At 59.3% G+C, this 223,268-nt stretch carries 227 protein-coding genes and 2 tRNA genes (1 of these 229 running past the window's edge); 107 read left to right on the top strand and 122 right to left on the bottom strand.

What is annotated here, in order from left to right:
* Window positions 1-406 precede the first annotated feature (406 nt).
* Both ACM6I7_RS24145 and ACM6I7_RS24140 read left to right on the top strand, forming a co-directional pair.
* Window positions 407-934, top strand: coding sequence for a hypothetical protein (locus ACM6I7_RS24145; protein WP_414889404.1), 528 nt, complete (start codon window positions 407-409; stop codon window positions 932-934).
* 35 nt (window positions 935-969) lie between these two features.
* Window positions 970-1,128: a hypothetical protein gene (locus tag ACM6I7_RS24140; protein ID WP_167734099.1), complete on the top strand. Its 159-nt coding sequence runs from the start codon at window positions 970-972 to the stop codon at window positions 1,126-1,128.
* Window positions 1,129-1,186: 58 nt separating this feature from the next.
* Here the strand turns inward: ACM6I7_RS24140 and ACM6I7_RS24135 are convergent, their stop codons facing one another.
* Together ACM6I7_RS24135 and cysK are read right to left on the bottom strand one after the other, a co-directional pair.
* A complete protein-coding gene (locus ACM6I7_RS24135; protein WP_027614536.1) occupies window positions 1,187-2,125 on the bottom strand; it encodes an aspartyl/asparaginyl beta-hydroxylase domain-containing protein in 939 nt (312 codons plus the stop codon).
* A gap of 184 nt (window positions 2,126-2,309) precedes the next feature.
* Window positions 2,310-3,284 (bottom strand): cysteine synthase A, encoded by a 975-nt coding sequence (gene cysK, locus ACM6I7_RS24130; RefSeq protein WP_041070300.1) that lies wholly within the window; start codon window positions 3,282-3,284, stop codon window positions 2,310-2,312.
* Between the two features lie 127 nt (window positions 3,285-3,411).
* Between cysK and ACM6I7_RS24125 the strand changes: the two genes are divergently transcribed.
* Window positions 3,412-4,488 carry a DUF748 domain-containing protein gene (locus tag ACM6I7_RS24125; RefSeq protein ID WP_115988004.1) on the top strand — a complete coding sequence of 359 codons (1,077 nt, stop codon included), beginning with the start codon at window positions 3,412-3,414 and terminating at the stop codon, window positions 4,486-4,488.
* Here ACM6I7_RS24125 and ACM6I7_RS24120 read toward each other — a convergent pair.
* Window positions 4,485-4,982, bottom strand: a complete 498-nt coding sequence (locus ACM6I7_RS24120) for a helix-turn-helix domain-containing protein (protein ID WP_041070304.1) — start codon at window positions 4,980-4,982, stop codon at window positions 4,485-4,487. The two genes, ACM6I7_RS24125 and ACM6I7_RS24120, sit on opposite strands and share 4 nt — an antisense overlap.
* Window positions 4,970-5,200 (bottom strand): DUF4160 domain-containing protein, encoded by a 231-nt coding sequence (locus tag ACM6I7_RS24115; protein WP_336840987.1) that lies wholly within the window; start codon window positions 5,198-5,200, stop codon window positions 4,970-4,972. Before ACM6I7_RS24115 ends, ACM6I7_RS24120 begins: the two co-directional genes overlap by 13 nt.
* A gap of 202 nt (window positions 5,201-5,402) precedes the next feature.
* Here ACM6I7_RS24115 and ACM6I7_RS24110 point away from each other — a divergent pair, with 202 nt between their 5' ends.
* Both ACM6I7_RS24110 and ACM6I7_RS24105 read left to right on the top strand, forming a co-directional pair.
* Window positions 5,403-6,248 (top strand): AAA family ATPase, encoded by an 846-nt coding sequence (locus ACM6I7_RS24110; protein ID WP_098967703.1) that lies wholly within the window; start codon window positions 5,403-5,405, stop codon window positions 6,246-6,248.
* A 12-nt stretch (window positions 6,249-6,260) separates the two neighbouring features.
* Window positions 6,261-7,439 carry a vWA domain-containing protein gene (locus ACM6I7_RS24105; RefSeq protein ID WP_027614532.1) on the top strand — a complete coding sequence of 393 codons (1,179 nt, stop codon included), beginning with the start codon at window positions 6,261-6,263 and terminating at the stop codon, window positions 7,437-7,439.
* A gap of 92 nt (window positions 7,440-7,531) precedes the next feature.
* Here the strand turns inward: ACM6I7_RS24105 and ACM6I7_RS24100 are convergent, their stop codons facing one another.
* The 4 genes from ACM6I7_RS24100 to ACM6I7_RS24085 form a co-directional block, all read right to left on the bottom strand.
* Window positions 7,532-8,455 (bottom strand): biotin-dependent carboxyltransferase family protein, encoded by a 924-nt coding sequence (locus tag ACM6I7_RS24100; RefSeq protein ID WP_414889403.1) that lies wholly within the window; start codon window positions 8,453-8,455, stop codon window positions 7,532-7,534.
* Entirely contained in the window at window positions 8,452-9,156 is a 705-nt protein-coding gene (locus ACM6I7_RS24095) for a 5-oxoprolinase subunit B family protein (RefSeq protein ID WP_414889402.1), read from the bottom strand. Before ACM6I7_RS24095 ends, ACM6I7_RS24100 begins: the two co-directional genes overlap by 4 nt.
* Window positions 9,153-9,905 carry a 5-oxoprolinase subunit PxpA gene (locus ACM6I7_RS24090; protein WP_414889401.1) on the bottom strand — a complete coding sequence of 251 codons (753 nt, stop codon included), beginning with the start codon at window positions 9,903-9,905 and terminating at the stop codon, window positions 9,153-9,155. The genes ACM6I7_RS24095 and ACM6I7_RS24090 overlap by 4 nt, the downstream gene beginning before the upstream one ends.
* A gap of 63 nt (window positions 9,906-9,968) precedes the next feature.
* A complete protein-coding gene (locus ACM6I7_RS24085) occupies window positions 9,969-11,255 on the bottom strand; it encodes an MFS transporter (protein ID WP_096796615.1) in 1,287 nt (428 codons plus the stop codon).
* A gap of 158 nt (window positions 11,256-11,413) precedes the next feature.
* On the opposite strand from ACM6I7_RS24085, the gene ACM6I7_RS24080 reads away from it, so the two are divergent.
* On the top strand, window positions 11,414-12,328 hold the full coding sequence (locus ACM6I7_RS24080; protein WP_414889399.1) for a LysR family transcriptional regulator: 915 nt from the start codon (window positions 11,414-11,416) through the stop codon (window positions 12,326-12,328).
* A 144-nt stretch (window positions 12,329-12,472) separates the two neighbouring features.
* Here ACM6I7_RS24080 and ACM6I7_RS24075 read toward each other — a convergent pair whose 3' ends face one another.
* The 3 genes from ACM6I7_RS24075 to ACM6I7_RS24065 are packed head-to-tail and all read right to left on the bottom strand — an operon-like array spanning window position 12,473 to window position 14,320.
* On the bottom strand, window positions 12,473-13,015 hold the full coding sequence (locus tag ACM6I7_RS24075; protein WP_096796613.1) for a DUF2937 family protein: 543 nt from the start codon (window positions 13,013-13,015) through the stop codon (window positions 12,473-12,475).
* Window positions 13,016-13,029: 14 nt separating this feature from the next.
* On the bottom strand, window positions 13,030-13,806 hold the full coding sequence (locus tag ACM6I7_RS24070) for a class II glutamine amidotransferase (RefSeq protein WP_007969599.1): 777 nt from the start codon (window positions 13,804-13,806) through the stop codon (window positions 13,030-13,032).
* 16 nt (window positions 13,807-13,822) lie between these two features.
* Window positions 13,823-14,320: an MFS transporter gene (locus ACM6I7_RS24065; RefSeq protein WP_086791999.1), complete on the bottom strand. Its 498-nt coding sequence runs from the start codon at window positions 14,318-14,320 to the stop codon at window positions 13,823-13,825.
* A gap of 236 nt (window positions 14,321-14,556) precedes the next feature.
* Between ACM6I7_RS24065 and ACM6I7_RS24060 the strand changes: the two genes are divergently transcribed.
* Both ACM6I7_RS24060 and ACM6I7_RS24055 read left to right on the top strand, forming a co-directional pair.
* The gene (locus ACM6I7_RS24060; RefSeq protein WP_414889398.1) at window positions 14,557-16,611 is read left to right on the top strand and encodes a S9 family peptidase; all 2,055 of its coding nucleotides are present in this window, start codon (window positions 14,557-14,559) and stop codon (window positions 16,609-16,611) included.
* A 203-nt stretch (window positions 16,612-16,814) separates the two neighbouring features.
* Entirely contained in the window at window positions 16,815-17,288 is a 474-nt protein-coding gene (locus ACM6I7_RS24055) for a cyclic nucleotide-binding domain-containing protein (RefSeq protein WP_007969596.1), read from the top strand.
* Here ACM6I7_RS24055 and ACM6I7_RS24050 read toward each other — a convergent pair.
* Window positions 17,285-17,569 (bottom strand): hypothetical protein, encoded by a 285-nt coding sequence (locus ACM6I7_RS24050; RefSeq protein WP_003222617.1) that lies wholly within the window; start codon window positions 17,567-17,569, stop codon window positions 17,285-17,287. The genes ACM6I7_RS24055 and ACM6I7_RS24050 overlap by 4 nt on opposite strands.
* A gap of 80 nt (window positions 17,570-17,649) precedes the next feature.
* Here ACM6I7_RS24050 and ACM6I7_RS24045 point away from each other — a divergent pair, with 80 nt between their 5' ends.
* From ACM6I7_RS24045 to ACM6I7_RS24030, 4 genes are all read left to right on the top strand, one after another.
* Complete coding sequence (locus tag ACM6I7_RS24045) at window positions 17,650-18,336, top strand: spermidine synthase (RefSeq protein ID WP_098967690.1); 687 nt, start codon at window positions 17,650-17,652, stop codon at window positions 18,334-18,336.
* A 48-nt stretch (window positions 18,337-18,384) separates the two neighbouring features.
* Window positions 18,385-18,756 (top strand): YajD family HNH nuclease, encoded by a 372-nt coding sequence (locus tag ACM6I7_RS24040; RefSeq protein ID WP_401062972.1) that lies wholly within the window; start codon window positions 18,385-18,387, stop codon window positions 18,754-18,756.
* A 192-nt stretch (window positions 18,757-18,948) separates the two neighbouring features.
* On the top strand, window positions 18,949-19,419 hold the full coding sequence (locus tag ACM6I7_RS24035) for an RNA methyltransferase (protein ID WP_007911337.1): 471 nt from the start codon (window positions 18,949-18,951) through the stop codon (window positions 19,417-19,419).
* 82 nt (window positions 19,420-19,501) lie between these two features.
* Window positions 19,502-19,879: a DUF2892 domain-containing protein gene (locus tag ACM6I7_RS24030; RefSeq protein WP_096796610.1), complete on the top strand. Its 378-nt coding sequence runs from the start codon at window positions 19,502-19,504 to the stop codon at window positions 19,877-19,879.
* Between the two features lie 108 nt (window positions 19,880-19,987).
* On the opposite strand, the gene ACM6I7_RS24025 is transcribed toward ACM6I7_RS24030, so the two are convergent.
* Both ACM6I7_RS24025 and ACM6I7_RS24020 read right to left on the bottom strand, forming a co-directional pair.
* Window positions 19,988-21,217 (bottom strand): hypothetical protein, encoded by a 1,230-nt coding sequence (locus tag ACM6I7_RS24025; RefSeq protein ID WP_414889396.1) that lies wholly within the window; start codon window positions 21,215-21,217, stop codon window positions 19,988-19,990.
* 36 nt (window positions 21,218-21,253) lie between these two features.
* Window positions 21,254-21,703, bottom strand: a complete 450-nt coding sequence (locus tag ACM6I7_RS24020; RefSeq protein ID WP_098967686.1) for a YcgN family cysteine cluster protein — start codon at window positions 21,701-21,703, stop codon at window positions 21,254-21,256.
* Between the two features lie 165 nt (window positions 21,704-21,868).
* On the opposite strand from ACM6I7_RS24020, the gene ACM6I7_RS24015 reads away from it, so the two are divergent.
* Complete coding sequence (locus ACM6I7_RS24015; protein WP_414889393.1) at window positions 21,869-22,462, top strand: nitroreductase family protein; 594 nt, start codon at window positions 21,869-21,871, stop codon at window positions 22,460-22,462.
* A 124-nt stretch (window positions 22,463-22,586) separates the two neighbouring features.
* Here the strand turns inward: ACM6I7_RS24015 and ACM6I7_RS24010 are convergent, their stop codons facing one another.
* The 3 genes from ACM6I7_RS24010 to rnd all read right to left on the bottom strand — a co-directional run bounded on the left by ACM6I7_RS24010 (window position 22,587) and on the right by rnd (window position 25,061).
* A complete protein-coding gene (locus ACM6I7_RS24010; RefSeq protein WP_414889392.1) occupies window positions 22,587-23,519 on the bottom strand; it encodes a D-2-hydroxyacid dehydrogenase in 933 nt (310 codons plus the stop codon).
* Window positions 23,520-23,637: 118 nt separating this feature from the next.
* Window positions 23,638-23,931: a YcgL domain-containing protein gene (locus ACM6I7_RS24005; RefSeq protein WP_097086697.1), complete on the bottom strand. Its 294-nt coding sequence runs from the start codon at window positions 23,929-23,931 to the stop codon at window positions 23,638-23,640.
* Window positions 23,928-25,061 (bottom strand): ribonuclease D, encoded by a 1,134-nt coding sequence (gene rnd / locus ACM6I7_RS24000; RefSeq protein ID WP_097086696.1) that lies wholly within the window; start codon window positions 25,059-25,061, stop codon window positions 23,928-23,930. The genes ACM6I7_RS24005 and rnd overlap by 4 nt, the downstream gene beginning before the upstream one ends.
* Window positions 25,062-25,315: 254 nt before the next feature.
* Here rnd and ACM6I7_RS23995 point away from each other — a divergent pair, with 254 nt between their 5' ends.
* On the top strand, window positions 25,316-26,497 hold the full coding sequence (locus tag ACM6I7_RS23995) for a cyanate transporter (protein WP_414889391.1): 1,182 nt from the start codon (window positions 25,316-25,318) through the stop codon (window positions 26,495-26,497).
* A gap of 200 nt (window positions 26,498-26,697) precedes the next feature.
* Window positions 26,698-27,633 carry a LysR family transcriptional regulator gene (locus ACM6I7_RS23990; protein WP_027614513.1) on the top strand — a complete coding sequence of 312 codons (936 nt, stop codon included), beginning with the start codon at window positions 26,698-26,700 and terminating at the stop codon, window positions 27,631-27,633.
* Between the two features lie 3 nt (window positions 27,634-27,636).
* On the opposite strand, the gene ACM6I7_RS23985 is transcribed toward ACM6I7_RS23990, so the two are convergent.
* The 7 genes from ACM6I7_RS23985 to ACM6I7_RS23955 all read right to left on the bottom strand — a co-directional run bounded on the left by ACM6I7_RS23985 (window position 27,637) and on the right by ACM6I7_RS23955 (window position 34,607).
* A complete protein-coding gene (locus ACM6I7_RS23985) occupies window positions 27,637-28,002 on the bottom strand; it encodes a 5-carboxymethyl-2-hydroxymuconate Delta-isomerase (RefSeq protein ID WP_027614512.1) in 366 nt (121 codons plus the stop codon).
* 52 nt (window positions 28,003-28,054) lie between these two features.
* Complete coding sequence (locus tag ACM6I7_RS23980) at window positions 28,055-29,263, bottom strand: low temperature requirement protein A (protein ID WP_414889390.1); 1,209 nt, start codon at window positions 29,261-29,263, stop codon at window positions 28,055-28,057.
* Between the two features lie 177 nt (window positions 29,264-29,440).
* Window positions 29,441-30,361 carry a LysR substrate-binding domain-containing protein gene (locus tag ACM6I7_RS23975; protein WP_027614510.1) on the bottom strand — a complete coding sequence of 307 codons (921 nt, stop codon included), beginning with the start codon at window positions 30,359-30,361 and terminating at the stop codon, window positions 29,441-29,443.
* A gap of 81 nt (window positions 30,362-30,442) precedes the next feature.
* Window positions 30,443-32,548: a DUF6311 domain-containing protein gene (locus tag ACM6I7_RS23970; RefSeq protein ID WP_414889389.1), complete on the bottom strand. Its 2,106-nt coding sequence runs from the start codon at window positions 32,546-32,548 to the stop codon at window positions 30,443-30,445.
* Complete coding sequence (locus tag ACM6I7_RS23965) at window positions 32,545-32,931, bottom strand: GtrA family protein (protein WP_096796603.1); 387 nt, start codon at window positions 32,929-32,931, stop codon at window positions 32,545-32,547. Before ACM6I7_RS23965 ends, ACM6I7_RS23970 begins: the two co-directional genes overlap by 4 nt.
* On the bottom strand, window positions 32,928-33,638 hold the full coding sequence (locus tag ACM6I7_RS23960; RefSeq protein WP_414889388.1) for a class I SAM-dependent methyltransferase: 711 nt from the start codon (window positions 33,636-33,638) through the stop codon (window positions 32,928-32,930). Before ACM6I7_RS23960 ends, ACM6I7_RS23965 begins: the two co-directional genes overlap by 4 nt.
* Window positions 33,639-33,641: 3 nt before the next feature.
* Window positions 33,642-34,607 carry a glycosyltransferase family 2 protein gene (locus tag ACM6I7_RS23955; RefSeq protein ID WP_414889387.1) on the bottom strand — a complete coding sequence of 322 codons (966 nt, stop codon included), beginning with the start codon at window positions 34,605-34,607 and terminating at the stop codon, window positions 33,642-33,644.
* Window positions 34,608-34,883: 276 nt separating this feature from the next.
* Here ACM6I7_RS23955 and ACM6I7_RS23950 point away from each other — a divergent pair, with 276 nt between their 5' ends.
* Window positions 34,884-35,075 (top strand): YegP family protein, encoded by a 192-nt coding sequence (locus tag ACM6I7_RS23950; protein WP_007963291.1) that lies wholly within the window; start codon window positions 34,884-34,886, stop codon window positions 35,073-35,075.
* Window positions 35,076-35,213: 138 nt separating this feature from the next.
* Window positions 35,214-35,420 (top strand): hypothetical protein, encoded by a 207-nt coding sequence (locus ACM6I7_RS23945; protein WP_027614505.1) that lies wholly within the window; start codon window positions 35,214-35,216, stop codon window positions 35,418-35,420.
* Window positions 35,421-35,537: 117 nt separating this feature from the next.
* Here ACM6I7_RS23945 and ACM6I7_RS23940 read toward each other — a convergent pair whose 3' ends face one another.
* Entirely contained in the window at window positions 35,538-35,870 is a 333-nt protein-coding gene (locus ACM6I7_RS23940) for a type II toxin-antitoxin system HicB family antitoxin (protein WP_047598089.1), read from the bottom strand.
* Window positions 35,867-36,121, bottom strand: a complete 255-nt coding sequence (locus tag ACM6I7_RS23935; protein ID WP_081730304.1) for a type II toxin-antitoxin system HicA family toxin — start codon at window positions 36,119-36,121, stop codon at window positions 35,867-35,869. Before ACM6I7_RS23935 ends, ACM6I7_RS23940 begins: the two co-directional genes overlap by 4 nt.
* A gap of 619 nt (window positions 36,122-36,740) precedes the next feature.
* Here ACM6I7_RS23935 and ACM6I7_RS23930 point away from each other — a divergent pair.
* Window positions 36,741-37,109, top strand: a complete 369-nt coding sequence (locus ACM6I7_RS23930) for a helix-turn-helix domain-containing protein (RefSeq protein WP_049827965.1) — start codon at window positions 36,741-36,743, stop codon at window positions 37,107-37,109.
* A gap of 180 nt (window positions 37,110-37,289) precedes the next feature.
* Here ACM6I7_RS23930 and yidD read toward each other — a convergent pair whose 3' ends face one another.
* Entirely contained in the window at window positions 37,290-37,583 is a 294-nt protein-coding gene (gene yidD, locus ACM6I7_RS23925) for a membrane protein insertion efficiency factor YidD (protein WP_219738115.1), read from the bottom strand.
* Between the two features lie 388 nt (window positions 37,584-37,971).
* Between yidD and ACM6I7_RS23920 the strand changes: the two genes are divergently transcribed.
* Complete coding sequence (locus ACM6I7_RS23920) at window positions 37,972-38,208, top strand: hypothetical protein (RefSeq protein ID WP_226939984.1); 237 nt, start codon at window positions 37,972-37,974, stop codon at window positions 38,206-38,208.
* The gene (locus ACM6I7_RS23915; protein WP_226939985.1) at window positions 38,159-38,614 is read left to right on the top strand and encodes a hypothetical protein; all 456 of its coding nucleotides are present in this window, start codon (window positions 38,159-38,161) and stop codon (window positions 38,612-38,614) included. Before ACM6I7_RS23920 ends, ACM6I7_RS23915 begins: the two co-directional genes overlap by 50 nt.
* A gap of 183 nt (window positions 38,615-38,797) precedes the next feature.
* Here ACM6I7_RS23915 and ACM6I7_RS23910 read toward each other — a convergent pair whose 3' ends face one another.
* Window positions 38,798-39,745 carry an aromatic alcohol reductase gene (locus ACM6I7_RS23910; protein ID WP_027614501.1) on the bottom strand — a complete coding sequence of 316 codons (948 nt, stop codon included), beginning with the start codon at window positions 39,743-39,745 and terminating at the stop codon, window positions 38,798-38,800.
* Between the two features lie 96 nt (window positions 39,746-39,841).
* On the opposite strand from ACM6I7_RS23910, the gene ACM6I7_RS23905 reads away from it, so the two are divergent.
* Complete coding sequence (locus ACM6I7_RS23905; protein WP_027614500.1) at window positions 39,842-40,300, top strand: winged helix-turn-helix transcriptional regulator; 459 nt, start codon at window positions 39,842-39,844, stop codon at window positions 40,298-40,300.
* Between the two features lie 177 nt (window positions 40,301-40,477).
* Here ACM6I7_RS23905 and ACM6I7_RS23900 read toward each other — a convergent pair whose 3' ends face one another.
* From ACM6I7_RS23900 to ACM6I7_RS23875, 6 genes are all read right to left on the bottom strand, one after another.
* Entirely contained in the window at window positions 40,478-41,389 is a 912-nt protein-coding gene (locus tag ACM6I7_RS23900) for an alpha/beta hydrolase (protein WP_065899395.1), read from the bottom strand.
* A gap of 178 nt (window positions 41,390-41,567) precedes the next feature.
* Window positions 41,568-42,302: a transporter substrate-binding domain-containing protein gene (locus tag ACM6I7_RS23895; RefSeq protein ID WP_027614498.1), complete on the bottom strand. Its 735-nt coding sequence runs from the start codon at window positions 42,300-42,302 to the stop codon at window positions 41,568-41,570.
* Window positions 42,299-43,009, bottom strand: a complete 711-nt coding sequence (locus ACM6I7_RS23890; protein ID WP_027614497.1) for a TerC family protein — start codon at window positions 43,007-43,009, stop codon at window positions 42,299-42,301. Before ACM6I7_RS23890 ends, ACM6I7_RS23895 begins: the two co-directional genes overlap by 4 nt.
* A gap of 31 nt (window positions 43,010-43,040) precedes the next feature.
* On the bottom strand, window positions 43,041-44,267 hold the full coding sequence (locus ACM6I7_RS23885; RefSeq protein WP_226939986.1) for a lactonase family protein: 1,227 nt from the start codon (window positions 44,265-44,267) through the stop codon (window positions 43,041-43,043).
* Window positions 44,268-44,346: 79 nt separating this feature from the next.
* Window positions 44,347-45,495 carry a 2-methylaconitate cis-trans isomerase PrpF gene (gene prpF, locus ACM6I7_RS23880; RefSeq protein ID WP_027614494.1) on the bottom strand — a complete coding sequence of 383 codons (1,149 nt, stop codon included), beginning with the start codon at window positions 45,493-45,495 and terminating at the stop codon, window positions 44,347-44,349.
* A gap of 31 nt (window positions 45,496-45,526) precedes the next feature.
* Window positions 45,527-48,133, bottom strand: a complete 2,607-nt coding sequence (locus ACM6I7_RS23875) for an aconitate hydratase (RefSeq protein WP_027614493.1) — start codon at window positions 48,131-48,133, stop codon at window positions 45,527-45,529.
* A 348-nt stretch (window positions 48,134-48,481) separates the two neighbouring features.
* On the opposite strand from ACM6I7_RS23875, the gene ACM6I7_RS23870 reads away from it, so the two are divergent.
* From ACM6I7_RS23870 to ACM6I7_RS23860, 3 genes are all read left to right on the top strand, one after another.
* Complete coding sequence (locus ACM6I7_RS23870; RefSeq protein ID WP_139055263.1) at window positions 48,482-49,798, top strand: CitMHS family transporter; 1,317 nt, start codon at window positions 48,482-48,484, stop codon at window positions 49,796-49,798.
* A 111-nt stretch (window positions 49,799-49,909) separates the two neighbouring features.
* Window positions 49,910-50,797, top strand: a complete 888-nt coding sequence (locus ACM6I7_RS23865; RefSeq protein WP_027614492.1) for a GntR family transcriptional regulator — start codon at window positions 49,910-49,912, stop codon at window positions 50,795-50,797.
* 688 nt (window positions 50,798-51,485) lie between these two features.
* The gene (locus ACM6I7_RS23860; protein ID WP_027614491.1) at window positions 51,486-52,553 is read left to right on the top strand and encodes a beta family protein; all 1,068 of its coding nucleotides are present in this window, start codon (window positions 51,486-51,488) and stop codon (window positions 52,551-52,553) included.
* Here the strand turns inward: ACM6I7_RS23860 and ACM6I7_RS23855 are convergent.
* The 4 genes from ACM6I7_RS23855 to ACM6I7_RS23840 all read right to left on the bottom strand — a co-directional run bounded on the left by ACM6I7_RS23855 (window position 52,545) and on the right by ACM6I7_RS23840 (window position 56,079).
* Complete coding sequence (locus ACM6I7_RS23855; protein WP_027614490.1) at window positions 52,545-53,099, bottom strand: sce7726 family protein; 555 nt, start codon at window positions 53,097-53,099, stop codon at window positions 52,545-52,547. The genes ACM6I7_RS23860 and ACM6I7_RS23855 overlap by 9 nt on opposite strands.
* 194 nt (window positions 53,100-53,293) lie before the next feature.
* Window positions 53,294-54,154 (bottom strand): SMP-30/gluconolactonase/LRE family protein, encoded by an 861-nt coding sequence (locus ACM6I7_RS23850; RefSeq protein ID WP_027614489.1) that lies wholly within the window; start codon window positions 54,152-54,154, stop codon window positions 53,294-53,296.
* Window positions 54,155-54,193: 39 nt separating this feature from the next.
* Entirely contained in the window at window positions 54,194-54,667 is a 474-nt protein-coding gene (locus ACM6I7_RS23845; RefSeq protein WP_027614488.1) for a DMT family transporter, read from the bottom strand.
* Between the two features lie 11 nt (window positions 54,668-54,678).
* Window positions 54,679-56,079, bottom strand: a complete 1,401-nt coding sequence (locus ACM6I7_RS23840) for an amidohydrolase family protein (protein WP_027614487.1) — start codon at window positions 56,077-56,079, stop codon at window positions 54,679-54,681.
* 143 nt (window positions 56,080-56,222) lie between these two features.
* Between ACM6I7_RS23840 and ACM6I7_RS23835 the strand changes: the two genes are divergently transcribed.
* Entirely contained in the window at window positions 56,223-57,125 is a 903-nt protein-coding gene (locus tag ACM6I7_RS23835) for a LysR family transcriptional regulator (protein WP_027614486.1), read from the top strand.
* Between the two features lie 253 nt (window positions 57,126-57,378).
* Here ACM6I7_RS23835 and ACM6I7_RS23830 read toward each other — a convergent pair whose 3' ends face one another.
* A complete protein-coding gene (locus ACM6I7_RS23830; protein ID WP_027614485.1) occupies window positions 57,379-58,587 on the bottom strand; it encodes an MFS transporter in 1,209 nt (402 codons plus the stop codon).
* An 88-nt stretch (window positions 58,588-58,675) separates the two neighbouring features.
* Between ACM6I7_RS23830 and ACM6I7_RS23825 the strand changes: the two genes are divergently transcribed.
* Both ACM6I7_RS23825 and ACM6I7_RS23820 read left to right on the top strand, forming a co-directional pair.
* Window positions 58,676-59,470, top strand: coding sequence for an AraC family transcriptional regulator (locus ACM6I7_RS23825; RefSeq protein ID WP_049827964.1), 795 nt, complete (start codon window positions 58,676-58,678; stop codon window positions 59,468-59,470).
* Between the two features lie 1,695 nt (window positions 59,471-61,165).
* On the top strand, window positions 61,166-61,543 hold the full coding sequence (locus tag ACM6I7_RS23820) for a hypothetical protein (protein WP_027614482.1): 378 nt from the start codon (window positions 61,166-61,168) through the stop codon (window positions 61,541-61,543).
* 272 nt (window positions 61,544-61,815) lie between these two features.
* Here the strand turns inward: ACM6I7_RS23820 and ACM6I7_RS23815 are convergent, their stop codons facing one another.
* Both ACM6I7_RS23815 and ACM6I7_RS23810 read right to left on the bottom strand, forming a co-directional pair.
* Complete coding sequence (locus ACM6I7_RS23815; protein WP_027614481.1) at window positions 61,816-62,907, bottom strand: hypothetical protein; 1,092 nt, start codon at window positions 62,905-62,907, stop codon at window positions 61,816-61,818.
* A 56-nt stretch (window positions 62,908-62,963) separates the two neighbouring features.
* Complete coding sequence (locus tag ACM6I7_RS23810) at window positions 62,964-65,912, bottom strand: RICIN domain-containing protein (protein WP_158248890.1); 2,949 nt, start codon at window positions 65,910-65,912, stop codon at window positions 62,964-62,966.
* Between the two features lie 223 nt (window positions 65,913-66,135).
* On the opposite strand from ACM6I7_RS23810, the gene ACM6I7_RS23805 reads away from it, so the two are divergent.
* On the top strand, window positions 66,136-69,849 hold the full coding sequence (locus ACM6I7_RS23805; RefSeq protein ID WP_414889386.1) for an autotransporter domain-containing protein: 3,714 nt from the start codon (window positions 66,136-66,138) through the stop codon (window positions 69,847-69,849).
* Window positions 69,850-70,496: 647 nt separating this feature from the next.
* Here the strand turns inward: ACM6I7_RS23805 and ACM6I7_RS23800 are convergent.
* From ACM6I7_RS23800 to ACM6I7_RS23770, 7 genes are all read right to left on the bottom strand, one after another.
* Window positions 70,497-71,099, bottom strand: coding sequence for a hypothetical protein (locus ACM6I7_RS23800; RefSeq protein WP_027614479.1), 603 nt, complete (start codon window positions 71,097-71,099; stop codon window positions 70,497-70,499).
* A gap of 329 nt (window positions 71,100-71,428) precedes the next feature.
* Complete coding sequence (locus tag ACM6I7_RS23795; protein ID WP_027614478.1) at window positions 71,429-71,761, bottom strand: phage holin family protein; 333 nt, start codon at window positions 71,759-71,761, stop codon at window positions 71,429-71,431.
* 529 nt (window positions 71,762-72,290) lie between these two features.
* A complete protein-coding gene (locus tag ACM6I7_RS23790; RefSeq protein WP_027614477.1) occupies window positions 72,291-72,650 on the bottom strand; it encodes a hypothetical protein in 360 nt (119 codons plus the stop codon).
* Window positions 72,643-74,862 carry a VapE domain-containing protein gene (locus tag ACM6I7_RS23785; RefSeq protein WP_027614476.1) on the bottom strand — a complete coding sequence of 740 codons (2,220 nt, stop codon included), beginning with the start codon at window positions 74,860-74,862 and terminating at the stop codon, window positions 72,643-72,645. Before ACM6I7_RS23785 ends, ACM6I7_RS23790 begins: the two co-directional genes overlap by 8 nt.
* Entirely contained in the window at window positions 74,852-75,076 is a 225-nt protein-coding gene (locus ACM6I7_RS23780; protein ID WP_008080171.1) for a TraR/DksA family transcriptional regulator, read from the bottom strand. Before ACM6I7_RS23780 ends, ACM6I7_RS23785 begins: the two co-directional genes overlap by 11 nt.
* Window positions 75,069-75,587 (bottom strand): phage regulatory CII family protein, encoded by a 519-nt coding sequence (locus ACM6I7_RS23775; protein ID WP_025112490.1) that lies wholly within the window; start codon window positions 75,585-75,587, stop codon window positions 75,069-75,071. The genes ACM6I7_RS23780 and ACM6I7_RS23775 overlap by 8 nt, the downstream gene beginning before the upstream one ends.
* A gap of 325 nt (window positions 75,588-75,912) precedes the next feature.
* On the bottom strand, window positions 75,913-76,185 hold the full coding sequence (locus tag ACM6I7_RS23770; protein WP_139055265.1) for a YdaS family helix-turn-helix protein: 273 nt from the start codon (window positions 76,183-76,185) through the stop codon (window positions 75,913-75,915).
* 110 nt (window positions 76,186-76,295) lie between these two features.
* Here ACM6I7_RS23770 and ACM6I7_RS23765 point away from each other — a divergent pair, with 110 nt between their 5' ends.
* The 8 genes from ACM6I7_RS23765 to ACM6I7_RS23730 all read left to right on the top strand — a co-directional run bounded on the left by ACM6I7_RS23765 (window position 76,296) and on the right by ACM6I7_RS23730 (window position 80,629).
* On the top strand, window positions 76,296-77,075 hold the full coding sequence (locus ACM6I7_RS23765) for a S24 family peptidase (protein ID WP_081730300.1): 780 nt from the start codon (window positions 76,296-76,298) through the stop codon (window positions 77,073-77,075).
* An 81-nt stretch (window positions 77,076-77,156) separates the two neighbouring features.
* Window positions 77,157-77,336, top strand: coding sequence for a hypothetical protein (locus ACM6I7_RS23760; protein WP_081730299.1), 180 nt, complete (start codon window positions 77,157-77,159; stop codon window positions 77,334-77,336).
* Window positions 77,333-77,923 (top strand): hypothetical protein, encoded by a 591-nt coding sequence (locus ACM6I7_RS23755; RefSeq protein ID WP_139055266.1) that lies wholly within the window; start codon window positions 77,333-77,335, stop codon window positions 77,921-77,923. Before ACM6I7_RS23760 ends, ACM6I7_RS23755 begins: the two co-directional genes overlap by 4 nt.
* A 10-nt stretch (window positions 77,924-77,933) precedes the next feature.
* The gene (locus ACM6I7_RS23750) at window positions 77,934-78,215 is read left to right on the top strand and encodes a phage antirepressor KilAC domain-containing protein (protein ID WP_027614473.1); all 282 of its coding nucleotides are present in this window, start codon (window positions 77,934-77,936) and stop codon (window positions 78,213-78,215) included.
* Window positions 78,216-78,373: 158 nt separating this feature from the next.
* Window positions 78,374-78,754 carry a pyocin activator PrtN family protein gene (locus ACM6I7_RS23745; RefSeq protein ID WP_027614472.1) on the top strand — a complete coding sequence of 127 codons (381 nt, stop codon included), beginning with the start codon at window positions 78,374-78,376 and terminating at the stop codon, window positions 78,752-78,754.
* The gene (locus ACM6I7_RS23740; RefSeq protein ID WP_049827962.1) at window positions 78,751-79,203 is read left to right on the top strand and encodes a hypothetical protein; all 453 of its coding nucleotides are present in this window, start codon (window positions 78,751-78,753) and stop codon (window positions 79,201-79,203) included. The genes ACM6I7_RS23745 and ACM6I7_RS23740 overlap by 4 nt, the downstream gene beginning before the upstream one ends.
* Window positions 79,200-79,415, top strand: a complete 216-nt coding sequence (gene xisR / locus ACM6I7_RS23735; protein WP_027614470.1) for an excisionase family protein — start codon at window positions 79,200-79,202, stop codon at window positions 79,413-79,415. The genes ACM6I7_RS23740 and xisR overlap by 4 nt, the downstream gene beginning before the upstream one ends.
* Complete coding sequence (locus tag ACM6I7_RS23730) at window positions 79,412-80,629, top strand: Arm DNA-binding domain-containing protein (protein ID WP_065899397.1); 1,218 nt, start codon at window positions 79,412-79,414, stop codon at window positions 80,627-80,629. The genes xisR and ACM6I7_RS23730 overlap by 4 nt, the downstream gene beginning before the upstream one ends.
* A 111-nt stretch (window positions 80,630-80,740) precedes the next feature.
* Here ACM6I7_RS23730 and ACM6I7_RS23725 read toward each other — a convergent pair.
* The 5 genes from ACM6I7_RS23725 to dapA all read right to left on the bottom strand — a co-directional run bounded on the left by ACM6I7_RS23725 (window position 80,741) and on the right by dapA (window position 84,434).
* A tRNA-Ser gene (locus ACM6I7_RS23725) sits at window positions 80,741-80,830 on the bottom strand.
* An 84-nt stretch (window positions 80,831-80,914) separates the two neighbouring features.
* Complete coding sequence (gene purC / locus ACM6I7_RS23720; protein WP_007963288.1) at window positions 80,915-81,628, bottom strand: phosphoribosylaminoimidazolesuccinocarboxamide synthase; 714 nt, start codon at window positions 81,626-81,628, stop codon at window positions 80,915-80,917.
* Window positions 81,629-81,656: 28 nt separating this feature from the next.
* Complete coding sequence (locus ACM6I7_RS23715) at window positions 81,657-82,418, bottom strand: MBL fold metallo-hydrolase (RefSeq protein ID WP_047598088.1); 762 nt, start codon at window positions 82,416-82,418, stop codon at window positions 81,657-81,659.
* Between the two features lie 4 nt (window positions 82,419-82,422).
* Complete coding sequence (gene bamC / locus ACM6I7_RS23710) at window positions 82,423-83,538, bottom strand: outer membrane protein assembly factor BamC (RefSeq protein ID WP_027614466.1); 1,116 nt, start codon at window positions 83,536-83,538, stop codon at window positions 82,423-82,425.
* A 17-nt stretch (window positions 83,539-83,555) separates the two neighbouring features.
* The gene (gene dapA, locus ACM6I7_RS23705; protein ID WP_027614465.1) at window positions 83,556-84,434 is read right to left on the bottom strand and encodes a 4-hydroxy-tetrahydrodipicolinate synthase; all 879 of its coding nucleotides are present in this window, start codon (window positions 84,432-84,434) and stop codon (window positions 83,556-83,558) included.
* A gap of 325 nt (window positions 84,435-84,759) precedes the next feature.
* Between dapA and ACM6I7_RS23700 the strand changes: the two genes are divergently transcribed.
* Both ACM6I7_RS23700 and ACM6I7_RS23695 read left to right on the top strand, forming a co-directional pair.
* Window positions 84,760-85,320, top strand: a complete 561-nt coding sequence (locus ACM6I7_RS23700) for a glycine cleavage system protein R (protein WP_007963284.1) — start codon at window positions 84,760-84,762, stop codon at window positions 85,318-85,320.
* A 10-nt stretch (window positions 85,321-85,330) separates the two neighbouring features.
* Window positions 85,331-85,804 (top strand): peroxiredoxin, encoded by a 474-nt coding sequence (locus ACM6I7_RS23695; protein WP_003222570.1) that lies wholly within the window; start codon window positions 85,331-85,333, stop codon window positions 85,802-85,804.
* Between the two features lie 124 nt (window positions 85,805-85,928).
* Here ACM6I7_RS23695 and ACM6I7_RS23690 read toward each other — a convergent pair whose 3' ends face one another.
* Both ACM6I7_RS23690 and ACM6I7_RS23685 read right to left on the bottom strand, forming a co-directional pair.
* Window positions 85,929-86,999: an AI-2E family transporter gene (locus ACM6I7_RS23690; protein WP_003222568.1), complete on the bottom strand. Its 1,071-nt coding sequence runs from the start codon at window positions 86,997-86,999 to the stop codon at window positions 85,929-85,931.
* Between the two features lie 31 nt (window positions 87,000-87,030).
* Window positions 87,031-87,270 (bottom strand): sulfurtransferase TusA family protein, encoded by a 240-nt coding sequence (locus tag ACM6I7_RS23685; RefSeq protein WP_007963279.1) that lies wholly within the window; start codon window positions 87,268-87,270, stop codon window positions 87,031-87,033.
* 98 nt (window positions 87,271-87,368) lie between these two features.
* On the opposite strand from ACM6I7_RS23685, the gene ACM6I7_RS23680 reads away from it, so the two are divergent.
* Window positions 87,369-88,802, top strand: coding sequence for a M48 family metalloprotease (locus ACM6I7_RS23680; protein WP_007963277.1), 1,434 nt, complete (start codon window positions 87,369-87,371; stop codon window positions 88,800-88,802).
* A 79-nt stretch (window positions 88,803-88,881) separates the two neighbouring features.
* Here the strand turns inward: ACM6I7_RS23680 and ACM6I7_RS23675 are convergent, their stop codons facing one another.
* From ACM6I7_RS23675 to rpoE, 4 genes are all read right to left on the bottom strand, one after another.
* Window positions 88,882-90,312: a DegQ family serine endoprotease gene (locus ACM6I7_RS23675; protein WP_027614462.1), complete on the bottom strand. Its 1,431-nt coding sequence runs from the start codon at window positions 90,310-90,312 to the stop codon at window positions 88,882-88,884.
* Between the two features lie 210 nt (window positions 90,313-90,522).
* Window positions 90,523-91,485, bottom strand: coding sequence for a MucB/RseB C-terminal domain-containing protein (locus ACM6I7_RS23670; protein WP_414889385.1), 963 nt, complete (start codon window positions 91,483-91,485; stop codon window positions 90,523-90,525).
* A gap of 8 nt (window positions 91,486-91,493) precedes the next feature.
* The gene (locus ACM6I7_RS23665) at window positions 91,494-92,081 is read right to left on the bottom strand and encodes a sigma-E factor negative regulatory protein (protein WP_414889384.1); all 588 of its coding nucleotides are present in this window, start codon (window positions 92,079-92,081) and stop codon (window positions 91,494-91,496) included.
* A 30-nt stretch (window positions 92,082-92,111) separates the two neighbouring features.
* Window positions 92,112-92,693 carry an RNA polymerase sigma factor RpoE gene (gene rpoE / locus ACM6I7_RS23660; protein ID WP_003172477.1) on the bottom strand — a complete coding sequence of 194 codons (582 nt, stop codon included), beginning with the start codon at window positions 92,691-92,693 and terminating at the stop codon, window positions 92,112-92,114.
* 558 nt (window positions 92,694-93,251) lie between these two features.
* On the opposite strand from rpoE, the gene nadB reads away from it, so the two are divergent.
* On the top strand, window positions 93,252-94,868 hold the full coding sequence (gene nadB / locus ACM6I7_RS23655; RefSeq protein ID WP_414889383.1) for an L-aspartate oxidase: 1,617 nt from the start codon (window positions 93,252-93,254) through the stop codon (window positions 94,866-94,868).
* Here nadB and ACM6I7_RS23650 read toward each other — a convergent pair.
* Window positions 94,837-95,289, bottom strand: a complete 453-nt coding sequence (locus tag ACM6I7_RS23650; RefSeq protein WP_414889382.1) for a protein YgfX — start codon at window positions 95,287-95,289, stop codon at window positions 94,837-94,839. The genes nadB and ACM6I7_RS23650 overlap by 32 nt on opposite strands.
* Window positions 95,273-95,527 (bottom strand): succinate dehydrogenase assembly factor 2, encoded by a 255-nt coding sequence (locus tag ACM6I7_RS23645; RefSeq protein ID WP_003222550.1) that lies wholly within the window; start codon window positions 95,525-95,527, stop codon window positions 95,273-95,275. Before ACM6I7_RS23645 ends, ACM6I7_RS23650 begins: the two co-directional genes overlap by 17 nt.
* A gap of 150 nt (window positions 95,528-95,677) precedes the next feature.
* Between ACM6I7_RS23645 and ACM6I7_RS23640 the strand changes: the two genes are divergently transcribed.
* A complete protein-coding gene (locus ACM6I7_RS23640; RefSeq protein ID WP_414889381.1) occupies window positions 95,678-96,619 on the top strand; it encodes a YgfZ/GcvT domain-containing protein in 942 nt (313 codons plus the stop codon).
* A 35-nt stretch (window positions 96,620-96,654) separates the two neighbouring features.
* Window positions 96,655-97,476, top strand: coding sequence for an HDOD domain-containing protein (locus ACM6I7_RS23635; protein ID WP_027614457.1), 822 nt, complete (start codon window positions 96,655-96,657; stop codon window positions 97,474-97,476).
* Between the two features lie 117 nt (window positions 97,477-97,593).
* Here ACM6I7_RS23635 and ACM6I7_RS23630 read toward each other — a convergent pair whose 3' ends face one another.
* Complete coding sequence (locus ACM6I7_RS23630) at window positions 97,594-98,979, bottom strand: sensor histidine kinase (RefSeq protein WP_027614456.1); 1,386 nt, start codon at window positions 98,977-98,979, stop codon at window positions 97,594-97,596.
* Window positions 98,972-99,643, bottom strand: a complete 672-nt coding sequence (locus tag ACM6I7_RS23625) for a response regulator (RefSeq protein WP_003222545.1) — start codon at window positions 99,641-99,643, stop codon at window positions 98,972-98,974. Before ACM6I7_RS23625 ends, ACM6I7_RS23630 begins: the two co-directional genes overlap by 8 nt.
* Before the next feature lie 236 nt (window positions 99,644-99,879).
* Between ACM6I7_RS23625 and ACM6I7_RS23620 the strand changes: the two genes are divergently transcribed.
* Genes ACM6I7_RS23620 through ACM6I7_RS23600 form a run of 5 tightly spaced genes read left to right on the top strand, consistent with a single transcriptional unit; the run spans window position 99,880 to window position 105,249 of the window.
* The gene (locus tag ACM6I7_RS23620) at window positions 99,880-101,172 is read left to right on the top strand and encodes an OprD family porin (protein WP_027614455.1); all 1,293 of its coding nucleotides are present in this window, start codon (window positions 99,880-99,882) and stop codon (window positions 101,170-101,172) included.
* Between the two features lie 39 nt (window positions 101,173-101,211).
* Window positions 101,212-102,189, top strand: a complete 978-nt coding sequence (locus ACM6I7_RS23615; RefSeq protein WP_027614454.1) for a Bug family tripartite tricarboxylate transporter substrate binding protein — start codon at window positions 101,212-101,214, stop codon at window positions 102,187-102,189.
* A gap of 58 nt (window positions 102,190-102,247) precedes the next feature.
* Complete coding sequence (locus ACM6I7_RS23610) at window positions 102,248-102,706, top strand: tripartite tricarboxylate transporter TctB family protein (protein ID WP_103519697.1); 459 nt, start codon at window positions 102,248-102,250, stop codon at window positions 102,704-102,706.
* Window position 102,707: 1 nt separating this feature from the next.
* Complete coding sequence (locus ACM6I7_RS23605; protein ID WP_027614452.1) at window positions 102,708-104,222, top strand: tripartite tricarboxylate transporter permease; 1,515 nt, start codon at window positions 102,708-102,710, stop codon at window positions 104,220-104,222.
* The gene (locus ACM6I7_RS23600; RefSeq protein ID WP_027614451.1) at window positions 104,215-105,249 is read left to right on the top strand and encodes an AbrB family transcriptional regulator; all 1,035 of its coding nucleotides are present in this window, start codon (window positions 104,215-104,217) and stop codon (window positions 105,247-105,249) included. The genes ACM6I7_RS23605 and ACM6I7_RS23600 overlap by 8 nt, the downstream gene beginning before the upstream one ends.
* A gap of 127 nt (window positions 105,250-105,376) precedes the next feature.
* Here ACM6I7_RS23600 and ung read toward each other — a convergent pair whose 3' ends face one another.
* The gene (gene ung / locus ACM6I7_RS23595) at window positions 105,377-106,069 is read right to left on the bottom strand and encodes a uracil-DNA glycosylase (RefSeq protein WP_150370443.1); all 693 of its coding nucleotides are present in this window, start codon (window positions 106,067-106,069) and stop codon (window positions 105,377-105,379) included.
* Between the two features lie 132 nt (window positions 106,070-106,201).
* On the opposite strand from ung, the gene ACM6I7_RS23590 reads away from it, so the two are divergent.
* Window positions 106,202-107,314, top strand: coding sequence for an enoyl-CoA hydratase/isomerase family protein (locus ACM6I7_RS23590; protein ID WP_150370442.1), 1,113 nt, complete (start codon window positions 106,202-106,204; stop codon window positions 107,312-107,314).
* Between the two features lie 66 nt (window positions 107,315-107,380).
* On the opposite strand, the gene ACM6I7_RS23585 is transcribed toward ACM6I7_RS23590, so the two are convergent.
* Together ACM6I7_RS23585 and ACM6I7_RS23580 are read right to left on the bottom strand one after the other, a co-directional pair.
* Window positions 107,381-107,779, bottom strand: a complete 399-nt coding sequence (locus tag ACM6I7_RS23585) for a hypothetical protein (protein WP_007963255.1) — start codon at window positions 107,777-107,779, stop codon at window positions 107,381-107,383.
* Window positions 107,780-107,958: 179 nt separating this feature from the next.
* The gene (locus ACM6I7_RS23580; protein ID WP_097086661.1) at window positions 107,959-108,222 is read right to left on the bottom strand and encodes a hypothetical protein; all 264 of its coding nucleotides are present in this window, start codon (window positions 108,220-108,222) and stop codon (window positions 107,959-107,961) included.
* Between the two features lie 373 nt (window positions 108,223-108,595).
* Here ACM6I7_RS23580 and ACM6I7_RS23575 point away from each other — a divergent pair, with 373 nt between their 5' ends.
* The 7 genes from ACM6I7_RS23575 to ACM6I7_RS23545 all read left to right on the top strand — a co-directional run bounded on the left by ACM6I7_RS23575 (window position 108,596) and on the right by ACM6I7_RS23545 (window position 113,802).
* Window positions 108,596-108,826 (top strand): cysteine-rich CWC family protein, encoded by a 231-nt coding sequence (locus tag ACM6I7_RS23575; protein ID WP_096796593.1) that lies wholly within the window; start codon window positions 108,596-108,598, stop codon window positions 108,824-108,826.
* 33 nt (window positions 108,827-108,859) lie between these two features.
* Window positions 108,860-109,552: a pseudouridine synthase gene (locus ACM6I7_RS23570; protein ID WP_150370441.1), complete on the top strand. Its 693-nt coding sequence runs from the start codon at window positions 108,860-108,862 to the stop codon at window positions 109,550-109,552.
* A gap of 316 nt (window positions 109,553-109,868) precedes the next feature.
* Window positions 109,869-110,753 carry an alpha/beta fold hydrolase gene (locus ACM6I7_RS23565; protein WP_098967651.1) on the top strand — a complete coding sequence of 295 codons (885 nt, stop codon included), beginning with the start codon at window positions 109,869-109,871 and terminating at the stop codon, window positions 110,751-110,753.
* A gap of 159 nt (window positions 110,754-110,912) precedes the next feature.
* Window positions 110,913-110,986: transfer RNA gene (locus ACM6I7_RS23560), tRNA-Gly, on the top strand.
* A 287-nt stretch (window positions 110,987-111,273) separates the two neighbouring features.
* On the top strand, window positions 111,274-111,591 hold the full coding sequence (locus tag ACM6I7_RS23555) for a helix-turn-helix domain-containing protein (RefSeq protein ID WP_027614444.1): 318 nt from the start codon (window positions 111,274-111,276) through the stop codon (window positions 111,589-111,591).
* Entirely contained in the window at window positions 111,584-112,843 is a 1,260-nt protein-coding gene (locus ACM6I7_RS23550) for a type II toxin-antitoxin system HipA family toxin (RefSeq protein ID WP_414889380.1), read from the top strand. The genes ACM6I7_RS23555 and ACM6I7_RS23550 overlap by 8 nt, the downstream gene beginning before the upstream one ends.
* A 230-nt stretch (window positions 112,844-113,073) precedes the next feature.
* Window positions 113,074-113,802 carry a class I SAM-dependent methyltransferase gene (locus tag ACM6I7_RS23545; RefSeq protein ID WP_414889379.1) on the top strand — a complete coding sequence of 243 codons (729 nt, stop codon included), beginning with the start codon at window positions 113,074-113,076 and terminating at the stop codon, window positions 113,800-113,802.
* 128 nt (window positions 113,803-113,930) lie between these two features.
* On the opposite strand, the gene tam is transcribed toward ACM6I7_RS23545, so the two are convergent.
* Both tam and ACM6I7_RS23535 read right to left on the bottom strand, forming a co-directional pair.
* Window positions 113,931-114,701 carry a trans-aconitate 2-methyltransferase gene (gene tam, locus ACM6I7_RS23540; RefSeq protein ID WP_414889377.1) on the bottom strand — a complete coding sequence of 257 codons (771 nt, stop codon included), beginning with the start codon at window positions 114,699-114,701 and terminating at the stop codon, window positions 113,931-113,933.
* Between the two features lie 150 nt (window positions 114,702-114,851).
* On the bottom strand, window positions 114,852-115,937 hold the full coding sequence (locus ACM6I7_RS23535; RefSeq protein ID WP_096796587.1) for a type I restriction endonuclease: 1,086 nt from the start codon (window positions 115,935-115,937) through the stop codon (window positions 114,852-114,854).
* A gap of 219 nt (window positions 115,938-116,156) precedes the next feature.
* Between ACM6I7_RS23535 and ACM6I7_RS23530 the strand changes: the two genes are divergently transcribed.
* Window positions 116,157-116,567, top strand: a complete 411-nt coding sequence (locus tag ACM6I7_RS23530) for a low affinity iron permease family protein (protein ID WP_414889376.1) — start codon at window positions 116,157-116,159, stop codon at window positions 116,565-116,567.
* 100 nt (window positions 116,568-116,667) lie between these two features.
* On the opposite strand, the gene ACM6I7_RS23525 is transcribed toward ACM6I7_RS23530, so the two are convergent.
* From ACM6I7_RS23525 to ACM6I7_RS23490, 8 genes are all read right to left on the bottom strand, one after another.
* Window positions 116,668-117,171 (bottom strand): DUF4142 domain-containing protein, encoded by a 504-nt coding sequence (locus ACM6I7_RS23525; protein ID WP_027614439.1) that lies wholly within the window; start codon window positions 117,169-117,171, stop codon window positions 116,668-116,670.
* Between the two features lie 75 nt (window positions 117,172-117,246).
* Window positions 117,247-117,405: a KGG domain-containing protein gene (locus ACM6I7_RS23520; RefSeq protein ID WP_003222499.1), complete on the bottom strand. Its 159-nt coding sequence runs from the start codon at window positions 117,403-117,405 to the stop codon at window positions 117,247-117,249.
* A 118-nt stretch (window positions 117,406-117,523) separates the two neighbouring features.
* A complete protein-coding gene (locus ACM6I7_RS23515; RefSeq protein ID WP_414889375.1) occupies window positions 117,524-118,873 on the bottom strand; it encodes a diguanylate cyclase domain-containing protein in 1,350 nt (449 codons plus the stop codon).
* Window positions 118,874-118,952: 79 nt separating this feature from the next.
* The gene (locus tag ACM6I7_RS23510) at window positions 118,953-119,591 is read right to left on the bottom strand and encodes a LysE family translocator (protein ID WP_097086642.1); all 639 of its coding nucleotides are present in this window, start codon (window positions 119,589-119,591) and stop codon (window positions 118,953-118,955) included.
* 60 nt (window positions 119,592-119,651) lie between these two features.
* The gene (gene fos / locus ACM6I7_RS23505; protein ID WP_027614435.1) at window positions 119,652-120,068 is read right to left on the bottom strand and encodes a fosfomycin resistance glutathione transferase; all 417 of its coding nucleotides are present in this window, start codon (window positions 120,066-120,068) and stop codon (window positions 119,652-119,654) included.
* 4 nt (window positions 120,069-120,072) lie between these two features.
* Complete coding sequence (locus ACM6I7_RS23500; protein WP_247267810.1) at window positions 120,073-120,789, bottom strand: hypothetical protein; 717 nt, start codon at window positions 120,787-120,789, stop codon at window positions 120,073-120,075.
* A 37-nt stretch (window positions 120,790-120,826) separates the two neighbouring features.
* Window positions 120,827-121,561 (bottom strand): hypothetical protein, encoded by a 735-nt coding sequence (locus tag ACM6I7_RS23495; protein ID WP_414889374.1) that lies wholly within the window; start codon window positions 121,559-121,561, stop codon window positions 120,827-120,829.
* Between the two features lie 22 nt (window positions 121,562-121,583).
* Window positions 121,584-122,495 (bottom strand): LysR substrate-binding domain-containing protein, encoded by a 912-nt coding sequence (locus tag ACM6I7_RS23490; RefSeq protein ID WP_414889373.1) that lies wholly within the window; start codon window positions 122,493-122,495, stop codon window positions 121,584-121,586.
* A gap of 77 nt (window positions 122,496-122,572) precedes the next feature.
* Between ACM6I7_RS23490 and ACM6I7_RS23485 the strand changes: the two genes are divergently transcribed.
* The 3 genes from ACM6I7_RS23485 (at window position 122,573) to ACM6I7_RS23475 (ending at window position 125,649) form a co-directional block, all read left to right on the top strand.
* Complete coding sequence (locus ACM6I7_RS23485) at window positions 122,573-123,061, top strand: DMT family transporter (protein ID WP_336840910.1); 489 nt, start codon at window positions 122,573-122,575, stop codon at window positions 123,059-123,061.
* Between the two features lie 171 nt (window positions 123,062-123,232).
* A complete protein-coding gene (locus tag ACM6I7_RS23480; RefSeq protein WP_414889372.1) occupies window positions 123,233-124,468 on the top strand; it encodes an aminotransferase class I/II-fold pyridoxal phosphate-dependent enzyme in 1,236 nt (411 codons plus the stop codon).
* 14 nt (window positions 124,469-124,482) lie between these two features.
* Window positions 124,483-125,649, top strand: a complete 1,167-nt coding sequence (locus ACM6I7_RS23475; protein ID WP_414889371.1) for an MFS transporter — start codon at window positions 124,483-124,485, stop codon at window positions 125,647-125,649.
* On the opposite strand, the gene yiaY is transcribed toward ACM6I7_RS23475, so the two are convergent.
* A complete protein-coding gene (gene yiaY, locus ACM6I7_RS23470; protein WP_414889370.1) occupies window positions 125,646-126,794 on the bottom strand; it encodes an L-threonine dehydrogenase in 1,149 nt (382 codons plus the stop codon). The two genes, ACM6I7_RS23475 and yiaY, sit on opposite strands and share 4 nt — an antisense overlap.
* A 153-nt stretch (window positions 126,795-126,947) precedes the next feature.
* Here yiaY and ACM6I7_RS23465 point away from each other — a divergent pair, with 153 nt between their 5' ends.
* On the top strand, window positions 126,948-127,967 hold the full coding sequence (locus ACM6I7_RS23465; protein WP_414889369.1) for a DUF4917 family protein: 1,020 nt from the start codon (window positions 126,948-126,950) through the stop codon (window positions 127,965-127,967).
* A gap of 99 nt (window positions 127,968-128,066) precedes the next feature.
* Here the strand turns inward: ACM6I7_RS23465 and ACM6I7_RS23460 are convergent, their stop codons facing one another.
* Window positions 128,067-128,609, bottom strand: coding sequence for a helix-turn-helix domain-containing protein (locus ACM6I7_RS23460; protein ID WP_027614428.1), 543 nt, complete (start codon window positions 128,607-128,609; stop codon window positions 128,067-128,069).
* Window positions 128,610-128,715: 106 nt separating this feature from the next.
* Between ACM6I7_RS23460 and ACM6I7_RS23455 the strand changes: the two genes are divergently transcribed.
* Window positions 128,716-129,498, top strand: coding sequence for an aldolase (locus tag ACM6I7_RS23455; RefSeq protein WP_333988307.1), 783 nt, complete (start codon window positions 128,716-128,718; stop codon window positions 129,496-129,498).
* A 22-nt stretch (window positions 129,499-129,520) separates the two neighbouring features.
* Window positions 129,521-130,405: a dihydrodipicolinate synthase family protein gene (locus ACM6I7_RS23450; RefSeq protein WP_414889426.1), complete on the top strand. Its 885-nt coding sequence runs from the start codon at window positions 129,521-129,523 to the stop codon at window positions 130,403-130,405.
* 123 nt (window positions 130,406-130,528) lie between these two features.
* On the opposite strand, the gene ACM6I7_RS23445 is transcribed toward ACM6I7_RS23450, so the two are convergent.
* The 3 genes from ACM6I7_RS23445 to ACM6I7_RS23435 form a co-directional block, all read right to left on the bottom strand.
* Window positions 130,529-130,873 (bottom strand): YegP family protein, encoded by a 345-nt coding sequence (locus ACM6I7_RS23445; RefSeq protein WP_096797064.1) that lies wholly within the window; start codon window positions 130,871-130,873, stop codon window positions 130,529-130,531.
* A 195-nt stretch (window positions 130,874-131,068) separates the two neighbouring features.
* Entirely contained in the window at window positions 131,069-131,374 is a 306-nt protein-coding gene (locus tag ACM6I7_RS23440; RefSeq protein WP_202369457.1) for a ribbon-helix-helix domain-containing protein, read from the bottom strand.
* A 13-nt stretch (window positions 131,375-131,387) separates the two neighbouring features.
* Entirely contained in the window at window positions 131,388-131,969 is a 582-nt protein-coding gene (locus ACM6I7_RS23435) for a DJ-1/PfpI family protein (RefSeq protein ID WP_064586386.1), read from the bottom strand.
* A gap of 294 nt (window positions 131,970-132,263) precedes the next feature.
* Between ACM6I7_RS23435 and ACM6I7_RS23430 the strand changes: the two genes are divergently transcribed.
* The gene (locus ACM6I7_RS23430) at window positions 132,264-133,169 is read left to right on the top strand and encodes a DMT family transporter (RefSeq protein WP_097086625.1); all 906 of its coding nucleotides are present in this window, start codon (window positions 132,264-132,266) and stop codon (window positions 133,167-133,169) included.
* A gap of 59 nt (window positions 133,170-133,228) precedes the next feature.
* Here the strand turns inward: ACM6I7_RS23430 and ACM6I7_RS23425 are convergent, their stop codons facing one another.
* From ACM6I7_RS23425 to ACM6I7_RS23410, 4 genes are all read right to left on the bottom strand, one after another.
* Complete coding sequence (locus ACM6I7_RS23425; protein WP_414889368.1) at window positions 133,229-134,446, bottom strand: class I SAM-dependent methyltransferase; 1,218 nt, start codon at window positions 134,444-134,446, stop codon at window positions 133,229-133,231.
* 282 nt (window positions 134,447-134,728) lie between these two features.
* Window positions 134,729-135,346, bottom strand: a complete 618-nt coding sequence (locus ACM6I7_RS23420; protein WP_027614420.1) for a TPM domain-containing protein — start codon at window positions 135,344-135,346, stop codon at window positions 134,729-134,731.
* 33 nt (window positions 135,347-135,379) lie between these two features.
* Window positions 135,380-136,132 carry a TPM domain-containing protein gene (locus tag ACM6I7_RS23415; protein WP_414889367.1) on the bottom strand — a complete coding sequence of 251 codons (753 nt, stop codon included), beginning with the start codon at window positions 136,130-136,132 and terminating at the stop codon, window positions 135,380-135,382.
* A gap of 13 nt (window positions 136,133-136,145) precedes the next feature.
* On the bottom strand, window positions 136,146-136,754 hold the full coding sequence (locus ACM6I7_RS23410; RefSeq protein ID WP_007963199.1) for a LemA family protein: 609 nt from the start codon (window positions 136,752-136,754) through the stop codon (window positions 136,146-136,148).
* Window positions 136,755-137,012: 258 nt separating this feature from the next.
* Between ACM6I7_RS23410 and bglX the strand changes: the two genes are divergently transcribed.
* The gene (gene bglX / locus ACM6I7_RS23405) at window positions 137,013-139,304 is read left to right on the top strand and encodes a beta-glucosidase BglX (protein WP_285373229.1); all 2,292 of its coding nucleotides are present in this window, start codon (window positions 137,013-137,015) and stop codon (window positions 139,302-139,304) included.
* Window positions 139,305-139,457: 153 nt separating this feature from the next.
* On the opposite strand, the gene ACM6I7_RS23400 is transcribed toward bglX, so the two are convergent.
* From ACM6I7_RS23400 to ACM6I7_RS23380, 5 genes are all read right to left on the bottom strand, one after another.
* On the bottom strand, window positions 139,458-140,615 hold the full coding sequence (locus ACM6I7_RS23400; protein WP_098967611.1) for a phospholipase D-like domain-containing protein: 1,158 nt from the start codon (window positions 140,613-140,615) through the stop codon (window positions 139,458-139,460).
* A 1-nt stretch (window position 140,616) separates the two neighbouring features.
* Window positions 140,617-141,207, bottom strand: a complete 591-nt coding sequence (locus ACM6I7_RS23395; RefSeq protein WP_096797056.1) for a YceI family protein — start codon at window positions 141,205-141,207, stop codon at window positions 140,617-140,619.
* 190 nt (window positions 141,208-141,397) lie between these two features.
* Window positions 141,398-141,715 carry an amidase gene (locus ACM6I7_RS23390; RefSeq protein ID WP_096797055.1) on the bottom strand — a complete coding sequence of 106 codons (318 nt, stop codon included), beginning with the start codon at window positions 141,713-141,715 and terminating at the stop codon, window positions 141,398-141,400.
* Window positions 141,712-142,791 carry a serine hydrolase domain-containing protein gene (locus tag ACM6I7_RS23385; RefSeq protein ID WP_414889366.1) on the bottom strand — a complete coding sequence of 360 codons (1,080 nt, stop codon included), beginning with the start codon at window positions 142,789-142,791 and terminating at the stop codon, window positions 141,712-141,714. Before ACM6I7_RS23385 ends, ACM6I7_RS23390 begins: the two co-directional genes overlap by 4 nt.
* Before the next feature lie 149 nt (window positions 142,792-142,940).
* A complete protein-coding gene (locus ACM6I7_RS23380; protein WP_123586941.1) occupies window positions 142,941-143,819 on the bottom strand; it encodes an acyl-CoA dehydrogenase family protein in 879 nt (292 codons plus the stop codon).
* 153 nt (window positions 143,820-143,972) lie between these two features.
* Between ACM6I7_RS23380 and olsB the strand changes: the two genes are divergently transcribed.
* Together olsB and ACM6I7_RS23370 are read left to right on the top strand one after the other, a co-directional pair.
* Window positions 143,973-144,728: an L-ornithine N(alpha)-acyltransferase gene (gene olsB / locus ACM6I7_RS23375; RefSeq protein WP_007963187.1), complete on the top strand. Its 756-nt coding sequence runs from the start codon at window positions 143,973-143,975 to the stop codon at window positions 144,726-144,728.
* Window positions 144,728-145,519, top strand: coding sequence for a lysophospholipid acyltransferase family protein (locus ACM6I7_RS23370; RefSeq protein ID WP_414889365.1), 792 nt, complete (start codon window positions 144,728-144,730; stop codon window positions 145,517-145,519). The genes olsB and ACM6I7_RS23370 overlap by 1 nt, the downstream gene beginning before the upstream one ends.
* A gap of 125 nt (window positions 145,520-145,644) precedes the next feature.
* Here the strand turns inward: ACM6I7_RS23370 and ACM6I7_RS23365 are convergent, their stop codons facing one another.
* A complete protein-coding gene (locus tag ACM6I7_RS23365) occupies window positions 145,645-146,223 on the bottom strand; it encodes an ACP phosphodiesterase (RefSeq protein ID WP_150370421.1) in 579 nt (192 codons plus the stop codon).
* Window positions 146,224-146,392: 169 nt separating this feature from the next.
* Between ACM6I7_RS23365 and ACM6I7_RS23360 the strand changes: the two genes are divergently transcribed.
* The 4 genes from ACM6I7_RS23360 (at window position 146,393) to ACM6I7_RS23345 (ending at window position 149,576) form a co-directional block, all read left to right on the top strand.
* Window positions 146,393-146,713, top strand: a complete 321-nt coding sequence (locus tag ACM6I7_RS23360) for an ArsR/SmtB family transcription factor (RefSeq protein ID WP_003222436.1) — start codon at window positions 146,393-146,395, stop codon at window positions 146,711-146,713.
* 5 nt (window positions 146,714-146,718) lie between these two features.
* The gene (locus ACM6I7_RS23355) at window positions 146,719-147,885 is read left to right on the top strand and encodes an MFS transporter (RefSeq protein ID WP_003222434.1); all 1,167 of its coding nucleotides are present in this window, start codon (window positions 146,719-146,721) and stop codon (window positions 147,883-147,885) included.
* A gap of 30 nt (window positions 147,886-147,915) precedes the next feature.
* Complete coding sequence (locus tag ACM6I7_RS23350) at window positions 147,916-148,965, top strand: alkene reductase (RefSeq protein ID WP_027614409.1); 1,050 nt, start codon at window positions 147,916-147,918, stop codon at window positions 148,963-148,965.
* A gap of 161 nt (window positions 148,966-149,126) precedes the next feature.
* Window positions 149,127-149,576, top strand: coding sequence for a hypothetical protein (locus ACM6I7_RS23345; protein WP_027614408.1), 450 nt, complete (start codon window positions 149,127-149,129; stop codon window positions 149,574-149,576).
* Between the two features lie 364 nt (window positions 149,577-149,940).
* Here ACM6I7_RS23345 and emhR read toward each other — a convergent pair whose 3' ends face one another.
* Window positions 149,941-150,573: an efflux system transcriptional repressor EmhR gene (gene emhR, locus ACM6I7_RS23340; RefSeq protein ID WP_027614407.1), complete on the bottom strand. Its 633-nt coding sequence runs from the start codon at window positions 150,571-150,573 to the stop codon at window positions 149,941-149,943.
* A 267-nt stretch (window positions 150,574-150,840) separates the two neighbouring features.
* Here emhR and emhA point away from each other — a divergent pair, with 267 nt between their 5' ends.
* From emhA to ACM6I7_RS23305, 7 genes are all read left to right on the top strand, one after another.
* Window positions 150,841-151,995, top strand: a complete 1,155-nt coding sequence (gene emhA, locus ACM6I7_RS23335; protein ID WP_027614406.1) for an efflux RND transporter periplasmic adaptor subunit EmhA — start codon at window positions 150,841-150,843, stop codon at window positions 151,993-151,995.
* 3 nt (window positions 151,996-151,998) lie between these two features.
* Entirely contained in the window at window positions 151,999-155,148 is a 3,150-nt protein-coding gene (gene emhB / locus ACM6I7_RS23330) for an efflux RND transporter permease subunit EmhB (protein ID WP_027614405.1), read from the top strand.
* The gene (gene emhC / locus ACM6I7_RS23325; protein WP_027614404.1) at window positions 155,145-156,605 is read left to right on the top strand and encodes an efflux RND transporter outer membrane subunit EmhC; all 1,461 of its coding nucleotides are present in this window, start codon (window positions 155,145-155,147) and stop codon (window positions 156,603-156,605) included. The genes emhB and emhC overlap by 4 nt, the downstream gene beginning before the upstream one ends.
* Before the next feature lie 440 nt (window positions 156,606-157,045).
* Window positions 157,046-158,305 carry an OprD family porin gene (locus ACM6I7_RS23320; protein WP_285373235.1) on the top strand — a complete coding sequence of 420 codons (1,260 nt, stop codon included), beginning with the start codon at window positions 157,046-157,048 and terminating at the stop codon, window positions 158,303-158,305.
* A gap of 188 nt (window positions 158,306-158,493) precedes the next feature.
* Complete coding sequence (locus ACM6I7_RS23315) at window positions 158,494-159,684, top strand: FAD/NAD(P)-binding oxidoreductase (RefSeq protein ID WP_414889363.1); 1,191 nt, start codon at window positions 158,494-158,496, stop codon at window positions 159,682-159,684.
* A gap of 26 nt (window positions 159,685-159,710) precedes the next feature.
* Window positions 159,711-160,067: a hypothetical protein gene (locus ACM6I7_RS23310; protein WP_414889362.1), complete on the top strand. Its 357-nt coding sequence runs from the start codon at window positions 159,711-159,713 to the stop codon at window positions 160,065-160,067.
* 22 nt (window positions 160,068-160,089) lie between these two features.
* Complete coding sequence (locus ACM6I7_RS23305; RefSeq protein ID WP_414889361.1) at window positions 160,090-160,908, top strand: methyltransferase domain-containing protein; 819 nt, start codon at window positions 160,090-160,092, stop codon at window positions 160,906-160,908.
* A gap of 104 nt (window positions 160,909-161,012) precedes the next feature.
* Here ACM6I7_RS23305 and pcaC read toward each other — a convergent pair whose 3' ends face one another.
* The 11 genes from pcaC to pcaR form a co-directional block, all read right to left on the bottom strand.
* Window positions 161,013-161,405: a 4-carboxymuconolactone decarboxylase gene (gene pcaC / locus ACM6I7_RS23300; RefSeq protein WP_027614399.1), complete on the bottom strand. Its 393-nt coding sequence runs from the start codon at window positions 161,403-161,405 to the stop codon at window positions 161,013-161,015.
* 10 nt (window positions 161,406-161,415) lie between these two features.
* Window positions 161,416-162,207 (bottom strand): 3-oxoadipate enol-lactonase, encoded by a 792-nt coding sequence (gene pcaD, locus ACM6I7_RS23295; protein ID WP_414889360.1) that lies wholly within the window; start codon window positions 162,205-162,207, stop codon window positions 161,416-161,418.
* A gap of 12 nt (window positions 162,208-162,219) precedes the next feature.
* A complete protein-coding gene (locus tag ACM6I7_RS23290; protein ID WP_285373240.1) occupies window positions 162,220-163,584 on the bottom strand; it encodes a 3-carboxy-cis,cis-muconate cycloisomerase in 1,365 nt (454 codons plus the stop codon).
* Window positions 163,585-163,630: 46 nt separating this feature from the next.
* Entirely contained in the window at window positions 163,631-164,926 is a 1,296-nt protein-coding gene (locus ACM6I7_RS23285; protein ID WP_223007614.1) for an MFS family transporter, read from the bottom strand.
* Between the two features lie 196 nt (window positions 164,927-165,122).
* Entirely contained in the window at window positions 165,123-165,689 is a 567-nt protein-coding gene (gene pcaG, locus ACM6I7_RS23280) for a protocatechuate 3,4-dioxygenase subunit alpha (protein ID WP_414889359.1), read from the bottom strand.
* A gap of 1 nt (window position 165,690) precedes the next feature.
* Window positions 165,691-166,395, bottom strand: a complete 705-nt coding sequence (gene pcaH, locus ACM6I7_RS23275) for a protocatechuate 3,4-dioxygenase subunit beta (RefSeq protein ID WP_027614394.1) — start codon at window positions 166,393-166,395, stop codon at window positions 165,691-165,693.
* 37 nt (window positions 166,396-166,432) lie between these two features.
* On the bottom strand, window positions 166,433-167,638 hold the full coding sequence (pcaF, locus tag ACM6I7_RS23270; RefSeq protein WP_177408942.1) for a 3-oxoadipyl-CoA thiolase: 1,206 nt from the start codon (window positions 167,636-167,638) through the stop codon (window positions 166,433-166,435).
* Window positions 167,635-168,414: a CoA-transferase subunit beta gene (locus tag ACM6I7_RS23265; protein ID WP_027614392.1), complete on the bottom strand. Its 780-nt coding sequence runs from the start codon at window positions 168,412-168,414 to the stop codon at window positions 167,635-167,637. Before ACM6I7_RS23265 ends, pcaF begins: the two co-directional genes overlap by 4 nt.
* Complete coding sequence (locus ACM6I7_RS23260; RefSeq protein ID WP_003222404.1) at window positions 168,414-169,271, bottom strand: CoA transferase subunit A; 858 nt, start codon at window positions 169,269-169,271, stop codon at window positions 168,414-168,416. The genes ACM6I7_RS23265 and ACM6I7_RS23260 overlap by 1 nt, the downstream gene beginning before the upstream one ends.
* 268 nt (window positions 169,272-169,539) lie before the next feature.
* Window positions 169,540-170,886 (bottom strand): MFS transporter, encoded by a 1,347-nt coding sequence (locus ACM6I7_RS23255; protein ID WP_027614391.1) that lies wholly within the window; start codon window positions 170,884-170,886, stop codon window positions 169,540-169,542.
* Between the two features lie 294 nt (window positions 170,887-171,180).
* The gene (gene pcaR, locus ACM6I7_RS23250; protein ID WP_414889358.1) at window positions 171,181-172,023 is read right to left on the bottom strand and encodes a pca regulon transcriptional regulator PcaR; all 843 of its coding nucleotides are present in this window, start codon (window positions 172,021-172,023) and stop codon (window positions 171,181-171,183) included.
* A gap of 653 nt (window positions 172,024-172,676) precedes the next feature.
* On the opposite strand from pcaR, the gene ACM6I7_RS23245 reads away from it, so the two are divergent.
* Complete coding sequence (locus tag ACM6I7_RS23245) at window positions 172,677-172,877, top strand: hypothetical protein (RefSeq protein WP_003222398.1); 201 nt, start codon at window positions 172,677-172,679, stop codon at window positions 172,875-172,877.
* A 376-nt stretch (window positions 172,878-173,253) separates the two neighbouring features.
* A complete protein-coding gene (locus ACM6I7_RS23240) occupies window positions 173,254-174,729 on the top strand; it encodes an inorganic phosphate transporter (protein ID WP_003222397.1) in 1,476 nt (491 codons plus the stop codon).
* Between the two features lie 1,050 nt (window positions 174,730-175,779).
* On the opposite strand, the gene ccoM is transcribed toward ACM6I7_RS23240, so the two are convergent.
* The 3 genes from ccoM to ACM6I7_RS23225 all read right to left on the bottom strand — a co-directional run bounded on the left by ccoM (window position 175,780) and on the right by ACM6I7_RS23225 (window position 176,657).
* Window positions 175,780-175,893 carry a cytochrome c oxidase subunit CcoM gene (ccoM, locus tag ACM6I7_RS23235; RefSeq protein WP_003222396.1) on the bottom strand — a complete coding sequence of 38 codons (114 nt, stop codon included), beginning with the start codon at window positions 175,891-175,893 and terminating at the stop codon, window positions 175,780-175,782.
* A 148-nt stretch (window positions 175,894-176,041) separates the two neighbouring features.
* Entirely contained in the window at window positions 176,042-176,203 is a 162-nt protein-coding gene (locus ACM6I7_RS23230) for a hypothetical protein (protein WP_096797040.1), read from the bottom strand.
* A 112-nt stretch (window positions 176,204-176,315) separates the two neighbouring features.
* Entirely contained in the window at window positions 176,316-176,657 is a 342-nt protein-coding gene (locus ACM6I7_RS23225) for an aspartate-semialdehyde dehydrogenase (RefSeq protein WP_414889357.1), read from the bottom strand.
* 254 nt (window positions 176,658-176,911) lie between these two features.
* On the opposite strand from ACM6I7_RS23225, the gene rapA reads away from it, so the two are divergent.
* A complete protein-coding gene (rapA, locus tag ACM6I7_RS23220; RefSeq protein WP_027614389.1) occupies window positions 176,912-179,758 on the top strand; it encodes an RNA polymerase-associated protein RapA in 2,847 nt (948 codons plus the stop codon).
* A 172-nt stretch (window positions 179,759-179,930) separates the two neighbouring features.
* Here rapA and ACM6I7_RS23215 read toward each other — a convergent pair whose 3' ends face one another.
* Complete coding sequence (locus tag ACM6I7_RS23215; protein ID WP_027614388.1) at window positions 179,931-181,280, bottom strand: spinster family MFS transporter; 1,350 nt, start codon at window positions 181,278-181,280, stop codon at window positions 179,931-179,933.
* Between the two features lie 301 nt (window positions 181,281-181,581).
* Between ACM6I7_RS23215 and ACM6I7_RS23210 the strand changes: the two genes are divergently transcribed.
* A complete protein-coding gene (locus ACM6I7_RS23210; protein ID WP_414889356.1) occupies window positions 181,582-181,950 on the top strand; it encodes a YkgJ family cysteine cluster protein in 369 nt (122 codons plus the stop codon).
* Window positions 181,951-182,097: 147 nt separating this feature from the next.
* Window positions 182,098-184,380, top strand: coding sequence for a putative bifunctional diguanylate cyclase/phosphodiesterase (locus ACM6I7_RS23205; protein ID WP_103369034.1), 2,283 nt, complete (start codon window positions 182,098-182,100; stop codon window positions 184,378-184,380).
* Here ACM6I7_RS23205 and ACM6I7_RS23200 read toward each other — a convergent pair.
* On the bottom strand, window positions 184,271-185,167 hold the full coding sequence (locus ACM6I7_RS23200) for an NAD(P)-dependent oxidoreductase (protein ID WP_414889355.1): 897 nt from the start codon (window positions 185,165-185,167) through the stop codon (window positions 184,271-184,273). The genes ACM6I7_RS23205 and ACM6I7_RS23200 overlap by 110 nt on opposite strands.
* Before the next feature lie 195 nt (window positions 185,168-185,362).
* Between ACM6I7_RS23200 and ACM6I7_RS23195 the strand changes: the two genes are divergently transcribed.
* A complete protein-coding gene (locus tag ACM6I7_RS23195; RefSeq protein WP_103369035.1) occupies window positions 185,363-187,561 on the top strand; it encodes a hypothetical protein in 2,199 nt (732 codons plus the stop codon).
* 294 nt (window positions 187,562-187,855) lie between these two features.
* On the opposite strand, the gene ACM6I7_RS23190 is transcribed toward ACM6I7_RS23195, so the two are convergent.
* On the bottom strand, window positions 187,856-188,161 hold the full coding sequence (locus tag ACM6I7_RS23190) for a DUF2288 domain-containing protein (protein ID WP_336837158.1): 306 nt from the start codon (window positions 188,159-188,161) through the stop codon (window positions 187,856-187,858).
* 351 nt (window positions 188,162-188,512) lie between these two features.
* On the opposite strand from ACM6I7_RS23190, the gene ACM6I7_RS23185 reads away from it, so the two are divergent.
* The 9 genes from ACM6I7_RS23185 to ACM6I7_RS23145 all read left to right on the top strand — a co-directional run bounded on the left by ACM6I7_RS23185 (window position 188,513) and on the right by ACM6I7_RS23145 (window position 196,266).
* Window positions 188,513-189,640 (top strand): branched-chain amino acid ABC transporter substrate-binding protein, encoded by a 1,128-nt coding sequence (locus ACM6I7_RS23185; RefSeq protein WP_414889354.1) that lies wholly within the window; start codon window positions 188,513-188,515, stop codon window positions 189,638-189,640.
* A 230-nt stretch (window positions 189,641-189,870) separates the two neighbouring features.
* Window positions 189,871-190,794, top strand: coding sequence for a high-affinity branched-chain amino acid ABC transporter permease LivH (gene livH / locus ACM6I7_RS23180; protein WP_027614381.1), 924 nt, complete (start codon window positions 189,871-189,873; stop codon window positions 190,792-190,794).
* Window positions 190,791-192,047 carry a high-affinity branched-chain amino acid ABC transporter permease LivM gene (locus tag ACM6I7_RS23175; RefSeq protein WP_096797533.1) on the top strand — a complete coding sequence of 419 codons (1,257 nt, stop codon included), beginning with the start codon at window positions 190,791-190,793 and terminating at the stop codon, window positions 192,045-192,047. Before livH ends, ACM6I7_RS23175 begins: the two co-directional genes overlap by 4 nt.
* Window positions 192,044-192,811 carry a high-affinity branched-chain amino acid ABC transporter ATP-binding protein LivG gene (gene livG / locus ACM6I7_RS23170; RefSeq protein WP_007969480.1) on the top strand — a complete coding sequence of 256 codons (768 nt, stop codon included), beginning with the start codon at window positions 192,044-192,046 and terminating at the stop codon, window positions 192,809-192,811. The genes ACM6I7_RS23175 and livG overlap by 4 nt, the downstream gene beginning before the upstream one ends.
* On the top strand, window positions 192,812-193,513 hold the full coding sequence (locus tag ACM6I7_RS23165) for an ABC transporter ATP-binding protein (RefSeq protein WP_003222380.1): 702 nt from the start codon (window positions 192,812-192,814) through the stop codon (window positions 193,511-193,513).
* A 303-nt stretch (window positions 193,514-193,816) separates the two neighbouring features.
* On the top strand, window positions 193,817-194,125 hold the full coding sequence (locus tag ACM6I7_RS23160; RefSeq protein WP_027614378.1) for a DUF2282 domain-containing protein: 309 nt from the start codon (window positions 193,817-193,819) through the stop codon (window positions 194,123-194,125).
* Between the two features lie 25 nt (window positions 194,126-194,150).
* Window positions 194,151-195,038, top strand: coding sequence for a DUF692 domain-containing protein (locus ACM6I7_RS23155; protein ID WP_414889353.1), 888 nt, complete (start codon window positions 194,151-194,153; stop codon window positions 195,036-195,038).
* Window positions 195,035-195,793: a DUF2063 domain-containing protein gene (locus ACM6I7_RS23150; RefSeq protein ID WP_414889352.1), complete on the top strand. Its 759-nt coding sequence runs from the start codon at window positions 195,035-195,037 to the stop codon at window positions 195,791-195,793. The genes ACM6I7_RS23155 and ACM6I7_RS23150 overlap by 4 nt, the downstream gene beginning before the upstream one ends.
* Window positions 195,790-196,266, top strand: a complete 477-nt coding sequence (locus ACM6I7_RS23145) for a DoxX family protein (protein ID WP_027614375.1) — start codon at window positions 195,790-195,792, stop codon at window positions 196,264-196,266. The genes ACM6I7_RS23150 and ACM6I7_RS23145 overlap by 4 nt, the downstream gene beginning before the upstream one ends.
* A gap of 110 nt (window positions 196,267-196,376) precedes the next feature.
* Here ACM6I7_RS23145 and ACM6I7_RS23140 read toward each other — a convergent pair whose 3' ends face one another.
* Window positions 196,377-197,291 carry a LysR family transcriptional regulator gene (locus ACM6I7_RS23140; protein WP_135295101.1) on the bottom strand — a complete coding sequence of 305 codons (915 nt, stop codon included), beginning with the start codon at window positions 197,289-197,291 and terminating at the stop codon, window positions 196,377-196,379.
* Window positions 197,292-197,394: 103 nt separating this feature from the next.
* Here ACM6I7_RS23140 and ACM6I7_RS23135 point away from each other — a divergent pair, with 103 nt between their 5' ends.
* The 3 genes from ACM6I7_RS23135 to ACM6I7_RS23125 all read left to right on the top strand — a co-directional run bounded on the left by ACM6I7_RS23135 (window position 197,395) and on the right by ACM6I7_RS23125 (window position 200,418).
* Window positions 197,395-197,994 (top strand): short chain dehydrogenase, encoded by a 600-nt coding sequence (locus ACM6I7_RS23135; protein WP_414889351.1) that lies wholly within the window; start codon window positions 197,395-197,397, stop codon window positions 197,992-197,994.
* 59 nt (window positions 197,995-198,053) lie between these two features.
* A complete protein-coding gene (locus ACM6I7_RS23130; RefSeq protein WP_097086567.1) occupies window positions 198,054-198,707 on the top strand; it encodes a COG3650 family protein in 654 nt (217 codons plus the stop codon).
* Window positions 198,708-198,804: 97 nt separating this feature from the next.
* A complete protein-coding gene (locus ACM6I7_RS23125; RefSeq protein WP_003222357.1) occupies window positions 198,805-200,418 on the top strand; it encodes an NAD(P)/FAD-dependent oxidoreductase in 1,614 nt (537 codons plus the stop codon).
* A gap of 139 nt (window positions 200,419-200,557) precedes the next feature.
* Here the strand turns inward: ACM6I7_RS23125 and ACM6I7_RS23120 are convergent, their stop codons facing one another.
* A complete protein-coding gene (locus ACM6I7_RS23120) occupies window positions 200,558-201,652 on the bottom strand; it encodes a PLP-dependent cysteine synthase family protein (RefSeq protein WP_414889350.1) in 1,095 nt (364 codons plus the stop codon).
* A 337-nt stretch (window positions 201,653-201,989) separates the two neighbouring features.
* On the opposite strand from ACM6I7_RS23120, the gene ACM6I7_RS23115 reads away from it, so the two are divergent.
* From ACM6I7_RS23115 to ACM6I7_RS23105, 3 genes are read left to right on the top strand one after another with little or no spacing between them, the layout of a single operon-like run.
* A complete protein-coding gene (locus ACM6I7_RS23115; RefSeq protein WP_414889349.1) occupies window positions 201,990-203,213 on the top strand; it encodes an S-type pyocin domain-containing protein in 1,224 nt (407 codons plus the stop codon).
* Between the two features lie 7 nt (window positions 203,214-203,220).
* Window positions 203,221-203,466, top strand: a complete 246-nt coding sequence (locus ACM6I7_RS23110) for a colicin E3-like toxin immunity protein (protein ID WP_041070595.1) — start codon at window positions 203,221-203,223, stop codon at window positions 203,464-203,466.
* 27 nt (window positions 203,467-203,493) lie between these two features.
* Window positions 203,494-203,745: a pyocin S6 family toxin immunity protein gene (locus ACM6I7_RS23105; RefSeq protein ID WP_041070597.1), complete on the top strand. Its 252-nt coding sequence runs from the start codon at window positions 203,494-203,496 to the stop codon at window positions 203,743-203,745.
* A 73-nt stretch (window positions 203,746-203,818) separates the two neighbouring features.
* Here ACM6I7_RS23105 and ACM6I7_RS23100 read toward each other — a convergent pair whose 3' ends face one another.
* The gene (locus ACM6I7_RS23100; RefSeq protein ID WP_007969461.1) at window positions 203,819-204,283 is read right to left on the bottom strand and encodes a glycine zipper 2TM domain-containing protein; all 465 of its coding nucleotides are present in this window, start codon (window positions 204,281-204,283) and stop codon (window positions 203,819-203,821) included.
* Window positions 204,284-204,450: 167 nt separating this feature from the next.
* Here ACM6I7_RS23100 and ACM6I7_RS23095 point away from each other — a divergent pair, with 167 nt between their 5' ends.
* A complete protein-coding gene (locus tag ACM6I7_RS23095; RefSeq protein WP_096797521.1) occupies window positions 204,451-204,687 on the top strand; it encodes a hypothetical protein in 237 nt (78 codons plus the stop codon).
* Window positions 204,688-204,692: 5 nt separating this feature from the next.
* Here the strand turns inward: ACM6I7_RS23095 and pdxH are convergent, their stop codons facing one another.
* The 5 genes from pdxH to dinG form a co-directional block, all read right to left on the bottom strand.
* Entirely contained in the window at window positions 204,693-205,340 is a 648-nt protein-coding gene (gene pdxH / locus ACM6I7_RS23090) for a pyridoxamine 5'-phosphate oxidase (RefSeq protein ID WP_202369501.1), read from the bottom strand.
* A gap of 24 nt (window positions 205,341-205,364) precedes the next feature.
* Window positions 205,365-206,489, bottom strand: coding sequence for an OmpA family protein (locus tag ACM6I7_RS23085; RefSeq protein ID WP_414889348.1), 1,125 nt, complete (start codon window positions 206,487-206,489; stop codon window positions 205,365-205,367).
* A 113-nt stretch (window positions 206,490-206,602) separates the two neighbouring features.
* Window positions 206,603-207,748 (bottom strand): serine hydrolase domain-containing protein, encoded by a 1,146-nt coding sequence (locus ACM6I7_RS23080; RefSeq protein WP_414889347.1) that lies wholly within the window; start codon window positions 207,746-207,748, stop codon window positions 206,603-206,605.
* A gap of 213 nt (window positions 207,749-207,961) precedes the next feature.
* On the bottom strand, window positions 207,962-210,454 hold the full coding sequence (locus tag ACM6I7_RS23075; RefSeq protein ID WP_414889346.1) for a beta-galactosidase: 2,493 nt from the start codon (window positions 210,452-210,454) through the stop codon (window positions 207,962-207,964).
* A 94-nt stretch (window positions 210,455-210,548) separates the two neighbouring features.
* Window positions 210,549-212,693: an ATP-dependent DNA helicase DinG gene (dinG, locus tag ACM6I7_RS23070; protein ID WP_003222341.1), complete on the bottom strand. Its 2,145-nt coding sequence runs from the start codon at window positions 212,691-212,693 to the stop codon at window positions 210,549-210,551.
* A gap of 99 nt (window positions 212,694-212,792) precedes the next feature.
* On the opposite strand from dinG, the gene ACM6I7_RS23065 reads away from it, so the two are divergent.
* A complete protein-coding gene (locus ACM6I7_RS23065) occupies window positions 212,793-213,257 on the top strand; it encodes a CopD family protein (RefSeq protein ID WP_096797516.1) in 465 nt (154 codons plus the stop codon).
* An 81-nt stretch (window positions 213,258-213,338) separates the two neighbouring features.
* Here ACM6I7_RS23065 and ACM6I7_RS23060 read toward each other — a convergent pair whose 3' ends face one another.
* The 4 genes from ACM6I7_RS23060 to ACM6I7_RS23045 all read right to left on the bottom strand — a co-directional run bounded on the left by ACM6I7_RS23060 (window position 213,339) and on the right by ACM6I7_RS23045 (window position 216,033).
* Entirely contained in the window at window positions 213,339-214,097 is a 759-nt protein-coding gene (locus ACM6I7_RS23060; protein ID WP_098967549.1) for a hypothetical protein, read from the bottom strand.
* Complete coding sequence (locus tag ACM6I7_RS23055; RefSeq protein WP_027614360.1) at window positions 214,090-214,365, bottom strand: DUF1145 domain-containing protein; 276 nt, start codon at window positions 214,363-214,365, stop codon at window positions 214,090-214,092. The genes ACM6I7_RS23060 and ACM6I7_RS23055 overlap by 8 nt, the downstream gene beginning before the upstream one ends.
* Before the next feature lie 162 nt (window positions 214,366-214,527).
* Complete coding sequence (locus ACM6I7_RS23050) at window positions 214,528-215,247, bottom strand: OmpA family protein (RefSeq protein ID WP_414889345.1); 720 nt, start codon at window positions 215,245-215,247, stop codon at window positions 214,528-214,530.
* 90 nt (window positions 215,248-215,337) lie between these two features.
* Window positions 215,338-216,033, bottom strand: a complete 696-nt coding sequence (locus ACM6I7_RS23045) for an OmpA family protein (protein ID WP_027614358.1) — start codon at window positions 216,031-216,033, stop codon at window positions 215,338-215,340.
* Between the two features lie 197 nt (window positions 216,034-216,230).
* Here ACM6I7_RS23045 and ACM6I7_RS23040 point away from each other — a divergent pair, with 197 nt between their 5' ends.
* The 4 genes from ACM6I7_RS23040 to ACM6I7_RS23025 are packed head-to-tail and all read left to right on the top strand — an operon-like array spanning window position 216,231 to window position 217,946.
* Window positions 216,231-216,728 (top strand): DUF6231 family protein, encoded by a 498-nt coding sequence (locus tag ACM6I7_RS23040; RefSeq protein WP_027614357.1) that lies wholly within the window; start codon window positions 216,231-216,233, stop codon window positions 216,726-216,728.
* Between the two features lie 4 nt (window positions 216,729-216,732).
* On the top strand, window positions 216,733-217,209 hold the full coding sequence (locus tag ACM6I7_RS23035) for a YchJ family protein (RefSeq protein WP_027614356.1): 477 nt from the start codon (window positions 216,733-216,735) through the stop codon (window positions 217,207-217,209).
* A 42-nt stretch (window positions 217,210-217,251) separates the two neighbouring features.
* Complete coding sequence (locus ACM6I7_RS23030) at window positions 217,252-217,746, top strand: LEA type 2 family protein (RefSeq protein WP_027614355.1); 495 nt, start codon at window positions 217,252-217,254, stop codon at window positions 217,744-217,746.
* A complete protein-coding gene (locus ACM6I7_RS23025) occupies window positions 217,743-217,946 on the top strand; it encodes an SEC-C metal-binding domain-containing protein (protein ID WP_003198420.1) in 204 nt (67 codons plus the stop codon). Before ACM6I7_RS23030 ends, ACM6I7_RS23025 begins: the two co-directional genes overlap by 4 nt.
* Window positions 217,947-218,095: 149 nt before the next feature.
* On the opposite strand, the gene ACM6I7_RS23020 is transcribed toward ACM6I7_RS23025, so the two are convergent.
* Window positions 218,096-218,653: a cysteine hydrolase family protein gene (locus tag ACM6I7_RS23020; RefSeq protein ID WP_414889344.1), complete on the bottom strand. Its 558-nt coding sequence runs from the start codon at window positions 218,651-218,653 to the stop codon at window positions 218,096-218,098.
* Window positions 218,654-218,843: 190 nt separating this feature from the next.
* On the opposite strand from ACM6I7_RS23020, the gene ACM6I7_RS23015 reads away from it, so the two are divergent.
* The 3 genes from ACM6I7_RS23015 to ACM6I7_RS23005 form a co-directional block, all read left to right on the top strand.
* Entirely contained in the window at window positions 218,844-221,291 is a 2,448-nt protein-coding gene (locus ACM6I7_RS23015) for a penicillin acylase family protein (RefSeq protein WP_414889343.1), read from the top strand.
* A gap of 190 nt (window positions 221,292-221,481) precedes the next feature.
* Window positions 221,482-222,516, top strand: a complete 1,035-nt coding sequence (locus ACM6I7_RS23010; RefSeq protein WP_097086545.1) for a ligase-associated DNA damage response exonuclease — start codon at window positions 221,482-221,484, stop codon at window positions 222,514-222,516.
* Window positions 222,513-223,268 carry the beginning of an ATP-dependent DNA ligase gene (locus tag ACM6I7_RS23005; RefSeq protein WP_414889342.1) on the top strand. It continues 933 nt past the right edge of the window, so only the first 756 of its 1,689 coding nucleotides appear in the window; the start codon lies at window positions 222,513-222,515; its stop codon lies off the right edge, out of view. Before ACM6I7_RS23010 ends, ACM6I7_RS23005 begins: the two co-directional genes overlap by 4 nt.

Genomic DNA, 223,268 nt, shown 5'->3' with positions numbered 1-223,268 from the left:
AAATTCAGTAGGTTTTTCTGGCGGGCGCAGGGGTCAGCAAAGAATGCCGATCAGCCCGAAACGCCAACGCCCGGCGGTGATACGACGGCGCACACCGGCGTGCTACTGACAGGTGGAGGGTAATGACTGATCTGCCCAGGCTGCTGATTCCCGCACGGCACGACGCCAGCGTTGACCGCTGAATCGACTACCGCGTTGATGAGGGATGCAGGCATTGGGGCTGATCTTTTTTGAAGGGTTTGGAGAGTGAATCAGATGATTCACGAGCGCCGACTATAACCAGCGTGGGACATGGATTGCAATGATTTGGACAAAGGGCCAGCAGGGACAGCTCGATGGCAGGCGCATAGGCTGATGAGCAACGGATAGGCCCATTGATGGGGAGACAGGGAATGCTCGGGATCACATGCCAAGGGAACGGACGAATTTGCGGTATCAGTTGTACAAATCGCAGGCCAGGAAACAGGCAAGCATCGCCAAAGCTCTATTGCAGCTACCAGCGCGACAAGACTTGTCGAAAGTACGCTTCGAACCCATCGACGCCATAGCACTGAGCGCGTTCGAGCTCTGGGAGAATCCACTTTTTTGCTGGCGAGAGGTTGCCGCATGGAAATCACAAGAACCCCTGTCCCTGGATATCGCGATCTGGTTCGAAGAACAGCTCTGCGGACTGTGCTTCGTCAATCCGAACAAAAGCCGCCAACGTATTCGAATCGTACGATTGGAAGGGCGACCCGGAGATTCTCACCCGCTGAAAAATCGTATCGGGACCTTGGCAATGATGGTCATCGATGAGTTCGCCCAAATAGTCGGCAGCAAGTTCATTGAAGTCCAGGAGCCAATGCAGGGAGCAATTCCTGTTTATACAAAGCTCGGCTTCAAATTTGATTTGGAAGGTCGTCTTGTCCTAGCAGTGGAGAGTAAAGTATCGTGAAAACAGTTCAAGTAATGATCAATGAGGGAGGGAGCATGCGCAAATCAGTCAAGAAATCCCCCGCTAAGAAAAGATCAATCAAAACAGAAGAAAAGATTGTGTCATCCGGGCTATCAGCCAATCAGCAGCGCTTTCTGCAGTTACTGATTACAGGCATTGAAGACGAACCCAACGTTCTCGCCGGGCGCCGCTGACTCACAGACAATAAAAAACCGCTCACAAGGAGCGGTTTTTTCATTTCAACATCCGGCCTCAACCAAACAGCCAATACCCCAGCAGAGTCAGCACCACCACCGCCAATACCGGACGCAGGATGCGGTAGGCCTTGGGATTGCGGCGTTTCCACTGTTTGACCACGCCGCTGAACCGGTCGCTGAAGTTCTTGCTCCAGGCGTAGGCCTGGTTAATGCCGCCGACACGTTCATCATCAAGGTTCTGCGGCGCGGTGGCGCGGCCCAGCCAAGCGCTGATGGCGCGGTTGATGCGGGTCATCAGGCGATTGCTCAGCGGGCGTTCGACATCACAGAACAGGATGACGCGGGTCTGTTCGGTTTCGTTCTTGACCCAGTGCACGTAGGTCTCATCGAACATCACGTCTTCACCGTCGCGCCAGGCGTAGACCTGACCATCAACGAAGATCCGGCAATCGTCGGAGTTTGGTGTCGACAGGCCCAGGTGATAACGCAGCGAGCCGGCAAACGGGTCACGGTGCGGGTTCAGATGGCTGCCACCTGGCAACAGCGCGAACATCGCGCCTTTGACGTTAGGGATCGCACTGACCAGCGCCACAGTCTTCGGGCACAGGGTTTCGGCCGACGGCAGCGGTTTGTCGTACCACTTGAGGTAGAAACGTTTCCAGCCCTTCTTGAAGAACGAGCCGAAACCGGCGTCATTGTTCTTTTCGGCGGCGCGGATGTAGCCCTCGTCGAACAGGTGCATGGCCTCGTCGCGAATGGTTTCCCAGTTATCGCGCAGCACATCCAGTTCCGGAAACTTGCTGCGATCCAGATATGGCTTGGACGGAACGCCGGAGAACAGGTACATCAGCGCGTTGTACGGGGCGAACAGCGCCGAGTGGTTGACGAACTGGCGCAGAACCGGCAAACGCGCCTTGCCGCGCAAATGCACATAGAGGATGCTGCCCACAAACAGCAGCAGCACCAATACCTTGGCGGCTAACGAAAAGGTCATCAACGACTCCTTGAATAAAGACAACGCTGCGCAATGCCCTATAGCCGGCATGGCAGCCGGCCATGATAAACACTACCGGCCTCGGGAAAAACCCGCTGAACCCAAGATTCAGTGTTAAGAATTGCGCACCAAAGCATTTATTAGCATAACGATCCTGAACCCTGGCTGATCTGAGTCAATTCGACTACTGCTGATTCTCCTGCTCGGTGAACAGATCGCTGAACAGCATGCTCGACAGATAGCGCTCACCGGAGTCCGGCAAAATCACCACGATGGTCTTGCCCTGCATTTCAGGCTTCTCGGCTAAACGCACTGCCACGGCCATGGCCGCGCCGCAAGAGATACCGCACAAAATCCCTTCTTCCTGCATCAGGCGCAGCGCCATGGCCTTGGACTCGTCGTCAGTGACCTGCTCCACCCGGTCGACCATCGACAGATCGAGGTTCTTCGGCACGAAACCGGCGCCAATCCCCTGAATCTTGTGTGGGCTCGGCTTGATCTCTTCACCCGCCAGCGCCTGGCTGATGACCGGCGAAGACACCGGCTCCACTGCCACCGACAGAATCGGTTTGCCCTGGGTATTCTTGATATACCGCGAAACGCCAGTGATGGTTCCGCCGGTCCCGACGCCAGCGACCAGCACATCGACGGCGCCATCGGTGTCGTTCCAGATTTCCGGGCCGGTGGTTTTTTCGTGGATCGCCGGGTTGGCCGGGTTATCGAACTGCGACGGCATGAAGTATTTGCCGGTGTCGCTGGCAACAATTTCGGCAGCCTTCTCGATCGCGCCTTTCATGCCCTTGGCCGGTTCGGTCAGGACCAGCTCTGCGCCGAGGGCCTTGAGCACCTTGCGCCGCTCGATACTCATTGATGCCGGCATGGTCAGCATCAATTTGTAACCACGGGCGGCGGCGACGAAGGCCAGACCGATGCCGGTATTGCCCGACGTCGGTTCGACGATGGTCATGCCCGGCTTGAGTTTGCCGCTGCTTTCGGCGTCCCAGATCATGTTCGCGCCGATCCGGCACTTGACCGAATAACCGGGGTTGCGCCCCTCGATCTTGGCCAGGATGGTCACGCCGCGCGGCGCGATGCGGTTGATCTGCACCAGCGGCGTGTTGCCGATGGAATGGGCGTTGTCAGCGAAAATACGGCTCATGGCTGGGTCCTTATGCAGCGTTGAATTCAGCCTTTCAAGGTATGCCTGTTGCCGGGCGCAGTCCAGTCGGGTCGAACGTCTGCGCCGCGCCACAGTCAATCGCTTACATCGTTCGGGAATTGTTGCCATGAAGCGTCGTTATAGCTGGCCAATAGGGATTTTTGCCGTCGTGGTTGTGCTGCTGATCGCCCTGCACATCGCCCTGCCCTACGTGGTGCGCGATTACCTGAACGGCAAACTGGCCGACATGGGTGACTACCGCGGCCAGGTGACCGACGTCGATCTGGCCCTGTGGCGCGGCGCCTACCGGATCAACGGCCTGAAGATCGTCAAGGTCGACGGCAAGGTGCCGGTGCCGTTCGTCAACGCGCCCGTGATCGATCTGGCGGTCAGCTGGCATTCGCTGTGGTACGACCATGCCGTGGTGGCGCAGGTGCAATTCTTCAATCCCGAGATCAACTTCGTCGATGGCGGCCCCAACAAGCAGAACTCGCAGACTGGTAAAGGCACCGACTGGCGGGCGCAACTGGGCAAGTTGCTGCCGATCACTCTCGACGAGGTGCAGATCCACGACGGCAAGATCACTTTCCGCAATTTCAACTCCAAACCGCCGGTCAACATGAACGCCAGCAACGTCGAGGCGAGCATCTACAACCTGACCAACGTGGTCGACAAACAGGGCAAGCGCGATGCCCGCTTCGAAGGCAAGGCCAAGCTGCTCGGCCACGCACCACTGGAAACCACGGCCACTTTCGATCCGCTGAGCAATTTCGAGGACTTCCAGTTCCGCCTGCGCGCCCGCGACATCGAACTCAAGAGCATGAACGACTTTGCCTCAGCCTACGGCAAGTTCGATTTCAACGCCGGCCATGGCGACGTCGTCATCGAAGCCCAGGCGAAAAAAGCCCAGGTCACTGGCTACATCAAACCGCTGCTGCGCGACGTCGAAGTGTTCAACTGGCAGCAGGACGTGGAGAACAAGGACAAGAGCATCTTCCGCTCCGTCTGGGAGGCGATCGTCGGCGGCACGGAAACCGTGCTGAAGAACCAGGCCAAAAACCAGTTCGCCACCAAGGTCGAACTCAGTGGCAACGTGCATCAGCAAAACATCAGCGCGTTCGAAGCGTTTTTGCAGATTTTGCGCAATGGCTTTATTCAGGCTTTCAATGCGCGGTATGAGCGGCCTAAGCCGGATGCGGGCTAATTCTTACGATTAACGACATATCGACCAGATTCTTCAGCCGCCAGCGTGGACTTTTGCTGCAATGAGTCCCAACCAAGACAAGCCAAGGCTAATGACCTTGGCACCGCCTCCCGCCCATTACTGTATCGGCTGATGCTGCGGGCACTGACACCCAGCGCCTCGGCTGCCTGATTCAGTGAGAGTCCGGTACGTGCACGCCAATCGATGAAAATCCGAGTGTTTTCATCGACAGTGTTTTGGGCCAGCGCATCCATATAAAGCGTGTCTGCGCCAATCTGTATATCGGGCTCAAGCCATTCGACCGTCCAGCCATTGTCGTCAAGGGTCGCAGCCGCAAACACTTCGGGATCAAGCAATGGTTGCAGACCTGGATAAGCGTGGATGTCTCGGCTCAGGTCAAGGGTCAGATCCTGACCATCAATAAAGGTCAGTTTCAATCGAAAACCTGACAGTGCCTGCACAGCCGTCAGACGAGGCCTTTTCATGGGTAACATCGTTTCCAGTCCTCCAGCAGTTGCGCTTGATGAGCCGCAACCCAAGCCAGCGCTTCCTTGATAATCAGCGGCGGTGCCTTGCCCGTCATGACTTCGACGGTTTCAAGGCTCAGCATCACGTCCACTCCGCCACCGATCAAGTGGACATGGGGTGGCGGGTGATCCTTCTCACGTAACTGAATGCGGTATTTGTCGAGAAATCGGTATTGAGTCGTCATGCCCGACAGGCTATCGCCAAATCGGCGATACCTGAATACTGGCCTCTGGCCGAAACCGAGTCAACATGTGACGCCCCATTCAGAGACTGAATAAGCCGTCTGCGTTCACAGTCGACCGGGCTGCGCGTTATAGTCGGGGCATCCGATTTTTTCGCCCCCGCCCTGCCCGTGCAGGTCGGCGTTACCGTTCGAGGATTAGCAGATGAAGTTCGAAGGCACCCAGGCCTACGTCGCCACCGATGACCTGAAGCTGGCGGTCAATGCCGCCATCACCCTGGAGCGGCCACTGCTGGTCAAGGGCGAACCGGGCACCGGCAAGACCATGCTCGCCGAGCAACTGGCCGAATCGTTCGGCGCCAAGCTGATCACCTGGCACATCAAGTCCACCACCAAGGCCCATCAGGGTCTGTACGAGTACGATGCGGTCAGCCGTCTGCGCGACTCGCAACTGGGCAACGAAAAAGTCCACGACGTGCGCAACTACCTGAAGAAGGGCAAGCTGTGGGAGGCTTTCGAGTCCGAAGAACGGGTGATTCTGCTGATCGACGAAATCGACAAGGCCGACATCGAGTTCCCCAACGACTTGCTGCAAGAACTCGACAAGATGGAGTTCTACGTTTACGAGATCGACGAGACCATCAAGGCCAAGAAACGCCCGATCATCATCATTACCTCGAACAACGAGAAAGAGCTGCCGGACGCCTTCCTGCGCCGTTGCTTCTTCCACTACATCGCCTTCCCCGACCGTAACACTCTGCAGAAAATCGTCGACGTGCACTACCCGGACATCAAGAAGGATCTGGTCAGCGAAGCGCTGGACGTGTTCTTCGACGTGCGCAAGGTGCCGGGCCTGAAGAAGAAGCCGTCGACCTCCGAATTGGTCGACTGGCTGAAGCTGCTGATGGCCGACAACATTGGCGAAGCAGTGCTGCGCGAGCGCGATCCGACCAAGGCCATTCCGCCATTGGCCGGTGCGCTGGTGAAGAACGAACAGGATGTGCAGTTGCTTGAGCGCCTGGCGTTCATGAGCCGTCGCGGTTCTCGCTAAGAGGCTGATGCCATGTTGCTCAACCTGTTCAATGAAATGCGTGCAGCCAAGGTGCCAGTGTCGGTGCGCGAGCTGCTCGACCTGATCAACGCGCTGAAACAGCGCGTGACCTTCGCCGACATGGACGAGTTCTATTACTTGTCGCGGGCGATTCTGGTCAAGGACGAACGGCATTTCGATAAGTTCGACCGCGCGTTTGGCGCCTACTTCAACGGCCTGGAAAAACTCGACGATCACTTGCAGGCGCTGATTCCCGAAGACTGGTTGCGCAAGGAATTCGAGCGCTCGCTGACCGACGAGGAACGGGCGCAGATCCAGTCCCTCGGTGGCCTGGACAAGCTGATCGAAGAGTTCAAGAAGCGCCTCGAAGAACAAAAGGAACGCCACGCCGGCGGCAACAAATGGATCGGCACCGGCGGCACCAGTCCGTTCGGCTCCGGCGGCTTCAACCCGGAAGGCATCCGCGTCGGCGATGCCGGCAAGCGTCAGGGCAAAGCGGTCAAGGTCTGGGATCAGCGCGAGTACAAGAACCTCGACGATTCGGTGGAGCTGGGTACGCGCAACATCAAGGTCGCCCTGCGTCGTCTGCGCAAATTTGCCCGTCAGGGTGCGGCTGAAGAGCTGGACATCGACGGCACCATCGACCACACCGCCAAGGACGCCGGCCTGCTGAATATCCAGATGCGTCCGGAGCGGCGCAACACGGTGAAGCTGTTGCTCCTGTTCGACATCGGCGGCTCGATGGACGCGCACGTGAAGATCTGCGAGGAACTGTTCTCGGCCTGCAAGACCGAGTTCAAGCATCTGGAGTACTTCTACTTCCACAACTTCATTTATGAGTCGGTGTGGAAGAACAACATGCGCCGCACGTCCGAGCGCTTCTCGACGCAGGATTTGCTGCACAAGTATGGCGCCGACTACAAAGTGATCTTCATCGGTGACGCCGCCATGGCGCCCTACGAAATCACCCAGGCCGGCGGCAGCGTCGAGCACTGGAACGAAGAGCCGGGCTACCTTTGGATGCAGCGGTTCATGGAGAAGTACAAGAAGCTCATCTGGATCAATCCGTATCCGAAGGACACCTGGGGCTACACCTCGTCGACCAATATCGTGCGCGATTTGATCGAGGATCAGATGTATCCGCTGACGTTGCGTGGGCTTGAGGAAGGGATGCGATTTCTGTCCAAGTAATCTTTGTTGTCAGTGATGCCCTCTTCGCGAGCAGGCTCGCTCCCACAGGTGAAATGCATTCCAATGTGGGAGCGAGCCTGCTCGCGAAGCCCTTAGCTAATTATGAAACGCTGCAAATACTCGACATGCTCGCGATATGCGACTTCCTGCACCACCGGCCTCAATCGCACCTGCGCCCCCGGCAAACACTGCGCCAGTCGCGCCAGCGCCAACGGCGTCAACGCTCCCAAGCGCGGATAGCCACCAATCGTCTGCCGATCATTGAGCAGCACAATCGGCTGTCCATCCGGCGGCACCTGCACCGCACCCAGCGGAATACCCTCGGAAATCATCGGCCGGCCCTGATACTGCAAGGCCTTGCCCAACAGTCGAATGCCCATGCGATCAGCGCGACTGTCGAGCGTCCACGGACTGTTGAACACATCGAACAGACTCTGCCCGCTGAACTGGCCGATCTGTGCGCCAAGCACCAGATCCAGCGGCGCGTTGAGGCGCAGATCAGGTCGATGCGCCAGCGGCACTTCACGCACCTGCAAAACCGCACCGCGATAACTCAACGTCGCGCCCTTGGTCAGCGGTAACCCCATACCATCCAATCCACCGAGTTTTTCGCGCACCACCGTAGCACTGCTGCCCAGCACCTGCGGCGCGTCGAAACCACCGGGCGCCGCCAGGTAAGCCCGGGCACCGAGCAGCGGTTGAGTGAACTTCAATGTCTGGCCTTTGCCCAGTTTGAAACTGCGCCACGGCGCCAGCGCCTGCCCATCGATCTGCGCACCAAGATCAGCGCCGGCCAGCGCCAGCAGGCAATCCTCCTGCGCCACCACGGCAAACCCGCCGAGGGTGATTTCGATCACCGGCAGATCCAGCGCATTACCGAGCAACCAATTGCCCCAACTCATCGAACTCCAATCCGCTGCGCCGCCCTGGGTCACACCCAAATGGCGCACGCCGAAGCGCCCGGCGTCCTGCAACAGGCACAGCGGCGTGCTGGCTTCAATCGTCAGTCGGCTCATGCCAGCGCCTCCAGTGGCGTGTCATCGCCGCCCAGGTTGACGAACTCGGCGTGGCTCACCGCTTCGAAACGCACGGTGTCGCCGGGTTGCATCAGGCTGTAGCCGTCGCGATGGCGGTCGAACAGTTTCGCCGGGGTGCGGCCGATCAGGTTCCAACCGCCGGGGGACACCACCGGATAAGCCGCGGTCTGCCGTTCGGCGATACCGACGCTGCCGGCCGCAACTTTTTTGCGCGGGGTGTCCAGACGTGGCGCTGCCAGCACCTCTTCCACCAGCCCCATGAAGGCGAATCCCGGGGCGAAGCCGAGGGCAAACACCTGATATTCACGCGCGCTGTGACGGCGGATCACCTCCTCCACCGCCAACCCGCTGCGCTGCGCCAGCAGGCTCAGTTCGGGGCCGACACTCAGGTCGTACCAGACCGGCAACACATGGCACTGGCCGCCGGTGCGCGCATTTGGCGACAGGTCGATCAAGGCTTCTGCGATCAATTCACGCGCCTGACTCGGGCTCAGCGCGGTCAGATCGTAATGCACCATCAACGTGGTGTAGGACGGCACCAAGTCGATCAACTGCGCGCCAAACACCGCGCGCAAGCGCTCACTGGCGGCGAGCATCCACGGCATGTTGGATTCGGCAATTTCATCGAACAGGCGCAGCATCAGGCAGTCGAGGGCCACCGCTTCAATCCGTGGACTCATGGCGCGCTCTGCTGATTCAGGGCCTCGCGAATGCGCTGCACGGCGGCCACCGAACTGGTGTTGTCGCCATGCACGCACAAGGTGTTGGCCTGCAGGTGCAGCGCGCTGCCGTCGCTGGCGACGAGCTCGCCGCCACGGGCGATGGTCAGCGCCTGTTCGATGATTTTTTCTGCTTCGTGATGCACTGCGCCCGGCAGTTGCCGCGAGACCAGTCGACCTGCACTGTCGTAGGCGCGATCAGCGAAGGCTTCGAACCACAGGGTCACGCCGTATTCGTCACCGAGCTGCTGCGCCGCCGAATTGTCGCGGGTGGCCATCAGCATCAGCGGCAACGTGCGATCGTAAGCCGCCACAGCTTGAATCACCGCCCGCAATTGCGCCGGGTTGGCCATCATGTCGTTGTACATCGCGCCGTGGGGTTTGACGTAACTGACTCGCCCGCCCTGCGCCTTGCAGATGCCGTCGAGCGCGCCGATCTGGTAATGCAGGATGTCTTGCAGTTCCTGGGCGGAATAGGCCATGGAGCGCCGGCCGAAACCGACCAGATCCTGATAGGCCGGGTGCGCGCCGATCTGCACGCCGTGGCTCAGGGCCAGGCTGACGGTCTTGCGCATGATGCTCGGGTCACCGGCATGGAAGCCGCAGGCCACGTTGGCGCAGTCGATGAAGGGCATGACCTCGGCGTCCAGACCCATGGTCCAGCTGCCGAAACTCTCGCCGATATCACAATTCAATAGCAGGCGGCTCACGGTGAACACTCCTGTAGCTTCTGGTCTTTTTATCTGTAGGACGCTTGCCCGGCAGGTTATCAGTTACTGCGCATCCAGTTGCTTGCCACGGGTCTCCGGCAGGCTCAGTGCGGCGAGAATCACCACGCCGTAGGACACTGCAGCAAACGCGCCGATCCCAACGCTCAACGGCACCTTCTGGCTGAGCAAGCCGATCAGCAGCGGAAACAAAGCCGCCAGCGCCCGACCGATGTTGTAGCAGAAGCCCTGCCCCGAGCCGCGAATTCGCGTTGGAAACAGCTCGGTGAGAAACGCGCCCATGCCGCTGAAAATTCCCGAAGCGAAGAAGCCCAGCGGAAAGCCCAGCCACAGCATCACCCCGTTGCTGACCGGCATCTGCGTGTACAGCAGAACGATGGTGAACGAGCCGACCGCAAACAGGATGAAGTTCTTTTTACGCCCGAGAAGATCAGTGAGATAAGCGCTGATCACATAGCCGACGTAAGAACCAACGATCACCATCGCCAGATACCCGCCAGTGCCGAGCACGCTCAAACCGCGTTCGTTCTTGAGGAAGGTTGGCAGCCACGAAGTGATCGCGTAGTAACCGCCGAGCGCACCGGTAGTCAGCAGTGACGCACGGAACGTGGTGAACAGCATGCCCGGGGCGAAGATCTCGTAGAACTTCGCCGGATTCTGCGGGGTTTGCGCCGCCTTGGCTTCGCGATAGATCTCCGGGTCTTTCACCAGCCGCCGGACGAAGATCACGAAAATCGCCGGGACGATGCCGAGGATGAACAGCGCACGCCACGCGTCTTCCGGCGGCAACACCGAGAACAGCAGCGCATACAGAATCGCCGTCAATCCCCAGCCCAAGGCCCAACCGCTCTGCACCATACCCACCGCTTTACCGCGATCCTTGGCGCGGATCACTTCACCGATCAACACCGCGCCGGCGGTCCATTCGCCACCGAAACCGAAGCCCATCAGGGTGCGGGCGATCAGCAGCTGTTCGTAGTTCTGCGCGAAACCGCAGAGGAACGTGAAGAAGGCGAACCACAGCACCGTCAGTTGCAGGGTGCGCACGCGGCCAATGCGGTCGGAGAGAATCCCCGCCACCCAGCCGCCGATGGCCGAGGCGATCAGGGTGCTGGTGTGAATCAGCCCGGCCTGTCCGGTGGTGATGCCCCACATGGCGATCAGGGTCGGTACCACGAAGCTGAGCATCTGCGTGTCCATGCCATCCAGGCCATAGCCGATCTTGCAGCTCCAGAAGGTGCGACGCTCTTGCTGATTGATGTTGCGATACCAGTCGAACGGGCCGGGGCGGGCCGTGTTCTTGGGGAGGTCGAGGGTGTCGGGCGCACGCATGGCAAGTCTCCGCAGGCTTTTATTGGTCTTGTTCGAAGTTCCGACGACGCCTATCGTGGGAACCGGATGCGCCGATTTTTCGTCGCCCGGCCCTGTTGCGTCCAACGAATAAAAACCCGCCTTAGGCATAAGAAAAATTTGTCACCCGAGCCGTTGCCATGAACCTGAAGTTTCTCGAGACCTTTGTCTGGGTCGCCCGGCTGAAGAGTTTTCGCCTGACCGCCGACAAGCTGTTCACCACCCAGGCGTCGATTTCCAGCCGCATCGCAGTGCTCGAAGGCGAGCTGGGGGTGAAGCTGTTTCTGCGCGATTCACGCGGCGTCAGCCTGACACCCGAAGGCCTGAAGGTGCTGGATTATGCCGAGCAGATGCTTGATACGATGTCGGCGCTGAAGCAATCGATCGAGACCCGTTCAAGCAAGGTCGGACGGGTGCGCATCGGCGTGATGGACACGGTGATCCACACCTGGCTCAGCCCGTTGGTCGCGCAGATGACCGATCTGTATCCGCGGGTGGAAATCGAGCTGGTGGCGGATACCTCGCTTAACCTCTGCGATCAGCTGCAAAAAGGCTTTCTCGACATCGTTCTGCAAACCGATCTGGTGCGCCACGAAAGCGTGCGCAGCCTCGAGCTGGCCAGCCATCCGCTGGGCTGGATCGTTGCGAGCAATTCGATCTACAACCGTGACTACGCGGACCTCGGTGAACTGGCGCAGGAACGGATCATCACCTACTCGAAAAACTCCCGACCGCATCAGGATCTGCTGGCATTGATGCAGGCCAACGGTGTGCTGGCGCCGCGCCTGAACTGCGTGAATTCGGTGTCGGCGATTACCCGGCTGTTGCGTGATGGTTTTGGGATTGGCGTGCTGCCACCGGTGCTGGTGGCCGAGGAACTGGCGCGGGGTGAACTGACCTTGCTCGACATCGACCAACGCCCGCCGAATCTGCAGGTGGTGGTGTCGTGGCGAGTTGGCGTGCAGTGGGTCGAGGAGATGGTGACGTTGTGTCAGCAGGTGCTGGCGGGGTATGCGCGCAAGGTCGGTGAAAAGTACATCACCCTCACTCAGTAATCACACCTGTGGTGAGGGGATTTATCCCCGATGGGCTGCGCAGCAGTCCTGAAACCTGAGCAATCAGGTTGATCTGACACACCATTGAGGGCCGCTTCGCGCCCCATCGGGGATAAATCCCCTCGCCACGGGGTTTGGCCAGCCTTACAAGCCGCGCACGTCGCGGTCTTCGATCGGCCGGCTCTGGCGCAAACGCCGGCCGCCGAGCACCACCCAGTCAATCAGACGAATCAGGCACTCGATGCCGAACGACAGCAGCAACGCGCCGCTCATGCCCCAGATCATCGCTTCCGGAGTCAGCAGGATCTGGTAGCTGTAGCCGTTCCAGGTTTCCTTGCGAATGTCCGGGTCGGCGGCCAGCACCACTTGCAGAAAGCGGATGTACCACGGCCCCTGCATCGCCTGGAACTGTTTATCCAGCGCCAACTGCCGGTTGAGCAAAGTGCTCAGGCTGTCGGCATCGCTGCGAAACACCGGGTCGTCACTGGCGCGGTAATGCGCGACCAGCGCCTGCAAGTCGCCCTTGAAAAACTGCTCGGCGGTGCCCTGAAAACCGCGCAGACCGGTCTGCGCTTCGATCAGATGGGCTTCGACGCGTTTGGCGTAATCGTTGATGAAACCCGGCACCTGGACACCGATCAACAGGCCCGCCGCAAACAACACCAGCCGTAGATAACTGAGCAACATCGGGGAGAGATCCTTTATTCGGTCGTGCCCTGGCTGACGCATTCGCCGCGTCGCCACAGGCTCCATTGGCCCGGTTGGTAACGGGTCCAGGTTTCGTTTTCGGTCAAAGGCTCGGTGGCGATCACCGTGACCACGTCGTTAGGCGTGGTTTCCGCCTGGAAATCGACGATCACATCGACATCCTTGAGCCGCGCCGGGCCGAACGGTGCGCGCCGGGTGATCTGTGCCAGTTTGGTCGAGCAATAGCAGAACAGCCAGTCGCCGTCGCTGAGCAGGCAGTTGAACACGCCTTTGCTGCGGTATTCGGCACATGCAGCGACCAGATCCGGCAGCAGTACTTCTATATCGACCGGTTCCGGGAATGCTGCACGCACGCGGTTGAGCAAATCGCAGAACGCCGCTTCGCTGTCGGTATCGCCCACCGGGCGGTAGAAACTCTTGATCGGGGTGAAATCGGCGAGCTGGCCGTTGTGCGCAAAACACCAGTTGCGCCCCCACAGTTCGCGGACGAACGGGTGAGTGTTGGACAGGCAGACCTTGCCGACGTTGGCCTGGCGGATGTGGCCGATGACCACTTCGCTCTTGATCGGATAGCGCTGCACCAGATTGGCGACTTCCGATTCGCTGCTCGCGGCCGGGTCCTGAAACAGGCGCAAGCCACGACCTTCATAGAAGGCGATGCCCCAGCCGTCGCGGTGCGGGCCGGTACGCCCGCCGCGCTGCATCAGGCCGGTGAAGCTGAACACGATATCGGTCGGCACGTTGGCACTCATGCCCAGTAGTTCACACATGTGCTGACTCTCGTGATTACAGACGCGGCTCGACGCGCATGCGCTGCGGATTGTTCGGCAATGGCGGGCGACCGTAACGGTCATCACCGGCAGCGCCGAACGGCTGATCGTCGTCGCGATCATCGGCACGCGCCGCCGCTTTGGCCGCCTCGGCCTGCTCGCGGCGGGCGCGCGAGGCGCGTTCGATCGGGAAGCGGATCAGCACGAAAATCAGGTAGATGCCGAACGCAATCATGCCGTACATGAACAGATCGGAAATCGCCCGCCAGGCGTTGTTGCCGACCTTGAAGGCCAGGTCCAGCGCGGTGATGGCGATCGACGGTGCAACCTTGGCTTTCACCGGGTCAATGATGGTCGGGCTGAACAGCAACACTGCCATCAGCACCCGCAGCGGCTCGCGCAGCCAGCGCCACATCCAGCGGGTCAGGCGCATCCATACCAACAGGCAGCCCACAGCGGCAAAGGCGTAGAGGCCCCAGGCGATCAGATAGTCGTTCTCGGTCATGGTGTCCATGGCAAGGCAGGCAAAGAGGCGCTTATAGTAACGACTTTTCGCCCGTCAGGCTTGTCCCAATGCCAGACGGCCCGCAGCATACCCTGTGGGAGCGAGCCTGCTCGCGAAAGCGCCGGGTCAGTGAAACAAATGTCATCTGACAGAACGCTTTCGCGAGCAGGCTCGCTCCCACAGGGGCTGAGGCGGTTTCAACAACCGCGAACACCATTATTCCGAATACTGTCCGAGAGCCTTCCATGCCCGAATCCGCCCACGTCACCCGCGCCCCGATCGCCCGCAAGGCGGCCGGTGCCGACCCGTATGCCTGGCTGCAGGAACGCGACACCGACGCGGTGCTCGACTACCTCAAGGCCGAAAATGCCTATCAGGAAGCGCAAACCGCCGATCAGGCCGGCCTGCGCGAGAGCCTGTTCGAAGAGATCAAGGGCCGGATCCTCGAAACCGACCTGTCCCTGCCCTCGCCATGGGGCCCGTATCTGTATTACACGCGCACCACGGCGGGTGACGAGTACGCCCGCCATTACCGTTGCCCGCGTCCGGCCGACGACAGCCTGACCCTCGACGAAAGCCGCGAGCAACTGCTGCTCGACCCGAACGTTTTGGCCAACGGCGGCTTCTTCTCGCTCGGCGCGTTCAGCATCAGCCCGGATCACCAGCGTCTGGCCTACAGCGTCGACGCCTCGGGCGACGAGATCTACACGCTGTTCGTCAAGGAGCTGGCCAATGACAAGGTCAGCGAGCTGGAATTCGAAGACTGCGACGGCAGCATGACCTGGGCCAACGACAGCCTGACGCTGTTCTTCGGTGTGCTCGACGACACCCATCGCCCGCACAAACTGTTTCGCTATCGCCTCGACGGCACCGCCGCCGAAGAGGTGTTCCACGAGCCGGACGGGCGTTTCTTCCTGCATTGCTACCGCTCCAGTTCCGAGCAGCAATTGCTGCTGACCCTGGGCAGCAAGACCACCAGCGAAGTCTGGGCGCTGGACGCGCATCAGCCGCACCTGCCCTTCACTTGCCTGGCGCCACGGGTCGAGGATCACGAATACGACGTCGACCACGGCGCACTGGATGGCGTATGGACCTGGTTCATCCGCACCAACCGTGACGGCATCAATTTCGCCCTGTATCAGGCGCCGGACACCGGTGTGGTACCGAGCGAAGCCGACTGGCAGAACCTGATCCCGCACAGCGACACGGTGATGCTCGACGGCGTGACGCTGAACACCGCGGCCATGACCCTGAGCCTGCGCGAAGGCAGTCTGCCGATCATCGAAGTTCATCCACAAGGCCAGACACCGTATCGCGTGCAATTGCCGGACGCGGCCTACAGCCTCTATGTGCAGAACAGCCTGGAGTTCGAGAGCGACCGCATCCGTCTGCGTTACGAGGCGCTGAATCGTCCGGCGCAGGTGCGCCAATTGCTGCTGGCCAGCGGCGAGCAAACCGTCCTGAAAGAAACCCCGGTGCTCGGCCCGTTCGACGCCGACGCCTACGTCAGCCAACGCCTGTGGGCCACCGCGCCGGACGGCACGCAGGTGCCGATCAGTCTGGTGATGAAACGCGAAATGGTCGGCAAACCAGTGCCGCTCTACCTGTACGGTTATGGCGCCTACGGTTCCAGCCTCGACCCGTGGTTCTCCCACGCACGCCTGAGCCTGCTGGATCGCGGCATGGCCTTCGCCATCGCCCACGTGCGTGGCGGTGGTGAGCTGGGCGAGGCGTGGTATCGCGCCGGCAAACAGGAACACAAGCACAACACCTTCAGCGACTTCATTGCCTGCGCCGAATTCCTGATCCTCAACGGCATCACCACCGCCGAGAAACTGGCGATCAGCGGCGGCAGCGCTGGCGGCCTGTTGATTGGCGCGGTGCTCAATCAGCGCCCGGACCTGTTCGGCGTGGCGATTGCCGAAGTGCCGTTCGTCGACGTGCTCAACACCATGCTCGACCCGGACTTGCCGTTGACCGTCACCGAGTACGACGAGTGGGGCAACCCTGAAGAGCCGGAGGTCTACGAGCGGATCAAGGCGTACGCGCCGTACGAAAATGTCACAGCGCAGGATTACCCGGCAACCCTGGTCATCGCCGGCTACAACGACAGCCGCGTGCAGTACTGGGAAGCGGCCAAGTGGGTGGCGAAACTGCGCGCGACCAAGACCGACGACAACCTGCTGCTGCTCAAGACCGAACTCGACGCCGGGCATGGCGGAATGAGCGGGCGTTATCAGGGATTACGTGACGTAGCGCTCGAATATGCATTTGTGTTCAAGGTTTTGGGCCTGGCCTGAGGAACTCCGTCGGTCACTTGGGTCTTAACTCCAGACCCAAGGGGCCGATACATCACAGATCCCTGTAGGAGTGAGCCTGCTCGCGATAGCGGTGTATCAGTCACCGGTGATGTGAATGACAGACCGCTATCGCGAGCAGGCTCACTCCTACAAGGGTCCGTGTAGTGCCTTGAAAATGTGAAAACAATAAAGACCGCAATGACATGTCAGAACCCACCCTGCTGAACAACGAAATTCGCGACTGGCTGATGGACTGTGGCCTGTTCGATCAATTGCAACTGGCGGACTTTGCCGCGGCCTCGGGCTACTTCAGCATCAGCACCGTGGCCGAAGGCGAGGCGATTTTCCGCGAGGGCGATGCCGGCAGTTTCATGTGCATCCTCCACACCGGCCAGGTCGCGGTGCAGAAGACTGGCCCCGACGGCCAGGTCATCACCATGGCCACCCTGCGCAGCGGGCGGGCGTTCGGGGAAATGGCGGTGCTCGATGGTGAGCGCCGTTCGGCCACCTGCATCGCCGCGAGCAACTGCCAACTGCTGAACCTGGGCAAGGACTCGCTGGAAAAAATGCTCAACGACGCGCCGAAGATCGCCGCGAAAATCATCCGCGCCCTTGCCGTGTCACTCTCCAAACGTTTGCGCATGGCCGACGGCCAACTGGCGGCGCAACAGGTTTAACCGCCGGGGGATTTGACCTTGGTGCCGCTCGGCTCGATGCCCGGCACCGGTTGATCCTTGCTCGGCGGGCTGGGCATTTCGATCGGCACCAGCGGCGGGCTACCACTGCCGGCACCGGCCTTCGGTGCGCTGATCGGGGTGATTTGCGGATACGGGGTCGGCGTGGCGGTTCCCGGCGAGCCGGGTTGCGGCGTCGGGCTGACCGGAATGGTCTGCTGCGCCTGCACTGCAGTAATCGAGAGCGCGGCCAGGGCAATGACCGTTAGAATGGTGCGCTTCATCAAGGGCTCCGTTTGGCCTTTAGTCTGCGCTCAGGCTACTCCCAACGGGCCTGCTTGCCTTCCCCCTTGTAGAGATTTCCATGAAACGTTTCGTTCTGCTCGACACCACGCCGATCCCTGACAACGGTGGCGCCCTGTGCCTGTTCGAGTATGGCGAGGATTTCGTCATCAAGATCCAGGGTGGCGACGGCGGGCAATTGATGAACACCCGCATGCACGGTTCCGAAGATGCACTGGCCGAGATCCCTTGCCGCAAGGTCGCCGGCCGGCCGAATTCGCGGGTGTTGATCGGCGGTTTGGGCATGGGGTTCACCCTTGCCTCGGCGCTCAAACATCTGGGCAAGGGTGCCGAAGTGGTGGTCGCCGAACTGGTGCCCGGTGTGGTCGAGTGGAATCGCGGGCCGCTCGGGGAAAAATCCGGGCGACCGTTGCTCGACCCGCGCACAGTGATCCGTCAGGACGACGTGGCCAGGGTCCTGCAAAGCGAGCCGAACGGCTTCGACGCAATCATGCTCGACGTCGACAACGGCCCCGAAGGCCTGACCCAGAAGGCCAACAGCTGGCTGTACTCCGCCGCTGGCCTCAACGCCTGCGCCAAGGCCCTGCGGCCCAAAGGTGTGCTGGCGGTGTGGTCGGCCAGTGCTGACCGGCAGTTTTCCGACAAATTGAAGAAGGCCGGGTTCAAGGCCGAAGAAGTCCAGGTCTTCGCCCACGGCAACAAGGGCACCCGCCACACGATCTGGATTGCCGAGAAGCTCAAGGGCTGAGCTAAACTCTGCACATAACCGTCATTAGTCTTTTACAAAGGTGAACCCATGAGTTCGTCCACCCCGACCAACACGTCGAAGCTCAATCGCATCCTTGCCGACAACCAGCGCGACAAGGAAATGGGCTACCGCGACAAGGCCCTGAAGATGTATCCGCACGTCTGCGGCCGCTGCGCCCGTGAGTTCTCCGGCAAGCGTCTGAGCGAACTGACCGTGCACCACCGCGATCACAACCACGACAACAACCCGCAGGATGGCTCGAACTGGGAACTGTTGTGCCTGTATTGCCACGACAACGAACACTCGCGGTACACCGACCAGCAATATTTCGGCGACGGCTCGCTGAGCACACCGAAAATCGCCAAGGCGACGCATAACCCGTTTGCCGCCCTCGCCGGGTTGATGAAAAAAGAAGATTAAAGTTCTTCATTGGCCCGACTGGCCCCTTCGCGAGCAAGCTCGCTCCCACACTGGATCGGTGTCATACACAAAACCACTGTGGGAGCGAGCTTGCTCGCGAAGGCGGCCGTTCGGGCACCGATAATCCGAGGTCTGACCACAACCGCCCAATCCCCGTATAATCGCCCTCTTTTTCCCGAAGGCACCCCGCTCGTGGCAGACAAACGTTACAGCTGCATTGGTTTGTACAACCCCAAATCACCGGAGAACGTCGGTTCGGTGATGCGCGCCGCAGGCTGTTACGGCGTGGCGTCGGTGTTCTACACCGGCAAGCGCTATGAGCGCGCCGCCGATTTCGTCACCGACACCAAGCGCGTGCACTACGACATTCCGCTGATCGGCATCGACGACCTGAAAAAGATCCTCCCGCTCAACTGCGTCCCGGTCGCCGTGGAACTGGTCGAGGGCGCCCGCCCGTTGCCCGAATACACCCACCCGGATCGTGCGCTGTACATCTTCGGCCCGGAAGACGGCTCGCTGGATAAAGAGATCCGCGACTGGTGCGAAGACGTCGTGTACATCCCGACCACCGGCTGCATGAATCTGGCAGCCACGGTCAACGTCGTGCTCTACGACCGCATGGCCAAGGGCCTGAATACCCGCTCCGGGCCGAAATTCCGCTGAAACGTCGCACATCCGATGGAACGAGCCGGCCGCTGCGGCAGTCAGCTTATCTATCTATTGCACATTGCCTGGGAGACAGATCATGACCGAACTCAAACGCGTCCAACGTATCGATTCCACCCCGTTCCAGAGCCCGACCGAGCAGAACGTCCAGGGCTGGGAGCGCATCGGCTCGCTGGCCGGTGGCGTCATCATGGTCGGCAAAGGCCTGCGCCGTGGCGGCGTGTTCGGTCTGATTCAGGTGGCGATTGGCGGCGTGGCGATGGCCCGTGGCATCACCGGGCACAGCTCGGTGAAAAGCCTGCTGGAGAAAAGCCGTGAGGACATGAATAACGTGCGGGCGAAGATCGAACGGGCCGGGGAAGAACTGAGCCAGCTCAAGGCCAATGCCGAAGCGGCGACCAGCACCGCGACAGTGACCGGCAATGATTCGGTGAAATCGCCGAAGGCTGGGGTTTGAGCCTGAATTTTCGGTGAGGCTTCTGGCCTCTTCGCGAGCAAGCCCGCTCCCACATTGAAAGCTGGAATGCGATCAAAAGTGGGAGCGGGCTTGCTCGCGAAGGCGGTATTACTGAAGTAATGCGCTATCGAGGACTTTGGAAGACTCGCCCAGAACACTCTCGGCCAGTTGCACAAACTCCTTGGTACTCACCGTCCCCAGATGCATCGCCCCGCGCAACACATCATCCAGCGAACGTTTGTTGCGCGTCTTCAAGCGAATCTCGCGATCCAGTTCCTGCAAGACAATCACCGCTTTTGCAAGCTGCGCCGCACTGATCTGTTCGCCGCGCAGGGTCGTGACTTTCTGACTGTCCTTGGTCAACTTCGCCTGCAACGCCTGATAGCGCTCATCGCTCATGCCCCCGGCACGCCGCAGCAGTTCGATCGCGTAGTACTCGGCAAAGCCTTCGCTGATCCAGTCACTGCGCTGCTCGTCATTGATGCGCCCGAACACCTGCGCCAGCTCACGTACCAGCGCACTGCTGCCGCTCTCGCTGACCAGTGGCAACCGCGTGTTCACGTAAATGGACTCATGTGCGCCGAGGCTGCCGCGCCACATCGGGTCGTTGGCGCCGACGATCAGCAGTTTTTTCGGATGCCGGGGATAGACTGCTTGCACCTGCGGCCAGACGAACGTCAGCAGCGTCAGCACATCCAAGCGACGCATGCCCTGCCCTTGCGGTGAGGCCACGGTGACTTCGGTTTCGCCCAGGCGGGTGCGGCGGCTGCCAAGGTGACCGGCGAGCATCCAGCCGGTCGGGCGGTCGAACAGGCGTGAGGGGTTGTCGATGCGGAATTTGTTCTTGCCGATGCGTGGCCAGGCGGTTTCGACGCTTTTCCAGCCTTCAGGCAATTCGAATTGCAGGCGCGCGACCAGTTCGGTGCCGTCCTGTTGATCGAGCGTTGCAGGGGGCACCAATTCGTCGCCGCGCATCAACGCCCAACTCGGGGTCATGCGCGTGTCGAACGTGCCGTTCTTGCGACCGTGGCTGATGCGTACGCGGTAAGTCAGGCTGGCCTTTTCGCTCGCGGGCCGCCACACGCCACGGGCCAACTTGCCCGGGGTCAGCAGCCACTGGCCGTCGGCCTTGAAGTCGCTGTAATGGCTGCCATCGCCAAGGTCAAAGTCGAGGCTGCGCACCGCTTCGCCTTTGGCCAGGGTCAGGCGTACTTCGGCCTGATCGCTTTGCGGCAGCAGACGCACGTGGTAATCCAGATCGACTTTCTTTGCCGCCCACACTGGTGCGCTTAGCGCCAGCAGGCCGATCAGCGATGCCCGCAGCAATCCCCCAGCCATACACACTCCTTGTTGAATCCTGGAAACCCTTGGTGCTTAACCAGCCCGGAAAATCAGGTGATCTTCCCAGTCGTCCTCCGGCACACTGCCTTCGGCGAGCATGCGCCCGGACTGGGAAATCCGTTCGTGGTGCACCGCGTCACGATCGCCGCACACCAGGTGGTGCCACAACGGCAGATCCTTGCCTTCGCTGACCAGACGATAACCGCAGGTCGGCGGCAGCCATTTGAATTCTTCAGCCTGGCCCGGAGTGAGCTGGATACAGTCCGGGACAAACTTGATGCGATTCGGGTAGTCGCTGCACTGGCAGGTCTTCAGGTCCAGCAGTTTGCAGGCGATGCGCGTGTAATAAACGCTGTTGTCTTCTTCATCTTCGAGTTTCTGCAGGCAGCACAGACCGCAGCCGTCGCACAGCGATTCCCATTCCTCGTGATCCAGTTGCTCGAGGGTTTTGCGTTTCCAGAACGGTTCGACTATGGCGGCCATGGTTCAAGCATCAACATCAGGTGGTGAAAAGGCCGCCAGTCTAGTGCCCAAGGTCTTGCGGGCCAAGCGCTGGCGACTGTCGGTAAATCGCGCTTGTCAGCCGAATCGCCGCCCAGTAGGGTTTTGCCACGAATTCATGACTCAAACACAGCAAGGAATCTTTCGATGAGTGCCAACCCTCGCGTCGCCGATTACGCCATTCACCCGCAGTTCACCGACCGCTGGTCGCCCCGCGCCTTCACCGGCGAAGCGATCCCGGAAGAAACCCTGCTGAGCTTTTTCGAAGCCGCACGCTGGGCGCCGTCGGCCTACAACTCGCAGCCATGGCGCTTTCTGTATGCGCGCCGTGACACGCCGAACTGGGAACGCTTCCTGGGTCTGCTGAATGAATTCAACCGCAGCTGGGCGCAACACGCTTCGGCGCTGGTGATCGTGATTTCGAAAACCACCTTCACCGCACCCGGTGCCAGCGAAGAGTCCCCGGCGCTGTGGCACACCTTCGACACCGGCTCGGCCTGGGGCCACCTGGCGCTGCAAGCGAGCATCAGCGGCTGGCACACCCACGGCATGGCCGGTTTCGATCAGGAGCTGACCCGCAAGGAGCTGAATATTCCTGAAGGTTATGCGCTGCATGCGGCGGTCGCTGTCGGCAAGCTGGGTGACAAGGCGACCCTGGCCGAATACCTGCAGGCTCGTGAAATGCCGAGCCCGCGTCGCCCGCTGAGCGAGCTGGTGGCGGAAGGCGACTTCACCCTCTAAGCCAGCACAAAAACAAATGTGGGAGCGAGCCTGCTCGCGAAAGCGGTGTGTCAGACAACGATGATGTTGGCTGACACTCCCCCTTCGCGAGCAGGCTCGCTCCCACAGTTTACTCGGCGAACATTCAGTAACCGCGGTTGAAATCCACTTCCCCGCGCAACGCTTCTCCCGCTTGATACGCCTTCAGGTTTTCGACGAACAACTGCACCATCAACGCCGGCGACGTCGGTGCCGAACTGTGCCCGGTCAGCAGCAGGCCCCAGGCGGTCCAGAACGGATGGCGTTGCGGCAACGGCTCCTGACGGCAGACGTCGATCACCGCGCCCGCCAGATGCCCTTCCTTCAGGGCTTCCACCAGATCCGCATCAACCACCGCCACGCCGCGCCCAACGTTGATGAACAACCCGGTCGGCTTGAATTGCTTGAACAGCGCCGCGTCGTAAATGTCGTGGGTGTGCTCGGTATTCGGCAGCAGATTGACCACGTAATCGACCGCGCCCACCAGCTGTGGCAGATCCGCCATCGAGCCGACTTCGACGAACGGCGCCTGCTCGCGCGCGCTGCTGGCGATGCCGTACAGCTCGACGCCAAACGGCAGCAGAAACTGCGCCACGCTCTGGCCGATATCGCCGGTGCCGACGATCAACACCTTGCGCCCGACCAGACTCTGGCCGGTGCGGTTGTCCCACTTGCGCTCGACCTGGCTGACCAGGCGCGCCAGAACTTCACGCTCGTGGCCAAGCATGTAGGTCAGCACGTATTCGGCCATCACCTGACCGAAGATTCCCACCGCGCGGGTCAGGCGATAATCGCGGCGCAAGCCGTCAGCGAGCAGCGGCGTGATGCCGGCCCAAGTCGATTGCAGCCATTGCGGCTGATGGCCCTGACGCAGCAGGGTCGCCAGCAGATCCGGCTGCCCCAGCCACACCGGGCAATCGGCCGCCTGCCGGGCCAGTTCGGCGGAGTCGCCACTGGTCAGTACTTCAAGCTCGGGGGCCGCCTGACGCAGCAGCCGGGCGTACACCGCGTGGTCGTGTTCAGCAATCAGAACGCGCATCTTCAAACCTTTCGCAAACCGTGCAGGCAACCGCCGAAGGAGTCGCGCTCCTTCGTGGCGGTCGTCGCCGTAAAATCAGTTCCAGGGTGGCAAGAGGCCCAGAGCAGGGCCTCGCAGATCAGACCGGGTCGTTACGTCGCAGCAATTCTTCGGGCAGGTGTTCGATGTACTCGTCCTCGGCCGGTGGCATCTGCAGGTGATAGCCCTGCTTGTCGAGGTTTTCCAGGACCACGACGATGTCCTCGCTGGCCAGCTTGCGCTCAGGCGACAGCACCAGATCGAAGGCATGTTTCGGCTTGCCGAACGCCAGCATCAGGGGCTCCGGCACACGCTCCAGAGCATCGCTCTTGAGCACATAAAGGTACATTCCGCTTCGCTTGGAGCTTTGATAAATGGAGCAAATACGTTTCAAGGCTGTTCTCCGGCGGTGGCCAGGCTGTCGAGCAGCTTCTGGCCCATGAGTTCGCGGCGCCAGCCACGCAGCGACTCAGGCAATTGATAAGGACCCTCGGGGAAGCCACTTTTAACCAGCGCTTCGAGGGTTTTCTTGCGCAGCATCAGTTCCGGGGCGATGCCCAGGCGTTCGGCTTCGACCTGGCCGAGGGCGCGCAGTTGCTTGATCAGCGCAGCCGCTTCGACCGGCAATGGCTCCGGCACCGCCGGCGGCCATTGATCAGGCCCCACACTGCCAGAGCGCTTGATCAGATCAAGCAGAAATTGGCCGTCCTGACGCACGGTACGCGGGTGCATGTCTTCGATCTTGCCCAACGCGGCGAGGTTGTCCGGCTGCGTGCGGGCCAGCGGCCACAGCGAGTGCTCACGGACGATGCGGTTGCGCGGCAGATCACGGGCACGCGCTTCTTTTTCACGCCAGGCGCACAGTTCACGCAGCACCGCCAGTTGCGCGCGGGACAGTTTCCACGCAAGTTTGGCTTCGCGGTAGACCTCGTACGGGTCGGTCTCGCGGCGCAGGTTGGCGACCAGTTCGGCGCCGTCCTCCAGCACCCAGGCGAATTTGTCGTCGGACAGCTTCGGTCGCAGCTGTACGAAAACTTCCGCCAGATGCACTGCGTCTTCAGCGGCATAGCTGATTTGTGTGTCGGAAAGTGGACGCTGCAACCAGTCGGAGCGGGTTTCGCCCTTCGGCAACTCAATGCCCAGCACTTCCTGCACCAGCCGCGAATAGCCCATCGAGAACCCGAGGTTCAGGTAGGCCGCCGCCAGTTGCGTGTCGAACAACGGCGCCGGCAGGCTGCCGGTCAGACGCAGCAGCACTTCGAGGTCTTCGCTGCAGGCGTGCAGGACTTTGAGCACCGCCGGGTTTTCCAGCAACGCCGCCAGCGGTTGCCAGGCGTCGATGCTCAGCGGATCGATCAGGTAGGCGCGTTTGCCGTCGCCGACCTGCAGTAAACCGGCAATCGGGTAGAAGGTGTCGACCCGCATGAATTCGGTGTCGAGGGCAACGAACGGCAGTTGCTGCCACTCGGCGCAAAACTGCGCGAGGCTTTCGTTGTCGCGAATCCAGTGAATATCGATGGCCACACGGCTCTCCCTTGAAGAATGGCGCGCAGTATATATCGCCGCCGGCGTTTTACGCGCCTGCGCTGGGCCAGAGCTGTAACGAAATGTCCTGCCAGAAAGAAAGAATAGTCTTACAGCGTGGTCAGCAAGAGGAATCCGAACCTCCCCATGTAGGAGAGCCATATTCAATTTTTAAATAATGCTCGGGAAATCTGATTTGCCGACAAGTGCTGCGCGCCGCCTAATCGACAGCCTCCGCAATCCAGAGTCTGCCGATGGAACACGTCCGCGCCCCCGCTCGCCCCGCTGCTTGGCTGATGTTCGGGATCATTCTCGTCGCACTCAATATGCGCCCATCCATGGCCGCCGTCGGGCCTTTGCTGTCGGCGATTCGTGGCGATATCCCGCTGAGTTTCAGCGTGGCTTCGCTGCTGACCATGCTGCCAGTGATGGCGATGGGGCTGGCGATGTTTTTCGGTATCGGCATCAGCCGGCGCCTGGGCGAGCAACGCACGGTGATCCTGTCATTGTTGATCATCGGCCTGGCGACGCTGTCGCGGCTGGTGCTCGATTCGGCACCGCAGTTGATTGGCAGCGCGGTGCTGGCCGGGATGGGTATCGCCCTGATTCAGGCGCTGATGCCGGTGCTGATCAAGTCACGCTTCCCCGACCATGTGGCGCTGTGCATGGGCCTGTATGTCACATCGATCATGGGCGGCGCCGCGCTGGCCGCCTCATTTTCGCCGCTGGTGCTGGGGCAGACCGGCAGCTGGCGCATCGGCTTGGCGATCTGGGCGGCACTGTCCTTGCTCGCGTTGCTGGTCTGGTGGACACAGTCGATCCCGTCATCCCTCCAGATCACGCCTGTAGGAAAAGAGTCCTTCACGCGTAATTCCCGCGCCTGGCTGCTCGCCATCTTCTTCGGCCTCGGCACGGCGTCCTACACCTGCGTACTCGCCTGGCTGGCGCCGTACTACGTGGAACAGGGCTGGAGCGAACAGCAGGCCGGGCTGCTGCTGGGTTTTCTGACCGCCATGGAGGTGATTTCCGGGCTGGTGACGCCGGCCATCGCCAATCGCAGCCGTGATCGCCGTGCCGTCCTGGCAGCGTTGCTGCTGCTGATCATCGGCGGGTTCTGCGGATTGATCCTCAGCCCGCAACACCTCAGCCTGTTGTGGCCGTGCCTGTTGGGGCTGGGGATTGGCGGCCTCTTCCCCATGAGTCTGATCGTCTCCCTCGATCACCTCGACAGCCCGCAGCGCGCCGGCAGCCTGACCGCGTTCGTGCAAGGCATCGGCTACTTGATCGCCGGGCTTTCGCCGCTGCTGGCCGGAATCATCCGCGACCGGCTCGGCAGCTTTGAATGGGCCTGGTGGTCGCTGACCGCAGTGATGGTGGTGATGCTGCTGATAGTGCTGCGCTTTGACCCTCGGCTGTACGCCCGACACATCCGTTGAAGCCGAATGCCGCCGCTGGGCTAGAGGCCTCTTGCCATCTTTTTGCGGTTTATTTGTCGACGTCGTGTTGCTAAAAGTTTCTGTCCCACTGGCGACATTGAAACGTCCTACAGGGCTTTGTCCTGGCACCATCGTTCCGCTACGATCATGCGCACACGTTTGCGCGGATTCAGCGCAAGGAGCACAGCGGGACGGAACGGATGCTGAACAGTAACTTGCTTCGAAAGCTCGACATGCAGGACCTCATGGTGTTTATCGCCGTGTATGAGCAAAGCAGCGTCACGGATGTCTCGGAGACGCTGTGCGTCAGCCAGTCCACTGTCAGCTATTGCCTGAAAAAATTGCGCACCAGTTTCGAAGACGAGTTGTTCATCAACACCCGCACGGGCATGCGTCCCACCTACAAGGCCGGCACCATGTACGGCCATGTGCAGAAGATCCTCGAAAGCATCAACCTGTGCCACGCCGGCGCCCCGGCCTTCGATCCGACCCGGCAAGCGGTGACCTTCAATATCTGCGCCCCGGAATACTTCGAGCAATTGGTACTGCCACGGCTGTTGAAGCGTTTCGACTTCGACGATTTGCCGGTGGTGGTCAACATGCACAAGTTCGAGACCGATGTGCCCGCCGACGAACTGCGCGACGGCAGCCTCGACCTGGTGATCTGTTTCGGCCCCAACTTCCACCGCAGCCACACCGACCTTAAATCGCGGATGCTGCTGGAGGACGATCTGGTCTGTGTCTTCGACAAACGCGCCACGCCGCTGGAACCGCGCCTGAGCCTGCAGGCCTTCACCGAGCGGCGCCATGTGTTCCCGACACCGTGGACTTCCACCACCAACATGGTCGATGGCTGGCTGGCGCGTCAGGCGCAGAAACGGCAGATCGTCGCGCGTTCCAACAGCTACAGCGCGGCATTGAAGATGATCACCGGCACCGATTTCATCCTCACCCTGCCCCGGCGCATCCAGCGTCTGCTGACCAACGACGCGGTGTTCAATCACTGCGAGGCGCCGAACGGCCTGCCGGGGTTCACCCTCGACATGCAATGGAGCCAGAACGCCGATCAGGACAGCGCCAACGTCTGGCTGCGCGAGCAGGTGATCAAGGTGTGCAGTGAGCTGGAAGCGGCCTGAGTCCTACATGCCGATGGCGGTCTTGGTGTAGGAATCGCGGTCGATATCGAGCAACTCCACACACAACTGCACTTCGACCCCGGCCGGCCATTCGCACAGATCCTGCAACACCGCCAGCAGGCTGTCCGAGAGCTGCTTCTTGATCTGCGGCGAACGACCGCTGAGCAGCGCCAGCTTCACATGGATGAAAGCACGCTCACCCATGCCGGTACCGACCTTGAAGGTCTCGACCTTCACCGCCCGGCTTTTGATATCGAACTCCGCAGCGAACTGACCGGAACCCACCAGGGCGTTATTGAGCCGGATCAACGCCACATCAGCGTTCAACTGCGGCAGGTTGGCGGTGTATTCCATGTGCAGGTGTGGCATGGGGTGCTCCAGTCAGTCGGCAGAAAGGTCGTACATATACCACAGCGCTGCCCTACTCTCCTTTGGCTTTTTCCGAGGTTATCGAGGCCGACGCCTGACGCAATGCCAGGCTTTCCCACAGCGCCACCAGCACCACGATCGCCGTGGTCAGCGCCCCGAGCACCAGCGCCGAAAACCAGTGATTCAACGCCAATGGCAGCGCCAGCATGAGCAACACCAGCCCCGCCAGATGCGACAACGGCGGCAGCGGTCGGTCGGACATGACCCACTTGAACAGCGCATTGCCCAACAGAAACAGCCATGGCCCGCCCACGATCACCAGGATCCCGGCGTCACTGGCGTGATCCGGATGCACCAGCACCAGTTCGTCGGCCACCGCACTGACAATCACCCCGGCAACAATCAGCACGTGCAGGTAGGTGTAGGCGATGCGCGCCTGGCGCCCGGGATCGCTCGAATGCGCGATGCGGTGATGCGCGCGCTCGGCGCCGCTGTCGAAGTACACCCACCACATGCCGATGCTGCCCAGCACCGCTACCAGAAACGCCATGACTCCGGTGGCGCTCAGCGTCAGTTCAGCGAACGTCGCACCGGTGACCAGCAACGATTCGCCCAGGGCGATGATCACGAACAGCGCGCAGCGCTCGGCCATGTGATTGCCTTCGACGTTCCAGTCACTCAATGACGAACGCCCCAGCCCCGGCACCCAGAAATACAGCGACGGCGAGATCAGCTCGATCAGCAGCGCCAGCGCCCAACACAGCAGACGTTGCTGCCCGTCAAGAAAGGCCCCGGCGATCCAGAACACGCCGGAGCACATCAACCACGCCAGAATTCGCTGGAAGTTGCGGGTCATGCTCAGCGACTCGCCACGCACCGCCCAGATCGCAAACAACGTGCGCCCGACCTGCATGAACACGAACGCCGAGGCAAACATCAGCCCGCGCTCGGTGAAAGCCTTGGGGATCGAGGACGACAGCAACAGACCGGCGATCATCAGCCCGAACAGGCCGAGACGGATCGGCAATTTTTCCGGGTCGAGCCAGTTGGTGATCCACGAAGTGAAAATCCACACCCACCACACCGCGACCATCAACAGCGCCACCTGCACCGCGCCCAGGATCGACAAATGCGCGAGCAACGAATGCGAGAGCTGAGTCACGGCAAACACGAACACCAGATCGAAAAACAACTCGACCATGCCGACCTTGCCACTGTCGAGACTGCCGCGCCCACGCAGCAACGATCGGGAAATGCTCATCGGACAAGTCTCCAGCCGGGGTCTTTGCCATTGAGCAAAGCAGCCCGACCAGACGAACGCAAACCCTTGTAGGAGTGAGCCTGCTCGCGATGGAGTCGTGTCAGACAACATCAATGTCGACTGACACACCCTCATCGCGAGCAGGCTCACTCCTACAGGGGAGATTTGTGGTGGGATTCAGGGCGCGGTCAGTGGCCGTTCGCTCATGAACGCTTCAAGCCGCGAACGCAGCCAGCGCTCGGCCGGATCGCTATCGACGTGGCTGAGCCAGACCATCGACAGATCCAGCATCGGCGTCTTGAACGGAAACGGTTCCTTGAACAACAGCCCGGAGGCAGCCATGGCTTCGGCGGTGTAGTCCGGCAGGCTGGCGATCAGGTCGGTGCCGGCCAGCAATGCCGGCAGCGCACTGTATTGCGGCACCGACAACACCACATGCCGGGTGCGGCCGATTTCCGCCAGCCACTCATCGGCATAGCCGCTGATGTTGGCGGTGTGCGACACCAGTACGTGTGGGCGCGAACAGTATTCATCGAGGGTCAGCGGCGAATCCGAGGCGTCGGCGCGCAGAATGCTTGGCTGGATATGCCGCAGCAGTTTGCGCTTGGCATTTGCCGGCAGGCCCCGGGTCTGACTGATGCCGACGGTGATGTCGCCGGCGGCCAGCAGGTCGGGGATGCGCCAGTAGTCGACGTGTTGCACCACGAACACTACGCTGGGTGCTTCCTGACGCAGCGCCCGCAGCAACGGTGGCAGCAGGCCGAATTCGACGTCATCGGACAGGCCGATCCGGAACGTCATGTTGCTCACGGCCGGGTCGAAATCGTGAGTCAGGCTCAGCGCCACCGACAGTGAGTCGAGGGCCGGCGACAGGTACTTGAACAGCTCTTCGGCCCGGGCAGTCGGCTCCATGCGATGGCCGACGCGAATGAACAGCGGATCGTTGAACATCGCGCGCAAGCGATTGAGCGCCGAACTGATGGTCGGCTGGCCGAGAAACAGCTTCTCCGCCGCCCGGGTCACGTTGCGTTCGAGCATCAAGGTCTCGAACACCACCATCAGATTGATGTCGGCCTTGCGTAATTCATTTCGATTCATCCATTGCCCCTACTCCCCGGTCTGCGGGCAGTTTAGAAAGGCCCATGGACAGCGTCTATGGGCGAAAGGAACAACACCGGCTCAATTCACCGTCAACGCCTGTATCCCGATCGCCAGCTTGCGCATGTCCTTGCCCATGCCCAACTCCCCCGGACTGATAGCGTTGGCGTATTTGAAACGAATATTCAGCACACCTTGTTGCTCGACACGCTGCTGCACTTCGACCGGCAACTCGACATTCAGGCGATTCGCTTCAGGCTTGACCAGCCGGGTGGACAGCACGCGTACATCGTTGACGAAAATTTCCACTGCTTGCTCGGTGTGTGAAGGGGCCAGCAGCGCAGTGGTTTCCAGCAAGAACGAGTGCACCCGAGCAGTCGGTCGCAGGGCAATTTGCGACTCACTGCCCTCGGACCAGGTGCCCCACGGTTCATTGTTCGACCACCCTTTACCGAGGAAAAACTTCGCCAGACTGCTGGGATTGAACACGACTCTCTCGCCCGACTTGAGTGGCGGGATCAGCGTCAATGGGTCCGGGGCCGATATCGGCAGGCAGTCGGCGCAACGCTTCCAGCCCGGCGCCAACACGTTCAACCCGTCAATTCTGGCGAGCACATCGGTGTCGCGATTCACGGTCAGAGCTGCTTCCAGCACAGTACGGTTACTGAGCACGTACAGGGTATCGGCTGCATAGTTTCCAGAACTGACCATTCGATCCGACACCGCTTGAGCGGCTTCAGTGGCAACCGTACTGACGCGCCCAAGGTAGACCGCGTTGGTCGGCAAGTGATGGCGACCCGAGTAGTCGGCCAGGGTCATCCACTGTTCCGGATAATTCTCCGGTCGCAGCCAGCGCACTGCCTGATAACGCTTCGCCGCCTGCTCCCAGAACGGGTCGACCAATGGCGTCTTCCATGTGGGCGACGGCGTGGCCATGAATAAACCGCGCGACACCGCCCAACCGGCGCGCGTGTCTGCCACCTGAACCACCAGCGCCACACTCAGCAGCATCAACGCCACGCGCGAGGAGTGCCCGCGAATCACCACATAAAGGATCGCAAAAATGGCCATGTACATGAGCGGCCAGATCATTCGCCCCGAGCCACGAAAAATCGTGGCCACGGCAACCACCGCATCCGGCAGCGGAATCCTGAATTCGAATGGCCCTACGCCGATATTGTTGGAAACGGCGAATATCGCCAGCCCTGCCAGTGCGAGCAAAACCAACGGGTAACGGCGAGCCTTGGCTCCCAGGTCAGTCGTCCCTTGCAGCACCGGCACCAAGGCAAAGATCCCCAGGCAGATCACGCCCAGGCCCAGAAATGCGAACCCGTCGCCGTCGCCCAGTACACCCGGCATGTCCTGCAAGGTATAGGACCAGACACCCGCATCGAAAAAGGTCAGCACATTAGCCCGGAACAGGCCATACCCCATCAACGCCAGACCGCTGTCGCCTATGCTGAAATAACCCGCCTGCCAGCAGCAGACACTGACCAGCAGAAACAGACCGATCAACTCGATCAAGGCCTTACCCGGCGTCTGGCGCCGCTGAAGGGTTTTGGCGGCAAGGTCGGCAAGCCAGATCAACGCAACCATCGCCAGCAAATAAGCGTGCACCAGCGCAGCCGCCGCCAGCAGCGCGCCCCAGGCGAGGCGGCGTTTCGGCGTAAAGGGGCGCAATGCCAGATATAACCCTGCCAGCAACAGAAAATGCCCAGCCAGGGACAGATGTACGCTCATGCGGACGATCATCGCCGGAATGAACAAAAACATTCCTGCACCAAGCAAACGCAACGCCACGTCGCGACTGAACAGGCCAATCAGCTTCCAGGCAAACCAGCTCTGCAGAATGAAACACGTCAGTAGCCACAACCCGAAATACTGGAAGGGTTCAGGCAACAGGGCTGAGAACGGTTTGAAGATAAAGGCGAACAACGGATTGGAATCCGAGAAAATTATCCCGTTACCCAACTCCAGCCCATAGCTCGGGTTAAGCCCCAGTGGAAACGTCCAGGGCGAATGACGAAAAAAAACCCAACCCTGATAGTGCGTGGCGGGGTCGCCGTCGCCCAGCCATGCAATGTTCATCGGGTTCAAGGCACGTGGGCCGACCACAATGAAAAACGCCAGAATTCCCAAGAGCACGGGCAGCAGCGCAGTCGCCCGATGTGTTGCGGAGAGCTTCATCGATACGTCCAGAAGTTGTGCAAGACAAACGTGAATGCCGGAATCGTCAGCGCCACCGCGACAATGCCCAACAGATAATTCAACCCGGCCACCTGCGCGGCCCACGCGACAAACATCGCCAACAGAAAACCGCACGCCGATACCAATAAAAATCGCAGCAACGTTCTGCCGTGCAACCGAGCCGAGAAACTCCAAGTGGTATTGATCACGTAGGACACCACCGTTGCCACGGCAAACGCCACTCCGTTGGCCAGCGGCGGTTGCGGCGCAACGAAATTGATGAACAGCACAGCCACCAGCGCATGCAGCGCGGTGACGAACAGACCGGTCACGGCAAAGCGCAGACCGCGCTGGATCAGCGTTTTCCTTTCAACTGAAGTCACGGTTTTTGCGCCAGCACGAACACGCTCAGCCCGGCCAGACGGTTGTGGCTCATCAGCGGCAGTTCGAGGCTGCACAACGTCTTGAGCACGCCGTTGACCAAGGGATGATGGCGTTTGAGCTGAGACTGCGGCGCTGCGGCCTGCGGCCCTTTGGGCAGCAAACGCAACGCCGCCGCAATCGGAAACACCGCGCCGAAATAGTAGGCACCAAGCTGCACGCTCAAACCGGCATCACGGGCCAGGGTTTCAAACTGCGGCAGGGTGTAGCGGCGCTTGTGTTCGAGGAAGTCGTCGTGACCGCTCCACAGGAACTGGAACGCCGGCACGGTCATCAGGAAACGGCTGCCGGACGGCACCTTATCAACGTAAGCCTTGAGCAGACCAAGGTCATCGTCGACATGCTCCAGCACATCCATGAGCAGCACCAGATCGGCGTCGATGGCGTCGATATCGCGGCGGTAATGCACCGGTTTGCCGACGGTGGTCGCATCGGAATCGGCGGGGTAACTGATGTCGACGCACCACGCTTCGCGCGCATCGGTTTGAGTCAGCAGGTGATGGGAGAAGAAACCCGAGCCGGCGCCCACGTCGAGAATCCGCGTGATCGGTACATCACCGAGCAGACGACGAGTCGCCGCCGCTTTGGAGCAGTAATACCAATGCTCACCGATGCTGTCGCCGAGGATATCGGTTTCCTTGAGATCCATGTTTCAGTCCTTGGGGTCGTAGACGCGACGCACCAGAAAAACCGGCCGGCGTTTGGATTCGATATAAGTGCGGCCGAGGTACTCGCCGAGTACGCCGATGCCAATCAATTGCAGGCCACCGAGGAACGTCACGGCCACCATCAGCGAGGCATAACCGGGCATGTCGACGCCGTGGATCAGCGTGCGCAACACGATAAAAATGGCAAAGGCAAAGGACACCAGCGACACCGCGGCGCCGATGTAAGTCCAGATCCGCAACGGTTCGGTACTGAAACTGGTGATGCCTTCCAGGGCAAAATTCCACAGCCGCCAGCCGTTGAATTTGCTCTGCCCCGCCACGCGCTCGGGCCGCTCGTAATCAACGTGGGTAGTCCGAAAACCGACCCAGGCGAACAGGCCCTTCATGAAGCGCCGGGATTCGGGCAAAGTCAGCAAGGCATCGACTACACAACGGTCCATCAGGCGGAAATCGCCGACGTTTTCCGGCAGCGGTTGCTCGGCGATCTTGTTGTGCAGGCGGTAAAACCAATGCGCCGACGCCTGCTTGGCCCAGGTGTCGCTGCGGCGGCTGACGCGATGACCGAGCACCACTTCATAGCCCTCGCGCCATCGCTCGATCATTTGCAGAATGACTTCGGGTGGGTCCTGCAGATCGGCATCGATAGGCACCACAATCTGCCCGGTGGCGATTTGCAATCCCGCAGACAACGCCGCCTCTTTGCCGAAGTTACGGCTCAGATCGACGATGCGCAGCCGCGAGTCGTGCCGCTGACGATCCAGCAGCCGCTCAAGTGTGGCATCAGTGCTGCCGTCATTGATGAACACCAGCTCCAAAGCAATTGAGGCTTGGTGCTGGAAGACTTCATCGATGCGCAGAATGAACGCGTCGAGACTGTCCTCCTCGTTAAAAACCGGGACAACCAGCGATAACGTGACCCGTGTGGCCTGTGCCGTTCCATGCTCAGTCAATGGAGTGCTCTTTTTATAGTGTTTGTCGGTCGTCGAAGCATTTTCAACGCCATGAGCCGTCCCGTATTAAGCAGTAGCGTCGATAGCCTTGCAAGGTGCAAAGGGCGACATTCTGGCCAATCCAGACGCCGATGCGTGCGCTCTAGCCCGCACTCTTCAGAAACATCTGCCAACGATTGGAAACAAATACCCGATAGCGAAAAAAACTCGCTCCGCTAGGCTTGCGACGATGCGCCACACAGGTTGTCGCAAACACCATCGCAAGGAGCGAACTGAATGTATTTCGAGATCTACAGGCAATCCCGAGGCACCCCGAGCACCGGCAAAGGCCAATGGCGCTGGAGACTGCGGGCGGGGAACCACGAGACGATTGCCAGTGGCGAGTCGTATGTGAACAAGGCCGATTGTTTACACGTGATCGAGTTGATCAAGGGTGTGCAGGGGGAGACGCCGGTGAAGGAAATCTGATGGCGCCGCGTCCTACAGCCTCTTCCTTTTTCGTCTGAAGCACTGGCAAAGCACTTTTGCGCCCCTACGCTGTTCAGCGTACGGGGCCATCCAGCCCTGTTTCGCCAAATGATGTTCAAACTCAAAAGGAGCCGCACCATGGCTAGAGACAAAGCGAAAGACGACAAGCACTTCAACTGCACCCAAACACACGAAGCCGACTACGTCGCCAGCCTCTATCCGCACGCCAAGGACGAAGTGAAAACCTTCCTGGCCTCGGCTTGCAAGGACAACACCCTGCGCAACTCGACGCACAAGGAAGTGTATGACCTGATCAAACAGAAGCTCGGGCATCCGCAGCCGTGAGTGGCTGAGGCGGGTGTTTGGTAAAGCTCGCAGATACAAAAAAGCCCTGTAGCTTCTCAGCTACGGGGCTATTTGCTCTGTTCGGGAACGACGTACAACCTCCAGACCAGAATCAAGCTAGGCATGGGCCTCTCGGTCAAGAACATCCGCAACCCACTGATTAATGCTTTTTTGAGCCAATTGCGCTTTTACGGCAACAGTCGCATGAAGAGCTGGCGCCAAACGCAGACTGAGATTGCCCGAATAAGGCTTTTGAGGAGCACGGCCCAGTTTTGCGCAAGTCTCCAGATAGTCAGTAACAGCCTCTTCGAACGCTGACCGAAGCTCTTTTACAGATTCGCCATGAAAACCTACAACGTCCTTGATCCCAGCGATATGACCAACAAAAAGACCGTCTTCATCACTGTATTCAATTCGGGCTGCATACCCGTTGTAATTCATCACGTTCATGGAGTGACTCCTGCTTGTTCAAGAAAAGCCCGAGCATCACGAACCTGATAGGGCTTTGCTTCTTTATCCGGGTGAGGTCGGTGGAACGTAGCAACCACACCTCTTAATTCAAACCGAACTCGCGAACCATTGCCTTCCACGGTTCTGGCCCCGACCGCATTGAACAGAGACTCGATGCGCGCCCATTCCAACGTGGCGGGTGTGGGTCGTGAAAATATAGCTGCGAGCGTACCGAGTTGTTTGTTGTTCATAGTATTACACCATGATACCGCGCAGGAAAAATTGACAATCGCGATTCATATCGCTGATCCATGAAGCGCCCCCTTGAACAAGCGGACAACGCCACCCTCAAAGCTTGAAAACGGCGTCTTTTTATCCGAATCCGGTCAATATTGGGCACATAGGTCAGGATAAGGAGTGATTGGAAATAGAGCTGTAGGTAGACTCCGAGAGTTACGTACGAACCGGCATCAATCGAGTCACATCCGATTATCGAGTTTTCAACCTCGGGTTCCGGCGACAGGATTTGCTGATTACTCAAGCGAGCAGAAACAAAAAAGCCCCGTAGCTTCTCAGCTACGGGGCTTTTTCTATATATGGCGGAGAGATAGGGATTCGAACCCCTGCCACATCACACTCATGCCGCCTCAGGCCACGAAAGCATTGCCTTGGAGCCATCTGGGTTGGTCTAGAGAGGCCCGGATAGGCCCATGATATGTCCTAAATTTGCCCTAAAAAACGCTGAATAGCGCTCAGCTTTTTTTAGAGTGTGCAGCTCAGGTTAGATCCTAGTGCGAAACACCGCTAGCTAAAGAAAATCCAGGAGGCTACCCTAAGCACTGTCTATTCATACAGTTAAGGACCACCATGATGAGTGCTGAAATTATCGATTTCTATAGAGTTAAATCCGACTCCGAGGCGGCCGAGGACGCCGACCTGTTAGCTTTTTTTCAAAGGCTACCGCTCACCTTTTCTGCAGATCACAGTTCTGTAGCGAGAAAAATGCTGGGCTGGAGCATTGAGGCATTAGCCTTTCGTTCCTCCGTTTCCGTGAAAGCCATCAAAGATCTTGAGAGCGGCACAAGGAAGTTGAATCAGGTAACGATGCAAGCCTTGGCTTACGCCTTCGAGAACGAAGGGCTAATTTTTATGCCAGGTCACCCACCGTCTAAAGGCGAGAACTGCCGAGGCGCGACATCCAATCCCAAGCATCGCGACGATTTCCACTTAATCGAATAACGAACCAATGAAAAGCAGCAGCCAAGGGCGGTGAGTAACAGCCCCGTCGCCAGCCCAGTCGCCCTGTCATTAGCCAAACGGCAGCTAACGGCCAGAAGCGGACATTGGCAAGCCGCCTTTGGCCAAGAGCAGCCCGTCAGGGTCATGGCAAGCACAGCTGAACAATTGAGGCGTCGGGGCTCACTGTCCGACTATACAGGGAAAATTTTTCCCGCCGTTCGGGTACCGACACCTGCAGATGCGGCCGACAGCCATGCGGCAGCCCTTTAGAACACCATACTTTTCGATGGCTTGTTTCGCATAGTTTGAACAGGAAGGCTCAAAGCGGCAGGCATTTCGCAATCGAGAGGAAGCAACTCGCTGATAGCAACGAATTGCTGAGACGGCGCAAAGCTTGATCACCGGGGCTTGCGCATAGAAATCACGTAATATTGGTTCAGAACGTTTTTCTTCCCCATTAACGCGTCGAAACATCCCGGTTTGACTGAAACGCCAATCGTGTCTATCCGATAAAACTCCCCCCCATCTTCAGCATGAGTGTTGACCACATTTTATAGATAAACTGCGGCCTCGTTCACTCGGTGCTCCTTCGCACGAACTTCAATGGTTGGCGGCACTTGAACCATTTTGTAGATTTACATCCGTGATCACCTTGTGAATGCTTGTATTCCCATGACGACATCGTCACGCTCACCAAAAGCAAGCAGCGGGAATTACTTGATTGGGTCAGCCTGGGTATCAACCTGATCGGTGTTTTACCAGCCCCTCCGACCATGGCTGCTGCTCGTATGAGTTTGCGCCCTACCTTGTTTTTAGTACATCAGGACTGCGTAACAGCGCCAAGATGTTGTTGGGCGATTCAATGACCGAAGTGCTGGTCGGGCACTTGAACGCCACCATCGTCGGCACGATCGATGACTTCGTAAAACAGGCCCAAGGCAAACTTTCGGGCATTCTTGCCGATGCCGGGAACTTGGGGGCAAGCGCGGTAAAAGAAATTGCGAAAGGGCTTGAAGCCGTCGTCAACGGCAAGCTCGACGCAAAAGGCGATGCGCGCCGCGGGTCAGAAAATCACTGCTGCCGGCAATCAATTGCTTAGCGATCCCAAGGCGGCCATCAGCAATATCTTTGGGGCTGCATTTAGCGCCTACAAAGCCGTAGGTAAAGGAGTTGCCAATAGCGCAGCGAAAAACCTTCTGCCGGACCAGGCTAAAAAACTGGTGATGACGCACACCGGCACATTGAGAGCGATGGGGCCAGAAATCAAAACCCAACTGAGTAAGTTGGTTGATCCGGGAACGCGACACTCCGTCGGTTGGTTGTTGCAAAGGCTCAGCGGCGCTGTGGTGACTTGGCGTAAACGCCGAGGACATGGACAGAGCGCTAGTGTTAAACCTAATGCCACCAGTAAGGCGCAGAGCAGAGCAGGTGAAGGCCGGCTCGAAGCCAGCAGCCGTCAGGCTCCTGCGAATGCTAACGCCAAACCGCCAGGCAGCTTGGGATGAGCCGCTCGACGGTAGGCTTTCTATGAGCTCGCTCCCCTACCACCGAAAACTAGGGGAATGGTGCTCAGGGCAATCAGGTATCCCTACCCCGTTTTTTAGCTTCGGTTATCGGTGGCCCTATCAGACTGAAGAGCTTGTAGCAGGTAAATTTCCAGAGCGGAAACGTTAGCTCAGCTACCCCACTTATACTGAAGAGGTTGTCAGGTTTGCCTGGGCCCAGTTCTCAGCGGTCGTGAGTTGAATCGACTGCTGCTCGTTGAAGGTGCCTGCTTTAGGCCATGACACACCTTTGCCCTGAGCAAATACGGCACGGTACTTCTTGATGTGATGGGTGGGGTCTTTTTCCAATTCTTGGAGCAGGTACGGAACAGTCCACACGTTTCGTTTGAACGGGCGACCCAGCACACGTTCAAGGAGGCTGGCGACCTCTCCGTACGTCACAGTGTCTCCAGATAGATAAACAATTTCATTGCGAAAGCGGGGTTCGAAGAAAACGATTTCCGCTGTCAAGGCGCCGATGTCGTCTGGAGTCGTAAGCGTCACGCTGGTTTCGAGACTGCCTAGTGCGTTCACGGTGTCGTTTTCGAAATCGACCACCTCGAATACAGGCTCGAACAAAAAGCTGGTGAACATACCAGTCGAGATGATTACCCATTCAGTTTTATCCTGGGCGCGAAGCAATTCGCGAACATCAAGCTGAGCATCGAACAGATCCTGAGGACTGCCCCGACCGATTGCCTCGAAGTCGGCACCAAACTGCCACGGGAAGTAGCGCTTCACACCTGACTTCAGAGCAGCGGTAGCCAGTTTCATCGGGGTTTCCCGGCCTGCAACCATGCCTGCACAGCCGATTACGGTATCGTAACGTGCGAATACTTCCGCCAACTGATCGATTGAGTCATTCACGAGGTCTGCGGCTACCATCTGGATGCCTAGGGCCCGAAGCTCATCGATTTCAACCTTTTTCTCAGGAATTTGAGTGTTGATGGTCGAGTCCCTGAGGAGGACGCTGATTGTGGAACCTGGCGCACGCTTTGCTACCCGCGCCAGGTTGCGCAAAACCGGCAGTCCAAGCTCACCGGCGCCTAGAACGAGAATGGATTGGGGGGAAAGCTGGGTCACTTCGGTCATGATTTCTCCTGAGCCCTGTTGCCTGTAAGATGAACAAATGCTTGCACGATTAGGCAACGCTTGTAAGAAGGCACACCGGTGATACCAGACAAAGAAATGTCCAGTCAGGAGGCTCTCAGCCAAGCTGAGACAATCTGCCGAACGCTTAGAGAAGACGATGATGGCGTCAGAAGGGAAGTGCTTGCTCACGCAGGCAGCCGCTGGTCATTAGGCATTCTGCATGCCCTAGGGGTGTACGGCACAATGCGCCATGCCGAAATAAAACGGCAGATGACCGGAGTGACTCAGCGGATGTTGACTAAGACATTGCGCGCCATGGAGCGGGATGGCTTAGTGAATCGGCGGGAGTTTGATGAAATTCCACCACGTGTCGAGTATGAGCTCACGCCGCTAGGCATGGAACTATTGATCCGCATGTCCCCCATCTGGACGTGGGTTGTCGAAAACGTTGAGGATTTCCGCAAGGCGCGGCGTAATTTCGACAATCAGAATGATAAAAAGCCTGTATGGCAAATACCCACGTCGACACCATTAGGCTCAGAAGCGTCTGACTGATTTACTCGCAGCGTACTAGAAGCCCGGTGCTGAGGAATAGCGTAGTAATTAATCAATCGCACTGACGCTCTTTATTGGGCCATCAGCATGACCATGCATTGCACATAGTGACACCAGCACAGGCGACGCCTGCGCTGGCTGTTAATGTTGGGCCCCAATGCTGCTGCTCAGTCGACACTAAAAGGCCAAAGCATCGAAAAAATCAATAGTCTGATTTATTGCCAATAAATTGACTCGATTAGTCTCAGCAGGGTTATCTTCGCAGATGAAGCTGTGTCCTACTTCCTCATATATATAAAAAAGATTTGGCACACCCACACGATCAAGCGCGTCCTTCATTTGCACGCTTTGGAGATATGGAACCTTCCGATCCTTTTTCCCGGCTAAAATCAGCATCGGCGAAGTTCGAGATGTGGGGTGAAAAGCGGGACTGGCTGAGCGAAAACGAGCAGTGCGATCCTGGCCAGGCTCTGCCCCTATAAGCCTCCACTCCGGCGCATCATCTGGAATGTCAATTCCCAGCTGTAGCGCTTGATCACCGAGAGTGGTGAAGTCGAAAACTCCATACCAAGCCGCTACGCCATGAACGCTTGCCGTGACCGGACAATGCTGATCCTGACTACTTACCGATTCAGTTGGATTGCCCAGCGAGGCAGCCAACTGAGCTCCGGCTGACACGCCCCAAGCGTAGACCCTTTGCGGATCTATACCGAATGCATCAGCTTGGTTCAGCAGAAAACTGACAGCAGTTCGAACATCGTCGATTTGCGCTGGCCATTTCGCCTCTGAGCTAAGTCGGTAATTCACCGCTGCGACGACATAACCTCTGCTCGCAATATCGCCCAATAATCTCGGAAAGTCAGTGAAAACACCGCATCGGTGACTGTCACCACGCCTCCAACCTCCTCCGTGGATATAGATCAGCAGGGGTAACTGCCTTGGGTGAGGCTGCCCTTTCTTCAACGGGGAGTAGAGGTCGAGCGTCAGGGGACGGTAGCCATCAACTCTATGATATTGCAGCCCCCCAAGAAGCGTAACGCCGCTCGCAAGCACTGTCTCCATCACAGGGAAAAGATCTTTATAGACCATTGAAGGCTCAGTCACGGGGTTCAGCCAAGTTGTTGATCTGAGCAATTAGATTCATCCTCGGGTAGCGGAGATTGCCAATTGAGGCGGCCATAGCAGAGACGTCCAAGAACGGCATAGGCTCATGAGAGAGGTTATCGCCTCATTCAGCCAGTGCAGATCTGGTTTTTTTCATGAGGATTCAAGCGGGCATGGCGACATGGGCGTCGAACTCGCCACTGTCACCAAGAGCCTTAGCTACGAATCCACTTCGCAATTGGCGGTTAACGAAGCCCTGGACATACTCCGCCGCAATATCGCGGCCTTTAGGCACTGCCAGTGCCTGACGGATTTCTGTGAAGTTATCCATTAACACCCTCACGCCAGTAGTCGACTTGGCGAAACGCTCCAATGGTTGGCGAACACCAGCGGCTGCATCCAGGCCCAACTCCAGGAAGGTGTGGACAGCTTCAGACGAGGTTTCCGCTCGGACGAGGTTAGCATTCTTGAGTGTGCGGGACAGGAACAAGTCGTAGGCGGCACCCTTTCCTACGGCGATACGGTTTCCGCCTGTATCCAGAGCAGAGGCTCGATGGAATTTGCTATCGGTCTTCACAAGATAGGTTCCGTCGATACAAACGTAGGGGTTCGAGAACGCGATTTTCTCGGCCCGAACTGGCTCGATTGCCAGAAATGCAAGATCCCAAGCCTGTTCTTCTAAAGCAGCGAACACCTTGCCGGCAGCATCGTACGTCGCCATCGAAATTTGGATGCCAAGCTCATCGGCAAGGGCCTTTGCCAACGCAACTGACACTCCGGAAAGAACTCCAGTTTGCTCATCTCGCTTCGCCAAGACAGGATTGCCAAGGTTAATGGCCACCCGCAGTGTCCCGTGAGGAGCCAAATCCCTACACACGTTGGCAAGTTCAAATTTCACGATCGCTCGCTCCTTTCCGCTTCTGACTGGCTAGCGCCTGCCCCTTTCCAATGGATAATCATTTTTCCGATAATCAAAATCATGAGCGCACCTAATGCTCCAGCGGCGTAATGAGACCATGTCGGCACTGCCGGCACGCTAATGTCGGTGATCGCCATCCTACCCGCGATCCAGCCCAGCAGTGCCGCTCCCAGCGTGATGACTATCGGGTACCGATCCATGAAGTGCAGCACCAACTTGCTGCCCCAAATGATGATGGGAATGCTGATGACGATGCCGAAGATCACGAGTTCCAGTTGGCCGTTGGATGCTCCCGCCACAGCAACGACGTTATCCAGGCTCATCACCGCGTCGGCGACGATGATCGTTTTGATTGCCCCCAGAAGCTTGGGGCTCGCAGCCAAGTTGTCGTGAGCGTCCTCGCCTTCGGGAACGATCAGTTTGATCCCGATCCACAGAAGGAGCACGGCGCCAACTAGCTTTAGGTACGGCAGCTCCAGCAATTGCAGAGCGAAGAAGATCATGGCGATCCGGAGAAGGATCGCCCCCAACGCGCCACCAATGATGGCGCGATTGCGCTGAGCTTCTGGGAGCTTGCGGCAAGCCAGCGCGATGACCACCGCGTTGTCGCCACCCAGCAAAATATCGATGGCGATGATTTGCATCACCGCCAGCCAGAACCCTGGCGAGTTTATGAGTTCGATCAAAATGAGCTCTCCAAGCCAGGGGGCCGGTTAATCAGACAGTTTTGAAGATCATGCAGACCGGGCTGCCGGTCTTGATCACCTGACCGTTCGAGGTAAGCACCCCGGAAGCCTGATCAACATCAAAGCCGACAATGGTGTCTGTCTCTTCGTTGGCGACAAACAGACGCGTGCCATCCGGCGTCAGGTTCATGAAGCGAGGCTTACGTCCTTGAGACGAAGTGTGAGCCTTGGCAGCAAATGCCCCACTCTCTTCCAGCGCGAAAGTCGTCACACTGTCATGGCCCCGGTTCGACACGTAGAGGTATTTTCCAGACGGCGCCATCACGATGGCCGCGGCACGGCTATTGCCTGTGAAGTTCGACGGCAGAGTGGAGACAATTTCCTGAGGCTTTAGCGAGCCTTGCTCAGGATCGTAGGCGTACCCGGTGACGCTGCTGTCGAGTTCGTTTACGACGTAAGCGCTCTTCCCTACCGGCGTAAATACCACGTGGCGCGGGCCCGAGCCTTCGCGTGCTTTGACCATGCTGACCTGGGTGGCGCCATATTTCGCGTTGTTCTGCTGCACCCGGTAGACGAAGACGCCATCCAATCCTTTGTCGGGAATGACCAAGAATCGTCCGGACGGATCGAAAGGAATCATGTGTGGATGAGAGCTGCTTTGCTCCACTTTATGCGGCCCAGGCTCGCCAGGCAGCGACTCCAGATGAGCCAGCGCGCCGAGGCTACCATCATCCTGAATCGGGAAGATCGCAAAACCGCCAGTGGCATAGTTCGCAACAGCCAGGAACTTACCGGAAGGATCGACGCTGAGATGAACGGGGTTCTTGCCTTGGGTGCCAACTGTATTGAGCTTGGTCAGCTCACCGCTCTTCGCATCAATAGCGAACGAGCTCACCTCGCTGAGATCACCATGTACGCAGTAAAGATGAGTCTGCGAGTGGTCGAAGGTCAGAAACGATGGATTCACAAGATCATTGAGCGCCTGAACCAACGTGCACGCACCCGTTTCAGGCGCATAACGGTATACAGTAATGCCTACGCCACGGGCATTGCGCTCTTTGGTTGTGCGTGATCCAACATAAGCAAACCGAGGGGTATGCGACCGTTTGTTATTGGTCATCTTGCTTTTATCACTGGTAGCAGCAGCGTGTGCCGGGAGGGTGAAGCCACCAGCCAATACACCGCCTGCCGCGAGCGCAGAAAGCTGAATGAATTGGCGGCGGAGCATCGAGTGACGCGGGAATTCGGATGAACTCATGGTGTGGTTCTCTGTTGTTTTTATTATTGATCAGGGTTGTGCTCATGCCGGACGGAAGCCGACATGAGCACGGGCTGGATCAGAGGACTTCAGGAATCCGTACCCAGCCCTCCATCAGCCGGCGAGCACTGCGGCTCATCACAGCCTTGTCCACACTCCAGGCACCGTCCTCCAGCACAGTTTTTGCGCCTACTGCCACACTGCCAGCGGTATGCCCCATACGAACTTGACGATCCCCGATGTCACCCACGATACGATTCACCAGCGTGCCGTCGAGAGCTGCCGCGACGGCGACAGCGACTGCACCCGTACCCGTAATCGCATGGTGAAGTTTGCCCATCGACAAGATCCGGGCGATCACATCGATATCACCAGGCTCAACGAGCTTGCCGCCTGCCGCCTGATAGGCCTGAGGCTTGGCCACGAAGCACAGCTTCGGCGTGTGCGGACGCAGACGAGTTGCCTCTTCGGCGGTGGCGGCCAGTCCCATGGCAACGGTGCAGTGGGCACGGATGGTTTCGCAGCGTGCCAGCAGCTCAGCATCCCCATTGACCTGATCCTGAGTTTCGGTGCCCTTCAGGCCCACTCGGTCAGCTTCAACGAAGATGGTAGGGTTACCAGCGTTCAACAACGTGACGGGCATATTGCCAATGCCTGGAATATTTAGTTCGTCGATGGCGTTACCCGTCGGCAGGATGCTGCCCCCCGAGCCGCCTGGTTTAAGAAACTCCAGCACGACTTCAGCAGCGGGGAACGCCACACCGTCGAGCACGAAATCACCTTCTTCCAGAACCTCGCCGTTGCGCATAGGCACATGCGCGATGATGCGTTTCTGGATATTGGCCTGCCATATACGGACGACGGCGATGCCATCGCGAGGCGCATCTACCAGACCTTCAGAGATGGCGTATGGGCCGACAGCCGAGCTCAGGTTGCCGCAGTTGCCCGACCAGTCGATCACTGGCGTCTCGATGGCCGGAGCCCCGAACAGGTAATCCACGTCACAATCTTCGCGACTAGATTTACCGATGATCACCACCTTGCTGGTACTGGAGGTCGCACCACCCACCCCGTCGATCTGCTTGCCGTACACATCCGGGCTACCGATCACGCGGAGCAGGATGGCATCTCGCTCTTGGCCTGCAGGCGGCAGATCCTTGTCGAGAAAGAACACACCCTTGCTGGAGCCGCCACGCATGTAAACGGCTGGAATACGTCTTTGAGTCATTTGATATCTCCTGCGACAAATCAGCGGCACATCAGTTAGCGGATGCGTTCTTCATGCTTTCGATCAGCAACTGCGGCAACAGACCACCATTGCGGAAGTAACGAACGTCCTCGAAGGTATCCAGACGACTCACCACAGTGACGCGCTCGGTTTCGCCGTTTTCGCGCTCGATCACCAGAGTGACCTTGGCGCCTGGCTGGAAGTCATCGGTGATGCCTTCCACGCTGAACGTTTCGCGGCCATTCAGACCCAGGCTTTGGCGCGAGACACCCTGCTCGAACTGCAGCGGAAGAATGCCGAGACCCGCCAGGTTGGTACGGTGGATACGCTCGAAGCTCTCAGCTACTACCACGCGCACACCCAACAGGCGTGGGCCTTTAGCCGCCCAGTCACGAGACGAACCACTGCCATATTCTTTGCCGGCGACAACGATCAGGGACTGCTTGCGATCTGCGTAGATCTCGGCAGCCTGAAAGATCGTGGTGACCTCTTTCTCAGGCAGCAGCAGCGTCCATGGGCCTTCACGACCATCTTCGAGCAACTCGTTCTTGAGGCGCGGGCTGGCGAAGGTGGCGCGCTGCGCAGCCTCGTGGTTGCCGCGACGTGTGCCATAGGAGTTGAAGTCAGGCACCGCGATGCCGTGCGATTGCAGGTATTGGCCCGCATCGCTTTCCGGCAGGATCGCACCCGATGGAGAAATGTGGTCGGTGGTGATGTTGTCCGACAGCATGGCGAGGACGCGCATGTTGCTCAAGTCTTTGCTGATGTCAGTGGCCGTCACCGCATCGCTCCAGTAGGGAGGTTTGCGAATGTAGGTGCTGTTCGCTTGCCATGCGTATTGGTCGCTGACACCGGCGCGCAGGTCGCTGGCAATCAGTCCGGCTTCGCGCGGGACGTCTTCGTACGCCTTGTCGAACAGGTCGGCGGTGAGGTTTTCAGTCTCGATTGAGGTGAGTTCCTCGTCGCTTGGCCACAGCTCGTGCAGGTAAACAGGCACACCGTTGTCATCCACGCCCAGCGCGTCTTTTTCCGGATCGATCAGATAGGTACCGGCGATGGCGTAAGCAACGATCAGCGGCGGCGACATGATGAAAACTTCGCGAGCCAGCGGATGAACACGGCCTTCGAAGTTACGGTTGCCCGAGGTCGCAGCCACGGTTTCCAGCTTGCGGGTGCGGATCTCCTCTTCGATCTCAGGGCTCAGCAATGGCCCCGACATACCGTTACAAGTGGTACAGCCGTAACCGACCAGGTTGAAGCCCAGTGCATCCAGATCATTGTTCAGACCCGAACGCTCCAGGTAACCAGCAACCACCATCGAACCTGGCGCAAACGAAGTTTTTACCCATGGAGCGCGCTTCAGACCACGCTTGCGGGCGTTGCGTGCTACCAGACCAGCGGCGATCACACCACGGGGGTTGGAGGTGTTGGTGCAACTGGTGATTGCAGCCAATACGACCGAACCATTGTCCAGGCCAGTTGGTAGATTGGTTGCCGGTGCCTTCTGACCCAGCACGATACGCTGGTGAGGCTGTTTCGGGCCGGCGATGGAACGCTCCACGGTGCCGAGATCCAGGGTTACAACGCGGTTGTATTCAACCGCGCCGAGGCTGTCATGCCACAGGCCTTGAGCACGAGCATAGGCTTCAGTCAGCCCCGAGATCTGACCGCCACGACCGGTAATGCGCAGGTAATGCAGCGTGCGGTCGTCGATGGCAAACATGGCAGCGGTAGCGCCGAACTCAGGCGCCATGTTCGACAGGGTGCCTCGGTCAGCAAGAGACAACTGTGGAACACCTGGGCCGAAGAACTCCAGGAAGGAGCCGATCACGCCAGCCTTACGCAGCAGCTCGGTCAGAGCCAATGCGATGTCCGTTGCCAGGTAGCCTTGGGGCAAGGTGCCTTCCAGACGCACACCGACAATTTCAGGCAGACGAAGCATCAGGGATTTACCCAGCATAGCTGCCTCAGCCTCGATACCACCGACACCCCAACCCAGCACGCCGATGGCATTGATCATGGTGGTGTGGCTGTCGGTGCCGACCAGCGTATCCGGGAACGCCCACAGCTCACCATCACGGCGCTGAGTGCCAATTACGGTAGTCAAGCGTTCCAAGTTGATCTGATGAAGGATGCCTTTGCCCGAAGGGATGATCGACAAATTGCTGAACGCCTTGTTGCACCAGTCCAGAAACTGGAAACGTTCGGCGTTGCGCTCACGCTCAATGGCTTCGTTATCGGCGAGTGCACTGGCGTCACCCCAACGCTCTACGTTGAGCGAATGATCCACTACCAAGTGGGTCGGTGTAACAGGGTTAACCAGCCTCGGGTTGCCGCCTTGAGCAGCGACGGCATCGCGCAGACCCGCGAGGTCGACCAGCGCCGGCGTACCGAGCAGATCCTGCAGAACGACGCGAGCTGGACGGAAAGGAATGTCGAATTCTTTAGAGCGGGCGCAGATGACTTTGAGCGCGGCTTCAGGGTCAGCCTCTCCACGCAAAACGTTCTCGGCAAGGATTCGCAAGCTGTAGGGCAGCTTCGCGTAATCACCACCCAGGTCGGTCACGACCCCCCGGATGTCGCTGACACGGTACTCGATTCCGTTGGCGGAAACGATTTGACCCTTTGACTTAGGCATTGACTATTCCTCACAAACAACACGGGTAACGTTCTTGTGGGACGCATATTGCACTTTGTGATGATATAGGTCAATGTTGGGTCATCCGATTCATCTTGTTTGAGTGTCGGACGTACCCAACCAACGATTTCTACTGCGCATGCTCGCTCCTTCGACGTAGCGCCCAGTCAGGTACGGTAGAAAAAATAAAGATAAGAAAAATCGAGGCCCGCCATGATCAAGCTCTTTTGCCCCCGCTCCCCCACCACTCCCATTTGGATCGAGCCGGTCTCGACCTGAGACCTATTGCGCTATCCAGGCCATATGGCCGACCAGAGCCACATAGATCTGAAAAATGGGAGTTCGACCGTGCTAACAGTCCTTGGCTTTTCAATGGTTATCTGTTTCATGTACTTGATCATGACGAAGCGCCTTTCTGCGCTCATCGCGTTGATCTTGATACCTATCGTTTTCGCGCTGATCGGAGGCCATTACGTAGGCCTCGGTGCCATGATGCTCGACGGCGTCAAAACACTTGCTCCAACCGGCGTGATGCTGACCTTCTCGATTCTCTACTTCGGCATAATGATCGACGCTGGGCTGTTCGACGGGCTCGTCCGCTTCATCTTGAAAGTGGTGAAAGGCGACCCTCTCAAGGTCTCGGTAGGCACTGCGGTGCTGACGATGCTGGTGTCGCTGGATGGTGACAGCTCGACTACCTACATGATTGCCTGCGCTGCATTCCTGCCGCTGTATCAGCGACTGGGGATGAGCGTGCTGGGCATGACATGCCTGGTGAACATTGCCAGCGGGATCATGAATATCTCGCCGTGGGGTGGGCCAACTGCTCGCGCAGCAGCAGCGCTGCATGTGGATGCAATGGAGATTTTCCTGCCCATGATTCCTGGCATGCTGCTAGGTTGCGCCTGCCTCATCTTTACTGCCGTAGTCATTGGGCGCAAAGAGCGTGCGCGCATTGGCATTCTTGATATGGACGGTCTTCATCCCGGCCCTGTGTCGCTGGGCAATGGATCAGCAGAGCAATGTGATGAAAATCGTCGTCCGAAAATGTTTTGGCCGAATTTGATCTTGACACTAGGCCTCATCACTTGCCTGATCATTGGCGCAATGCCTATCCAGATCCTGTTCATGGTCGGCTTCGCCATTGCCATCATGCTCAACTACCCGAACATTGAGCAGCAAAAAGCACGTATTGCCGCTCATGCGACGAATGTGTTGGCCGTTACAGCAGTCATTTTTGCTGCGGGCATTTTCACGGGGATCCTTTCCGGAACCGGCATGGTGGACTCAATGGCGAAAAGCTTGCTGCATGTAATCCCACCAAGCTTCGGCCCGTTCCTGGCTGTCTTCACCGCCCTCGTTAGCCTGCCGTTTACATTCTTCATGTCTAACGACGCGTTCTACTTTGGCATCCTTCCGGTGATCGCACAGACTGCAGCCCAATACGGGATAACTCCACTGGAAATCGCGCGGGCTTCGGTTGTGGGTCAACCCGTCCACCTACTCAGCCCGCTGGTGCCATCACTCTATCTGCTCGTTGCCTTGGCCAAAGTAGATCTCGGAGATCATCAACGCTTCGCGCTCAAATGGGCTATTTTGGCCAGCCTCGGCCTGTTGGTGGGCGGCCTTCTGTTTGGGGCATTTCCCTTCTATCAGGTTCGGTAAGCCCCGCTGGACGTCATAATTGAGGCGGAGGCCAAACGGTCTCTGCCACAGCGTAAAATGACGCGCTAGAATGGGCTTTCTTCGGTTCAGATCTCTGTGGTTTCCGACCTAATGCCTCTAAGCCCGCTGCAAGCACGCATCGCGCGTGACATCGTTTCCCACGTCCGACGTGAACGCTTCCCTGTTGGCCATCATCTGGTTGAATCACAGCTAGCGAACACACTGAATGTGTCGCGCACGCCTGTGAAGTTTGCCCTGGGCCATTTGGTTGAAAAGGGTATGCTGACCTACGACCGCAACAGGGGATTTTTCCTCGCGCGATCCAGTGACGACTTGAGCGACCTTGTCTCTGAAGTCATGGAGAAGAGCGACGATCCTCTGTACCTGACGCTTGCAGAACTTCGCCTCAGTCGGCAGCTTCCTGAACTGTTTACCGAGATCGAATTCATGCGGCAGTTCGATGTGTCCAGAGCAGCTCTGAGGGCCGTGCTGTCTCGGATGCAGCAAGAAGGGTGGGTTGAACAGCGTGCAGGCCAAGGGTGGCGTCTGCTTCCCATGATCGACTCTGTTGAGGCTTACGAAGAAAGCTACTCCTTCCGAGCGACCGTCGAACCTTCTGGCCTTTTGTCACCGACTTTTCAGATTGATCGCGAGACGTTGGCGGCATGTCGTAAGCAGCAGGAATTCATCGCGAACGGCGGCTACCTGACCATGACGCCTCAGGAGCTTTTTGAGGCCAATTCCCAGTTCCACGAGACATTGGCAGCGTGCTCGGGTAACCGTTTCCTGCAGCAGACTGTCCGCCGTCTCGACCAGTTACGACGCCTGGTGGAATACCGCCAGGCCAGCGCACGCACACCCCGTAAAGGCCAAGCGGAAGAGCACTTAGCGATTCTCGATTGCCTGGAACGTGGCGACCGCTTGGCTGCTGCTGACCAGATGCGGCGCCACCTTGAACAAGCTCGCCGACACAAAGTCGATCCTGCTTTGTTTGAATAAGATTTCCACTCCCTAGCCCCTAGAGCATTGACGCGATCAACCTGGTCGCATGCGCTCACTCCTGGCGCTTGGACGACGCTCTGCCAGCTAGCGGTATCGTCGTAGTCCCATAACGCGCTGATTGACTTATATTTCCATATAAAACATTCGAACTAAGACATCCGAGTGCGCGCTTTCGTGTCATTTTGCACCCAGCTCGATCACGCTGTTAGACGAGGTCGACCTCAAGTTTTGTAACCGTCCGGCAAACATATCTTCCTCGAACGACTGCTAAAGGCCATGGTTTCCACCTAATTTAAGTAGACACCATCTCTGGCCCAGAGAGCGGATTTCCCATGATCCATGGCGACCCGCAACATGTCGCTCATGTGACGGTACAGGCTGTTCGATGCAGCCAGGCCGGCATACAAAAGCCTCTCTCTGGTGCAAAGGCATGAGTAACCTACCGACTGATCGGACATAGACGCGCCCCACATCCCAAAATACGCATTAAGGCTTTTATTGAGTGGCCAAGTGCTATCCTGCCAATCTCCACCTGCCGTCTCACTGGGAGCATGACGTCGGCCAGTGAAACTGAGCAAAACCGATACGTTCCGCATGTCGACGCTCGCTGCTCACCAAGGCCTTTGACTCGCTATGACTTCAGATTACGGCAAAACCTGTTTTCACAGCATGCAAGGAGTGCAAGATGCAGTACGTGGCTTGTTTACGAGTTGGTCAGAATGACGTTAAGGCGCTGATAAATCTGGAAGACCACAGGCGGGAAGTAGTGGCTCCGCTGTTGGACATGCGAGGTGACGACGACAGACACCTTCAAACATTCCTAGCGAGTTGGACTGAGCATCCTTTTTTCCTGGACGTTTCAAGAATAGCTAAGGACGTTGGTGAAGAATTCATTACTACCAATGACCTGCACAATCCTCATGGCGCGTTTGAGAACAAACGTCGCTTCTTTTCCGATGTGGCAGCCATCAACCAGAATGTTATACCGGTGGTCTCCTGGGTTGATGACGATCCCCAACGAGCAGTCATCCAAAGTGCACTTGCTCTCCAGGGCGATTTCCCCCATATAGCCATAAGGGTTACCTGCCCGGAAAACCCCACCTCGACTTCGTGGAGCAGATTGCTATCAATCCTGGATGCTCTTGAACGCCCGGACACCGCGACGGTGATTTTAGACTTCGGTGCCACCGCTCCGGCCAACACCGCCTCAGGGTCAGATTTCAACGTATCCCTGAGACAACTGAACAGCTATCAGATACGAAATCTGATCCTCATGAGCACTTCCTTCCCTATCGATAAGCCGGCTTCAAACACTTCACGTTCCTCCGCCTGTTACGACGTTGCGTGGCAAGCAAGGGTCGATACCAGTGGCATAGAGTTGGATATCGTCTACGGGGATTACGCCGCCACCAATCCGACCGCCTCGATGGAATACATACGAGGCATGCCTGTGCTTCCTTTTGCCTGCTATTACACGCCAACAGAATGGTGGCAACGACGCAAAGGTTCGGACAAGGAGTTTGTACGGTACGTTGAAATCGCCCAAGAAATCAGAGGCCTGCCGGGTTACCACGGTGATGACTTTTGCTGGGCTACTCGTGAGTACAGCAGAATTGTCGCCACATCTACAGGTTACGGGAACAATGGCACATGGAATGGGTACAGGATCAATCAGCATATCTGCGCCATGATCGAGTCCATCGTAGATACGGATAACAGTTTCGATGACTTTGATGCCGACGACTTACTCTAGCGAGCGATAGCGTTGTTTCAAGCTTGCTAGTACATGCGATCTGATCACGTTCATGGGGAGGGCGTCGCATAGCTGGCGACGCACCTCTTTTATGAGGTTGCGACTTTTCGTTGGCACCCCATACTGGGCCGCGAGTGCGTCCAACTCGCTACGCCACAAGAATCCCGTAAGGTGAAATTTATCCTGGAGCTTGTTGGGCTTCGCCCTTCGAATCATCGCCATGCCCGAATAGTCATCGACTACGAGCACTCCAACATGCGGTAGACAGGACTCAAGAGCCTTCACCAAGTGCTTCGAATGGCAGCATAGCCAGACTTCGTCAAAGCATGCCATATAGGCCTGCTGCTGGCCTTCCCAGCGAGCCAAGGTATCAGCATGCGATTTGATTTCGAACGCGGTTAGCTTTCCATTGGCGTGAACGAGATCGGCGCGTCTGGCCTTATCAATGAAGCACAGCTCCTCGATGAAAACGTCACTCTCTTCATGGGACATCGCTTTCGCGACCCACTGCTTGAGGATTGGGCGGATTTCGGTTGGATTCAGCATGCGCGGATTATAGACAGACAGTTGAGGCTTCTCACGCTAAAAAAGCATCCGGTCGTCTAAGGCCACAGAGCCCGCATCTGTATGATAGCCATCTTGCACGAAGTGGGGATGCGCCCGGTAGAAGCTTGGTGGGTTCATTCCGATGCGGCTAGAAATTGGCATTTAGAGCGACGCCCGAGGCTAGAACCCAGTACTCAGCTCAGTAGCCCTGAAAATCGCTCTTCAGAAAGTCCCGCAGCGACAACGGCTTCGGCTTTTATCAGCGCACCATCGGAACATGTCGGCTTGTCCAGGCCTATCAGCGCGCTGGTGCTGTACAGCGTGGTATAAGCGGCGCCCGCTAACACTGGGCAAGTGGTCTGAATACACGGGGAGTCGATTACGCGATCGACTTTTCCATCCGGCGCATAACGCACCACCCTGCTGCCGCCCCATTCGGCATTCCAGAGAAACCCCTGCGCATCAATGCAAGAGCCATCTGGAGCGCCTTGACCGTCAACCGTCGTGAACACACGCTGGTTTTCCAGTGAGGGGTAATCGCAGCAGAAAATACGTCCCTGCAGGGAGTCCGCGTAATACAGAGTGAAGCCGTCCGGGCTGAAACAGATGCTATTCGGGATCGCCACTGCGGGAATGTCCAACGTTTCTGTTTCGAGCGTCGACGCATTGAGGCGGTGAAATCTGCCGATGGTTTGCACCTGCTCACTGGCGTCCATCGTGCTGAACACAAAGTTGCCCATACGGTCGCAGCGGCCATCATTGATTCGGGTTCCGGGTACACCAGGCGTGACTGCAATTCTGCTGAAACGGCCTGTGCTCAGCTGATAGTAGCCCAGGCAGGATGCCAGTCCCATTAGCAATACGTCTTCGTCTGCCGTGAGGGCAAATGAGCCTAGCGACTCGGGCAGCGGCCAGCACTGCACTTCACCGCTTACGAGATCTATAGCACGTAACTCGCAGCTTGGAATGTCCGTCCAGAACAGGCGTTCGGTTCTTTCACACCAGACAGGGCACTCGCCAAGCATGCTGGTGGTGTCGGTTAGAGTTTTAAACATGGTTGCTTCCTACGAAACAGAATGGGGTAAACAAGGTAGTCAGTTGGAGAAAAGCGCTGACCAACGGTCACCGAACAACGCGATAGCCAAACCTGCGAGCATCACCACCGTCCCGACCAACTTGATGGAAGACACCGGCCTCTCCAATGCCCCCATCAATCCGAAGTGATCGATCGCCAGTGACGAAATGATCTGCCCAGCGATAGCGAGGCCAAGCAGTGCTGACAGACCGATTTTCGGTGCCAGCACTACATAACTGAGCAACGCGCTGGCACCCAGCAAACCACCCAACAGGCTCCACCAAGGCTGTGCAGGTATGGCCGCCAGTGAGGCTGCTATCCCCCCGCGCATCAATGAAAAAATGCCCAGGCATACCGCGCCAGCAGTAAAAGAGAACAGCGCCGCCGCTACGGAGTCTCCACCCACACCTTTAGCGAGTTGGCCATTCAGTGTGGTCTGCAGGGTGATGCCAAGCCCCGCGCAGATGGCCAGCAGGTAGTAGGCTGCATTCATCTCACACCTCCTTACTTGGCTGACTCAAGCGGCAGGAATTTCTCGGCAAAGATATCCGGCTGATAGCCTGCAGCAGCAAACAGATGCTCACGGGACTCGTTGATCGCCGCACGCAGCCTTTCGCTATCCACACCTAAAACCTTGCCACCGCGCTTGACGATACGCCCGCCAATCATGACGGTGTCGACATTGCTGCGCTCTGCCGCATGTACCACGGTACCGAAGGCATTGCCTGACGGATAAAGGTTGATGTCCCGCGCGTTTATCAGGATCAGGTCAGCCTGCTTGCCGGGACTCAGGCTGCCGATTTTGTCCTGTAAACCGGCACAGACCGCGCCGTCGACGGTGGCGGATTTGAGCAAACCATGGGCGGGCAGGGTCACCACCGGATGATGGTCTTCACCGCAGCAGCGCTGGTGGTGCATGCCCATGACGCGCTGCAGGTAGAACGCCACCCGCATCTCCATGAACATGTCACCGCTGTAGGAGGTTTCGTTATCGACACTCAGGCCTGGACTGATACCGTGACGTTGGGCCGACTGCATGGCGAACATTCCATCTTCAATGCCGTAGTGGGCATCTGAACGCGGGCATACGTTGACCCGAACGCCAGCCTCGCGAAGGATTTTCCAGCCGGCGTCCGGCAGCGCGGTGCAGTGGTTGAAGATGTTGTCGGAACGCAGCAGCCCCTCGCGATGCAATCCTTCCAACTCAGCCGCCATGTCACCGCCAAAGAACTCGGTGATGATAGGCAGCCCTAGGCGTCGGGCCTCAGCCCACAGCTCAGGCTCCAACTGCGCCATCACCGCCAGAGAGAGCAGCGGGTTGTCGCCTTTCTTGATGTATTTTTCCTGCAGACGCTCAAGATTGCCCGGCCAGTGGGCTTTGTCCCACTCACCCGCAACCGGCGCCCCCGAGGCGTGTACGGCGCGTATGCCTGCATCGAGCAGCGCTTCGACAGCGGCATCGGAGTGCTCACCCGTGCGGCTGTTATGCGAGTTGTCCACCAAGGTCGTTATACCGGCATCGATGCAGCCCAATGCGCTCAGGAGGTTGCCGATATACATGTCCGCCGGGCGATAGTATTTGGCGAACGAGAAGTGGGTTGCGTTGCAGTAGTCCTCCAGGGTTGCGGCGTTCGGATTTATTCGCCGTAGTTGTCCCTCCCAGGAGTGACGGTGGGTATCGACCATGCCCGGCATAGCGATCATGCCGGATGCCTCAATCACGACAGAGTCGCCGGCTTCGAGATTTTCACCGATTGCCGTGATGGTGGTGCCTTCGATAAGAATATCGCCACGCGCCAGATTGCCGATGTCGCCATCCATGCTCAGTACAGTGGCGCCGCGGATAAGTGTGCGTGCGGCCGGAGCGACTGGGGCCTGCACAATGCTGCGGTTGTATTCAGCCATTTCAGTACACCTCTTCCAATTTCGTTGGAAGAAATGTACGCAAGGCGATACTGCGGGAAAAAGATGATTAAACTGTTTTTATTATTCAAGAATGACGAATAATAATGCTTTCCCCGGTCACTGCTTTGAGGCTGCTAACAGTCATGGATCGTATTCAAGCGATGCAGGTATTCGTCCGTGTGGCTGAGGCAGGAAGCTTTATCCAGGCGGCGCAGACGCTCTCTTTGCCGGCCTCGACGGTTACCAGCACCGTCAAGAATCTTGAGAAGTACCTGCAGGTGCGCTTGCTCAACAGAACCACGCGGCGGGTTAGTCTGACGCCTGAGGGCGCACAGTATCTGGCGCAATGCCGGGAAATATTGGAGCTGATAGAACACACAGAGACTAGTCTGACGGATTCCGTAAAACGGCCACAGGGACGTTTGCGGGTTGATATGCCGGGCGGCATTGCACACTTCATCGTCATGCCAAATCTGCAAGCTTTTTACATGCGCTACCCAGATATCTACCTAATGATCGGCGTCAGCGATCGGCAGGTTGACCTTGTTCAAGAGGGTGTAGATTGCGTCATTCGCACAGGCGAGCTCGACGATTCAACGCTTGTTGCGCGCCCCCTTGGCCGATTTCGCTGGGTGACCTGTGCATCTGTTGCCTATCTCGAAGAAAACGGTACTCCGCAAACACCACTGGATTTGTCACACCACCGGGCCATCCATTACTTTTCGGGCCACGCAAGGCACGCGGGCGAAATGCGCTTCGCCAGTGGCTCTGAAAAGCTCTCGGTTCAGGTGAACGGAACAACAGCCGTCAACGAGACTGGGCTCTACATAAAATTGTGCCTTGAAGGCTTTGGGCTGGCGCAACTCGCCGAGAACGTGGTTTCCGAGCACCTGCGAGAAGGGCGGTTGGTGGAAGTACTTGCTGACTGGCAACCGGCTTCGATTCCTGTGCACCTGTTATACCCGCATCAGCGCTTTCTTTCGCCAGCCGTGAGCGCATTCGCTGACTGGATCTCCGAGCTCGTTCGTGACGGGGATTCAGCCTGAGTTCAGTGGCTGCAGGGCTGAACAAACAGGCTCGAATATTCAGCTGGTGCGCCAATAGCGACGAGTAGCCAAGCGCAGCGAAGTGCTCGGCGGCCAGTGTGGCGAACGTATTGTTTAGTTCTCCCTTGGAGATGAGAAATGGCTTGGCACCGTTGATGATCAGTACGTTGCTCGCGAGGCTTAATCACCGACGATGAGGATCGTGATAGGGCCGCTCGGTGGCGATCGACACGTATTTGCCATGTTTGCTGGCCTAGCTGTGTTGCATGGGCGTGCTTCTGTAATGAGTGGGTTCGAGTTGAACATTGCGCCCGGCCAGCATGCCGGTGGATGCGCCGGCAACGGCGATTGCCGCTGTGATCAACAGCGGTGCTGTCCAGCCATCAGTCCAGTCGTGCAGTTGGCCCAGTAGCAATGGGCCTGTGGCCGCCATCAGATAACCCACACACTGCGCCATTCCTGATAGTGCCGCCGTGTCGCCGGCATTTTTTGTACGCAAGCCAATGAACGTCAGGCCAAGCATCATGCTAGCGCCAGAGCCGAAGCCCAGGAAAGCTGCCCACAACATGGCGTAGCTTGGTGCGTAAATGAGCCCGATCAAAGATGAGGCGGTTAACAGGCTAACGGTAGCGGCTGCCAGTTTCTGGTCTTTGAGACGGCGAAGCGTGGCCGCCAGAATCAAGCCGGGAATGGCGGTGGTCAATTGCAGCGTGCCGTGTACCATGCCAGCTTGCTCCGGGGATATACCATGATCCATCAGCATGGTCGGCAGCCAGCCTACGGCGACGTAAAAAGGCATCGCGTTCAGGCCCATAAACAGTGTGACCTGCCACGCCAGCGGTGAACTCCAGACGTTCACGGTTGCCGCTTGTTTGGGGCCGGACAGAACAATATGTTCGTGTTTTTTCAACTGGGGTAGCCACACAATCAGCGCCAACAGCGGGGCTGCTATCAACAAACTCAGGGCAATCGGCCATCCCCATGATTGGGTCAGCGGAATGATAACGGCGGAACCGGCAGCACCTGCTGCCCCCATCGTGATGGAGTAAGCGCCCGTCACAGACGCCATCTTCGTCGAGAAGTCGCGTTTGATCAGGCCAGGCAATAGCACGTTGCCCAGTGCGATCCCGGTGCCTATCAATACCGTACCGGCATACAACGCCCATGCGCTGCCTGCCGAGCGCAGCAGGATGCCTGCTGAAATGACCAACAGTGCACCGAAAAGCGTGCGTTCAATGCCGAACCTGCGGGCAACCGAAGCGCTAAGCGGGGAAAAGGCGGCAAAAGCCAGAAGTGGTAGTGAAGTAAGCAGGCCTAGAGCTGAGGCGCTTAAGCCAAAGTCATTCTGAATGAGCGGTAAAACAGGGGCGATGCCCGTAAAGGGAGCGCGTAGGTTTACGGCAATGAGCAGAATGCCCGCGACGAGCGCGATGGCATGCCACTTGTTTTTTGTATCTGACATATTCTGTAGCTGTCCTCTGAAAAGAAGACCACTGTAGAGAGCTTCAGAATTATCTAATATAGATATCAAGACACCTGATACCTAAATTATGCCAAGCTCAAAAAATGTCGTTACCTCGCCGGAAGATTTCGATTCAAATCTCTTCGCTCAGGCTGCGATTGCGCTCAAGGTTGCGCCTGCCCCCAATGATTCGGTTGCCCGCGCCCATGATCATCGAAAAGGCCAGCTAGTCCTGTCTTTGCACGGAGCGGTGAGCTGTGAGGTGCAGAACGCACTTTGGCTTGTGCCTCCCCAACATGCGGTATGGATTCCCGGCGGCACGCCGCACAGTTGCCGCATGACCGAAAACGCCCGCACTTGTTTTTTGTTTGTTGAACCCGATGCAGCAGAGATGCCTGACGCCTGCTGTACGGTTGCCATTACCCCCATTGTCCGCGAGATGATCCTTCACCTCGCAGAGCAGGAACCCTCCTGTCTTTGCGAGGGTAAAACTGCGCGGCTGGTTGCAGTACTGCTTGAGCAGCTTTCCGATGCTCCGCTGAAAGAGCTGCATTTGCCGATATCCGACCACCCCAAGATCAAACAAATCGCGGATACGCTCTTTGCAGACCCCGGTGACCGAACCACGTTGCGCGAGTGGGCCAATCGGCTTGCAACGAGTGAGCGAACGCTAGCCAGACTTGTGGAAAGTACGACTGGGCTGAGCTTCGGACGCTGGCGCCAGCAACTGCATCTGATGATCGCACTGAGTCATCTGGCAGAAGGCGTATCCGTGCAGCATGTGGCAGGCATCCTGGGCTATGACTCTGTTAACGCCTTTATCACGATGTTCAAGAAAGCTTTGGGAAAACCGCCCACTCTGTACTTTTCCTCTCTGCGATAGTGCTTTGCTTGTTAAATATCCGACCCATTGAGTCGTCGAGCCACCTGCACGATTCTGGGGATCACCCCCTGCTCAGCTTCTCCATCTGGAGTCCTCGTCGCAGACACCCACTGACCATCGGCATCACTAAATTCTGTAAAATGGGAAAGTGCGGTTCTGACACGGCCAGTCGTGAAGTGAGAATGGAGCCATCAAATAGTTAAGGATTGCTGACATGTCACGTTTCAAGGGCCGCCGCCTCAGGCAATACAGGTCGAGTTCGACCATCATAAAGATTTCAACATAGCTCACCCGACCATAGGCCTGTAATCCTAGGGATTGGTGAAGGCACCAGCCAGTTGCTACAACAGCCTGGCGGGAATATCCACCTCAGTGCGGGCACCTATGCCAAGAGCATGGGTACAAATGCTCTGAAGTGTGAACGGTGCGACGCAACAGTAATTCATTTCAATTCCTTCACTCGGGGCTGCTACTACAAAACCTCTAAGGTTCGGGCCTGCTTCCGCCCGCAAGCGAATGGAACGCATGGCCCCAACTGTCGTTTCGGTGTTGATAAGCAAATCGTTGAGCTCGCCAGCACCTCTAACTGCCTGGTCGAAAGCGTCCAGAAAAACCGCTTCCGCATGCGTCGGTCGCGGTGACAGAAGAGTTGAAAGCAAATGCTAGACGACTCAAGAAAGATGACGGTGGTGAGACATCCTCTACTGCCATCTGAACCTACACACCATCATCCAATCGGTTGTCCTCCTATATCAATACCGCACAAAGCGTCCTCAGACTGCGCGCAATGTGCGACGAAGACGCTGACATCGACGAGCACCTAGAACCAGTGTTTGCAGGCAATACCGTTGGCTGGAATCAGTTCTACTTCGACCATGCCCGGCAAATGGAGGCCCACTACGCCGTCTCAAAGAGTTCGACTCAATACCCGATCGCGATCCAAGGACGCGTGGGTAAGATCAAGCGGCGTGTCAACGGCGATACCACGCTCAATGTCATGAATCTCGAACGACTCAGGGTGACCCAGGATCCCAACGAACCCCACATATGGTATTAGCCTAGAAGTGGGTGTATGGGCGGCCTAGGCAAGCTGGTTTGATGGGCTAAGCGAAAACGACGAGTTCATAAAATCTGTCTGTGGAAAGCACCTCCCCCGGCCCGGAGCAAGGCCACCAAGGCGGGGTCTCTTGCATTACCGAATTGGCAAGTGCGTCAGTGTGCCGTGCCGGTTTCGCCAGGGTGGGCAGTCGCTTCTATTTTCTACCAATTGGTGGTCCCAAATGGGATGTCGGTGAGCTGCATGGGATTATCTCGGACGAGGGCGGGGTGGAATCGTACCAAGGTAACAAGGAAGCCAATAGATACAGATCCGGTTGATTTCATCAATGCTCGAGGGAAGTTGTTGCTCTCCCGTCGATTTACGTCCGTGTCCGCCCCCCCTTGACTGGCCGCTTCGGCCGATAGCTGCCGCTCACGAACGGCGGCTTTCGGCCAAAAGCGGACACTCAAAGATGCTAACGAAGCCAGGGAACGCAATCCTCCTGGACGCCAGTAGGATCCCTGGGCAGGAATGCGTTTTCTCCACTACCTACCTATCATCGCCTTCTCGGCTCTGATGGCCAGCTATGCCTAACTGTGGCTGATTATACCGACGTCTCTTTTAAATGATTTGGCTTAAACCAGTAATTACAGGTCATGGCAATCAACGCATCACTTAGAGCAAATGGCTTCTTCGCCGGCCTTTTGGAGTCAGAATTGTTGCTCGCTGCATCGCTCGAGTTACGGCTACTGGTACAAAAGGAAATAAATGAGAAAACAAAGAATGAACTGAGACAAAGATTTCTTTGGTTCGTGGTGGTGATTGCTGAACCCACTTTGGGATTTCGAATAGATAAGGCGTTCTCGATATTAATGGGACTGACTGAGATGAGCGCCTTAATGTCCGTAAAAGCAATTTTAAGAAAGGGCGAACTCTGTCCTATGGAAAACTTCCTCTTCTCCACATCTAAAGCAGGTTGCCTGTCGCCGCACTACAGTATTTCCATACTTAATGTGAGCGACATGACGGCTTGAGAGAGCACCGGTTCAGTTCAACGATGGGCTGCCCCACCTCAGGCCGATAAAAAATAACGTCATGCCCGGGATTACTTAAACGCTACAGACACCATTCCCCTTAATGCTGGAGTTGGAAGGCGAGTTCGCCGGACGCTTACACTAAAAATCTAAAAAAATAGCGAGGGGGGGCTGCCAACCGGCTAGAAAATGCAAATTTATTTTTATCTCCCTATATAATCAACGTCTGATGTTCGTACAGTTGACTATTCAGAAATGCCATCTTGCGTATCCTAGCTTACTGGTTTTTCTCGGACGAACTGGACGGACAGCTCTCCACTGGTCCAGCGTACAGATAAAACTATTTTATTCACTATGGTGGGTTCTTGTTGATTTTCAAATAGTATTTTTCGACCGGTCGTGAAGTTTAATTTCAGTACCAATGTTGGGTAATCGGTAAGATCTTTTTGTCCGACAGATTTATTAGATTTATTAGATTTATTTTTCGTGGATACGGGGGATGGTTCTTTTATGAGGTTTTCCGCAGCGAGTACATCAGAACGGGCTTTTTGGGATGCCTTGTCGTTTTTTCGTAATAACTTATTAGGCATTGAACCGGAAAGCGCGGTGGGAGTACCGACATCCGAATCAAACAAACCAGCAGTATGAAAAGTTTCGCCAGGAATATAGAGCTCGCTAAATGCGCGCTTTGCTTTTTTGCATTGAAGCTCAATATCTCTTTTCTCTTTGGCTTCGGCGTAATTTTTTTTATAATCATCAAGAAGCAAGTGATTGGTAATTCTTATTTTAACTTTCTCTACGAACTGGGATATTAAAAACGGATAATTGTGGGCAATCCATGTTTCCCCATCAGTTGTCCCGCTCCTGTCAAGTGGCCATGCGTTGTTCGGACTTGCAATGAAAATATCCGCAATTAAAATGTCGTCTGCTAATGGCATTTCACCTTTTTGGCCGGATAATTGAGTGAACGCATCTCTGATGGCATTATTTACTGCTGATGGTGTATCGCAAATGGTATGTTTCAGCTGAATAACCTTTCCTTGGCTTTTTCCCTCCTCGTTGTATTTATTGGTTGTTGTTGTAATGTCACCGCGGTTTTTTTTGACGACCTTGTTATTAACTTTTTCAGAAAAGCCTCCTGCGAAATTTTTTTTCTTAAGATGTTTTAGGCCTTTTGCGGATTCTACGTAATACCCCATTGCTATGCCAGTTATCGAATTTTCCCAACCATTGTGTTTGTCCAACAGCCAGTCTCGTGACTTTTTGTTTGCCGGCGTTTCCGGGAGTTCCTGCGTAGAAATTAGCATTTTCTCCAGAAGGTTGAGAGCGTTTTTGGCTCCGGGGTAATAAACTGAATCTGGCATTTCACCGACTCCATTACAGAATGGCGTTCAATAAATAATGAACGCCATTCCAAATATTAGTTTCTATAGATTGCTTTGGGCGATAAGACACCGGATGCAGCATCGAAGTGAAGCCCGATGGCCAGAAGGCCCTGATTATCCGGTGACTCTATATTGGAAAGGAAGGTACTGGAAACACTCAGCTGTTGAGGCTCGTCCGATGCATCATCTGCCACAAAGGTCCAAGCACTATCCGGCTTCAATTTGTATTGAAAGCAAAGTCGCTTGCTTTTGGGCTTTACATCGAGCTTGATTGCGTGTATCGGCTCCTCGGGTAAGTATAGAAACTGAGTGTCGATACCCGTGACAGAATCGGAAGTGATTTCTAACACTTGATCATCATCCGGCTCATTATGGGTTTCATAGGCGGGCTTAGCATTTTCCCGCGAAACACCTATCGTCAGCTGAACGGCATAGCCTTCATTGATTGACCAAAAACCACCACGTTTGATGAGCTTAAGCGCAAGCGAAGTCAGATTTCCCGCGATAATTAACTCTCGCCGATCTATCATCTTCGCCCATTCATTACTTCGCTGCGAATTGGCTACTATTTGCTTGTAGCTGGTGTATCCCAGGCTCTTCCCAACTGTGACTTTCGTCCACTTCTGTTTAGAAGCTGTACCACTGACCCTCATGGCTAAAGGGTTACCAGTTTTCGCGTTGTTGGAGTCATTACCGGCCGCGATTACCAAATCCGCCAGCTCTGAATGACGTGACACGATTAGCTGGTCGTTTTGCAATGTCCATCGCTGGGCAAAATTGGGTGACTCTGGGCTCACAACCAGGGCTTTGGTTTTAAGGTCGGCTGACAATAGTAGATCCATGAAGCTCCCAGCATCCTGCGCTTTTACAGCTGAGATCAACCGTCCTTTCGCATCCAGTTGCCATATTTGATGTGCACCATTGATGTCAGGTTGTGTAACTACCGAACATTGTGAAGTCGAAAGCACAGACTCCAGGCCTTCGCCGCCATTGATCGAAAGAACCGGACCGCCGTCGGCTAGCCGAAGTTTGAACCAGAGTGGAGCAGTGTCTTCGTTAGCGGCTTTGATTAGGTTGTCGACAAAATAGAGGGGTATCTCGTCCAGTTGCCATAGTCGATCATTACGGGTGTTATCTGTTCGTGCTTTCAGTAGAATTTTATTTTCCGCTGCAGCAAGCAGTGCGTGGTTTTTCCCAATCCCGACATTGGTGATTTCACCGGAGCCTGCTGATTCCCAGATTTGGTTATCTGCTTTACCAAGCTGATGGGCGATTAGCGTATAAACGGCATCTTGGGTACCAGAGGCCTTTTCGGGAGTGATGGCGAAAGTGATATCCCCGCGGGCGCCCCACGCGCCAGCCTTACGTGTGACCAGGCTCACTATGTGGCCTTCGGCAGTCATACGCCACAGCTGTGATCGCTCTGGCGCATCTTCACTTTTTTTCCAGACGATGGCAGTTCCTTCAAGCTCGGTGTCGGATGCCAAGCTCAATAGTGCGTCGTTATTTTTGTTGCCAATCGTGAAGTAGATATCCTTGGCCAGGCAGCCTACGGAATCTCCATATTCGCCATAAAAAAGGAACCACGCGTTTTCCTCAAATAGCAGAGCGCGTTTCGTTTGAGTTTTTGCATAGCGCTTCAACATTGCCCAGCACTTGCTGGATAACTCATCCGGTAACACGTTGATGCTCGGAATCAGGTTCTCTCTTTGAACTGCTGCCCAGCGTTTGTAATCGTAAAGCGATTCGGCCCATCGAGCCGCATCTTGAACCACGATGCCTTCACCGCCGACGGCATGGAAGGTTGATGATTGCGATTCGTTGCTGGACTTGTTCTTTTCGTCCGCCTGAGTGCTTTTTTCCGCAGATGCGGACAACTGCACATCAACTGTCGGTGCGCTGAGGCTAGCTTGAACCTTCGCTGCGAAACGTTCAGTCAGGCTGGATTTATCTTCCTTTCCGTCAAATACCTTCGACTGCGTTGCGAAAAGGCGTCCTCCTACTAGGGTCCGCGTCGAGACGAAATGCCCGTAATACCCGAGCACCTTTTTCAGAGCTTTGAACTGTTCGGTGTCGTCTTCTTTGTCCATGGCAGCCTGGCATTTTTCGAAAAAGCTCTGACTGGCGCATGGTTTATGTTCGTCGAACGACAATTCGATGCGGGGTAGGAAGAAGTTGGCCGTGGTGTACGACCTCTTTCCAATCATTCCAGCACTCGATTGCTCTTGGCTGGCATAGCTGGCTGCCATCCCGACGCCGACGGTCGTCATAGCTCCGCCGGCGACTGCTAGCGAAAAGGAGAGGTTGGATATTCCGCTTTTTTGCGTTTGATGCACCGCTTCAGAAAAGGTGAATTGGTTCTCAAAATAACCGGAAAACAGCGGTTTCCTGTACAGCACTGTGGCTGGAGACAGTTCATTGTTATCGACCTGTGTCGCACTGAAGTCCGGGCGACGGAGCACTTCTCGAAAGCTGGCATCTATAGACGTCGACGGATCGAGGACGATACCGCGGTAAAAACCAACACGATCGAGTAAGTCATCACGTTGAGCCACTGTCAGGTCAAAAAAATCCTGCGCATCCTTTAGAGGAGCCAATTGCGCCTGAAGCAATGCGACCTTTTCTTGAGGAGAGAACTCGTGTCCTTCGTGCTCAAGGCTTTCCATCTTCTCGAACAGCTTCGCGCTCAAATCCGGCGTTGATGCCTCGACGGCCTTCAACAACTGCGCACGCCTGTCTTTCGCTTCTTTCCGGAACTTCTCCGCTTCGGCCTCGCTTTCTTTCTCCATCTTGCGCACATCCAAAGCATGCTTGCGCAGCAAGATACGGTCGAGTCGTTTATCGATGTCGTCAGCGGAGATAGCATCCAGATCATCCGGTTCTTTGAATCCGTTGCTCTTCCGTTGCGGCGGTTCGTTGGAGAGGGGCCTTCCTCCCTCTGGGTTTTCCGAACCTTCGCCATCTTCAAGTACGTCGTCGACCATGAGCGCTTCTCTACGGATTGAGATTTGCGACTGACAGTGCCATATTGCCATTATCAGGTTCAAGACCCTTGGTGCAATGCCTCGACGTGAATGCGAAACCCGCTTTACTAAATTTCTGCAGATTCGAGCCACATTGCCGATACACGCTGATCCCAGAATAAATTGCAGTCTGAACAGCCCCCTTCACTTGGCTGGCAATTGCGCTTGAAACAGGTTTGTCGGAATGTCCCTGACACGGAAGCTAATTTTCACTGCGGTTGCCAGAAATCTTGCGCTAACTTTGCTAGCGACGGCGTCCCTTTTTGGTTTCTCTCCATCGGTATATGCCCTCTCCGCAGGGTGTACAACCTTGAACGCCCAAAGCGGTACGACGTCTTTCTCGCGATCATTTGCTGCAGGATCTTTCGATCCTGGTGATACCTTGACTGTCTCGTTTTCGGATAACGGTTCAAACGTCGGAAATTCCAATCCCAGTTCTGCAGATTCGGTCATTCTTCGTAATCCGACGACGTTTACCGCCTACTATGATTACCGAAGCAACACCGGTAGCGGAGGTAGTCACACTGGTGGTGCGACATCCTCACAGTTGACCGGTGGCGCGTTCGTCAGCATCAAAGCTGGGACATACTTGAGTGCAGTGTCGATTTCCTGTGGGTCGGCAGTATCCAGTGACGCCACGCTTTCCAATCTCATTCCGTCGACTGGCACGTTGTCTCCATCATTTTCTCCAGGTACCACCAGTTACAGTATTTCTGTTGCTAACAGCGTTTCTTCGATTGGCTTCACGCCGATTGCCAGCAGTGGCAATGCTACGATTAATGTAGGCAGCAATACGGTTGTATCTGGTGCGGCATCTCCCACGATCGGTCTAAGTGAAGGCACAAATCCGATCAGCATTTCCGTCACAGCCCAAGACGGCACCACCACGAATCTCTATTCAGTAAGCGTCTTGCGAGCAGTCGCAGTCCCAATTTCGAATGCAGTGACGGCGACTGTCTCGGCCAACAGTTCGAATAACATTGTCACGCTGTCCAACTCAGGAGGCGCTTATACGTCGGCTGCGGTGTCCGTAAATGCGTCTCATGGCAACGCAGTAGCGACAGGTACATCGATTTATTACACACCTACAGCCGGCTATTCAGGGGTAGATAGCTTCCAGTACACCCTTAGCAATGGAGCTGGTAACTCACAGTCTGCCACGGTGACAGTTACAGTGACGGCGCCACTGTTAGCGCTGTCGCCGGCGGCCGGAACACTAAACTCTGGTCAGATGGGTGTTGCGTACAATCAGTTCTTCAGTGCTTCGAGCGGTACAGCACCCTACAGTTATGTGGCTACGGGAGTTCCGCCAGGTCTTATTTTTGATCCCTCCAATGGGCACCTCAGCGGCATCCCGAGCAGCAGCGGTACCTATAATTTGTCTGTTACCGCTACCGATCATTTCGGTGCCACCGGTAGTGCCAACTACACGTTGAATGTTGCTGCTGCTGCGTTACCTGTCGCCAATCCAGTCTCCGCCACCGTTTCGGCCAATACCAGTAATGCTGTTTCCGTCGCGTTGTCGGGAGGCACAGCGACATTTGTAACGGTAGCGTCTGCACCGATGCATGGCATTGCCGTGGCTAGCGGTACTTCAATCACCTATACGCCGAATGCAGGTTATTCAGGCGTCGACAGTTTTACCTATACAGCAAGCAATGGTTCTGGCACATCTGCGCCGGCAGTGGTCACTTTGACCGTCACATCGCCGACACTTGTTCTGACACCGACTTCAGGCACGTTGACGTCGGCGCAGGTCGGCGGCACTTACAGCCAATCTTTCAGCGCATCCGGCGGTTCGGCTCCCTACAGTTACGTCGGTTCGGGCCTTCCCGTAGGTATGAACCTGGACTCAATCAGTGGACTGCTCAATGGCTCGCCTACTGGTACAGGCACTTTCAATTTGTCTGTTACGGTGACAGATAGCCATGGCGCAACCGGAAGTGCGAACTACACGTTGAATGTTGCGGCTGGAGCACTACCCGTTGCGAATCCAGTCTCAACCACCGTTGTTGCCAACAGCAGCGGCGCGGTCGCATTGTCGATCAGTGGTGGGACGGCAACTGCTGTGGCGGTAGTAACACCGCCATCACACGGTTCGACGGCAGTCAGTGGAACTTCGATTTTCTACACACCGGTAGTAGGTTTCGCCGGCACAGATAGCTTCCGATACACAGCCAGTAATGCCTCGGGGACATCACCAGCAGCGACGGTCAGCATTACTGTCGCTCCGTCAGTGCTTACAGTTTCGCCGGCGGGGTCGGAGTTACCCAGTGCAACAGTTGGTGTCGCTTATTCGCAGCTCATTAGTGTTTCAGGCGGAGCCACCCCCTATCATTTTGTAGCGGCAGGCCTGCCAGCAGGGCTTATTATCGATGCATCCTCAGGCGTCATCAGTGGCATGCCGACCACCTCTGGTACGGCCAATGTTTTGGTAACAGTGAGCGATAATACGGGCACATCTGCGAAGGTTCCCTATAGCCTGACGGTGAATGGCTCGGTGCCAAGTGGCGCGGATCGTAGTACGTCTTTGTTGGCAGGTCAGTCACTAACGGTTGATCTCACCGATAACATCAGCGGCGGTCCATTTACTCAAGCCTCATTGCTTGATATCCCACCCAGAGCAATGGGACAGGTCAGTCTGAACGGTATGAACCTCACTTTTCTTGCGGCCGCTCAGGCCTCGGGAGCGACAGTGATCCATTACACGTTGAGCAACCGTTGGGGGACTTCTCAACCTATTGCGCTGAGCGTGCAGATTACCGGGCGATCCGATCCAAGCAAGGATCCAGAGGTTATCGGTATGGTCGGCGCTCAAGCACAGAGCTCCACGCGCTTTGCTCGCGCGCAGATCGACAACTTCAATGATCGGCTTGAACAGTTGCACGACGACGAAAGCCGGCGGAATAGAGGCTTCAATTTACAGTTGGGTCTACCGCAGTCCCGCCCATCTCGCACCGGAAATACCAGTGCTGCCGAGATGTATCAGGCACTGTCGTCGCTGAGCGGTAACGATGCTCCGGCAATTGAGCGGCACGCTGCAGCAGGTGAGCAGGATGGTTGGTTGGGAGACGATAACCTCGCGTTGTGGAGCGGCGGTTACGTGAATGTTAGTGATACTCATCGAGATGACGTCAAGTTCGACAGCACGATGGTGGGGGTTAGTGCGGGTGCTGACTATCGTTTCTTCGATACCTTCACCGCCGGCATCGGCTTCGGTTATGGAAGTGATTCGAGCGATATTGGTTCCCGGGATAGTCGCAGTAAGGGGCGCTCATTCAGCACCGCGTTGTATGGCAGCTTGCATCCTGGACGGATATTCGTCGACGGCTTACTCGGCTACAGCAGCTTGTCATTCGATAGTCGGCGCTACGTTACCGATAACGGAGGCCGCGCCAAGGGCAGCCGCGATGGAGATCAAATATTCGGCTCCCTGAGTTCTGGCTATGAGTTCCGGGACGAGAATTGGAAGGTCGCGCCTTATGGCCGCATGGATATTTCTTCGACCAAGCTGGACGGATTTCGCGAGAGCGGTAGCGGCATCTATGACCTGGCTTACGCGGAGCAGCGTATGACAGTGTTTTCTGGCGTTGGTGGGGTGCGCGGGCAATATGGCATACCGTTGACGCAGTCAGCCGTTACTCTGAGAGGTCGAGTCGAATACAGCCATACGTTTAGCGGCGATAGTACTGCACGTGTTGGCTATGCCGATGTCAGCGATTCTACCTATGCCATCTCAACGGTAGGGCAGAGCGAGAACATCATGACGGTGGCGCTGGGATTAGACTTCCTTCTGTCATCGGGCGTGAGTACTGGACTGACGTACCAGGGCTCATATGGACTCGGCGATGACTCAAGATCGAATGCGTTGATGTTTCGGGTCGGCAGCCGTTTCTAACCGCCGACCCAAGCGTCCTGCACACCCCATTACTCGCAGCCCGGCCATCTCTCCAGACAAATTATGTTTTTTTGCATAATTGCGCATAAAGCTAGTCTTTTAGATTTTGCCCGCCCGTTCACCAACCGGATCTCAAAGATCTAACCACATCAAGCGACGCTTTCATTGGCGAGCATGCTAATGCTTCATAGCGTGCTTGCCTCTGTTTCTTTGGCCCCACACTGAGGGTAGAACTGGGGGCCTTGGGCATTATCGCGACTACAAGGCCGCTCGTTGCCGGGCCTCTTCTCGTGCCTGAAGCTGCAACTGAAGCTGGGCTTGAATCTCGGTGTAGAGCTGAGCCTGCTCGTTATCACGGTCGGCTAAGTAACATCACTCAGGAGGATTGTGATCTGATAGACGACTTGATGACACGATACTCTGTGTATGAGCATTCTCAGGCAGACGATCTTCCAGCGGTCCCCCCCGAACTCGCCCAACTCGAAACAGATGTGCGATCGCTTGCGGACTGGATAGAGGGGTACTCGAAGCGAGTGGCCTGACCCACATTGAAACGCCGACTGCTTGTTACCTGTAGCGGTCGCTAGTGAGCGTCCGCTTTTGGCCGAAAGCGGACCATTTGGCTCACCCTGTGAACTCCTCTCGCCTTAGCACTCGTCCGATAAAAGTCCAAAGTCGTCGCTGGACACTTGAGCTGCTTCATTAAGCCGTTGACGTAGCGCAGCGGTCAGCTCCCGCTCCACTTCCCACGGGTCCGATAGCGCAGCAAGTTGAGGCGCCAACTGTGGCGACAGGCTCATCAGGGACTGATTGAGCGAACGCGCCGTTTCATAAGCGGCCTTCTGCACGAAGCTGACTTCCACCAGTTCACCTTGGGCCTTGCGAAACTCCATCTCCGCCATCCGCGCCAAGTAGTGCTCGCGATGCGCTCGTGCTTTCTGAAAGTCCGGGGACTGCCCTTGCGCGGGATCAGCGGGCGGCGGCGCAGCCATGTTAGTCGGCTCGGATTGTGCAGCGACGTGGCTGTACACATCACGCTGAATCCGCTCCTGTTGATGGCGAGCAGCGACGGCAGCCTTGCTCGGGTCGGCGGTATCGCGGATCAACGCTTCAGTGGCCAGCACGTCGACCTGCTTGCCATTGGGAGACAGGACCAGTCGGCCGTTTTCCTTAAGCCAGGTGATGTAACTCGGTGACCGGCCGATGTGCGCAGCGAAGGCGCTCTTGGATAGGTAGGTGGCTACGGTCATAAGCCCTCCTTTTCAGCGGCTTTTCAATGAATCCTTTCAAGATTTCAGTGGATTGAAATTTCAGTAAGCTGGCGGGCCTCCCACTAACAAGATCCCGCGGGTTTCCGACCCCGTGTCCTTTGAAAGTCCCCAGGGTCCCCGGCGGGTTTCTGCCGGGTCCGGCCGGTCGAGCCAGCATCCGAGTGCCATGCCCTGCCCCAATTCCGTTGGAAAGACGGACATCCCTGCAACCATTTCAGCTAGAGAGATTCCGCGAGTTCGATAACCCGTGTAGGGGGCGGCCCTTGGGGAGGACCCGTGAAATCTGCGCCCTACCCGGCCCGCCCGGCTCATGCTTTCGGCTCGGCCTCGCTCAGGTCCAGCCGCTTGGCCACCCAGCGCTCGTACAAGCCGATGGCGACATCGGCGCCGGCCATCGCGGTCAGGCAACCCAGGGCGCCCGCTGTCCAGATCGACAGGCCCGCACCGAACAGCAACATCATCGCCGACACGCCGCACACGATGCAGGCACCGGAGCGAAGTACTAGCCGGCGCAGTAACGCCCAACCTCGTGCCCCGTCCTTGTCGGCGCGCCACATCTCGCCGGACACACCGCCAACCAGGGAAAGAGCAATCACCAACCAGATCGGCATCTCTGCCAGTGCCTGTTGCTCGTTCGTCATTGCCCTGCCCCTTAAACAAAAAGACCCGGCGCAATGGTCGGGTCAGGTGGTGGGTGGCCTGCCGCGCTTTGCGGTCGCACCCATCGAAGATGGCCCCTTTTTACAGGTCGATTCTGGTGGCAGCAAGACCGTTTTAATGCCACCCGGTGAATGTGTGGGTGACACCCGGTGAACGGCTGGCGAATGTCGGTGAATATCTGTCCCGGCTGTCTTTTGCTTTTCTGGCGTCCCATGCGTCCCACCTCTTTAAAACGAGGTGGGACGTCTGAAAGCCCCGCAGATTGGGGCTCTGCCCCACCGTCCTACTTTTATCTCTCTTTTCTCGTGTATAGAAAGAAATTTAAAAAGCACGCGTGCGCGTAAACGCGCGTACCTGTACCCGCTACGCACACACGGGCGGGAGGCATGAAAAAGGTGGGACGGTGGGACAGCCCAACAACGACGCGGCCTGCGCCCGTCCCACCACCGCAAAAAGCGGTGGGACGGAGGCAGGCCAGTGGGACGGCATGAGCCAGAGAGATGCCCACGATCAAGCCGCTTCCCCCAGGAGGAAGTGCTCGACCACGATGTGGGCGTCGTGCAGGCGCTGGTAGTAGACGTTGCGCGTGCAGCCACTGCGGGTCAGACGTGCGGCTAAGGGCGCGTCAGGCTGGAAGTAATGCACCTTGACCACGGTCATCAGCTCGGGGTCGAGGCGTTTCTTGACGATGCGCTCAATGTCCAGCGAGGCTTCCAGCGGCACCCGGCTCCCGCGCCGGCCGCGCACCAGTTGACCACCGCTCTCCATCATCATGGCGACCATGTTGCCGCCCGAATAACCGGCGGCCACTTCGTCGCTGTGCAGCTCCTGGGCCCATTGTTTGAGGGCCATATCGATCGCTTTAATCATCGAAGCACGGCTCCTCGAACTCTTCCTTCTGAAGTGCAGGCGCCCTGCCCCAGTGCTCGGGTTTCTTGTACGCCCATGGCCGCTGACCGCTCTTGTTCAAAGCCCCCAGACGGAACCGTCGCCACCCCAGTCGATGCAGAATCGCACCGACGCGCATCTGCTCGGGTTTGCCCCAATGACCGGGATCGAGCTTGAGCGCCTGACTCATCACCTCACTGCCGGTGGTGGTCTCGCCAATCTGCGACTCTTCGAGCCAGTTCAGAATCGGTGTTTCCCATTCGTCCACCACAAAGCGTTCGTCCTGCTCCTCGCTGAACATCGGTGCTTCCTCTCGTGTCACCCACCAGAGATCGCCGGCCTCGAAGCAGAACACCGCTTCGGCCCACAGCTGGTCGCGGATCTCGCGCAGCAACGGCACATCGACCTTGGTACAGGCCACCGGCCAATAACGCCGGTTGCCGGTGGCGTCCTTGAGGTACTCGTCCTGGTTGGTGGTCCCGACGAAAACACACTGGCGTGGCACGTCCAACGTTCTGCGGCCATAGCTTTCGCGGTAGGTGTCGGTCGACGCCGAGAAGAACTGCTTGGCCTTGGTGCTCTCGGCCTTGTTGAAGCTGTCCAGTTCGCCCAGCTCGACAATCCACTTGCCACGAATCGCCTGAAAGCCGTCCTTGTCGCCGAGGGCAAACGGCGTGTCCATGAACCACTCGCCACCGAGCACGCTCATCGCGGTCGACTTACCGGCGCCTTGTACGCCTTCGAGGATCATCACCGAGTCCGCCTTGCAGCCCGGCTTCATCACCCGCGCCACGGCGGAGATCATCCAGCGCTTGCCGACCTTGGAGGTGTAATCCGTTGCCTTCACCCCCATCACATCCGTCAACCAACGCTCCAGGCGCGGCACACGATCCCATTCGAGTTTTTTCAGGTACTCGCGCACCGGGTGAAAGGCGTGGTCGTGGGCCACGACACTCACCGCCTCGATCACGTGCGACGACTTCACGCGCAGGTTGTACTGCTGCGCGAGCCACTTCATCACCCGCACGTCGTCGATGTCGGCCCACTCGCCGGTACCACCCCCATAAGGAGCAGCCCGCAGCTTGACGATCTTCGAGCTGAAGGCGCAGTAGCTGATCACCCCGGCCCAGCGTTCGTCATGCGCGAGGATCAGTTCGACGTTCTGCATGTGCGCGATCAGGGCCCCGCTCTCGCTGCGAGCCAGCTGATCTTTCCAGCCACCGGCGGCCGGTGGACGCACAACCGCGAGCACTTGTCGGCGAACCGCATCCAAACCTTCGGCGACGTGCAGGTCGTTGAAGTCGGTCCACTTGTCGTGGCGCTCGAGCGCGAAGGTCGGCGCAACCACCTGGGCACCGACAATCAGCGCGGCGTTGCCGGCCTTCTCTTCGCCGGGGTTCCACGCATCACCGTTGGGCTTGGTGGTCTTCCAGTCATCGTCGCGGCAGATGATCAGCGGGCATCCGGCAAAACGCTCACGCATGGCTTTGCACACCGCGAGCAGGTTGCCCGCATCGAAGGCCACCGCCACAGTGAGCGAGGTCGCCATGTGCAGGCTGGCGCCGGTGGCGTAACCCTCACACACCAGCACCGGTTCACCCGGCTCCGGGTGCGGACCGAGCAGGTGAAAGGTGCCCTCCTTCGCCATGCCGTAAGGCCAGTAGGATTTGTCGCGGCCAGTGTCTTCCTGCTTGCTGGGGAAGATCACCTGCAGGCCCATGATTTGATCACGGGCATTTTTCATCGGGACCAGCACGGCGCCGGTGCGCGGCGCGTAACGCACATTGATCCCGACGATCTGTTTGCGGTCCAGGTAGTCGCTGCGTCCGGTGGTCGGCATGCGCTCGAACAAACCCTGCGCCCTTTTCGCCGCCCGCCGCGCAGCGTTGTTCGCGATTTCGGCGGCACGGCGCTTGGCTTCCTCCTGGCGAGCGCGCATCACTTCGCGCTCTTCCGGCGACATGCGCCCGGCCTTGACCTTGATCTTCTGCGTCTCGCCCGAACGCCAATCACCGAAGGCGCCGAAGATCAGCGTGTCGCCCTTCTCCGTGCGCTGCTCGTGAACCACGTACCAGCCGTTCTTTTCCTTGCCCTTGTCCTGCGCTGTCTTGCAGCGGGTCAGCTTGCCGAACACCAGCGGTTGCGCTGGCTCCAGACCGTAGTCGGCGAATTGGCCCAATACCTCATCGAGCATGCTGAATCCCCCGCTCAGACAGGGACTGGCAGCTGATGCACTGCGAGCAACCCGGTTGGGCCAGTCGGCGTGCTTCCGGAATCGGATCGTCACAGGCTTCACAGAACAGCAAGGAATGGGCAGCACTCTCGGCCTTGGCAGCGCTGCGCGCTGCCATGGCCTGATCGATGCGTTCCTGCACCAGATCGTTGGCGAAATCGGCGATGTCAGCCACGGTCGGCACCTCGCGTCGTCTGGTTGACGTAGGTGGCGCGGTTGAACAACCCGAGCAGCCCTTGAATGCCGCGGAACACCTGCAGGCGAATCGCCGCCAGTTCCTGATCAGTCACCACACCGTCGCCAATGCTCTTGGCCCAGGTCTCGGCCAGATCGGCGACCTGACGGAAGTATTCGGCGATACCCGTGGTCAGGGTCTCGGGCATGTCGTTGGTGTAGGTGTCGGCTAGCTCCTGCCAGATCGTATCGCCGACCAGCGCATGCACCGCATCCAGAATGCGGCGATCCTTGGTCAGTTCGAGGATTTCGCCAAACTCCTGAATGTTGATGGAGTGGCTCGGATGGGTTGGCGACAGCTTGTGCTGCAGCGTGGTCGGGTTACGACCGGTCGTGGCAGCGATGGCAGCAGCGCCGCCTGGGTATTCGCGAGCGGCGTGGTACAGCGCTAAATCGAGCGGCAGGATTTCCCGCTGCGCCCGTTCCAGAGAACTGAGAGCGATTCGGCTCATGGCATTAATCCTAAAAGTTGCCAGTGCCATGCGACAGATGTTGGTGATACATTTGCCGCGTGGTCTGGAGAGGCCCAAACGCCGGTAACCCTTGCAGGGGACAACCGGCACCGTGCCGGGGCGAACAATCCGTTGTTCCCCCCTGGCGCAACAGCTGCCAGCTCTGTGGTAAGAACGGCAGCAACACCAAGGCTTCCGAGCCTTGGAAACGCGATGGAGGTCGGCGGCATGTGGTGTGCGCACCTACCGACATCGCGCCCCGGCAGCATGTGATGATGCTAACGGGAGGAACTGGGCGGCCCTTGGGTCGCCTTTTTTCTAGGTTTTATGCAGCGACAGCGGAAATAGCTGGAGCTGGAGCTGGAAAAAGATCAGGTAAATCAGGACGCAATTCGTGGGGTAACACTTTTCCTTCCGATGCCTTAGCAACCGAATGCACACGTTCGGTGGGAACCCGCCCCGCCCTGACCCATTTCCAGACATGCGGTTGCTTGACGTTGCAGCGGCGAGCAAGCTCTGACTGGTTGTTACCGCAAATCTTGATGACCTTTTCTAAGGCCTGCCGACATAGCTCGGCGTCTTTAACGCAGTAAGTCACTGATTAAGCTCTCCCTGATAAACGACGAAGCGAATCTACAACCTTCGTAATAGACAAGTCAACACCCAATAGTTTAGGACGCCCTATAACCGAGGTCGTAGAATTACCCCATGAAATACTTACCGATCGATCTCCTCCCCACGCTCTCCGATCGGCTGAAATATGCCATGGAGCAACTCAACCTCAGTCAAACTGATGTGGCGAAGCTTTCGGGATGCTCTCAAGCGACGATTTTCAAAATCGTAGATGGCCAAACACGAGAAAGCCGCAAAACAGGCGCTATAGCTCGCGGACTTAACCTTTCGTTACCGTGGCTTGAGAATGGCGATATGCCAGCCAGCATAGTGCCCATCACTCGTCGTCAGGAAAAATCACCCCCGCCTCTTATTCTTGAACCGGTATCCGCGTGGGATAACGACACCCCCTTGAATGATGACGAGGTGGAGATACCACTTTTTAAGCAAGTTGAGATTTCAGCTGGGGCAGGGAGAACAGCTGTTCAGGCTGAATATGGCCGTGTGCTTCGTTTTTCCCTTGCAACACTTCGGCAGTGCGGCGTCCACCCTGCTAATGCGTTATGTGCGCCAGTCACAGGTAGGAGCCAGGAACCGTTAATCCTTCACGGTGCGACGGTCGGAATAGACCGCGGCATGACCAAAATCATTTCTGACCATCTCTATGCCATTGAGCAAGAGGGCGCGCTGAGGATTAAATTCCTGGAACGTTTGGAGGGTGGTGGACTGAAGCTCGTGAGCTATAACAGAGCTGAACATCCAGATGAATCCTATACATTTGACCAGTTTGTAGAGCAGCAAATGAAAGTTTTAGGTCGAGTATTTTGGTGGTCGACAATCCGCCCCGTGAATGCTCCTCCTCTTCCAAGAAATTGAAGATCTAAAACCAAAGTAATTGCATCGTGCTAACACCTAGGTTATTTTCGCCTCACTCTCCTACCACAGTGAGGCTTCACCATGCGTACCACCGCATCCCTGCATGTCCATCCGGCATGCGTCAGCAATCGAAAACTGATCGAACAGCTGCAGCTCGCCACGGGCTGCCTGGTCGTCATTCATAACAGCAAACCCAAGCTTGTCGCCAAGTCCTGTCAGCCCTCTCCTGTTCATCCGAACGGCGGAGGGCACGCGGCATGATCAAGTTCAAGATCGACAACCGTACCCTGCAGTTGCTCAATGCCCAGGTCAACCTGAGCGAGACCTTCAACCATGTTCTGCGCACAGCGCCGAAGCGCGAGTGCCTGGCATTCCGTCTCAAGGCTGAGCGCGGCCCCGTGGAAAGCACTTTTGTCATCGAGCTGGGCAGTGAACGCCACACGCTGACCCTGCCGAACGACAAGAAGATGCACCTCAAGCTAGCCGACTTCATCGAAGAGATTGCCAACGGCCCGCTTGATCCGAGCAACACCAGCGACCCGGCGCATCGCGCGCATGCCGATCGCCAATACGGCCGCTTTGACGTCCAGGACAAGCAACGGGTGTTCGAGCTGATTCGTACCGGCGGCGTGCTGAGCCTCGACATGGTTTTCGATCTGCCGCTGCACGTGGCTGTTCATCGCCCGCACACTCTCTCCTGCATCACCGCCATCCTCAGCATCGGCAAAAAGAGCCCGCGTACCCGGTGTTTTACCGCGTGCGGTACCGATGTCGAGATCTACGGCAAAGTCAGCGAATCCATCAGCCAAATTGCTGCAGCGGCCACTCCTGCTGCACACGCGGCTTAAGGTGGGCGACATGGAACGTACCCTCGCCCAAACAGCTGCTCATCTCGGCCTGACCCGCCCCAAGCTCATCGCCCGCATGCGCGAAAAGGGTCTGCTCAAGGGAAACCTGCCGGCGGATCTCAACCGTGACGATGATTATCTGCGGATCAAAAGCAGTCCCTGGTACGACGAGAAATACGGCATGCAGTACAGCCAGTCGACTCGGGTCAAGCAGGCCGGAATCCGCTGGCTGGCTGACCAGTTGGGTATCGACCTCCCCGCCATTCCGGCAGGCCGCCGTGACGTGGCCTAGGGAATACGCCCGACAGATCATCGCAATGCGAACACGTGAGGAGCGCAATGCCGCGCTCCAGGAGGTGCCTGAACATCTGCGGGAATTGACCAAACGCCATTGCCTGAACGCCTGGAACCACCCATCACGATCCAAACGCAAGGAGGCTCAATAGCCACATGAACAACGCGAACCAAACACCGCTTCGCCTTCATCCGGCGCCTGAATCGACCACCGTTGAAATGCTCTATCGCACTTTCGGGAATGTGCTGATCCCGCTGGAAAAAATTCGGGAGGCCTATTTTCGCAACCTGAATTCGCAGTTGTTCGTGACTGAGATCTACAACGGCCGGATTCAGCTTCCGATCACCACGATCGACGCCAGTCGCAAGGCACTTAAATACGTCCACATCCGGCACATGGCCTCGTTGATCGACATCTGCGCCTACAAGGCCGATGAAGACATGCAGCGACAGCAGGAAGACCAACCCGATGCTGCACCCACTCCATTAACGGCAGTTACCACTACCCCACGACAACCCCAGGAGCACACCAAATGATGACTCCAATACAAATAGTTGCACTCGTCATCCTGACGGCGCTCGCCGCTCTCCTTATTTGGGGCGATTACATCATGGGCCGCAGAGATGGTCTGGAGGTCGGCCTGCGCGAGAGTGAAGACATTCAGCGCGCCGTGAGCGCCAAAACCATACGCGAGCTTCAGGCCTCCCTGCAGTTCATCAGGGCTGATCACGCGCGCCTGGCACAAACTTGCAAACTTCTTGAAGCAAGTCCGCAGTTCGGCCCGACAGAAAAGCAGACGCTGGTCGCCATCGGCGACCTACTGCGAATTGCCGCCGAAACCTTCAGCGTATTTCGTACTGGCAAGAAGCTCGAGCGCGACGCCAGACCTCTACGAGAACAAGCGCTTCAATTAGCAAAACGCGTAGTAACCCAAAAAAGGACCGATCACATGAAAGGCATTCAGCCAAAAGGAGTGAGAGCATGAGCGCCGCAGAAAAAATTGATTTCCACATAACTCCAGGCGCCTGGTTTCGGCAGGATCTGCTGTATCCAGTTTTTGGATTAAGCACGGAAGCAGTCCGCAAATACCGATCCCGCGGGATCTGGCTAGAAGGGAAGCACTATCGAACCGACCCAGCGAACGTGCTTGTTTATAACAAGGAGGCCATTGAAAAGTGGATGGCAGGCCAACCATGACTGACAAGATGCCCACAGGCGTCGAGATGAATGGCAAGCAATTACGCATCTGGTTCATTTTCAACGGCCAACGTTGCCGAGAACCTCTCGAAGGAATCTCGAAAGTAAACAAAGCCGCAATTGCATACGCCGACAACAAACGGCGCACCATCTTAGCGGAGATTAGAGAGGGCCGTTTCGATTATGCGGCTCACTTTCCCAACTCACCAAGGGCCGCCATGTTCACGGACACCGGCGGCCCGTCCCTAAAGCGTACAGTCAAAGAAGGTATCGACCGATGGCTGGAGGTTCAAAGGGCGCTTAAAGCATCAAGTACCGTCGTTAACTATGTCAGCAAGGCCAAGCACGTCGATAACAAATTTGGCAAACGCCGAATCGTCGACATCAGCAAGAGCGATATAGAGCTATTCCAAGCTCAATTGCTAAAGCAAGGGCTATCCCCTAAGACAGTAAACGACATCTTCACCGTCGTTCGTGGCGTCTGGGCTGACGCCTTTGGCGACGGCATTTTGAAAGCCAACGCACTGGACCGAATCAGTAACGTCGGTTCGGACGTAGACCTTGAGCACGCCGATCCCTTCAGCCGCACCGAGATCGAGCTGATCGGCAAAGCGGATCCGGACAGACGACATGATAGCAGGATGATTGAGTTCAACTGCTGGGCCGGACTTTCGCTATCCGAGCTCATCGCGCTCGCTGTCGAAGATATCGATCTCGATGCCGGCCTAGTGCAGGTTCGTCGTGCGCTGGTCGTTGGTGAGTTCAAAGTCCCGAAAGAGCGCTCCAGGGTTAGGGTGATAGAGCTGATCGATCCTGCACTTGTACTGATGCGAGAGATCGTAGCTGCTGCAAGAGAGGTCCCCGCGGAAGAGATCACCGTTATCCAGCGTGACAACATCACGTCGAAGAAGATGAAAGTCAGGTTTCTTTTCCGCAGCTCCACCAGCGGGCTGCTATGGAGCGGAAAGACCTTGAGCAATTGGTTCACGGCTCACCTGAAGAAGGCAGAGGTCCGACACCGAGGCGCCAACCAATGCCGTCATACCTTCGCGAGCCAGATGCTGTCGAGCTATGTACCAGTGGAATGGGTAGCGAGACAGCTTGGACATGCAGACACCACGATGGTGAGAAAACATTATGGGAGGTGGATACCCAAAGACACCAAGAGCATGGCCGGTGTCGTGTCGAAAATGCTGGGGTTTAGGACGGACTAGAGCGGCATAACGGGCAAGGTTTATGCCCTAGAAATGCCCTAAATGGATCGACAGAAACGAAAAAGCCCCTGTAATCATCAATGATTACAGGGGCTTAGTCTTATTCGATAATGGCGGAGAGATAGGGATTCGAACCCTAGGTACCGGTGAAGGTACAACGGATTTCGAATCCGTCCCATTCGGCCACTCTGGCATCTCTCCAACGGCGCGCATCATAACAACACTTCTGCCGAAAGCAAACCCTCTTTCGAAAATTTTCTTCGTGCTATCAGATGCTTGCGTCGATTAAAGCGGTACACCCAGACGATTGGCGACTTCTTCGTAGGCTTCGATGACGTCACCGAGGCCCTGGCGGAAGCGGTCTTTGTCCATCTTCTTCTTGGTGTCCTTGTCCCACAGGCGGCAGCCGTCCGGGCTGAACTCGTCGCCGAGGACGATCGAGCCGTCGCTGAACACGCCGAACTCAAGCTTGAAGTCCACCAGCAGCAGGCCTGCGTCGTCGAACAGTTTGCTCAGGACTTCGTTGACCTTGAGCGACAGTTCTTTCATGCGTGCCAGTTGCTCGGCGGTGCCCCAACCGAATGCCACGACGTGGGATTCGTTGATGAACGGGTCGCCCTTGGCGTCGTCCTTGAGGAACAGTTCGAAGGTGTACGGGTTGAGCTTCATGCCCTCTTCGACGCCCAGACGTTTTACCAGGCTGCCGGCAGCGTAGTTACGCACGACGCACTCGACCGGGATCATGTCCAGCTTCTTCACCAGGCACTCGTTGTCGCCCAGCAGTTTGTCGAATTGGGTCGGAATGCCGGCCGCTTCGAGTTTCTGCATGATGAAAGCGTTGAACTTGTTGTTCACCATGCCTTTGCGGTCGAGCTGCTCGATGCGCTTGCCGTCGAACGCCGAGGTGTCGTTGCGAAACAGCAGGATCAAACGGTCAGCGTCGTCGGTCTTGTAAACCGATTTGGCTTTGCCGCGGTAGAGTTCTTCACGTTTTTCCATGATGGGCTCCGCTTGCTAAGTAGATGGGCTAGGCGATATGGCGCCAGTCGAGCCCTGAATCTTGATCGGCCAGTTGCAGCCAGTCCGGGTCGCACCCGAGGGTGTCGACGAAACATTGCCGGGCCAGCTGCGGCAGGTTGTTCTTGCTGCTCAGGTGGGCGAGAACCAGATGCTGCAAGCCCTGCCACCCCAACTCGGCCACCAGGAATGCCGCCTGATGGTTGTTCAAATGTCCCAGCTCGCCGCCCACCCGTTGCTTGAGAAAGTACGGATAGTGACCACGGGCCAGCATGTCGCGGCAATGGTTGGACTCGATCATCAACGCATCGAGATCCCGATAGCCGTCCAGCACCCGCTCGCAATAGGAACCCAGGTCGGTCAGCAGGCCGAAGCGCCGCTGCTCGTTATCACTGAATACGTACTGGGTCGGCTCCTGCGCATCATGGGCCACGGCAATGACCCCGATGTTCAGTGCGCCGATCTGCAGCTGCTCGCCGCCGGCCAGAAAGCCTGCGGGTTCGATCGGTTTGCGCATCCCGCGCAGTGTGCCGCGACTGAGGTAGACCGGCAGATTGTAGCGCCGAGACAGCAAACCCACGCCATGCACGTGGTCGGCATGTTCGTGGGTTACGAGTATCGCGCTCAGTTGCGCCGGGTGAACCCCCAGACGCAACAGGCGTTTTTCGGTTTCCCGCAGGGAAAAACCACAATCCACCAGCACATAGGTATCAGCGCTGGCGATCAGCGTGCCGTTCCCTTGGCTACCGCTGCCGAGAACGGCAAAGCGCATGTGATCAGCCCAGGTTGTCCTGAATCACGCTCAACACTTTGCGCGCCACATCGGCCGGCGCAACGGTATTGATGTTCTTCTCTACGGTCACCTGAACGTTTTCACCGACCTTGCTCAGGCGAACCTGATAACGCTCGGCGCGGGCTTCAACTTCTTCCTTGGTCGGCGCACTGCCGAACAGGCTGCTGAAGAAACCAGGCTTGTCGTCTTTCTTCTCGGCTTTCTCGGCCAGGTTGATGTAGTACAGGCCCAGGCTGCGGTTGATGTCTTCAACGCGCCACTGACCTTGCTCCAGCGCACGACCGACGCTCGACCAGGCACGATCCAGGTCCGGACCGACGTTCAGTACCGGGTTGCCACTGCCGTCTTCGCTGAGGCTGACACGGCTCGGGGTATCGAAATCGCGCGAAGCCAGCATCGACACCGAACCACCCTTCTCGGAGATCCGGCTCATGCTCGCGAGCATGTCGTCGACCAGCGCTGCGTCCAGGCCAGTGTTGACCGAACGGTTGGTGAAATCGACGTCGGCGGTGCTGCCGGCAGGACGCTCGGCGCTGACCACGTAGATTTCACTGGTGTTGCGCTGCACGCCGGGCTCGATACGCACCCGCACGCGGGTTTCGCTGTCGGCACCGACACCGGCGGCGCTCAGGCGCTTGGCCATGGCGGCGGACAGTTCGTCGGAATGCTGCCACGTGGTGGTGAATTCGCCGGTTTGCGGACGCTGTTCATCCAGCCGGAAACCATTGTCCTGGAAGAACTGTACCGCCACTGGCCAGACTTCGGCCGGAGGGTGCTGGGCCACGACCCAACGCGAGTCACCGCTCTTCTGCAGCGAGTAGTCGGTCGCCTCGGCAACCGCCGTCAGCGGTTGCGGGCGCGGTACCACGTATTCGCCCTTCGCCGTGTCATCAGCCACGTTGCGCGGGATCGGCAACAGCGGATCCAGACGCTTGGAGGTGCTGACATTCGGTGGCAGTTGCATCGGTGCAGTCTGTTGCGCTTCCAGGTAATCGCTACCACGGTCACGGAAATAACCTTCCGGGCCCCAGACCCATCCGCAGCCACTGGTGCTGGAGATAATCAAGGCAAGTGCGGAAAGTCCGGCCATTCGCTTCATGCGTTGTACTTCCTCAATTAAACCAGGACGCTGCACTGGCGCAGGGCCGTGCGAAGCGTTTCATGACAAGGAGCGCTCAGCCAGGTCAACGGCAGGCGGATGCCTTCGTGCATCAGGCCCATTTCAACCAAAGCCCACTTCACCGGAATCGGGTTGGCTTCGATGAACAGGTCCTTGTGCAGCGGCATCAATTTTTCGTTGATCGCCCGTGCGGTCTCGGCGTCGCCTTTCAGCGCGGCCTCGCACAGGTCAGCCATTTCGCGCGGGGCGACGTTGGCCGTTACGGAGATGTTGCCTTTGCCGCCCAGCAGGATCAGCTCGACCGCGGTCGGATCATCGCCGGACAGCACGATGAAGTCCTTGCTCACGCCGTCGATGATGGCTTTGGCGCGTTTCAGGTCGCCGGTGGCTTCCTTGATGCCGATGATGTTCGGCACGCTGGACAGGCGAATCACGGTCTCGGCCTGCATGTCGCAGGAGGTGCGGCCGGGAACGTTGTAGAGAATCTGTGGAATGTCGACGGCTTCGGCAATGTGCTTGAAGTGCTGGTACAGGCCTTCCTGGGTCGGCTTGTTGTAGTACGGAACTACCAGCAGGCAGGCGTCGGCGCCGGCTTCCTTGGCGTTGCGGGTCAGCTCGACGGCTTCGCGGGTCGAGTTGGCGCCGGTACCGGCGATCACCGGAATGCGCCCGGCTACCTGTTTGACCACGGCTTTGATGACGGCGATGTGTTCTTCTACATCAAGGGTCGCCGACTCGCCGGTAGTACCGACCGCGACAATGGCATGGGTGCCGTTCTTGAGATGGAAGTCCACGAGTTTGCTGAGGCTGTCCCAGTCAAGACGCCCTTGTGCATCCATGGGAGTGACCAGTGCCACCATACTGCCCGCAATCATGAAACCGCTCCTGCCGGAAAAAGAGAGCGGTAATGGTACTGGCGCCAAGATGCTTGCACAAGCGAAGTACTGCGCCGCCATTCCCCTTGGCGTCGGTTTTCGCTACCCTTCAGACTTTGATCGGTACAGATCAGCTTGTACGCCGGGTTCCAGCCTCCCCTTTCGGCCTCCCAGGCCCCGTTCCAGTGTCGCTGCTGCACGCTCCGCCTTTATTGGAGCGAATTGCGAGCCACGGCCCGGGGCTTTCTGAACGGGCACGCGCAGACGCTTCCCGACGGCCAACGCCCATCGACCTACCGACCGCTCATCGCTTTAGGAATGCTGCATGTCCACCCCCACAGTTCGCGAACAATTCCTTGTCATCAGTGCCCTTGGCGCCAACCCCATGGAGCTGACTAACGTCCTGTGCCGCGCCAGCCATGAAAATCGCTGCGCCGTCGTCACCTCCCGCCTGACTCGCCATGGCGAATGCAGCGCCCTGGTGCTGGAAATCTCCGGCAGCTGGGACGCGCTGGCCCGCCTCGAAGGCAGCCTGCCGACCCTGGCCAAGCGCCACGCATTCACCGTCAACGTGGTACGCAGCGCGGCTCTGGAAAACCGTCCGCAGGCCCTGCCGTACGTGGCTTATGTCAGCTCGGCGTATCGCCCGGACATCATCAACGAGCTGTGCCAGTTCTTCATGGATCACAACGTCGAGCTGGAAAACCTGACCTGCGATACCTATCAGGCCCCGCAGACTGGCGGCACCATGCTCAACGCCACGTTCACCGTAACGCTGCCGGCCGGCACCCAGATCAGCTGGCTGCGCGACCAGTTCCTGGACTTCGCCGACGCGATGAACCTGGATGCGCTGATCGAACCTTGGCGCCCACAAAACCCAATGTAAGGAAGCTTTCATGGCCGTTGTCATCGACCAACCGGTTGCGGATTTCGAAGCACCTGCCACCAGCGGGCAGACCGTCAGCTTGTCCGCCCTGAAGGGCAAGCAAGTGGTGATCTACTTCTATCCGAAGGACAGCACCCCCGGCTGCACCACCGAAGGCCAGGGTTTTCGTGACCAGTACGCGGCGTTCCAGGCCGCTAATACCGAGATTTTCGGTATCTCCCGCGACAGCCTGAAGTCTCACGAGAACTTCAAGTGCAAGCAGGAATTTCCGTTCGAGCTGATCAGCGACAAGGACGAAGCCGTCTGCCAGCTGTTCGACGTGATCAAGTTGAAGAAACTGTATGGCAAGGAATATCTGGGCGTTGATCGCAGCACATTCCTGATCGACAAGAATGGCGTGCTGCGCCAGGAATGGCGCGGCGTGAAAGTACCGGGGCATGTGGATGCGGTGCTGGCTGCGGCTCAGGCGCTGAACAAGGCCTGATATTTCTGCGTCGTTTTCACTGACGCCTTCGCGAGCAAGCTCGCTCCCACATTTGGAATGCATTTCAAATGTGGGAGCGAGCTTGCTCGCGAAGGGGCAATAAGCCTCAGCGAATAGCTCGGCTCTAAAGCAATGGAGCCACAACCGGCTCCTTGCGCGGCCACGCATCCAGCACGGCCTTGAACAGCGTCGCCAGCGGAATTGCGAAGAACACGCCCCAGAACCCCCACAACCCGCCAAACAACAGCACCGCACAAATGATTGCCACCGGGTGCAGGTTGACCGCCTCGGAAAACAGCAACGGCACCAGCACGTTGCCATCCAGGGTCTGAATGATCCCGTAGACCGCCATCAGATAGATGAACTGATCGCTCCAGCCCCACTGGAACAACGCAATCAGCAACACCGGCACGGTCACCACCACCGCGCCGACGTACGGCACCACCACCGACACCCCGACCAGCAACGCCAGCAGCGCCGCATAGTTGAGGCCGAGCGCGACGAACGCGATGTAGGTCACGCCGCCACAGATCACGATCTCGATGACCTTGCCACGAATGTAGTTGGCGATCTGCCGGTTCATTTCCTGCGCCACGCGGGTGATCAGCGCTCGCTCACGGGGCAGATAGCCGCGCACCCACTCGCCGATCATGGCCCGATCCTTGAGAAAGAAGAACACCAGAATCGGCACCAGCACCAGATAGATCATGATGTTGACCAGCAGCGGCAGGCTCGACAGGGAAAAGGTCAGCGCCCATTGGCCGAACTTGCCGATTTCGCCACGCGCCGCTTCGATGGCCTGCAGCACCTGCTCGTCAGAGACCAGATGCGGATAGCGCTCGGGCAGCAACAGCAGCAGCGACTGCCATTTGGCGAGCATGCCCGGAAGTTCGTTGAACAGCGTGATCAACTGATGCCACAGCAACGGCAAGACCACCACGATGAACACCAGCAACACGCCCATGAACAGCGCAAACACCAGCCCCACCGCCGCCGCACCAGGCAAGCGCATGCGTTCAAGAGCGAGCACCAGCCCCTGCATCAGATACGCCAACACCATCCCGGCCAATACCGGCGCGAGCATGCCACCGAGCGTGAGCACCGCGGTGAAGGCGAGAAACAGCAGCACCGCCAGCACCACCGCTTCTTCGTCGGAAAAGTAGCGCTGAATCCAGTCGCGTAACACTTTGAACATCAATAATCCTTAGGTCTTTTACGCTGTCGGTTCAGGCTTTTTTCAACCAGTAACGGTAGACGCCCGCTTCGTCTTCTTCGCGCAGCAGCGTATGACCGGCCAGACGGGCAAAGGTGCGGAAGTCGCGCTGCGAACCCGCGTCCGTGGCGATCACCTTGAGCACCGCGCCGCTGGGCAGCTTGTTGAGTTCCATCTTGGCCTTGAGCAGCGGCAACGGGCAATTCAGGCCACTGGCGTCCAATTCACAGTCATGGGCTACAGCGTCAGTCATTGCGTCACTCCGGTTCAGGTGGTTGAGGCGCCTAGAATATCTGGTCGCAAGCCCGGTGTCCGGCTACAGTAAGGTCTTTGTCTTCTAAGGCTTTGTGCATGACATTTCTGCGCCCTACCCTGCTGACGCTCGCTTGCCTGCTCGCCTCACCGGGCTTTGCCGACGATCTGCCGTCACTTGGCGACGCCAGTTCTGCCATTGTCTCTCCGCAACAGGAATACCAGTTGGGCCGCGCCTGGCTGGCCATGTTGCGCAGTCAAGTTGCACAGCTCAACGATCCGCAGCTCAAAGACTACGTCGAATCCAGCGTCTACAAGCTGGTGGAAACCAGCCAGGTGACCGATCGTCGCCTGGAATTCATTCTGATCAACAGCCCGCAACTCAACGCTTTCGCGGCGCCGGGTGGCGTGGTCGGGGTCAACGGTGGCCTGTTCCTCAACGCGCAGACTGAAGGCGAATACGCCTCGGTACTGGCCCACGAACTGGCTCACTTGTCGCAACGCCACTTCGCGCGCGGCGTCGAAGCTTCGCAGCGGATGCAGGTACCGATGATGGCGGCGCTGCTCGCGGGGATCGTGATTGCCGCCGCCGGTGGCGGTGATGCCGGGATCGCGACCATCGCCGGTACTCAGGCCGCAGCCATTCAGTCGCAGCGTACCTTCTCGCGCCAAAACGAGCAGGAAGCCGACCGTATCGGCATCCTCAACCTGGAAAAGGCCGGATACGACCCGCGCTCGATGCCGACCATGTTCGAACGTCTGATGCGCCAATACCGCTTCGACGCCAAGCCGCCAGAATTTCTGCTGACTCACCCGGTGACCGAATCGCGTATCGCCGACACCCGTAACCGCGCAGAACAAGCGCCAGCGGGCGGCATTGAAGACAGCATGCGCTATCAGTTGATCCGCGCCCGCGTACAGCTGATCTACGAAGAAACCCCGGGACTGGGCGCCAAGCGCTTTCGTGCACAACTGGACGAGAACCCGAAGAACGACGTGGCGCGCTACGGCCTGGCGATCGCTCAGATCAAGGGCGGCCAGCTCAACGAAGCCAGGGAGAATCTCAAACAGCTGCTGGCCAAGTCACCCAACGAGATCATCTACAACCTCGCGCAGATCGACCTGGACATTACCAACAACCGCCTGCCGGATGCGCAAACGCGGGTTGACCGCATGCTCACGCAATATCCGGGCAACTACCCACTGAATCAGGTTCGGGTCGATCTGTTGCTGAAACAGAATCGCACCGCCGACGCCGAGAAAGCCCTCGACAGCTTGCTCAAATCCCGTCCGAACGATCCGGACGTGTGGTATCAGGTCGCCGAAACCCGTGGTCTGTCCGGCAACATCATTGGTCTGCACCAGGCCCGCGCCGAGTACTTCGCGCTGGTCGGCGATTATCGTCAGGCGATCCAGCAGCTTGATTTTGCCAAGCGCAAGGCGGGCAGCAACTTCCCGCTATCCTCGCGGATCGATGCACGCCAGCGCGAGCTGATGGAGCAGGAGCGCATGATCAAGGACATGATGGGCTGAGTTTTCATCAGCGACATAAAAATTTCAGGCATAAAAAAACCGCCTCTTTCGAGGCGGTTTTTATTTCACCGCAACCGGGTTATTCAGCCAGTTTGAAGGTGATGAAGCTCGCACGACCTTCACGCAGAACGCGCATCGACACCGAACGATTCTTCGGCAGCGCCTTGGCGATCTCGGTGAACTCCTTGGTGGAGCCGATGGCCTGGTTGTTCAGGTGAGTAATCACGTCACCCGGTTGCAGACCGATCAAAGCCGCAGGACCGTCCTGAACTTCCTTGATCACCACTCCGCCCTTGAGGTCGTAGGTTTTCTTCTGCTCAGCGGTCAGTTCCGCCACCGAAACGCCGAGGCGGTTGCTGCTGCTTTCCGCACCCGACTTCGGCAGTGCAGCCAGCTCTTTGTCCTCATCCGGAATCGCGCCGACAGTCAACTCGACATTCTTGCGCTTGCCGTCACGGATCACTTCGAGGCTGGCCTTGGCGCCCGCTTTCAGCGCACCGACCAAGTGTGGCAGGTCGGCGGACATGACGATCGGCTGACCGTTCATGCTCAGGATCACGTCGCCCACTTGCAGGCCACCCTTGGCTGCCGGACCGTCATCCTGAATCTGCGCAACCAGCGCACCGGCCGGCTTATCAAGACCGAACGACTCGGCCAGATCCTTGTTCACTTCCTGGATGACCACGCCCAGCCAGCCGCGGCTGACTTTGCCACCGCTTTTCAGCTGATTGGAAACGTCCATCGCCACGTCGATCGGAATGGCGAACGACACACCCATGAAGCCACCGGAACGGGTGTAGATCTGTGAGTTGATCCCGACCACTTCACCGTTCAGGTTGAACAGCGGGCCACCGGAGTTACCCGGGTTGATTGGCACGTCGGTCTGGATGAACGGCACGTAGTTTTCGTTCGGCAGGCTACGGCCGACGGCGCTGACAATACCTTGGGTCACGGTGTGGTCAAAGCCGAACGGCGAACCGATCGCCACGACCCACTGACCCGCCTTCAGGTCCTGGGACTTGCCGAGCTTGAGCACCGGCAGATCCTTGCCATCGATTTTCAGCAGGGCCACGTCGGAACGTGGGTCAGTACCGATCAGCTTGGCTTTCATTTCACTGCGATCAGCCAGACGCACGAGGATTTCGTCGGCATCGGCAATCACATGATTATTGGTCAGGATGTAGCCATCGGAGGAAATGATGAAGCCCGAACCGAGCGATTGCGCTTCACGCTGACGATCGCCGCGCGGCGAACGCTGCTGAGGCGGCATGCCACGCTCGAAGAACTCGCGCAACATCGGCGGCAAGCCTTCCAGGTCAGGCATCTGCTGGTTCACCTTGCGGTCCGGCAGCTTCTGCGTGGTGCTGATGTTCACCACTGCAGGCGAGGCCTGTTCAACCAGTTGGGTGAAATCCGGCAGGTCGGCCGCCTGGACAGCGGGGACAGCCTGACCCAGCACCAGCACGGTGGCGAAAATGGAGAGATAAGACTTCAAGCTAAGTATCGACATACAGCTCCCGTTACGACGAGCAGGGTTAAGCGATATGGAGCAAGGAACACCGGGAACCGCGGGCCGGTATTTTTGTTCCGGGAACAACAGACAAGGCCAGAGCCGTGAGGCTCTGACCTATAAAAAACTTTCGGGTGATTTGCAAATGAAAATGCTGAGCAAACATTTCATCTACGTCTCGAAGAAGAAGTGGAAATGACTGAAATCAGCTCACTGCTTGCTGGTTGCAGCGCCATCGTTGCGCATCGAAAGGGCAATCCTCTCGGCCGTGCCGATTGGAATTTCGCCGACCACCGTCACCATCATCTCGCCCTCAGGCGTAGTGAGGCGGCGGGAAACAGCGACAGTTGGCCCCAACTGCGTGCGGGTATCGGTCACTGTTGCACCGTTCAACGGCTCAAGAAATACCGAAAACCGTGCCAGCCCGTCGTCATACATCAGGCTACTGACTTGAGTCTTGGTTTCAGAATCTTTGTGTGAAGTGCTGCTGGTCAGCACAAAACCCGGAGGCAGCCAGTCGGAATGCCAGACCTGAGCCGTTTTCACGGCAGAGGCCTTGTCACTATCAATAGTGACGGCCTTGCACTCGGTGCCAGCTTGCAGATCTTTGTCCGACGGGACATCAGCGGTATCGAGGCTGGTGAACTGGAAACGCTCGAGTAGCTGCCCCTTGTCGTTGAGCAACAACGACTTCAGTGGCAAACCGGTCTGTTTATCCAGATGCAGCTCGAAACCATAACGATGCTGGTCGCGGGGCGTCAGCGATACAATGACCGCATCACGCCCGGCCACGCGCGACTTGCCGATGACGGCAAGCTCATACCAGTTTTTCAGCTTTTGGGGATCAAGCGAAAGAGCGGTCGAGTTGGGAGAGTCTCCCAACCCCGCAATCAGAGTGCCGCTGACGCATTGAGTATGCCCATCAACACGCACGACTTCCTGAGCCGAGCCGTCGAGCTGAAGCAAACGCTCGCGGACCTGACCGTTCTGGACACGATGCCAGATATTGTGGGTAGAAAAACTACCGTTACGCTCGTATACGAAAGTGCCTTGGAAGCTTTGCTGCTGCTCCGCCTGACCCAGGCGGATCAGCCAGTCCTGGGCCTCGTCGGCATGGGCTGGAACAATGAACCAGCCGCTAAGCAGAAGCGAAAGTAGAGGTATGGCGCGCATGATCCTCCTTAACGGTTTTCCATGCTTGCTGCACGCGCATAAGGCAGAGCGCTTTCAGTACCTTTCAACGCAGCTTGCTGGGCATGCTGACGCAGATAGCCTGGCAGACGCTGATCGTGCCAGCCTGGCTGACCTTGCAGGACGCTGTTGGCCATCGGACCGGTAGTTTCCGAGCTTTCCTTGTAGCCTGCCAGAACAGCCGGGCCTTTGACCTGCGGCGCAACCAGCGAAGGCTGATTGGACTGCTGGGCCAGTTCGACGCCAGCGATTTCGTCCTGGTTGTACAGGCGCACACCAGCCAGTACCGCAACGGTCACCGAAGCCGCAACGGCCAGACGACCCAGGTTGCGCCAAGGGCCGCGGGATACTTTGGCTGGAGCCGTTTCGTCTTCCAGCGCAGCAGAAACTGCCGCAGCAATGTCCAGACGCGGAAGCAGCAGATCCTTGTGCATGGCTGCCCGAGCGATCTGATAACGAGCCCAGGTCTCACGGGTTTCAACATCGTCCAGTGCATTGATCACTCGACGCAATTCCAGTTCGTCCGCTTCGTTATCCATCACTGCGGACAGCGATTCCTGCAGGGCTTCACGACTCATGGCGTTCCTCTCTTGGCTGTCGCCGCTGTCTCAGTTTTCCTGCAACAACGGCTGCAGGGCTTTATCGATGGCCTCCCGGGCGCGGAAAATCCGGGAGCGCACGGTACCCACCGGACACTGCATGACGCTCGCAATGTCCTCGTAACTCAGACCATCGAATTCACGTAAAGTTAAAGCCGTACGTAAATCCTCTGGCAGTTGCTGAATGGTTCGATGGACGGTGCCTTCGATCTCATCCCGCAGCAACGCGCGTTCCGGCGATTCGAGATCCTTCAGGCCGTGATCGCCGTCGTAGAACTCTGCGTCTTCAGAACTTACATCGCTATCCGGCGGCCGGCGGCCGCGTGAAACCAGATAGTTCTTTGCCGTGTTGATGGCAATGCGGTAAAGCCACGTATAGAACGCGCTGTCTCCGCGAAAGTTTCCTAGCGCTCGATAGGCCTTGATAAAGGCTTCCTGAGCCACATCCTGGGCTTCATGGGTGTCGTGCACGAAACGCACGATCAACCCGAGAATTTTGTGCTGATATTTCAGCACCAGCAGATCGAAAGCTCGCTTGTCGCCACGCTGAACGCGCTCGACCAGCTGCTGATCCTCTTCCTGGGTTAGCATGAACACTCCTCGATAAGCATGGAGGAGGCTTGCATAACTAAACGACCAGACTTGCAAACATAGACTCGGGCTTTTCGCAAAAGTTCTCCCCCTCCAGGCAAGTTTCCTGCGGGCTCTGATTTGGCACGCACGAAAAACGCAGCGCGGGATAAACCGGCTGCGCGAATAATCTTGTCATCGGTTCGCCGGCAAAAACCCAATCGCAGGTTCTGCATTGAAGCCGACACTGTCCCGTGCTTCTGGCAACTGACTATTGATCTTGGGCCTCTGGCAAAAGTTCCAATTATTTATAGCCGTGCTGAAGCGACATTGAGCAACCGCGTGCTGAAAAAGCCTGTTTCATCCTCGATACAGTCGCCTTTTCCCAAAACGACAGAAAAAAACGTCCGACGAAACGTCAAGCTTTTGTCGACACAGTAGTTTCACAATGCCATACGAGCTCGGCTATTGTGCCGCTCCACCCCTCTATATACTAGTGGGCTGTGTGGCTGTCTTGACTCGCCGATCCAGCTGTCTTGCGCCAACCCCGATCCGGGTCGCTTTGAGCGGAATCCTGAAATGAGCCAACAGTTTCAACACGATGTTCTGGTCATTGGCAGCGGCGCTGCCGGTTTGAGTCTCGCGCTGACCCTGCCGGGTCATTTGCGCATTGCCGTATTGAGCAAAGGTGATCTGGCCAACGGCTCGACTTATTGGGCCCAGGGCGGCGTCGCTGCCGTGCTGGACGATACCGATACTGTCGAATCCCACGTCGACGACACCCTGAATGCCGGCGGTGGTCTGTGCCATGAAGACGCGGTGCGTTTTACCGTCGAGCACAGCCGCGAAGCCATCCAGTGGCTGATCGACCAGGGGGTGCCGTTCACCCGCGACGAACAGTCCGGCACCGAAGACGGCGGTTTCGAATTCCACCTGACTCGCGAAGGCGGCCACAGCCATCGGCGCATCATCCATGCCGCCGACGCAACCGGCGCAGCGATTTTCACCACCCTCCTCGCCCAGGCCAGAGAGCGCAGCAACATCGAACTGCTGGAGCAGCGAGTTGCCGTTGATCTGATCACCGAACGCCGTCTGGGCATGAATGGCGAGCGCTGCCTCGGCGCCTATGTGCTGAATCGCGCGACCGGCGAAGTCGACACCTACGGCGCACGCTTCGTGATCCTCGCGTCCGGCGGCGCCGCCAAGGTCTACCTCTATACCAGTAACCCCGACGGCGCTTGCGGTGACGGCATCGCCATGGCCTGGCGCTCGGGCTGCCGAGTGGCGAACCTGGAATTCAACCAGTTCCACCCTACGTGCCTGTATCACCCGCAGGCCAAGAGTTTCCTGATCACTGAAGCCTTGCGTGGCGAAGGCGCGCACCTGAAGCTGCCCAACGGCGAACGGTTCATGCCGCGCTTCGACAAACGTGCCGAACTGGCGCCACGCGACATCGTCGCCCGCGCCATCGACCATGAAATGAAGCGCCTGGGCGTCGACTGCGTCTATCTCGACATCAGCCACAAGCCTGAAGCCTTCATCAAAAACCACTTCCCGACCGTCTACGAACGTTGCCTGGGTTTCGGCATCGACATCACCAAACAGCCGATCCCGGTCGTGCCGGCGGCGCACTACACCTGTGGTGGAGTAATGGTCGATCAGCATGGTCGTACCGACGTGCCGGGGCTGTACGCCATCGGCGAAACCAGCTTCACCGGCCTGCACGGGGCCAACCGCATGGCCAGCAACTCGCTGCTCGAATGCTTCGTTTATGCCCGCTCGGCGGCAGCGGACATCCTTGCACAATTGGATGAGGTCACCGCGCCAATCGCCCTGCCCGAGTGGGACGCCAGCCAGGTGACCGATTCCGACGAAGACGTGATCATCGCCCACAACTGGGACGAGCTGCGCCGCTTCATGTGGGACTACGTCGGCATCGTGCGCACCAACAAGCGCTTGCAACGAGCGCAGCACCGCGTGCGTCTGTTGCTGGACGAGATCGACGAGTTCTACAGTAACTATAAAGTCAGCCGCGACCTGATCGAGCTACGCAATCTGGCGCAAGTCGCCGAACTGATGATCTGCTCAGCCATGGAGCGCAAGGAAAGTCGCGGTCTGCATTACACCCTCGACTACCCGAACCTGCTGCCCGAGGCGCTCGACACTATTCTGGTGCCGCCCACCTACGCCGGCTGAACTTGAGCCGCACTCGCAGGCGTCGGTGCACATCCGCTGCCTGCGAGTCTCGCGGTACACAGATCGAGCGCACCCGCCGCTCCCCGCGCAAACGAAAGCGCAGCACCACGATCAACGGCAACGCCAGGCTGTCAGGGCGCAGCTGGACTGCTTGCCAGCCGCCCGCCTGATTCCACAATTGCCAGCCATCGGCATCGCGGCGCAATCGGCAAAAAGCCTGCGGATGCGTCAGCAGAATCTGCCGTGGCAACACCCACACGGCGTGCAGCAGACAGGCGAAAGCCCCGAGCAGACAGGCCCAGAGTGGAATCGACAGGAGAAACAACACACCCAGCGCGAACACCTGGGTCAACAGATACGCCGCCAGCAACTGCCGAGAGGCATGCCAGCGGCATTCGAACGTATTACTTGGGCTGAACACGGTCCAGGATCATCCGGACCATGCGCTGCAGCTCAGGGTCTTCGGACTCACTGCGCTCCATGAACCAGCCGAACATGTCCTGATCCTCACAGGTCAGCAGACGGACATACAAGTCGCGATCGACCTGGTTGAGGTGCGGATAAACCTCTTTCACGAACGGCACCAACAGCACGTCAAGTTCCAGCATGCCGCGGCGGCTGTGCCAGAAGAGGCGATTGAGTTCAACTTGTTCGACCATGGAGCCCTCCTCAAATAGGCGCGCAGTATACAGCCCCGGCGCGGGTCGCACAGTCGGCTTTGGTCGGGCACCACCGATCCTTTATCAACTACCCATTTCAACAACGCGCCCTTATGATGTGCCCCAGACTTTTTTACCCTGCGATGACCCATGGCCGATTCTGCTTTTTTCTGCACCCTGTCTCATGAAGGCGTACTCGCGGTTCGCGGCGTGGATGCCGGCAAATTCCTGCAAGGCCAATTGACCTGCAACATCAATTACCTCAGCGACAGCCAGGCCAGCCTGGGCGCGCGCTGCACGCAAAAAGGCCGGATGCAGTCGAGCTTCCGCATTCTGCTCGAAGGTGACGGCGTGCTGCTGGCAATGGCCAGTGAACTGCTGGAGCCGCAACTGGCGGATCTGAAAAAGTACGCGGTGTTCTCCAAATCCAAATTGACCGACGAAAGCGCCGCCTGGGTGCGTTTTGGCCTGGAGCACGGCGACGCCGCGTTGGCCAGCCTGGGTCTGAACCTGCCAGGCGAAACCGACGGCGTGGTGCGCAACGCAGGCCTGATCGCGATTCGCGTCTCGCCGGATCGCGCCGAACTCTGGGTACCGGCCGATCAAGCCGATGCCATCAAAGCCAAGTTGGCCACCGCCCTGCCTGAAGGCAAATTGAACCAATGGCTGCTGGGGCAGATTCGCGCCGGTATCGGTCAGGTCATGCCGACCACCCGCGAGTTGTTCATCCCGCAGATGCTCAACCTGCAGGCCGTCGGTGGCGTGAGTTTCAAGAAAGGTTGCTACACCGGCCAGGAAATCGTCGCGCGCATGCAGTACTTGGGCAAGCTCAAGCGTCGCCTCTATCGCGTAGAACTTGACGCGACTGAACTGCCAGAGCCGGGCACCCCGCTGTTCGCCCCAAGCCACAGCAGCGCCATCGGCGAAGTGGTGATTGCCGCCCGCGCCGCAGAAAAGATTGAACTGTTGGCGGTGTTGCAGGCCGAAGCTGCCGAAGCGGGTAATCTGCACCTGGGCGACCTCGAAGGGCCAGCCCTGCATTTGCTCGACCTGCCCTACGAACTGGATCGCGACCGCGAAATCCAGCGCTGATCGCAGCTTTTGTTGCAACACCCTAGAGAATCTACATGAGCGAGCTGGCGGATAAGGTCCAACAGGATTTGGTTGAGGCCATCGATAACGATGACCTGGTTCTGCCAACGTTACCGGAAGTGGCCCTGCAAATTCGCAAGGCCGCCGAAGACCCGGAGATCAGTGTCAGCGACCTGAGCAAAGTGATTGGCCGCGACACGGCGCTGTCGGCGCGCCTGATCAAAGTGGTCAACAGCCCGTTGCTGCGCGCGACCCAGGAAGTCACCGACCTGCACACCGCAATCACCCGACTGGGGGTGAACTACAGCAGCAACTTGGCGATCGGGCTGGTGATGGAACAGATCTTCCACGCCCGCTCCGAGGTGGTCGAACAGAAGATGCGCGAAGTCTGGCGCAAGAGCCTGGAGATCGCCGGCGTCAGCTACGCCCTGTGCCGTCGGCACACCCAACTCAAACCTGATCAGGCGGCGTTGGGCGGGCTGGTGCATCAGATCGGCGTACTGCCGATTCTGACCTATGCCGAAGATCACTACGAACTGCTGTCAGACCCGGTCAGCCTCAACCATGTGATCGACCACATTCACCCGCTGCTGGGCGACAAGCTGTTGCGGGTCTGGGAATTTCCCGAGCAACTGGTGGCGTTGCCGGGACTGTATCTGGATTTCAAACGCGACTCGGCACACCTTGATTACGTCGATCTGGTGCAGGTGGCGAGTCTGTATTGTCACAAGGACAGCGATCATCCGATTGCGCGGATTGACCCGCTCAGCGTGCCGGCGTTCAGGAAGCTTGGGATCGATCCGGAGAACAAGGAGTTGTGCGCGGATCTGGAAGAATCGCGGACGATGTTTTACTGATCCGGAACCGCGGCGCGGCCTTCGCGAGCAAGCCCGCTCCCACAGGGGATTTGTGTACGGCGTGGATTCCCTGTGGGAGCGGGCTTGCTCGCGAAGAGGCCCGCACCAAAACCACATTTATCCGGCAATAAAACTCACCCGGACCTTCAAACCGGCCTGCTCGCCATCGTGCAAGGTGATCTGCGCCAGATGCGCCCGGCAGATCTCTCCGACGATCGCCAGCCCCAACCCTGAGCCCGCAACCTGCTGATTGCGCCGATAGAAGCGTTCAAACACCCGATCACGCTCTTCCAGCGGAATCCCCGGCCCGTCATCTTCAACCTCAAGCACCGCCGGCGCCGCGACCCGCAGAATCACGTTGCCGCCCGGTGGCGTATGCGCCAGTGCGTTGTCCACCAGATTGCTCAGCAGCTCATTGAGCAACGTCGGCTCACCGCGCAGCCACACCGGCTCATCCGCCTCCAGAGCCAGCGCGACCCCGCGTGCATGAGCCAACGGCGCCATGGCCATGCCCAGCTCGCGAGCCAACTGACTCAGATCGAGCAGTTGCGCGCCGCCCTCGGCAATCGCCCGGGCACCGTTTTCCACCCGCGCCAGCGACAGCAGTTGATTGGCCAGATGGGTCAGGCGATCAGTGCTTTGCGCAGAGGATTCCAGGGTTGTGCGCCAGGTTTCCGCTTCAGTCGAACGCAGCCCAAGTTCCAGCCGCGCCTTCAACGCCGCCAGTGGCGTGCGCAGTTCGTGGGCGGCATCGGCGATGAACTGCGCCTGCCGCTCGAACTGCCCGCGCAAGCGTTCGGTGAAGTGATTGAGCGCGCGCACCAGCGGCCACAATTCATGTTGCACTTCCACCAGCGGCAGTGGCCGTAAATCATCGGGCTGACGCTCCTCCACCGCCGTGCGCAAACGCTCCAGCGGGCGCAGCGCGGCACTCACCGCAAACCACACCAGCAACAAGGCGCCGATCGCGAGCATGCCCAGACGCAGCAGCGTATCGGCCGCCAGACTGCGGGCCATGCTGACCCGCGCCTCGTCGGTTTCGGCGACGCGGATTTCCGCCATGCCGTTCATGTTCGGTTCGGTGACCGCTTTGAGCAGGCTGACCACGCGCACGTTCTGCCCGCGATAGGTCGCGTTATAGAAGCGCGCGAGCGCTGGATAATCGTCGGTTCTCGGCGTACCGGGTGGTGGTCCGGGCAGGTTTTCGTAGCCGGAAATCAGCTTCTGATGGATGTCGTTGACCTGGTAGTAAATCCGCCCGGCGCTGTCGTAAGCGAAGGTGTCCAGCGCCACGTAGGGCACGTCGGCGCTGAGGGTGCCGTCGCGCTGCGACAGGCCGGCGGCGATGGTCCGCGCCGAGGCCAGCAGGGTGCGGTCGTAGGCGGTGTCGGCGGCTTCGCGCCCGTTCCAGTACGCGCTCAGACCACTGGCGAGCATCAACACCACCAGCAACAACGCGAGGTTCCACAGCAACCGCCAACGCAGGCTGCTGGGCTTATGCATCGCGACTTTCCAGCAGGTAACCGAGGCCACGGAAGGTCACGATCGCCACCGGTTGGCCGTCGAGTTTCTTGCGCAGACGATGCACGTAGATTTCGATGGCATCGGGGCTGGCTTCTTCGTCGAGACCGAACACCTGTGCCGCCAGTTGCTCCTTGCTCATCACTCGTCCCGGGCGGGCGATCAACGCTTCGAGCACTGCCTGTTCGCGAGAGGTCAGGGTCAGCAGTTCTTCGCCGAGACTGAAGCGCCGGGTGTCGAGATCGTAGGCCAGCACGCCGCAGCGCTGCTGACGCTCGCCACCGAGCACACTGCGCCGCAACAGGGCTTTGACCCGGGCTTCGAGCTCGGTCAGTTCGAACGGTTTGGCCAGGTAATCGTCAGCGCCGAGATTCAAGCCGTGTACGCGGTCCTTCACATCGCTGCGCGCTGTCAGCATCAACACCGGCAGGTTCTTGCCACGTGCGCGCAGGCGCGCCAGCACCTCGAAACCGTCCATGCGCGGCAGGCCGACATCGAGGATCGCCATCGCGTATTCCTCGCTGCCCAGCGCCAGATCGGCGGCCACGCCATCGTGCAACACGTCCACGGTCAGACCGGTGCTCTTGAGCGCCTGGGCGACACTTTCGGCCAGTTGCAAATGGTCTTCGACGAGCAGAACACGCATGGATCTCTACCTCATTCAGGGATGGCCGACGCCACTCTTTGCCGCGGAGTTTACAGCCGCAACCGCCGCTGTGAAGCCCGAAACCCGCGAAATCCAGCTGAAAGGTTAGTGAAAGGTTAGCCCGTTAGAGTCCGGTCACGGACAGTTTCGACTGCCGTCGCTGCTGCCACACAGCGATACGAAAAACGCCTCGAAGCGTTTTCGACCAATAAGAACAATAAACGGAGTACACCCGCATGCCGTCCTTGCAGACCAAGGCTTCTACGCCTGTTCGTCCTTCTCGTTTGCGCCACGCCACCCTAGCCAGCACCGCTGCCCTCGCCGGTTTCTCACCGTTGAGCTACGCCGACTTCATCAAAGACAGTTCCGCCACCTTCGAAACCCGCAACATGTACTTCAACCGCGACTTTCGCGACGGCACCAGTGCCCAGCAAAGCAAGCGTGATGAATGGGCGCAGGGTTTCATGCTCAACCTGCAATCGGGTTACACCGACGGCACCGTGGGCTTCGGTGTCGATGCGCTGGGCATGCTCGGGGTCAAACTTGATTCGAGCCCGGATCGTACCGGCACCGGCCTGTTGCCGACCCACGATGACGGGCGCGCGGCGAACGAATACTCGAAAGTCGGCCTGACCGGCAAAGTGAAAATCTCTGCCACCGAACTGAAAATCGGCAGCCTGATTCCCGAACTGCCGATCCTCAAACCGAATGACGGGCGCATCCTGCCGCAGACGTTCGAAGGTGGTTTGCTGACCTCCAAAGAGCTCAAGAACCTGACCTTCACCGGTGGGCGTCTGGAGAAAGCCAAGGATCGCGACAGCACCGATTTCGAGGACATCGCCCTCAACAACAAGAACAGCCGCTTCGCGGGTACCGTGGCCGGCAAGCATTTCGATTTTGCCGGCGTGGACTACAAGTTCACCGACAAGATCACCGGCAGTTACCACTTCGCCCAACTCGACGAAGTCTATAACCAGCACTTCTTCGGTCTGGTCGCCTCGCGGCCGATGGGCCCGGGCACCTTCGCCACCGACCTGCGCTTTGCGGTCAGTGACGATCAGGGCGCGGCCCGTGGTGGCGAGATCGACAACCGCTCGCTCAACGGTCTGGTCAGCTACGCCCTGAGCGGCCACAAGTTCAGCGCCGGTTATCAGCACATGTCCGGCGACAGCGCGTTCCCCTATGTCGATGGCAGCGACCCGTACCTGGTCAACTTCGTGCAGATCAACGACTTCGCCGGCGCCGAAGAACGCTCCTGGCAGGCGCGTTACGACTTCGACTTTGCCCGCCTCGGCATCCCCGGCCTGTCGTTCATGAGCCGTTACCTGAGCGGTGACAACATCAAGCTCAAGAATGGCGAAGAAGGCAAAGAGTGGGAGCGCAACACCGAGATCAAATATGTAGTACAAAGCGGCGCCCTGAAGGACGTTGCCGTACGCCTGCGTAATGCCACCTACCGTTCCAACTACTCCGCTCGCGATGCCGATGAAGTGCGTCTGCTGGTGAGCTATAGCGTTGCCCTTTGGTAATTCAGTACGTCCATAACAACAACTCCCAAGGAGACATAGATGAACTTATCACTGCGTAAAGTTGCTCTGGCCGCTGGCGTCATGCTGTTCGCCGGCCAATTGATGGCCGAACCGAAACGTCCGGAATGCATCGCCCCGGCTTCCCCCGGCGGAGGTTTCGACCTGACCTGCAAACTGGCGCAGAGCGCGCTGGTCAACGAAAAACTGCTGACCAAACCGATGCGCGTGACCTACATGCCCGGCGGTGTCGGCGCAGTGGCGTACAACGCGGTCGTCGCCCAGCGCCCGGCCGATGCCGGCACGCTGGTGGCCTGGTCCAGCGGTTCGTTGCTGAACCTCGCGCAAGGCAAGTTCGGTCGTTTCGACGAGACCAACGTGCGCTGGCTGGCCGCCGTCGGCACCAGTTACGGCGCCATCGCGGTGAAGAGCGATTCGCCCTACAAGACCCTCGACGATCTGGTCAAAGCCCTGAAGAAAGATCCGAGCTCCGTGGTCATCGGTTCCGGCGGCACGGTCGGCAGCCAAGACTGGATGCAGACCGCACTGATCGCCAAGGCTGCCGGGATCAACCCGCGTGACCTGCGTTATGTCGCCCTCGAAGGTGGCGGCGAAATCGCCACCGCGCTGCTCGGCGGTCACATCCAGGTCGGCAGTACCGACATCTCCGACTCCATGCCGCACATCCAGAGCGGTGACATGCGTCTGCTCGCAGTGTTCGCCGACAAGCGCATCGACGAGCCGGAAATGAAAGACATCCCGACCGCGCGCGAGCAGGGCTACGACATCGTCTGGCCGGTGGTGCGTGGTTTCTACCTTGGGCCAAAAGTCAGCGACGAAGACTACGCCTGGTGGAAAGACGCCTTCGACAAACTGCTGGCCTCCGATGAGTTCGCCAAGCTGCGCGATCAGCGTGAACTGTTTCCGTTCGCCATGACCGGCCCGGAGCTGGACACCTACGTGAAGAAGCAGGTCGCGGACTACAAAGTGCTGGCCAAAGAGTTCGGCCTGATTCAGTGATCGTCTCTGTCTAGCGGCTGCGGCCTCGCGCATCGAGGCCTCGGCACAGGAGTTTCCCATGCTCTTACAACGCATTTTCGCCTCGGTGCTATTGCTGGCCTGCGTCGGCCTGGCGCTGATGGCGTGGCCGTATCAAGCGGCTTTTTCTTACGAACCGGTCGGCCCGCGCGCCTTTCCTCTGCTGATGCTCGGCCTGATGGGCGTGGCGCTGCTGTACATGGTGTTCCGCCCGGCACCGATCAAACACAGCGAAGACGAGCCACCGCTGGATCGCCAGACCCTGACCAAGATCGGCATCTGCGTGCTGTTGCTGCTGGTCTTCGCCGGCCTGTTCGAACCGCTGGGCTTCATCCTCAGCAGCATCCTGATCGGCATCCCGATGGCGCGCCTGTATGGCGGTCGCTGGCTACCGAGCATTGTGGTGACAACGTTGATGGCCATCGGTCTGTACCTGCTGTTCGACCGTCTGATGGACGTTCCACTGCCTCTGGGCCTGCTCGACGTTCTGGAGAACTGATATGGATACTCTCGGTTATTTGGGTCAGGGCTTCGGCGTCGCGCTGAGCCCGTACAACCTGGTCACGGCCTTGACCGGCACGCTGATCGGCACCGTGGTCGGGCTGTTGCCGGGCCTGGGTCCGATCAATGGCGTGGCCCTGCTGATCCCGATCGCCTTCGCCCTCGGCCTGCCACCGGAGTCGGCGCTGATTCTGCTGGCGGCGGTGTATCTGGGCTGCGAATACGGCGGGCGGATCAGCTCAATCCTGCTGAACATTCCGGGCGAAGCCTCCACCGTGATGACCACCCTCGACGGCTATCCGATGGCGCGTCAGGGTCTGGCCGGTGTCGCCCTGTCGCTGTCGGCATGGAGTTCGTTCATCGGTGCGTTCATCGCCACCTGCGGCATGGTGCTGTTCGCCCCGCTGCTGGCGAAATGGGCGATTGCCTTCGGTCCGGCGGAATACTTCGTGTTGATGGTGTTCGCGATTGTCTGCCTTGGCGGCATGGCCGGTGATCGACCGCTGAAGACTTTTATTGCGGCGCTGATCGGGCTGTTTCTGTCGACCGTGGGCATCGACGCCAACAGCGGTGTGTACCGTTTCACTGGCGACAACATTCACCTGACCGACGGCATCCAGTTCGTGGTGCTGGTACTGGGTCTGTTCTCGGTCAGTGAAATCCTCCTGCTGCTGGAAAAAACCCATCGTGGCCAGGAAGCGGTGAAAGCCACCGGACGCATGATGTTCAACTTCAAGGAAGCGGCGTCGGTGTTCGTGGTGAACATCCGTTGCGGCCTGCTGGGTTTCATCATGGGCGTGTTGCCGGGTGCCGGCGCAACGCTCGCCAGTGCCGTGGCCTACATGACCGAAAAACGCATCGCCGGTGCCGGCGGCAAATTCGGTCAGGGTGACGCCCGTGGCCTCGCTGCTCCGGAGACCGCAATCGGTGCTTCGGCGTGTGGCGCGCTGGTGCCGATGCTGACCCTCGGCGTACCCGGTTCGGGCACCACCGCCGTGATGATCGGCGCGTTGTCGCTGTACAACATCACCCCGGGGCCGCTGCTGTTCCAACAGCAACCGGACATCGTCTGGGGCCTGATCGCGTCGTTGTTCATCGCCAACATCATGCTGGTGATCCTCAACATCCCGATGATCCGCATCTTCACCCGCATCCTCGCCGTGCCGAACTGGGCACTGGTGCCGGTGATCGCGATCATCACCGGGATCGGCGTCTACGCCGTGCATGCGACCACCTTCGACTTGTTCCTGATGGTCGGCATCGGCATCTTCGGTTACATCCTGCGCAAACTGGATTTCCCGTTGTCGCCGGTGCTTCTGGGGTTCATTCTCGGCGGGCTGATGGAGCAGAACCTACGTCGTGCGCTGTCGATTTCCAACGGTGCGCTGGAAATCCTCTGGTCGAGCCCGATCACTTTCGGCGTGTGGATCCTGACCGCGATCATGTTGCTGATGCCGCTGCTGCGCATCTGGCGCAAGCGTTCGGCGGCGCAACGCGCCATCGCCGATGTCTGATCGGTCTTCCCTCAGAAGCTGGTGGGCTACCCCGCTGGTCGGTCTGCTTGGCGGTTTCATCGCCAGCCAGATCGGCTGGCCACTGCCATGGATGGTTGGCTCGTTACTGGCGATCATCCTCGTGCGCTGCCTGACCCCGTGGCAACTCACGGAAATCCCCGGCGGGCGTAAATGCGGCCAATGGATTGTCGGCATCGGCATCGGCCTGCACTTCACCCCGTTGGTGATGGAGCAGGTGCTGAGTCATTTCGGATTGATCTTCTTCGGTGCGCTGGTCACCAGCCTGTCGGCGGTGGTCGGAGTGTGGTTGATGCGCCGCACCGGCGAAGATCGCGCCACGGCGTTTTTCTCAAGCATGCCCGGCGGCTCCGGGGAGATGGTCAACCTCGGCGCGCGCAATGGCGCGCTGCTCAGCCATGTCGCCGCGGGGCAGAGTCTGCGGGTGCTGGTGGTGGTGCTGTGCGTGCCGGCCGCGTTCAAGTATCTGCTGGGCGACGGCACACCGATTTCCCACGCCGGCAACGTAGATTGGCGCTGGCTGGCGATTCTGTTTCCCACGGGCGCCCTGCTCGCCTGGCTCTGGCAGCGTTTGCGTCAGCCCAATCCGTGGCTGTTCGGGCCGCTGCTGGTCAGTGCCACGGTGAGCATTGCCTGGGATTTGCACATCGGCCTGCCGGACGGCGGCAGCCAGATCGGCCAGTGGCTGATCGGCAGCGGCCTGGGCTGTCACTTCAATCGTCAGTTCTTCCGCCGCGCGCCGTCATTCATGGGCCGTACGCTGATCGGCACGGCGCTGACCATGTTGATCGCCACATTGGCCGCGCTGGGTTTGAGTGCGCTGACCCATCTGGATCTGCGTTCGCTGACGTTGGGCATGATGCCCGGGGGGATTGCCGAGATGAGTCTGACGGCGGAGACCCTGCAACTGTCGGTGCCGCTAGTGACGGCGATGCAGGTGATGCGGCTGCTGTTTGTACTGTTTCTGGCGGAGCCGTTGTTCAAGTACTGGAACCGTAATCCCGAGTAATACCGCGCCGCCCTTTTCGCGAGCAGGCTCGCTCCCACAGGGTTTTGAGGTGTTCACACAATCTGTGGCAACCACAGGAACCTGTGGGAGCGAGCCTGCTCGCGAAGGGGCCCGCCCATTCAACCCATCAAATCGGCGGCAGACGCCACTCAATTGGCGCTTCGCCATTTTGCTCGAGAAACTTGTTGGTCCGGCTGAAATGCCCGCAACCGAGGAAGCCCCGATAAGCCGATAGCGGCGACGGATGCACCGAGGTCAGCACCAGGTGCTTGGTCGCATCGATCAGCTTCTGCTTGCTCTGCGCATGCGCGCCCCACAGCATGAACACCAGATGCGGCTGGCGTTCGCTGACCACCTCAATAATCCGGTCGGTGAAGAACTGCCAGCCCTTGTCCTTATGCGCGTTGGCATTGGCCCGCTCGACGGTCATGGTGGTGTTGAGCATCAGCACGCCCTGATCGGCCCAGCTCTGCAGGTAGCCGTGGTCGGGAATGTCGATGTTCAAGTCGCGCTTCAACTCTTTATAGATGTTGACCAGCGACGGCGGCGCCGGCACGCCCGGTTGCACCGAGAAGCACAAACCATGGGCCTGGCCCGGGCCGTGATACGGGTCCTGGCCGAGGATCACCACTTTGACTTTATCCAGCGGCGTCGAATTCAGCGCATTGAAAATCAGCGGTCCCGGCGGATAGATTTCCTTGCCGGCCGCCCGCTCCTGCTGCAGAAAATTGCGCAACTCTGCCATATAAGGCTGGTCGAATTCAGCACGCAGTGCCTCCTTCCAGCTCGGTTCGAGTTTGATACGGTCGTCAGCAGTCATGGTCATACCCGGCAAAAACAATGGGGCGAACCCTAGGAAAGCCGACCACGCTTGTCAATTGATCTGACACAGATCCGGCACTTTCCCACACAGCGATCATACTGAACGCTCAATTTCCCGATCGAGGTCACGATGAATCTGCACTTCGAAGAACTCACCGGCACCGACGGCGCCCGCCTCGGGATCGCCAGCCTGGATGCTGAAAAGTCGCTCAACGCGCTGTCCTTGCCGATGATCAATGCGCTGAGCGACAAACTGAACGCCTGGGCCAAGGATCCACAAATCGTCTGCGTGCTGCTGCGCGGCAACGGCGCCAAGGCGTTCTGCGCCGGCGGCGAAGTGCGCAGCCTGGTGGAGGCCTGTCGCGCCCATCCCGGCGAAGTCCCGCCACTCGCTGCGCAGTTTTTCGCCGCCGAATATCGCCTGGACTACAGCCTGCACACCTACCCCAAACCGCTGATCTGCTGGGGCCACGGTTACGTGCTCGGCGGCGGCATGGGCCTGTTGCAAGGCGCCAGCACGCGGATCGTCACGCCGAGCAGTCGCCTGGCGATGCCGGAGATCACCATCGGTCTGTATCCGGACGTCGGGGCCAGTTGGTTTTTGTCACGGTTGCCGGGCAAGCTCGGCTTGTTCCTCGGTCTGACGGGTGCACATATGAATGGCCGCGATGCGATCGATCTGGATCTGGCCGACCGTTTCCTGCTTGAAGAGCAGCAACCGCAGCTGATCGAAGGCCTGCTGCAACTCAACTGGCAGGAACAGACCGACATGCAGCTCAACAGTCTGTTCAAGGCCCTGCAACAGGAAGCCGTCGGGCAGATGCCCGAGGCGCAGTGGTTACCCCGCCGTCAGCGGATCGACGAACTGCTCGACGTCAGCGACGTCACCTGTGCCTGGAAAGCCATCAGCCTGCAACGCGACAGCAGCGACCCGCTGATCGCCCGCGCCGCGAAAACCCTGAGCGAAGGCTCGCCGCTGACCGCGCATCTGGTCTGGGAACAGATCCTCCGCGCCCGCTATCTGTCGCTGGCTGAAGTGTTTCAGATGGAATACACCCTGAGCCTCAACTGCTGCAGGCACCCGGAATTCAGCGAAGGGGTGCGGGCGCGATTGATCGACAAGGATCAGAAGCCGCACTGGCATTGGCCGGATATCAGCAATGTTCCGGATGCGGTGGTCGAGGCGCATTTTCACAAGGTCTGGGAAGGTCGGCATCCGTTGGCGGATCTGACGCAATACTGAACGCCCGGTAAATCGCAGGCACAAAAAAAGCGGCGCTCAATGCGCCGCTTTTTTGTTTGCGGATGATTACCAGCGACCGCCTCGCCCGCCGTGGTCACCGCGGTTACCGTGATGATCACGGCCGCCACGGTCACGATCCCAACCACCACCGCGGTGCCCGTCCCAGCGCCCGCGATCGTTGTCGTGCCAGCGGCGGCTCTCGTAGTAGCGCGGCGCTGGTTGGTAGTAGCGTGGCGCCGAGTAGTAACGCGGAGCCGGTTGGTAGTAACGCGGGGCCGCCTGATAGTAGCGCGGGGCCGAGTAATAGGTGCTGCCACCGCTGTAATAGGTGCCGCCAGTGTTGTAGTAAGCCGGAGCGGGTGAGGTGTAGACCTCCGAGCTGTAATAACTGTCTGCGTAGGAGTAGGGAGCGCAACCGGCAACGGAAAACATCATCGCAGCAAGTAGAAGAATTCGTCGATACATGGCGGCCTCCTGGACCGCGGGTAGCCACACCAGCGACGCTGGCAGGCATCAGTCGTTTATTCGGTGACTGACGAAACATCTGACAGCGTTTTCCGAATCTGGTGCGCTTCCGTAACAAGTTGAAACATGTGATTGATGAAATCCTGTTCATTTGGAAAACACTGTCATTCAGCCGCTGATCAGTGGTGCCCACCGTGATAGCCGCCGCCGTGATAACCGCGTCCGTAACCGCCGCGATAGCCGTAGCCGCCGTAGTAATAATGAGCACCGCCGTAGTAACGCGGTCCGTAATATCCGCCGTAGTAATAGGGCGAGTAGTAGCCGGGATAATAAGACGTGGCAGGATAAGCATCGTAGGGACCGGCATAGTAGTAACACCCGGACAGGCCTGAACCGAGCACCGCTCCCAGCAGCACTCGACTTAACAGTTTTGAAATACCCATGACGGCCTCCTGAAAGACCCACGGCCGCAGCAGGACAGCGCAGCCGACACAGTTTTTGACTGTCATGTCTGGGGCAAGTGCCGGGCGCGGAAAAGCTTCAGATCAGCGGTGTCAGTCACACTGCCCCCCTGTGGGAGCGAGCCTGCTCGCGAAGAAGGAGTGTCAGACGACATTTACGTTGGCCGACCCACCGCTTTCGCGAGCAGGCTCGCTCCCACAGTTAGCCTGCGTAATGTCCAGGAATACATCGGTGCCACCACCGTACATGCTGATGACACCTTGCATACCCTGCTGTCTCGGGCCGATCATGCGATGTAGCAGGCCAGACAAACTGGTCGTAACCGCAATTGCGTGGAAATGCCTTACTCGTCCTATGCCTGATTCCGACATCAAACCCGACCTCTGCCCGGCCTGTGGCGCGCGCAACGACTGCACCCTGGCCGACCCGCGCACTGCCGACCAGGCCTGCTGGTGCTTTGGCGTGAGCATCGATCCGGCAGTGCTTGAAGCCTTGCCCGCAGCGCTGCGCAATCAATCCTGTCTGTGCCCGCGCTGCGCGCAGGTCGAGGCGCAACTGCAAGCAGCGGCGCGGCCGATCCCGTAAGATACGCGCCCCTTTATCCGCCGATTCCTGACCATGCGCGTCGACCGTTTCCTCAGCAACCTGCCCCGCTATAACCGTCAGCAGGTTCGCCTGTTGCTGGTGGAAAAGCGCGTGCGGATCGACGGAAAAGTCGTCAGCGACCCGCACAGCGAAGTGCTGGAGTTCAGCCGCGTCGAAGTCGACGAAGAAGTCCTGCAACTCGGCAAACCGGCACGCTACTTCATGCTGCACAAGCCGCCGGGGTGCGTCAGTGCCACTCGCGATCCGCAGCACCCGACCGTGCTTGATCTGATCGATGAACCGGACAAAGACGACCTGCACATCGCCGGTCGCCTCGACTTCAACACCACCGGGCTGATGCTGATCACCAACGATGGCAGCTGGTCGCGACGCCTGACCCAACCGCAGACCAAACTGCCGAAGGTCTATTACGTCGAGACCGAACAGGAGATCGGGCCGCAATACGCGCTGACGTTTGCCGATGGCATCTACTTCGCCTTTGAAAACCTGACCACGCAACCGGCGCAACTCGAAGTGCTCGGCCCAAGAGCGGCGCGTCTGAGCATCGTCGAGGGTCGCTACCATCAGGTGAAGCGCATGTTTGGTCACTTCAACAACAAAGTCTTGTGCTTGCATCGCGAATCCATGGGCCCGCTGTCGCTGGATAACGCGCTAAAACCGGGCGAGTACCGCGCTTTGCGCACCGAAGAGATCCATTTGTTCTAAGCCGGCGACCGCTCAGCAGAAGTTGTCGAACAATTTACCAACGGCACTTGCGCGATCCCCATCCCACTGCTTGAATCAGGACGTCGGCCAAATTGTGACCGATGAGTCACCACATACTTCCAAGAAACTTTTTGCCGGTCGTCAGCCCCTTGGGTTGCGCCTCAGCCGGCAGACTGCCCGCCAATAACAACACCCGTCGACCGCAGTCATGGATCGACATGGGCCAAGCAAATTCCAGGCGTATGCCTACCTGTCACAAAGCTCGTGCAATCTCTATTTGCGCGCATACCCGCTTGCTTGCCAGGAGTCTTATGACATGAGGCCAGAAATCGCTGTGCTGGATATACAGGGTCAGTATCGGGTTTACACGGAGTTCTATCGCGCAGACGCCGCAGAAAAGACCATCATCCTGGTCAACGGCTCGATGGCCACGACTGCGTCGTTTGCACAGACTGTGAAAAACCTGCACCCGCAATTCAACGTGGTTTGCTACGACCAGCCCTACGCGGGCCGGTCGAAAATCCACAACCGTCACGAGAAACATCTGACCAAGGAAGTCGAAGGGCAGATCCTGCTGGAGCTGATCGACCACTTCGGCGCCGAACACGTGCTGTCGTTTTCCTGGGGCGGCGCAGCCACCCTGGTTGCCCTGGCCCATCAGCCGCGGCGTATCGAGAAAGCCGTGATCAGCTCGTTCTCGCCGGTGATCAACGCACACATGCTTGATTACCTGGAGCGCGGTGTCGATTACCTCGGCCAGCGCGATGGCGACCGCGTCGGGCACCTGGTCAACAGCACTATCGGCAAACACCTGCCGTCACTGTTCAAGCGCTTCAACTATCGCCACGTCAGCAGCCTGGCCGAACACGAATACGGGCAGATGCACTTCCACATCAGTGACGTGCTGCACAGCGATCGCCAGTGCTATTTGAATGCGGCGAAAAAGATCAACGTGCCGGTGCTGTTTCTCAACGGCGAATGGGATGAATACACCGCCGCCGAAGACGCCCGGATATTCGGCAACCATGTGGCGCACAGCACCTTCACCACGCTGCAGGCCACCGGCCACTTCCTCGACATGGAGCACAAGGCTGCATGCCGCGATAGCCAGAACGCCCTGCTGGGTTTCCTGAAACCCTCACCGCAGTCGAGCCGAACGCGCTACGCGTTCGTCCAGGATCACCATGCATTGGCCATTTGAAAAAGCGTCGTCGCGAGCGAGTCTGTGGGGCTGAAAAACCAGCATTGATTGCCCTGCAGATTTGCCCGCGAATGACCGTTTTCAATGCTGTAACGCGCTGCGAGCAAAAGAAAAACTTCAAATCTGCGCCCGACTCTGGTACAAAGTCAGCCGCTCTGAGCGGGTATAGTTTAGTGGCAAAACGAAAGCTTCCCAAGCTTTAGTTGAGGGTTCGATTCCCTCTACCCGCTCCACTCATTCAGGTCTCACGTCGTGTTATGACGGGGGATGCAGGAACAGAAAAACCGGCCTACAGGGCCGGTTTTTTTGTGTCCGGGATTTTGTGGGAAGGCACCATGAATGATGATTCTCCTGATTCGGACCTCTCCTCAACCAAATTTGAATAATTCCATTTTTCTGTGGGTTATTGCGATTTTTAAAAGATAAGCCACAATAAACAGGAATAACGCATGGATGACAATTTCCTGGATAAATCCAGAATTACCGGGTTTAAAGTAGCTTTTGAGGTGTAAGACCCATTATGTTGGATTTGAGCCTTAGCAAGCCAAGTGAGATCGTCAAGCGGATCTGTGAACGCCTGCGCACTGATCGACTCGCTCTGGAGATGACACAAGCAGATGTGGCCGCACGTGCCGGCATCGGAACCAACACGGTATCCAATCTTGAGGCCGGGCGTAATGTGGGCTTCGAAAATCTGGTGCGCGTCGCCATGGTACTTGGACGCAGCAAGGAACTCGAAAATCTGTTCCTGCCAAAGCTTGAAACTCTGGACGACATCCTGCGCTACGAAAACAGCGCCAAGCGTCAACGCATCAAAAGGAAATCCGAAAATGCTTGAGCGAGTGGACGTCTACTACGAAGGCTGGGGTGAACATTGGCAGTGGGGCACGCTGGCTTCCACCACAGCTCTGACCGGTCGGCCGCTGGTCGTGTTTGAGTACAGCGACGAAGCGAAAAAAAGAGGACTCGAACTTTCGTCCCTGAAACTTCCTTTACAAGGCGCAAAATTAAGCCGGGATTTCCCGCAACATCAGTTGGGATTGCCAGGCCCCGTCTATGACTCGCTGCCCGACGGTTGGGGCATGCTGCTGATGGATCGTCTATTCAAACGTCGCGGCCTGAATCCCGCACGCATCGGCCCCTTGGAGCGACTGGCCTACATTGGCAACAATGCCATGGGCGCCATGTCGTTCAAGCCTGTGGCGCCTGAGGTGCTAGAACCGCAGATGCATGTTCCCATTGAATTGCTTGCAGCCGAAGTGCAGCAAGTGCTCAAAGGTGAAGGGGGTGAGCTTCTTCAGAAGTTGTTGCTGGTGGGAGGATCTCCGCAAGGTGCCAGACCAAAAGCTCTGGTCTATCGCGATCCTGATACCGGGACGTTCACCACTGCCGCCACTCCGGATTTTGAAGCATGGCTGGTGAAGTTCCCGGCCCAGCACGAACACCCCGAAGTGTGCGCTATCGAAATGGTCTATGCCGAGTGCTTGCGCCTCTGCGGCATTCAAACACCAGACACGCAATACTTCAGTCTGTCAGACGGAATGGCTGCCTTCGCCAGCAAGCGCTTTGATCGACAGGAAGGGCTGCGCGTCCCCATGCAAAGTCTCGCTGCCTTTACCGGTGCAGATTTTCGATCTCCGGGGGCCTTGGACTACGTCAACTTCCTGCGCGCGACCCAAAGATGTACCAATGATGTCCGTGAAAAAGCACGGGCGTTCGAGCGTGCTGTTTTCAACGTTGCGTTCCACAACCGGGATGATCATCCCAAGAACTTCGCCTACACCATGTCGCGAACTGGCGATTGGAAATTAGCGCCGGCCTACGATGTGACCTTTTGCGAGGGGCCGGGTGGTTATCACCAGATGGATGTGATGGGCGAAGCGCTGGAAATCGACCGAAAAGCCATGCTTGAACTGGCAGAAGAAGCGGAGGTTGGTGCCTATGAGGCAGCAGTTATCATTGAGCGTTTTTGCGACGTATCCGGCCAATTCTCGACTATGGCAAATGATCTCTATCCTGGCGTGATCACTCAGGAAACCCTGCGTACCATTCAAAGTCGAATTGATCACAACATCACGCTGTTGCGATGACTGCATATTTCTTGCAGATCACACTTTTTGAAACCCTGAAGATTTTTTCGACATTACAGATCCACAACACACCGACGGTTCTCACCTTCCCCACGACCCGCTAGCATTTTCCCATCACCCACCACCCTCCCCCTGCGCGGCCATCGACGAATACGCGTTTTGACTTTCGAGGGACTCCATGGCGCGGCCTCTGTGCCGCTGATGACCGAACTCAAAAGAGCACTTCCCCCATGACGCAAAACATTTACGACGACCCCAAACTTTTTCACGGTTACAGCCAGATGAACCGTTCAATCGGCGGCCTCGATGCCGCGCCGGAGTGGCCGGCGCTCAAGGCGTTGCTGCCATCGATGCACGACTTGAACGTGGTCGACCTCGGCTGCGGCTATGGCTGGTTCAGCCGCTGGGCCAGTGAGCACGGCGCCGCCAATGTGCTGGGGCTGGATGTCTCGGAAAAGATGCTGGAGCGCGCGCGTGAAACCACTGCGGCGGCGAACATCCGCTATGAACGCGCCGATCTTGAACACATCGACCTGCCGACCTGCAGTTTCGATCTGGCCTACAGTTCGCTGGCGCTGCACTACATCAAGGATCTGGCTGGACTGTTCGCTCATCTGTACGCGGCGTTGAAACCGGGTTCGCATTTTGTGCTCTCCATCGAGCACCCGATCTTCATGGCCCCGCGCAATCCAGGCTGGCTGGTCGACAGCGATGGCCACAAGCGCTGGCCGCTGGACAGCTATCAGATGGAGGGCGAGCGGGTGACCCACTGGCTGGCCGACGGGGTGATCAAGCAGCACCGCACGATGGGCACGCTGTTGAATTCGTTGATCACGGCGGGCTTTGCCATTCGCCATGTCAATGAATGGGGGCCGAGCGATGCGGAGGTGGCGGCGCGACCAGCGCTGGCTGAAGAGCGGGAGCGGCCGATGATGTTGTTGGTGGCGGTGCAGCGCTAATCTGATCTGAGCAAACAATATGTGGTGAGGGGATTTATCCCCGATGGTTGCGTAGCAACCGCTTAAAGGGCCTGCTGCGCAGTCCATCGGGGATAAATCCCCTCACTACAGGTGGCTGAAGGCTGGCTTCAGCGAGTCGCGACGATGAACAGCCGCGGAAACGGCAACAGCACCGAACCATCCGGCAACGCCGGATACGCCTCGGAAACGGCCGCCAGATACTGCTGCAGATACTGCGCCTGCTCCTCTCCGCTCAGCGGGCTCAGAAACGGAATCAAGCCACTGCCCTTGAACCACTCCACGATCCCCGCCGCTCCACCGGACAACTGATGGTGATAGGTAGTACGCCACACATCGACCCGCGAACAGTGCGGACGCAACATCGCGAAGTATTCTCTGGCACTCGCCATGTCGGTGCGCTGTCCGGCGGCGCCTGCCAGTTTCGCGGCCCACGGGCCGTTGGCGGCAACTTCGCGCATCAGTCGATGGGAAGGTTCGTTGAGGTTGTCCGGCATCTGGATCGCCAGACTGCCACCGTCCGAAAGTTTAGCCGCCAACGCCGGCAGCAACGTCGCGTGATCCGGCACCCACTGCAACACAGCGTTGGCGAAGATCACATCGAACGGCCCTTGATCCGCCCAACTATCGATTTCCGCGACTTCGAACTGTAACTGCGGCAGCCGCTTGAGCGCCGCGTCAATCATGTCCGCCGAGCTGTCCAGGCCCCGGACCTGCGCCTGCTCAAAACGCTGCACCAGCAGCTCGGTGGAGTTACCCGGACCGCAACCGATATCGACCACCGATCGCGCCTGAACCGTGGGAATCGCCGCCAGCAGATCACGGGCCGGGCGAGTGCGTTCATCTTCGAAAGCGACGTATTGTCTGGCGGACCAACTCATTGCGTTCTCCTGTCGGGACATTCCAGCGGTTCGTCACGATACAGGTAGCGCTGCGCGCAGTTCCAGAGCGACTCATTGCAAACGGTTTCCAGACTGGCATTAGAACAAAAAAACGCTCAAAAAAACCGGCCCTCAGGACCGGTTTCTTATTCAATCGTAGTACCCGACTGTCTTTTTCAGGTGATCCGAATATTCGTAAATGTCATCGACTGAGCTAATCGGATGCCGCGTTTCATTTTTATCCTGATCGAAGATACCGATGTACTTCTGAGAACGATTGAAATGCAATCGACAGATAGGCTTGCGATTGTTGTCGTCTAACAAAATACCGAAATAGCTCTGCGTATCACGCTGAACGATGCGCTTGGCATCAACCACAGAGCGAACCAACGCACGAACGATGTGGTAACCCTCAAGCTCTTCCAGCGTTGTTAATACCTTGTCTTCTGACTCGTCGCGCGTATCTATCGGATCCGTACCAACAATTGCTGATGGTGAGGATGCCAACACTGGCTGGATTGCGCCACTCATTGCTGATTTGAGCCGATCATTAATCTGGTCGTTCAAGAACTGAGCCACTGCTTTTCTAGTTAACTCATGAAACTGGTCACGTACTTTTTGTGTAATCACCCCATCGTAGACACGTGATGCAAAGACCTTAACAAAATCATCGTCGGGCTTGCTGACCTGAGCGGCTATGACCTTCTTGATTTGACTGACGTACTTCAGCTCTCCCGCCGCGCTGATTATCGAATCAACATCAAAAGCAGATTTTGTCAGCTTGACGAGTTCGGGAACTGAATACTCATCAATATCCAGAAGGTCGAGCTCAAGAAAAGGTTTTTCATCCATTTTGTTTGGTGCATCCAGATCCGTAAAAAACTTGTAGATCTGCCCGTTGGTAAGGATTGAGATCCGGGCACTGGTGACATGAAAGTAACGAAAGAGCTGAGACGCGTGATTGATGTGCAATGGCTCGCCGATTTTCTTGCACTCGATAAGTATCTGAACTTCGCCCTCTTTCATGATGGCGTAATCAATTTTCTCGCCTTTCTTCGTACCGATGTCGCAGATGAACTCCGGTGTCACCTCTGTCGGGTCAAACACGTCGTAACCCAGAACAGTGCTGATAAAGGGCATGACAAACGCGTTTTTTGTCGCCTCTTCCGTTTGGATTGCAGCACTCTGCAAGCGAACTTTAGCGGCAAGACTGGCTAATTTCTCGAAGAATTCCATGAGTGACCTCTGACTGGTTTCTATCCGTGCATTCGCATGCTGGCGAATTGATTGCCAATTGATCCTAGACGCAAACCCGCACAAAGAAAGTTTTCTACTGCAAAGTCCTTTATCCCACGCCCAGCGAAGACAAATTCAATGGCGACAGGCTTTCTCAGTCGAATTTTCGCAACGCCGTCACTGTCTGAATTTCAAGCTCTCCCAATAAGGAACATCGCAATGAAATTCGCGAAAATCTCCCAGACCCTGGCCCTCTGGACCGGTAGCCCGAAAACCTTCATGGGCGCGTTGATCCTGATTTTTCTGTGGGGGTTGAGTGGGCCGATTTTTGATTTCAATGACACCTGGCAACTGATCATCAACACCTCGACCACGATCATCACTTTTCTGATGGTGTTCCTGATTCAGAACACGCAGAACCGTGATACCGACATCCTGCACCTGAAGCTTGATGAGTTGTTGCGGGTGAACAAGGAAGCGCAGAACGCAATGCTCGGGCTGGAATCGCTGGATCTCAAGCAACTCGAGGCGCTGCGCAAGCATTACCGCAGCCTGGGGGAAAGCGAGGTATTCGATCTTGAAGGGCTGGGGGAGAAGAGCAAGCCGAAGCAGGATTTGAATGACTGCTAAGTAAAGTTGAACAAAACAAAAGATCGCAGCCTGCAGCAGTTCCTACACCGTTCTATGTAGGAGCTGCCGCAGGCTACGATCTTTTGATTGGCAGTTGGTGTCAGCGACTGGCTTGCAGCGCCCGCGCCATTTCCAGATGGCTTTGCAGTTTTGGCAATGTCTCGTCGGCAAATGCCTTGATTTCCGGTACGTCGGTCGACTGCGCTTCCTGCTGGATCTGCTGGATGGCCTCTTCGGTCGCTTTCACCTGGCTCGCGGCGTAGGCCTGGTCGAAGGTTTCACCGTCCTTGACCTGAGGGATCATGGTCTTGGCCTTGTCGGCAATTTCTTCACGGGGCGCGACCGGCAGATCGAGTTTCTTCGCGATCTTCGCCAGATGCTGGTTGGCCGTGGTGCGGTCATTGATCACGACAATGGTGTAATCCTTGACCTCTTTGGATTCGGATTTCTGGTGCGCCAGCCGGCTGGCTTCAATGTCGGCCATGCCTTTGGCGGACGCATCGTTGATGAAGTCGGCAGGCGACTGGGCGAATGCTGTGCCCGCGAACAAACCCAACAGCGTGGCAAAACTGAAACGACGTATCTGGGTGGCCATCCGGCTCATGGTCGCGCCCTCCTATCTCTGCAAATTCAAGCGGGGGCTTGCGCCCCCGCCTCTCAATCAAAACTACCTCACCGACTACTTCGACTTCTGAGCTGGCTTGCGGCCCATTTCGGTTTTCGCAGGCTCTTTGTCGACTGTCGTGGTGGTGGTTTTCCCACCTTTGCGACCGGCTTCAGAGGCCTTGGTTCGATCGTTGGCGAAGTTTCCCGAGTTCGAGTTTCTTGAATTAGGCATGATTCTCTTCCTCTTGGTATTGATCGTTAGCGAGCAGGTGCCCGCCTAGATTGAGAATTGCCGGACTGCCAAAGGTTTAGAAAAGTTGCCCGCGCCGCGACGAACGGCGCGCACTGGCTCAGCTATCCACCGCCCGATGATTGAGGCGTTTGGCGGTGTACATCGCCTGGTCGGCATGCCGGAACAGTTGCTGCTCCTCGCTGCCATGTTCGGGATAGCGGGCCACGCCGATGCTCGGTTCGATGTGCAGGTTGTGACCGTCCAGGCGCATCGGCTGCATCAGCACCTGTCGGATTTTTCCGGCCACGCTGTCGGCGTCTTCAGCGGCGTGAACGCTGTGCAACAGCACCACGAATTCGTCGCCACCGATGCGCGCCACGGTATCGGTGTCGCGTACGCAGCCCTTGAGCCGACTCGCCACCGTTTGCAGCAGCATGTCGCCGACCGCATGGCCAAAGGTGTCGTTGACCTGTTTGAAACGATCCAGATCGACGTACAGCAGCGCCATGTTTCCCGAGGTTTCGCGGGCAGCGGCCAGCGCAGCCTTGAGGCGGTCTTTGAGCAACCCGCGATTGGGCAACTGGGTCAGTTGATCGTATTGCGCCATGCGTTTGAGCCGCGCGTGCAGTTGCTGACGCTCGATGGCGGTGGCGACCTGGGCGCAGACGTATTGCAGCAGTTCCTTGTCCTGCTCGGTGTAACGCTCGCCGCCCGGCAGGCTTTTGACGATCAGCGCACCGATGGTGCCGTTCTTCGAATTCAGCGGCACACCGAGCCAGCACGGTGAGTCCTGCCCCGCCACCAGCGCCGCGAAGTCGGGCGAGGCGTCGGGGCTGTCCGGCGTCAGCAGAATCGGCTGACCGCTGCGGATGACCTGCGCACACAAACGCCCGGTGACGGTGCCCGGTTGCTCGGGCTGCAATTCGTGATCGTCGACGTGATAAGGAAAATTCAGCTGCGCACAGTGCTCGTCGTACAGCGCCACGGAGAAATTCAGCGCCGGCAGCCATTCGCCGATGATCAGGTGGATGCGTTTGAACAGCGCCAGCAAGTCTTCGGCGACATGCGCCGCCTCGGAAATCGCATACAGCGCAGCCTGACGCGATTCCGCCTGCTTGCGCTCGGTGATGTCGCGGGCCACGGCGATGCGCAGTTGATCGACCTCCGACCAGCGCGCCGACCAGAGGATGTTGACGATGCGGCCATCCTTGCGCACGTAACGGTTTTCAAAGTTGTGCTTGGGTTCGCCGCTCATGATGTCGTGGGCGGCGGCCAAGGTGCGCTGGCGGTCTGCGGGATGCACCAGTTCGATCATCGACCGGCCGATCAACTCGTCAGGCGTATAACCAAAAATACGCTCGCAGGCAGCACTGACAAAAACGAAACGGCCCTGCCTGTCCACCGCGCAGACGGCATCCAGCAACAGGTCCATATAACTCGCCAACGGCGCGGAATTTCGGCTTTCCATGGTTCAGCGTGGGTGTCCGGACAATGCAGCACTGTTCAACCATCCCTGACCCTTTGTTCACGCATCCCTGCACACAAATTCAAGCCTTGTTCGGCAGCAATCCCGGTAGTGCGTGCATCAGTGCGTTGATCGCAAAACCGATGAACATCACGCCACACAAACGCGTGATCATCAGCTCGTGGCGCTGATACAGCGTGCGCACCCGTCGGGCGCCGACAACGCCGATCAAGATAGCGTAAGCCAGCAATCCGCCGAGAAAGCTCAGGGCGATCAGCCCCGGCAGCATCGACCAGTTGAGCAGTTCGGCGCGGCTCGACAGCAGCGCCGTAAACGTCGCCACCGCCACCGGATACGCCTTGGGATTGGTCAGGCCGAACAGGATGCCGTGCCAGAACGGCTGACGCGCCGCGCCCTGTGGCTGATCAGCGCTGCGCCGCTGGGCTCGCACTGCGCGCCAGCCAAGCCAGAACAGGTACAAGCCGCTGAGCACACCCAGCACATCGAATGCGGTGCTGCCGATCTCGCGGGCACCGACGATGGCGATCAGCGCGGTGCTGCACCAGACCACATCGCCAAGCAAATGCCCACAAAGAAACCCGGCCCCGGCCCGTCGCCCATGCGCCGCACCGATGCCGAACACCGCCAGAACACCCGGCCCGGGCGTGATGCCGTATATGAAACCCGAGGCCAGAACGGCCATTAGCAGCGATGGAGTCATGGAAAACCTGCTGGCGCCAGTACAAATGATGGCCAGTCTATATCAGCCCAATGTGTCTGATCACGACGCGTCGTAAAAACGCATGCCCGTGTACGGTTTCAACCGACAGGCTGCCAGTCGCGAAGCCAGATCACCGACGTGAACCTCAAGCTTGTGGCCATCAGGGTCAAGAAAGTAGAACGACGCACCTTCGCTGCGGTTGTCGCGCCATTCCTTCACATTCGCCGCTTTTAGCGTCTGCACAAACAACGGAAAATCTGCCTCGGCGAGGCTGAACGCGTAATGGGTGTAGTCGACGGACGGCTCGGTGGTGCGCTGCGCATCCAGCGACAGACACAACCACAGCCCCGGCAGCGACAGATAGGCACCGGCGTCCCACGAGGCTTCGACGCGCAGACCCAATACATCGCGATAGAACGCCAGGCTGCGGGGCAAATCACTGACGGCGAGGGTCAGGTGGTTGAGGCCGGTAAGCATGGGGTCAGTAACCTCTGAGGTCTTCAGGGATGTTGTACTGCTGGCCATCGTACGTCAGGGTGATCTGTTTTTTCTTCAGGTCGGTGTTTGTCGAAACGCACTGATTGCCGGACTTGGTGTTTTTCATTTTGCTGCCGGTGGTGGTGACGATCAGATCAGCGAAACCATTGTGGCTCGTTGGAGCGATCTCGAGGGTCCGGCGGATTTTTTTGCTGTAGCCCTCGCAGTCATTCACGAACTCACCGTTGTTCTTGAAGACCACCAGGCCTTCAAGCACCGGACGTAACTCGTCGCCCTCGCGCACATACAGCGCCAGATCGGTTTTCTCGTAGGGAATGGCATGGGAACTGTGGACGAACTTGGCTCGCAGCCCAAAAGCGCGGATATCCGGCGTCAAACGGTAGCGCGCCGTGTCGATGCGCACATCATCCAGGCGCACGGCATCAGAGTTGTAGGCGCCCGGCTTACGGTAGGTGGCGATGGGTTTGGCGTTGCTGGCATTGAGGAGCGCCAGGTCCAGATCGAACGCCCCGGCATCGTCACCACCGGAATCGGCCAGATAGGTGGATTTGACCGAAATCGCCTGACTCGGGAACGCCGGCCAGACGTTGCAGCGTGACATGGATTTGCCGTCGAAATTCTTGGTGGTGCAGGCGGCGTGGGCTTGGGCGGTGATGGCCAGCAAACCGAGGGCGATCAGGAGTCTGGTGGGGTTAAGCATGGTTCTTCCTTGATAAGTGTCGTGTTGGGCTGGCGAGTTACAGGCCTTGGAAACCGTTTGGCAAAACGTAGGATGTTCCGTCGTAGTGCAATGTTGTCAAAACGGGTTTGTTGTCAGTGGTTTTTGTTTTACATGCGTCTCCCGTCCCCACACTTGTTGTGTCTTTCTCCAAGGTTTTGACAATCAGATCTGCATAGCCGTGAGAGCTCGTTTTAGCGATTTCTACCGTTCTTGAAATCTCATATCGCTCGCCTTCGCAGTCACCATCCCACTCGCCGCCATACCGATAAACCACTAATTTATCCAATACCGGGCGCAATTTTTCGCCCTCTTTCACGTAGAGCGAAAGCAGGTTTTCTTCCATCGGATTGATTCGGGATCCATTAGTGGATAACGCACGTACGCCAAAGGCACGAAGATCGGTAGTCAGTGTGTAGCGAGCCGTATCGAGCGTTATTTCTCGCAAACTGACGCCATCCAATACAAATGCAGCCGCTTTGTAATAAGTCGCAATGGGTTTCGATTGAGCGGTGTCCAGAACGGACAAGTCGAAATCGTAGGTACTCAGCGCCTCAGGATCATCAGATGGGGATCCGCGCTTAAACTGTGCAGTGGCGTTGATGGTTAATCCTGGATATGCAGGCCACTCCTTGCAGACAGAAAGATCCAGATCTCCTGCCATCGGTGTTGGCACGCAACCAGCCAACACCTGCCCCGCCATCAACCACCCACTCAGGGCCACCCACCCGATCCATCCAGACTTCACTGTCACACCCCACTCCTTGATAACGTTTTCAGCCGCGCACTATCCCCTCCTCAATCCGGTGATTCAACCAGTTCAACGCCTGATCCCCACCCCGGCGCTTATGCCACGCCAGCACAAACGTGAACGGCGCGATCTCGAACGGTGGCGGCAGCACAATCAGCTCCTGCTGATCAATCTCGCGCACGCTGCGTGACGACACCGTGAGAATCAGATCCGTACCGCTGATCAACTCGGGGGCGACGTTCCAGTGCGGCAGGCTGATGGCGACGCGGCGGCGTTCGCGCAGTGAGGTCAGCACCCGCTCGATTTCCGGGGTGCCGCTGCCGCGCATTTCCAGCAAAACATGCGGGCGCGACAGGTAGGTCGGCAAATCCAGTACGCCGTCGGCCGGCAAGCTGCGGCGATCCAGCAGGCAGACGTAGCGCTCTTCGAACAGCACGCTGCTGCGCAACTCGTTGGGCATTTCCGGGAACACCCCGGCGGCCACGTCGATGTCGCCGTTGAGCACCCCCTCCAGCATGCCTTCGCGGCTGGCGTGGCTGATTTGCAGGTCGATGCCCGGTGCCTCGCGGCGCAAGGTGCGGATCAGTCCAGGCAGGATGATGGCCGCGCCGTAGTCGGACATTGCCACACGAAAGGTCCGCCGCGCAGTGGCCGGATCGAAAGTGTTCGGCGCCAGCAGCGACTGCACCTGGGCCAACGCTTCGGCCAGTGGCGCAACCAGTTCCAGCGCCCGCGCCGTAGGCACCAGCGTCGAACCGGCGCGCACCAGCAGCGGATCGCCGAGCAAGTCGCGCAGCCGCGCCAGCGCATGGCTGACCGCCGGTTGACTCAGGTGCAGCCGCTCGGCAGCGCGGGTGACGTGTTGCTCGCTGAGCAAGGCATTGAGGACCACCAGCAGGTTCAAATCAATACGGCGTAGATCATTCATCTCGTGCATGTTCTGGATGACAAAACGGAATTTAAATCTGCTCGACGAATACTCTAGAGTCCAGAAAAACCTGTTGGAGAGTGAGCATGAGTACGTTGCAGTGGGTTGGCTTGTTGCTGCTGGCCGCGTTTGCCGGGGCGGTGGTGCCGTTTCAAAGTGCGATCAACAGCAACCTGGCGCGGGGGCTTGGCCATCCGCTATGGGCAACCTTGGCCTCGTTGCTGGTGAGTGTGTTGGTGCTGTTGCCGGTGATTCTGGCGTTGCGCCTGCCGCTGCCGTCGCTGGGTTTTATCAGCAAGGCGCCGTTGTGGATGTGGGCTGGCGGTGCGTTCGGCGTGTGCTTTGTGGCGCTGGCGGTGATGTTGCTGCCGAAGCTCGGCGCGTCGGGGTTTGTTGCGCTGGCCTTGGCCGGCCAGGTGATTGCGTCGATGCTGCTGGATCACTTCGGGTTGTTTGGGCTGGTGGAGAAACAGCTGACGGCGTCGCGGGTGTTGGGCGCGTTGCTGCTGATTGGCGGGGTGGTGTTGATTCAGTTTGGTGGGGCGGCGAGCAGGAATCTGGCACCTGCCGGGTAGGATTCGGAGGCGCCCGACACCGCATCAGAACATCGCCCTACAAGCAAATATCCAATTCCGCTCAGTATTGCAGGAAGTGTCTGATTCAGGCCCGAAGTCGTGTTCCGTAAAGTCTGGCAATACACACAAATTGCAACGACCCACGGATTGCCACGCTCAAGGGATGCCCTGATGAACCATATACAGCAAGCACCAAACCTTTATTCCAACTATCGAAAAGTCATCGCCCTGGCAAACCAGGACTGGGAAAACGCCGAGCTTGGCAAAGTCGCCGGGCTCAATGTCGAGGTCATGGGTTCCAACCACCTGCTCGATCAATACGGACGGGAGTTACAACACTTCTGTACCACTTCCTACCTTGGCCTTGATCACCACCCTGCCTTGCTCGAAGGTGCAATCGCCGCACTGCAGGAAACCGGCACCTTGCGCATCGCCAACTCGAAAAATCGCTGCAAGCTAGGGATTCTCGAAAAATACGAAACCGAGCTTTCGCAGTTGTTCGATGCAGTGTGCCTGACGACCCTGTCCTGCAGCGCTGCAAGTGCGGGGATCTTGCCGCTGCTGGCCAGCGGTGTATTGACCGAGAATCGCCCGCCAGTGATGGTCTTTGACCGTCAGGCGCATTACTCGATGAATCACTTGAAAGCTGCATGCGCCGACGAAACCCGGGTGATGACCTGTCCACACAACGATATGAATTTCCTGGAAAAGATCTGCCAGCAATATGGTCGTGTGGCCTATATTGGCGATGGCGCCTATAGCATGGGCGGCGTGTCCAACATGGAAGGCCTGCTGTACCTCAAGGATCGTTACGGGCTGTTTCTTTATCTGGATGATTCACACGCGTTGTCAGCCGTGGGCCATAACGGCGTCGGTCTGATACGCCCGAGAATCCAGACGCTGGAAGATGACTGCGTGATCGTCGCGTCGCTGGCCAAGTCATTTGGCGCCAGTGGTGGACTGGTGATGCTTGGCAACCAGCGCCAGAAAAAAATCATCCAGCGCTATGGCGGCCCGAGCAATTGGTCACAAAGTCTCAACTGTGCGGCAATCGGCGCCGGCCGAGCGTCAATTCGTCTACATTACACCGCCGAATTCGCCGCTCTACAGGCCCGCCTCCAGGCTAATATCCGCCTCTTCGACAGTTTGATCAGTACAGAGCAATGCCACAGCGCGATGGCAATCCGCTTGATCGACTGCGGCCAGGCGGATCTGGCCAATCGCATCGCCAGCGAGCTGGCCGAGCAAGGCTTTTTCACCAGCGCAGTATTTTTCCCGGTAGTTGCCCAAGGTAAAGCGGCCATTCGGGTAACCTTGCGTGCTGATATGGAGCCGTCGCTGATCCGACGTTTCTGCGATGTAGTCAGCGAATTGTTGCGCACACACCGCGTCGATTTCGACATCTGAGCCAGGGACGATCGATGAACGCCAGCGCCACCCTCCTTATCACCTGCTGCACTGTGTTCCTCGCACAGTTGGGCATGAGTATTTACCTGCCAGCGCTGCCGGAGATTGCCGGCCATCTGCACGCAGGGCCTGCGCAAGTGGCGTGGGGTTTATCGATTTATCTGGTCGGCATGGCGCTGCCAATGCTGCTTTGGGGATCACTGGCCCAGCGTATCGGGCGCAAACCTGTGTTACTCGCAGCATTGGGGCTGTATGGCGTGGCGAACCTGGCGTTGCCGCTGGGTTCGACGCTGGAGTCGTTCCTGTTACTGCGCCTGATTCAGGGCGTCGGCGCCAGCGGGATTTCGGTGATGGCACGGGTGCTGATTCGCGACAGTTTTCGCGGCGACCTGCTGGCCAAGGCATTGTCATGGATTTCGATTTCGTTCGTGGTGGCTCTAGGCATCGGCCAGTACCTGGGTTCGATCATTCAGGTCACGCTGGGCTGGCAGGCAATCTTCTACTTGCTCGGCATCACGTGCCTGCTGATGGCCATGATCGTATCCCGGGTCAATTTTGCGACATTGGAGGAGGCGCAAACCAATGCTTCGGCATGGCTGATTTACCGGCGCATCCTGATCCATCGCGCGTTCCTGTTGCCGGCACTGGCCGGAGGCCTCGGCTACGGGGTGATCATCGCCTTCAACACGGCTGCGCCACTGATCCTGCAAGGACCGTTCAATTGGTCTACGGTGGATTACGGTCTGCTCGGCTGGCCGATCAGTGCGGCATACTTTCTCGGGGCACTGGTGGTCAATCGCTTCGTTCTGCGCACGGGTCAACACCGGTTGATGACGTTGGGCGTGGTGCTGGTGATGGCGGGGTGCGGAGTGATGCTGCTGGGCAGTCTGACAGCCAGTTCCGTCGCGCTGATGCTGTGGCTGCCCTATTGCGTAGCGGTGTTCGGACAATCGCTGAACTACCCGATCAGCCTGTCCCGTGCCAACGATGGCGCACCGATTGCGGGTGCTTACGCAATGGCGTTGAGCGGATTTATTCATCAACTGATGGCGGCAATGATCGGCGCGATTGCCAGTCTTGTCGCTAGCCCTTCGGCGTGGCCGCTGGCACTGTTATGCAGTTTGCTTGCAGTCGGCGCGATGCTCTGTGTGAGATTCACGCCGACGCGCGTCAGCCCTTAAAACGCGTTACGGAAAATCTCCTCGATCTGCCGCTGATCCGCCGCCCGTGGGTTGGTCAGGCCGCATGCATCTTTCAGCGCGTTGGTGGCAAGCACCGGGATGTCACTGAGCTTGGCGCCGAGTTCACGCAGGCCGCCCGGAATCTCGACGTCCTTGGCCAGACAACGGATCGCGTTGATCGCCGCCTGAGCGCCCTCTTCCGGGCTGAAACCACGGATGTCCGCGCCCATGGCGTGGGCGACGTCAGTCAGGCGTTCGGCGCAGACCAGCGCGTTGAAGGTCTGCACGTGCGGCAGCAACACTGCATTGCACACGCCATGGGGCAAGTCGTAGAAACCACCCAACTGGTGCGCCATCGCATGCACGTAGCCAAGCGACGCATTGTTGAACGCCATGCCGGCGAGGAACTGCGCGTAAGCCATGTTCTCCCGCGCCGCGAGGTCGCTGCCGTCACGCACCGCCAGACGCAGATTGTTGCTGATCAGAGTCATGGCCTTCAGTGCGCAGGCGTCGGTGATCGGGTTGGCGGCGGTCGACACGTAGGCTTCGATGGCGTGGGTCAGCGCGTCCATGCCGGTGGCGGCCGTCAGGCTTTTCGGCATGGCGACCATCAGGGCCGGGTCGTTGACCGACAGCAGCGGCGTGACGTTGCGGTCGACGATGGCCATTTTCACGTGGCGCGATTCGTCGGTGATGATGCAGAAACGGGTCATCTCGCTGGCGGTGCCGGCGGTGGTGTTGATGGCGATCAGCGGTAATTGCGGCTTGCTCGATTGATCGACGCCTTCGTAGTCGCGGATCTGCCCGCCGTTGGTCGCACACAGAGCAATGCCCTTGGCGCAGTCATGGGGCGAACCGCCGCCCAGCGACACCACGAAATCGCAGCGACTGTCCTTGAGCAGCGCCAACCCGGCCTCGACGTTGGCGATGCTCGGATTCGGTTTGGCGCCGTCGAAGATCACCGAATCGATGTCCTGCATCGCCAGTTTTTCGGCAAGCATGGTCGCCACGCCAGCCTTGGCCAGCCCCGCGTCGGTGACGATCAGCGCCTTGCGAAAACCGTAGTTGCGGATCGCAACCATGGCTTCGTCGAGGCATCCGTTGCCCATGATGTTTACGGCCGGAATGAAAAAGGTGCTGCTCATGCGCGTCTCCTGACTGGGGCCGAATCGACTGCTCCGATCCGGCGGATGTGCACAGGATCGACCGATCGGTCACCACCGATGTTGATCTGGCTCAATGCCCGCTCGTGATAAAGTCGCCGTCCATCCGCCCTTTGTTTTGAGACTGCCCACGCAATGACCGATTTTCTGGACGTCGACGCCACCCTCGAAGACTGGAGCGACCTGCGCGCCACCGCCGACTTCAACGGTCTGCTGGTGGGCAATGGCGCCAGCCGCGCGGTGTGGGACGATTTTGGCTATGACTCGCTGTTCGAAAACGCGCGCACCGTTGAAGAGAAGCCACTGAGCCCGTCAGAACTGAGCGTGTTCGACGCGATGCAGACGCGCAGCTTCGAGCAGGTACTCGGCGCGCTGAAAAACACCAGCCGGGTCAACAAGGCGTTGGCCGTCAGCTCGGCCGCACCGCGCAATCGCTACTACGCGATCAAGGAAGCGCTGATCAACAGCGTACATGCGGTGCACATTCCATGGCGCCTGGTGCAGGCCTCGACCCTGGCCACGCTCAATGAAGAACTGGCCCGTTATCGCACGGTGTTCACCACCAATTACGACCTGCTCAGCTACTGGGCGATCCAGCACCGCAGCGAGGCGATCGACGACCTGTTCAACGGCCCCGACGCCAGTTTCGATCTGAGCGCAAGCAGCAGCGCCAAACCGCGTCTGCTGCACCTGCACGGCGGTCTGCACCTGGTGCGCAATCAGGACGGCACCGCGCGCAAACTGACCTCGACCGAGGGCACCCTGCTCGGCAGTTTCGCGATCAACAACACAATCAAGACGCTCGACGACGTGCCGCTGTTCGTCAACGAAGGGCCGAGTGCGGACAAGCTGAAGACCATTCGCAGCTCGGATTATCTGTCGTTCTGCTATGAGCAGTTATTGGGCCACGCGCAGAACCTGTGCATCTTCGGGCATGCGCTGGGCGAGCAGGATGCGCACATCGTGAGGGCACTGCGCCTGGCGAAACCGGCGAGTGTGGCGATCTCGATTTATCCGCGCAGTGCGGCGTTCATTCAGCACCAGAAGCGGCATTACGCCAAGGTGTTCGAAGGGACCGGGGTTGAGTTGCGGTTTTTTGATGCGAAGACGCATGCGTTGGGGAGTCCGAAGCTTTCGGTTCCCGTCGAGATTTGATGTAAGCAGTACTGACGCCTTCGCGAGCAAGCCCGCTCCCACCTTGGAATGCATTCCAAATGTGGGAGCGGGCTTGCTCGCGAAAATTTTTCTGGCGGCTCATTCTTCCGAGCTGTGCACCACCACCAGCAACTGCGCCTGCACCTCGCCCACCGACCTGATCCGGTGCGGCTTCTGCGCGTTGAAGTGCAGCGCATCGCCACGTTCGAGCAGCACCCGCTCGTTCATGAAATCCACTTCCACCTGCCCTTCGTGGACGAACAGAAACTCCTCGCCCAAATGCTCCTTGAAGGTCTTGTCGGTGAACTCGCGCGGCGGGTAGATGATGAACGGCAGCAGGTTGCGTTCGCTGACCTGATGCGCCAGCACCGCATACCCCGGGCTCTGATCGTTGGCCGCCAGTGACTGGCGTTCGTGGCTGCGTACCAGGCTATAGCTGTCGAGGCTGACGTTGTCTTCGGAGAACAATTCCTCGACCTTCACGTTCAGTGCCTTCGCCAGTTTCAGCGCGGCCGCAATCGACGGGGTGTTCAGCCCGCGCTCGACCTTCGACAGATAACTCTTGGTCATGCCGGATTTTTCCGCCAGCGCCTCAAGTGTCACGCCAAGTTTTTTTCTCAACAATTTCAAACGGATAGACATGCGCAGCAGTTATTCCATCAAGGAAACGACGATTGATGCTTGCTTATGACACTTTGTGTCATATAGGCTCTTTAGTGTCATTTGCAATCACCCATAGGACACAGACATGGCCAAGACATTAGCACTACCCAAAGAGCAACTGGTCAAGCAAGCGCTGACCCAGATGCAAAACACCCTGTCGGATAATACGTGGACTGACCGGCAAAAGCTGGCGCTGACCTGCCGGATCCTGTTCGAGAGCGGTCACGACTCCGGTCTGGCCGGACAAATCACCGCTCGCGGCCCGCAGCCGGGGACCTATTACACTCAACAACTAGGCCTGGGTTTCGATGAAATCACCGCGAGCAATCTGCTGCTGGTCAACGAAGATCTGGAAGTGCTCGAAGGCCACGGCATGGCCAACCCGGCCAACCGTTTCCACAGCTGGGTCTACCGCGCCCGGCCGGACGTGAACTGCATCATCCACACGCACCCGACGCACATTGCCGCGCTGTCGATGCTGGAGGTGCCGCTGCAGATTTCCCACATGGACCTGTGCCCGCTGTACGACGACTGCGCGTTTCTCGAAGGCTGGCCGGGCGTGCCGGTGGGTAACGAAGAGGGCGAACTGATTGCCGGTGCACTGGGCGACAAGCGCGCGATTCTACTGTCGCACCACGGCCAACTGTCGACCGGCAGCACGATCGAAGAAGCCTGTGTCATCGCCCAACTGATCGAGCGCGCCGCCAAACTGCAGCTGCTGGCGATGGCCGCCGGCACGATCAAACCGATCATTCCGGCGCTGGGGCGCGAGGCCCATGACTGGGTGTCGAAACCCAAACGCCACGCCGCCGCCTTCAACTACTACGCCCGGCAGAACCTGCGCCAACACGCCGATTGCCTGAACTGATTTCAGCTTTTTCCGGAGACTCATCATGTCCAATATTCACGGCATCATCGGCTACACCATCACCCCGTTCGGCACCCACGGCGAAGGCCTCGATCTGCCGGCGCTCGGCCAATCGATCGATCGTCTGATCGACAGCGGCGTCCATGCCATCGCCCCGCTCGGCAGCACCGGCGAAGGCGCTTACCTCAGCGACGCCGAGTGGGATCAGGTCGCCGAGTTCAGCATCAAGCACGTGGGCAAACGGGTGCCGACCATCGTCAGCGTGTCCGACCTGACCACCGCCAAAGCCGTACGCCGCGCACGCTTCGCTGAAGCCCACGGCGCCGACGTGGTGATGGTGCTGCCGGCGTCGTACTGGAAGCTCACTGAAGCGGAAATCCTCGCGCACTACCGCGCCATCGGCGACAGCATCGGCGTGCCGATCATGCTCTACAACAACCCGGCCACCAGCGGCACTGACATGTCGGTCGAGCTGATTCTGCGCATCGTCAATGGCGTGGAAAACGTGACCATGGTCAAGGAGAGCACTGGCGATATTCAGCGCATGCACAAGCTGCAATTGCTTGGTGAAGGTCAGGTGCCGTTCTACAACGGCTGCAATCCGCTGGCACTGGAGGCTTTCGCCGCCGGGGCCAAGGGTTGGTGCACCGCTGCGCCGAACCTGATCCCGCAGTTGAACCTTGATCTGTACGCGGCCGCTCTGGCCGGTGATCTGGAACGGGCGCGTGAGTTGTTCTACCGCCAGTTGCCGCTGCTGGACTTCATCCTCAAGGGCGGTTTGCCGGCGACGATCAAGGCCGGATTGCGCGAGACGGGGCTGGAGGTTGGTGATCCGCGCTTGCCGGTGTTTCCGTTGAGCGAAGCTGGGCAAGCTCAGCTAAAAGCAATCCTCAACACCCTGCGCTGACACACAAACTTAATGTGGGAGCGGGCTTGCTCGCGAAAGCGGTGGATCAGTCACTGCAGATGTCGACTGACACGACGCCTTCGCGAGCAAGCCCGCTCCCACATTTTTGCTCTTCTGTGTTCTTCAGAGCACCGGCAAGGTCTTGTCCTTGATCACTTTGCTCGGCCCATTGGCCTTGACGCTCGCGATGCCTTTGGCACACGCGGCATCGTTGGAGTACGACTCGCTGCTGCCGATGATCTGATGGTTGGCAGCCTTGAGGTTGAAGTAAGGATGACCATCCTTGGTGGTCTTTTTCTCGTAGCGCTCATCCAGCGGGCTGTTGGTCTGCACGGAAGCAATGCCGTTGTCGGCAGCCGCGCGGGTGGTGTAGAGCTCGCTGGTGAGAATGGTTTCAGCGTTGGCGGCCTTCAGCACAAACCTGAACTGGCCGTTGCTGCTTTTGCTCACTTCGTACCATCCGGACATGCTCGTTTCTCCTTGGCGGTTGAAAGGTTTTGCGCCAATGAGTAAAGACCAGCCCAAGATTTCTGTCGCCTGTAATGGCCTCTTCGCGAGCAAGCTCGCTCCCACAGTAGATCTCCAGTGATCACAAAAATAGGTGAGCACTCGGCAATCAATGTGGGAGCGAGCCTGCTCGCGAAGGCGTCACCCCGGTGTTGGCTATTTCACCACCGCCCGCACCACCGACAACTGCGGCTCCATCACCCGTCGCTGACTCAGATACCGCGTGCAACTCACCCGCAGGAACGAGGCAAAATTCACCACCTCCCCGCGATAATCCATCACCTCTTCATACAGTTTGGCGATCAGTTGATTGGTGGTCATGCCATCGACTTCGGCGATTTCGCTGAGGATGTCCCAGAACTGGTTTTCCAGGCGCAGCGTCGTCACCACGCCGCAGATGCGCAGCGAGCGCGAGCGGGATTCGTAGAGAATCGGGTCGGCCTTGACGTAGAGCTCGCACATCGGCGGATCCTCGTTACAGGGTGATCTTGGTGCCGAGCAGACCGAGGAAACCGGCCAGCCAGTTCGGATGCGCCGGCCACGCTGGCGCAGTCGCCAGATTGCCTTGAACGTGGCCGTCGGTCACCGGGATATCGATGAACGTGCCACCGGCCAGTCGCACTTCCGGGGCGCAGGCCGGATAGGCGCTGCACTCACGACCTTCGAGAACGCCCGCTGCCGCCAACAGTTGCGCACCGTGGCAGACCGCCGCAATCGGCTTTCCAGCCTTGTCGAAGGCGCGCACCAGCTCCAGGACTTTTTCGTTCAGGCGCAGGTATTCCGGCGCACGACCGCCGGGGATCAGCAGCGCGTCGTAATCGGCCTCGGCGACCTTGGCAAAGTCGAAATTGAGGGCGAACAGGTGACCGGGTTTCTCGCTGTAAGTCTGGTCGCCTTCGAAGTCATGGATCGCGGTGCGCACGGTCTTGCCCGCAACCTTGTCCGGGCACACGGCGTGCACGGTGTGACCGACCATCTGCAGGGCCTGGAACGGCACCATCACTTCGTAGTCTTCGACGTAATCGCCGACCAGCATCAGGATTTTTTTCGCGGCCATGGGGAGGACTCCTCTGGGAATGGGCTTGCAGGAGTATTCAAGGTAGACCTTATCGGTTGGGGCGGGTAACAACCGGCTACTACCGAGTTGACTTCATCGCTGGCAAGCCAGCTCCCACAGGTTCTGAGGCGATCACCGATTTGGCACTCAACTCCATCACTGTGGGAGCTGGCTTGCCAGCGATGGCAAACTCGAACTGTACGGATAAGTCTTTGCCTAGCTGTAACAGCCAGAAGTCCACGGTTTATGGCTTGATGAAGGTCGTTCTCTGCCACCTTCGATTTCGGTGTTCCTATGTCCTCGCGCGAAAACACCGGCATGGCCCTCGGCCTGCTCGGGGTTGTGATTTTCAGCTTGACCCTGCCCTTCACCCGGATTGTGGTGCAGGAACTGCATCCGTTGCTCAACGGCCTCGGCCGCGCGCTGTTCGCGGCGATTCCCGCGGCAGCGTTGTTGTTATGGCGACGCGAGAAGTGGCCGAGCTGGCAGCAGATCAAAGGCCTGAGCCTGGTGATCGCCGGGGTGATTCTTGGCTTCCCGGTGCTGTCGGCGTGGGCCATGCAGACCTTGCCGGCGTCCCACGGCGCGCTGGTCAACGGGTTGCAGCCGCTGTGCGTGGCGCTGTATGCCGCCTGGTTGTCCCATGAACGCCCGTCGAAAGCCTTCTGGGCCTGCGCCGCGCTGGGCAGTGCGCTGGTGCTCGGCTACGCGTTGTACACCGGCGACGGGAGCATTCAGGCCGGTGACTTGTTGATGCTCGGCGCAATTGCCGTCGGTGGTCTGGGCTATGCCGAGGGTGGCCGGTTGGCCAGGGAAATGGGCGGCTGGCAAGTGATCTGCTGGGCGCTGGTGCTGTCGACGCCGCTGCTGATCGGCCCGGTGTTGTACCTGGCGCTGCAGCATCACGGTGCAGTGTCAGCCAAGGCCTGGTGGGCGTTCGGCTACGTGGCGCTGTTTTCGCAGTTTCTCGGCTTCTTCGCCTGGTACGCCGGGTTGGCGATGGGCGGGATTGCGCGGGTCAGTCAGATCCAGTTGCTGCAGATCTTTTTCACCATCGCGTTTTCGGCGCTGTTCTTTGGTGAACATGTCGAGCCGATTACCTGGGTCTTTGCCTGCGGGGTGATCGCGACCGTGATGCTCGGGCGCAAGACCGCCATCAAACCCCATGTGGGAGCGAGCCTGCTCGCGAAGGGGCCATAACAGCCAGCAGCATCCTTGGCTGGCAGTCTGCCTTCGCGAGCAGGCTCGCTCCCACAAGGTCAGGCGAGTAAGCCGTCGGCGCGCAGCAGGGTTTCCAGACAGTGCTCGCTGATGTTGTAGAAATCCTTGAGCTCCTGAATCTTCACCAGCAACTGAGCCGGGTCCACCGGCTCGGCGCGTTTCACCGCGAGAATCATCTTGTTCTTGTTGGTGTGTTCCAGCGAGATGAATTCGAACACTTTGGTCTCGTAACCGCAGGCTTCGAGGAACAGTGCACGCAGGCTGTCGGTGACCATTTCCGCCTGTTGGCCCAGGTGCAGACCGTATTGCAGCATCGGCTTGAGCAGCGCCGGGCTCTGGATCTGCAGGCGGATCTGTTTGTGGCAGCACGGCGAGCACATGATGATCGACGCGCCGGAACGGATGCCGGTGTGGATCGCGTAGTCGGTGGCGATGTCGCAGGCATGCAGGGCGATCATCACGTCCAGTTCGCTCGGCGCCACGCTGCGCACGTCACCGCACTTGAACACCAGCCCCGGGTGCTCCAGTTTCGCCGCGGCGGCGTTGCACAGGTTGACCATCTCTTCGCGCAGCTCGACGCCGGTGACTTCGCCTTCGGCCTTGAGCGTGTTGCGCAGGTAATCGTGAATCGCGAACGTCAGGTAGCCCTTGCCCGAACCGAAGTCCGCCACCCGCACCGGTTTATCCAGCGCCAGCGGTGACGAGGTCAGCGCATGGCTGAAGACTTCGATGAACTTGTTGATCTGCTTCCACTTGCGCGACATCGCCGGGATCAGCTCGTGCTGCGCGTTGGTCACGCCCAGGTCCTTGAGGAACGGCCGGCCCAGGTCCAGAAAACGGTTTTTCTCACGGTTGTGCTCGGCGGACGGCGCTTCACGCAATTGCTGAGGTTTGCTCTTGAACAGCGAACTCTTGCCCTTTTTGCTGTATTCGAGCTGGGCTTCGTCGGTCACGGTCAGCAAATGCGCATTCTTGAACGCGGCCGGCAACAGCTCGGCAATCACCGCCACGCCTTCGCTCAGCGGCAGATTCTTGGTGATGTCACGGGTCTTGTAGCGATAGACAAACGACAGGTGTGGCTGCGCCTTGACCGTCACCGCTTTGATGATGATCCGCTGCAGATCCGCCTCTTCACCCATGTACTTGGCCAGCACCAGTTTGATGAAGCCGTTGTGTTCGAGGCTGGTTTGCAGCAGCTCGATGAACTGGGTGTGGTGATCGGGTGCGGGCTTGAGGGAGGGGGCGGTAACGGACATGGAAAAGCGGCCTCGGACGGGCGAAATCGGGAATGGCGGGTATTTTAGGGGGGATGGCGCTTGGGGACACGTTCTTATTTACCCAACGGCACAAGAACTCAGCGCACTGCCTGGCCCCTGTGGGAGCGGGCTTGCTCGCGAAAGCGGCGTATCAGGCGACATTGATGGTGAATGTCAGACCGTATTCGCGAGCAAGCCCGCTCCCACACTGGCTCGGCGTAATGCGGCCATATGTATCAGACAGGCCTTGCTCAGCGGGACCGGGGAGAACCGCACCCAGACTCAGCCCAACACAATCAACCGATTGGGCAATTCATTCCTCACCTGCGTCACCGGCACGTGCACCTTGAGTAATTCACCGCAGGCCTCGATGCACGTCACAAAGCCCTCAAGCGTGCGCCCCTGCCGCACCTGCTCGGTGAACGCGGCGACAATCGCGTCCCAACTCTTGTTGTCCAGCCGCCGGGAAATCCCCTCGTCCACCAGAATCTCCACATAGCGCTCGGCCTCGCAGACAAAGATCAACATGCCCGTGCTGCCGACGGTGTGGTGCAGGTTCTGTTCGAGAAACTGCCGCCGCGCCAGATTCGATGCCCGCCAGTGGCGCACGCGGCGCGGGATCAGATGGGTGGTGATCTTCGGCAGGCGAAACAGCAGGCACAGGACGATGAACAGCCCCCATTGCACCAGCAACAGGCTGTGCATGGTCAGCCAGCCAGTCAGGTAATGGACGATGCCCGGTACCAGCAGCGCCAGCAGGCTGGCCCACAGCAGCGGAATGTACGCGTAGTCATCGGCGCGGGCCGCCAGCACGGTGACCAGTTCGGCGTCGGTATCGCGCTCGACCCGGGCGATCGCTTCGGCGACTTTGCGTTGTTCGTGTTCAGTCAGTAATGCCATGTCGAAAAGTGCCTGATCATTATTGTTGTGTGTTCACCAGCCGCCGGACGAACCGCCGCCGCCGAAACTGCCCCCGCCGCCGCTGAAGCCCCCGCCTCCACCGCCACCGCCAAATCCACCACCGCCGAAACCGCCCCCGCCTCCGGAGCCGCCACGGCCGGCGGGAAGGATACCGAGCATCTGGCAGACAAACACGGTCAGGATGAACAACACCACCAGAAAAACGAACAACAGCGGATGGCGCGAGACAAAATCGCTCTGCGGATCACCGCTCGACTCGTACACCGTCGACGGTTCGTCCAGCGGATTGCCGCCGAGCACCACCAGCATCGCCGCCACGCCGTCGCTGATGCCCTTGCTGAAATTGCCGGCCTTGAACGCCGGGGTGATCACTTGATGAATGATCACCGAACTCTGCGCATCGGTCAGCCGATCTTCCAGCCCGTAACCGACTTCGATGCGCAGTTTGCGCTCGTCCCGGGCGACGATCAGCAGCGCGCCGTTGTTCTTGTCTTTCTGGCCGATGCCCCAGTGCCGGCCCAGTTGCACGCCGTAATCCTCGATGGTGGTGCCCTGCAGATCAGGCACCGTGACCACCACCAGTTGCTCACCGGTGGCCTGCTCGTGAGCCTGCAACTGCTGGCTCAACTGGGCGCGCACCGACGGCTCGATCATCTGCGCCTCGTCCACCACCCGCCCGCTCAGCGCCGGGAACGTCAACTCGGCCTGGGCGCTGACGGCGAACAGCCACAGCATCAGCACCAGGCCTATCTTCAACACACGCATGGGCAACCTCGAATCAGAACTTCACTTCCGGGGCCTTTTCCGCACCGGGGGTGGTGGCTTCGAAGGTTTCGCGAATCGGCAGGTCGCTGTACATCACGCTGTGCCAGAGGCGCCCGGGAAACGTGCGGATCTCGGTGTTGTATTTCTGCACCGCCAGAATGAAATCGCGCCGCGCCACGGCAATCCGGTTTTCCGTGCCTTCGAGCTGCGATTGCAGGGCAAGGAAGTTCTGGTTGGCCTTCAGGTCCGGATAACGCTCGGAGACCACCATCAAACGGCTGAGCGCGCCACTCAACTGATCCTGAGCCTGCTGGAACTGCTTGAGTTTTTCCGGATTGTCGAGGGTGCTGGCATCGACCTGGATCGACGTCGCCTTGGCCCGCGCCTCGACCACGGCGGTCAGGGTCGCCTCCTCATGCTTGGCGTAGCCTCTGACGGTCTCCACCAGGTTGGGGATCAGGTCGGCACGGCGCTGGTACTGGTTCTGGACCTGGCCCCAGGCCGCCTTGGCCTGTTCATCGAGGGTCGGGATATTGTTGATGCCGCATGCGGTCAACAAAGTGGCAAGCACCAGCAGCGTGGCGACCTGCAGACGCGAGCGGTAGGTTGGACTGACATTCATCAAAGTGATGCTCCCTGGCATATTTCATAAAAAACCGACCGTGAAACCTTCTGCATCAGCGGTTGGGGCATAATCGGCCGCGCCACTGGATTGCAACGGGCCGATGGGCTAAAAAGAGGCCCTGCGCAAACGCAGCCGAGTGTCGGCGGGCGTTTTTGGCTCGGTCATTTTGAGCCTGCACCCGAACAACAATAGTCGCTCCCTAACTTTTGGCTGGCCGGCATTGCATTGCCGCTTGGGCCCTTGAGAAAAATATTCATGAAGAAGCTGTGTTTGCTGGGCCTGTTCGTCAGCTTGGCCAGTCATCAAGTATTGGCCGCCACGACCCCGGTACCCCTGGAAAACAAGGACGCGTTCATCAGCAATCTGATGAAACAAATGACCCTCGATGAAAAGATCGGCCAGTTGCGTCTGATCAGCATCGGCCCGGAAATGCCCCGTGAGTTGATCCGCAAAGAGATCGCCGCCGGCAACATCGGCGGTACGTTCAACTCGATCACCCGCCCGGAAAACCGTCCGATGCAGGACGCGGCGATGCGCAGTCGCCTGAAGATTCCGATGTTTTTTGCGTACGACGTGATCCACGGTCACCGTACGATTTTCCCGATTCCGCTGGCCCTGGCATCGAGCTGGGACATGGACGCCATCGGTCAGTCCGGGCGCGTTGCCGCCAAGGAAGCCGCGGCCGACAGCCTCGACATCACCTTCGCGCCGATGGTCGACATCTCCCGCGATCCGCGCTGGGGCCGCAGCTCCGAAGGGTTCGGTGAAGACACCTACCTGACCTCGCGCATTGCCAAAGTGATGGTCAAGGCCTATCAGGGCGACACGCCGAGCGCGGCTGACAGCATCATGGCCAGCGTCAAGCACTTCGCCCTGTATGGCGCGGTCGAGGGCGGTCGTGACTACAACACCGTCGACATGAGCCCGGTGAAGATGTACCAGGACTACCTGCCACCGTACCGCGCGGCGATCGACGCCGGTGCCGGCGGGGTGATGGTGGCGTTGAACTCGATCAACGGCATTCCGGCCACCGCCAACACCTGGCTGATGAACGACCTGCTGCGCAAGGACTGGGGCTTCAAGGGCCTGGCCGTCAGCGACCACGGGGCGATCTTCGAGCTGATCAAGCACGGCGTGGCCGCTGACGGTCGTGAAGCGGCGAAGCTGGCGATCAAGGCCGGCATCGACATGAGCATGAACGACACCCTGTACGGCAAAGAGCTGCCGGGGCTGCTCAAGTCCGGCGAGATCGAGCAGAAAGACATCGACAACGCCGTGCGCGAAGTGCTCGCCGCCAAGTACGACATGGGCCTGTTCAAGGACCCGTACCTGCGCATCGGCAAGGCCGAGGATGATCCGGCCGACACCTACGCCGAAAGCCGTCTGCACCGCGCCGAGGCCCGTGACGTGGCACGCCGCAGCCTGGTGCTGCTGAAGAACCAGAACGAAACCCTGCCGCTGAAGAAAGACGCGAAAGTCATGCTGGTCGGTCCATTGGCCAAGGCGCCGATCGACATGATGGGCAGTTGGGCCGCCGCCGGTAAGCCGGCGCAATCGGTGACCCTGTTCGACGGCATGAGCTCGGTGATCGGCGACAAGGCCAACCTGATCTACGCCCGTGGCGCGAATATCACCAGCGACAAGAAGGTGCTGGATTACCTGAACTTCCTCAACTTCGACGCCCCGGAAGTGGTCGATGATCCGCGCCCGGCCAACGTGCTGATCGACGAAGCGGTGAAAGCAGCCAAGGACGCTGACGTGATCGTCGCCGCTGTGGGCGAATCCCGTGGCATGTCCCACGAATCCTCCAGCCGCACCGACCTGAACATCCCGGAAAATCAGCGCGAGCTGATCCGTGCCCTGAAAGCCACCGGCAAACCGCTGGTACTGGTGCTGATGAACGGCCGTCCGCTGACCATCCTCGAAGAGAACCAGTCGGCTGATGCGATTCTGGAAACCTGGTTCAGCGGCACCGAGGGCGGCAACGCCATCGCCGACGTGCTGTTCGGCGACTACAACCCGTCGGGCAAACTGCCGGTGACCTTCCCGCGTTCCGTGGGCCAGATCCCGACCTACTACAACCACCTGAGCATTGGCCGGCCGTTCACGCCGGGCAAACCGGGCAACTACACCTCGCAGTATTTCGATGACACCACCGGTCCCCTGTTCCCGTTCGGTTACGGCCTGAGCTACACCCAGTTCACGCTGAGCGACATGGCGCTGTCGTCAACCACGCTGAACAAGACCGGCAAGCTCGATGCCAGTGTCACCCTGAAAAATACCGGCAAACGTGACGGCGAAACCGTGGTGCAGCTGTACATCCAGGACGTCGCCGGTTCGATGATTCGCCCGGTGAAAGAACTGAAGAACTTCCAGAAAGTCATGCTCAAGGCCGGCGAACAGAAAGTCGTGCACTTCACCATCACCGAGGATGACCTGAAGTTCTACAACGCCCAGCTCAAGTACGCGGCCGAGCCTGGCAAGTTCAACGTGCAGATCGGCCTGGATTCGCAGGATGTGACGCAGCAGAGTTTTGAGTTGCTGTAATTATTCAGTAACCAATGCCCGTGTGAGAGGGGCCTTTGTGGGAGGGGGCTTGCTCCCGAATGCGGTGTATCAGCTAAATCAATGCTGAATGACATGCCGCCTTCGGGAGCAAGCCCCCTCCCACATTGGAATCCACTGGTTTCGAAATTGGCATTAACCGCGTCTGTCGAGAATGTTGACCACCAGCCGATCCACCCACCCCCAGATCCGCTGCTTCACTCGCCGCCACAACGGCCGGCGCTGCCACTCTTCCAGACTGACCTGCTGACTCAGGCCGAAATCCTTCTCGAAACTCTGCACCACCGCTGCCGTCAACGACGGGTCCAGTGCCTCCAGATTCGCCTCCAGATTGAAGCGCAAGTTCCAGTGATCGAAGTTGCACGAACCGATGCTCACCCACTCGTCCACCAAGACCATTTTCAGGTGCAGGAAGCACGGCTGATATTCAAAGATCTGCACCCCGGCCTTGAGCAGGCGCGGGTAGTAACGATGACCGGCGTAACGCACCGACGGGTGATCGGTGCGCGGCCCGGTGAGCAGTAGCCGGACGTCGACACCGCGAGCAGCAGCCTTGCGCAGCGAGCGGCGGATTTTCCAGGTCGGCAGGAAATACGGGGTGGCCATCCAGATGCGCTTCTGCCCGCTGTTCAGTGCACGAAACAGCGACTGCAGAATGTCGCGATGCTGACGCGCATCGGCATAGGCCACACGGCCCATGCCCTCGCCCATGTCCGGGACCTTGGGCAAGCGTGGCAGGCCGACATGCGCCGACGGTTTCCAGGCCCGGCGATGGCGGTTGGCGATCCATTGGCGGTCGAACAGCACTTGCCAGTCGAGCACCAGCGGGCCGTTGATTTCCACCATCACTTCGTGCCACTCGCTGCTGTCCTGCCCCGGTGTCCAGAATTCATCGGTAACACCGGTGCCGCCGACCACCGCCAGACGCTGATCGACCAGCAGCAATTTGCGGTGATCACGATAGAAGTTGCCGACCCAGCGCCGCCAGTTCAGGCGATTGTAGAAACGCAGTTCGACCCCGGCCTTGGTCAGGCGCTGACGCAGGTGCAGGGTAAACGCGAGGCTGCCGTAGTCATCGAACAGGCAGCGTACCCGCACGCCGCGCTCGGCGGCCTGGACCAGCGCCTGAACCACGGCCTCGGCACAAGCGCCCGCCTCCACCAGATACAACTCCAGTTCGACCTGCTCCTCGGCTCGGGCAATTTCCACCAGCATGCGCGGGAAGAATTGCGGGCCGTCAATCAACAGTTCGAACCGGTTGCCGTCACGCCACGGAAACACCGCGCCGCGCATGTCAGCGCGCCGTGAAAATCAGCACCGCACCCACCGGTACCGACAGACTGATGGCCGACAGGCCGGCCAAGTTGCGCAGGGTTTCCAGCCCCGGCGCCAGATCGAAATCCTCGGCGTTGATCACCAACGGCTCCAGCGTCACCACTTGAAAACGCCGGTCGTCGAGACGGGTGGCCAGCAACTCTGCGGGGTATTCATGTTGCTTGCCGTGCAGGTTGACGGTCAGCGGCAGACGCAATTCCAGCTGCGCACCGGGGGCCAGATCGTTGATCGGGCGCAGGTCGATCCGGGTGCTGATGGTCGCTTCGGGGAATTGCTCGATCTGGAACAGCTCCTTGCGCATGCGCTCGTCGCGCAGCGGGATGCCGCTGTTGATCGAATCCAGCTCGACTTCGACTTCAGCGCGGCCATCCGGATCGACCTTGCCGTGCAGCACCAGAAAGCGCTGCACTTCAGAAATGTGGGCGTTTTTCGTGCTGACGAACGACAGCCGCGACGACTCGCCATCCAGATACCAGTTGGCCTGCGCCGGCAGCGCGGCGGCAGTCAGCAGCAGACTGGCGAAGGCTGTATAGAGGGAGCGGTTGAACATTGAATACTCGTGGGGGCGATAAACCTGCACGAACCTTAACCGCCCACGCCGTTATTGCAAACTGATCGCCGCAAATCTATCGATTGGTGAAACCTCCTGTGGGAGCTGGCTTGCTCGCGAAGGCGGTGAGTCAGTCAACACAAATACTGAATGGCACACCACATTCGCGAGCAAGCCCGCTCCCACAGGGTTATCTATTGACTTGAGGATTGAGGCGGCAGCCCTGGCGTTCGCCCAGCCACTGGGCACGATTGCTGCGGCCCATGCCGCTGACGGTGATGGTTTTGCTCGCGCTGTCATCGCTAAAGTGGCTGGTTGGCAGCCACTGTTTCACATAACCCCGGCAGTATTCGGCATCGTTGTTCATCACGTAACGACACGAACAATATTCCTTGGCCGTGTAGGCGCTGATGATGTCGGGGAACGCCCAGAGGTTTTCCCGTTCGAGCCAGATCCAGCCGAGCAGCACGATCAGCGCCAACAGCAACACCCGCTTCAACAGCTTCATGGCTGCACCGCCTTGAGCACTCGTTTGAGCAGTTCGTTGTGGCGATAGCTGCCGTCGCGGTCATCGGCGTAACGCACGATCACCAGTTTCTCGCTGGGGATCACATACAGCGCCTGGCCCCAGTGGCCGAGGGCGGCGAAGGTGTCGGGCGGCGCGTCGGGCCACGGCGCGGCGGCGCCATCCGCCGGGCGATTGAGCCACCACTGACCACCGGGCACCGCTTCGTCCTGATGCGCCTTGTAGCCGGCAAAGGCAGTGCGGTTGAAAGCGACCCAATCCTTGGGCAGCAATTGCCGGTCGTGCCAACGTCCGTCGCGAGCCATCAGCAGACCGACCCGCGCCAGATCCCGCGCCGTGAGATAAGCATAAGAGGACGCGACAAACGTACCGCCGGCATCGGTTTCCCACACGGCGTGGCGGATGCCCAGCGGCTCGAACAACGCGGTCCATGGATAGTCGGGATAACGCTGCGGGCCAACCATGTTCTTCAGCGCCGCCGCCAGCAGATTGCTGTCGCCACTGGCGTAACGGAACGTCTGCCCCGGCGGCGCATAAGCGTCGTGATTGGCAGTGAACGCGGGCATGTCGCGATGCCCACGGGTGTAGAGCATCGCCACCACCGAGGATTTCAGCGGCGCGTATTCGTAGTCTTCCTGCCAGTCCAGCCCGGAAGCCCAGTGCAGCAGATCCGCCACGGTGATCGCCGGATGTTTTTCCAGCGCCGGATAAAACTTCGAAACCGGATCATCCAGTTTGAACAGGTCTTCGCCATACGCCACGCCGAGTACCGTGGCCATCAGGCTTTTGCTGATCGACCAGGTCAGGTGCGGGATCTCGGCACGGGTCGGGCCGGCGTAGCGTTCGTAGATCAACTGACCGTCGCGGATGATCAGCAGCGCGTCCGTGCGGATGCCCTGGCGGGTAGTGTCGTCGCGGGGTGGGAAGGCGTAGGTCTCCAATGCCTCGACCGCTGCGCCGCTGATTTTTGCGCCAGTCGGCCATTGCTCACCGGGCCATTGCTCGGCCTGGACCGTGAAGCTGATCAGCAGCAGAAACAGGGACAGGCTTTTGCACATGGTGAGGGCTCTTGGGGAGAACCTGCTGAGGGTAGTCTTGCCACATGACAGATGTGTGGTGTTTCTGCCGCCGCCTTCGCGAGCAAGCCCGCTCCCACATTTGAAACGCATTCCAAGGGTGGGAGCGGGCTTGCTCGCGAAGAGGCCAGTCAGCCCACCGCCAAAGCCTTGGCCAAGCGCTTGGCCCGCGCCCCCGCCGCCAACTGCATCACCCCCTGATCACGCTGCCACATCTGCGCCCACTCCGGACTACCCTCGGCCAACGCCTGATCGATCTCGCCCTTCAGCGCATCAAACTGCGCAAACAAACCGCCCAACAGCACATGCCCGGCCGGGTTATTCGGTGGCTGGCGACTCGCTTCCGCGCACCCGGCCAACAGCGCCAGCAAGCGCAACAGCAGCGGCTGCGACCAGCCGCTGTCCTGACCGACACCGTACAGCCACGCGGTCATCGCGCTCAGCACATAGACATCTTCCAGGCTACGAAACGGCTTCACATAAGCGTCCCAGCCATCGCCCGCGAGCAATTCGCACAACGCGCCGTCCAGATGCAGCCGACCGTGACTGATGTCCGGCATCAGCGGCAGCGCCGGGAGTTTTTCCACGCGCACGCCGGGCTCGCCGGGATAGACCACCGCCAGACTCAGGCGCGGGGTTTCGCCGGGTTCTTCACTGCGCGCGGCGATGAGCAGCCAGTCCGCCGCGTCCCCGGCGGTGACGAAATCCTTGCGCCCGCTCAGGCGCAAATCGCTGAGACGGGTCTGCATGTCCGCGGGACGCAGGCTGCGCTGCTCGGTCGCACACAACGCACCAAGACTCGGCGGCGCGCTCGGCCAGAGCATGCGCAACGCCGCCTGATACCCCACCAGAAACGCCAGCCCCGGCGTCGCCATACGCCGCCCTCCGGCCACCGCCAGTTCGAACGGCGTCACGTTGCCCAATTGATGCAGCAAGGTAGCGAAACCTTCCGCCAGATCAGTCACGGCGGGCAGGCGTTCATGGCTTTCGAGCAGGCTGGGCCAGGGCATAAGAGGCTCCTTGAGGGCTGTCATACAAGCATCACCAAACGTTCACGGTGATGACACCGGGGCTACATAGCCTGACTTTGCACAACATGGCTGCATAAAGAAAGTCGATCGGCTGCAACCCACGACGGGTTCAAGGCCCGTACGGAGATTCAAATGACTCAGATCGCCCGCATCAGCGACACCGGCAATGAACGCCGCCTGCAAGCCGAACGCCTGATCGGCGCCGAGGCCTTGCAGCAAGCCCAGGCCTTGCGCTTCAGCGTATTCAGCGGCGAGTTCAACGCCAAGCTGAAAGGCGCGGAACTGGGTCTGGACATGGATGACTATGATGTTCACTGCAGCCACATCGGCGTGCGTGACCTGAACACCGGGCGTCTGGTCGCCACCACCCGTTTGCTCGATCACACCGCCGCCAGCAGCCTGGGCAAGTTCTACAGCGAAGAAGAATTCAGTCTGCATGGCCTCGCCCATTTGCAAGGCCCGATCCTCGAAATCGGCCGCACCTGCGTCGACCCGGCCTACCGCAACGGCGGCACCATCGCCGTGCTCTGGGGTGAACTGGCCGAAGTGTTGAATCAGGGCGGCTACAGCTACCTGATGGGTTGCGCGAGCATTCCGATGCAGGATGGCGGCGTGCAGGCCCACGCGATCATGCAGCGTCTGCGCGAGCGTTATCTGTGCACCGAACACCTGCGCGCCGAGCCGAAGAATCCCCTGCCGTCGCTGGATATTCCATCGAACGTGATCGCCGAAATGCCACCGCTGCTCAAGGCCTACATGCGCCTGGGTGCGAAGATCTGCGGCGAGCCGTGCTGGGACGAAGACTTCCAGGTCGCCGACGTGTTCATCCTGCTCAAGCGCGACGAACTCTGCCCACGCTACGCCAAGCACTTCAAGGCGGCCGTGTGATGAGCCGGTTGCGCGTGTACGCGCGGATCACGCGGGTGCTGCTGGTGGTGGCGCTGGGCTTGACCATGGCCAGCGTCTTCGGCGTGTTCGAACGTCTGGGCCTGGCGCACTCGATGCAACGTCGGCAGCGCTGGTCGCGGTTTTTCATGGCGCGTTTGAGCCATGCCCTGCCCTTTCGCGTGACCGTGCACGGCGAGCTGCCGCAGCAGCCGATGCTGTGGGTCAGCAATCATGTGTCATGGACTGACATTCCGCTGCTGGGCATGCTCACGCCGCTGTCGTTTCTGTCCAAGGCCGAAGTGCGTACCTGGCCGGTGGCCGGCTGGCTGGCGGCGAAGGCCGGCAGTCTGTTCATCCGTCGCGGTTCGGGTGACAGCCAGTTGATCCGCAAACAGATGACCCGTCACTTGCAAACGCAACATCCGTTGCTGATGTTCCCGGAAGGTACCACCACCGATGGCCGCTCGCTGCGCACCTTTCATGGTCGCCTGCTGTCGGCGGCGATTGATTCGGAGGTGATGCTGCAACCGGTGGCAATCCGTTATCTGCGAGATGGCGAGATCGACGCGCTAGCGCCGTTCATTGGTGACGATGATCTGCTGTCGCATCTGATGCGTCTGTTCAGCCACGACTGCGGCGATGTCGAAGTGCATCTGCTCAAGCCGATCGCCTGTCAGGGCCGCGAACGTGCGGCGCTGGCGTTCGAAGCGCAGCAAGCGGTGCAGAAGGCGTTGTTTGGCGCGATTCCGGAAAAGCAAAAAACCCCGATGCGCCCGGCCATCGCCGCCTGAAATACAACCGCTAAAATCACCCTCGGCCCCTGTGGGAGCTGGCTTGCCAGCGATAGCGGTAGACCAGCCGACACGAATGTTGAATGTGCCGACGCCATCGCTGGCAAGCCAGCTCCCACAGGGATTCAGGGTGTTGTTGAGGATTGTGCGAAGTCTTGCAATTGCGGATAGAACAACGCGAAGTCCTCACTCAGCGGCTCATACAAACGCCGCAACTCCTGCATCGCCCCCGCCAGCTCCTCAGGCCGGGTCAGGCGGCGGGAGATCCCGCGCAGCACCTGCTCCAACACTTCAAACTCTTGATACGAACCCAGCCAGTCATTGGCAACCATGTGCGGGGCGATTTTCGCCAGGCGTTCTGGCAATTGCCGTTCATTCGACAGCACCCGGTAAACAGCGCGGGTGAAATGTTCCAGCGGCTGATCGGCGTACAGCGTCCAGTCGCGGGCCAGGCAATGGTCGAAAAACACATCGAGGACAATCCCCGCGTAACGCCGCCGGGTCTCGGTGAAACGCCCGAGGGCGATGTCCACCAACGGGTGGCGATCGGTGAACACATCAATCCGCCGATGCAGCTGAATCGCCGCTTCAATCTGCGGTGCAAATTGCCCTTGCAGGCGTCCTTTGACGAAATCGCCGTACAGACTGCCGAGTAATTGCTCGGGGTGCTGGCCTCCGAGGTGTAAATGTGCGAGATAGTTCATGGGCGCAGCTTAGCACTGCGCGCTTTCATCGTTACAGCACACGTATCGTTATAACCCGATATACCGATTTATGCGGTCGTCAGATCAAATTCATATTGGTATATCGCGAAATACCGATTTAAAGTTCGCCTCATCGCGATATAGCGCTACACATCACGAGCATAAAGCCATGAACCTCGACCTCGACGAAATAATAAAAGCCCTGGCGCACCCAGTACGGCGAGACATCCTTATCTGGCTGAAAGACCCCAAAGCCCAGTTTCCTGAGCAGATACACAACCACGAGTACGGCATCTGCGCCGGGCAGATCGATCAACGCTGCGGCCTGTCGCAGTCGACCGTCTCCGCCCACCTGGCGACCCTGCAACGCGCAGGTCTGATCAGCAGCCAGAAAGCCGGCCAGTGGCACTTCTTCAAACGCAACGAGGACGTGATCCAGGCGTTCCTCGACGCCATCGTCAAAGAGCTCAGCGCTCCCACAAGGAATTGATTCAAATGCCCCTCTCGCTACTCATTCTGGCCTTGAGTGCCTTCGCCATCGGCACCACCGAGTTCGTCATCATGGGCCTGCTGCCCGATGTGGCAGCCGACCTCGGTGTGTCGATTCCCGGCGCCGGCTGGCTGGTGACCGGTTACGCCCTGGGCGTGGCCATCGGTGCGCCGTTCATGGCACTGGCCACCGCCAGACTGCCGCGCAAGGCCGCACTGGTAGCGCTGATGGGCATTTTTATCGTCGGTAACCTGCTGTGTGCCATCGCCAGTGACTACAACGTGCTGATGTTTGCCCGTGTCGTCACGGCGCTGTGCCACGGTGCGTTCTTCGGTATCGGTTCTGTGGTAGCTGCCGGGCTGGTGGCGCCGAACAAACGGGCGTCGGCCGTGGCGCTGATGTTCACCGGCCTGACCCTGGCCAACGTGCTCGGTGTACCGCTGGGCACCGCGCTGGGCCAGGAAGCCGGCTGGCGCTCGACCTTCTGGGCGGTGACCGTGATTGGTGTAGTGGCGCTGATCGGTCTGATCCGCTTCCTGCCGGCCAAGCGCGACGAGGAAAAACTCGACATGCGCGCCGAACTCGCCGCCCTCAAAGGCGCCGGCATCTGGCTCTCGCTGAGCATGACCGCGCTGTTCGCCGCGTCGATGTTCACCCTCTTCACCTATGTCGCGCCGCTGCTCGGTGATGTCACCGGTGTCTCGCCAAAAGGCGTGACCTGGACCCTGCTGCTGATCGGCCTCGGTCTGACGGTGGGCAACATCATCGGCGGCAAACTGGCGGACAAGCGTCTCGGCGCGACCCTGATCGGCGTGTTCGTGGCGATGGCGGTGGTTTCCACCGTGCTGAGCTGGACCAGCGTTGCGCTGATCCCGACGGAGATCACCCTGTTCCTTTGGGCCACCGCTTCGTTTGCCGCCGTCCCGGCGCTGCAAGTCAACGTGGTGACCTTCGGCAAGGCCGCACCGAACCTGGTGTCGACCCTGAACATCGGCGCATTCAACATCGGCAACGCCCTGGGCGCCTGGGTCGGCGGCAGCGTCATTGCCCACGGTTTCGGCCTGACCAGCGTGCCCCTGGCCGCCGCCGCGCTGGCCGTGCTCGCGCTGCTGGTGACCCTGATCACTTTCCGTCAGAACGGCGATGCCGGCCTGGCCCCTGCTACCCACTGATTAACCACTTAACTGACGAGGGTTGTACACATGGCAACTATTTTCGATCCGATCAAACTGGGCGACCTTGAGCTGTCCAACCGCATCATCATGGCTCCACTGACCCGCTGCCGCGCCGACGAAGGCCGCGTGCCGAACGCGCTGATGGCTGAATACTACGTACAGCGCGCGTCGGCTGGCCTGATCCTGTCCGAAGCCACTTCGGTGACGCCGATGGGCGTCGGCTACCCGGACACCCCGGGCATCTGGTCCAACGACCAGGTGCGCGGCTGGACCAACGTGACCAAAGCCGTGCACGCTGCTGGCGGCAAGATCATCCTGCAACTGTGGCACGTCGGCCGCATCTCGCATCCGTCGTACCTCAACGGCGAAACCCCGGTCGCGCCGAGCGCCATCCAGCCTAAAGGTCACGTCAGCCTGGTGCGTCCATTGGCCGACTATCCGACCCCGCGAGCTCTGGAAACCGCTGAAATCGCCGAGATCGTCGAGGCCTACCGCACCGGTGCCGAAAACGCCAAAGCCGCCGGTTTCGACGGCGTGGAAATCCACGGCGCCAACGGCTACCTGCTCGACCAGTTCCTGCAAAGCAGCACCAACCAGCGCACCGACAACTACGGTGGCTCCCTGGAAAACCGTGCGCGTCTCCTGCTGGAAGTGACTGACGCAGCGATCGACGTCTGGGGCGCCGGCCGTGTCGGCGTGCACTTGGCACCCCGCGCCGATTCCCATGACATGGGCGACGACAATCTGGCCGAGACTTTCACTTATGTGGCTCGCGAGCTGGGCAAGCGCGGCATCGCCTTCATCTGCTCCCGCGAGAAAGAAGGCGCCGACAGCCTCGGCCCACAGCTGAAAGAAGCTTTCGGCGGCGCGTACATCGCCAACGAACGCTTCACCAAGGACAGCGCCAATGCGTGGCTGGCTGAAGGCAAGGCTGACGCGGTAGCGTTCGGCGTACCGTTCATTGCCAACCCGGATCTGCCGGCACGCCTGAAGGCCGACGCACCGCTGAATGACGCACGTCCTGAGTTGTTCTACGCGAAAGGCCCGGTCGGTTATATCGATTATCCAACGCTGTAAACAACAACAACAACTAACAAGTAAGCCCCGCCTCGAAAGAGGCGGGGCTTTTTTATTTTCATACATTTAAAGATTCGCCATCAGAACAATATAAACCTAAGCTCCGCCCAGCAACTCATCAATTACAACCCACCAACTTAATCAAGCAAGGTTATATAAAAATGAATGATATAGATCCAAACAAACTTACATTCCTTCTGCAAATCACCAATGCCACGGACTCTACTTTCTGGCTTGAGGATTCCTCTCCAAAGCACCCACCCCTGACGCGTATCGACAAGATCCTCCCCTACCAGACCGTCTTCATGATGTTTGAAGGAGATCCTCATCTGAAGCAGGACATCGTTATTGATTACGATATCAAAAAGGAGGTATTCAGCACTTACGTCTGCTACACCAACTACAAACAGAAAGTACAATTCGACACTACGCTCAGTTATTGCTACCGACAAATGGCGGGGCACCGGCCTCCAAAGGTCGAACTCTTCTGGGATACCAATGCTTTCTCTATTGGCGCCGAACCTATCACCTGCGGCGCGGCATTGGAAAATGAAAACCCGGTTTACCCTTACAGCTATAAGATGATCGCATTCATGACGCCATCGGCCTGATAGAGAGTTTACTGCTCATGCAGTAACGGTACGGACAACGCTGACATTATAAAGGCGCGAGCAAACCCAAGGCCGCGGCTCAAGCCCATCGGAAGTAACGCAGCCGGAGGTGAGGATCGGGCAAAGGGAACTCAGAAACAAAACGGATCGGTTGGTGCGTATCGGCTGCTCGGCGCCCTTTTAGCCCGAGTCGTTAACATTCATTCACACAGTCGACACAAAACCCCTACAAAATACGTAGCTCGCTACCTATCAACCCGGCCAACGTACGTATATAAAAGCACCCCATTACAAAAAGACTTGAAGCAGGGACATTTCCCCGCTTCAAGTCTTGACACGGATAGATTCAATTACGCATTTTGTTTCATTTGCGCAGGCTGGGGCTCAGGCGCAGCATATCAAGCCCTGTATCGACCCAGCGCTCGGCTTCGGCATGCAATTGAAAGCTGTCCGGCGCCAACAGCCATCCATACAGGAGGCCATCGATATACGCATGAATGCTGATGGCCGCCCGGGCAGTGTCGAGATCTTCCGGCAACTGGCCGCGATTGACCGCATTACGCAGGGTCAGACCGATGCGCAGGTTGCAATCGAGACTGGCCGTGCGGCGCTGCTGGCGCAGATCGCACATTTCATCGGTGAATTCGCACTTATGAAACAGAATCTCGTTGATGCGACGGGTCTTCGGATCCAGGGCTACCTGATGAAACAGATGGATCAACAGCTTGCGCATGCACCCCAACGGGTCGAGTTCGTCCTCGCTCTCGCTGGCCTTGGCCAATTCATCCAGCGGTTCATGCAGGCTGTCGAGCATCGCCTGCACCAGATCGGCCTTGTTGCTGAAATGCCAATAGATGGCACCGCGCGTAACGCCGGCCATCGTCGCGATATCCGCCAGGGTCGTGCGGGCCACGCCCCTTTCATAAAACGCTTTCTCGGCCGCTTCGAGAATCTGGCTGCGCGTTTCCTGAGCTTCCTCTTTGGTACGACGGACCATGGCAGTAAAACCTCAAACAGGATGTTTCAGGGATGGCTGAATATCCGCTGAATAAAGAGGGGGCTGATCTCTCACGAATCGGCTCCCCGGCCTACAATTTCAAACCTTGCGACGCATTTTGTAACAGGGTGGGTACGACGCCAAGCTATTTACAAACAACCATGAACGTAAGTATATTCCTTAGCAAGCTACTTATCCACTCGACCCGATTTTTTTACCCTTTCACACTTCTTGTGCGCAATGTGCGCGCCTGACCCGAGGATCTTCATGCAATTCAAGCCAGCTGTTACCGCTCTGGTCACTGCCGTCGCCCTGGCATCGCTGCTCAGCGGATGTAAAAAGGAAGAAGCGGCCCCAGCCGCTCCGCCTCCTCAGGTCGGCGTCGTCACCCTGCAACCACAAGCGTTCACCCTCACGTCGGAACTGCCGGGGCGCACCAGTGCGTACCGCATCGCTGAAGTTCGACCACAGGTCAACGGCATCATTCTCAAACGTCTGTTCAAGGAAGGCGGCGACGTCAAAGCCGGCCAGCAGCTGTATCAGATCGATCCGGCAGTCTATGAAGCGACCCTGAAAAGCGCCGAAGCCAACCTGCGTTCGACCAAGTCGATCTCTGACCGCTACAAGCAACTGGTCGACGAGCAGGCCGTGAGCCGCCAGGAATACGACACCGCCGTGGCCAATCGCATGGAATCGGAAGCGTCGTTGCAGAGTGCGCAGATCAACGTGAAATACACCAAGGTCTACGCGCCGATCTCCGGCCGTATCGGCCGTTCTTCGGTGACCGAAGGCGCACTGGTCAGCAATGGTCAGGCCGACGCGATGGCGACGATCCAGCAACTGGACCCGATCTACGTCGACGTTACCCAGTCCTCGGTTGAGCTGCTGGAACTGCGCCGCGAGCTGGAAAGCGGTCGTCTGCAGAAGGCCGGCGACAACTCGGCAGCGGTCAAGCTGACCCTTGAGGACGGCAGCCAGTACAAGCTCGACGGTAAGCTGGAATTCTCCGAAGTATCGGTTGATCCGACTACCGGTTCCGTGACCTTGCGTGCGGTGTTCCCGAACCCGGATCACACCCTGTTGCCAGGCATGTTCGTCCGCGCCCAGTTGCAGGCCGGGGTCAACGCCGCGGCCATTCTGGCGCCGCAACAAGGCGTGACCCGTGACCTCAAGGGCACTCCGACCGCACTGGTCGTCGGCCCGGACAACAAGGTTGAACTGCGTCAGCTCAAGGCCAGCCGTACCGTTGGCAGCCAGTGGCTGATCGAAGATGGCCTGAAAGCCGGCGATCGTCTGATCACCGAAGGCCTGCAATACGTTCGCCCAGGTGCTCAGGTCAACCCGACCGAAGCGACCAACGTAGCCAAGAACCCGGCCCCCGCTCAAGCAGCTGACAAAGCCGCTGGCGGCAAAGGGGAGTAACTCATGTCGAAATTTTTTATCGACCGTCCGATTTTCGCCTGGGTAATTGCCCTGGTGATCATGTTGGTCGGGGCACTATCGATCCTGAAATTGCCAATCAACCAGTACCCTAGCATTGCACCGCCGGCCATCGCGATCTCCGTGACCTACCCGGGCGCTTCGGCGCAAACCGTGCAGGACACTGTGGTCCAGGTGATCGAGCAGCAGCTCAACGGTATCGACAACCTGCGTTATGTGTCCTCGGAAAGTAACTCCGACGGCAGCATGACCATCACCGCGACCTTCGAGCAAGGCACCAACTCCGACACCGCGCAGGTTCAGGTCCAGAACAAGCTGAACCTGGCCACCCCGCTGCTGCCGCAGGAAGTGCAGCAACAGGGTATCCGCGTCACCAAGGCAGTGAAGAACTTCCTGTTGGTGATCGGCGTGGTGTCGCGTGACGGCAGCATGACCAAGGACGACCTGTCCAACTACATCGTGTCGAACATGCAGGACCCGATCTCGCGGACCGCCGGTGTCGGTGACTTCCAGGTCTTCGGTGCCCAGTACGCGATGCGCATCTGGCTCGATCCGGCCAAGCTGAACAAGTACAACCTGACGCCGTCTGATGTCAGCGCCGCGATCTCGGCGCAGAACGTCCAGGTGTCTTCCGGTCAGCTCGGCGGTTTGCCGGCGCTGCCTGGCCAGCAACTGAACGCTACGATCATCGGCAAGACCCGTCTGCAGACTGCCGAGCAGTTCAAGGCGATCCTGCTGAAGGTCAATCAGGACGGCTCCCAGGTCCGTGTCGGCGACGTGGCCGACGTCGGTCTGGGTGGTGAAAACTCGAGTATTTCTGCGCAGTTCAACGGCAGCCCGGCGTCCGGTCTGGCGGTAAAACTGGCCAACGGCGCCAACGCCCTCGACACCGCCAAAGCGCTGCGCAAGACGATTGACGACCTCAAGCCGTTCTTCCCGCAAGGCATGGAAGTGGTGTTCCCGTATGACACCACTCCGGTCGTGACCGAGTCGATCAAGGGTGTGGTTGAAACCCTGGTCGAAGCGATCGTGCTGGTGTTCCTGGTGATGTTCCTGTTCCTGCAGAACTTCCGCGCCACCGTCATCACCACGATGACCGTGCCGGTGGTATTGCTCGGTACGTTCGGCATCCTCGCCGCCGCCGGTTTCAGCATCAACACCCTGACCATGTTCGGTATGGTGCTGGCCATCGGCCTGCTGGTGGACGACGCCATCGTCGTGGTGGAAAACGTCGAGCGGGTGATGGCCGAAGAAGGCCTGTCACCGAAGGAAGCGACCAAGAAATCCATGGGCCAGATCCAGGGCGCCCTGGTCGGTATCGCCCTGGTGCTGTCGGCGGTACTGTTGCCGATGGCGTTCTTCAGCGGCTCCACCGGTGTGATCTACAAGCAGTTCTCGATCACCATCGTCTCGGCCATGGCCCTGTCGGTAATGGTTGCACTGATCTTCACCCCGGCGCTCTGCGCAACCATGCTCAAGCCGATCGCCAAGGGTGACCACGGCACGCCGAAAAAAGGTTTCTTCGGCTGGTTCAACCGCAATTTCGATCGCGGTGTCAGAAGTTATGAGCGCGGTGTCGGCAACATGCTGTCGCGCAAAGCCCCGTATCTGCTGGCGTACCTGCTGATCGTCGTCGGCATGATCTGGCTGTTCACCCGCATTCCAACCGCGTTCCTGCCGGAAGAAGACCAGGGCGTATTGTTCGCCCAGGTGCAAACCCCGGCCGGTTCCAGTGCGGAACGTACTCAAGTCGTGATCGACGAGATGCGTACCTACCTGCTGGATAAAGAAGCGGGTGCGGTGTCCTCGGTGTTTACCGTGAACGGCTTCAACTTCGCCGGTCGTGGTCAGAGTTCGGGTCTGGCGTTCATCATGCTCAAGCCGTGGCACGAGCGTGATTCGGGCAACAGCGTGTTTGCCTTGGCACAGCGTGCGCAGCAACACTTCTTCAGTTTCCGCGATGCGATGGTGTTTGCGTTCGCCCCGCCTGCGGTACTGGAATTGGGTAACGCCACCGGTTTCGACGTGTTCCTGCAAGACCGCGCCGGTATCGGTCACGAAAAACTGATGGAAGCCCGCAACCAGTTCCTCGGCATGGCCGCGCAGAGCAAGGTGCTCTACCAGGTGCGTCCGAACGGTCTGAACGACGAGCCGCAATATCATCTGGAAATCGACGATGAGAAAGCCCAGGCCCTGGGTCTGAGCCTCTCCGACATCAACAGCACCCTGTCGATCTCCTTCGGTAGTAGCTACGTCAACGACTTCATCGACCGTGGTCGGGTGAAGAAGGTGTACGTGCAAGGTCAGGCCGGGGCGCGCATGAGCCCTGAAGACCTGAAAAAGTGGTACGTGCGCAACAGCGCCGGGACCATGGTGCCGTTCTCCGCGTTCGCCAAGGGCGAGTGGATCTACGGTTCGCCGAAACTGGCCCGTTACAACGGCGTCGAAGCGATGGAAGTGCTCGGTTCTCCGGCGCCGGGTTACTCCACCGGTGAAGCGATGGCCGAAGTCGAAGCGATTGCCAAGAAGCTGCCGGCCGGTGTCGGTATCTCCTGGACCGGTCTGTCCTACGAGGAACGTCTGTCGGGCTCGCAAGCGCCAGCGCTGTACGCCCTGTCGCTGCTGATGGTGTTCCTGTGTCTGGCGGCGTTGTATGAAAGCTGGTCGATTCCGATCGCGGTCATGCTCGTGGTACCGCTGGGGATCATCGGTGCGCTGATGGCCACCAGCCTGCGCGGGCTGTCCAACGACGTGTACTTCCAGGTGGGCCTGTTGACGACCATCGGTCTTGCGGCTAAAAACGCCATTCTGATCGTCGAGTTCGCCAAGGAGCTGCATGAACAAGGGCGCAGTCTGCGCGATGCGGCGATCGAAGCGTGCCGCATGCGTCTGCGACCGATCATCATGACCTCGCTGGCGTTCGTCCTCGGTGTAGTACCGCTGGCGATCTCCACCGGTGCCGGTTCGGGTAGCCAGCACGCGATCGGTACTGGCGTGATTGGCGGTATGCTCACGGCCACGATCCTGGCGATCTTCTGGGTCCCACTGTTCTTCGTCACGGTTTCGTCCATCGGCCAGCGTAAAATCGCCGACCCGGACGAGACGACTGAAACTCCTAAAGAGGCTGGCCAATGAGCAAGTCGCTACTCTCCATCGCAGTCGCCGCCTTCGTGCTGAGCGGTTGCTCGCTGATCCCCGATTATCAGCAGCCTGAAGCACCGGTCGCGGGCCAGTACCCGCAGGGGCCGGCGTACTCGCCGGCCCAGGCTCCGGCGCAAGCCGCTGCCGAACAGGGCTGGAAGCAGTTTTTCCATGACCCGGCCCTGCAACAGCTGATCCAGGTATCACTGGAAAACAACCGCGACCTGCGTGTCGCGGCGCTGAACATCGACGCCTATGCGGCTCAATACCGCATCCAGCGTGCCGACCTGTTCCCGGCGGTTTCGGCCAATGCCAGCGGCAGCCGTCAGCGGGTTCCGGCCCGTGCCTCGCAGACCGGTGAAGCGAACATCAGCAGCTCCTACACCGCGACCGTCGGCATCAGCGCCTACGAACTCGACCTGTTCGGTCGGGTGCGCAGCCTGAGCGAACAAGCTCTGCAACAATATTTCGCCACCGAAGAAGCGCGCCGCAGCACGCAGATCAGTCTGGTGGCCAGTGTCGCCAACGCGTACATGACCTGGCAGGCCGACAAGGAACTGCTCAAGCTGACGCAAGACACCCTCGGTGCCTTTGAAGAAAGCTACAAGCTGACCAGCCGCAGCAACGAAGTCGGTGTGGCTTCGGCGCTGGACCTGGCGCAGTCGCGCACCTCGGTGGAAAACGCCCGGGCGCAATTGGCCAAGTACACCCGTCAGGTGGCTCAGGACGAAAACAGCCTGACGCTGCTGCTCGGCACCGGCATCCCGGCCAATCTGCAAGCGGCCAAACCGCTGTCGGATGATCTGCTCAGCGACGTACCGGCCGGTCTGCCTTCGGACCTGCTGCAGCGTCGTCCGGACATCCTCCAGGCCGAGTACAACCTGAAAGCGGCCAACGCCAACATCGGCGCCGCCCGTGCAGCGTTCTTCCCGAGCATCAGCCTGACCGCCAACGCGGGCAGCCTGAGCCCGGACCTGTCCGGTCTGTTCAAGGGCGGTTCGGGGACCTGGCTGTTCCAGCCGCAGATCAACCTGCCGATCTTCAACGCCGGCAGCCTGCGTGCCAGCCTCGACTATGCCAAGATCCAGAAGGACATTGGCGTGGCGAACTACGAGAAGTCGATTCAAACCGCCTTCCAGGAAGTCGCCGACGGCCTGGCTGCCCGCCAGACCTACACCGAGCAGCTGCAAGCGCAGCGTGACTTCGTCGCGGCCAACCAGGATTACTACCGCCTGGCCGAGCGTCGTTACCGCATCGGTGTCGACAGCAACCTGACCTTCCTCGACGCCCAGCGTCAGCTGTTCAGTGCGCAACAGGCACTGATCACCGACCGCCTCGCGCAGCTGACCAGTGCGGTCAACCTGTACAAGGCCCTGGGTGGTGGCTGGAATGCGCAGACCGCGCAGAACGAACCGCTGAAAGAAGAAGCACCGAAGATGAAGCTGTTCTGATCATCCGGTGAACACAAGGAGCCCGCCATTTGGCGGGCTTTTTGTTGCCTCAGGAACAGTTTAGGTGCCTGCACTGGCCCCATCGCTGGCAAGCCAGCTCCCACAGGTTTTTCAGGGGTCCGCAAAATATGTGTTCACTGAAGATCCTTGTGGGAGCTGGCTTGCCAGCGATGAGGCCCTCACAGACCCCCTGAAATCCAACTGAATCTTGCGTTCGATAATCGCCCAGAACCCGCTTTTACCAATTGAATCAAAACATCCGCCCCCCGCACCATTCGCTCCACAAAACCAATAACAACAGGTTCGACACCATGCTCCCGCGCCCTGTCCCGTCCGGCTGATCGCCGCCGCTTCATCCCTGATTCTGCAAGCTCGTGCCCGCTCCGAAAATGGCGGCAACGGCTCTGTTCGACCTAAAAAAAATAACAAGAGACCCTGCGATGACTCATCCCACTGCGCCGTACGCACTCCCCGGCCTGATCGCCCTGGCCCTGACCGGCGTCGCCCTCCCCGCCGCAGCCGAAGAAGCCGGTTTCGTCGAAGGTGCCAAGGTCAACCTCAACCTGCGCAACTTCTACATCAACCGCAACTTCACCAACCCGACCAAGGCTCAGGGCAAGGCTGAAGAGTGGACGCAGAACTTCATCCTCGACGCCAAATCCGGCTTCACCCAAGGCACCGTTGGCTTCGGCATGGACGTGCTCGGCCTGTACTCGGTGAAACTCGATGGCGGCAAAGGCACCGGTGGCACGCAACTGCTGCCGCTGGATCACGACGGACGGCCGGCGGACAACTTCGGTCGCACCAACGTCGCGTTCAAGGCCAAGCTCTCTCAGACCGAAATCAAGGTTGGCGAATGGATGCCGGTGCTGCCGATCCTGCGCTCGGATGACGGCCGTTCGCTGCCGCAAACCTTCCGTGGCGGGCAGATCACTTCGAAGGAAATCAACGGGCTGACCCTGTACGGCGGGCAGTTCCGCGCCAACAGCCCGCGCGACGACAGCAGCATGAGCGACATGTCGATGACCGGCAAAGCGGCGTTCACCTCTGATCGCTTCAACTTTCAGGGCGGCGAGTACGTTTTCAACGAAAAACGCACGCAGATCGGCCTGTGGAACGCCGAACTCAAGGACATCTACAGCCAGCAATACCTCAACCTGATTCACAGCCAGCCACTCGGCGACTGGACGCTGGGCGCCAACCTCGGTTTCTTCTACGGCAAGGACGACGGCAGCGCCCGCGCCGGCGAACTCGACAACAAGACCTGGTCGGGGATGTTCTCGGCCCGCTACGGCGGCAACACCTTCTACGTCGGCCTGCAAAAACTCACCGGCGACAGCGCCTGGATGCGCGTCAACGGCACCAGCGGCGGCACCCTCGCCAACGACAGTTACAACGCCAGCTACGACAACGCTCAGGAACGCTCCTGGCAGGTGCGCCACGACTACAACTTCGCCGCCCTGGGCATCCCCGGCCTGACCCTGATGAACCGCTACATCAGCGGCGACAACGTGCACACCGGAACCATCACCGACGGCAAGGAATGGGGCCGCGAATCGGAACTGGGCTACACCGTGCAGAGCGGCGCCCTGCGCGACCTCAACGTGCGCTGGCGCAACTCGACCATGCGCCGCGATTTCAGCAACAACGAGTTCGACGAAAACCGTCTGATCATCAGCTATCCGATCAGCCTGCTCTGAACCCGCACGCCGGCGCTGCACAAGCGGCGCCGGCATCAACCACTGGTCAGCCCGGACTGGCGATTTGTCGAGGCGCAGATACAGTCAACAGAGTGTGTAAATTCTCCATCCTGCTGTAGGAGCCCTTAGTTTTCTTCCGTTATCTCCGGATGCTGTACGCGAAGCTGCCTTGGCCACGGAGGTCAGGTATGAGCAAGCGAATAGTTATCGTCGGTGGCGGTGTAGGTGGAACCATGCTGGCCAATCAACTGGTCGGCAAGCTGTATCCCGAAGTTCTACGCGGCGACGTCTCGATCACATTGCTGTCCAGTTCTCCCGATCATTACTACAAACCTGCGTTCATGTACGTGGCGTTCAGCCAGTTCTTCGAAGAGGAACTCAAACGTCCGGAACGCTCATTGTTGCGCCCGGAAATCAGTTTCCACGTTGAAGAAGTCACCCGTTTCGACTTTTCCGGGCAGCAATTGCGCACCCGAACCGGCAAGCGCTTCGACTATGATTTTCTGGTGATCGCCACCGGCTGCGTGCCGTCGCCGGAACGCATCGCGGGTCTGCAAGAAGCCGGCGACCACTTCTATCAATACCTTCCTGCCCGGCAGCTGGCGCAACGCCTGAACAGCATCGAAAAAGGCCGGATTTTCATTACCGTGTCCTTCCCGCAGACACCGAACGTCCCGCACCAATGCGGAATCGCGCCCGTGGAAACGACATTGATGCTGGATGATTTGTTGCGTCGTCGAGGTGTTCGCGAGCAGGTGGAAATCATCTACACCTACCCGACGGTTGCCCAGCTATTGCGCAATTGTCTGTTCTTGCAGCGCCCCACGGGTGAAATTCTGCCGAGCATTTTTGCCCGGAAAAACATTCAATTTCAGCGCGGCTTCACCCTGAGCCATGTGGATCCCGATGCAAAAGTCGCCCACTCAGCCGAGGGCGACGCGCAACCCTTCGACATTCTGATGGCTACTCCACCCATCCAGGCCGTCGAGGTGGTGCGTGGGTGCGGCATCTCACAAGCCGCCAATGATGAAGGATGGCTGCCGACCAATCACGAAACGCTGCAGGTCTACGGTCTGGAGAATGTCTACGTGATCGGCGACACCGTCGACCTGCCGGTCAGCAAGGCCGGCGGCGCCTGTCATAACCAGGCGCCGGTGATCGCCAACAACATCACCGCCCAGATCCGTCTTGGCGCACCCAACTCGGTATACGACGGTCGGGTACAGGCGGTAGCCCAAATGGGCCTGAATGCCGGGATGCCACTCTGGTACGACTACGCCCACGATGTGTTGCCGACACCCCCGACCAAATTGGGCGGTCTGCTCAGAAACGGTTTCAATCGCGGTCTTTACTGGGCGGTGGCCCGGGGAATGCTTTGACCCTGCACAGGGAGGAGTGATTGCTCATGAACATGCCCGAGGAAATGTCAGCCACGCCCGGGTTCACTGCCTTGATGGCAAAACTGCAACCGTTAATCGATGGCGGACGCCTGGAGAATATTGTCGACCTGCTTTCCCTGGTTTCCGATATCGCCGATCTGCTCGACGCGGCCATGGTGGAAAAACTCGCGCAATTGTTCGAGAGCGGCACTGCCGCCACCTGGACAGTCAGTAATGCAGTGCGCAAGGCCAAAGCCGAAGTATCGGCACAGTCAGCGGCGCCGGGCACTCTGGCGTTGCTCAAACTGCTGAATGAAGAGGACACACGCAAAGGCGTGGCCGTTGTCCTGAAAACCCTCAACGTCATTGGACGACAACTGTAAATCCGCCAGAGAGGACCTCCTCATGAGCGCCAAACTCGAAACGGCAGGGAACGCCTGCACCCACTGGGACGCCAAGGCGTACCAGCAGTTTTCCCGTCTCAGGCAACGCCCGGTCAACGAATTGCTCGACCGTATCGATCTGCTCGACCCCAGACGAATTTATGACCTGGGCTGCGGCACCGGCATCGCCACTCAACTGCTGGCCGAGCGCTGGCCGCGTGCGCAGTTGCTGGGTGTCGACAGCTCGCGGCAGATGCTTGATCAGGCCCGGTGCCTGCCGATCAACGCCCAATGGCAAGAGTGCGACCTGCTCGACTGGCAACCTGAACAACCGGCCGATCTGCTGCTCGCGGCGGCGGTGCTGCATTTCATTGGCGATCATCAACACCTGCTGCCGCGCCTGCTGGGGTATCTGCGCCCGGGCGGCTGTCTGGCGGTGCACATGCCGGACTGGCGCGATGCCTTGTGGTATCGATTGATGCTCGACACCCTCGACGACGCGGGACCGGGACACACCCCCATCGGCACACCGCAACTGCGCCAGTGCATGGCTGCGCGGTCATTGTTGACACTGGAGGACTATTACCGCGTGCTGGCGCCGCTGACCACGTCGCTGGAGATCTGGGAAACCGAGCAATTGCAGGTGGTTGGCGGCAAATCGCCGGTGTACGACTGGGTGAAGGTCTCGGCGCTGCGGCCGGTGATGCAGACGCTGACGTCTCAGGAACAGGCGCGGTTTATCTATCACTTCCTGATGCGGGTGCATAAACATTACCCGCCGGAGAAAAACGGGCAGACTCTGTTTCCGTTCAAGCGGATTTTCATTGTAGCCAGGGTGTGATGTGTCACGACAAATATCGCCATCGCGAGCAGGCTCACTCCTACAGATGAACGCGTTCCATTGTAGGAGTGAGCCTGCTCGCGAAGGCGTAAGTTCAGGCACCATCACTCCCGGGATTCGACTCCCAGCTCATCCCACACCGACTCCGCCAGATGGAACGTCGCATTCGCCGCCGGGATCCCGCAATAAATCGCGCTCTGCATGATCACTTCCTTGATCTCGCTCCGGCTCACACCGTTGTTGGCCGCCGCACGCAGATGCAATTTCAGCTCGGCCTCGCGGTTCATCCCGATCAGCATGGCGATGGTGATCAGGCTGCGCGTGTGCCGTGGCAGGCCCGGACGGGTCCAGATGTCGCCCCAGGCGTGACGCGTGATCATCTCCTGGAATTCCGAGTTGAACTCGGTCAGCGCATTCAGGCTGCGATCGACGTGAGCATCGCCCAATACTGCACGGCGGACTTGCAGGCCTTCGTCGTAACGTTGCTTCTCGTCCACAAACTTCCCCTCACTGAGCGTTCAGAAACGCCAACACACGATCACTGAAAGCGGCACCGGCCTGCACGTTGGACAGGTGCGCGGCATAGAACTCGGCGTACTCGGCGCCGCGCACATGCTCCCGAATGAAATGCCCACCGGACGGTGGCGTCACCGCATCTTCGGTACCCGCGATCACCAGCAGCGGCAGGTTGATCGAGGCCAGTTGCTCACGGAAATCGGCATCGCGCACCGCCGCGCAATTGGCCGCATAACCTTCAGGCGAAGTCGCCGCGAGCATGTCGGTGATCTTCTTCGCCGCGGCCGGATTGGCCGCGGAAAAACCAGGCGTGAACCAACGGGCAATCGACGCATCACGCAGTGCGACCATCGCTGCCGGGCCATCACGCAGCACGGTTTCGATGCGCGGATTCCACACCGACGGGTCGCCGATCTTCGCGGCGGTGTTGCACACAATCAGTTTGTGCAGACGATGACCGGCATTGATCCCCAGCCACTGGCCGATCAAGCCGCCCATCGACAGTCCGCAAAAATGCGCACGCTCGATGTGCAGCGCATCGAGCAGACTCAGCACGTCGCGGCCCAGTTGCTCGATGCTGTAAGGCCCCGGCGTCACCAGCGACTGGCCGTGACCACGGGTGTCGAAACGCAGCACCCGGAAATACTCGGTGAACGCCGGCATCTGCGCGTCCCACATGTGCAGGTCGGTGCCCAGCGAGTTGGACAGCACCAGCACCGGCGCATCGACCGGGCCTTCAATAACGTAATGCAGTTCGCCATCGGCGAGTTGAACGAAAGCCACAGCCCTCTCCTTTCAAACAGACAATGCGTTGTGTTCGGCCACCGCGCGCTCGACCCAGACTTGCGCCTGGCCGAGGTAATGCGCGGGGTCGAGCAGATGATCCAGTTCGGTGCTGCTCAGTTCGGCGGTCACTTGCGGCTCGTCGCCGAGTACCGCACGCAGGTGGCGCTGTTCGGCCACCGCGCGTTTGCAACATTGTTCGAGCAGGTGATGCGCAGTGTCGCGGCCGACCCGCTGCGCGAGGACGATGCTCACCGCTTCGGCCAGCACCAGCCCTTGGGTCAATTGCAGATTGCGCGCCATGCGCTCGGCATCGACTTCCAGACCATCGGCCAGCAAGCACGCCTGTTGCAGCGCACCGGACACCAGGCAGCAGATCTCCGGCAGGGTTTCCCATTCGGCATGCCAAAGACCGAGGCTGCGTTCGTGCTCCTGCGGCATGGCGCTGAACAGCGTCGAGACCAGCCCCGGTACCCGCGTCGCCGCGCCGATCAACACCGCCGCGCCGACCGGATTGCGCTTGTGCGGCATGGTCGAGGAACCGCCCTTACCCGGTGCCGACGGCTCGAACACTTCCGCCGCTTCGGTCTGCATCAACAGACTGACGTCGCGCCCGAGCTTGCCGAGGCTGCCGGCGATCAAACCGAGTACCGCGCCGAACTCGACGATGCGATCACGCTGGGTGTGCCACGGTTGCTCAGGCAAAGTCAGTTGCAGCTCTTCGGCCAGCGCCTGAGCGATCGGCAATGCTTGCTCGCCGAGCGCCGCGAGGGTGCCGGAAGCGCCGCCGAATTGCAGCACCAGCAGCCGTGGTTTGAGTTCGCGCAGACGCTGACGGCTGCGGGTTACCGCGCCGAGCCAACCGGCGATCTTCATCCCGAGGGTCACGGGCGTGGCGTGCTGCAGCCAAGTGCGCCCGGCCAGTGGCGTCGTCGCATGCCGTTTGGCTTGGGTGGCGAGCGAATCGGCGAGCGCTGCCAGATCGCTTTCAATCAGCTCCAGCGCCTGCCGCAATTGCAGGACCAGCCCGGAATCCATCACATCCTGACTGGTCGCCCCCAGATGCACATAACGCTCGGCCTCGGCACTGCTCGCGGCAATCTGCTTGCCCAACGCCTTGACCAGTGGAATCGCCGAGTTACCGGCCGTGGCAATCGCCTCGCCCAGCGCCGCGAAGTCATACAGACCGGCATTGCAAGCGGCGGCAATCGGCGCCACGGCAGACGCCGGAATCACCCCGACCCGCGCCTCGGCCCGGGCCAGCGCCGCTTCGAAATCAAGCATGGCCTGCACCCGGCCCTGATCGCAGAACACCTCGCGCATATCGCGGGCCGTGAAGTAGGCATCGAACAATTGATTGCCGGGTCGCTGAGTCATAAACAGTCCTTGCCGGCGCGGGCCAATGCGGCCCGCGCACATCGGTTTACAGATCGTGGTGCAAGTACGCCGCCTGTTTCGGCAGGCGCAGGCTGAACAGGAACGCCACCGCCATCATCACCGTGACGTACCAGTAGAACGCGTTTTCCATGCCCCCGGCTTTCAGGCTCAGGGCCACGTATTCCGCCGAACCGCCGAAGATCGCGTTGGCCACCGCATAGGCCAGACCGACGCCGAGGGCGCGGACTTCCGGCGGGAACATTTCGGCTTTCACCAGGCCGCTGATCGAGGTGTAGAAACTGACAATCGCCAGCGCCACGGTGATCAGCACAAAGGCCAGAATCGGGCTGCTGATGCTTTTCAGGCTCAACAGGATCGGCACAGTGAACAGCGTGCCGAGCGCGCCGAACCAGAGCATCGAATTACGTCGGCCGATCTTGTCGGCGAGCATGCCGAACAGCGGCTGCATGCACATGTACAGGAACAGCGCGCCGGTCATGATGTAGCTGGCGGTCTTGGCGTGCATGCCGGCGGTGTTCACCAGGTACTTCTGCATATACGTGGTGAAGGTGTAGAAAATCAGCGAGCCACCGGCGGTGTAACCGAGCACGGTGATGAACGCGGCTTTGTGATCACGGAACAGCGCGCGGATGCTGCCGGCGTCCTTGTTCTCGCGCATTTCCTTGCTGGTGGTTTCTTTCAGGGAGCGACGCAGGAACAGCGAAATCACCGCCGCCACCGCACCGACCACAAACGGAATCCGCCAGCCGTAAGCACGCAGTTCATCTTCATTGAGGAACTGTTGCAGGATCACCACCAGCGACACCGCCAGCAGTTGCCCGCCAATCAGCGTCACGTACTGGAACGAGGCAAAAAAGCCGCGCTGGCCCTTGAGCGCGACTTCACTCATGTAGGTGGCGGTGGTGCCATATTCGCCACCCACCGACAGGCCTTGCAGCAGCCGCGCGAACAATAACAGCAGCGGTGCCCAGACGCCGATGCTGGCGTAAGTCGGCAGACAGGCGATGAGCAGGGAGCCGAAACACATCATCAGCACCGAAATCATCATCGAGGTCTTGCGGCCCTTCTTGTCCGCCAGCCGCCCGAAAATCCAGCCGCCAATCGGGCGCATCAGAAACCCGGCAGCGAACACCCCGGCCGTGTTGACCAGTTGCACCGTGGGGTTGTCGGAGGGGAAAAACGCCGGGGCGAAATAGATCGCGCAGAAGGCGTAGACGTAGAAGTCGAACCATTCGACCAGGTTGCCGGACGAGGCACCGACAATGGCGAAGATGCGCTTGCTGCGCTCCTCGCCGGTGTAATGAGCGGTGGTAGTGGTCATTGTTTTTTACTCTGAAGGGACAGGTGAGAGTCTAGACACACTTCGCAACAGTCCCGTTCCACAGTTCCATCTGCAACACAGTTCTCCGCTGTGGGAGCGAGCCTGCTCGCGAAGAGGGAGTGCCAGACGACATTTACGTTGGCTGACCCACCGCTTTCGCGAGCAGGCTCGCTCCCACAGGGGATTGGGGCGAACTTCAGTAATCGAAGAACACCGTCTCAGCCTCAGTGCCCTGCAAAATCACATTCCACTGATACACACCCGCCGCATCCGGCTTCGCCAGCAACGTCCCGCGGCGCTCCGCCGGCACACATTCCAGCAGCGGATCTTTGACGTTCGCCGGGTCGCCTTCGAAGTAGATGCGTGTCAGCAAGTGCTTGACCAGACCACGGGCAAACACCAGCACCACCAGATGCGGCGCCTGGGTCGAGCCCTTCAGGCCTTCGACCGTGCCCGGTTTGATCGTGGTGAAACGGAAGCGCCCTTCGGCGTCCACCGGCACCCGGCCAAAACCTTCGAAGTGCGGGTCCAGCGGTTTGTCCTGCTCGTCTTCCGGGTGCGCGTACTTGCCGGCGGCGTTGGCCTGCCAGACTTCGAGCATCGCGTCGTTGACCACATCGCCGTTGCCGTCAACGACTTGGCCGGTGATCGCCACGCGCTCGCCGAGGGTTTGTTCGACCGCGAGGTTTTCGCGATTCAGCCAGGTCAGGCCGATGTGGTAGTACGGCCCGACGGTGTGGGACGTGGTGGCAGTCAGCGTCATCTTATTTCTCCATCGGCGTGGCGTCGCGGCCGCGCAAGACGATGTCCCAGCGATAGCCGAGGGCGTAGGACGGAATGGTTTTTTCCAGATCGAAAGCGGCGATCAGACGTTCCTTGGCGGAGGTGTCCGGCACGCAGTTATAGATCGGGTCGTAGGCCAGCAGCGGGTCGCCGGGGAAGTACATCTGCGTCACCAGACGGGTGAGAATGCTCGGCCCGAACAGCGAGAAATGGATGTGCGCCGGGCGCCACGCGTTGTGGTGGTTACCCCACGGATAGGCGCCGGGCTTGATGGTCTGGAACTGATACCAGCCGTCGGCGTCGGTCACGGTGCGGCCGGTGCCGGTGAAGTTCGGGTCCAGCGGTGCGTCGTGCAGGTCGCGCTTGTGGTTGTAGCGACCGGCGGCGTTGGCCTGCCAGATCTCCACCAGAATCCCCGGCACCGGCAAACCGTTTTCGTCGAGCACACGGCCGTGAATGATGATGCGCTCGCCCAACGGCTCGCCGTCGTGCTGGGCGGTCAGGTCGTTGTCCTTCTCGGCGACGCGTTCGGCACCGATGGTCGGGCCGGTGATCTCCGACAACGAATGCGGCAGAAACACCAACGGCTTGGACGGCGAGCGCAGGTTGGTGGATTGATACGTCGGGTGCAGGTATTCAGGCTGGGTGCCTTCCTGCGGACGACGGTAGCCAGGCTTGTCAGTCATTTCGCTTTCCTCAGTTCTTATCAGTCGACGCGCTGCGTCAGACGCGTTCGATGGCCAGGGCCAGACCCTGCCCGACGCCGACGCACATGGTCGCCAGACCTTTCTTGCCGCCGGTCTTTTCCAGCTGATGCAACGCGGTCAGCACCAGTCGCGCCCCGCTCATGCCCAACGGGTGGCCCAAGGCAATCGCGCCACCGTTCGGGTTGACCTGCGGCGCATCGTCGGCCAGACCCAATTCACGCAGCACTGCCAGGCCTTGGCTGGCGAAGGCTTCGTTGAGTTCGATCACATCGAAATCGCTGACCGCCACGCCGAGACGCTCGATCAGTTTGCGCACCGCCGGCACCGGGCCGATACCCATCACCCTAGGTGCAACACCGGCGCTGGCCATACCCAGCACTTTGGCCCGTGCTGTCAGGCCGTGTTTTTTCACCGCTTCCGCCGACGCGAGAATCAGCGCGGCGGCGCCGTCGTTGACCCCGGACGCGTTGCCGGCGGTGACGGTCTTGTCCGGGCCGTTGACCGGTTTGAGTTTGGTCAGCGCTTCAAGCGTGGTGTCGGCGCGCGGGTGTTCGTCCTGGCTGACCACGGTTTCGCCCTTCTTGTGGGCGATCCGTACTTCGACGATCTCCTCGGCGAAATAGCCCGCCGCTTGTGCAGCGGCCGTGCGTTGCTGACTGCGCAGGGCGAAAGCGTCCTGGTCGGCGCGCGACACTTTATAGTCGTCGGCGACGTTGTCGGCGGTCTGCGGCATCGCGTCGACGCCGTACTGGGCTTTCATCAGCGGGTTGATGAAACGCCAGCCAATGGTGGTGTCTTCCAGTTTCATGTTGCGCGAGAACGCTGCGTCCGCCTTGCCCATCACGAACGGCGCGCGGGACATCGACTCGACGCCGCCGGCAATCGCCAGCTCCATCTCGCCGCTGGCGATCGCACGGAAAGCAGTTCCGATCGCGTCCATGCCCGAAGCGCAGAGACGGTTGAGGGTCACGCCCGGCACGCTGTCCGGCAGCCCCGCCAGCAGCAGCGCCATGCGCGCCACGTTGCGGTTGTCTTCACCAGCCTGGTTGGCGCAGCCGAGGAACACTTCGTCGATCGCGTTCCAGTCCACCGAGGGATTGCGTTCCATCAGCGCCTTGATCGGCACGGCGGCCAGATCGTCGGCGCGCACGGCGGACAAACCGCCGCCAAAACGGCCGATGGGGGTGCGAATCGCGTCGCAGATATACACGTCACGCATCATGCTTCTCCCGGTGCCTGGCCGTGGGCGGCGGCGGTGCGCGCTTCGAGATCGCGCAGTGCAGTGAGTTCGACTTCGGTCGGTGCCGCCGTGGTTTCAACGTTGTCGGCAAAGCGGATCGCCCAACCGGTGGCGGCGACCACTTGCTCGCGGGTCACGCCCGGATGCAGGGCGGTGACCACGAATTCGTGGGTGCCCTGCTCCGGTTCCATGATGCACAGGTCGGTAATGATCCCGACCGGGCCGGCACCCGGCAGGCCCAGACGCTTGCGCGAATCGCCGCCCTCGCCATGACCGACCGAGGTAATGAAGTCGAGCTTGTCGACGAACGAACGCGCCGACTGCTTGAGGATGATCAATACGCTCTTCGCCGAACCGGCGATTTCCGGCGCGCCACCGGCACCCGGCAGGCGCACTTTCGGCGCGTGATAGTCGCCGACCACAGTGGTGTTGATGTTGCCGAAACGGTCGACCTGCGCGGCGCCGAGAAAACCGACGTCGATGCGCCCACCCTGCAGCCAATAGCGAAAAATCTCACCGGTCGGCACGACGGTGTCGGCGGTTTCCGCCAGTTCACCATCACCGATCGACAGGGGCAGCACGCTCGGCTTGGCGCCAATCGGACCCGATTCGTAGATCAGCACCACGTCCGGCGACGAAGTCAGGCGCGCAAGGTTGGCGGCTTTCGACGGCAGGCCGATGCCGACGAAGCACACCGAGCCGTTCTTCAGGCGACGGGCCGCAGCGACGGTCATCATTTCATTGGTGGTGTAAGTCATTACTTGGCCTCCGAAGCAGCGGCCAACTTGGCCTGAAACTCGCTGAAGTCAGCGCAGCCATGGATGTATTCGTTGATCCACGCGGTAAACGTCTCACGGTCGCGGGCGATCGGATCCCACGCCTGATAGAAGCGATTGTCACGCTCGGTGTAACCGTGGGCGTAGGACGGATGCGCGCCGCCGGGTACGTGGCAAACCGCGCTCAAGGCCCAGGTCGGCAGCACGCAAGCGTTCATCGGGGCGTTGAGGTTGTCGACGATTTCCTCGACGGTGACGATGCAGCGCTTGGCCGCCAGTGCCGCTTCTTTCTGCACGCCGAGAATGCCCCACAGCAGCACGTTGCCCTGACGGTCGGCTTTCTGCGCGTGGATCACGGTGACGTCCGGACGCACCGACGGCACGGCCGCCAGCACTTCACCGGTGAACGGGCAGGTCACGGACTTGATCAGCGGGTTGACCTTCGGCAGGTCGGAACCGGCGTAGGCCCGCAGCACGGCGAACGGTAGGCCGGAAGCGCCGGCGACGTAGGCGTTGGCCAGGTCGGCGTGGCTGTGCTCTTCGATTTCCAGCGCATGCGGCCATTGTTTCTCGACCGCGTCGCGCAGACGGTGCAGCGAACCCACGCCAGGGTTGCCACCCCAGGAGAAGATCAGCTTGCGTGCACAACCGGCGCCGATCAGTTGGTCGTAGATCAGGTCAGGCGTCATCCGCACCAGGGTCAGATCTTTCTTGCCCTGCCGAATGATTTCATGACCTGCCGCCGTAGGGATCAGGTGAGTGAAGCCTTCGAGCGCGACGGTGTCGCCGTCGTTGACGAATTGCTTCACCGCGTCGTGCAGCGAAAGGATCTCAGCCATGGAGCAGGCTCCCGTTTTTTGTAGTGAATCGCCAGTGATAAAAAGGCGCGAGGTTCAGCGCCGGAGTCACTGAAGATTAAGCCGCTGAAAATCGCCAAACAATCCGATAATCGACTGAGTGTTCGTTTATCGAACGGATTGTTACTCCCCTAACTATCTCCTCATTCGCGAGCAGGCTCGCTCCCACATTGGAATGCATTTCAAAATGTGGGAGCGAGCCTGCTCGCGAAAGGGCCGGCACATTCAACAAATATTCCGACGCTTAAACTCAAGTCGCATCCGCATGACTGACCATGCCTTTGATCACCACCGCCGTCGTCGCCAACGCCGCCGGAATCACCAGCGCCGTCAGCACCTGCTCGAAATTCCAGCCCAACCCCAGCAACGTCGCGCCCATCCACGCCCCGAGAATCGCGCCAAAGCGGCCAATCCCGAGCATCCACGAGACCCCGGTCGCGCGCCCCTGGGTCGGATAAAACCGTGCCGCCAGAGACGGCATCGCCGATTGCGCGCCGTTGACGCACATACCCGCCACCAACACCAAGGTCGCGAGCAATGTGATATTGCCCAGGCTCTGCCCCACCGCGTAGGCAAACACCCCGGCCAGCAGGTAGAACGTGCCGATGACCTTGTGCGGATTGAAGCGATCCATCGCCCAACCCACAGCGACCGCACTCAACACCCCGCCAAACTGGAACAACGCGCCAATGAACGCCGCCTGCTCCATGCTCGCGCCGCTGTCACGCATCAGGGTCGGCAGCCAACTGGTCAGCAGATAAACGATGACCAGGCCCATGAAGTAGGTCAGCCACAGCAGCAAGGTGCCGACGCTGTAGGTGCCGGAGAAAATCACCGCGAACACATTGCGCGCCTTGACGGTTTTCTGTTCCGGCACGCTGAAACTCGAGGCCTGCGCGACGGTGACCGGATCGATCGGCGACAAGGTCTTGCGTACTTTGTCGGTGCCGCGATTGCGCACCACCAGAAAACGCGCCGACTCCGGCAGCCAGAACAGCAGCACCACCGCGAGGATCAGCGGCAGGATCCCGCCGATCAGCAGCAGGCTGTGCCAGCCGAACGCCGGGATCAGCTTCGCCGAAATGAATCCGCCACCGGCCATGCCGAGGTTGAAGCCGCAGAACATGCTGGTCACCAGCAAGGATTTCTTGCGCTCCGGGGTGTATTCCGAGAGCAGCGTGGTGGCGTTGGGCATGCCGGCGCCCAGACCGAGGCCGGTGAGGAAGCGCAACACCAGCAGTTGCTCGACGTTGGTGCTGTAGGCCGAGGCCAGGCTGAAAGCGCCGAACAACAGCACCGCGCCAACCAGCACCACTTTGCGCCCGAAGCGGTCAGCCAGCGGGCCGGAACCCAGTGCGCCGAAGACCATGCCGATCAACGCGGCGCTCATTACCGGGCCAAGGCTGGCGCGGTCGATGCCCCAGTCCTGGGACAGTGCCGGCGCGATAAACCCCATCGCCGCGGTGTCGAGACCATCGAGAAATACAATCAGGAAACACAGGATCACCACCCGCCACTGATAGCGCGAGATCGGTTGGGCATTGATGAAGGTCTGCACGTCGAGGCAGTTACCTACAGCGGACTGAGGCTGGTTCATTATTTTTATTCCACGCAAAAAACGCAGTCGAACGGCGGCCGGCCAAAGAGCGGCACGGTCACAAGAATAGAAGATCGAAATCAGGCGTTGCGGTGAATCCGGCAACAGGGAATGGAGCTGAGACAGTCGGGGAGCATGCGCATGGTGAGTTGCCTCTTGTCATTATTATGGGAGTCGACAATCCGGCAGGCTCATTCAAATCTGCGCCGGATGACGCTGCCGCGACATTAATGATCCGGGGCTTTTAGCGTCAATTCGATAAACGCAACACTGTGCGTTTATCGAACAGCTTCATCAGGCGAACAACTGCGCGCTGAGGTCGCGGCTGGCACTGAGCAGGCCCGGCAGGAAGCGTTGTTCCAGTTCGGTACGGCTGACGCGGCCGGCGTGGGTGCTGACATTAAGCGCCGCCACCACCTGGCCCGACGCATCGTAAACCGGCACGGCAATCGAACGCAGGCCTTGTTCGAGTTCCTGATCGACGATGCACCAGCCCTGCTGCCGTACTTCCTGCAGGCATTCGAGCAGACTTTCGGGGGTGTGCAGCGTGCGGCTGGTCTTGGCCACCAGTTCGGCATGGTCGAGGTATTCGCGCAGCGAGGTGTCGTCCAGCGCCGCCAGCAGGATGCGGCCCATCGATGTGCAATAGGCCGGCAGACGCCCGCCCACCGACAGGTCCACCGAGATCAGCCGTTGCGTGGTCGCCGAGCGGGCGATGTACAAAATGTCGTCACCTTCGAGCGTGGCCATGTTGCAGGCTTCGTGCAGTTGCTCGCTCATGCGGTCGAGGTACGGCTGGGCCGACACCGCCAGCGGCGTCGACGACAGATACGCGTGGCCGAGGGTCAGCACTTTGGGCAACAACGAGTACGTGCGGCCATCGGTGGTGGCGTAACCCAGTTTGATCAGTGTATGCAGGCAACGGCGCACGGCGGCGCGGGGAATTTCCGTGCGGTGGCTGATCTGGGCGATGGTCAGGTGCCGCTTGCGCTCCTGAAACGCCTGCACCACCGCCAGGCCACGGGCCAGCGAGGTCATGAAATCCGGATCGCCGGTCAGCGCCTGGATGCGTTTGGCCGGCGAAGCGACGATCGGCGGCGCCACGGAGGTGAAGGAGTTGCGCAGTTGATCGTTCATTTCTTGTCCTTTTTTGCGGCACGAATCAATGGCTATACAAGCGGCTCGCCAGCAGATGCACAAGAGTCGAGACACCAAGATTGGGCGATTATCGAACCGCCGACCGATTATCGCAATCCATCAGCCTCTGTCCTTCTTGGCTTCTTCATTGGTTCACCTGCCTGTTCATCCAACTTCGCATGCCTCATTAGTTGATCGACTTAATGGCGCCAGAAACTGAACGCGAGTCCTTAAAAGGTTTCGGCGAATTTCAACTAGCGATAAAACTTGTCAGTAACAAAACGATCACACATCCCGAACCGTTTTTAACTTGGCAAAGATAGTCATTCCCGAATCGACCGCTATAATGCACCTCAGTGGCGCCACGTTTTCACTGGCCGAGGGTGCCACCCGCTGACCCGATGCCTATTGCCGTCAGCCCGGCCAGCGCCTGACGCTCATTATTCATGCACCGCCAGCGCGCTTGCTGAAACAGGAAACTGATGCTGCGTCAGTTTTAATCTGGTGCCGTAGCCGCCTGCAACATGGAAGTCTTGATCGCCCTGCCGATAACGCCAATGCCTGAACCGGCATGGCCCTTTGGTGGACGTGTTCAATCGACTCGTTGCCGTGCGTTTCACCAGATATTTATCTCAACTCAAACAGGTAGCACTGTGACGAAAGACGAACTGCGCGCGGAACTTGAGCGCCAGGAACAACGTTACAAGGAAGTTTACGGCGGGGAAGTCACCACCTACGCCGCGCAACCCGAACCGGAACGCAAGGCATGGCGCAAACGCCCCACCGTTCAGGATCAGGTTTTCCAGCAAGAACTGAAAAAGATGGAAGAAGAACTCAAAACCGAAGAGCCCTGAACGGGCGATCCTGAGATTTTCGAGGGTCTGCGTCGCCACCGGCTAAAAGCACGGTGACCCGACCATGCCTTGCGCGCCCGCTATCCGCGGGTAGCGGCCCACCTCCCCCGGCCTGCACGGGAAAGGAGCGTGTCTGACTCGTTTCAGAGATATTTCACACAGGCGTTTGAGGCTCGCGCGCGCTCGACGAAATGCCTGCTGCCCGAAGGTTTTTTCAAGCTAATCAAACACTTGAAAAACCCTGCAACATGCTCGGGCATTGCACCTTGCAACAATTTAATTCGACATTGATTGCTACCGATGAGCAGGTAGGGGATCGATTTCCAGTCTTTTCTGGCATAATCGCGCCCCCTTATGACCGGGTCAGAAAACCTTCATGATCGATTTATTCAGCGGACTGGATGCTTGGGTGCTTGTGAGCCTCTTGCTCGCCCTGACGTTTGTCCTCGCCTTCGAGTTCATCAATGGATTTCATGACACCGCTAACGCGGTAGCCACTGTTATCTACACCAAAGCCATGCCGCCTCACCTGGCGGTGTTCTTCTCCGGTGTGTTCAACTTCCTCGGCGTGTTGCTGGGCGGCGTTGGCGTGGCGTATGCCATTGTTCACCTGCTGCCGGTAGAACTGCTGATCAATGTGAATACCGGCCATGGCCTGGCGATGGTGTTCTCGTTGCTCGCCGCGGCGATCACCTGGAACCTGGGCACCTGGTACTTCGGTATCCCGGCCTCCAGTTCCCACACCCTGATCGGCTCGATCCTCGGTGTCGGCCTGGCCAACGCCCTGATCAACAACATCCCGTTGGCCGACGGCGTGAACTGGCAGAAAGCGATCGACATCGGCGCCTCGCTGGTGTTTTCGCCAATGGCTGGCTTCCTGATCGCCGCGCTGATCCTGATCGGCCTGAAGTGGTGGCGCCCGCTGTCGAAGATGCACAAGACCCCGGAACAGCGCCGCAAGATCGACGACAAGAAGCACCCGCCGTTCTGGAACCGCCTGGTCCTGGTAATCTCGGCCATGGCCGTGAGCTTCGTGCACGGTTCCAACGATGGTCAGAAAGGCATCGGCCTGATCATGCTGGTACTGATCGGTATCGTGCCTGCGCAGTTCGTCCTCGACCTGAGCAGCACCACCTACCAGATCGAGCGCACCCGCGACGCGACCTTGCACCTGAGCCAGTTCTACAAGCGCAATGCCGATTCTCTGGGCGAATTCCTGGCCCTGGGCAAAAGTGTTGAAGGCGATCTGCCGGAAAAATTCCGCTGCAACCCGCAGCAGACCGAACCGACCATCAACGCCCTGCTTGGCACCCTTAAAGGTGTAGCGGACTACCATTCGCTGTCCTCGGAAAGCCGCATCGAAGTCCGTCGCTACTTGCTGTGCCTGGACGACACCGCGAAGAAAGTCGGCAAGCTGCCAGGCCTGGAAGCGCGTGAGAAGGCTGACCTGGACAAACTGCGCAAAGACCTGACCACCACCACCGAATACGCCCCGTTCTGGGTGATTCTCGCGGTCGCCCTGGCCCTTGGCCTGGGTACCATGGTCGGTTGGAAACGCGTGGTACTGACCATCGGCGAGAAGATCGGCAAGCAGGGCATGACCTACTCTCAAGGCATGTCGGCGCAGATCACTACCGCCAGCTTGATCGGTATGGCCAACATCTTCAGCCTGCCGGTATCAACCACTCACGTGCTGTCCTCGGGCGTGGCCGGCACCATGGTCGCCAACAAGAGCGGCCTGCAGGGCGGGACTGTTCGCACTATCCTGCTGGCGTGGGTTTTGACCTTGCCGGCGACTGTGGCGTTGTCGGCTGGGTTGTTCTGGTTGGCGTCTAAAGCGTTGGGTAGCTGATAGACCGCAGCACATGAGAAAGGCGTGATTCGTGAGGATCGCGCCTTTTTTGTTTTGTTTTGGTTGAGAGTTGGATTGGGGGCATATCCGTTGCTTCGGGTGCTGCCGCTGGCGGTTTCGCTCTTACAGCGAGTCACTTTTGACAAACGCCTCAAAAGTAACCAAAAAGTCTTGCCCCGGCGTACGGCACTTCGCTTAGGCTCAGTGTTCCCTCGCTACGGTGTCCATCCGGGGGCATCGCCTCCGGTTTGCTTCGCTGCACCTCCTCTCGATGTATGCGGCTTCGCCGCATGGCGCTGCGCGCCTAACCCCCGGATGGACACCTTCGCTCGGCCTGCCGAAGGGGCTGAAGATCAAAAGCCATATCAAGAGCCAGAGCAAGAGCCAGAGCCAGAGCCAGATCCAGATCCAGATCCAGATCCAGATCCAGATCAAAAGATCGCAGCCTTCGGCAGCTCCTACATGGGGTTGGGTGTATTCAGTTAGAGATTGGTCGGCTGTCAGGCCGCCTTCGCGAGCAAGCCCGCTCCCACAGTGGGATTGGGTGTGTTCAGTTAGAGATTGGTCGGCTGGCAGGCCGCCTTCGCGAGCAAGCGCACAACCCATGCGGCAAAGCCGCCCCACTCAACAGGATGAGCGCAAGCTCGGCTGCAGCTCTTGATCTTGATCCACGGGCGACATCGGAAGGCTGAGTGGAGGGATTGATCCGGGGGTGGGAGCGCAGCGACCGTTTGGCGCAGCCAAACACAGCGAGAGGAGGTGCAGCGAAGCAAACCGGAGGCGCTGCGCCCGGATCGATCCCGGAGCGAAGGGACCCCGAGCCCCAGCGAGCGGGCCGAACGTAGGAGCAAGCCTTTTGGGTTACCTTTTCGGCGTTTGGAAAAGGTGACCCGCCGTAAGGGCGGAACCCTAAGCCGCCGTTACCGCAGCAACGGATATTCACAAAGCACACCCAAAGTCTGGTCGGCCCAAAGGCCGCCAAGACACAAAAAAAAGGGGCAACCGAAGTCGCCCCAAAATGCCTTGCGTGCTCATCAAACCCGGAAAGACCTACTTCTTGCGCTTATTCGCATCCTTCCAGATAAAAAATCCAAACCCTGCAAAAAACAGAACCATGAGACCTACGGTCAGAACCCCGGCAAACACCACGTTATCGAAAAACATGACTGTGGCCTCCTGGCCCCTGCTTTGCTGCGATGGAGCTAAGTTAACCAATCGCGCAGGCGCAGAAATTGACCAGGATCAAGTCCGGTCAACACAGAAGGCAAAGGCGGGAAAATAACTGACCTGCATCAAAGGATGCAGGGGAAGATCAACGCTTTTTCGGTTTCTTTTTCGGCTTTTTCTGAGCTTTTCCCAACGGCATGGCTTGCTCGAAGGCCTTGCGCACTTCGTTCAGCCGCTTTTCGTTGAGATCATGCACACGCTTGGCGCGCTCGGTGCCGAGGTCGATCAGTTTTTCATCTTGGCTCATGACGTTCAGCGCATCACTTGAAGAAAACACAACTGCCGCATCAGAGGCAGGACTGCGCCAATCATGCAGCCTGACGCCAGCGCTCGACAACAATTGATGTAAATAAGCAGACTCAGATCTCGATATCGACCCACAAGCCCTGACGCGGCTGATCTTCCATCAGCGGCACCACCGGCACGGTGTTGTCGGCATTCAGCTCGGTGCCCGGCACGGCGAGGTGTTCTTCCGGTTCTTCGTCGGCTTCGCGACGGCGACGATCACGCTCCTGCTGGCGACGCTGTTCTTCGCGCGCCAGCAGTCGATCCTCTTCCGGATCGCGCTTTTGCAGATCGATCGTGCTTTCGTTGGAGCTCTCCTGCACCGGCACCACCGGAGGAATGTCCGGCCGCTGGCGAATCGGATCCTGCTGGGAAGTGATCGGCACAGCGCTCAGGGGGAGCATCGGTGGCAGCATATAAAGGGTCTCCTGTCAGCAGGCTATCGGCTGCGGCAAAGGCGCCTTGAGCCATCCGTCGCAAATCTGTGACGCATTTGGCACCTGTAGGAGCTGCCGCAGGCTGCGATCTTTAATGGAACACCGTAGAACGCAAGCGTTCCCGAAGATCGAAAGATCGCAGCCTTCGGCAGCTCCTACACTCGTAAACCTTTGGTCTGGAGGCCTGCATTCCGTTAAGATAGCCCGCTTTTTCAAGGTGGGAGTCAGGCAGCATGGCGCAGCAGTATCAACCGGGGCAACGCTGGATCAGTGACAGCGAAGCAGAGCTTGGTTTAGGCACCGTTCTGGCACAGGACGGCCGCTTGTTGACCGTGCTTTACCCGGCCACTGGCGAAACCCGCCAGTACGCGCTACGGAATGCGCCCCTCACCCGCGTGCGGTTCTCGCCGGGTGACACCATTACTCACTTCGAAGGCTGGAAGATGACCGTGCGCGAAGTCGACGACGTCGACGGGCTGATGGTCTATCACGGTCTCAACGGGCAGAACGAAGCCGTTACCCTGCCGGAAACCCAGCTGTCGAACTTCATTCAGTTCCGTCTGGCCAGCGACCGTCTGTTCGCCGGGCAGATCGACCCGCTGTCGTGGTTCTCCCTGCGCTACAACACCCTGGAACACACCAGCCGCCAGTTGCAGTCTTCGCTCTGGGGCCTGGGCGGCGTGCGTGCGCAACCGATCGCGCACCAACTGCACATCGCCCGTGAAGTCGCCGACCGTATCGCGCCGCGGGTTCTGCTGGCGGACGAAGTGGGTCTGGGTAAAACCATCGAAGCCGGTCTGGTGATCCATCGCCAACTGCTCTCGGGCCGCGCCAACCGAGTGCTGATCCTGGTGCCGGAAAACCTGCAGCACCAGTGGCTGGTGGAAATGCGCCGCCGCTTCAACCTGCAGGTCGCGCTGTTCGACGAAGAACGCTTCATCGAAAGCGATGCCACCAACCCGTTCGAAGACACCCAGCTGGCATTGGTTGCCCTGGAGTGGCTGGTCGAAGACGAGAAGGCGCAGGACGCCTTGTTCGCCGCCGGCTGGGATCTGATGGTGGTCGACGAAGCCCACCACCTGGTGTGGCACGAAGACAAGGCCAGCCCCGAGTACTCGCTGGTCGAACAATTGGCTGAAGTGATTCCCGGCGTGCTGCTGCTCACCGCGACCCCGGAACAACTCGGTCAGGACAGCCACTTCGCCCGTCTGCGCCTGCTCGACCCGAACCGTTTCCATGACCTGGCCGCGTTCCGCGCCGAGAGCGAGAACTATCGCCCGGTGGCCGAAGCCGTTCAGGAACTGCTCGACAAAGGGCGCCTGTCGCCTGCAGCACACAAGACCATCCACGGTTTCCTCGGCAACGAAGGCGAAGCCTTGCTGACCGCGGTCAACGATGGCGATAGCGAAGCCAGCGCGCGTCTGGTGCGCGAGCTGCTCGACCGCCACGGCACCGGCCGCGTGCTGTTCCGTAACACCCGCGCCGCGGTGCAGGGTTTCCCCGAGCGCAAACTGCACCCGTACCCGCTGCCATGCCCGGACGAATACCTCGAACTGCCGCTGGGTGATCACGCCGAGCTGTACCCGGAAGTCAGCTTCCAGGCCCAGCCGGACGCCAGCGAAGAAGAGCGCTGGTGGAAATTCGACCCGCGCGTCGAGTGGCTGATTGATCAGCTGAAAATGCTCAAGCGCACCAAAGTGCTGGTGATCTGCGCCCACGCCGAAACCGCGATGGACCTGGAAGACGCGCTGCGCGTGCGTTCCGGCATCCCGGCCACGGTGTTCCATGAAGGCATGAACATCCTTGAGCGTGACCGCGCCGCCGCCTACTTTGCCGACGAAGAGTTCGGCGCGCAGGTGCTGATCTGCTCGGAAATCGGCAGTGAAGGTCGCAACTTCCAGTTCGCTCACCACCTGGTGCTGTTCGATCTGCCGTCGCACCCGGACCTGCTTGAGCAGCGTATCGGTCGTCTCGACCGGATCGGCCAGAAGCACATCATCGAACTGCACGTGCCGTACCTGGAAACCAGCCCGCAAGAGCGCCTGTTCCAGTGGTACCACGAAGCGCTGAACGCGTTCCTCAACACCTGCCCGACCGGCAACGCCTTGCAGCATCAGTTCGGCCCGCGCCTGCTGCCGCTGCTTGAAGAAGCCGACGACGGTGAGTGGCAAGCGCTGATCGACGAAGCGCGCACCGAGCGCGAGCGTCTGGAAGCCGAGCTGCACACCGGCCGCGACCGTCTGCTGGAGCTGAACTCCGGCGGTTCGGGCGAAGGCGATCAGTTGGTCGAGGACATCCTTGAGCAAGACGATCAGTTCGCCCTGCCGATCTATATGGAAACCCTGTTCGACGCGTTCGGCATCGACAGCGAAGACCATTCGGAAAACGCCCTGATCCTCAAGCCGAGCGAGAAGATGCTCGACGCCAGCTTCCCGCTGGGCGATGACGAAGGCGTGACCATCACCTACGACCGCAACCAGGCGCTGTCGCGCGAAGACATGCAGTTCATCACCTGGGAACACCCGATGGTGCAGGGCGGCATGGACCTGGTGCTGTCCGGCTCGATGGGCAACACCGCCGTCGCACTGATCAAGAACAAGGCACTGAAACCGGGCACGGTGTTGCTGGAACTGCTCTACGTCAGCGAAGTGGTTGCACCGCGCTCGCTGCAACTGGGCCGCTACCTGCCACCGGCCGCCCTGCGCTGCCTGCTCGACGCCAACGGCAACGATCTGTCGGCCCGCGTCTCGTTCGAAACCTTGAACGATCAACTGGAAAGCGTGCCACGCGCCAGCGCCAACAAGTTCATCCAGGCCCAGCGCGATCAGCTGACGCCACGGATCAACGCCGGTGAAGACAAGATCACCCCGCGTCACGCCGACCGCGTGGCCGAGGCCCGTCGTCGTCTCGCGGCGGACACCGACGAAGAACTGGCGCGCCTGACCGCGTTGCAAGCGGTCAACCCGACTGTACGCGACAGCGAACTGGATGCGTTGCGCAAGCAGCGTGAACTGGGTCTGGCGATGCTGGATAAAGCGGCATTGCGTCTGGAAGCGATACGGGTGTTGGTGGCGGGTTAAGCCGCCCTGCTCCAGCGTTGAAAACAACAAGGCCCGCAGTGATGCGGGCCTTTTTGTTTGTCTGTTATTTATCCGGTGATGCTACTGGCCCTTTCGCGAGCAGGCTCGCTCCCACAGGGATTGTGTTCACGCTGGAGATCCAATGTGGGAGCGAGCCTGCTCGCGAAGGCGGTTATGCAGTCGCCACAGAAACATCAGGCTCAACCACTGCCACCAACCCCTCCTTCATCCGCTGCGCATCGCGCACAAAACACCGCGCCGCCAGAAACAGAAACACCATGGTGAAGAACAGCGCCACCGGTATCAGATACATCGCGTCATGCAGCCCGACAGCCTTGAACGCTTCAGTCATCTGCTCGGCCCCCGCCGAGAGCATCGCCGATTTGGCGAAATGATCGGACAAGGCCCCCACCACCACTGGCCCCAAACCGCCGCCGAGCAAGTACAGCCCGGCAAAGAACAGCGCCATCGCCGTGGCCCGCAGGCGTGGTTCGACCACGTCCTGAATCGCCGTGTACACGCAGGTGTAGAAGTTATAGGCAAACAGCCAGCCGACGCTGAACACCGCGACGAACACGCCGATCTCGACCCGTCCGGCGTGCAGCGCCCACGCGGTGCACAGGGTCGAGATGATCAGGCTGAAGCCGGCAAACAGCAGCCGACCGTTGGCGACTCGTTGATGAATCTTGTCAGCGATCCAGCCGCCGAGGGTCAGACCGATCAACCCGGTGACACCGACGATCACGCCGGTCGCCACCGCCGCCTCCTGCAACGGCATCAGGAAGTAGCGCTGCAGCATCGGCACCAGAAACGAGTTGCAGGCATAGGTGGCGAAGTTGAAGCACAAACCGGCCATCACCAGCCACAGGAATGTCGGCACCGCCAGCACCCGGCGGATAGGCTTGTCGACTCTCTCTTGGGACACCTGCACGGTTTCCGCCGCGCCGCGTTTGGGTTCCTTGATGAAGAACATGAACACCGCGAGGATCAGCCCCGGCACCGCCGCGATAAAGAACGGCGCGCGCCAGCTGTCGAAGGCCTTGACCATCGCGCCGATGGTGAAGAACGCCAGCAGCAGGCCCAACGGCAGGCCGAGCATGAAAATACCCATGGCCCGCGCCCGACGGTGCGCCGGGAACAGGTCACCGATCAACGAGTTGGCGGCCGGCGCGTAACTGGCCTCGCCAATGCCGATGCCCATGCGCACCAGCAGAAAACTCCAGAAACTGCCGACCAGCCCGTTGACCGCCGTCAGCGCGCTCCAGGTCGCCAGGCCCCAGCCCATCAGTTTGCTGCGCGAACCGGTATCGGCCATGCGCCCCAGCGGCAGGCCGGCGATCGCATAAACCAGGGTGAACGCGGTGCCGACGATTCCCAGTTGAAAATCGCTGAGGTGCCATTCCATGCGGATCGGCTCGATGATGATCGCCGGAATGGTGCGGTCGAAGAAATTGAACAGGTTGGCAAGGAATAACAGGAACAGAATGCGCCAGGCATTCGCCGCTTGGGTCGAGTTCTGCATGGGTCCGTCTCTTTATTGTTATGTGGGCTTCACTGCCGACGCATCCGAGCCCGGAACCTGCAATCTAGACAGGCCTGCCGGGGCTGTCTGTGATCATTCGTCAGCCTGATAACGGGCCATGGCACTGTAACGAAACGTAAGCCCTTGATAACACTGAAATCCCCCATAAACCGGGGGTTTCGCGGCAAAACCCGGCTACAAAAAAATACTTTCGCGCCCCCCTTCCCAAGTTCATGGCGAAGCCTAGAATAGCCGCCGGATCCGTCCGGATTCGCCGATCAACCCCTTTGATACCCTCCCCATGTCCGAAGTCAGTCCGTGTCTGAATTGCGGTGCCTGCTGTTCCCATTTTCGCGTGTCTTTTTTCTGGGGTGAATGCGCCTCCTCCGGCGGTACGGTGCCCGATGAACTGGTCACCCAGATCACACCCAGCCGGGTGGCCATGATCGGTACCGATCAGAAACCGGCACGCTGCACCGCGTTGGTCGGTGAGGTCGGCAACGTTGTGCAATGCTCGATCTACGACAAGCGTTCCAGCACCTGCCGCGAGTTCGAGGCATCATGGGAGAACGGTGAACAGAACGTCGATTGCGACGCCGCACGGGCGCGATTCGGCTTGCCGCCCCTCGAACCGGAGTGGAACCGGGTTCATTACGACCAGAGTGCCTGACGCTTAGCGCCAATCGCTATTGAGCTCATGCCGAAATGGTTGGCGCCAATGTGCCACTACCGCTTGCATGGCAAAAACCGCCTCTATACTCCTCTCATTCGCCTGCGTTGCTGACGCAGCAGGGACGACTTCACAGACGGGGATGCTATGGAGTGGCTTGGTTTGCAGTTTGTTACCGAGCTGCCGCAGAGCGGGCAGGTCATTCTCGATTGCACACACAATCCCTTGCTGGTGCTGGTGGCCTATTTGGTCGCCTGCGCCGCGAGTTTTGCCACCCTCGACATGGCCGAGCGGGTTGGCCATGCCGAAGATCCGGGTTCGCAACGGGTCTGGCGCTGGATCGGCGCCACCTGCCTGGCTGGCGGCATCTGGGCCATGCACTTCATCGCCATGCTGGCATTCCAGGCGCCGCTGGAAATCCATTACGAACTGGCCACCACTCTGTTTTCCCTGGTGATCGCCCTGCTCGCCTCATGGCTGGCGATGCACACCCTGAGCGTGCCTCAACCCTCGCTGATGCAATACCTGAAAACCGCCATCGTTATTGGCCTGGGCATCGCCGGCATGCATTACGTCGGCATGGCGGCGATGCACTCGGTGGCCACTGCGTATTACCAGCCGCTGCTGTTCTGCCTGTCGATCGTGATTGCCATCGGCGCCAGCTTCGCCGCGCTGTGGGTCGCCGGTTATCTGCGTGAAGGCAGCGGCCGTTTTCATCAGTTGCTCAAATACACCGCCGCAGTGATCCTCGGCGCCGGCATCATCAGCATGCACTTCACCGGCATGGCCGCGTTGCATCTGGTGGTGCCCGAGGGCGCAGCACCGACCCTGAGCGGCGAAACCAATTACCTGCAACTGGGCCTGACCGTCGCATTGATCATCCTGCTGATTCTCGGCAGCGCGATCAGCGCGGCACTCGCCGACAAGAAACTGCAGAACAAGGAGCAGGATCTGCGCCGGGTCAACGCCTTGCTCGGCCAGCTCGATCAGGCGCGGATGTCATTGCAGCAAGTGGCCAATTACGACGCGCTGACCAACCTGATCAACCGCCGCGGTTTCAACCAGCTTTTCGCCGAGAAACTCAACCAGAAAACCAGCGAAGGCGGCATGCTCGCGGTGATGTTTCTCGACATCGACCACTTCAAGCGAATCAACGACAGCCTCGGCCATGACGCCGGCGACGCCCTGCTCAAAGTCATCGCCAATCACATCAAAGGCTCGGTGCGCAGCCATGAAGACGTGGTCGCCCGCTTCGGCGGTGACGAGTTCTGCATCCTGATCAGCCTGCGTGAACGTGAGGAAGCGCGCAACATGGCGCAACGGATCATGCTGAAAATGAAGGAGCCGATCGAACTGGCCGGCCGCCGTATGGTGATGACCACCAGCATCGGCATCAGCCTGTTCCCCGACGACGGCACCACCTGCGAAGAACTGCTCAAGCACGCGGATCTGGCGCTGTATCAATCCAAGGGCGCCGGGCGTAACGGCCTGCATTTTTTCAGTGCCAACATGAAGACCCGCGCCAGCCTCGAACTGCAACTGGAAGAAGAACTGCGCCAGGCCCTGCGCGAAGAAAACGGGCTGACGCTGTATTACCAACCGATCTTCGAACTGAAAACCGGTCGAGTGACCAAACTCGAAGCGCTGATCCGCTGGCAGCATCCGGTGCATGGCTTGCTGGCCCCGGATCGCTTCATCGCGATCGCCGAAACCAATGGCCTGATCGCCGAACTGGATAACTGGGTGTTGCGCCGGGCCTGCACTGACCTTGGCGAACTGACGCGGCATGGCTGCAACGACCTGAAAATCGCTTGGAACTGCTCGCCGCTCAACCTTGCCCGGGAAGAGCTGGCCGATGAGATCGAAAGCGCACTGCGCAGCGCTGGCGTTGCGCCGGAACGGCTGGAACTGGAAGTCACCGAAAACGCGCTGATGGGCAACATCGCCAACACCCTGGTGCTACTGCGGCAGATCCGCGCTCTCGGCGTCTCGCTGTCGATCGACGACTTCGGCACTGGCTATTCGTCGCTGGCCTACCTCAAGCGCCTGCCGCTCAATACGCTGAAAATCGACCGTTCCTTCATCCTCGACATTCCCACGGCGACCGCCGACATGGAGATCGTCCAGGCGATCATCGTCATGGCCCACACCCTGCATTTGCAGGTGGTGACCGAAGGCGTGGAGAGCCTGGAACAGTACGAATTCCTCGAGCGCTCAGGCTGCGATTTCATTCAGGGCTACCTGCTCAGCCGCCCGGTGCCGCTGGACGAGTTACGCCCGGTGCTGGAAGAAATCAATCAGCGCAAACACTCGCACGCGGTCAATCCGTTGAGTCTGGCACGCGGTACATTTGTACCAGTGTCGCTGGATCCTTCTGCAAAAAGCCCTGCGCCCCATGCAGGCGCATCAATTGTGCGGCCAATCCGCTGATCGGCGTGGCCGAGCCTTGTTCGCGGGAGAATTTCACTGCGGTATCGAGGTCCTTGAGCAGCGTGCGCACGTGCCATTTCACCGGTTCAAAACGGCTCTCGGCCATTTGCGGGGCGAGGATCTGCAACGGTTTCGAATCGGCAAAACCACCGGCCAGCGCTTCGGCAATCAGGCTCGCATCGACTCCGGCCTGTTCGGCCAGCGCCACTACTTCGGCGATCACCAGCGCATTACAGGCGACGATCATCTGGTTGCAAGCCTTGGTGACCTGCCCGGCGCCGATGCCACCCATGTGCGTGACCCGTTGACCAAGGTTGAGCAGCACCGGGTGCACCCGCTCCAGATCCGCCACCGCGCCGCCGACCATGATCGCCAGACTGCCGGCCTCGGCACCCACCACGCCGCCGGACACCGGTGAGTCGAGCCAGCTCATCCCGGTCTTGTCGGCCAACTCGGTTGCCATCTCGCGGGTAGCGGTCGGTTCGAGGCTGGAAAAGTCCACCAGCAACTGGCCGCTTTTCGCACCTTCAGCGACACCCCCGGCGCCAAACACCACCTCGCGCACCACCGCCGTGTCGGCCAGACAGAGCATCACCACGTCCGCGTGTTCGCACAGTTCAGCGGGGCTTGCCACCTGCCGGGCGCCGGCTTCGACCAGTGGCGCGCACTTGGCCGGGTTGCGATTCCACACGGTCAACGGGTAGCCGGCAGCCAGCAAACGGCGGCACATCGGCAGGCCCATCAGGCCGATTCCGGCAAAACCCAACGAAGGGAGCGTTGACATCATTTCGCCTCTTTTTGATTAAAGATCACTGAATAATGGCCGATTCATGAGCGATCAGGAAAGGATTCCCCCGTGCGACGATCAGGCCAAGCCCCTGACGCCCGGGCCAAATTCGCGCAATAAAAGACGCGAGATCTTATTCCGTGAGGCTCGCTGACACTGGTCAGCGGACCAACCAGTCCAGGTATATGGCGCACAATGACTTCTAAAAACAATCCCGCCACTGCGGTATCCGATCTGACCCTGAGCCCTGCCGCAAACAGCCCGTCATCATCGAAGCCATTGCCTCCCTCGCGCCCGCTGGGCACTCAGCAATATCTGTACTACACCGAAACCAACACCGACCGCATCCTCGACAACCTCGATGGCCTGCGTGATCTGGTGTTCCCGCGTCCACCGCACCTGGAAGGCGACAACGAACAGCACAACGATCAGGAGTTTCCGTCGGTGTGCCTGATCGGCCTCGGTCGCTGCGGCTCGAACATCGCACTCGACGTCGCGGAGCTGGTGTACAACGCGCGCAAGTTCTACCTCAACGAATTCAACAACGAAGACCGCGCTGCTGACCGCCGTCTGGCCGACAAGGGCTACAGCCCGGCGCAGTGGATCAAAAACAACCTGCGGATCGGCACCAACAAGTCGAGCAAACCGGTGTTCCTCGTCGAACCGCTGGTGATGCTCGGCGACCTCGACAAGGACATCGCCGGGCGCATCCGCTTCTCGCGCAAGGGCGAGAAAAGCGGCTTCCTGCGCGATTACAGCAAAATGAAGATCATGGACTTGTCCGAAGTCCACGCCGGTGGCGCCGGTAACGCGCCAATCCTCGGCCAGTATCTGGCGAAGATCATCCTCAACAAGGACACCCAGCGCTTCTCCAGCCCTGACTGGAAAATGATCCACTCGTACCTGATCGACAGCTGCGGCATCAAGGCCAACCAGTCGCGCCTGTACTTCTCGATCTTCAGTGCCGGCGGCGGTACCGGTTCGGGCATGGCCTCGGAATTCGGTCTGGCCCAGCAGCACTCGTACATGAACAAGACGTTCGACACCAAGCCGATGGACGAGCACGACGGCAAGAGCGGGCATTCGTTCGTGTTCGAGCCGATCTTCACCAGCGGCATCTGCGTGCTGCCGAACATTTCCGATCACCGCAGTGAAATGTCCGAGGCGCTGCACATCAACGCCGGACGCCTGCTGTGCAAATACCTGTCGGAGGAATGGGATTTCTCCTACAACTTCGCCAATGAAGACAGCAGCGAAGCCAGCGTCATGGGCCGTATCCGCCCATGGAACGCGATGATGCTGATCTCCAACGACATCATGCGTTACGCCGAAGAGAGCGATGACGGCAACATCCAGAACATTGATGTCAATGCGATGGAAAAGCACGCCAACCAGTACATCTCGCAGCAGATCTTCAACATTCTGACGGCGCAGGCGGTGACCACCGACTACGACCAGAACTACTTCCGCCGCGCCGGCATCGACATCGGCGAAACCATTCGCCTGGATGCCAACGACCTGTTCATGAGTCTGGCCGGCCCGGTGGCGATTGCCTACGCCGAATCGGTGGTGCCGGAAACCCCGCCGCCGAGCAGCGACAAGTTCAAGGTGTTCGACAAAGAGCCGCAGCGTCTGAACATCGACGACCTGTTCTTCCGTTCGATCGACCTGCCGCACTTCAATAAAGTCACCCAGGCCATCGAAGGCATCAGCCTGCTGCCGATCGAATCCAAGCGCTATCGCGCCTCGCTGGAGCAGTACAAGAATTCCGGCTACGACGCCGCCGCGCTGCACGACCTGCACTTCTTCAAGAACTGCTCGTCGGTGGTGTCGATCGTCTCGTTGCCCAAAGACTACAAGCTGTCGTACATGGACCTGAACCGGTTGAAGACCCACCTCAACAGCCTGTTCCCCAACACCACGCTCAAGCGCTATGCGCTGGTGATCGGTGCCTCGGCCAACCTGTCGCTGACCACCCTGATCGCCAAGAGCCCGTGCCTGTCGGACGACTTCCTGACGTTGATCGTGGCGTTCATCAAGCGCTGCTTCGCCAAGACCCCGTACCGTTTCGACGAGACTCTGGACAACTCGATCCTCGACTTCATCATCAATGAAGACTTCGACGAAGACCGCATCGACGATCTGCTCAACGAGTTCGAGAACCCGGCGAAGATCCTCGACACCAACTGGTACGCGATCAAGCCGATGTACGAGAAGAAGTACCGCGAGCTGATCAACGACAAGGACAAGTTCGTCTCGATCAACGACATTCGCCTGTCGCGCGATTGCGTGAAGAAGTCGATCAAGTACCTGCGCGAGATCTACCGTCACCGGATCGGCAAGACCAAGGTTATTTCCCTGAATAACCATACCGGGAAGACTTACTCGGTCTGATCCCAGACCGAGTTGCCATATTCGCGAGCAAGCTCGCTCCCACAGGGAAATGCATTCCAAATGTGGGAGCGAGCCAGCTCGCGAAGAGGCCGCTCCAAACACCGCAAAACCTTCATTGCCAATATCCAGAAACAATTAAGCAGCCCTTCGGCTGCTCAATAAACTGTTCCCGTTACGTTTACGTCACCGTGAGGCCACCCACGCTTGTGGCCTTTCTCTACGGCAACGTGCCATCACGCTACTCGGCTACACACTTTTCGCTGCTGGTCAGGCGCACCACAAAGGTGCGCAGACTTAGGCGACCGCCCTTTCCTGGATCAGAATCCACGGACTTACCACCACCGCCCATAGCTGCGGATCACGCTCGAAAATATCCAGCGCCCGCGTTTCAGACAGCTTGGCGACCTTGTCTTCGGCCAGCCAGGCGGCGACTTTATCGCCATCATCCGAAGCCACGGCCTCGGCGGCGGCGATCAAATCCAGGGCCGGGTCGACCCACAATAGGGCACCCTTGGCGAAGAACGGCTCCAGCTCTTTCCAGGTAATAGATGCGGTTTCACCAAGCAGCTTGGCATAGAGGGTGCTAGGTTCTTGATTCATGGGACTGTCCGGAAAAGAAATCGACGCGAATGATAACGTCGGTGGTCCGGCAGAAAAACCCGGTTGCAAATGGCTTCACCGAACGAAAAGAGCAGGAACGCCAAGGAATGCTGGTGTTTGGGATATATGCCCACGAAAGCCCCGCCGCAATTCTGTCTTTTTCATTCAAAAATGCGACACCTCCAAGTTTTGCCCCTCGGCGCCTGCTTCCCAGGCCAACAACCGGCGCTCTACACTGTACCGGTACAGTTGCCGGGGGCATTTCCGGAGGGTATCGCAAAGATATCTGACCCGGTTCTGCTGCTACGGCGCCAGAACTCAAAAAAATTACAACAGTAAGAGTGGAGCACTATGACTAAGGCTACTAAGCAGATTTCCAAACTGTTTGCCGCTATGGTTCTGGCCGGGGTTGCCAGCCATTCGTTCGCCGCTGACACCATCAAGATCGGTATCGCCGGCCCTAAAACCGGTCCTGTAGCCCAATACGGCGACATGCAGTTCAGTGGCGCGAAAATGGCCATCGAGCAGATCAACGCCAAGGGCGGCGTCGACGGCAAGAAACTCGAAGCCGTTGAATACGATGACGCGTGCGATCCTAAACAAGCGGTAGCGGTGGCGAACAAGGTCGTCAACGACGGCGTCAAGTTCGTGGTCGGTCACCTGTGCTCCAGCTCCACTCAGCCTGCTTCGGACATCTATGAAGACGAAGGCGTGATCATGATCACCCCGGCTGCCACCAGCCCGGACATCACCGCCCGTGGTTACAAAATGGTCTTCCGCACCATCGGTCTGGACAGCGCCCAGGGCCCTGCCGCCGGTAACTACATCGCCGACCACGTGAAGCCGAAAATCGTCGCCGTACTGCACGACAAGCAGCAATACGGTGAAGGCATCGCCACCGCAGTCAAAGCGACCCTGGAGAAGAAAGGCGTGAAAGTCGCCGTGTTCGAAGGCGTCAACGCCGGCGACAAGGACTTCTCCTCGATGATCGCCAAGCTCAAGCAAGCCAACGTCGACTTCGTCTACTACGGCGGCTACCACCCGGAGCTGGGTCTGATCCTGCGTCAATCCCAGGAAAAAGGCCTGAAAGCCAAGTTCATGGGTCCGGAAGGCGTGGGTAACGACTCCATTTCGCAGATCGCCAAGGACGCCTCCGAAGGCCTGCTGGTGACCCTGCCGAAATCCTTCGACCAGGATCCGGCCAACGTTGCCCTGGCTGATGCCTTCAAGGCGAAGAAAGAAGACCCGAGCGGCCCGTTCGTGTTCCCTTCCTACTCGGCGGTTGAAGTGATTGCCGGCGGTATCACCGCAGCCAAATCCGAAGACGCGGCCAAAGTGGCCGAAGCCATCCACGCCGGCACCTTCAAGACCCCTACCGGCGACCTGAGCTTCGACGCCAAGGGTGACCTGAAGGACTTCAAATTTGTGGTTTACGAGTGGCACTTCGGCAAACCGAAAACTGAAGTTTCGCCTCAGTAAGGCGCGCCCTGACTGACTGCCAATAAAGCCCACGGCGTGCCGTGGGCTTTGTTTTACGAATGTATGGGCCGCGCTGGCGTGATCCGCCAGTCTCCCCACCTGAAAATCTCAAAACCGTCATCAGCGGTTCGCTGGCAAAACCCGGATTCGAAGTGGATAAAGATCCACGGGGCCGGGCGGGAAAATGACTCCACCAGTGAAATGCGTATCAGGTTTTTAGGAGCGTTGTAATGCCTGACATCTATCACTTCTTCCAACAGCTGGTTAATGGCCTGACCATTGGCAGCACGTATGCCCTGATCGCCATCGGCTATACGATGGTTTACGGCATCATTGGAATGATCAACTTCGCCCACGGCGAGGTGTACATGATCGGTTCCTACGTGGCGTTCATCGCCATCGCCGGGCTGGCCATGATGGGAATCGACAACGTCCCGCTGTTGATGACCGCCGCGTTCATCGCGAGCATCGTCGTCACCAGTTCCTACGGTTACAGCATCGAACGGATCGCCTACCGCCCCCTGCGCGGCAGTAACCGTCTGATCCCGCTGATTTCCGCGATCGGTATGTCGATCTTCCTGCAGAACACGGTTCTGCTCGCGCAAGACTCCAAGGACAAATCCATCCCCAACCTGATCCCCGGCAACTTCTCCATCGGGCCAGGTGGCGCACATGAAGTGCTGATTTCCTACATGCAAATCGTGGTGTTCGTGGTGACCCTGGTCGCCATGCTCGGCCTCACGCTGTTCATCTCCCGCTCTCGCCTGGGTCGCGCCTGCCGCGCCTGCGCCGAAGACATCAAGATGGCCAACCTGCTGGGCATCAACACCAACAACATCATCGCCCTGACCTTCGTCATCGGTGCTGCGCTGGCAGCCGTCGCCGCTGTGCTGCTGAGCATGCAGTACGGCGTGATCAACCCCAACGCCGGTTTCCTCGTCGGCCTCAAGGCCTTCACCGCTGCGGTACTCGGCGGGATCGGCAGCATCCCCGGCGCCATGCTCGGCGGGCTGGTGCTTGGGGTGGCGGAAGCCTTTGGCGCCGATATCTTCGGCGACCAGTACAAGGACGTCGTGGCTTTCGGCTTGTTGGTTCTGGTGCTGTTGTTCCGTCCGACCGGCATTCTGGGCCGTCCGGAGGTTGAGAAGGTATGACTAAAAATCTTAAGCAAGCACTCTTCAGTGCGCTCTTGGTTTGGGCGGTTGCGTATCCGGTACTCGGTCTGAAACTGACCATCGTCGGCATCAACCTCGAAGTGCACGGCACCAGCCCGGCCATTCTGGCGACCATCGCCGTGTGCTCGGTGCTGATGTTCCTGCGCGTGCTGTTCAACCAGCAGATCAGCAAGGCGTGGAAATCCTCGCCGGGCCTGCCGTTGATCCCGGCCAAAGCCAGCAACTTCCTGACCCTGCCGACCACGCAACGCTACATCATCATTGCGCTGATCCTCGGTGCACTGGTGTGGCCGTTCTTCGGCTCCCGTGGTGCGGTGGACATCGCCACGCTGATCCTGATCTACGTGATGCTCGGCCTCGGTCTGAACATCGTCGTCGGTCTGGCCGGTCTGCTCGACCTGGGTTACGTCGGCTTCTACGCCGTCGGCGCCTACAGCTACGCGCTGCTGTCGCACTACTACGGCCTGAGCTTCTGGATCTGCCTGCCGATTGCCGGCCTGATGGCGGCGACGTTCGGCTTCCTGCTGGGCTTCCCGGTGTTGCGTCTGCGCGGTGACTATCTGGCGATCGTGACCCTGGGTTTCGGCGAAATCATTCGTCTGTTCCTGCGTAACCTGACCGACATCACTGGTGGCCCGAACGGCATCAGCAACATCGAGAAACCGACGTTCTTCGGCCTGACCTTCGAACGTAAAGCGGCGGAAGGCATGCAAACCTTCCACGAATATTTCGGCCTCGAATACAACTCGATCAACAAGGTGATCTTCCTCTACCTGGTGGCCCTGTTGCTGGCGCTGGCAGCGCTGTTCATCATCAACCGCCTGCTGCGCATGCCGATCGGCCGTGCGTGGGAAGCGCTGCGTGAAGATGAAATCGCCTGCCGTGCACTGGGTCTGAATCCGACGATCATCAAGCTGTCGGCGTTCACCCTGGGGGCGAGCTTCGCCGGTTTCGCTGGTAGCTTCTTCGCTGCCCGTCAGGGTCTGGTGACGCCGGAATCGTTCACCTTCATCGAGTCGGCGATCATCCTCGCCATCGTCGTGCTGGGTGGCATGGGCTCGCAACTGGGCGTGATTCTCGCGGCCGTGGTGATGATCCTGTTGCCGGAAATGATGCGTGAATTCAGCGAATACCGGATGTTGATGTTCGGTGCGCTGATGGTGTTGATGATGATCTGGCGTCCACAAGGTCTGCTGCCGATGCAACGCCCACACATGGAGTTGCGAAAATGAGCCGCGAGATCCTTAAAGTCGAAAACCTGAGCATGCGCTTCGGCGGCTTGCTGGCGGTCAATGGCGTGGCCCTGACCGTCAAGGAAAAACAAGTGGTGGCGCTGATCGGGCCGAACGGCGCGGGCAAGACCACCGTGTTCAACTGCCTGACCGGTTTCTACCAGCCCTCGGGTGGCAGCATCCTGCTGGACGGCGAGCCGATCCAGGGCCTGCCGGGGCACAAGATTGCCCTCAAGGGCGTGGTGCGCACCTTCCAGAACGTGCGGTTGTTCAAGGACATGACGGCGGTCGAGAACCTGTTGATCGCCCAGCACCGTCACCTGAACACCAACTTCCTGTCCGGCCTGTTCAAGACCCCGGCGTTCCGCAAGAGCGAACGCGAGGCCATGGAATACGCCGAATACTGGCTGGAAAAGGTCAACCTGAAAGAGTTCGCCAACCGTACCGCCGGCACCCTGGCCTACGGTCAGCAACGGCGCCTGGAAATCGCCCGCTGCATGATGACCCGTCCGCGGATCCTCATGCTCGACGAACCGGCCGCCGGTCTGAACCCGAAGGAAACCGAAGACCTCAAGGCGCTGATCAGCGTGCTGCGTGAAGAGCACAACGTCACCGTGCTGCTGATCGAACACGACATGAAACTGGTCATGAGCATTTCCGACCACATCGTCGTGATCAACCAGGGCACACCTCTGGCTGACGGTACGCCGGAACAGATCCGCGACAATCCTGAAGTGATCAAAGCCTACCTGGGGGAAGCGTAAATGCTGCAGTTCGAAAACGTTTCCACCTTCTACGGCAAGATCCAGGCCCTGCACAGCGTCAACGTCGAAGTCCGCCAGGGCGAGATCGTGACCCTGATCGGTGCCAACGGTGCCGGCAAGTCCACGCTGCTGATGACGCTCTGCGGTTCGCCGCAGGCGCACAGCGGCAGCATCCGCTACATGGGTGAGGAGCTGGTCGGCCAGGACTCGTCGCAGATCATGCGCAAGAGCATCGCCGTGGTGCCGGAAGGTCGTCGGGTATTCGCCCGGCTGACCGTCGAAGAGAACCTGTCCATGGGCGGCTTCTTCACCGACAAGGGCGACTATCAGGAGCAGATGGACAAGGTCCTCGGCCTGTTCCCGCGCCTGAAAGAACGCTTCAACCAGCGCGGCGGCACCATGTCCGGCGGCGAACAGCAGATGCTTGCCATCGGCCGGGCGCTGATGAGCAAGCCAAAACTGCTGCTGCTCGACGAGCCGTCGCTGGGCCTGGCACCGATCATCATCCAGCAGATCTTCGACATCATCGAACAGCTGCGCAAGGACGGTGTAACGGTGTTCCTGGTCGAGCAGAACGCCAACCAGGCGCTGAAAATCGCTGACCGTGCGTACGTTCTGGAAAACGGCCGCGTGGTCATGCAAGGCACCGGCGAAGCGCTGCTGACCGACCCGAAAGTGCGCGAGGCGTACCTCGGCGGTTGACCCTTTTCGCTGAACAGAAAAACGGCCTTCAGGCCGTTTTTTTTGTGCCTGGCAGATAGATTGAATCCAACACAGATCCCCTGTGGGAGCGGGCTTGCTCGCGAAGGCGTAGTGTCAGACGCCATTGATGTTTGATGACACACCGCCTTCGCGAGCAAGCCCGCTCCCACAGTGGATTGCCGTGTTCGAAGATTTTTCTGAAAAATTTGCACTGCGCTGTAACGCATCGCCATGAGCGTTCTCTAGTGGGGTAAGCAAGCGCACTTCGCTTGTAAAACCCAAGCTCAAATCTGGAGAAACATCATGACTGCTACCACTCGCACCCTGTCCGCCGCTGCACTGGTTCTGGCTCTTGGTTCCGCCCTGAGCATGACCGCCGTTTCCAGCGCCAATGCCGCCGACAACAGCAACATGGAAAAATGCTTCGGCGTGGCCATGAAGGGTCACAACGATTGCGCCGCGGGCGCGGGCACTACCTGTGCCGGCACAGCGAAGATGGACTACCAGGCCAACTCGTGGAAGTTCGTGCCGAAAGGCACCTGCACCACCACCGAGAGCAAGACCTCGCCGACCGGTTTCGGTCAGATGGAAGCCTATAAAGCCAAGTCCTGATCCACAGCCTGCCCGAGTGACGCCCATGTTCACCACCAACGAACCTGTCCCACCGCGCACTCGGGCAGCCATCTGCGGGCTCCCGCCCCGTGCGGGGCTGGGGCTCAAGACCGGGCACTTGCGTGAAGTGCTCGGCACCCGACCGGACCTCGGTTTCTTCGAAGTCCACGCCGAAAACTACATGGTCGACGGCGGTCCGTTTCATCATTTTCTCGGGTTGATCCGCGAGCAGTATCCGCTGTCGCTGCACGGCGTCGGGCTGTCGATCGGGGCCGAAGGGTCGCTGGATACTCAACACCTGCAACGCCTGAAAACTCTGATCGAACGCTATCAACCGCAAGCCTTTTCCGAACACCTGGCCTGGTCAAGCCACGGCCCGGTGTTCCTCAATGACCTGCTGCCGCTGGCGTATGACACGCCGACGCTGAACCGCGTCTGCGCGCATATCGACCAGGTGCAGAACAGCCTCAAGCGCCCGATGCTGCTGGAAAATCCAGCGACCTATCTCGGCTTCGAACGCTCAACCATCGATGAGCCGGCGTTCATCGCCGAGGTGATCCGTCGCAGCGGCTGCGGTTTGCTGCTCGACGTCAACAACGTCTACGTCTCGTGCATCAATCATCAACGCGATCCACTGACCTACCTCGACGCGCTGCCGTTGCACGCGGTTGGCGAGATTCATCTGGCCGGGTTCGCCGAAGACGCCGACAGCCTCGGCGACCGCTTGCTGATCGATGATCACGGCGCGCCGATTGATGACGCGGTCTGGGCGCTATACCGACAGGCGCTCGAACGCGTTGGCCCGGTGGCAACGTTGATCGAGCGGGACAATCAGGTCCCGGCGTTCAATGTGCTGCTGGGCGAGGCGCAGCAGGCCGAAGCGTTGTTGCTGCACGCTGGGAGTCGGCCATGAGCACTCAAGCCGACTTCAGCGCCGCCCTGCTCGACACCCGCCTGCCCTGCCCCGCTGGCCTGTGCAGCGCCAACGGTGCTGATCCTGCCAGCCGATTCTCGGTGTATCGCAATAACGTGCAAGGTTCGTTGATCAACGCGCTGGCCGACAGTTATCCGGTGGTGCAGCAGTTGGTCGGCGAGGAATTCTTCCGTGGCATGGCCGGCATATTCATCCAGCAGCAGCCGCCGCACAGTCCGTTGATGAGCCGTTACGGCGACGGTCTGGCGGACTTCATTGACGCATTCGAACCGGCGGCCGAGGTGCCGTATCTGGCCGATGTCGCACGGCTCGAACGCTTGCGCACCCGCGCTTATCACGCCGCCGATGCCGCGACGGTCAGTGCGCAACAGATCAGCGCTGCACTGGCCGATCCGCAAACACTCGCCGAACTGGACATCACCCTGCATCCCTCGCTGCACCTGCTCGATTCGGCTTACGCGGTGGTTTCGATCTGGGCGGCGCATCAAGGAGAAGCGACGCTGGCAGGCATCGACATCCATCAAGGGCAACACGCACTGGTGCTGCGCAACACTCTGGAGGTCGAGGTGTTTGCCCTCGATCACGGCGCCAGCGTATTCATCCGCCATCTGCTGCATCACCGACCGCTGCTGCAAGCCGCGCAAGACAGTCCACCTTTCGATCTGCCGCAGACGCTCGCCCTGCTGATCGGCCACAACGCCATCACCGACCTGAACACCAAGGTATCGCCATGAACAACCTCATCACTCGCGCCATCGGACTCATGGAAAAAATCCCCCACAGCCTGATCGCCTTCATCGCGCGGTTCTCGATTGCCGCGGTGTTCTGGAAGTCCGGGCAGACCAAGGTCGAGGGGCTGGCCATCGACTTGATCGACGGCACCTTGCAACTCGGCTGGCCACATTTGGCGGACTCGACGATTCCGTTGTTCCAGAGCGAATACCACGTACCGCTGCTGTCACCGGAAATCGCCGCGCACATGGCGGCGTTTGCCGAACACTTCTTTCCGGTGCTGATATTGATTGGCTTCGCCACGAGGTTTTCGGCGCTGGCGCTACTGGGCATGACGCTGGTCATCGAGGTATTTGTCTACCCCGATGCCTACCCGACCCATGGCACCTGGGCGGCAGTGTTGCTGTACCTGATGGCGACCGGGCCGGGGAAATTGTCGATCGATCACATGATCGCTCACCACTTCGTAAAATAAAAAATCCATGTGGGAGCGAGCCTGCTCGCGAATGCGGTTTCACAGTCACTCCATGTGTTGACTGAACCAACGCATTCGCGAGCAGGCTCGCTCCCACAGAGGAATTGGAGTTAGCGCTGAAGCCGATCCAGCGCCTCGCCGCTGCGTTTGAACCAGCCAATCAGATAATCCGCCAGCACTTGCGTGCGTTTGGGCAAGCCGCCCTGGTAGGGGTGCACCAGATACATCGGCATCCGGCGCGTCTGAAAATCGCGCAGCAGCCAGCGCAACCGGCCATCAGCCAACTCCGTTTGCAGCAGGTACGACGGCAACCGAGCGATACCGGCGCCGGCCAGTGCGGCTTTCTTCAGCAGGTTGTAATGGTTGCTGGCGAACGGCCCCGACACCCGCACCCGCAGCAATTCGTGCTGTTGGTGATACAGCCATTCCTCGCGGCCACTGTAGTGGCTGTTGAGCAGGCAACGGTGTTCGGCCAGCTCCTGCGGGGTCAGCGGTTCGCCGAACTGTTCTAGATAGGCCGGGCTGGCGCAGGTCATTTCCTGCCAAGCCAGCAGCGGCTTGGCCACCAGCCGCTCGTCATTGGCCACCTCGGAGCGAATCGCCAGATCGAAGCCATCCCGGGACAGGTCGCGATAGTGGTTGTTCAGCTCCAGCTCGATCTGCACCTCGGGGTATTGCTGCGAGAACTCCAGCAGCAAGCCGTCGAAAAACGTTTCCCCCAGCGACACCGGCACCGTCATCCGCACCGGCCCGGCCATGTCGTCTTTCAAACGCGCCAGCGCCTGACGTGCCCGCTCCACCTGAACGACCAGCGCTTGCGCCTGCGGCAGCAAAGCGGCGCCGGCGGCAGTCAGGCTCAGACGGCGCGTCGTGCGTTGCAGCAGCACCACGGAAAACTGTGCTTCCAACTGGCTGATGCGCTTGGACAACTGGCCCTTGCTGCAACCCAGTTGCTGCGCCGCCAGGGTAAAGCTGCCGGCCTCGATCAACACCGCAAACGCCGCCAGATCATCCATTTCACTCATGGATTGTTTCCATTTGAAAACCAAAGGTTGCCTATTAGTGCGCTTATCCGCAGAAAAAACCACTCTAGACTGAACCTCGTTCAACCCATTGAGGAACAGTCCCATGAAGATTCTGTTGATCGGTGCTGCCGGCACCATCGGTTCGGCCGTGGATAAAGAGCTGAGCCAGCGTCACGAAGTGATTCGCATCGGTCGCAGCAGCGGCGACTTCCAGGTGGACATCAGCGACAGCGCCTCGATTCGCAAGCTGTTCGAGCAGACCGGCAAGTTCGACGCGCTGATCTGCGCCGCCGGTAACGTGACCTTCGCCCCACTCGGCGAGATGAACGCTGACAGCTTCGCCCTGGGCCTGAAAGAAAAGCTGATGGGCCAGGTCAACCTCCTGCTGATCGGCCGCGAATACGCCAACGACGGTGCCTCGTTCACCTTCACCACCGGCGTGCTCAGCCACGACCCGATCCGTACCGGCGCCTCGGCGGCACTGGTCAACGGCGCTCTGGACAGCTTCGTCAAAGCCGCCGCCATCGAATTGCCGCGTGGCCTGCGCATCAACTCGATCAGCCCGACCGTGCTACTGGAAGCCATGGGCAGCTATGCCGCGTACTTCCGTGGCTACAAGCCGGTTCCGGCAGCCGATGTGGCATTGGCCTACGCGAAAAGTGTCGAAGGCCTGCAAACCGGTCAGACCTTTCACGTGGGCTAAACCCTTGTGATCAACGGTCAGCCTGCGTAACGTGGCGGCACTTGTCTGGAGAGCCGAAGATGCGTGTTGCCCGTTCGTTGATCGTTGTTGCCCTGCTGCCGTTGTTCGCCGCCTGCCAATTTCTCGATGGCCCGCGTGAAAGCGCGTCCCACGTCGGGCAATCCCGAATGCAGGGGCAGTTGACGGCAGCCGACGGCAAACTGGTGTTCCAGCCGTGTGGCGAACAGCGTCAGTACGTGGTCAACGACATCGGCGGCACCAGCGTGCTGCAAGAGGCTGCGACCCTCGCCGATCAGCAGGGCAAGCTGTTTGCCGATGTGCGCGGCAAGCTCGTCGGTGACCGCCTCGACCTCGGCCAGTTGTATCGCGTCGAGCGTTCCGGCACCGCGTGCGATGACCCGAATTTCAAACTGTTGATCCTGCGTGCCGCCGGCCACGGTCCCGAATGGAACGTCAAAGTCAGCGGCAAGGGCATGGTCATCGACCGCGAAGGCCAGCCGGCACTGGCCGTGCCGTATGTCGAGGAGCAACTGGGCGACGGCCGCTTCAACCTGAGCAGCGAAGCCAACAACCAGCGCATCGAGTTGTGGGTCGCGCCGCAGCGCTGCGTCGACAGCAGCACCGGCAGCGTGCAGCACATGAGCGCCGAGCTGCGCATCGACGGCAAGGTCGAGCGTGGTTGCGGGTATTTCGGCGGATCGCGCAACGACTGAGCGTTTTAGCCTCACCGGATCCGGCCTTTGCGGCTTATAATCGCGGCCTTCAAACGCCTTGGCGCAGTTGTGCGCCCCGCGAATCCGGATCCTCACCATGTTACGAATCACCGAACTCAAGCTGCCAATCGACCATCCCGAAGAAGACCTGCGTGCCGCCATCGTGCAGCGCCTGGGCATCGCCAGCGATGACTTGCTCGATTTCACCTTGTTCAAGCGCAGCTACGACGCGCGCAAAAAGTCCTCCGAACTGTGCTTCATCTACACCATCGACCTCACCGTACGCGACGAGGCCAAGGTGCTGGGCAAGTTCGCCGACGACCGTAACGTCAACGTGGCGCCGGATGTCAGCTACAAATTCGTCGGTCAGGCGCCGAGCGACCTGAGCCAGCGCCCGATCGTGGTCGGTTTCGGCCCGTGCGGGATTTTCGCCGGCCTGCTGCTGGCGCAGATGGGCTTCAAGCCGATCATCCTCGAGCGCGGCACCGAAGTCCGTCAGCGCACCAAGGACACCTGGGGCCTGTGGCGTAAAAGCGTGCTCAACCCCGAGTCCAACGTGCAGTTCGGCGAAGGCGGCGCGGGCACGTTCTCCGACGGCAAGCTGTACAGCCAGATCAAGGATCCGAAGTTCCTTGGCCGCAAAGTCCTGCACGAATTCGTCAAGGCCGGCGCGCCGGAAGAAATCCTCTACGTCAGCAAACCGCACATCGGTACGTTCCGGCTGACTGGCATGGTCGAGACCATGCGTGAAGAGATCCGCGCCCTGGGCGGCGAAGTACGCTTCCAGGAACGCGTCACCGACGTGCTGATCGAAGACGGCCAACTGGTCGGCGTCGAGCTGGCGAGCGGCGAAACCCTGCATTCGAAACACGTGGTTCTGGCCCTCGGCCACAGTGCCCGCGACACCTTCCGCATGCTCCACAGCCGTGGCGTGTTCATGGAAGCCAAGCCGTTCTCGGTGGGCTTCCGCATCGAACACCCGCAGTCGCTGATCGACCGTGCGCGGCTGGGCAAATATGCCGGCCACCCGAAACTCGGTGCCGCTGACTACAAACTGGTGCACCACGCCAAGAACGGTCGTTCGGTCTACAGCTTCTGCATGTGCCCGGGCGGCACCGTGGTGGCGGCGACTTCCGAGCCGAATCGCGTGGTCACCAACGGCATGAGCCAGTACTCGCGTAACGAGCGCAACGCCAACTCCGGGATCGTCGTCGGCATCACCCCGGAAGTCGATTACCCGGGCGGCCCGCTGGCCGGTATCGAGTTGCAGGAGCGCCTGGAATCCCACGCGTTCATCCTCGGCGGCAGCGACTACAAGGCCCCGGCACAACTGGTCGGCGACTTCATCAACGGCACCCCGTCCACCGAACTGGGCGAAGTCGAGCCGTCGTACAAACCGGGCGTGGCCCTGGGCGATCTGGCCCTGGCGCTGCCGGACTTTGCCATCGAAGCGATTCGTGAAGCGTTGCCGGCGTTCGAGAAGCAGATTCGCGGTTACTCGCTGCACGATGCGGTGTTGACCGGGATCGAAACCCGCACCTCGTCGCCGCTGCGCATCACGCGTAACGAATCGCTGCAGAGCATGAACGTCAAAGGTCTGTTCCCCGCGGGTGAAGGCGCGGGTTATGCCGGTGGGATTCTGTCGGCGGGGGTCGACGGGATTCGGATTGCCGAGGCCGTGGCGCGCGACATTCTCGGTCTGGAAGCCTGATACATCTGTCTTGAAGTAACACCAACCTCCTGTGGGAGCGGGCTTGCTCGCGAAGGCGCTGTGTCAGTCGACGACAATGTTGACTGACACAGCGCCTTCGCGAGCAAGCCCGCTCCCACATTGGTTTCCGAGTCTGGCTTTAGATATTTGCGCGCAGCACTGTGGTTGGCAGCGGCTCACCCCGTTCGGCACTCGCCGCCACCGCTGCAATCAACCCCTCCAGCTCATACCCCTGCGCCTTCAGCCAGGCCTGATCGTAATAGGTGTCGGCATAACGCTCGCCGCCATCGCACAGAATCGCCACGATCGACCCCGACTCCCCCGCCGCTTTCATCTGCTGCGCCGCCATCAGCGCGCCGATCAGATTGGTGCCGCTCGACCCGCCGACATGCCGTCCCAGACGCTGCGCCAGATAATGCATGGCCGCCAGCGACAAGGCGTCCGGCACCTTGACCATCGCATCTATGACCTTCGGCAGGAACGACGCCTCGACCCGTGGCCGACCGATGCCTTCAATTCGTGAACCGCAGTCCAGACGCAGACTGGCGTCGCCAGTCTGGTAATAATCGAAGAACACCGACCGCTCGGCGTCGGCGCACAACACGCGGGTGCAATGCTGGCGATAACGCACGTAACGACCCAGGGTCGCGGTGGTGCCGCCGGTGCCGGGGCTGGAAATCAGCCAGCTCGGTTCCGGGTGTTTCTCGAAACGCATCTGCTGGAAGATCGATTCGGCGATGTTGTTGTTCGCCCGCCAGTCGGTGGCCCGCTCGGCGTAGGTGAACTGGTCGATGAAATGGCCGCCATGCTCGCGGGCCAGACGTTCGGATTCGGCGTAAATCTGCGTCGGATCTTTCACCAGATGGCTCTGGCCACCGTAGAAAGCGATCTGCGCGATCTTCTCTTTCGAGGTGGTCGCCGGCATCACCGCAATGAACGGCAAACCGAGCATGCGCGCGAAATACGCTTCGGAAATCGCCGTCGAACCGCTGGACGCCTCGATCACCGGCGCGCCGGGTTTGAGCCAGCCGTTACACAACGCATACAGGAACAACGACCGCGCCAGGCGATGCTTGAGGCTGCCGGTGGGATGGCTCGACTCGTCCTTGAAATACAACTCGATGCCTGCAAACCCCGGCAGCGGCAAGGGGATCAGATGGGTGTCGGCGCTGCGCTGGAAGTCCGCTTCGATGATGCGGATGGCTTCGCGGGCCCACTGGCGGTTGTCGCTCATGGTCATGCTCTCGTTGAGTCGGGCAGGAGTAGCCTTGTCACAGGCTCAGTCCCCCAGCATAGGAAAAAACCGGCAAGGCTCACAGATACAGCTGAGGCTCAATTCATCCACCAACTGCCAGGTTCTGGGCAAATGGGTATCAGGCTTTTGCAGTAATTGCGCAGAAACCTATCCCCCCGTTCTTTGAACTGAAGCGGCCTGCTCGCCCCCCTGCCTGACAAATAGCGAACAATCCGCACTTAATCAAAGATCCGTCCTACAGCCAGCATTTGTCCGCTTCGTTAACGTCGCACAGCCCTTTCGAAGGGTTGTCGATGGATGAACGAAAGGACGCTCAGTGGCTCGCAACAAGGACATTCCTCGGGTCCCCAACCCACCGGCGGGCGACGGCCATCACGTCACCTGGCGCTACATGACGGCCACTGAACTGGCCGAGCGCGAAGCCCGACAAAATGCATACGACGCCATGCTGGCGCGGCAGGAGGCTTTCGAGCGCAGTCGAGAGGTTGCGGCGAAAAAGCCTGATCCCGTACGCGCCGGGTGCGTGTTCGCCAAGTCCTGCAAGTTGCCGGACGCGATCATCGATTACTCGAATCCTTCGGGGATGGTGCCGACCGACAGCCTGAAAGATTACGGAGATCTGGTCCTGCTCGGCGGCCGTGAAGCCGATGACAGCGGCGGCGTTCCACTCAAGAAAATCAGCGGCACTGCCATCCCGGCAGGCCTGGGCACCTTCGCCCTTGCGGGTGAGGCGTTCAAGGCATTGCCCGCCATCGCTTCCGCCGCCGTTGTGACCCCTTTGGTCGGGCTGGTGGCGTTGCTCATGCCATCGAACCTGGGCGACAGCGCCCTCTACACCGAAGACCAGTTGCTCGCCCTCAGACAGGCTCGAACCCGCGTGCGCCTACATGTCGAACAACAGGCCGACGGCAGCCTCAAGGGTTATGGTTTCTACACCGGCAAGAATCGCGACTGGGAAATGGTCGATGTCGCGCAGTTCACCGCACGTGATAACCGCTTTGTCGCAGACCTCGGCGAAGGCATCGAACTGATCTGGACGCCGGCGGTGGATGGCTCGGACGTTCTCGGTATTCCGGCACTGGAGGCCGCACCACAGGCCCCGCACATCTGGGTGTATCCGCCGACGAATGCGGCGGACGGGATTCTGGTGAACCCGGTTTATCCGCCGGAGTATCGGGATTTCATTCTGGTGTTTCCGGCGGATTCGGGGGTAAAACCGTTATACGTTGTACTGAGTACAGAACGCAAAGGCTTGGCACCTGCTGGTCATAGCTACCATAAACCGCCGACTACGGAGCAAATCACCGCATTTCCAGACTTGAAAAAAGTTAAAGACAAAAATCCGGTTCAGGGTGGAGGTGGACTTCGTAAGCGCTGGACAGATGCCAAAGGAAAGAAAATTTACGAATGGGATTCAAGGCATGGGGAGTTAGAAATGTATCGAAGCGATGGAGCACACCTGGGAGCCTTCGATCCCCAAACAGGTGAACGACGCGAAGGCCCTTTAAAAGAAAGAAGCATTAAAAAAAGGTATCTGTGAGGAAGAAATGGGACTGGAACTAAGACTTGAGTGGTACGACACGACAACCCTGCAATTTCAGGGCGAGGAGACGTCAAAAGATCTGGGAGATGATGAATCAGTATTAAATGCCTTAGGTATTCCAGTGGATGGCAACATCAACAATGGCAGCTTCAACGTCGTCGAAAATTGGGTTGCTACCATTCAGCCGTACTTTCAACATCGCATCGCTCTGAATACTAACGACTATCAAATTTCGTTTGACTACAGTTGATATCGATAAACAGGTTGTTTGACCTCAATGCGCTACCTTTCGATCACCGGTTTTTTTCCCGATGTAGTTCAGGACGACTCTTTGCAGTTCGAGCTGGAGATCACGAGCAGCGAGATGAATGAAAAAATCGCCCTGCTCATAGAGTCCAAGCCTCTTGGTGAGGTTGAACCCGGCGAGTTGCTGTTGAATCAAGATCAGATACCCGCGCTAGAGAACCTTCTGAATGTCAGATTCCCGAAGGGTCTGGAATATTTCATGGGCACCTGTGCCCAGCATTGAGCGAGCGAATTGAAACAAACAAAAAACCCCGATAGTCACCTGATCGGGGTTTTTCTTTACCGCTCGTTGCCGCTTAGTGCGAAACGCGGCTGGTGCCACCGACGGTGGAGATGCGCACGCGCTCACCAACACGGAACACTTCGTTTTCCTGAACCTGTTGCACGTAGGCGCGCATGCTACCGTCGTCTTCGCGCACGGTGATTTCCACGCCCTGGGTGCGGGTCAGGCCTTCTTCGGTGGCCGAACCGATCAGGCCGCCGGCTACGGCGCCGATGACCGCCGCGACGATGCTGCCTTTGCCGCCACCGATGGCGCTGCCGCCTACACCGCCGACCACTGCGCCTGCAGCGCCGCCGATCGGGGTCTTGGTGCCTTCGATTTTCACCGGACGCAGGGATTCGATGGTGCCCATGCGAATCGTCTGCACACGACGCGCTTCGTCACGGGAGTAGGAGTCACCGGTCAGGCTCGACTGGCAGCCGGTCAGCAACATCGCCATCGTGGAAAAGGAAGCAACCAGCAGAACAGACTTACGCATAGCATCAACTCCAAAAGAACATGTGTTCATTAAACCCCGCTGCTTGACGCCTGTCACGACGCAGCCCGGATAAACTTGATTTTATTCAGGCCCGGTACAGGCACCTGCAAACTCACCCAACAGTAGCGCCAAATCGCTCAATCCGCCCTGCCGACCCAAGGATTTTCATGGATTACCTGATCATTTTCGTCACCACCGTCGCCGGTCTGTACTTCCATTGGTGGCTGTACGTGCGGATCAAACGCTGGATGGATCGTGATCTGGCCCTGTCGCTGGCGGGCAAGGATGAAGACAAACGCGCCTTCATGCTGGAACGACTGGCCGATGCCCGCGTGCAGAAGATCAAGCGTCGGGACCTGCCGAAGTGGCTTGAGGCCGCTGCGGCAGGCTATCCCGCTCGGTAGACTGCTCAGGGCGCCAGACGTTCAAGAATCCAGTTGGCGCCCTGCTGACGGTAGTTCAGGCGATCGTGCAGACGACTTGGACGGCCCTGCCAGAACTCGATGCGCTCCGGCAGCAGGCGGTAACCGCCCCAATGTTCCGGGCAGTCGGGCTGGGTGTCGCTGAAGCGCTGTTCAGTCGCCTTGAGCAGGTCTTCCAGCTCGCCGCGCCCGTTGATCACCCGACTCTGCGGTGAGGCCCAGGCTCCGAGCCGGCTGCCCAGTGGTCGCACCTGATAATACGCGTCGGACTCTTGCGGCGTGACCTTGACCACCCGCCCTTCGATGCGTACCTGGCGTTCCAGGGTTGGCCAGAAAAACGTCATGGCCGCGAAAGGATTCGCCGCCAGATGCTGGCCCTTGGCGCTGTCGTAGTTGGTGAAAAAGGTGAAGCCCTGCGCGTCCAGCCCCTTGAGCAGCAGAATGCGGCAATGCGGCCGCCCGTCCGAATCCACCGTGGCCAAGGTCATGGCGTTGGCTTCCACTGGCGCCTGTTCGGTTTTCACCGCGTCGGCAAACCATTGGTGGAACAGCGCAAACGGTTCGCCCGGGGCTTGCGCCTCGGTCAGTCCGTCCCGGGTGTAATCACGACGCATATCTGCCAGAGCCTGGGTCATGGCGCATTCCTTTTCGTTAGCGGATCACTGCTTGGAAGTATCACTTGCAGCAACTTTCTTGTCAGTCGCTGCGGCTTTGGCCGGGGCGGTTTTCTTGGCAGGGGTTTTTGCCGGTGCCTTGGTCGCAGCTTTTTTCGCAGGCGCCTTGGCGGCGGCTTTCTTCGCTGGAGCCTTTTTGCTCGCTGGTACGGCGGCCTTCGAAGCAGCTGGCGCCGGGGTTACCGGTTTGACTGCAGGCTTGACGTCCTGAGCCGCAATCATCGTGGTCGGTGCCGGCGCCGGCATGTTGTATTTGCTCAGCAGGGCCACCATGGTGTTCTGCGGGGTCACCAGCAGTTCGACGCGACGGTTCAGGGCACGGCCTTCGGCGCTGTCGTTGGCCGCACGCGGGGCATCGCCGCCCATGCCGCGCAGCATCAGGCGATCACGCTGCAAGCCGCTCAGGCGGAAGATCGCCGCCACGGACTGGGCGCGCTCCTGGCTGAGTTTGACGTTGGCCGGCGCGGCACCGGTGTTGTCGCTGTGACCAAGCACCAGAACTGCGGTTTTCGGGTCGGCTTCGAGGATTTTCGCGACATTGGTGAACGGACTGAGGGTCACCGGCAGCAGCATCGCTGGACGTTTCGGGTTGAACGAGCCTTCAACCGGCGCGATCACCACCAGCACGTTGTCACGACGCTCGAGTTGCAGATTGCTGTCCTTGATCGCTGCACGCAGTCGTGGCTCGTAGTCATCCAGCCAGGCCTGGGTAACTTTCGGATCAGGCATCGGCACCACTTTGGCAGTCGATTGATCCTTGCCGCCGAACGGCCACCACCACTTGGTGCCGGTGTCGGCATCGGCCTTGGCCACTGCCGCCGGTTTGACTTCGGGTTTCACCTCGGCTTTGGCCGCCGCATCATCGGAACCGCCGAACGGCCAGTACCAGTGGCTGCTGCTTTCAGTCTTGGCCACCGGTGCGGTCGCGGCAGGTTTGAGCGGCGCCGGGGCTGCGACAGAAGCCGGAACCGGGGCCGGCTCTTTGGCCGCCACTTTGTCGGAGGAACCGAACGGCCACCAGTTGCCGCCATCCGCATCGTTTTTAGGAGTCTGTGCGCAACCGGTGATCGCAACACACAGGGCCAGGGCGAGAGTTTTTTTGGATGACATTGAAAATCCACAAAGTGAAGTAATGAAAAATCAGAGCTCTTTTGCCCGGATAAACTGACGCTTTGAATCGAAAAACCGGATCTGGTTCCAACCCTGGAACCTCATGTAAAGCTTTACAGACAAGTGGCAAGTACCCGCGCCAGTTGCTGCGCGCGCGGATCCATCAAGACGTACGGCCCAAGGGTATTTGTCACAAAACCGAACGCGACATCGTGCTCGGGATCAGCAAAACCCACTGAACCGCCCGCCCCCGGATGACCAAACGCCCGCGGGCCGAGGCCGTAGGTGGCGTTCGCCATGTCCGGTTGATCGAGCATGCAGCCCAGACCGAAGCGGGTGCGGGTCAGCAGGGTCTTGTCCTCGCCGTAGCTGTGTTCGCGGGTCAGCTCTTCGAGCATTTCGCTTTCAAGCAGGCTGCCGTCGAGCAAACCGGCGTAGAAACCGGCCAGGCTGCGCGCGTTGCCATGACCATTGGCGGCCGGCTGCTGCATGCGCCGCCATTCCGGTTTGTTGGTGCTGGTGAGCACCGACGGCGGATTGGTGAAGGCGCGAGTGGTCATGGCGGTCGGTTCGCGCATGGTCACTTGCAACAGGCGCTGGGCCGCGGCATCGCCGACGTTGCCCTTGCCCCGTGCAATATGCGCCACGCGGTGGAACTCTTCGTCAGGCAGGCCGACGTGGAAATCCAGCCCCAGCGGCTTGGCGACGCGGGCGACAATCGACTCGCCCGGCCCGCGACCGTCAGCGCGACGCAGCAACTCCCCGACCAGCCAGCCATAGGTGATGGCGGCATAGCCGTGGCCGGTGCCCGGCGTCCACCACGGCGCTTCGGCCGCAAGGGCGTCGACCATGGTCTGCCATTCGTAGAGGGCGGCAGGCGCCAGCAACTCGCGCAGGGCCGGCAGACCGGCCTGATGGCAGAGCAGTTGGCGCAGGGTGACGGATTCTTTACCGGCGGCAGCGAATTCCGGCCAGTAGCGGGCAACCGGTGCATCCAGTTGCAGTTTGCCTTCGGCCACCAGTTGCAGCGCCGTGACCGCGGTGAAGGTCTTGGTGCAGGAAAACAGGTTGGCGATGGTGTCGCTGTGCCAGGCTTCGGTACCATCCTTGTCGGCCGTACCGGACCAGAGGTCGAGGACGGTTTCTCCGCCGACCTTGATGCACAGGGCTGCGCCGCGTTCCTGGGGATCGTCGAACAGTGCCGCGAAAGCCTCGCGCACCGCTTCGAATTGAAGCTCGTAATGTCCCTGAATCTGCACCCGCAACTCCCCCGCGAAAACGCTCTACAAAGTGGCCCGCATTGTTCCAGCCCTTGAGGGATTTGGGAACAGCTGCGGGCCGGACGGTTGAATGCTGTAGTGAGGCGGCTGACGCCTTCGCGAGCAGGCTCGCTCCCACACTGGATCGATGGTGTTCACAAATCCGATGTGGGAGCGAGCCTGCTCGCGAAGAACGATGACGCGGTCTAAACCTTAATGACCATTGCCCGAGTGCCCACCGGCATGCCCGCCCCCCGGGCCTTTGCCGGCTTCAGCCTTGCGCCCGCCTTCGGCTTCATGACCGGCGGCGGCCGCTTTCTCAGCCTCCTTGCCCAACTGATCGATCGCCTGCAAATTGCTCTTGCGCACCGCCTCGACAAAGCCCTGATACGGCAGATCGGTAATCCCCACCAGGCCGAAGTGCCCGTTCTCGCCATCGAGCAGACGCCCGGTCACCGGTTGATCCAGATACTGGAACCAGTGCACGCCGACAATCGACGGTTCACTCAGCGCCTGTTTGAGGAAATTGGCGTACGCCGGGCCACGATCTTCTTCCCGCGCCAGTTGCGTCACGCCACCCCAGAACGGGCCACGATCACTGGAGCCGAAGTTGAATTCGGTGATCAGTACCGGTTTGTCGAGGGCACGCAGAGCGGCGAAGTCATAGCCGTCCTGCGGTTTCAGCGTGTACATGTTGAAACTCAACACGTCGCAATACTGCGCGCAGGACGCCACGGCTTCCGGAGTGCTGGTGGCGAAACGGCCACCGAGCAGCAACTGATTCGGCGCGTGCCACTTCAGCGAATCGGAGATGGTTTTGAAGTAAGTGTCGGCGAACACTTTCTGGAAGTATTTGAAGTCGTTTTCGATTTCCGGGTGCTCCGGATTCGGCATCGGTGGCACGAAACCCGGGTCTTCCATCAACTCCCACGCCGGCAGATCAATGCCCCACGCTTTCGACAGCCCCGCCTGATTGCGGTACTTGTCGCGCAGTTGCTTGAGGAATGCGCGCTTGGCCGGCACGTCGGTGGTCATTTTCAATGTGCCGTAGGCCAGGGCGTAGCGCGACTGCGGATCGTCGCCCGGACCGGCCCAGGCCAGCTCGTTGTCGGCGTAGTAACCGATCAGCCACGGATCATCACGATGATCGCGGGCAGCAATGGCCACGGCACGCTCGGTGGCCATGGCGAAACGCGGGTCGAACGGGTCAGGCATGCCGCCCCACCAGTCGCTGCCGGTGCTGATGCTGGTGTAGTCGCCAACGATCGACAGCGGCAAGGTGTACGGCACCCGTTCGGCGTCGGCAAGCGAGTCGGCACTCCAGTTGCCGACGGTGTTGAAACCCCAGGCCTGCAGGCGATCGAGGGTGTGCGTGGCCCACTTCTGCTGATCGACCGTGGCCTTGCACGGCGCAGCGACGGGTTGATCTGCAGCCTTTTCAGCAGTCGTCGCTACGGCGTCTGTTTTCGCCGCTGCGGCGACACCGGCCTTCGCCTCGTTTGACTTTGGCACAGGCTCGGCAGCTTTTACTGCGGTTTCTTCAACCGCACCAGCCTTGGCCGCTTCAGCAATTCCGGCCTTGGTATCGCTGTCCGGTTTGCAGGGCTCGCCGTAAACCCGCTCCAGGTTGGCGCCATAGAAGTCGTACCAGCGCCCGTTGCCATAGCCACGGCCCTGATCGGCACCGTTGCCGCCACGGTTATCGCCTTCGCCGAAATGGCTGGCGAGCGGCTCGTCGGCCTTGGGCAGGGATTCGAACATCCACTCGCGCCCGGCCACGTAAGTCTGGTTGACCTGCGGGCTGACGGTGTTGACCCCCAGCGAATAGAACGGATGCCCTTCAGGGGTCACCAGATACCAGCGACCGTCACGCTTTTCGGTGCGGAAAAAGCCGCTGGCCTTGAACGCCGGGCCTTTATTCCAGCCACCGAACTTGTCCAGCGAGGACTTTTCGCGCTCGGCCAGCCAGGTTTTCAGCTGTTGCTGTTCCTTGGCGGCGGCGGATTTCAGTTGTTCGTCGTTGCTGATTTTTTCCGGCCATTTGCTGCGGGTCGATTGACCGTAGGCGTCCACCAGATTGCCGTAGACAGCCTGGGTCACGGCATCGCCGTCCTGCACGCCGAAACGTTCGAGCAGCAGGCTCTGCGCGGCTTTCGGCTGATCCATCCACAAGCTCACCGACACCACCTGGCTGCGATCGAGTTCACCGCTGCTGCTGGCCAGCAGAATCCGCTGACCGTCGACGGTCATCGGCATCGGCGGCCCGGCCTTAATGCCCTGGCTCAGCGGCGAGGTCGCCACCAGCGGCACCAAAAGGGTTTGCGCCGGGCCGGCCGGCAGGTCGACGCGACTGGTCAGGGTCTGGCCGTTGTTGCTCTGGATTTGCACATAGACCGTCACGGCCCAGTTCATTGCGCTTTGCAGACGCAGGCTCATCATGCCCGACTGCGACCAGTCCCAGGCGCCGGTTTGCGGGGTCAGGCGCAGGGTCGGACGAGCCACCGGGTTGAACGTCACCCGGCGCAGCACTTCACCTTCCGGGGTTTGCTCGGCGTTGGCTTGTGGCAGGTCAGTGTTTTCGGTGACGACTTTCACCACGTCGGCAGGACGGACGAAGTTGAACAGGGTCTGCTGACCCGCAGGCGCCGCCAGTAACGGGGCAGCGAAAATCAAGGCGAATACGGCAGGCAACGAACGGCGAATCATAAGAACGGAGTTCTCCCTAACGACCAACTAAGGCCAATGGAAAAGCATGGCAGAGAGATAGACAGCGCGGCGGGCAAAACTGCCCACCGTTGTCTCAGGATATTTCACGACGGAATGGCGGTAACGCATTGAGGATCGCCTTGCCGTAGCGCTGGGTGACCAGGCGCCGATCGAGCAAGGTGATGGTGCCGCGGTCTTCTTCGGTACGCAGCAGACGCCCGCAGGCTTGGACCAGCTTCAACGAGGCGTCAGGCACCGAGATTTCCATGAACGGATTGCCGCCACGGGCCTCGATCCACTCCGACAGCGCCGCCTCGACCGGGTCGTCCGGCACCGAGAACGGGATCTTGGCGATCACCACGTGCTCGCAGTACGCCCCCGGCAAGTCCACCCCTTCGGCGAAACTGGCAAGACCGAACAGCACGCTGGAATCGCCGCCATCGACCCGCGCCTTGTGCTTGTTCAGGGTTTCCTGTTTCGACAGGTTGCCTTGAATGAACACTTGCTTGCGCCAGTCGCGGTCGAGGCCATCGAACACGTCCTGCATCTGTTTGCGCGAGGAGAACAGCACCAGCGTGCCGCGCGAGCCTTCGACCAGATCCGGCAACTCGCGGATGATCGCCGCGGTGTGAGCCGCGGCGTCGCGTGGGTCGGCCTTCAGATCCGGCACCCGCAGCACACCGGCGTCGGCGTGATGGAACGGGCTCGGCACCACGGCGGTGACGGCTTTTTTCGGCAGACCGGCGCGCATGCGGAAACGGTCGAAAGTGCCCAGCGCGGTCAGCGTTGCCGACGTCACCAAGCAGCCGTAGGCCACGTTCCAAAGGCTGCGGCGCAGGGTTTCGGCGGCAAGAATCGGGCTGGCGTTGACCTCAATGTCGAACAGCGAACCGCTTTCGGCCAGCGTCAGCCAGCGCGCCATCGGCGGGCTGTCTTCCGGGTCTTCGGCGGTGAACGCGGTCCACAACTCCCAGTTGCCCGACGCCCGCGACAACAGGCTGCCGAACAGCGGATACCACTCCTCGGCCTGATTGCTGGCGATGCCGATGTTGACCTCGCCGTCCATGCCTTCCTTGAGCAGGTCGGTCAGGCGGGTGAACAGATCGTTGAGCCGCGAATAACCCTTTTTCAGCTCGATGCCCATTTCGCGCATGTGCTCGGGAATCACCCCGCCGACGAAACGATGGCGTGGTCGTTCGCGACCTTCGACGTCTTCGCCGGGTTTGAAATCGGCAATCTGCTCGCACGCGGTGAACATGAACTGCTGCTGGGTCTTGATCTCGCGCGCCAGCTCGGGCACTTGCTCGATCAGCTTGCCGAGATCGCCCGGCAGCGGATGCTGGGCCAACAGTTTGGTGAGGTTCTTCGCGGTGGTTTCCAGCCAGTCGGCGGTGGAACGCAGACGCGTGTAGTGGGCGAAGTGGCCGATGGCCTTGTCCGGCAGGTGGTGACCCTCGTCGAATACGTAAATGGTGTCGCGCGGGTCGGGCAGCACCGCGCCGCCGCCCAAAGCGAGGTCAGCCAGCACCATGTCGTGGTTGGTGACGATCACGTCGACCTTGCCCATGCCTTCGCGCGCCTTGTAGAAAGCGCATTGGCCGAAGTTCGGGCAGTGGCGATTGGTGCACTGGCTGTGATCGGTGGTCAGGCGCGCCCAGTCGGCGTCTTCCAGCGCGTTGGGCCAGCTGTCGCGGTCGCCGTCCCATTTATTGCCGGCGAGCTTCTCGATCATGCTGGTGAACAGCTTCTGACTGGCCTCGTCGACCTCGATCTTGAAACCTTCCTCTTCGAACAGCTGGGCGGTGGCAGTTTGCGCGTGGCCTTCCTGCAGCAGCATGTCGAGCTTGGACAGGCACATGTAGCGGCCACGGCCCTTGGCCAGCGCGAAGCTGAAGTTCAGCCCGCTGTTGCGCATCAGGTCGGGCAAGTCCTTGTAGACGATCTGCTCTTGCAGAGCCACGGTCGCGGTGGCGATCACCAGGCGCTTGCCGGCCAGTTTCGCCGTGGGGATTGCCGCCAGGCTGTAGGCCACGGTCTTGCCGGTACCGGTGCCGGCTTCCACCGCGACAATCGCGGGGTCGCCACTGCGCCGGCCTTCGTCGTCGGTGTCGATATCCCCGAGGACTTTGGCGATTTCAGCGATCATCAGGCGCTGGCCGTAACGCGGCTTGAGGCTCTTGGCTTCAAGAAAACGCGAATAGGCGCCCTGGATCGTGGTTTTGAGTTCAGTGCTGATCATTGATTGTCGGGCGCTAAAAACGCTGGATAAATTTTCAGTGGTTTCGGATGGCGGCTATCATACCCCGCTAATTAATCCTGCGCAGAACGGAGTGCCCCAATGACACCTTTTAGCCTCGTTTATCCGCTGCATGTCCTGTCCGCCCTGGTCTGGGTCGGCGGCATGTTTTTCGCCTGGATGGTCCTGCGCCCGGCGGCGGTAAAGGCTCTCGACGGCCCTGGCCGCCTGACCTTGTGGGTGGAAGTGTTTCAAGGTTTTTTCCGCTGGGTCTGGGTCGCGGTGATTCTGCTGCCGATCAGCGGCGTCGGCATGTTGCACTTGCAGCAGGTCGGATTCGAGACCGCGCCGAAGTACGTACAGGTGATGATCGGGCTGTATGTGGTAATGACGGCGCTGTTTATCCGGATTCAGGGCTTGATGCTGCCGGAATTGCGTAAAGCAGTGGAAGCCAAGGACTGGCCGGCGGGTGCGGCGGTATTGGGGCGGATTCGCCGAGTGGTGGGGATCAACCTGATTGTCGGGTTGGTGCTGGTGGCGATTGCGGCGGCGCGGCCGATGTTCTGACCCGCTGACGGCAAGCACTAAAAGCACTATTTGAGGTGAGGGGATTTAACCCCTCACCTCAATTGCGAACAGTGCTGTTATTCAGAGACGCTGTACGGTCACAGCCCCCGCCGCACCCACCGGCCCAGGCTGACCATCCGCCCCGGCCTTGCCGTTCTTGCCGCCATCGGCGCGATACACCAGGCAGCCCTTGGACTGGCCGCCCTTGCCCGCCTTACCGCCAACACCCGCTGGACCACCGGCGCCGCCCGCAACGTTGACCTTGATCAGCTCGGCCGGGAACTCACGCGGTACTTCGAGACGCACCAGCGCCCCAGGTGCACCCGGCTGGCCGTCACTACCATTGCTGCCGTCAAAACCATGACCGGCCGCGCCCCAGGTGCAGCCCGGATCTTCGCCGTTGCCGCCATCCAGGCCGACGAAACCCGGTGCGCCGGTGCCGCCACGGGCATCGACAAACAGTTTTGGCGCGTTCAGTGCCTTGAACTGCAAATTCAGATTACGCCCGGCACGGGCGGCTTTTTCATAGGTGCCCGGCGCGCCGCGTGCGGTGATCAGGCTGCCTTCGGACAGTTCGGCACGAATGACTTTCATGTCCAGCGCCTGTTCACTCGGGACGATCGCGATGCGCGCTTCATGGCCCAGACGCAATTCACCGACGGTCAGCTCGGTCACATTGGCAGGAATCAGCAAGGTGCCGTAGTCCGCCACGTCCAGGCGTTCCAGCTGCAAGGTGCTGGCGGTGTTGGGCAAACGCATCAGGGAGTTGGTTTCGACGCTGACCACCTGGGCGCAGGCCAGAGGACTGATGAGTGCAGCGAGCAGGCAAAGTTTACGCATGGGAAGAAGCCTCCGGAGCGGCCGGGGCCGGGATGGTTTGCAGGTGAAAAACGCCGAACAGCAGGATGCGCAGACGGTCGCGCCACGGGTTGGGACGCCCTTTGAGGCGCGAGAAAAGCAACTCCAGCACATGCAGCGCCAGCAGCGAGGCACCGGCCAGATTGACCAGCGCATGCAGCGGATGCACAAACGGCAGCAGCAGATTGACCACCACCACGCACCAGAACAGCAGGGTCAGCAAACGCCCCAGCCCCCAGAAAACCTTCATACGCTCCCCCGTGTCGGAATTATTCTTTGGGCGCACAGTAACGGCTTACGCGGGGGATAAGCCAGAGGGGCAAAAGAAAAAACATTTGTCAGTCGTCGGATCGCTGCCGGTTCGACGACGATCGTCGACCGGCAGCTCTAGCCTGCGGACTACAGACAAGTCCTAGCGATTGATATGCAACTCCACCCGACGGTTTTTTGCCCGTCCCTCGTCCGTTGCGTTATCAGCCACCGGCTCGCTCTCGCCGCGCCCTTCACTGGTCAGTTTGTCCGGCGCCAGGCCCTGACTCAGCAGGTACGCCGCCACGCTGCTGGCGCGTCGTTCCGACAGTGCCTGGTTGTAGGCGTCCGAACCTTTGCTGTCGGTATGGCCGATAACCTTGATGCTGACCACGTCGGCGTTGCGCAATTTGTCCATCAGCGTATCGAGCTGGGCCTTGGCGGCAGGGGTCAGGTCCGACTTGTCGAAATCGAACAACACATTGCCGGCATCGCTGAGGGTGATGACTTCCGATTGCGGCGCAGGTTCGGGAGCTTTTGCAGTGACCGGATATTGCGGCAGCGGACAGCCGCGATGATCGACCGGGGTATTGGCCGGGGTGTCAGGGCAACGGTCGCGGCGGTCGAACACGCCATCGCCGTCTTCATCGCCATCCTGGGCATAACAGATCAGCCCGCCAGTCAGAATCCCCAACGCCGCACCGCCACCGGCCCAGCCGCCACTTTCAATGGCGCCAAGACCGCCACCGACCAGCCCGCCGATCAGGCTGCAGATCGGCCACGTACGTTGATTGAGAGGGGCATCGCCATCGCTATGAGTGGCGCAACCGGTGAGCAGGCTGCCCAGCAGCACCGGCAAGACGGACCTTGAGAAAACAGTCATTGTGAAAGCTCCTGTGTCACCGGCCCATACCGGTTACACAGGAGTAAAGACCCGCATCCGCGACTGCACAAGCCGCAGATGCGAGAGGGGCTAGCGGACGATTTTGATTTCGGTACGACGGTTCTGTGCGCGACCGTCTGCGGTTTTGTTATCCGCCACTGGCTGGCTTTCACCCATGCCCGAGACCGAAACGAAGCTGGCACGCGGCACACCCTGCTGGATCAGGTATTCCACCACCGAGTGCGCACGGCGATCCGACAGTTTCTTGTTGTAGGCATCGCTGCCGACGCTGTCGGTGTGGCCGGTCACGGTCAGTTGCGCCGTGGACGACTCTTGTTTCAGGCGCGTGGCGACTTTATCCAGCACCTGTTTGTCGGAGCCGGTCAGGGTGGCTTTGTCGAACTGGAAGTGCACATCGCGAATGACGATAGTTTCTTCCTTGACCACAACCGCCTCTTCTACCACTGGCGCAGGGGCAGGTGGTGGGCAGCCGTCAGCATCGACCTGCACGCCTTTAGGCGTGTGCGGGCACTTGTCGCGACTGTCCGGCACACCATCTCCGTCTTCGTCGCCATCACCGTGCACCCAGCAATAGGCCGCTGCCGTACCACCGACAATCAGCGCGCCGTAGCCGGCCCACGACGAACTTTCCGTCGCGCCGAGACCGGCACCGACTACACCACCGACCGCCGCACAGGTCGGCCAGTCGGTTTTCTGCAAACCTGCGCAACCAGTCAACACACTGGTTAGCAGAATCAAAGGTAATGCTGTCCGAACTATGCTCATCTGGTTTTCTCCTGAGGGATCGGCTTAGAACCGATTCACGGAGTAAAGACCGGAGTTTTAATCTCCGCCAGCAATAGGCCACTGGCATTTGGGACCGTGTTCACAGGGATTCGGCACTTTTGCCGCCCGCGGCAAATCGGGGTCTAGGCCGGATCCGTCTGGCGCGCTAGTCTTGGCGATCTGATTGAGGAGCTTCGATGAACGTCGCCATTTCTTCGCGCACGCCGCAACAGGCGCTGGCTGCTTTACTGGATCGCTATGCCCCGGCGCGTTTACTGCTGATCGGCGCCAGCGAATTTCCGGCGCTCGCCGCTTTCAAGCAGGCACATCCGGACACCTGCGTGGCCCACGCCGCACCCGGTGCATTGCCCGCCGAACTGGCGGCGCGGCGCTTCGACCTGGCGCTGGTGGTCGATTGCCTGGAGCACCTGCCCAAGCGTGACGGCTTGAATCTGCTGGGCGGGATTCGCAACCTCAACGCCAGTCGCATTGCAGTGCTGGCGGATCTGCCGGCCAGCGGCTGGCAGGAAACCGATTTCTACTCGCTGGCGCTGCAGGCCAGTGAACGCTTCCAGCGTGACGATCAGGTACTGACCCTGTTCACCTATGATCTGCTTGACTACAAACAAGTCCCCGACTGGCTCAACTCGCGATTCTGGGCCAATCCGGAAAACTTCGGCAAATACTGGTGGTAATGCAATGAGTACAGCCATTTGCCCGTGCGGCAGCGGCAACCTGCTGGAGGCCTGCTGCGGCCACTATCACGAAGGCCACCCGGCGCCTTGCGCCGAAGCGCTGATGCGTTCGCGCTACAGCGCCTACGTGCTGGGGCTGATCGATTATCTGGTGGCCACCACCCTGCCCGCCCAGCAGGCCGGTCTGGATCGCCAGTCGATCAGCGCCTGGAGCGCGCAGAGCACCTGGCTGGGCCTTGAGGTCGAAAGCTCGGAAGTGTTCGGCGGCCAACCCGAGCATGCCTTCGTCACCTTTACCGCGCGCTGGCACGACAGCCAGGGCGAACACAGCCACCGCGAGCGCTCCTCGTTCGTGCAGAACGCCGGGCGCTGGTACTTCATCGACCCGACCGTGCAGTTGAAGCTGGGGCGCAATGACGCGTGCCCGTGTGCCAGCGGGCAGAAGTTCAAGAAGTGCTGTGCGGGGTATTTCGGCGCATAAAGGGAAGTGCCGACTAGACTGGGCACAAAGGGAGTTTTTTCGATGCTCGGTCACTGTCGCACACTGCATGGCTTGTTATTGATGCTGATCCTGAACCTCGGCGGTTGCGCCTCATGGTTCAGCGACGACAGCGTCGACCCCGCCGTGCACCTGGTAAAAGTCGAGGTGGTGCGGGCCAAGCTGCTCGAACAGAAATTCATCCTGCACTTTCGCATCGACAACCCCAACGACAGCGACCTGACCGTGCGCGGCATGGAATATCGCATTCATCTGGCAGACCTGTTGCTGGCCGAAGGCGAGCATGAACACTGGATCACGGTAGGGCCGAAAAGCAGCGCGTTCTATCGGATACCGATTCGCACCAACCTGTGGCCGCGGGTCAAGGACGTGGTGAAAATGCTGAAAAGTCAGCACCAGCAGGTGCCCTATCGATTGCAGGGCGAGATGGAAACCGGTTTATTCATCGCCCACTACGTGCACCTGGAGCGCAATGGCGTGATAATCCCCGCCGATTTAATTCCGGAGCACAACCGATGACTCAGCAACCTCATGTCCATGGCCCTGACTGCAACCACGATCATGACCATCATCACGATCACGACCATGGCCATGTCCACGGCCCGAACTGCGGCCACGCCCACCAGGAACCGGTGCGCAACGCCCTGAAAGACGTCGGCCGCAACGACCCTTGCCCATGCGGCAACGGCAAGAAATTCAAGAAGTGCCACGGCGCTTGATGCTTCAGGTGAAGATATTCTTCGCCTGACACATTGCCTTCGCGAGCAAGCCCGCTCCCACAGTTGACCGCGTTCCCGCTGACTGAACGCAGTCGACTGTGGGAGCGGGCTTGCTCGCGAATGGGCCGGTACATTCACCCCCAAAATGTTCAGACAGCCGCCAGAATCTGCGCAGCGCTGACCACCGTCGCATACTCCCCCTGCAAATTCCCCAGCGACATCCCGTGCACTTCTTCGGCTGAACGCGGTGTGCCGAAATAATCGGCCTTGTCGAAGGTGAAACACGCATCCTCCGCCACCCACGCCTCAAACCCCAGATTGCCCGCCGTGCGCGCTGTGGATTCCACCGAGTTGTTGGTCGCTACACCAACAATGATCAATTGCCCGATCCCCGCCTCATGCAGCTGCGCTTCCAGCCCCGTGGCACAAAACGCATCCGGTACCTGTTTCTGGATCAGCCATTCACCGTCCTGCGGCATGAATCGCTGCTGAAATTCCACCCCTGACTGCCCGGGCCAGAACACCGAATCCGGTTCACGCGACAGATGCTGCACATGAATCACCGGCCGCCCGCTACTGCGCCACGCCCTCAGTAAATCGAGCATGCGTTCTTCGGCCTGTGGATTATTCCGCCTACCCAGTCGCGGCTGTAGAATGCCTTGTTGCTGGTCGATGATGATCAGTGCAGCGTTGGCCTTCAGCTCCATGGCGTCTTCTCACGAGAGTCATTTGATTCCCGCACTTCATCACCCACCCCTGCAAATAAGCAAGCCATCAGACAATCATCGATCAATGGCAAGAAATAACCACTCGCCCCGCTTGCGCGGCCATCTCCTGCTCACTAACGTAGCGGCTTTATTGCGCCCCCAGCCTCTACACCCCCGCAGGAGCTTTGCCATGGCCTCGCCAGCCCTTACACATTTTCTTCCCCGGTTCGGCGTTGCCGCAGCAGTGACCGGTGTCTTGAGCCTGTCCGGTTGCCAGACCTGGAACGCGCAGGACACCCTCCCGCCTACCTCCGGCGTGCAACCGCTCAAGGGCCTGGCGCAGAACGTTTCGGTGCGACGCAATGCCATGGGCATGCCGTTGATCGAAAGCAACAGCTTCCACGACGCACTGTTCACCCTCGGTTACGTGCACGCCAGCGACCGCATCAACCAGATGGTCACCCTGCGCCTGCTGGCCCAGGGGCGTCTGGCGGAAATGTCCGGCGCCTCGATGCTCGACGCCGACCGCTACATGCGCGCGGTCAACCTGAAGAAAAGCGCCGACGAGCTGTACAAGGCCTCGTCGCCACGCCTCAAGCGTTTCTTCGAAGTCTATGCGCGGGGCGTCAACGCCTACCTGTTCCGCTACGCCGACAAACTGCCGGGCGATCTCGCCGCCAGTGGCTACAAGCCGGAATACTGGAAACCGGAAGATTCGGCACTGATGTTCGCGTTGCTGAACTTCAGCCAGTCGGCCAACCTGCCGGAAGAGATTGCCTCGCTGGTGCTGGCGCAAACCGTGAGCAGCGACAAACTCGCCTGGCTGACCCCGTCCGCACCGGATGAAAACCTGCCACTGGCCGAGGCTGACAAGCTGCAAGGCCTCAAGCTCAACGGGCAGATTCCCGGCCTGACGGAGCTGAGCAACGCCAGCCAACAACTGGCGGCGGTGAATCTGCTCGGCGCCAGCACCTCGAACAACTGGGCCATCGCCCCGCAACGCAGCCGCAGCGGCAAAAGCATTCTCGCCAGTGACAGCCACGGCCCACTGGCGGCACCGTCGCTGTGGACCTTCGTGCAGATCCGCGCGCCGAAGTATCAGGCTGCCGGTGTCACCGTTGCCGGTTTGCCGATGGTCCTCGGTGGCTTCAACGGCAAAGTCGCGTGGAGCGCCACCAGCGTGCTCGGCGACAATCAGGACCTGTTCCTGGAAAAAATCCGCCGTCAGGGCAACAGCCTGACCTATGAGGTCAATGGCAAATGGCAGCCGCTGGGCGTGCGCAACGAAACCTATTTCGTCAAAGGCCAGCGACCAATTCGCGAAGCGGTGTACGAAACCCGCCACGGCGCGCTGCTCAACAGTGCTCAGGCCATACAGGGCAACGGTTTTGGCCTGGCCCTGCAAACCCCGAGCTTCACCGACGACAAATCACTGGACGCATTTTTTGACCTGACCCGCGCGCAGAACGTTGAACGCGCGTCAGACGCCAGTCGCGAGATCCGCGCCATCGCCCTGAACATGGTATTCGCCGACGCCAGCAACATCGGCTGGCAGGTCACCGGGCGTTTCCCCAACCGTCGCGAAGGCGAAGGTTTGCTGCCATCGCCGGGGTGGGAAGGTCGTTACGACTGGGACGGTTACGCCGACCCGATGTTGCACCCGTACGATCAGGACCCGACCCAGGGCTGGCTCGGCACCGCCAACCAGCGGGTCATTCCTCACGGCTACGGCATGCAGTTGTCCAACTCGTGGGCGGCGCCGGAGCGCGGTGAGCGCTTGGCGGAACTGGCCAACAGCGGCAAACAGGACGGTCGCAGCGTGATCGCCATGCAGTACGACCAGACCACCACCTTCGCTGCCAAGCTGAAGAAAATGTTTGAAGCGCCGGGCATGAAGCAGCCGCTGAAACAGGCGATCGACGCCCTGCCGGAAGCCGATCGCAGCAAGGCGCGCGAGGCCTTCACCCGGTTGATGGCGTTCGACGGCAAGCTCAACCCGACCTCGGCGGATGCGGCGATCTATGAACTGTTCCTGCAAGAAAGCATGAAGCAGATCTTCCTCGATGAGCTCGGCCCGGAGTCGAGCCCGGCGTGGAAAGCCTTTGTTGCCAATGGCGACTTGTCCTACGCGGCGCAGGCCGATCACCTGCTCGGGCGCGAAGACAGCCCGTTCTGGGATGACTTGCGTACACCGCAGAAAGAAGACAAAGCCGTGATTCTGGCGCGCAGTCTGGCCGCCGCGATCAACGCTGGCGACAGTCAGTTGGGTGGCGATCGCAAGGCCTGGCAGTGGGGCAAACTGCACAGCTACACGTGGAAAAACGCCAACGACCAGACCGTTCGTGGCCCGCTGGCAGCCGGTGGCGATCACACCACGCTCAATACCGCGGCGTTTGCCTGGGGCAAGGACTTCAACACCACGCGGGCGCCGTCGATGCGTTTCATCGTCGATTTCAGCCAGGCTGAGCCGCTGATGGGGCAGAACGGCACCGGCCAGTCCGGCAACCCGGCCAGCCCGAACTACCTCAACGGCATCGACGCTTGGCTCAAGGGTCAGTACATCGGCTTGCCGATGCAGCCGCAGAACTTTGACCGGGTGTATGGCAAGACGCGTTTGACCCTGACCCCCGGCAAATAAACGCAGTTCCCTTGTGGGAGCGAGCCTGCTCGCGAAGACGGAGACACAGTCAGAATAGATGTGTCAGTTAAACCGCTTTCGCGAGCAGGCTCGCTCCCACATTGGTTTTGTAGCGACTCTAAAATAATCGATAGAACTTCCGGACTCGCGCCAACCTCATAGCTAACAAGCCCCCCATTCTGGTAACGACATGGACCTTGTTATCGCCCGCCCCGAAGGTTTGTATTGCCCTGCCGGGGATTTCTACATTGATCCGTGGCGCCCGGTCGAGCGCTCGGTGATCACCCATGCCCACGGCGATCACGCCCGTAACGGCAATCAGCACTACCTTGCCAGCAGCGCCAGCGAAGGGATTTTGCGTGCGCGTCTGGGTCAGGACATCAACCTGCAAACCCTCGCCTACGGTCAGAGGCTGACCCATCACGGCGTGACCTTGAGTTTCCATCCCGCCGGGCATGTGCTCGGTTCGGCCCAGGTGCGTCTGGAATACGGCGGCGAAGTCTGGGTCGCATCGGGAGATTACAAGATCGAACCCGACGGCACCTGTGCGCCGTTCGAACCCGTGCGCTGCCACACCTTCATCACCGAATCGACTTTCGGCCTGCCGATCTACCGCTGGCAACCACAGGCGCAGGTGTTCAGCGAGATCAACCAGTGGTGGCAGGCGAACATCGCGGCGGGCAAGGCCAGCGTGCTGTTCTGTTATTCGTTCGGCAAGGCTCAGCGGATTCTGCACGGCATCGACGCCAGCCTCGGCCCGATCCTCAGTCACGGCGCCGTCGAGCCGTTGAACCGGGTCTACCGCGAGGCCGGCGTGTACCTGCCGCCGACGATCTACGCCGGCGACATCAAAAAATCCGACCCGATCATGCGTCAGGCGCTGGTCATCGCCCCGCCCTCGGCCGGTGGCAGCACCTGGATGCGCCGGTTCGGTGACTACAGCGACGCCTTCGCCAGCGGCTGGATGCGCCTGCGCGGCACTCGCCGGCGGCGTGGCGTGGACCGTGGTTTCGTGCTGTCGGATCACGCCGACTGGCCCGGCCTGCTCTGGGCCATCGAACAGACCGGCGCCGAACGGGTGATGGTCACCCACGGCTCGATCGGCGTGCTGGTCCGGCATCTGCGCGAACAAGGCCTGGACGCGCAGGGTTTCAACACCGAATACGGCGACGACGAAGAGGAGAACATTGGCGCCGAGCCGGTTATCGCCGAGGTGCAAGCATGAAAGCCTTCGCCGAGCTGTACGCCGAACTCGACGCCACCACGTCGAGCAACGCCAAACTGGCAGCGATGCAAACCTACTTCGCTCAAGCAGCACCGCAGGACGCGGCGTGGGCGGTGTACTTTCTGTCTGGTGGACGTCCGCGGCAACTGGTGCCGGTGCGCATCCTGCGCGAACTGGCGGTGGAAGTCTCGGGACTGCAACCGTGGCTGTTCGAGGAAAGCTATCAATCCGTTGGCGATCTGGCGGAAACCATTTCCCTGGTGCTGCCGGAAAATTCGCACAGCTCCGAGGCCGGTCTTGCCGAATGGATTGAAGACAAGCTGCTGCCGCTGCGCGGTGAAACCCCGGAGTACCTCGCCCGCCACCTGCCAGCGCTGTGGGCGCAACTGGATCGGCCGAGCCTGATGCTGTGCATCAAGCTGATCACCGGCAGTTTCCGCGTCGGCGTGTCGAAATTGCTGGTCACCCGCGCATTGGCGTCGATGGCCGGCCTCGACAGCAAACGCGTGGCGCAGCGGTTGGTGGGGTACACCGACCTGTCAAACCGGCCGAACGCGGCCAGCTACCTGAAACTGATCGCGCCGGAATCCGCCGATGAACATGCGCAACGTGGCGGCCAACCCTACCCGTTCTTCCTTGCGCATGGCTTGTCACAACCGGTGGAGGAGTTTGAAGCGCTGCTAGGGCCGGCGAGCAACTGGCAAGTGGAATGGAAGTGGGATGGCATCCGCGCGCAGGTGGTCAAGCGCGAG

It is taken from the genome of Pseudomonas sp. IT-93MI4, from assembly GCF_949767635.1.
GTDB classification, from domain to species: Bacteria; Pseudomonadota; Gammaproteobacteria; order Pseudomonadales; family Pseudomonadaceae; genus Aquipseudomonas; species Aquipseudomonas putida_A.
This window is presented reverse-complemented; position numbering and strand designations above follow the sequence as displayed.

Bases quoted from the DNA above. Each gene is read 5' to 3' on its own strand.
- ACM6I7_RS23415 (WP_414889367.1), bottom strand. From the start codon at position 136,132: ATGCGTGTGTTGAAGATAGGCCTGGTGCTGATGCTGTGGCTGTTCGCC.
- ACM6I7_RS23350 (WP_027614409.1), top strand. From the start codon at position 147,916: ATGGCAACTATTTTCGATCCGATCAAACTGGGCGACCTTGAGCTGTCC.
- ACM6I7_RS23825 (WP_049827964.1), top strand. From the start codon at position 58,676: ATGCCAAGCTCAAAAAATGTCGTTACCTCGCCGGAAGATTTCGATTCA.
- ACM6I7_RS23160 (WP_027614378.1), top strand. From the start codon at position 193,817: ATGACTGCTACCACTCGCACCCTGTCCGCCGCTGCACTGGTTCTGGCT.
- yiaY (WP_414889370.1), bottom strand. From the start codon at position 126,794: ATGAGCAGCACCTTTTTCATTCCGGCCGTAAACATCATGGGCAACGGA.
- ACM6I7_RS23980 (WP_414889390.1), bottom strand. From the start codon at position 29,263: ATGAGCATTTCCCGATCGTTGCTGCGTGGGCGCGGCAGTCTCGACAGT.
- purC (WP_007963288.1), bottom strand. From the start codon at position 81,628: ATGGAAAAACGTGAAGAACTCTACCGCGGCAAAGCCAAATCGGTTTAC.
- ACM6I7_RS23420 (WP_027614420.1), bottom strand. From the start codon at position 135,346: ATGGCATTACTGACTGAACACGAACAACGCAAAGTCGCCGAAGCGATC.
- ACM6I7_RS23700 (WP_007963284.1), top strand. From the start codon at position 84,760: ATGTCCACCCCCACAGTTCGCGAACAATTCCTTGTCATCAGTGCCCTT.
- ACM6I7_RS23225 (WP_414889357.1), bottom strand. From the start codon at position 176,657: ATGCTGCCACCGATGCTCCCCCTGAGCGCTGTGCCGATCACTTCCCAG.
- olsB (WP_007963187.1), top strand. From the start codon at position 143,973: ATGACTCAGATCGCCCGCATCAGCGACACCGGCAATGAACGCCGCCTG.
- ACM6I7_RS23455 (WP_333988307.1), top strand. From the start codon at position 128,716: ATGGCCAAGACATTAGCACTACCCAAAGAGCAACTGGTCAAGCAAGCG.
- ACM6I7_RS23590 (WP_150370442.1), top strand. From the start codon at position 106,202: ATGAATCTGCACTTCGAAGAACTCACCGGCACCGACGGCGCCCGCCTC.
- ACM6I7_RS23940 (WP_047598089.1), bottom strand. From the start codon at position 35,870: ATGAACGTGATGAATTACAACGGGTATGCAGCCCGAATTGAATACAGT.
- ACM6I7_RS23395 (WP_096797056.1), bottom strand. From the start codon at position 141,207: ATGTTCAACCGCTCCCTCTATACAGCCTTCGCCAGTCTGCTGCTGACT.
- pcaG (WP_414889359.1), bottom strand. From the start codon at position 165,689: ATGACGCTGACTGCCACCACGTCCCACACCGTCGGGCCGTACTACCAC.
- ACM6I7_RS23195 (WP_103369035.1), top strand. From the start codon at position 185,363: ATGACTTCTAAAAACAATCCCGCCACTGCGGTATCCGATCTGACCCTG.
- ACM6I7_RS23045 (WP_027614358.1), bottom strand. From the start codon at position 216,033: ATGAGCATAGTTCGGACAGCATTACCTTTGATTCTGCTAACCAGTGTG.
- ACM6I7_RS23685 (WP_007963279.1), bottom strand. From the start codon at position 87,270: ATGACTGACGCTGTAGCCCATGACTGTGAATTGGACGCCAGTGGCCTG.
- ACM6I7_RS23670 (WP_414889385.1), bottom strand. From the start codon at position 91,485: ATGCGCGCCATACCTCTACTTTCGCTTCTGCTTAGCGGCTGGTTCATT.
- ACM6I7_RS23865 (WP_027614492.1), top strand. From the start codon at position 49,910: ATGCCTCTAAGCCCGCTGCAAGCACGCATCGCGCGTGACATCGTTTCC.
- ACM6I7_RS23040 (WP_027614357.1), top strand. From the start codon at position 216,231: ATGAACGTCGCCATTTCTTCGCGCACGCCGCAACAGGCGCTGGCTGCT.
- bamC (WP_027614466.1), bottom strand. From the start codon at position 83,538: ATGAAGCGAATGGCCGGACTTTCCGCACTTGCCTTGATTATCTCCAGC.
- ACM6I7_RS23475 (WP_414889371.1), top strand. From the start codon at position 124,483: ATGAACGCCAGCGCCACCCTCCTTATCACCTGCTGCACTGTGTTCCTC.
- ACM6I7_RS23135 (WP_414889351.1), top strand. From the start codon at position 197,395: ATGAAGATTCTGTTGATCGGTGCTGCCGGCACCATCGGTTCGGCCGTG.
- ACM6I7_RS23740 (WP_049827962.1), top strand. From the start codon at position 78,751: ATGATGACTCCAATACAAATAGTTGCACTCGTCATCCTGACGGCGCTC.
- ACM6I7_RS24050 (WP_003222617.1), bottom strand. From the start codon at position 17,569: ATGAAGCGCACCATTCTAACGGTCATTGCCCTGGCCGCGCTCTCGATT.
- ACM6I7_RS23265 (WP_027614392.1), bottom strand. From the start codon at position 168,414: ATGACTTACACCACCAATGAAATGATGACCGTCGCTGCGGCCCGTCGC.
- tam (WP_414889377.1), bottom strand. From the start codon at position 114,701: ATGAGTTGGTCCGCCAGACAATACGTCGCTTTCGAAGATGAACGCACT.
- ACM6I7_RS23550 (WP_414889380.1), top strand. From the start codon at position 111,584: ATGCTTGAGCGAGTGGACGTCTACTACGAAGGCTGGGGTGAACATTGG.
- ACM6I7_RS23215 (WP_027614388.1), bottom strand. From the start codon at position 181,280: ATGCAGAACTCGACCCAAGCGGCGAATGCCTGGCGCATTCTGTTCCTG.
- pcaF (WP_177408942.1), bottom strand. From the start codon at position 167,638: ATGATGCGTGACGTGTATATCTGCGACGCGATTCGCACCCCCATCGGC.
- ACM6I7_RS23445 (WP_096797064.1), bottom strand. From the start codon at position 130,873: ATGTCCGGATGGTACGAAGTGAGCAAAAGCAGCAACGGCCAGTTCAGG.
- ACM6I7_RS24055 (WP_007969596.1), top strand. From the start codon at position 16,815: ATGTCAGAACCCACCCTGCTGAACAACGAAATTCGCGACTGGCTGATG.
- ACM6I7_RS23835 (WP_027614486.1), top strand. From the start codon at position 56,223: ATGGATCGTATTCAAGCGATGCAGGTATTCGTCCGTGTGGCTGAGGCA.
- ACM6I7_RS23680 (WP_007963277.1), top strand. From the start codon at position 87,369: ATGACATTTCTGCGCCCTACCCTGCTGACGCTCGCTTGCCTGCTCGCC.
- ACM6I7_RS23985 (WP_027614512.1), bottom strand. From the start codon at position 28,002: ATGCCACACCTGCACATGGAATACACCGCCAACCTGCCGCAGTTGAAC.
- ACM6I7_RS24095 (WP_414889402.1), bottom strand. From the start codon at position 9,156: ATGAGTCCACGGATTGAAGCGGTGGCCCTCGACTGCCTGATGCTGCGC.
- ACM6I7_RS23905 (WP_027614500.1), top strand. From the start codon at position 39,842: ATGTCCAGTCAGGAGGCTCTCAGCCAAGCTGAGACAATCTGCCGAACG.
- ACM6I7_RS23380 (WP_123586941.1), bottom strand. From the start codon at position 143,819: ATGCCCTGGCCCAGCCTGCTCGAAAGCCATGAACGCCTGCCCGCCGTG.
- ung (WP_150370443.1), bottom strand. From the start codon at position 106,069: ATGACTGCTGACGACCGTATCAAACTCGAACCGAGCTGGAAGGAGGCA.
- ACM6I7_RS24010 (WP_414889392.1), bottom strand. From the start codon at position 23,519: ATGCGCGTTCTGATTGCTGAACACGACCACGCGGTGTACGCCCGGCTG.
- ACM6I7_RS23435 (WP_064586386.1), bottom strand. From the start codon at position 131,969: ATGGCCGCGAAAAAAATCCTGATGCTGGTCGGCGATTACGTCGAAGAC.
- ACM6I7_RS23400 (WP_098967611.1), bottom strand. From the start codon at position 140,615: ATGCGCGGCGCGGTGTTTCCGTGGCGTGACGGCAACCGGTTCGAACTG.
- ACM6I7_RS23145 (WP_027614375.1), top strand. From the start codon at position 195,790: ATGAACAACCTCATCACTCGCGCCATCGGACTCATGGAAAAAATCCCC.
- ACM6I7_RS23015 (WP_414889343.1), top strand. From the start codon at position 218,844: ATGGCCTCGCCAGCCCTTACACATTTTCTTCCCCGGTTCGGCGTTGCC.
- ccoM (WP_003222396.1), bottom strand. From the start codon at position 175,893: ATGTTTTTCGATAACGTGGTGTTTGCCGGGGTTCTGACCGTAGGTCTC.
- ACM6I7_RS24080 (WP_414889399.1), top strand. From the start codon at position 11,414: ATGAACCTGAAGTTTCTCGAGACCTTTGTCTGGGTCGCCCGGCTGAAG.
- ACM6I7_RS23875 (WP_027614493.1), bottom strand. From the start codon at position 48,133: ATGCCTAAGTCAAAGGGTCAAATCGTTTCCGCCAACGGAATCGAGTAC.
- ACM6I7_RS23730 (WP_065899397.1), top strand. From the start codon at position 79,412: ATGACTGACAAGATGCCCACAGGCGTCGAGATGAATGGCAAGCAATTA.
- ACM6I7_RS24135 (WP_027614536.1), bottom strand. From the start codon at position 2,125: ATGACCTTTTCGTTAGCCGCCAAGGTATTGGTGCTGCTGCTGTTTGTG.
- ACM6I7_RS23290 (WP_285373240.1), bottom strand. From the start codon at position 163,584: ATGACTCAGCGACCCGGCAATCAATTGTTCGATGCCTACTTCACGGCC.
- ACM6I7_RS23845 (WP_027614488.1), bottom strand. From the start codon at position 54,667: ATGAATGCAGCCTACTACCTGCTGGCCATCTGCGCGGGGCTTGGCATC.
- ACM6I7_RS23715 (WP_047598088.1), bottom strand. From the start codon at position 82,418: ATGCGCTTTGCCGTTCTCGGCAGCGGTAGCCAAGGGAACGGCACGCTG.
- dinG (WP_003222341.1), bottom strand. From the start codon at position 212,693: ATGATCAGCACTGAACTCAAAACCACGATCCAGGGCGCCTATTCGCGT.
- ACM6I7_RS23140 (WP_135295101.1), bottom strand. From the start codon at position 197,291: ATGAGTGAAATGGATGATCTGGCGGCGTTTGCGGTGTTGATCGAGGCC.
- emhA (WP_027614406.1), top strand. From the start codon at position 150,841: ATGCAATTCAAGCCAGCTGTTACCGCTCTGGTCACTGCCGTCGCCCTG.
- ACM6I7_RS23485 (WP_336840910.1), top strand. From the start codon at position 122,573: ATGAGTACGTTGCAGTGGGTTGGCTTGTTGCTGCTGGCCGCGTTTGCC.
- ACM6I7_RS24015 (WP_414889393.1), top strand. From the start codon at position 21,869: ATGAGTGCCAACCCTCGCGTCGCCGATTACGCCATTCACCCGCAGTTC.
- pcaR (WP_414889358.1), bottom strand. From the start codon at position 172,023: ATGAACGATCAACTGCGCAACTCCTTCACCTCCGTGGCGCCGCCGATC.
- ACM6I7_RS24070 (WP_007969599.1), bottom strand. From the start codon at position 13,806: ATGTGTGAACTACTGGGCATGAGTGCCAACGTGCCGACCGATATCGTG.
- ACM6I7_RS23545 (WP_414889379.1), top strand. From the start codon at position 113,074: ATGACGCAAAACATTTACGACGACCCCAAACTTTTTCACGGTTACAGC.
- ACM6I7_RS24030 (WP_096796610.1), top strand. From the start codon at position 19,502: ATGACCGAACTCAAACGCGTCCAACGTATCGATTCCACCCCGTTCCAG.
- ACM6I7_RS23185 (WP_414889354.1), top strand. From the start codon at position 188,513: ATGACTAAGGCTACTAAGCAGATTTCCAAACTGTTTGCCGCTATGGTT.
- ACM6I7_RS23975 (WP_027614510.1), bottom strand. From the start codon at position 30,361: ATGAATCGAAATGAATTACGCAAGGCCGACATCAATCTGATGGTGGTG.
- ACM6I7_RS23690 (WP_003222568.1), bottom strand. From the start codon at position 86,999: ATGTTCAAAGTGTTACGCGACTGGATTCAGCGCTACTTTTCCGACGAA.
- ACM6I7_RS23960 (WP_414889388.1), bottom strand. From the start codon at position 33,638: ATGGATCTCAAGGAAACCGATATCCTCGGCGACAGCATCGGTGAGCAT.
- ACM6I7_RS23620 (WP_027614455.1), top strand. From the start codon at position 99,880: ATGCCGTCCTTGCAGACCAAGGCTTCTACGCCTGTTCGTCCTTCTCGT.
- ACM6I7_RS23815 (WP_027614481.1), bottom strand. From the start codon at position 62,907: ATGCCAGATTCAGTTTATTACCCCGGAGCCAAAAACGCTCTCAACCTT.
- ACM6I7_RS23440 (WP_202369457.1), bottom strand. From the start codon at position 131,374: ATGTGCGAGCTCTACGTCAAGGCCGACCCGATTCTCTACGAATCCCGC.
- yidD (WP_219738115.1), bottom strand. From the start codon at position 37,583: ATGTTTCGACGCGTTAATGGGGAAGAAAAACGTTCTGAACCAATATTA.
- ACM6I7_RS23065 (WP_096797516.1), top strand. From the start codon at position 212,793: ATGACACCTTTTAGCCTCGTTTATCCGCTGCATGTCCTGTCCGCCCTG.
- ACM6I7_RS23010 (WP_097086545.1), top strand. From the start codon at position 221,482: ATGGACCTTGTTATCGCCCGCCCCGAAGGTTTGTATTGCCCTGCCGGG.
- ACM6I7_RS23035 (WP_027614356.1), top strand. From the start codon at position 216,733: ATGAGTACAGCCATTTGCCCGTGCGGCAGCGGCAACCTGCTGGAGGCC.
- ACM6I7_RS23565 (WP_098967651.1), top strand. From the start codon at position 109,869: ATGAGGCCAGAAATCGCTGTGCTGGATATACAGGGTCAGTATCGGGTT.
- ACM6I7_RS23430 (WP_097086625.1), top strand. From the start codon at position 132,264: ATGTCCTCGCGCGAAAACACCGGCATGGCCCTCGGCCTGCTCGGGGTT.
- ACM6I7_RS23500 (WP_247267810.1), bottom strand. From the start codon at position 120,789: ATGCTTAACCCCACCAGACTCCTGATCGCCCTCGGTTTGCTGGCCATC.
- ACM6I7_RS24065 (WP_086791999.1), bottom strand. From the start codon at position 14,320: ATGGACACCATGACCGAGAACGACTATCTGATCGCCTGGGGCCTCTAC.
- ACM6I7_RS23915 (WP_226939985.1), top strand. From the start codon at position 38,159: ATGCGCGCCGCGGGTCAGAAAATCACTGCTGCCGGCAATCAATTGCTT.
- ACM6I7_RS23535 (WP_096796587.1), bottom strand. From the start codon at position 115,937: ATGGAATTCTTCGAGAAATTAGCCAGTCTTGCCGCTAAAGTTCGCTTG.
- ACM6I7_RS23075 (WP_414889346.1), bottom strand. From the start codon at position 210,454: ATGATTCGCCGTTCGTTGCCTGCCGTATTCGCCTTGATTTTCGCTGCC.
- ACM6I7_RS24110 (WP_098967703.1), top strand. From the start codon at position 5,403: ATGAAGTTCGAAGGCACCCAGGCCTACGTCGCCACCGATGACCTGAAG.
- ACM6I7_RS23055 (WP_027614360.1), bottom strand. From the start codon at position 214,365: ATGAAGGTTTTCTGGGGGCTGGGGCGTTTGCTGACCCTGCTGTTCTGG.
- ACM6I7_RS24100 (WP_414889403.1), bottom strand. From the start codon at position 8,455: ATGAGCCGACTGACGATTGAAGCCAGCACGCCGCTGTGCCTGTTGCAG.
- ACM6I7_RS23385 (WP_414889366.1), bottom strand. From the start codon at position 142,791: ATGTGCAAAAGCCTGTCCCTGTTTCTGCTGCTGATCAGCTTCACGGTC.
- ACM6I7_RS23665 (WP_414889384.1), bottom strand. From the start codon at position 92,081: ATGAGTCGTGAAGCCCTGCAGGAATCGCTGTCCGCAGTGATGGATAAC.
- ACM6I7_RS23155 (WP_414889353.1), top strand. From the start codon at position 194,151: ATGTTCACCACCAACGAACCTGTCCCACCGCGCACTCGGGCAGCCATC.
- ACM6I7_RS24025 (WP_414889396.1), bottom strand. From the start codon at position 21,217: ATGGCTGGGGGATTGCTGCGGGCATCGCTGATCGGCCTGCTGGCGCTA.
- livG (WP_007969480.1), top strand. From the start codon at position 192,044: ATGAGCCGCGAGATCCTTAAAGTCGAAAACCTGAGCATGCGCTTCGGC.
- ACM6I7_RS23600 (WP_027614451.1), top strand. From the start codon at position 104,215: ATGTCTGATCGGTCTTCCCTCAGAAGCTGGTGGGCTACCCCGCTGGTC.
- ACM6I7_RS23365 (WP_150370421.1), bottom strand. From the start codon at position 146,223: ATGAACTATCTCGCACATTTACACCTCGGAGGCCAGCACCCCGAGCAA.
- ACM6I7_RS23390 (WP_096797055.1), bottom strand. From the start codon at position 141,715: ATGAAGCTGTTGAAGCGGGTGTTGCTGTTGGCGCTGATCGTGCTGCTC.
- ACM6I7_RS23945 (WP_027614505.1), top strand. From the start codon at position 35,214: ATGGCTAGAGACAAAGCGAAAGACGACAAGCACTTCAACTGCACCCAA.
- ACM6I7_RS24045 (WP_098967690.1), top strand. From the start codon at position 17,650: ATGAAACGTTTCGTTCTGCTCGACACCACGCCGATCCCTGACAACGGT.
- ACM6I7_RS23775 (WP_025112490.1), bottom strand. From the start codon at position 75,587: ATGAGCCGAATCGCTCTCAGTTCTCTGGAACGGGCGCAGCGGGAAATC.
- ACM6I7_RS23630 (WP_027614456.1), bottom strand. From the start codon at position 98,979: ATGCATAAGCCCAGCAGCCTGCGTTGGCGGTTGCTGTGGAACCTCGCG.
- dapA (WP_027614465.1), bottom strand. From the start codon at position 84,434: ATGATTGCGGGCAGTATGGTGGCACTGGTCACTCCCATGGATGCACAA.
- ACM6I7_RS23900 (WP_065899395.1), bottom strand. From the start codon at position 41,389: ATGGTCTATAAAGATCTTTTCCCTGTGATGGAGACAGTGCTTGCGAGC.
- emhR (WP_027614407.1), bottom strand. From the start codon at position 150,573: ATGGTCCGTCGTACCAAAGAGGAAGCTCAGGAAACGCGCAGCCAGATT.
- prpF (WP_027614494.1), bottom strand. From the start codon at position 45,495: ATGACTCAAAGACGTATTCCAGCCGTTTACATGCGTGGCGGCTCCAGC.
- ACM6I7_RS23615 (WP_027614454.1), top strand. From the start codon at position 101,212: ATGAACTTATCACTGCGTAAAGTTGCTCTGGCCGCTGGCGTCATGCTG.
- ACM6I7_RS23920 (WP_226939984.1), top strand. From the start codon at position 37,972: ATGACCGAAGTGCTGGTCGGGCACTTGAACGCCACCATCGTCGGCACG.
- ACM6I7_RS23260 (WP_003222404.1), bottom strand. From the start codon at position 169,271: ATGGCTGAGATCCTTTCGCTGCACGACGCGGTGAAGCAATTCGTCAAC.
- ACM6I7_RS24060 (WP_414889398.1), top strand. From the start codon at position 14,557: ATGCCCGAATCCGCCCACGTCACCCGCGCCCCGATCGCCCGCAAGGCG.
- ACM6I7_RS23165 (WP_003222380.1), top strand. From the start codon at position 192,812: ATGCTGCAGTTCGAAAACGTTTCCACCTTCTACGGCAAGATCCAGGCC.
- ACM6I7_RS24075 (WP_096796613.1), bottom strand. From the start codon at position 13,015: ATGTTGCTCAGTTATCTACGGCTGGTGTTGTTTGCGGCGGGCCTGTTG.
- ACM6I7_RS24140 (WP_167734099.1), top strand. From the start codon at position 970: ATGCGCAAATCAGTCAAGAAATCCCCCGCTAAGAAAAGATCAATCAAA.
- emhB (WP_027614405.1), top strand. From the start codon at position 151,999: ATGTCGAAATTTTTTATCGACCGTCCGATTTTCGCCTGGGTAATTGCC.
- bglX (WP_285373229.1), top strand. From the start codon at position 137,013: ATGAAGAAGCTGTGTTTGCTGGGCCTGTTCGTCAGCTTGGCCAGTCAT.
- ACM6I7_RS23645 (WP_003222550.1), bottom strand. From the start codon at position 95,527: ATGGTCGAACAAGTTGAACTCAATCGCCTCTTCTGGCACAGCCGCCGC.
- ACM6I7_RS23635 (WP_027614457.1), top strand. From the start codon at position 96,655: ATGAGCGAGCTGGCGGATAAGGTCCAACAGGATTTGGTTGAGGCCATC.
- ACM6I7_RS24085 (WP_096796615.1), bottom strand. From the start codon at position 11,255: ATGCGTGCGCCCGACACCCTCGACCTCCCCAAGAACACGGCCCGCCCC.
- ACM6I7_RS23320 (WP_285373235.1), top strand. From the start codon at position 157,046: ATGACTCATCCCACTGCGCCGTACGCACTCCCCGGCCTGATCGCCCTG.
- ACM6I7_RS24040 (WP_401062972.1), top strand. From the start codon at position 18,385: ATGAGTTCGTCCACCCCGACCAACACGTCGAAGCTCAATCGCATCCTT.
- ACM6I7_RS23790 (WP_027614477.1), bottom strand. From the start codon at position 72,650: ATGATTAAAGCGATCGATATGGCCCTCAAACAATGGGCCCAGGAGCTG.
- ACM6I7_RS23360 (WP_003222436.1), top strand. From the start codon at position 146,393: ATGAACCTCGACCTCGACGAAATAATAAAAGCCCTGGCGCACCCAGTA.
- ACM6I7_RS23425 (WP_414889368.1), bottom strand. From the start codon at position 134,446: ATGTCCGTTACCGCCCCCTCCCTCAAGCCCGCACCCGATCACCACACC.
- ACM6I7_RS23190 (WP_336837158.1), bottom strand. From the start codon at position 188,161: ATGAATCAAGAACCTAGCACCCTCTATGCCAAGCTGCTTGGTGAAACC.
- nadB (WP_414889383.1), top strand. From the start codon at position 93,252: ATGAGCCAACAGTTTCAACACGATGTTCTGGTCATTGGCAGCGGCGCT.
- ACM6I7_RS23130 (WP_097086567.1), top strand. From the start codon at position 198,054: ATGCGTGTTGCCCGTTCGTTGATCGTTGTTGCCCTGCTGCCGTTGTTC.
- ACM6I7_RS23050 (WP_414889345.1), bottom strand. From the start codon at position 215,247: ATGACTGTTTTCTCAAGGTCCGTCTTGCCGGTGCTGCTGGGCAGCCTG.
- ACM6I7_RS23585 (WP_007963255.1), bottom strand. From the start codon at position 107,779: ATGTATCGACGAATTCTTCTACTTGCTGCGATGATGTTTTCCGTTGCC.
- ACM6I7_RS23060 (WP_098967549.1), bottom strand. From the start codon at position 214,097: ATGCGTAAACTTTGCCTGCTCGCTGCACTCATCAGTCCTCTGGCCTGC.
- ACM6I7_RS23760 (WP_081730299.1), top strand. From the start codon at position 77,157: ATGCGTACCACCGCATCCCTGCATGTCCATCCGGCATGCGTCAGCAAT.
- ACM6I7_RS23305 (WP_414889361.1), top strand. From the start codon at position 160,090: ATGAGCGCCAAACTCGAAACGGCAGGGAACGCCTGCACCCACTGGGAC.
- ACM6I7_RS23625 (WP_003222545.1), bottom strand. From the start codon at position 99,643: ATGCGTGTTCTGCTCGTCGAAGACCATTTGCAACTGGCCGAAAGTGTC.
- ACM6I7_RS23785 (WP_027614476.1), bottom strand. From the start codon at position 74,862: ATGCTCGATGAGGTATTGGGCCAATTCGCCGACTACGGTCTGGAGCCA.
- ACM6I7_RS23855 (WP_027614490.1), bottom strand. From the start codon at position 53,099: ATGCTGAATCCAACCGAAATCCGCCCAATCCTCAAGCAGTGGGTCGCG.
- ACM6I7_RS23105 (WP_041070597.1), top strand. From the start codon at position 203,494: ATGCGCTACCTTTCGATCACCGGTTTTTTTCCCGATGTAGTTCAGGAC.
- ACM6I7_RS23605 (WP_027614452.1), top strand. From the start codon at position 102,708: ATGGATACTCTCGGTTATTTGGGTCAGGGCTTCGGCGTCGCGCTGAGC.
- fos (WP_027614435.1), bottom strand. From the start codon at position 120,068: ATGCTTACCGGCCTCAACCACCTGACCCTCGCCGTCAGTGATTTGCCC.
- ACM6I7_RS23120 (WP_414889350.1), bottom strand. From the start codon at position 201,652: ATGAGCGACAACCGCCAGTGGGCCCGCGAAGCCATCCGCATCATCGAA.
- ACM6I7_RS24145 (WP_414889404.1), top strand. From the start codon at position 407: ATGCCAAGGGAACGGACGAATTTGCGGTATCAGTTGTACAAATCGCAG.
- ACM6I7_RS23345 (WP_027614408.1), top strand. From the start codon at position 149,127: ATGAATGATATAGATCCAAACAAACTTACATTCCTTCTGCAAATCACC.
- ACM6I7_RS23750 (WP_027614473.1), top strand. From the start codon at position 77,934: ATGGAACGTACCCTCGCCCAAACAGCTGCTCATCTCGGCCTGACCCGC.
- ACM6I7_RS23935 (WP_081730304.1), bottom strand. From the start codon at position 36,121: ATGAACAACAAACAACTCGGTACGCTCGCAGCTATATTTTCACGACCC.
- ACM6I7_RS23860 (WP_027614491.1), top strand. From the start codon at position 51,486: ATGCAGTACGTGGCTTGTTTACGAGTTGGTCAGAATGACGTTAAGGCG.
- ACM6I7_RS23460 (WP_027614428.1), bottom strand. From the start codon at position 128,609: ATGTCTATCCGTTTGAAATTGTTGAGAAAAAAACTTGGCGTGACACTT.
- livH (WP_027614381.1), top strand. From the start codon at position 189,871: ATGCCTGACATCTATCACTTCTTCCAACAGCTGGTTAATGGCCTGACC.
- ACM6I7_RS23950 (WP_007963291.1), top strand. From the start codon at position 34,884: ATGTATTTCGAGATCTACAGGCAATCCCGAGGCACCCCGAGCACCGGC.
- ACM6I7_RS23510 (WP_097086642.1), bottom strand. From the start codon at position 119,591: ATGACTCCATCGCTGCTAATGGCCGTTCTGGCCTCGGGTTTCATATAC.
- ACM6I7_RS23095 (WP_096797521.1), top strand. From the start codon at position 204,451: ATGGATTACCTGATCATTTTCGTCACCACCGTCGCCGGTCTGTACTTC.
- rpoE (WP_003172477.1), bottom strand. From the start codon at position 92,693: ATGCTAACCCAGGAAGAGGATCAGCAGCTGGTCGAGCGCGTTCAGCGT.
- ACM6I7_RS23150 (WP_414889352.1), top strand. From the start codon at position 195,035: ATGAGCACTCAAGCCGACTTCAGCGCCGCCCTGCTCGACACCCGCCTG.
- ACM6I7_RS23240 (WP_003222397.1), top strand. From the start codon at position 173,254: ATGATCGATTTATTCAGCGGACTGGATGCTTGGGTGCTTGTGAGCCTC.
- ACM6I7_RS23530 (WP_414889376.1), top strand. From the start codon at position 116,157: ATGAAATTCGCGAAAATCTCCCAGACCCTGGCCCTCTGGACCGGTAGC.
- ACM6I7_RS23810 (WP_158248890.1), bottom strand. From the start codon at position 65,912: ATGGTCGACGACGTACTTGAAGATGGCGAAGGTTCGGAAAACCCAGAG.
- ACM6I7_RS23025 (WP_003198420.1), top strand. From the start codon at position 217,743: ATGACTCAGCAACCTCATGTCCATGGCCCTGACTGCAACCACGATCAT.
- ACM6I7_RS23570 (WP_150370441.1), top strand. From the start codon at position 108,860: ATGCGCGTCGACCGTTTCCTCAGCAACCTGCCCCGCTATAACCGTCAG.
- ACM6I7_RS24020 (WP_098967686.1), bottom strand. From the start codon at position 21,703: ATGGCCGCCATAGTCGAACCGTTCTGGAAACGCAAAACCCTCGAGCAA.
- ACM6I7_RS23910 (WP_027614501.1), bottom strand. From the start codon at position 39,745: ATGACCGAAGTGACCCAGCTTTCCCCCCAATCCATTCTCGTTCTAGGC.
- ACM6I7_RS23490 (WP_414889373.1), bottom strand. From the start codon at position 122,495: ATGCACGAGATGAATGATCTACGCCGTATTGATTTGAACCTGCTGGTG.
- ACM6I7_RS23745 (WP_027614472.1), top strand. From the start codon at position 78,374: ATGAACAACGCGAACCAAACACCGCTTCGCCTTCATCCGGCGCCTGAA.
- ACM6I7_RS23525 (WP_027614439.1), bottom strand. From the start codon at position 117,171: ATGAGCCGGATGGCCACCCAGATACGTCGTTTCAGTTTTGCCACGCTG.
- ACM6I7_RS23995 (WP_414889391.1), top strand. From the start codon at position 25,316: ATGGAACACGTCCGCGCCCCCGCTCGCCCCGCTGCTTGGCTGATGTTC.
- ACM6I7_RS23100 (WP_007969461.1), bottom strand. From the start codon at position 204,283: ATGCGTAAGTCTGTTCTGCTGGTTGCTTCCTTTTCCACGATGGCGATG.
- cysK (WP_041070300.1), bottom strand. From the start codon at position 3,284: ATGAGCCGTATTTTCGCTGACAACGCCCATTCCATCGGCAACACGCCG.
- ACM6I7_RS23575 (WP_096796593.1), top strand. From the start codon at position 108,596: ATGCCTGATTCCGACATCAAACCCGACCTCTGCCCGGCCTGTGGCGCG.
- ACM6I7_RS23885 (WP_226939986.1), bottom strand. From the start codon at position 44,267: ATGAGTTCATCCGAATTCCCGCGTCACTCGATGCTCCGCCGCCAATTC.
- ACM6I7_RS23830 (WP_027614485.1), bottom strand. From the start codon at position 58,587: ATGTCAGATACAAAAAACAAGTGGCATGCCATCGCGCTCGTCGCGGGC.
- ACM6I7_RS23675 (WP_027614462.1), bottom strand. From the start codon at position 90,312: ATGTCGATACTTAGCTTGAAGTCTTATCTCTCCATTTTCGCCACCGTG.
- ACM6I7_RS23800 (WP_027614479.1), bottom strand. From the start codon at position 71,099: ATGACCGTAGCCACCTACCTATCCAAGAGCGCCTTCGCTGCGCACATC.
- ACM6I7_RS23520 (WP_003222499.1), bottom strand. From the start codon at position 117,405: ATGCCTAATTCAAGAAACTCGAACTCGGGAAACTTCGCCAACGATCGA.
- ACM6I7_RS24125 (WP_115988004.1), top strand. From the start codon at position 3,412: ATGAAGCGTCGTTATAGCTGGCCAATAGGGATTTTTGCCGTCGTGGTT.
- ACM6I7_RS23110 (WP_041070595.1), top strand. From the start codon at position 203,221: ATGGGACTGGAACTAAGACTTGAGTGGTACGACACGACAACCCTGCAA.
- ACM6I7_RS23315 (WP_414889363.1), top strand. From the start codon at position 158,494: ATGAGCAAGCGAATAGTTATCGTCGGTGGCGGTGTAGGTGGAACCATG.
- ACM6I7_RS23355 (WP_003222434.1), top strand. From the start codon at position 146,719: ATGCCCCTCTCGCTACTCATTCTGGCCTTGAGTGCCTTCGCCATCGGC.
- ACM6I7_RS24115 (WP_336840987.1), bottom strand. From the start codon at position 5,200: ATGACGACTCAATACCGATTTCTCGACAAATACCGCATTCAGTTACGT.
- ACM6I7_RS23085 (WP_414889348.1), bottom strand. From the start codon at position 206,489: ATGTCATCCAAAAAAACTCTCGCCCTGGCCCTGTGTGTTGCGATCACC.
- xisR (WP_027614470.1), top strand. From the start codon at position 79,200: ATGAGCGCCGCAGAAAAAATTGATTTCCACATAACTCCAGGCGCCTGG.
- ACM6I7_RS23755 (WP_139055266.1), top strand. From the start codon at position 77,333: ATGATCAAGTTCAAGATCGACAACCGTACCCTGCAGTTGCTCAATGCC.
- ACM6I7_RS23555 (WP_027614444.1), top strand. From the start codon at position 111,274: ATGTTGGATTTGAGCCTTAGCAAGCCAAGTGAGATCGTCAAGCGGATC.
- ACM6I7_RS23765 (WP_081730300.1), top strand. From the start codon at position 76,296: ATGAAATACTTACCGATCGATCTCCTCCCCACGCTCTCCGATCGGCTG.
- ACM6I7_RS23310 (WP_414889362.1), top strand. From the start codon at position 159,711: ATGAACATGCCCGAGGAAATGTCAGCCACGCCCGGGTTCACTGCCTTG.
- ACM6I7_RS23125 (WP_003222357.1), top strand. From the start codon at position 198,805: ATGTTACGAATCACCGAACTCAAGCTGCCAATCGACCATCCCGAAGAA.
- ACM6I7_RS23200 (WP_414889355.1), bottom strand. From the start codon at position 185,167: ATGATGTCAACGCTCCCTTCGTTGGGTTTTGCCGGAATCGGCCTGATG.
- ACM6I7_RS23970 (WP_414889389.1), bottom strand. From the start codon at position 32,548: ATGAAGCTCTCCGCAACACATCGGGCGACTGCGCTGCTGCCCGTGCTC.
- ACM6I7_RS23370 (WP_414889365.1), top strand. From the start codon at position 144,728: ATGAGCCGGTTGCGCGTGTACGCGCGGATCACGCGGGTGCTGCTGGTG.
- ACM6I7_RS23205 (WP_103369034.1), top strand. From the start codon at position 182,098: ATGGAGTGGCTTGGTTTGCAGTTTGTTACCGAGCTGCCGCAGAGCGGG.
- ACM6I7_RS23030 (WP_027614355.1), top strand. From the start codon at position 217,252: ATGCTCGGTCACTGTCGCACACTGCATGGCTTGTTATTGATGCTGATC.
- rapA (WP_027614389.1), top strand. From the start codon at position 176,912: ATGGCGCAGCAGTATCAACCGGGGCAACGCTGGATCAGTGACAGCGAA.
- emhC (WP_027614404.1), top strand. From the start codon at position 155,145: ATGAGCAAGTCGCTACTCTCCATCGCAGTCGCCGCCTTCGTGCTGAGC.
- ACM6I7_RS23695 (WP_003222570.1), top strand. From the start codon at position 85,331: ATGGCCGTTGTCATCGACCAACCGGTTGCGGATTTCGAAGCACCTGCC.
- ACM6I7_RS23990 (WP_027614513.1), top strand. From the start codon at position 26,698: ATGCTGAACAGTAACTTGCTTCGAAAGCTCGACATGCAGGACCTCATG.
- ACM6I7_RS23175 (WP_096797533.1), top strand. From the start codon at position 190,791: ATGACTAAAAATCTTAAGCAAGCACTCTTCAGTGCGCTCTTGGTTTGG.
- ACM6I7_RS23640 (WP_414889381.1), top strand. From the start codon at position 95,678: ATGGCCGATTCTGCTTTTTTCTGCACCCTGTCTCATGAAGGCGTACTC.
- ACM6I7_RS23840 (WP_027614487.1), bottom strand. From the start codon at position 56,079: ATGGCTGAATACAACCGCAGCATTGTGCAGGCCCCAGTCGCTCCGGCC.
- ACM6I7_RS23285 (WP_223007614.1), bottom strand. From the start codon at position 164,926: ATGACCACTACCACCGCTCATTACACCGGCGAGGAGCGCAGCAAGCGC.
- pcaH (WP_027614394.1), bottom strand. From the start codon at position 166,395: ATGACTGACAAGCCTGGCTACCGTCGTCCGCAGGAAGGCACCCAGCCT.
- ACM6I7_RS23230 (WP_096797040.1), bottom strand. From the start codon at position 176,203: ATGAGCCAAGATGAAAAACTGATCGACCTCGGCACCGAGCGCGCCAAG.
- ACM6I7_RS23255 (WP_027614391.1), bottom strand. From the start codon at position 170,886: ATGAACCAGCCTCAGTCCGCTGTAGGTAACTGCCTCGACGTGCAGACC.
- ACM6I7_RS23820 (WP_027614482.1), top strand. From the start codon at position 61,166: ATGGCAATCAACGCATCACTTAGAGCAAATGGCTTCTTCGCCGGCCTT.
- ACM6I7_RS24120 (WP_041070304.1), bottom strand. From the start codon at position 4,982: ATGTTACCCATGAAAAGGCCTCGTCTGACGGCTGTGCAGGCACTGTCA.
- ACM6I7_RS23410 (WP_007963199.1), bottom strand. From the start codon at position 136,754: ATGAATGTCAGTCCAACCTACCGCTCGCGTCTGCAGGTCGCCACGCTG.
- ACM6I7_RS23515 (WP_414889375.1), bottom strand. From the start codon at position 118,873: ATGGAAAGCCGAAATTCCGCGCCGTTGGCGAGTTATATGGACCTGTTG.
- ACM6I7_RS23850 (WP_027614489.1), bottom strand. From the start codon at position 54,154: ATGTTTAAAACTCTAACCGACACCACCAGCATGCTTGGCGAGTGCCCT.
- ACM6I7_RS23580 (WP_097086661.1), bottom strand. From the start codon at position 108,222: ATGGGTATTTCAAAACTGTTAAGTCGAGTGCTGCTGGGAGCGGTGCTC.
- ACM6I7_RS23465 (WP_414889369.1), top strand. From the start codon at position 126,948: ATGACCGATTTTCTGGACGTCGACGCCACCCTCGAAGACTGGAGCGAC.
- ACM6I7_RS23610 (WP_103519697.1), top strand. From the start codon at position 102,248: ATGCTCTTACAACGCATTTTCGCCTCGGTGCTATTGCTGGCCTGCGTC.
- ACM6I7_RS24105 (WP_027614532.1), top strand. From the start codon at position 6,261: ATGTTGCTCAACCTGTTCAATGAAATGCGTGCAGCCAAGGTGCCAGTG.
- ACM6I7_RS23020 (WP_414889344.1), bottom strand. From the start codon at position 218,653: ATGGAGCTGAAGGCCAACGCTGCACTGATCATCATCGACCAGCAACAA.
- pdxH (WP_202369501.1), bottom strand. From the start codon at position 205,340: ATGACCCAGGCTCTGGCAGATATGCGTCGTGATTACACCCGGGACGGA.
- ACM6I7_RS23210 (WP_414889356.1), top strand. From the start codon at position 181,582: ATGTCCGAAGTCAGTCCGTGTCTGAATTGCGGTGCCTGCTGTTCCCAT.
- ACM6I7_RS23795 (WP_027614478.1), bottom strand. From the start codon at position 71,761: ATGACGAACGAGCAACAGGCACTGGCAGAGATGCCGATCTGGTTGGTG.
- ACM6I7_RS23930 (WP_049827965.1), top strand. From the start codon at position 36,741: ATGAGTGCTGAAATTATCGATTTCTATAGAGTTAAATCCGACTCCGAG.
- ACM6I7_RS23805 (WP_414889386.1), top strand. From the start codon at position 66,136: ATGTCCCTGACACGGAAGCTAATTTTCACTGCGGTTGCCAGAAATCTT.
- ACM6I7_RS23480 (WP_414889372.1), top strand. From the start codon at position 123,233: ATGAACCATATACAGCAAGCACCAAACCTTTATTCCAACTATCGAAAA.